At 65.9% G+C, this 229,100-nt stretch carries 208 protein-coding genes and 9 tRNA genes (2 of these 217 running past the window's edge); 85 read left to right on the top strand and 132 right to left on the bottom strand.

All coding sequences use genetic code 11. From position 1 onward, the window contains the following. Both QMF22_RS08980 and QMF22_RS08975 read left to right on the top strand, forming a co-directional pair. On the top strand, positions 1-24 hold the 3' end of the coding sequence (locus QMF22_RS08980; protein ID WP_283452605.1) for a helix-turn-helix domain-containing protein. 576 nt of this gene lie to the left of the window's left edge; only the last 24 of its 600 coding nucleotides appear in the window; its start codon lies beyond the left edge, outside the window; it ends in the stop codon at positions 22-24. Between the two features lie 129 nt (positions 25-153). After that, positions 154-1,248: a site-specific integrase gene (locus QMF22_RS08975; protein ID WP_283452603.1), complete on the top strand. Its 1,095-nt coding sequence runs from the start codon at positions 154-156 to the stop codon at positions 1,246-1,248. Positions 1,249-1,326: 78 nt separating this feature from the next. On the opposite strand, the gene QMF22_RS08970 is transcribed toward QMF22_RS08975, so the two are convergent. Further along, positions 1,327-1,400 (bottom strand) — tRNA-Met (locus QMF22_RS08970). 31 nt (positions 1,401-1,431) lie between these two features. Next, positions 1,432-1,503: transfer RNA gene (locus QMF22_RS08965), tRNA-Thr, on the bottom strand. 127 nt (positions 1,504-1,630) lie between these two features. On the opposite strand from QMF22_RS08965, the gene QMF22_RS08960 reads away from it, so the two are divergent. Next, positions 1,631-3,331: a glycoside hydrolase family 13 protein gene (locus QMF22_RS08960; protein ID WP_283452601.1), complete on the top strand. Its 1,701-nt coding sequence runs from the start codon at positions 1,631-1,633 to the stop codon at positions 3,329-3,331. 205 nt (positions 3,332-3,536) lie between these two features. Here QMF22_RS08960 and QMF22_RS08955 read toward each other — a convergent pair whose 3' ends face one another. The 10 genes from QMF22_RS08955 to QMF22_RS08915 form a co-directional block, all read right to left on the bottom strand. Beyond that, a complete protein-coding gene (locus QMF22_RS08955) occupies positions 3,537-4,712 on the bottom strand; it encodes a M23 family metallopeptidase (RefSeq protein WP_283452598.1) in 1,176 nt (391 codons plus the stop codon). Between the two features lie 178 nt (positions 4,713-4,890). Then, the gene (locus tag QMF22_RS08950) at positions 4,891-5,727 is read right to left on the bottom strand and encodes an inositol monophosphatase family protein (RefSeq protein ID WP_283452597.1); all 837 of its coding nucleotides are present in this window, start codon (positions 5,725-5,727) and stop codon (positions 4,891-4,893) included. A gap of 83 nt (positions 5,728-5,810) precedes the next feature. Next, positions 5,811-5,895: transfer RNA gene (locus QMF22_RS08945), tRNA-Tyr, on the bottom strand. A gap of 115 nt (positions 5,896-6,010) precedes the next feature. Beyond that, on the bottom strand, positions 6,011-6,577 hold the full coding sequence (locus tag QMF22_RS08940; protein ID WP_502846927.1) for a permuted SH3 domain-containing protein: 567 nt from the start codon (positions 6,575-6,577) through the stop codon (positions 6,011-6,013). Then, positions 6,558-7,820 (bottom strand): efflux RND transporter periplasmic adaptor subunit, encoded by a 1,263-nt coding sequence (locus tag QMF22_RS08935; protein WP_283452595.1) that lies wholly within the window; start codon positions 7,818-7,820, stop codon positions 6,558-6,560. Before QMF22_RS08935 ends, QMF22_RS08940 begins: the two co-directional genes overlap by 20 nt. Beyond that, complete coding sequence (locus tag QMF22_RS08930; RefSeq protein WP_283452593.1) at positions 7,813-8,895, bottom strand: ABC transporter permease; 1,083 nt, start codon at positions 8,893-8,895, stop codon at positions 7,813-7,815. Before QMF22_RS08930 ends, QMF22_RS08935 begins: the two co-directional genes overlap by 8 nt. After that, positions 8,892-9,053 (bottom strand): hypothetical protein, encoded by a 162-nt coding sequence (locus tag QMF22_RS17375; protein ID WP_349357086.1) that lies wholly within the window; start codon positions 9,051-9,053, stop codon positions 8,892-8,894. The genes QMF22_RS08930 and QMF22_RS17375 overlap by 4 nt, the downstream gene beginning before the upstream one ends. A gap of 3 nt (positions 9,054-9,056) precedes the next feature. Next, complete coding sequence (locus QMF22_RS08925; RefSeq protein ID WP_349357085.1) at positions 9,057-9,623, bottom strand: ABC transporter ATP-binding protein; 567 nt, start codon at positions 9,621-9,623, stop codon at positions 9,057-9,059. Beyond that, on the bottom strand, positions 9,616-10,008 hold the full coding sequence (locus tag QMF22_RS08920; RefSeq protein ID WP_283452590.1) for a permuted SH3 domain-containing protein: 393 nt from the start codon (positions 10,006-10,008) through the stop codon (positions 9,616-9,618). The genes QMF22_RS08925 and QMF22_RS08920 overlap by 8 nt, the downstream gene beginning before the upstream one ends. Beyond that, positions 9,962-10,222, bottom strand: a complete 261-nt coding sequence (locus QMF22_RS08915; protein ID WP_283452588.1) for an HlyD family efflux transporter periplasmic adaptor subunit — start codon at positions 10,220-10,222, stop codon at positions 9,962-9,964. Before QMF22_RS08915 ends, QMF22_RS08920 begins: the two co-directional genes overlap by 47 nt. Positions 10,223-10,415: 193 nt before the next feature. Here QMF22_RS08915 and QMF22_RS08910 point away from each other — a divergent pair, with 193 nt between their 5' ends. Further along, on the top strand, positions 10,416-10,904 hold the full coding sequence (locus QMF22_RS08910; protein WP_092340465.1) for a YajQ family cyclic di-GMP-binding protein: 489 nt from the start codon (positions 10,416-10,418) through the stop codon (positions 10,902-10,904). A 266-nt stretch (positions 10,905-11,170) separates the two neighbouring features. Here the strand turns inward: QMF22_RS08910 and QMF22_RS08905 are convergent, their stop codons facing one another. Genes QMF22_RS08905 through ubiE form a run of 3 tightly spaced genes read right to left on the bottom strand, consistent with a single transcriptional unit; the run spans position 11,171 to position 14,411 of the window. Then, positions 11,171-12,553: an FAD-dependent oxidoreductase gene (locus QMF22_RS08905; protein ID WP_283452585.1), complete on the bottom strand. Its 1,383-nt coding sequence runs from the start codon at positions 12,551-12,553 to the stop codon at positions 11,171-11,173. A gap of 47 nt (positions 12,554-12,600) precedes the next feature. Continuing rightward, positions 12,601-13,671 carry a polyprenyl synthetase family protein gene (locus QMF22_RS08900; protein WP_283452583.1) on the bottom strand — a complete coding sequence of 357 codons (1,071 nt, stop codon included), beginning with the start codon at positions 13,669-13,671 and terminating at the stop codon, positions 12,601-12,603. 29 nt (positions 13,672-13,700) lie between these two features. After that, a complete protein-coding gene (gene ubiE / locus QMF22_RS08895) occupies positions 13,701-14,411 on the bottom strand; it encodes a bifunctional demethylmenaquinone methyltransferase/2-methoxy-6-polyprenyl-1,4-benzoquinol methylase UbiE (RefSeq protein ID WP_283452581.1) in 711 nt (236 codons plus the stop codon). Between the two features lie 94 nt (positions 14,412-14,505). Between ubiE and QMF22_RS08890 the strand changes: the two genes are divergently transcribed. Then, positions 14,506-15,738, top strand: coding sequence for an isochorismate synthase (locus QMF22_RS08890; protein WP_283452579.1), 1,233 nt, complete (start codon positions 14,506-14,508; stop codon positions 15,736-15,738). 12 nt (positions 15,739-15,750) lie between these two features. Here the strand turns inward: QMF22_RS08890 and QMF22_RS08885 are convergent, their stop codons facing one another. The 3 genes from QMF22_RS08885 to QMF22_RS08875 form a co-directional block, all read right to left on the bottom strand. Continuing rightward, complete coding sequence (locus QMF22_RS08885) at positions 15,751-16,605, bottom strand: DUF4190 domain-containing protein (protein WP_283452577.1); 855 nt, start codon at positions 16,603-16,605, stop codon at positions 15,751-15,753. A gap of 120 nt (positions 16,606-16,725) precedes the next feature. After that, the gene (menD, locus tag QMF22_RS08880) at positions 16,726-18,450 is read right to left on the bottom strand and encodes a 2-succinyl-5-enolpyruvyl-6-hydroxy-3-cyclohexene-1-carboxylic-acid synthase (RefSeq protein ID WP_283452575.1); all 1,725 of its coding nucleotides are present in this window, start codon (positions 18,448-18,450) and stop codon (positions 16,726-16,728) included. Next, the gene (locus QMF22_RS08875) at positions 18,443-18,925 is read right to left on the bottom strand and encodes a PLD nuclease N-terminal domain-containing protein (RefSeq protein WP_283452573.1); all 483 of its coding nucleotides are present in this window, start codon (positions 18,923-18,925) and stop codon (positions 18,443-18,445) included. Before QMF22_RS08875 ends, menD begins: the two co-directional genes overlap by 8 nt. Before the next feature lie 72 nt (positions 18,926-18,997). Here QMF22_RS08875 and QMF22_RS08870 point away from each other — a divergent pair, with 72 nt between their 5' ends. Next, positions 18,998-19,315: a DUF4229 domain-containing protein gene (locus tag QMF22_RS08870; RefSeq protein ID WP_283452570.1), complete on the top strand. Its 318-nt coding sequence runs from the start codon at positions 18,998-19,000 to the stop codon at positions 19,313-19,315. Here QMF22_RS08870 and QMF22_RS08865 read toward each other — a convergent pair. Further along, positions 19,289-20,173: a 1,4-dihydroxy-2-naphthoate polyprenyltransferase gene (locus QMF22_RS08865; protein WP_283452672.1), complete on the bottom strand. Its 885-nt coding sequence runs from the start codon at positions 20,171-20,173 to the stop codon at positions 19,289-19,291. The genes QMF22_RS08870 and QMF22_RS08865 overlap by 27 nt on opposite strands. A 177-nt stretch (positions 20,174-20,350) precedes the next feature. Then, positions 20,351-21,490 carry an AMP-binding protein gene (locus QMF22_RS08860; protein ID WP_283452568.1) on the bottom strand — a complete coding sequence of 380 codons (1,140 nt, stop codon included), beginning with the start codon at positions 21,488-21,490 and terminating at the stop codon, positions 20,351-20,353. Between the two features lie 279 nt (positions 21,491-21,769). Between QMF22_RS08860 and QMF22_RS08855 the strand changes: the two genes are divergently transcribed. From QMF22_RS08855 to QMF22_RS08840, 4 genes are read left to right on the top strand one after another with little or no spacing between them, the layout of a single operon-like run. After that, a complete protein-coding gene (locus QMF22_RS08855) occupies positions 21,770-22,747 on the top strand; it encodes a sigma-70 family RNA polymerase sigma factor (RefSeq protein WP_283452566.1) in 978 nt (325 codons plus the stop codon). A gap of 40 nt (positions 22,748-22,787) precedes the next feature. Then, positions 22,788-23,138: a DUF7882 family protein gene (locus QMF22_RS08850; RefSeq protein ID WP_283452564.1), complete on the top strand. Its 351-nt coding sequence runs from the start codon at positions 22,788-22,790 to the stop codon at positions 23,136-23,138. Next, on the top strand, positions 23,135-23,389 hold the full coding sequence (locus tag QMF22_RS08845; protein ID WP_283452563.1) for a hypothetical protein: 255 nt from the start codon (positions 23,135-23,137) through the stop codon (positions 23,387-23,389). Before QMF22_RS08850 ends, QMF22_RS08845 begins: the two co-directional genes overlap by 4 nt. A 48-nt stretch (positions 23,390-23,437) precedes the next feature. Beyond that, positions 23,438-24,442, top strand: a complete 1,005-nt coding sequence (locus tag QMF22_RS08840) for an o-succinylbenzoate synthase (protein ID WP_283452562.1) — start codon at positions 23,438-23,440, stop codon at positions 24,440-24,442. Between the two features lie 83 nt (positions 24,443-24,525). Here the strand turns inward: QMF22_RS08840 and ccsB are convergent, their stop codons facing one another. From ccsB to QMF22_RS08790, 10 genes are all read right to left on the bottom strand, one after another. Beyond that, the gene (gene ccsB / locus QMF22_RS08835) at positions 24,526-25,542 is read right to left on the bottom strand and encodes a c-type cytochrome biogenesis protein CcsB (RefSeq protein WP_283452670.1); all 1,017 of its coding nucleotides are present in this window, start codon (positions 25,540-25,542) and stop codon (positions 24,526-24,528) included. A gap of 69 nt (positions 25,543-25,611) precedes the next feature. Next, positions 25,612-27,288, bottom strand: coding sequence for a cytochrome c biogenesis protein ResB (resB, locus tag QMF22_RS08830; protein WP_283452668.1), 1,677 nt, complete (start codon positions 27,286-27,288; stop codon positions 25,612-25,614). Next, complete coding sequence (locus tag QMF22_RS08825; RefSeq protein WP_283452559.1) at positions 27,272-28,033, bottom strand: cytochrome c biogenesis CcdA family protein; 762 nt, start codon at positions 28,031-28,033, stop codon at positions 27,272-27,274. The genes resB and QMF22_RS08825 overlap by 17 nt, the downstream gene beginning before the upstream one ends. After that, positions 28,030-28,632: a TlpA family protein disulfide reductase gene (locus QMF22_RS08820; RefSeq protein WP_283452557.1), complete on the bottom strand. Its 603-nt coding sequence runs from the start codon at positions 28,630-28,632 to the stop codon at positions 28,030-28,032. Before QMF22_RS08820 ends, QMF22_RS08825 begins: the two co-directional genes overlap by 4 nt. Next, complete coding sequence (locus QMF22_RS08815) at positions 28,629-29,273, bottom strand: histidine phosphatase family protein (protein WP_283452555.1); 645 nt, start codon at positions 29,271-29,273, stop codon at positions 28,629-28,631. The genes QMF22_RS08820 and QMF22_RS08815 overlap by 4 nt, the downstream gene beginning before the upstream one ends. After that, positions 29,236-29,886: a hypothetical protein gene (locus QMF22_RS08810; RefSeq protein ID WP_283452553.1), complete on the bottom strand. Its 651-nt coding sequence runs from the start codon at positions 29,884-29,886 to the stop codon at positions 29,236-29,238. The genes QMF22_RS08815 and QMF22_RS08810 overlap by 38 nt, the downstream gene beginning before the upstream one ends. Next, positions 29,883-30,524: a hypothetical protein gene (locus QMF22_RS08805; RefSeq protein WP_283452551.1), complete on the bottom strand. Its 642-nt coding sequence runs from the start codon at positions 30,522-30,524 to the stop codon at positions 29,883-29,885. Before QMF22_RS08805 ends, QMF22_RS08810 begins: the two co-directional genes overlap by 4 nt. After that, a complete protein-coding gene (locus tag QMF22_RS08800) occupies positions 30,517-31,053 on the bottom strand; it encodes a hypothetical protein (RefSeq protein WP_283452549.1) in 537 nt (178 codons plus the stop codon). Before QMF22_RS08800 ends, QMF22_RS08805 begins: the two co-directional genes overlap by 8 nt. Then, positions 31,047-32,348: a hypothetical protein gene (locus tag QMF22_RS08795; RefSeq protein WP_283452546.1), complete on the bottom strand. Its 1,302-nt coding sequence runs from the start codon at positions 32,346-32,348 to the stop codon at positions 31,047-31,049. Before QMF22_RS08795 ends, QMF22_RS08800 begins: the two co-directional genes overlap by 7 nt. Next, a complete protein-coding gene (locus QMF22_RS08790; RefSeq protein WP_283452544.1) occupies positions 32,345-32,644 on the bottom strand; it encodes a type VII secretion target in 300 nt (99 codons plus the stop codon). The genes QMF22_RS08795 and QMF22_RS08790 overlap by 4 nt, the downstream gene beginning before the upstream one ends. A 93-nt stretch (positions 32,645-32,737) precedes the next feature. On the opposite strand from QMF22_RS08790, the gene aspS reads away from it, so the two are divergent. Further along, on the top strand, positions 32,738-34,051 hold the full coding sequence (gene aspS, locus QMF22_RS08785; protein ID WP_502846930.1) for an aspartate--tRNA(Asn) ligase: 1,314 nt from the start codon (positions 32,738-32,740) through the stop codon (positions 34,049-34,051). Positions 34,052-34,183: 132 nt separating this feature from the next. Here aspS and QMF22_RS08780 read toward each other — a convergent pair whose 3' ends face one another. The 4 genes from QMF22_RS08780 to QMF22_RS08765 all read right to left on the bottom strand — a co-directional run bounded on the left by QMF22_RS08780 (position 34,184) and on the right by QMF22_RS08765 (position 35,571). Then, the gene (locus QMF22_RS08780; protein ID WP_283452539.1) at positions 34,184-34,483 is read right to left on the bottom strand and encodes a Dabb family protein; all 300 of its coding nucleotides are present in this window, start codon (positions 34,481-34,483) and stop codon (positions 34,184-34,186) included. Further along, positions 34,480-34,749 carry a glutaredoxin family protein gene (locus QMF22_RS08775; RefSeq protein ID WP_283452537.1) on the bottom strand — a complete coding sequence of 90 codons (270 nt, stop codon included), beginning with the start codon at positions 34,747-34,749 and terminating at the stop codon, positions 34,480-34,482. The genes QMF22_RS08780 and QMF22_RS08775 overlap by 4 nt, the downstream gene beginning before the upstream one ends. A gap of 146 nt (positions 34,750-34,895) precedes the next feature. Continuing rightward, positions 34,896-34,994: a 30S ribosomal protein bS22 gene (locus QMF22_RS08770; protein ID WP_003792170.1), complete on the bottom strand. Its 99-nt coding sequence runs from the start codon at positions 34,992-34,994 to the stop codon at positions 34,896-34,898. 109 nt (positions 34,995-35,103) lie between these two features. After that, entirely contained in the window at positions 35,104-35,571 is a 468-nt protein-coding gene (locus QMF22_RS08765; RefSeq protein ID WP_283452426.1) for an ArsR/SmtB family transcription factor, read from the bottom strand. A 141-nt stretch (positions 35,572-35,712) separates the two neighbouring features. Here QMF22_RS08765 and QMF22_RS08760 point away from each other — a divergent pair, with 141 nt between their 5' ends. The 3 genes from QMF22_RS08760 (at position 35,713) to QMF22_RS08750 (ending at position 39,272) form a co-directional block, all read left to right on the top strand. Beyond that, on the top strand, positions 35,713-37,107 hold the full coding sequence (locus tag QMF22_RS08760) for a TrkH family potassium uptake protein (protein WP_502846929.1): 1,395 nt from the start codon (positions 35,713-35,715) through the stop codon (positions 37,105-37,107). Next, complete coding sequence (locus tag QMF22_RS08755) at positions 37,100-37,771, top strand: potassium channel family protein (protein ID WP_283452423.1); 672 nt, start codon at positions 37,100-37,102, stop codon at positions 37,769-37,771. Before QMF22_RS08760 ends, QMF22_RS08755 begins: the two co-directional genes overlap by 8 nt. A gap of 115 nt (positions 37,772-37,886) precedes the next feature. Further along, on the top strand, positions 37,887-39,272 hold the full coding sequence (locus QMF22_RS08750; RefSeq protein ID WP_283452421.1) for a MinD/ParA family ATP-binding protein: 1,386 nt from the start codon (positions 37,887-37,889) through the stop codon (positions 39,270-39,272). A gap of 40 nt (positions 39,273-39,312) precedes the next feature. Here the strand turns inward: QMF22_RS08750 and proC are convergent, their stop codons facing one another. Continuing rightward, positions 39,313-40,161: a pyrroline-5-carboxylate reductase gene (gene proC, locus QMF22_RS08745; RefSeq protein ID WP_283452419.1), complete on the bottom strand. Its 849-nt coding sequence runs from the start codon at positions 40,159-40,161 to the stop codon at positions 39,313-39,315. A 93-nt stretch (positions 40,162-40,254) separates the two neighbouring features. Between proC and QMF22_RS08740 the strand changes: the two genes are divergently transcribed. Next, positions 40,255-41,217: a cation diffusion facilitator family transporter gene (locus tag QMF22_RS08740; RefSeq protein WP_283452417.1), complete on the top strand. Its 963-nt coding sequence runs from the start codon at positions 40,255-40,257 to the stop codon at positions 41,215-41,217. 3 nt (positions 41,218-41,220) lie between these two features. Here QMF22_RS08740 and tadA read toward each other — a convergent pair whose 3' ends face one another. Beyond that, the gene (tadA, locus tag QMF22_RS08735; protein WP_283452415.1) at positions 41,221-41,697 is read right to left on the bottom strand and encodes a tRNA adenosine(34) deaminase TadA; all 477 of its coding nucleotides are present in this window, start codon (positions 41,695-41,697) and stop codon (positions 41,221-41,223) included. 44 nt (positions 41,698-41,741) lie between these two features. Between tadA and upp the strand changes: the two genes are divergently transcribed. The 4 genes from upp to QMF22_RS08715 all read left to right on the top strand — a co-directional run bounded on the left by upp (position 41,742) and on the right by QMF22_RS08715 (position 45,353). Next, positions 41,742-42,374, top strand: coding sequence for a uracil phosphoribosyltransferase (gene upp / locus QMF22_RS08730; protein ID WP_283452413.1), 633 nt, complete (start codon positions 41,742-41,744; stop codon positions 42,372-42,374). A 531-nt stretch (positions 42,375-42,905) separates the two neighbouring features. Continuing rightward, a complete protein-coding gene (locus tag QMF22_RS08725) occupies positions 42,906-43,610 on the top strand; it encodes a winged helix-turn-helix domain-containing protein (protein ID WP_283452411.1) in 705 nt (234 codons plus the stop codon). Positions 43,611-44,004: 394 nt separating this feature from the next. Then, positions 44,005-44,403: a MarR family winged helix-turn-helix transcriptional regulator gene (locus QMF22_RS08720; protein ID WP_283452665.1), complete on the top strand. Its 399-nt coding sequence runs from the start codon at positions 44,005-44,007 to the stop codon at positions 44,401-44,403. A gap of 251 nt (positions 44,404-44,654) precedes the next feature. Then, positions 44,655-45,353 carry an SDR family NAD(P)-dependent oxidoreductase gene (locus QMF22_RS08715; RefSeq protein ID WP_283452409.1) on the top strand — a complete coding sequence of 233 codons (699 nt, stop codon included), beginning with the start codon at positions 44,655-44,657 and terminating at the stop codon, positions 45,351-45,353. Positions 45,354-45,355: 2 nt separating this feature from the next. Here QMF22_RS08715 and QMF22_RS08710 read toward each other — a convergent pair whose 3' ends face one another. Further along, positions 45,356-46,819 carry a cryptochrome/photolyase family protein gene (locus tag QMF22_RS08710; RefSeq protein WP_283452408.1) on the bottom strand — a complete coding sequence of 488 codons (1,464 nt, stop codon included), beginning with the start codon at positions 46,817-46,819 and terminating at the stop codon, positions 45,356-45,358. A gap of 86 nt (positions 46,820-46,905) precedes the next feature. Next, positions 46,906-46,978: transfer RNA gene (locus QMF22_RS08705), tRNA-Arg, on the bottom strand. Between the two features lie 228 nt (positions 46,979-47,206). Between QMF22_RS08705 and QMF22_RS08700 the strand changes: the two genes are divergently transcribed. From QMF22_RS08700 to QMF22_RS08680, 5 genes are all read left to right on the top strand, one after another. Further along, on the top strand, positions 47,207-47,950 hold the full coding sequence (locus tag QMF22_RS08700) for a hypothetical protein (protein ID WP_283452407.1): 744 nt from the start codon (positions 47,207-47,209) through the stop codon (positions 47,948-47,950). 91 nt (positions 47,951-48,041) lie between these two features. Continuing rightward, positions 48,042-49,202 (top strand): chaplin family protein, encoded by a 1,161-nt coding sequence (locus tag QMF22_RS08695; RefSeq protein WP_283452406.1) that lies wholly within the window; start codon positions 48,042-48,044, stop codon positions 49,200-49,202. A 532-nt stretch (positions 49,203-49,734) separates the two neighbouring features. After that, complete coding sequence (locus tag QMF22_RS08690) at positions 49,735-50,472, top strand: flavodoxin family protein (protein WP_283452405.1); 738 nt, start codon at positions 49,735-49,737, stop codon at positions 50,470-50,472. Positions 50,473-50,633: 161 nt separating this feature from the next. Next, the gene (locus QMF22_RS08685; RefSeq protein ID WP_283452404.1) at positions 50,634-50,852 is read left to right on the top strand and encodes a hypothetical protein; all 219 of its coding nucleotides are present in this window, start codon (positions 50,634-50,636) and stop codon (positions 50,850-50,852) included. Between the two features lie 16 nt (positions 50,853-50,868). After that, positions 50,869-51,282 (top strand): DUF1294 domain-containing protein, encoded by a 414-nt coding sequence (locus QMF22_RS08680; RefSeq protein WP_283452403.1) that lies wholly within the window; start codon positions 50,869-50,871, stop codon positions 51,280-51,282. Here the strand turns inward: QMF22_RS08680 and QMF22_RS08675 are convergent. The 3 genes from QMF22_RS08675 to QMF22_RS08665 form a co-directional block, all read right to left on the bottom strand. Further along, positions 51,226-51,531 carry a hypothetical protein gene (locus tag QMF22_RS08675; protein ID WP_283452402.1) on the bottom strand — a complete coding sequence of 102 codons (306 nt, stop codon included), beginning with the start codon at positions 51,529-51,531 and terminating at the stop codon, positions 51,226-51,228. The genes QMF22_RS08680 and QMF22_RS08675 overlap by 57 nt on opposite strands. 5 nt (positions 51,532-51,536) lie before the next feature. Beyond that, positions 51,537-52,973, bottom strand: a complete 1,437-nt coding sequence (locus QMF22_RS08670) for a glycosyltransferase family 2 protein (protein WP_283452401.1) — start codon at positions 52,971-52,973, stop codon at positions 51,537-51,539. A 121-nt stretch (positions 52,974-53,094) separates the two neighbouring features. Then, positions 53,095-53,664, bottom strand: a complete 570-nt coding sequence (locus QMF22_RS08665; protein ID WP_283452400.1) for a hypothetical protein — start codon at positions 53,662-53,664, stop codon at positions 53,095-53,097. Positions 53,665-53,899: 235 nt separating this feature from the next. On the opposite strand from QMF22_RS08665, the gene QMF22_RS08660 reads away from it, so the two are divergent. Beyond that, positions 53,900-54,382, top strand: a complete 483-nt coding sequence (locus tag QMF22_RS08660) for a pyridoxamine 5'-phosphate oxidase family protein (RefSeq protein WP_283452399.1) — start codon at positions 53,900-53,902, stop codon at positions 54,380-54,382. A 51-nt stretch (positions 54,383-54,433) separates the two neighbouring features. Here the strand turns inward: QMF22_RS08660 and QMF22_RS08655 are convergent, their stop codons facing one another. The 7 genes from QMF22_RS08655 to serS all read right to left on the bottom strand — a co-directional run bounded on the left by QMF22_RS08655 (position 54,434) and on the right by serS (position 61,989). Then, positions 54,434-56,962, bottom strand: a complete 2,529-nt coding sequence (locus tag QMF22_RS08655; protein ID WP_283452398.1) for an MMPL family transporter — start codon at positions 56,960-56,962, stop codon at positions 54,434-54,436. A gap of 110 nt (positions 56,963-57,072) precedes the next feature. Further along, positions 57,073-57,717: a TetR/AcrR family transcriptional regulator gene (locus QMF22_RS08650; RefSeq protein WP_283452397.1), complete on the bottom strand. Its 645-nt coding sequence runs from the start codon at positions 57,715-57,717 to the stop codon at positions 57,073-57,075. A 413-nt stretch (positions 57,718-58,130) separates the two neighbouring features. After that, a tRNA-Ser gene (locus QMF22_RS08645) sits at positions 58,131-58,221 on the bottom strand. Positions 58,222-58,323: 102 nt separating this feature from the next. After that, on the bottom strand, positions 58,324-59,607 hold the full coding sequence (locus QMF22_RS08640; RefSeq protein WP_283452396.1) for an LCP family protein: 1,284 nt from the start codon (positions 59,605-59,607) through the stop codon (positions 58,324-58,326). A gap of 84 nt (positions 59,608-59,691) precedes the next feature. Continuing rightward, positions 59,692-59,776, bottom strand: a tRNA-Ser gene (locus QMF22_RS08635). Between the two features lie 120 nt (positions 59,777-59,896). Then, positions 59,897-60,712, bottom strand: coding sequence for an HAD family hydrolase (locus tag QMF22_RS08630; protein WP_283452394.1), 816 nt, complete (start codon positions 60,710-60,712; stop codon positions 59,897-59,899). Beyond that, the gene (serS, locus tag QMF22_RS08625) at positions 60,709-61,989 is read right to left on the bottom strand and encodes a serine--tRNA ligase (protein ID WP_283452392.1); all 1,281 of its coding nucleotides are present in this window, start codon (positions 61,987-61,989) and stop codon (positions 60,709-60,711) included. The genes QMF22_RS08630 and serS overlap by 4 nt, the downstream gene beginning before the upstream one ends. Before the next feature lie 63 nt (positions 61,990-62,052). Here serS and QMF22_RS08620 point away from each other — a divergent pair, with 63 nt between their 5' ends. Continuing rightward, complete coding sequence (locus tag QMF22_RS08620; RefSeq protein WP_283452390.1) at positions 62,053-63,036, top strand: diacylglycerol/lipid kinase family protein; 984 nt, start codon at positions 62,053-62,055, stop codon at positions 63,034-63,036. 79 nt (positions 63,037-63,115) lie between these two features. On the opposite strand, the gene QMF22_RS08615 is transcribed toward QMF22_RS08620, so the two are convergent. Both QMF22_RS08615 and pheA read right to left on the bottom strand, forming a co-directional pair. Next, positions 63,116-63,571, bottom strand: a complete 456-nt coding sequence (locus QMF22_RS08615) for a hypothetical protein (protein WP_283452388.1) — start codon at positions 63,569-63,571, stop codon at positions 63,116-63,118. Positions 63,572-63,650: 79 nt separating this feature from the next. Next, positions 63,651-64,607 carry a prephenate dehydratase gene (gene pheA, locus QMF22_RS08610; protein ID WP_283452386.1) on the bottom strand — a complete coding sequence of 319 codons (957 nt, stop codon included), beginning with the start codon at positions 64,605-64,607 and terminating at the stop codon, positions 63,651-63,653. Positions 64,608-64,642: 35 nt separating this feature from the next. Between pheA and pgm the strand changes: the two genes are divergently transcribed. Then, a complete protein-coding gene (gene pgm, locus QMF22_RS08605; RefSeq protein WP_283452384.1) occupies positions 64,643-66,259 on the top strand; it encodes a phosphoglucomutase (alpha-D-glucose-1,6-bisphosphate-dependent) in 1,617 nt (538 codons plus the stop codon). Positions 66,260-66,423: 164 nt separating this feature from the next. Here the strand turns inward: pgm and QMF22_RS08600 are convergent, their stop codons facing one another. Together QMF22_RS08600 and QMF22_RS08595 are read right to left on the bottom strand one after the other, a co-directional pair. Continuing rightward, positions 66,424-67,128, bottom strand: a complete 705-nt coding sequence (locus QMF22_RS08600; RefSeq protein WP_283452382.1) for an amidase domain-containing protein — start codon at positions 67,126-67,128, stop codon at positions 66,424-66,426. A gap of 27 nt (positions 67,129-67,155) precedes the next feature. Continuing rightward, positions 67,156-67,293 (bottom strand): hypothetical protein, encoded by a 138-nt coding sequence (locus QMF22_RS08595; RefSeq protein WP_158251572.1) that lies wholly within the window; start codon positions 67,291-67,293, stop codon positions 67,156-67,158. Between the two features lie 172 nt (positions 67,294-67,465). Between QMF22_RS08595 and QMF22_RS08590 the strand changes: the two genes are divergently transcribed. Beyond that, positions 67,466-68,881, top strand: a complete 1,416-nt coding sequence (locus tag QMF22_RS08590; RefSeq protein ID WP_283452379.1) for a GH1 family beta-glucosidase — start codon at positions 67,466-67,468, stop codon at positions 68,879-68,881. Positions 68,882-69,003: 122 nt separating this feature from the next. Here the strand turns inward: QMF22_RS08590 and QMF22_RS08585 are convergent, their stop codons facing one another. Both QMF22_RS08585 and QMF22_RS08580 read right to left on the bottom strand, forming a co-directional pair. Beyond that, on the bottom strand, positions 69,004-69,927 hold the full coding sequence (locus QMF22_RS08585) for an LLM class F420-dependent oxidoreductase (RefSeq protein WP_283452377.1): 924 nt from the start codon (positions 69,925-69,927) through the stop codon (positions 69,004-69,006). Positions 69,928-69,960: 33 nt separating this feature from the next. Beyond that, positions 69,961-70,848, bottom strand: coding sequence for a DNA-methyltransferase (locus QMF22_RS08580; RefSeq protein ID WP_283452375.1), 888 nt, complete (start codon positions 70,846-70,848; stop codon positions 69,961-69,963). 49 nt (positions 70,849-70,897) lie between these two features. On the opposite strand from QMF22_RS08580, the gene QMF22_RS08575 reads away from it, so the two are divergent. Further along, on the top strand, positions 70,898-71,236 hold the full coding sequence (locus QMF22_RS08575; RefSeq protein WP_283452373.1) for a GNAT family N-acetyltransferase: 339 nt from the start codon (positions 70,898-70,900) through the stop codon (positions 71,234-71,236). A gap of 49 nt (positions 71,237-71,285) precedes the next feature. Here QMF22_RS08575 and lplAB read toward each other — a convergent pair whose 3' ends face one another. Further along, the gene (gene lplAB, locus QMF22_RS08570) at positions 71,286-72,338 is read right to left on the bottom strand and encodes a lipoate-protein ligase LplAB (protein WP_283452370.1); all 1,053 of its coding nucleotides are present in this window, start codon (positions 72,336-72,338) and stop codon (positions 71,286-71,288) included. A gap of 4 nt (positions 72,339-72,342) precedes the next feature. Further along, positions 72,343-73,191 carry an alpha/beta fold hydrolase gene (locus QMF22_RS08565; protein WP_283452368.1) on the bottom strand — a complete coding sequence of 283 codons (849 nt, stop codon included), beginning with the start codon at positions 73,189-73,191 and terminating at the stop codon, positions 72,343-72,345. Positions 73,192-73,269: 78 nt separating this feature from the next. Between QMF22_RS08565 and QMF22_RS08560 the strand changes: the two genes are divergently transcribed. Both QMF22_RS08560 and QMF22_RS08555 read left to right on the top strand, forming a co-directional pair. Continuing rightward, positions 73,270-73,791: a MarR family winged helix-turn-helix transcriptional regulator gene (locus QMF22_RS08560; RefSeq protein WP_283452366.1), complete on the top strand. Its 522-nt coding sequence runs from the start codon at positions 73,270-73,272 to the stop codon at positions 73,789-73,791. 5 nt (positions 73,792-73,796) lie between these two features. Next, the gene (locus tag QMF22_RS08555) at positions 73,797-75,125 is read left to right on the top strand and encodes an MFS transporter (RefSeq protein ID WP_283452662.1); all 1,329 of its coding nucleotides are present in this window, start codon (positions 73,797-73,799) and stop codon (positions 75,123-75,125) included. 25 nt (positions 75,126-75,150) lie between these two features. Here the strand turns inward: QMF22_RS08555 and QMF22_RS08550 are convergent, their stop codons facing one another. Further along, positions 75,151-76,617, bottom strand: a complete 1,467-nt coding sequence (locus QMF22_RS08550; protein ID WP_283452365.1) for a peptide MFS transporter — start codon at positions 76,615-76,617, stop codon at positions 75,151-75,153. A gap of 102 nt (positions 76,618-76,719) precedes the next feature. Between QMF22_RS08550 and QMF22_RS08545 the strand changes: the two genes are divergently transcribed. Next, entirely contained in the window at positions 76,720-77,640 is a 921-nt protein-coding gene (locus QMF22_RS08545) for a 2-hydroxyacid dehydrogenase (protein WP_283452364.1), read from the top strand. 7 nt (positions 77,641-77,647) lie between these two features. Here QMF22_RS08545 and QMF22_RS08540 read toward each other — a convergent pair whose 3' ends face one another. Both QMF22_RS08540 and QMF22_RS08535 read right to left on the bottom strand, forming a co-directional pair. Next, positions 77,648-79,024 (bottom strand): ABC transporter substrate-binding protein, encoded by a 1,377-nt coding sequence (locus tag QMF22_RS08540; protein ID WP_283452363.1) that lies wholly within the window; start codon positions 79,022-79,024, stop codon positions 77,648-77,650. Positions 79,025-79,027: 3 nt separating this feature from the next. Further along, complete coding sequence (locus QMF22_RS08535) at positions 79,028-79,771, bottom strand: dienelactone hydrolase family protein (RefSeq protein ID WP_283452362.1); 744 nt, start codon at positions 79,769-79,771, stop codon at positions 79,028-79,030. 89 nt (positions 79,772-79,860) lie between these two features. Here QMF22_RS08535 and QMF22_RS08530 point away from each other — a divergent pair, with 89 nt between their 5' ends. Together QMF22_RS08530 and QMF22_RS08525 are read left to right on the top strand one after the other, a co-directional pair. Next, positions 79,861-80,571: a FadR/GntR family transcriptional regulator gene (locus QMF22_RS08530; protein ID WP_283452361.1), complete on the top strand. Its 711-nt coding sequence runs from the start codon at positions 79,861-79,863 to the stop codon at positions 80,569-80,571. 12 nt (positions 80,572-80,583) lie between these two features. Beyond that, positions 80,584-81,951: an alpha-hydroxy acid oxidase gene (locus tag QMF22_RS08525; RefSeq protein ID WP_283452360.1), complete on the top strand. Its 1,368-nt coding sequence runs from the start codon at positions 80,584-80,586 to the stop codon at positions 81,949-81,951. Positions 81,952-81,966: 15 nt separating this feature from the next. On the opposite strand, the gene QMF22_RS08520 is transcribed toward QMF22_RS08525, so the two are convergent. From QMF22_RS08520 to ddaH, 5 genes are all read right to left on the bottom strand, one after another. Then, positions 81,967-82,341, bottom strand: coding sequence for a type II toxin-antitoxin system death-on-curing family toxin (locus QMF22_RS08520; RefSeq protein WP_283452359.1), 375 nt, complete (start codon positions 82,339-82,341; stop codon positions 81,967-81,969). Positions 82,342-82,382: 41 nt separating this feature from the next. Further along, a complete protein-coding gene (locus QMF22_RS08515; RefSeq protein WP_283452358.1) occupies positions 82,383-82,583 on the bottom strand; it encodes a hypothetical protein in 201 nt (66 codons plus the stop codon). Positions 82,584-82,668: 85 nt separating this feature from the next. Then, positions 82,669-83,631 (bottom strand): acetylxylan esterase, encoded by a 963-nt coding sequence (locus QMF22_RS08510; RefSeq protein ID WP_283452357.1) that lies wholly within the window; start codon positions 83,629-83,631, stop codon positions 82,669-82,671. 81 nt (positions 83,632-83,712) lie between these two features. Then, a complete protein-coding gene (gene rocD / locus QMF22_RS08505) occupies positions 83,713-84,969 on the bottom strand; it encodes an ornithine--oxo-acid transaminase (RefSeq protein WP_283452356.1) in 1,257 nt (418 codons plus the stop codon). Positions 84,970-84,998: 29 nt separating this feature from the next. Beyond that, a complete protein-coding gene (ddaH, locus tag QMF22_RS08500) occupies positions 84,999-85,853 on the bottom strand; it encodes a dimethylargininase (protein ID WP_283452355.1) in 855 nt (284 codons plus the stop codon). Positions 85,854-86,078: 225 nt separating this feature from the next. On the opposite strand from ddaH, the gene QMF22_RS08495 reads away from it, so the two are divergent. Beyond that, the gene (locus QMF22_RS08495) at positions 86,079-86,516 is read left to right on the top strand and encodes an Lrp/AsnC family transcriptional regulator (RefSeq protein WP_092106650.1); all 438 of its coding nucleotides are present in this window, start codon (positions 86,079-86,081) and stop codon (positions 86,514-86,516) included. A gap of 3 nt (positions 86,517-86,519) precedes the next feature. On the opposite strand, the gene QMF22_RS08490 is transcribed toward QMF22_RS08495, so the two are convergent. Next, positions 86,520-87,278: an ABC transporter permease gene (locus QMF22_RS08490; protein WP_283452354.1), complete on the bottom strand. Its 759-nt coding sequence runs from the start codon at positions 87,276-87,278 to the stop codon at positions 86,520-86,522. A gap of 172 nt (positions 87,279-87,450) precedes the next feature. Between QMF22_RS08490 and QMF22_RS08485 the strand changes: the two genes are divergently transcribed. The 3 genes from QMF22_RS08485 to QMF22_RS08475 all read left to right on the top strand — a co-directional run bounded on the left by QMF22_RS08485 (position 87,451) and on the right by QMF22_RS08475 (position 89,247). Then, a complete protein-coding gene (locus tag QMF22_RS08485; RefSeq protein ID WP_283452353.1) occupies positions 87,451-87,828 on the top strand; it encodes a GntR family transcriptional regulator in 378 nt (125 codons plus the stop codon). 67 nt (positions 87,829-87,895) lie between these two features. Continuing rightward, positions 87,896-88,888 (top strand): hypothetical protein, encoded by a 993-nt coding sequence (locus tag QMF22_RS08480; RefSeq protein ID WP_283452352.1) that lies wholly within the window; start codon positions 87,896-87,898, stop codon positions 88,886-88,888. Beyond that, positions 88,885-89,247, top strand: a complete 363-nt coding sequence (locus tag QMF22_RS08475) for a GntR family transcriptional regulator (RefSeq protein ID WP_349357084.1) — start codon at positions 88,885-88,887, stop codon at positions 89,245-89,247. Before QMF22_RS08480 ends, QMF22_RS08475 begins: the two co-directional genes overlap by 4 nt. A gap of 114 nt (positions 89,248-89,361) precedes the next feature. Here the strand turns inward: QMF22_RS08475 and QMF22_RS08470 are convergent, their stop codons facing one another. From QMF22_RS08470 to QMF22_RS08455, 4 genes are all read right to left on the bottom strand, one after another. After that, entirely contained in the window at positions 89,362-90,351 is a 990-nt protein-coding gene (locus QMF22_RS08470; RefSeq protein ID WP_283452351.1) for an NAD-dependent epimerase/dehydratase family protein, read from the bottom strand. After that, positions 90,348-93,458, bottom strand: a complete 3,111-nt coding sequence (locus tag QMF22_RS08465) for an alpha/beta fold hydrolase (protein ID WP_283452350.1) — start codon at positions 93,456-93,458, stop codon at positions 90,348-90,350. The genes QMF22_RS08470 and QMF22_RS08465 overlap by 4 nt, the downstream gene beginning before the upstream one ends. Positions 93,459-93,633: 175 nt before the next feature. Further along, positions 93,634-94,656, bottom strand: a complete 1,023-nt coding sequence (locus QMF22_RS08460) for a 3-oxoacyl-ACP synthase III (RefSeq protein WP_134344924.1) — start codon at positions 94,654-94,656, stop codon at positions 93,634-93,636. Positions 94,657-94,779: 123 nt separating this feature from the next. After that, positions 94,780-98,361 carry a proline dehydrogenase family protein gene (locus QMF22_RS08455; protein WP_283452657.1) on the bottom strand — a complete coding sequence of 1,194 codons (3,582 nt, stop codon included), beginning with the start codon at positions 98,359-98,361 and terminating at the stop codon, positions 94,780-94,782. Between the two features lie 157 nt (positions 98,362-98,518). Between QMF22_RS08455 and QMF22_RS08450 the strand changes: the two genes are divergently transcribed. Further along, a complete protein-coding gene (locus QMF22_RS08450) occupies positions 98,519-99,478 on the top strand; it encodes a LysR family transcriptional regulator (protein ID WP_283452347.1) in 960 nt (319 codons plus the stop codon). 151 nt (positions 99,479-99,629) lie between these two features. Here QMF22_RS08450 and QMF22_RS08445 read toward each other — a convergent pair whose 3' ends face one another. Continuing rightward, positions 99,630-103,319: a choice-of-anchor I family protein gene (locus tag QMF22_RS08445; RefSeq protein ID WP_283452345.1), complete on the bottom strand. Its 3,690-nt coding sequence runs from the start codon at positions 103,317-103,319 to the stop codon at positions 99,630-99,632. Positions 103,320-103,435: 116 nt separating this feature from the next. On the opposite strand from QMF22_RS08445, the gene QMF22_RS08440 reads away from it, so the two are divergent. Together QMF22_RS08440 and QMF22_RS08435 are read left to right on the top strand one after the other, a co-directional pair. Further along, complete coding sequence (locus QMF22_RS08440; protein WP_283452343.1) at positions 103,436-105,004, top strand: phytoene desaturase family protein; 1,569 nt, start codon at positions 103,436-103,438, stop codon at positions 105,002-105,004. A gap of 71 nt (positions 105,005-105,075) precedes the next feature. Further along, a complete protein-coding gene (locus QMF22_RS08435) occupies positions 105,076-105,582 on the top strand; it encodes an SRPBCC domain-containing protein (RefSeq protein WP_283452341.1) in 507 nt (168 codons plus the stop codon). Positions 105,583-105,587: 5 nt separating this feature from the next. Here QMF22_RS08435 and QMF22_RS08430 read toward each other — a convergent pair whose 3' ends face one another. The 3 genes from QMF22_RS08430 to QMF22_RS08420 all read right to left on the bottom strand — a co-directional run bounded on the left by QMF22_RS08430 (position 105,588) and on the right by QMF22_RS08420 (position 108,088). After that, positions 105,588-106,145, bottom strand: a complete 558-nt coding sequence (locus QMF22_RS08430) for an acyl-CoA thioesterase (RefSeq protein WP_283452339.1) — start codon at positions 106,143-106,145, stop codon at positions 105,588-105,590. A 185-nt stretch (positions 106,146-106,330) separates the two neighbouring features. Beyond that, complete coding sequence (locus QMF22_RS08425) at positions 106,331-107,470, bottom strand: alpha/beta hydrolase (protein ID WP_283452337.1); 1,140 nt, start codon at positions 107,468-107,470, stop codon at positions 106,331-106,333. 93 nt (positions 107,471-107,563) lie between these two features. Continuing rightward, complete coding sequence (locus QMF22_RS08420; protein WP_283452335.1) at positions 107,564-108,088, bottom strand: YbhB/YbcL family Raf kinase inhibitor-like protein; 525 nt, start codon at positions 108,086-108,088, stop codon at positions 107,564-107,566. An 81-nt stretch (positions 108,089-108,169) separates the two neighbouring features. Between QMF22_RS08420 and trhO the strand changes: the two genes are divergently transcribed. From trhO to QMF22_RS08395, 5 genes are all read left to right on the top strand, one after another. Beyond that, positions 108,170-109,066, top strand: coding sequence for an oxygen-dependent tRNA uridine(34) hydroxylase TrhO (trhO, locus tag QMF22_RS08415; protein ID WP_283452333.1), 897 nt, complete (start codon positions 108,170-108,172; stop codon positions 109,064-109,066). A 96-nt stretch (positions 109,067-109,162) separates the two neighbouring features. Further along, on the top strand, positions 109,163-110,365 hold the full coding sequence (locus tag QMF22_RS08410) for a cysteine desulfurase-like protein (RefSeq protein WP_283452331.1): 1,203 nt from the start codon (positions 109,163-109,165) through the stop codon (positions 110,363-110,365). 73 nt (positions 110,366-110,438) lie between these two features. Beyond that, positions 110,439-111,341, top strand: a complete 903-nt coding sequence (locus QMF22_RS08405) for an ATP-binding cassette domain-containing protein (protein ID WP_283452329.1) — start codon at positions 110,439-110,441, stop codon at positions 111,339-111,341. Continuing rightward, entirely contained in the window at positions 111,338-112,174 is an 837-nt protein-coding gene (locus tag QMF22_RS08400; protein WP_283452327.1) for an ABC transporter permease, read from the top strand. The genes QMF22_RS08405 and QMF22_RS08400 overlap by 4 nt, the downstream gene beginning before the upstream one ends. A gap of 410 nt (positions 112,175-112,584) precedes the next feature. Then, positions 112,585-116,490: a LamG-like jellyroll fold domain-containing protein gene (locus QMF22_RS08395; RefSeq protein WP_283452325.1), complete on the top strand. Its 3,906-nt coding sequence runs from the start codon at positions 112,585-112,587 to the stop codon at positions 116,488-116,490. Positions 116,491-116,507: 17 nt separating this feature from the next. Here QMF22_RS08395 and QMF22_RS08390 read toward each other — a convergent pair whose 3' ends face one another. From QMF22_RS08390 to hemE, 12 genes are all read right to left on the bottom strand, one after another. Then, the gene (locus tag QMF22_RS08390; RefSeq protein WP_283452324.1) at positions 116,508-116,858 is read right to left on the bottom strand and encodes a hypothetical protein; all 351 of its coding nucleotides are present in this window, start codon (positions 116,856-116,858) and stop codon (positions 116,508-116,510) included. Between the two features lie 103 nt (positions 116,859-116,961). Then, entirely contained in the window at positions 116,962-118,323 is a 1,362-nt protein-coding gene (gene hemL, locus QMF22_RS08385) for a glutamate-1-semialdehyde 2,1-aminomutase (protein ID WP_283452655.1), read from the bottom strand. Positions 118,324-118,331: 8 nt separating this feature from the next. Continuing rightward, entirely contained in the window at positions 118,332-119,315 is a 984-nt protein-coding gene (gene hemB / locus QMF22_RS08380) for a porphobilinogen synthase (protein ID WP_283452322.1), read from the bottom strand. 57 nt (positions 119,316-119,372) lie between these two features. Next, positions 119,373-120,161: a uroporphyrinogen-III synthase gene (locus QMF22_RS08375; RefSeq protein WP_283452320.1), complete on the bottom strand. Its 789-nt coding sequence runs from the start codon at positions 120,159-120,161 to the stop codon at positions 119,373-119,375. 4 nt (positions 120,162-120,165) lie between these two features. Beyond that, positions 120,166-121,119, bottom strand: coding sequence for a hydroxymethylbilane synthase (hemC, locus tag QMF22_RS08370; RefSeq protein ID WP_283452319.1), 954 nt, complete (start codon positions 121,117-121,119; stop codon positions 120,166-120,168). Further along, complete coding sequence (locus tag QMF22_RS08365) at positions 121,116-122,240, bottom strand: ferrochelatase (RefSeq protein WP_283452317.1); 1,125 nt, start codon at positions 122,238-122,240, stop codon at positions 121,116-121,118. The genes hemC and QMF22_RS08365 overlap by 4 nt, the downstream gene beginning before the upstream one ends. Then, positions 122,240-122,992, bottom strand: a complete 753-nt coding sequence (hemQ, locus tag QMF22_RS08360; RefSeq protein WP_283452315.1) for a hydrogen peroxide-dependent heme synthase — start codon at positions 122,990-122,992, stop codon at positions 122,240-122,242. The genes QMF22_RS08365 and hemQ overlap by 1 nt, the downstream gene beginning before the upstream one ends. An 82-nt stretch (positions 122,993-123,074) precedes the next feature. Continuing rightward, positions 123,075-123,356: a hypothetical protein gene (locus tag QMF22_RS08355; RefSeq protein WP_283452312.1), complete on the bottom strand. Its 282-nt coding sequence runs from the start codon at positions 123,354-123,356 to the stop codon at positions 123,075-123,077. Further along, complete coding sequence (locus QMF22_RS08350) at positions 123,343-123,762, bottom strand: phage holin family protein (RefSeq protein ID WP_283452310.1); 420 nt, start codon at positions 123,760-123,762, stop codon at positions 123,343-123,345. Before QMF22_RS08350 ends, QMF22_RS08355 begins: the two co-directional genes overlap by 14 nt. A gap of 67 nt (positions 123,763-123,829) precedes the next feature. After that, positions 123,830-124,237, bottom strand: a complete 408-nt coding sequence (locus QMF22_RS08345; RefSeq protein WP_283452308.1) for a YtxH domain-containing protein — start codon at positions 124,235-124,237, stop codon at positions 123,830-123,832. 122 nt (positions 124,238-124,359) lie between these two features. Beyond that, the gene (locus tag QMF22_RS08340) at positions 124,360-125,952 is read right to left on the bottom strand and encodes a protoporphyrinogen/coproporphyrinogen oxidase (RefSeq protein ID WP_283452306.1); all 1,593 of its coding nucleotides are present in this window, start codon (positions 125,950-125,952) and stop codon (positions 124,360-124,362) included. Positions 125,953-125,962: 10 nt separating this feature from the next. Then, positions 125,963-127,084, bottom strand: a complete 1,122-nt coding sequence (hemE, locus tag QMF22_RS08335; protein ID WP_283452305.1) for a uroporphyrinogen decarboxylase — start codon at positions 127,082-127,084, stop codon at positions 125,963-125,965. A 72-nt stretch (positions 127,085-127,156) separates the two neighbouring features. On the opposite strand from hemE, the gene QMF22_RS08330 reads away from it, so the two are divergent. Then, positions 127,157-128,530, top strand: a complete 1,374-nt coding sequence (locus QMF22_RS08330; RefSeq protein WP_283452303.1) for a glutamyl-tRNA reductase — start codon at positions 127,157-127,159, stop codon at positions 128,528-128,530. A 47-nt stretch (positions 128,531-128,577) separates the two neighbouring features. Here QMF22_RS08330 and QMF22_RS08325 read toward each other — a convergent pair whose 3' ends face one another. Beyond that, entirely contained in the window at positions 128,578-129,627 is a 1,050-nt protein-coding gene (locus tag QMF22_RS08325) for a zinc-binding dehydrogenase (protein ID WP_283452301.1), read from the bottom strand. 83 nt (positions 129,628-129,710) lie between these two features. After that, positions 129,711-131,096: a glycine--tRNA ligase gene (locus QMF22_RS08320; RefSeq protein WP_283452299.1), complete on the bottom strand. Its 1,386-nt coding sequence runs from the start codon at positions 131,094-131,096 to the stop codon at positions 129,711-129,713. 163 nt (positions 131,097-131,259) lie between these two features. Here QMF22_RS08320 and QMF22_RS08315 point away from each other — a divergent pair, with 163 nt between their 5' ends. Genes QMF22_RS08315 through QMF22_RS08305 form a run of 3 tightly spaced genes read left to right on the top strand, consistent with a single transcriptional unit; the run spans position 131,260 to position 134,988 of the window. Then, complete coding sequence (locus QMF22_RS08315) at positions 131,260-133,545, top strand: carbon starvation CstA family protein (RefSeq protein ID WP_283452297.1); 2,286 nt, start codon at positions 131,260-131,262, stop codon at positions 133,543-133,545. Then, positions 133,545-133,772, top strand: a complete 228-nt coding sequence (locus QMF22_RS08310; protein WP_283452296.1) for a YbdD/YjiX family protein — start codon at positions 133,545-133,547, stop codon at positions 133,770-133,772. The genes QMF22_RS08315 and QMF22_RS08310 overlap by 1 nt, the downstream gene beginning before the upstream one ends. A 16-nt stretch (positions 133,773-133,788) precedes the next feature. Beyond that, entirely contained in the window at positions 133,789-134,988 is a 1,200-nt protein-coding gene (locus tag QMF22_RS08305; RefSeq protein ID WP_283452295.1) for a putative hexosyltransferase, read from the top strand. A gap of 10 nt (positions 134,989-134,998) precedes the next feature. Here QMF22_RS08305 and xylB read toward each other — a convergent pair whose 3' ends face one another. The 7 genes from xylB to QMF22_RS08270 all read right to left on the bottom strand — a co-directional run bounded on the left by xylB (position 134,999) and on the right by QMF22_RS08270 (position 142,816). Next, positions 134,999-136,408: a xylulokinase gene (gene xylB, locus QMF22_RS08300; RefSeq protein WP_349357083.1), complete on the bottom strand. Its 1,410-nt coding sequence runs from the start codon at positions 136,406-136,408 to the stop codon at positions 134,999-135,001. Positions 136,409-136,440: 32 nt separating this feature from the next. After that, on the bottom strand, positions 136,441-137,946 hold the full coding sequence (locus QMF22_RS08295; RefSeq protein ID WP_502846926.1) for a mannitol dehydrogenase family protein: 1,506 nt from the start codon (positions 137,944-137,946) through the stop codon (positions 136,441-136,443). Further along, positions 137,943-138,674, bottom strand: a complete 732-nt coding sequence (locus QMF22_RS08290) for an HAD-IA family hydrolase (protein WP_283452293.1) — start codon at positions 138,672-138,674, stop codon at positions 137,943-137,945. Before QMF22_RS08290 ends, QMF22_RS08295 begins: the two co-directional genes overlap by 4 nt. Further along, positions 138,671-139,486 carry a DeoR/GlpR family DNA-binding transcription regulator gene (locus QMF22_RS08285; RefSeq protein ID WP_283452291.1) on the bottom strand — a complete coding sequence of 272 codons (816 nt, stop codon included), beginning with the start codon at positions 139,484-139,486 and terminating at the stop codon, positions 138,671-138,673. The genes QMF22_RS08290 and QMF22_RS08285 overlap by 4 nt, the downstream gene beginning before the upstream one ends. 41 nt (positions 139,487-139,527) lie before the next feature. Continuing rightward, positions 139,528-140,418, bottom strand: coding sequence for a carbohydrate ABC transporter permease (locus QMF22_RS08280; protein WP_283452289.1), 891 nt, complete (start codon positions 140,416-140,418; stop codon positions 139,528-139,530). After that, positions 140,415-141,392: a carbohydrate ABC transporter permease gene (locus QMF22_RS08275; RefSeq protein ID WP_283452287.1), complete on the bottom strand. Its 978-nt coding sequence runs from the start codon at positions 141,390-141,392 to the stop codon at positions 140,415-140,417. Before QMF22_RS08275 ends, QMF22_RS08280 begins: the two co-directional genes overlap by 4 nt. An 83-nt stretch (positions 141,393-141,475) precedes the next feature. Beyond that, positions 141,476-142,816 carry an ABC transporter substrate-binding protein gene (locus QMF22_RS08270; protein ID WP_283452285.1) on the bottom strand — a complete coding sequence of 447 codons (1,341 nt, stop codon included), beginning with the start codon at positions 142,814-142,816 and terminating at the stop codon, positions 141,476-141,478. Positions 142,817-143,072: 256 nt separating this feature from the next. Here QMF22_RS08270 and QMF22_RS08265 point away from each other — a divergent pair, with 256 nt between their 5' ends. After that, on the top strand, positions 143,073-143,837 hold the full coding sequence (locus QMF22_RS08265) for a DeoR/GlpR family DNA-binding transcription regulator (protein ID WP_283452283.1): 765 nt from the start codon (positions 143,073-143,075) through the stop codon (positions 143,835-143,837). A gap of 140 nt (positions 143,838-143,977) precedes the next feature. Here the strand turns inward: QMF22_RS08265 and QMF22_RS08260 are convergent, their stop codons facing one another. The 7 genes from QMF22_RS08260 to QMF22_RS08230 all read right to left on the bottom strand — a co-directional run bounded on the left by QMF22_RS08260 (position 143,978) and on the right by QMF22_RS08230 (position 150,207). Then, complete coding sequence (locus QMF22_RS08260; protein ID WP_283452281.1) at positions 143,978-144,760, bottom strand: hypothetical protein; 783 nt, start codon at positions 144,758-144,760, stop codon at positions 143,978-143,980. A gap of 29 nt (positions 144,761-144,789) precedes the next feature. Beyond that, positions 144,790-145,128 carry a hypothetical protein gene (locus tag QMF22_RS08255; RefSeq protein ID WP_283452279.1) on the bottom strand — a complete coding sequence of 113 codons (339 nt, stop codon included), beginning with the start codon at positions 145,126-145,128 and terminating at the stop codon, positions 144,790-144,792. Beyond that, positions 145,098-145,604: a hypothetical protein gene (locus QMF22_RS08250; RefSeq protein WP_283452277.1), complete on the bottom strand. Its 507-nt coding sequence runs from the start codon at positions 145,602-145,604 to the stop codon at positions 145,098-145,100. The genes QMF22_RS08255 and QMF22_RS08250 overlap by 31 nt, the downstream gene beginning before the upstream one ends. Further along, positions 145,601-145,948 (bottom strand): PadR family transcriptional regulator, encoded by a 348-nt coding sequence (locus tag QMF22_RS08245; RefSeq protein WP_283452276.1) that lies wholly within the window; start codon positions 145,946-145,948, stop codon positions 145,601-145,603. Before QMF22_RS08245 ends, QMF22_RS08250 begins: the two co-directional genes overlap by 4 nt. A 144-nt stretch (positions 145,949-146,092) precedes the next feature. Beyond that, positions 146,093-147,034: a serine hydrolase gene (locus tag QMF22_RS08240; protein ID WP_283452275.1), complete on the bottom strand. Its 942-nt coding sequence runs from the start codon at positions 147,032-147,034 to the stop codon at positions 146,093-146,095. Positions 147,035-147,129: 95 nt separating this feature from the next. Beyond that, a complete protein-coding gene (locus QMF22_RS08235; RefSeq protein ID WP_283452274.1) occupies positions 147,130-149,094 on the bottom strand; it encodes a M13 family metallopeptidase in 1,965 nt (654 codons plus the stop codon). Positions 149,095-149,280: 186 nt separating this feature from the next. Then, positions 149,281-150,207: a 5'-3' exonuclease gene (locus tag QMF22_RS08230; protein WP_283452649.1), complete on the bottom strand. Its 927-nt coding sequence runs from the start codon at positions 150,205-150,207 to the stop codon at positions 149,281-149,283. 324 nt (positions 150,208-150,531) lie between these two features. Between QMF22_RS08230 and QMF22_RS08225 the strand changes: the two genes are divergently transcribed. After that, positions 150,532-151,812, top strand: a complete 1,281-nt coding sequence (locus QMF22_RS08225) for an MATE family efflux transporter (protein ID WP_502846925.1) — start codon at positions 150,532-150,534, stop codon at positions 151,810-151,812. A gap of 45 nt (positions 151,813-151,857) precedes the next feature. Here QMF22_RS08225 and QMF22_RS08220 read toward each other — a convergent pair whose 3' ends face one another. From QMF22_RS08220 to QMF22_RS08205, 4 genes are all read right to left on the bottom strand, one after another. Then, the gene (locus QMF22_RS08220) at positions 151,858-153,282 is read right to left on the bottom strand and encodes an amino acid permease (RefSeq protein ID WP_502846924.1); all 1,425 of its coding nucleotides are present in this window, start codon (positions 153,280-153,282) and stop codon (positions 151,858-151,860) included. Between the two features lie 169 nt (positions 153,283-153,451). Next, complete coding sequence (locus tag QMF22_RS08215) at positions 153,452-154,696, bottom strand: ABC transporter ATP-binding protein (RefSeq protein ID WP_283452270.1); 1,245 nt, start codon at positions 154,694-154,696, stop codon at positions 153,452-153,454. Further along, positions 154,696-156,273 (bottom strand): ABC transporter permease, encoded by a 1,578-nt coding sequence (locus QMF22_RS08210; RefSeq protein ID WP_283452268.1) that lies wholly within the window; start codon positions 156,271-156,273, stop codon positions 154,696-154,698. The genes QMF22_RS08215 and QMF22_RS08210 overlap by 1 nt, the downstream gene beginning before the upstream one ends. A gap of 66 nt (positions 156,274-156,339) precedes the next feature. Further along, positions 156,340-157,371 (bottom strand): extracellular solute-binding protein, encoded by a 1,032-nt coding sequence (locus tag QMF22_RS08205; protein ID WP_283452266.1) that lies wholly within the window; start codon positions 157,369-157,371, stop codon positions 156,340-156,342. A gap of 322 nt (positions 157,372-157,693) precedes the next feature. Here QMF22_RS08205 and QMF22_RS08200 point away from each other — a divergent pair, with 322 nt between their 5' ends. Continuing rightward, positions 157,694-158,911 (top strand): MFS transporter, encoded by a 1,218-nt coding sequence (locus QMF22_RS08200; protein ID WP_349357082.1) that lies wholly within the window; start codon positions 157,694-157,696, stop codon positions 158,909-158,911. A gap of 9 nt (positions 158,912-158,920) precedes the next feature. Further along, positions 158,921-159,616, top strand: a complete 696-nt coding sequence (gene nucS / locus QMF22_RS08195) for an endonuclease NucS (RefSeq protein ID WP_283452261.1) — start codon at positions 158,921-158,923, stop codon at positions 159,614-159,616. On the opposite strand, the gene QMF22_RS08190 is transcribed toward nucS, so the two are convergent. The 6 genes from QMF22_RS08190 to QMF22_RS08165 are packed head-to-tail and all read right to left on the bottom strand — an operon-like array spanning position 159,617 to position 165,408. Further along, a complete protein-coding gene (locus QMF22_RS08190; protein WP_283452258.1) occupies positions 159,617-159,967 on the bottom strand; it encodes a hypothetical protein in 351 nt (116 codons plus the stop codon). A 33-nt stretch (positions 159,968-160,000) separates the two neighbouring features. Next, complete coding sequence (locus QMF22_RS08185) at positions 160,001-160,933, bottom strand: aldo/keto reductase (protein ID WP_283452255.1); 933 nt, start codon at positions 160,931-160,933, stop codon at positions 160,001-160,003. 35 nt (positions 160,934-160,968) lie between these two features. Then, positions 160,969-161,886 (bottom strand): carbohydrate ABC transporter permease, encoded by a 918-nt coding sequence (locus tag QMF22_RS08180; RefSeq protein ID WP_502846923.1) that lies wholly within the window; start codon positions 161,884-161,886, stop codon positions 160,969-160,971. Then, the gene (locus QMF22_RS08175; protein ID WP_283452252.1) at positions 161,883-163,016 is read right to left on the bottom strand and encodes a carbohydrate ABC transporter permease; all 1,134 of its coding nucleotides are present in this window, start codon (positions 163,014-163,016) and stop codon (positions 161,883-161,885) included. Before QMF22_RS08175 ends, QMF22_RS08180 begins: the two co-directional genes overlap by 4 nt. A 59-nt stretch (positions 163,017-163,075) precedes the next feature. Next, positions 163,076-164,305, bottom strand: a complete 1,230-nt coding sequence (locus QMF22_RS08170) for a sugar ABC transporter substrate-binding protein (RefSeq protein ID WP_283452250.1) — start codon at positions 164,303-164,305, stop codon at positions 163,076-163,078. 14 nt (positions 164,306-164,319) lie between these two features. Beyond that, positions 164,320-165,408, bottom strand: a complete 1,089-nt coding sequence (locus tag QMF22_RS08165) for a LacI family DNA-binding transcriptional regulator (RefSeq protein ID WP_283452248.1) — start codon at positions 165,406-165,408, stop codon at positions 164,320-164,322. A 187-nt stretch (positions 165,409-165,595) separates the two neighbouring features. Between QMF22_RS08165 and QMF22_RS08160 the strand changes: the two genes are divergently transcribed. Both QMF22_RS08160 and QMF22_RS08155 read left to right on the top strand, forming a co-directional pair. Further along, a complete protein-coding gene (locus QMF22_RS08160; protein ID WP_283452246.1) occupies positions 165,596-167,644 on the top strand; it encodes a glycogen debranching N-terminal domain-containing protein in 2,049 nt (682 codons plus the stop codon). 76 nt (positions 167,645-167,720) lie between these two features. Then, the gene (locus QMF22_RS08155) at positions 167,721-168,389 is read left to right on the top strand and encodes an HAD hydrolase-like protein (protein WP_283452244.1); all 669 of its coding nucleotides are present in this window, start codon (positions 167,721-167,723) and stop codon (positions 168,387-168,389) included. Positions 168,390-168,572: 183 nt separating this feature from the next. On the opposite strand, the gene QMF22_RS08150 is transcribed toward QMF22_RS08155, so the two are convergent. The 3 genes from QMF22_RS08150 to hxlB form a co-directional block, all read right to left on the bottom strand. Further along, positions 168,573-170,003: an NAD(P)/FAD-dependent oxidoreductase gene (locus QMF22_RS08150; RefSeq protein WP_283452242.1), complete on the bottom strand. Its 1,431-nt coding sequence runs from the start codon at positions 170,001-170,003 to the stop codon at positions 168,573-168,575. Between the two features lie 273 nt (positions 170,004-170,276). Then, complete coding sequence (gene hxlA / locus QMF22_RS08145) at positions 170,277-170,900, bottom strand: 3-hexulose-6-phosphate synthase (protein ID WP_283452240.1); 624 nt, start codon at positions 170,898-170,900, stop codon at positions 170,277-170,279. 111 nt (positions 170,901-171,011) lie between these two features. After that, complete coding sequence (hxlB, locus tag QMF22_RS08140) at positions 171,012-171,599, bottom strand: 6-phospho-3-hexuloisomerase (RefSeq protein ID WP_283452238.1); 588 nt, start codon at positions 171,597-171,599, stop codon at positions 171,012-171,014. Positions 171,600-171,712: 113 nt separating this feature from the next. Here hxlB and QMF22_RS08135 point away from each other — a divergent pair, with 113 nt between their 5' ends. From QMF22_RS08135 to QMF22_RS08100, 8 genes are all read left to right on the top strand, one after another. Then, the gene (locus tag QMF22_RS08135) at positions 171,713-172,540 is read left to right on the top strand and encodes a response regulator transcription factor (protein ID WP_283452237.1); all 828 of its coding nucleotides are present in this window, start codon (positions 171,713-171,715) and stop codon (positions 172,538-172,540) included. A 276-nt stretch (positions 172,541-172,816) separates the two neighbouring features. Beyond that, the gene (thiC, locus tag QMF22_RS08130; RefSeq protein ID WP_283452236.1) at positions 172,817-174,487 is read left to right on the top strand and encodes a phosphomethylpyrimidine synthase ThiC; all 1,671 of its coding nucleotides are present in this window, start codon (positions 172,817-172,819) and stop codon (positions 174,485-174,487) included. Between the two features lie 114 nt (positions 174,488-174,601). Beyond that, positions 174,602-175,942: an SLC13 family permease gene (locus tag QMF22_RS08125; protein WP_283452235.1), complete on the top strand. Its 1,341-nt coding sequence runs from the start codon at positions 174,602-174,604 to the stop codon at positions 175,940-175,942. Between the two features lie 56 nt (positions 175,943-175,998). Beyond that, positions 175,999-176,565, top strand: coding sequence for a PRC-barrel domain-containing protein (locus QMF22_RS08120; RefSeq protein WP_283452233.1), 567 nt, complete (start codon positions 175,999-176,001; stop codon positions 176,563-176,565). A gap of 120 nt (positions 176,566-176,685) precedes the next feature. After that, complete coding sequence (locus tag QMF22_RS08115) at positions 176,686-177,273, top strand: hypothetical protein (protein WP_283452231.1); 588 nt, start codon at positions 176,686-176,688, stop codon at positions 177,271-177,273. Positions 177,274-177,374: 101 nt separating this feature from the next. After that, positions 177,375-178,367, top strand: coding sequence for an AfsR/SARP family transcriptional regulator (locus QMF22_RS08110; RefSeq protein ID WP_283452229.1), 993 nt, complete (start codon positions 177,375-177,377; stop codon positions 178,365-178,367). A gap of 153 nt (positions 178,368-178,520) precedes the next feature. After that, positions 178,521-179,264, top strand: a complete 744-nt coding sequence (locus QMF22_RS08105; RefSeq protein WP_283452227.1) for a response regulator transcription factor — start codon at positions 178,521-178,523, stop codon at positions 179,262-179,264. Continuing rightward, positions 179,257-180,612: a sensor histidine kinase gene (locus tag QMF22_RS08100; RefSeq protein ID WP_283452225.1), complete on the top strand. Its 1,356-nt coding sequence runs from the start codon at positions 179,257-179,259 to the stop codon at positions 180,610-180,612. The genes QMF22_RS08105 and QMF22_RS08100 overlap by 8 nt, the downstream gene beginning before the upstream one ends. Here QMF22_RS08100 and QMF22_RS08095 read toward each other — a convergent pair. From QMF22_RS08095 to QMF22_RS08085, 3 genes are all read right to left on the bottom strand, one after another. Continuing rightward, the gene (locus QMF22_RS08095) at positions 180,575-181,537 is read right to left on the bottom strand and encodes a hypothetical protein (RefSeq protein WP_283452223.1); all 963 of its coding nucleotides are present in this window, start codon (positions 181,535-181,537) and stop codon (positions 180,575-180,577) included. The genes QMF22_RS08100 and QMF22_RS08095 overlap by 38 nt on opposite strands. After that, positions 181,537-183,225 carry a multicopper oxidase family protein gene (locus tag QMF22_RS08090; protein WP_283452220.1) on the bottom strand — a complete coding sequence of 563 codons (1,689 nt, stop codon included), beginning with the start codon at positions 183,223-183,225 and terminating at the stop codon, positions 181,537-181,539. Before QMF22_RS08090 ends, QMF22_RS08095 begins: the two co-directional genes overlap by 1 nt. A 106-nt stretch (positions 183,226-183,331) precedes the next feature. Next, complete coding sequence (locus QMF22_RS08085; RefSeq protein ID WP_283452218.1) at positions 183,332-189,073, bottom strand: peroxidase family protein; 5,742 nt, start codon at positions 189,071-189,073, stop codon at positions 183,332-183,334. A 301-nt stretch (positions 189,074-189,374) separates the two neighbouring features. Here QMF22_RS08085 and QMF22_RS08080 point away from each other — a divergent pair, with 301 nt between their 5' ends. From QMF22_RS08080 to QMF22_RS08055, 6 genes are all read left to right on the top strand, one after another. After that, positions 189,375-190,112: a TetR/AcrR family transcriptional regulator gene (locus tag QMF22_RS08080; protein WP_283452216.1), complete on the top strand. Its 738-nt coding sequence runs from the start codon at positions 189,375-189,377 to the stop codon at positions 190,110-190,112. A 71-nt stretch (positions 190,113-190,183) separates the two neighbouring features. Beyond that, complete coding sequence (locus QMF22_RS08075) at positions 190,184-191,368, top strand: acyl-CoA dehydrogenase family protein (RefSeq protein ID WP_283452214.1); 1,185 nt, start codon at positions 190,184-190,186, stop codon at positions 191,366-191,368. A gap of 50 nt (positions 191,369-191,418) precedes the next feature. Beyond that, entirely contained in the window at positions 191,419-193,062 is a 1,644-nt protein-coding gene (locus tag QMF22_RS08070) for an AMP-binding protein (RefSeq protein ID WP_283452212.1), read from the top strand. A 265-nt stretch (positions 193,063-193,327) separates the two neighbouring features. Beyond that, on the top strand, positions 193,328-194,695 hold the full coding sequence (locus QMF22_RS08065) for a hemolysin family protein (RefSeq protein WP_283452210.1): 1,368 nt from the start codon (positions 193,328-193,330) through the stop codon (positions 194,693-194,695). Then, on the top strand, positions 194,688-195,728 hold the full coding sequence (locus tag QMF22_RS08060; protein WP_283452193.1) for a hemolysin family protein: 1,041 nt from the start codon (positions 194,688-194,690) through the stop codon (positions 195,726-195,728). The genes QMF22_RS08065 and QMF22_RS08060 overlap by 8 nt, the downstream gene beginning before the upstream one ends. Before the next feature lie 49 nt (positions 195,729-195,777). Next, a complete protein-coding gene (locus QMF22_RS08055; protein WP_283452191.1) occupies positions 195,778-198,261 on the top strand; it encodes an excinuclease ABC subunit UvrA in 2,484 nt (827 codons plus the stop codon). A gap of 25 nt (positions 198,262-198,286) precedes the next feature. Here the strand turns inward: QMF22_RS08055 and QMF22_RS08050 are convergent, their stop codons facing one another. Next, the gene (locus QMF22_RS08050; protein ID WP_283452189.1) at positions 198,287-199,174 is read right to left on the bottom strand and encodes a DMT family transporter; all 888 of its coding nucleotides are present in this window, start codon (positions 199,172-199,174) and stop codon (positions 198,287-198,289) included. Positions 199,175-199,270: 96 nt separating this feature from the next. On the opposite strand from QMF22_RS08050, the gene QMF22_RS08045 reads away from it, so the two are divergent. Together QMF22_RS08045 and QMF22_RS08040 are read left to right on the top strand one after the other, a co-directional pair. Continuing rightward, positions 199,271-200,179 (top strand): LysR family transcriptional regulator, encoded by a 909-nt coding sequence (locus QMF22_RS08045; protein ID WP_283452187.1) that lies wholly within the window; start codon positions 199,271-199,273, stop codon positions 200,177-200,179. 113 nt (positions 200,180-200,292) lie between these two features. Continuing rightward, positions 200,293-201,759: an MDR family MFS transporter gene (locus QMF22_RS08040; protein WP_283452184.1), complete on the top strand. Its 1,467-nt coding sequence runs from the start codon at positions 200,293-200,295 to the stop codon at positions 201,757-201,759. 1 nt (position 201,760) lies between these two features. On the opposite strand, the gene QMF22_RS08035 is transcribed toward QMF22_RS08040, so the two are convergent. Next, entirely contained in the window at positions 201,761-202,423 is a 663-nt protein-coding gene (locus QMF22_RS08035; RefSeq protein ID WP_283452182.1) for a hypothetical protein, read from the bottom strand. A 167-nt stretch (positions 202,424-202,590) separates the two neighbouring features. Here QMF22_RS08035 and QMF22_RS08030 point away from each other — a divergent pair, with 167 nt between their 5' ends. Further along, complete coding sequence (locus tag QMF22_RS08030) at positions 202,591-203,979, top strand: MFS transporter (protein WP_283452180.1); 1,389 nt, start codon at positions 202,591-202,593, stop codon at positions 203,977-203,979. A 67-nt stretch (positions 203,980-204,046) separates the two neighbouring features. On the opposite strand, the gene QMF22_RS08025 is transcribed toward QMF22_RS08030, so the two are convergent. Next, the gene (locus QMF22_RS08025) at positions 204,047-204,958 is read right to left on the bottom strand and encodes a LysR family transcriptional regulator (protein WP_502846922.1); all 912 of its coding nucleotides are present in this window, start codon (positions 204,956-204,958) and stop codon (positions 204,047-204,049) included. A gap of 105 nt (positions 204,959-205,063) precedes the next feature. Here QMF22_RS08025 and mmsB point away from each other — a divergent pair, with 105 nt between their 5' ends. Genes mmsB through QMF22_RS08010 form a run of 3 tightly spaced genes read left to right on the top strand, consistent with a single transcriptional unit; the run spans position 205,064 to position 208,288 of the window. Next, a complete protein-coding gene (gene mmsB / locus QMF22_RS08020) occupies positions 205,064-205,960 on the top strand; it encodes a 3-hydroxyisobutyrate dehydrogenase (protein ID WP_283452175.1) in 897 nt (298 codons plus the stop codon). Between the two features lie 30 nt (positions 205,961-205,990). Continuing rightward, positions 205,991-207,475, top strand: coding sequence for a CoA-acylating methylmalonate-semialdehyde dehydrogenase (locus QMF22_RS08015; RefSeq protein ID WP_283452173.1), 1,485 nt, complete (start codon positions 205,991-205,993; stop codon positions 207,473-207,475). A 27-nt stretch (positions 207,476-207,502) separates the two neighbouring features. Continuing rightward, entirely contained in the window at positions 207,503-208,288 is a 786-nt protein-coding gene (locus QMF22_RS08010) for an EI24 domain-containing protein (protein ID WP_283452171.1), read from the top strand. Here the strand turns inward: QMF22_RS08010 and QMF22_RS08005 are convergent. After that, positions 208,285-209,229 (bottom strand): cytochrome b/b6 domain-containing protein, encoded by a 945-nt coding sequence (locus tag QMF22_RS08005; RefSeq protein ID WP_283452169.1) that lies wholly within the window; start codon positions 209,227-209,229, stop codon positions 208,285-208,287. The two genes, QMF22_RS08010 and QMF22_RS08005, sit on opposite strands and share 4 nt — an antisense overlap. Before the next feature lie 209 nt (positions 209,230-209,438). Beyond that, a tRNA-Leu gene (locus tag QMF22_RS08000) sits at positions 209,439-209,522 on the bottom strand. A gap of 335 nt (positions 209,523-209,857) precedes the next feature. Between QMF22_RS08000 and QMF22_RS07995 the strand changes: the two genes are divergently transcribed. The 7 genes from QMF22_RS07995 to pknB all read left to right on the top strand — a co-directional run bounded on the left by QMF22_RS07995 (position 209,858) and on the right by pknB (position 218,738). Then, positions 209,858-210,616 carry an FHA domain-containing protein gene (locus QMF22_RS07995; protein WP_283452167.1) on the top strand — a complete coding sequence of 253 codons (759 nt, stop codon included), beginning with the start codon at positions 209,858-209,860 and terminating at the stop codon, positions 210,614-210,616. Continuing rightward, entirely contained in the window at positions 210,613-211,191 is a 579-nt protein-coding gene (locus tag QMF22_RS07990; RefSeq protein ID WP_283452165.1) for an FHA domain-containing protein FhaB/FipA, read from the top strand. Before QMF22_RS07995 ends, QMF22_RS07990 begins: the two co-directional genes overlap by 4 nt. Positions 211,192-211,194: 3 nt before the next feature. Beyond that, positions 211,195-212,430, top strand: a complete 1,236-nt coding sequence (locus QMF22_RS07985) for a PP2C family protein-serine/threonine phosphatase (RefSeq protein ID WP_283452163.1) — start codon at positions 211,195-211,197, stop codon at positions 212,428-212,430. Beyond that, positions 212,423-213,805 carry an FtsW/RodA/SpoVE family cell cycle protein gene (locus QMF22_RS07980; protein WP_283452162.1) on the top strand — a complete coding sequence of 461 codons (1,383 nt, stop codon included), beginning with the start codon at positions 212,423-212,425 and terminating at the stop codon, positions 213,803-213,805. The genes QMF22_RS07985 and QMF22_RS07980 overlap by 8 nt, the downstream gene beginning before the upstream one ends. Continuing rightward, positions 213,806-215,257, top strand: coding sequence for a peptidoglycan D,D-transpeptidase FtsI family protein (locus QMF22_RS07975; protein WP_283452160.1), 1,452 nt, complete (start codon positions 213,806-213,808; stop codon positions 215,255-215,257). Then, on the top strand, positions 215,254-216,960 hold the full coding sequence (locus tag QMF22_RS07970; RefSeq protein WP_283452158.1) for a protein kinase domain-containing protein: 1,707 nt from the start codon (positions 215,254-215,256) through the stop codon (positions 216,958-216,960). The genes QMF22_RS07975 and QMF22_RS07970 overlap by 4 nt, the downstream gene beginning before the upstream one ends. Before the next feature lie 77 nt (positions 216,961-217,037). Further along, positions 217,038-218,738 (top strand): Stk1 family PASTA domain-containing Ser/Thr kinase, encoded by a 1,701-nt coding sequence (gene pknB / locus QMF22_RS07965; protein ID WP_283452156.1) that lies wholly within the window; start codon positions 217,038-217,040, stop codon positions 218,736-218,738. Positions 218,739-218,831: 93 nt separating this feature from the next. On the opposite strand, the gene QMF22_RS07960 is transcribed toward pknB, so the two are convergent. After that, on the bottom strand, positions 218,832-219,470 hold the full coding sequence (locus QMF22_RS07960; protein WP_283452154.1) for an anthranilate synthase component II: 639 nt from the start codon (positions 219,468-219,470) through the stop codon (positions 218,832-218,834). A 167-nt stretch (positions 219,471-219,637) separates the two neighbouring features. Further along, complete coding sequence (locus tag QMF22_RS07955; protein WP_283452152.1) at positions 219,638-220,456, bottom strand: class E sortase; 819 nt, start codon at positions 220,454-220,456, stop codon at positions 219,638-219,640. A gap of 80 nt (positions 220,457-220,536) precedes the next feature. Here QMF22_RS07955 and QMF22_RS07950 point away from each other — a divergent pair, with 80 nt between their 5' ends. Continuing rightward, on the top strand, positions 220,537-220,782 hold the full coding sequence (locus tag QMF22_RS07950; protein WP_092338388.1) for a cell division protein CrgA: 246 nt from the start codon (positions 220,537-220,539) through the stop codon (positions 220,780-220,782). A 152-nt stretch (positions 220,783-220,934) separates the two neighbouring features. Here the strand turns inward: QMF22_RS07950 and QMF22_RS07945 are convergent, their stop codons facing one another. Both QMF22_RS07945 and QMF22_RS07940 read right to left on the bottom strand, forming a co-directional pair. After that, complete coding sequence (locus QMF22_RS07945) at positions 220,935-221,771, bottom strand: rhomboid family intramembrane serine protease (protein ID WP_283452149.1); 837 nt, start codon at positions 221,769-221,771, stop codon at positions 220,935-220,937. A gap of 20 nt (positions 221,772-221,791) precedes the next feature. After that, complete coding sequence (locus tag QMF22_RS07940; protein ID WP_092338384.1) at positions 221,792-222,331, bottom strand: peptidylprolyl isomerase; 540 nt, start codon at positions 222,329-222,331, stop codon at positions 221,792-221,794. Between the two features lie 152 nt (positions 222,332-222,483). Between QMF22_RS07940 and QMF22_RS07935 the strand changes: the two genes are divergently transcribed. Then, positions 222,484-223,011, top strand: a complete 528-nt coding sequence (locus QMF22_RS07935; protein ID WP_283452144.1) for a hypothetical protein — start codon at positions 222,484-222,486, stop codon at positions 223,009-223,011. A 221-nt stretch (positions 223,012-223,232) separates the two neighbouring features. On the opposite strand, the gene QMF22_RS07930 is transcribed toward QMF22_RS07935, so the two are convergent. From QMF22_RS07930 to QMF22_RS07905, 6 genes are all read right to left on the bottom strand, one after another. Beyond that, a tRNA-Ala gene (locus QMF22_RS07930) sits at positions 223,233-223,305 on the bottom strand. Positions 223,306-223,372: 67 nt separating this feature from the next. Continuing rightward, a tRNA-Ile gene (locus QMF22_RS07925) sits at positions 223,373-223,446 on the bottom strand. A gap of 135 nt (positions 223,447-223,581) precedes the next feature. Further along, positions 223,582-223,986, bottom strand: coding sequence for a DUF3566 domain-containing protein (locus QMF22_RS07920; RefSeq protein ID WP_283452142.1), 405 nt, complete (start codon positions 223,984-223,986; stop codon positions 223,582-223,584). After that, positions 223,979-226,543 carry a DNA gyrase subunit A gene (gyrA, locus tag QMF22_RS07915; RefSeq protein WP_283452642.1) on the bottom strand — a complete coding sequence of 855 codons (2,565 nt, stop codon included), beginning with the start codon at positions 226,541-226,543 and terminating at the stop codon, positions 223,979-223,981. Before gyrA ends, QMF22_RS07920 begins: the two co-directional genes overlap by 8 nt. A 67-nt stretch (positions 226,544-226,610) precedes the next feature. Beyond that, positions 226,611-228,629 (bottom strand): DNA topoisomerase (ATP-hydrolyzing) subunit B, encoded by a 2,019-nt coding sequence (gyrB, locus tag QMF22_RS07910; protein ID WP_134344757.1) that lies wholly within the window; start codon positions 228,627-228,629, stop codon positions 226,611-226,613. A gap of 121 nt (positions 228,630-228,750) precedes the next feature. Beyond that, a protein-coding gene (locus tag QMF22_RS07905; RefSeq protein ID WP_283452137.1) for a DciA family protein crosses the window boundary here: on the bottom strand, positions 228,751-229,100 show its 3' portion. It continues 190 nt past the right edge of the window; only the last 350 of its 540 coding nucleotides appear in the window; the start codon falls outside the window, past its right edge — the gene reads right to left on this strand; it ends in the stop codon at positions 228,751-228,753.

The raw sequence follows: 229,100 nt of genomic DNA, 5'->3' as shown, positions 1-229,100 counted from the left end.
GACCTCGACGGTTGGACCGACTAAACACGATGCCTGCAGCAGCGCGCCGGTCCGCCGTTCAACACTTCAGAACAACAATGGTTCCGAGAGAATTCAAGGAGGTGTTCCATGGGGAGGCCACGCGTGCCCGTGACAAGTCACGGCACAATCAGCGTGTCAGAGATCACGCCGGGCACATGGCGGGCACGCACACGTTATCGATTTGATGACGGAACGCTTCGTCAGATTGAACGATTTGCGCCGACGAAAGCGAGGGCGCAAACATCACTTCTGCTTGCCCTCACCACAGTTCGCACGTCGTCGGTGAGCGCGGTCAAACGAGAAACTACGCTCTCGGACCTTGCCGATCGTTTTCTGCTGACGAAAGCAGACCGCGCTCCGCGCACGATCGACACGTATCGGCAGACCATCGAGCACCACATCAAGCCAAAAATTGGGTCGCTCTCCGTGTCGGAGGCCACGACGGAGCGCCTGGGGCGATTCATCAGTGAGGTCATCGAGAAGCAGGGGCCTGGGGCTGCGAAAGCTTGTCGAGGGGTGCTCTCCGGGATGATGGGCGTGGCAGCGCGCTCCGACGCGATTCAGGTCAATCCCGTACGGGAGATCGACAACATCGCTCGCCTTCGCGGGGGCGCGACCGCTATCCCTCTCGATACCTTGCCGCGCCTACTTGCTGCTGTCCGCGCTGACGCTCGACTGAACCAGGTTGACGCTGCGGACGTGATTTTTTTCCTCGCCGGTACGGGGTGCCGGCTGGGGGAAGTACTGGCCGTTCGATGGTCCGCGCTCGACCTCGCCGCCGGAACTGTGGCGATCAACGCCAACGTGATCCGCGCGCGTGGTCAGGGTGTCCTCCTCCAGGATCACACCAAGACGAAGGCCGGGGTCCGTACGATCGCGATTCCGAAGAATCTCGTCGACCTCCTCCGGCATCGGCAGTCGAATTTCAAAATTCAAAACGATGATGACCTGGTCTTCCCGACACTACGTGGCAATATTCGAGATCCTCGCAATACCTCGCGCGACTGGCGCATGGCTCGTACGCGGATCGGGTATCCGACGGTCACGACTCACAGCTTCCGCAAAACGGTGGCCACCGCTTTGGACCAGTCCGGACTCAGCGCTCGAGAAATTGCGGAATTCCTCGGCCACGCGAACCCGTCTCTGACCCAGGATGTCTACATGGCCAAGAACACGGGCGGCATCCGTGCCGCGGAAACGATGAATTCCTTGCTGCCGACAGATTGAATCTGCGGGGTTTATGCGGGGTTGGCCTAAAAACGGCGAAAAAATACCCCGGACTTCCGCAGAAATCCGGGGTTCTTGTAGCGGGAGCGGGAATTGAACCCGCGACACCACGATTATGAGCCGTGTGCTCTAACCAACTGAGCTACCCCGCCGCGACTTGTCGGCTGTTCGCTTCCAAGCCTGAGCCCCCTGTGGGAATCGGACCCACTACCTCTTCCTTACCAAGGAAGTGCTCTACCAATGAGCTAAGGGGGCAGAGCAACCAAAAAACAGTAGCAATGCCGCGTTTTTGGCAACCTAGAAACTTTATCACCCCGACAGCGAGCTCCAGACCACATCCCCACGCTACAGGCATTCGGCAACGATGCCGTAGCCTTTTAGGATGACTGGCACCGAACTGACCCCTGGCACCGAATGGTGGCGCACGGCCGTTATCTATCAGATCTACCCGCGGTCCTTCGCCGACGCGAACGGTGACGGCATGGGTGACCTCGCCGGCATCAGCGCCCGGCTGCCCCAGCTCAAAGGCCTCGGCATCGATGCCATCTGGCTTTCTCCGTTCTATACCTCGCCGCAGCGCGACGCCGGCTACGACGTCTCCGACTACTGCAACGTCGACCCGCTGTTCGGCACCCTCGACGATTTCGAGGTACTGCAGCGCACCGCCCACGACCTCGGTATCCGGGTCATCGTCGACATCGTGCCCAACCACTCTTCGAGCGACCATGGCTGGTTCCAGGCCGCCCTCGCCGCCGGTCCGGGCAGCGAAGAACGCGCCCGTTACACCTTCCGCGATGGCAAGGGTAAGAACGGCGAGCTGCCCCCGAACAACTGGGAGTCCGTGTTCGGCGGCCTCGCCTGGACCCGTACAACCGATCCCGACGGCACACCGGGCCAGTGGTACCTGCACCTGTTCGACAGCAGCCAGCCCGACTTCGACTGGGACAGCGAGTGGGTGCGCGAACAGTTCCGCGCAGTGCTGCGTTTCTGGCTCGACCGCGGCGTCGACGGCTTTCGAGTGGATGTTGCGCACGGCATGATCAAGGCTCCCGGCCTCCCCGATTACACGCCTCCCTCCGAGGGCGGCAGCATGGGCGGGGCGCCGGCCTCCGCTTTGGAACCCGGCATCACCGCCGAGACGCCGCTGACGGCACCGTACTGGGCGCAGGACGGCGTGCACGAGATCTACCGCGACTGGCACAAAGTGCTCGCCGCCTACCCGGGTGACCGGGTTCTCGCGGCCGAAGCCTGGGTCGACCCGCTCAGCCAGATGGCCAAGTGGGTGCGTCCAGACGAGATGCACCAGGCCTTCAACTTCGCCTATCTTGAAACCCCGTGGAACGCCGCGAAGCTCAAGTCCGTCATCGACGAGTCGCTCGAAGCCTTCGGCGATGTGGGCGCGCCGAGCACCTGGGTGCTCTCGAACCACGACGTGGTGCGCCACGCTTCCCGGCTCGCCCTGACCGGCGACAACCTGCAGGGACACGGCATCGGCCCGAAGACGGTCGGGCTGCCCGACACCGCGCTGGGGCTTCGACGCGCGCGGGCGGCATCCGCTCTAATGCTGTCGCTGCCCGGCTCGAGCTACCTGTACCAGGGCGAGGAACTCGGCCTGCCCGAGGCCGTCGACCTGCCCGACCACGCCCGCGAAGACCCCACCTGGTTTCGCACCAACGGCGAGCGTTACGGACGAGACGGATGCCGCGTGCCGATTCCGTGGGAGGCCGCCAGCGAATCGTTCGGCTTCAGCACCGGCGCGAAGAGCTGGCTGCCACAGCCGTCCGAGTGGGCTCGCCTGGCTCGCGACCAGCAAGAGGGCGTCGCCGGTTCCACCCTCGAGTTGTACAAGAACGCGTTGACCCTGCGCCGGGAGCACTCCCTCGCCTCCGGAACCGTGGAGTGGATCGACGGCTTCGGGCCGGAGGTCGCGGCGTACCGAAACGGCGACGTGACGATTGTGGCCAACACGGGCGCGGCATCCGTTCAGCTTCCCGCAGGTGACGTGCTGCTTTCCAGTGAAGAGCTGGTCGGCCGCACCCTGCCGGGCGATTCGACGGCCTGGTTGCGCTCAGTAGAGGCATGACCGACGCCGTCGACCGTTCGCGTGAGGCGGGCGGGAGCTGAATCTCGAGCTGGCCCGGTTCATGATGCCGTGGAAGTTCGCGAGCGACGCACGACCAGGTCGTGGCGATGGAACCCGTCGATGCGAGCGACGCCGACCTGTCCAGCTTCGACGGTCTGCCGCCGTTTTGCGCTGCCGAAGGGCTGGCTCGGCTCGGGCGCGTTTCCTAGTTCGTGTTGGCGTAGAGCCAGGCGAGCGGGTCGACATGAGTGCCCTTGATTCCGCCTTCACGAATCTCAAAGTGCAGGTGCGGGCCGGTCGACATTCCGGTGCTGCCGGTCTTGCCGATAACCTGGCCGACTTTGACCACGTCGCCCACCTTGAAGAGCATCGATCCATGGATCATGTGCGCGTACACGCTCGACACGAGCTTGCCGTCGATCATGTGGTCGATGATCATGTGCACGCCGAGGCTGCCCTCCCCGTCTTCGGCCACGCTCACGACGCCATCGGCGATCGACTGGATAGGAGCGCCGACGCCCGGGTTGAAGTCCTGGCCTTGGTGGTCTGCGGAGCAGCCGGCGCAGTCGCGTAGGCCAAAATGGCTTCCGATGTGCACACCTACGGCAAACGGCCACTGGATGGTGCCGTTCGGGTTGTTGGTGAAGGTGTCTTCCAGGCGGATGCCGCTGGCTGCAGCAACTTCGGCGAGGGTACTCGACTTGTAGCCGTCGCGCTCGACGGTGACCGTGTCTCCACCAGCCATGTCCATGCTCTGCGCCTCAGCGTCCGGCGCAATGCGCTGCGCTTCCAAAGCGGATGCCTGTACGTCTTGCGAGGACAGCAACGCTTGGGCCGGAATCGAGGTGGCGACGGCCATCAGGGCCACGAAGGACATGGCGAGAATGGATACGCCCTTGGCCGCACGCTTGCGCATGGTACTTCCGAGCGGTCGTGCGAGAGGGGTTCGCCGGGGCAGTGCGCCAGCGGGAACGAAATCGCGCGCGGGCGCAAAGGTCTCGCCAGGCTTCTGCTCGACGCGCTGGCGGCGGCGGGGCCGGGTGCCGGCGGCGGGAATCACGGTGGGGATCAACTGGGTGACGCCGGGAGCCAGCAGCTTCTCGTAGTCGGTGGGCTCGGCGTCGGCGACCGGTACGGCCGCGACGATGCGGTCGCTCTCGGTCACGACGGCCGGTTCAAGATCGGGTTCACCAAGGTCAGCAGCGACGATCAGGTCGGCGGCGGGGCTGAGGCGAACGACGTCGGCCTCAACCTCAGCGACCGACGCTGCGGCCGAGAATGCCACTCGCTCGCGCTCACGCAGTTCGCGACGTGTCAGAGCCGCCGGTTCTCCCGGGGGAAAAACGGTGCCGTCACTCTCGCCGGACACGGAGGTATCCAAGGATGGAGTGTGACGTGACAAAGTGCAGCTTTCGGCGCAGCGGACGGGGTGCTCGTTCTGGATAACGCCAAAAAGACGACATGCCAATATAACGAATTGATTAAGGGTAACGCGTAACCCTGAGAATACCAGAAATAAGCAACCAATCACACCCGAACGGGGGTAAGTGGGCGTAATGTCATTGGGCTTGTGCGTTAAACGGGAAGCGTTCGAAGAGGCCGGCGAGCACCGGTTCGAACTGGTCATAGAGGCTGGGAGCGGCTGCGATGAGCAGGTCGCGACCCTCGGCATCTGCTTGCAGGGCGCCGACCCTGGCCCCGGCTTCGCGGGCGATCAGGGCGCCGGCGGCATGGTCCCAGGGGTTGAGCCCGCGTTCGAAATAGAGGTCGAGGCGCCCGCACGCGACCGAGCATAGATCGAGCGCGGCCGAACCGATCCGACGGATATCCCGTACCTGGCCGATCAGACCACCCACGACGTTCGCCTGCCACACCCGCCGACTGGCCTCATAGCCGAATCCGGTGCCAGCCAGCGCGAGCGACAGCGGCACATCGTGGTTGACGTGCAAGCGCGCATCGCCCAGCCAGGCGCCGGCTCCGGCTGACGCTGTGAACACCTCGCCGAGCGCGGGGTTGACGACCGCTCCGGCGAGGGCGGTCCAGCTGGCCGGGTCGGGCTCGCCCTGCACGACGGCGATACTGACGGCATAGAACGGAATTCCGTAGAGGTAGTTGACGGTGCCGTCGATGGGATCCACGACCCAGGTGAGCCCGCTGGTGCCGCCGGTCGCGTCGGATTCTTCACCGTAGAACCCGTCGTTCGGCCGGGCGTCGGCGAGCAGGCCTCGAATGAGCAGCTCGACCTCACGGTCGGCCGCGGTGACTATGTCTTCGGGCGACGACTTCGAGGCGGCAATCTCGACGCCCTCGACGCGGCGACGATGGGCCAGAGCGCCGGCTGTGAGGGCGATGGTGCGCGCGAGGTCGAGCAGCTCGGTCGGGGCAGGATGCGTCATGCCTTCACGCTACAGGCCGGGCGTTAACCAGAACAGGCAGACCCTCGGGCCTGCCTGATCTGCGGTACTGAACTGCTCTGTGCTGGTGGCGAGTGCGAGGTTCGAACTCACGAAGGCTACGCCGTCTGATTTACAGTCAGATCCCTTTGGCCGCTTGGGTAACTCGCCAGGCGCTCCCGACCAGGTGTAATCACTTGACCGGAGACGCGGGGTTAACAATACAAGACGAAACGCCTCACCGAGAAATCAGCAGATGTGCGACTTCCGCAGTGAGGCGCATCCGCTACCCGGCGGGCGGGCCGCCCAGGTCTGTCGGCGAGGTGTGCGTCTCTGTGGACGTGTCGCCGCCGAGGCCGCTGAGCCCGCTGTTCGTTGCGGTATCGGTGGTGGCAATGGCCGCGTTCAGATCGGCCAGAATCACCTCGTCGCCGACACTGACGCCCGACGTGATCTCGGTCAGCTCGGAGCCGATCGCGCCCACGTTCACTTCCGTGCTCGTCGAAGCGCCATTCTTCAACAGGTCGATCGTATAGGTCGCGTCGGTGACGTGCACGGCCGAGGTTGGCACCGCGAGCACCGCGATGAGGCTCGCCACCTCAACAGTGACCGCGGCCGATGCGCCGTTCAGAAGGTTCGGTTCGACGCCCTCGAGTGCGATCTGCACTGTGTACGACGGCGTGGACGACGTCGACACGTTGAGAATTCCAATCGAGCTGACCGCGCCGGCCAGCTCATCGTCCACGCTCGCGACATCGACCGCGGCACTTTGGCCGACGGCGACCCCGGCGATGTCGGTGAGTGAAACGGTCGTGCTCACGACGAAGCCGTTGTCACCGATGATCGTGATCACCGCGCTGGACGACGACGCCGTGACCGTGTCGCCGATCGCAAGGCTGACGGCCGCGACGGTACCGGCGATCGGACTGGTCAGCGTGGCCAGGGTCAGGTTGTGCTCGGCGATGGCCAACGCGGCGACGGCGGCTTCGATCTCGGCCTGGTCGGCCAGAACGGTTTCGGCGGAGGCGACGGTGGAGCTGCCCGATACAGCGGATGCCTCGGCCCCGCCGGTTGCCGACGTGGCGGTGGCCGGGCTGGTCGCGCACGCCGGCCTGGGCCTTATCGGTGGTTGCCTGGCCGGCGAGCACGGCCGTGATGGCGCCCTGACAGTCGGTGAGGTCGAGTTTTGCCGCCGCGAACTTCTCGGCGGTAGTGAGGGGCACTTGGGGCGACGGGGCAGTCGTCGTGTCGGCGGTTTCGTCGGCAGTCGCCTCGGTCGCGTCGGCGGCGGTCGCGGTGCTCGTGTCAATCACGCTCGCGTCGGTCGCCTCGGCGGCATCGTCGAGCGCGGACTCGAGGAAGGGCAGGCACACGTCGGTCGTCGAGTCGAGAGCGTCCTGGGACGCGGCGAGCGCGGTAACGGCCGTGTCATGCTGGGCGAGCAGGGCGGTCTGGGCGGTGCCGACCACCTTGACGGCGTCGGCCACTGCGGCGGAGGCCGTGCCGGTCGATGCACCGCTCGACCCAGGCGTTGTCGCTGCGGAAGAGGACGCCGGGGATGAGGTCGCCGCGGCGGATGTCGCCGAGGTGGATGCGGCATCCGTTGTCGCGGTCGTTGTCGCGGTCGTCACGGTCTGTGAGTCGAGGTCAGTTGCGAGCGCGATCCGGGCAGCCCCGACGTTGGCCTCGGCTGCGTCGATCGTGTCATTCAGGCTCGACACGTCGAGGGTGGCGAGGGTCTGCCCCGCGGTCACCGTATCGCGCAGGCTCACAGCCACACCGTTCACGGTTCCGCCGACCGAGAAAGATGCGTCGCTGCGGCCGGCCGAAGCGAGAGTTCCCACCAGGTCGAGGGACTCGCTGACCGAGCCGAGCGCGGCCACTACCGTACGGTAGTCACCTTCCGGTGTGCGGGTGATGGCATAGGCCACACCGCCGCCCGAGGCGACGAGTACTGCGGTGACCGTTCCCACGGCCAGCAACCGTCGGCGCCTCTGCCTGGTCGCCCGCTGTTTTTTGGCGGATGGCCCGGCGGCCGGTGCCAGCACGTCGTCATCCGAAGCGGATACGACTTCCTCCTCCCCTGCCCTACTCATTTGCCGCGCCTCCCATGCGGCCGCCGGGGCCAGCCATGGCGCTCACGCAGCCGTCATCGCCTGTCACCGAGAGGGCCACGGCGGCGGCAGCGAAGGATCCGCTGTCGTCGGCTTCGCCCTGGGCGGTCGCGCAGAGTCCCACTGCGACGGCCGACGAATCAGAAGCGGATGTCTTCGTGTAGCTGGTCGCGCCGTCAACCGTCATCGACTCGCTCGTTACGACGCCGTCAGTGTCGGTCAAGTCGACCGTGATCTCGGTCGCCGTGACCGCGGTGACCAGGCCGTTTGCGCGGGAGCCGAAGCCGGCGCCATCCGCTGGCAGGTCGGTCGGCAGAGCGGTCGGCATTCCAGTCGGGGCGGTTCCGTCGGCGCCGGCGGGCATATCAGTCGGCGGTGTGCCGCCGCCCGTTCCGCCGAACCCCGAGGCGCATGCGTGCGCAGGGCATCGATCGGGGCGAGGCGTGCGGCCCGGGTGGCCGGGTAGACTCCGAAGCTGACGCCGATCACGATGGCGACACCGATGGACAGCCCGACGGCAGCCGGCGAGACGACAATCGAGCTGCCGATCACTCCCGGCAGAAGCAGCGCTGCGCTGACGCCGAGCACGACGACAGCGGCCGACGTCTTCTCGTCGTCGACGCTGATGAACTCGCCGGTGCTGAGGGTACGGGCACGCACGTCGAGCCACGAGGCGGTCGGTGACGGATGTTGTCCAGTTGGTGTCGTTGGCTTCCAGCGACAAGGAGGTGGTCTTTTCAGCGGCCACCCCGGAGATATCGGGAGCGTTCACGCTGGACATGAGCGCCTCGGCATCCGCGATGGTCAGCGTCGAGCTCGACCCGAAGCCGCCGCGCAGGCCGGCGGTGTCGGTGCTGCTGCCGGGGGCGACGATCAGCAGGTTGCTGCCGAGCGCGCTGATCTGGGCACTGACGTCTTTCTGGGTGCCGAGGCCGATGCCGACGGTGAGAATGACGGCGGCGATTCCGATGAGGATTCCGAGCACTGTGAGGGTTGACCGTAGGGCGTGCGAGTAGACGGCGCTCCAGCTGGTGCGGAACGATTCGAGCCAGCTCATGCGGCGACCTCGGCGTTCAGCTCATTTTGCTCGTCGCGAAGAATCTCACCGTCTCGCACCCAGACGATGCGGGCGGCCCGACGTGCCACCTCGAGTTCGTGGGTGATGAGCACGATGGTTCGGCCGCGGGCGTGCAGCTCGTCCAACACGGCGAGCACGTCCTAGGTCGACACCGAGTCGAGGTTTCCGGTCGGTTCGTCGGCCAGGATCATGGTCGGCTCGCCGACCAGGGCGCGGGCCACGGCCACGCGCTGCTGCTGTTTACCCGAAAGCTCGCCAGGCCGATTGTCGAACCTGTCGCCGAGTCCCACGCGTTCCAGGGACTGCTCGGCGCGCAGCTTGCGCTCGTGACGCGGCACTCCCCCGTAGATCAGCGGCAATTCCACGTTGCGCCAGGCCGACAGCGACGACAACAGGTTGAATCCCTGAAAGACGAAGCCGATCTGGCGGTTGCGAATCTCGGCGAGGTCCACCTCGTCGAGGTCGTTCACGTCGGTGCCGCCGAGGCGGTATTCGCCGCGGCTGAGGGTGTCGAGGCAGCCGAGCACGTGCATGATCGTGGACTTTCCCGACCCCGACGGCCCCATGATGGCGACGTATTCGCCCGCGGAGATAGCGAGGTCGATGCCCCTGAGCGCTTCAAATTCGATGCTGCCGGAACGGTAGGTCTTGCCTGCATTGCGCAACTCGATGACGGGGGGTGCGGCATCCGTTAGTGCGTTATCCATTGTTGGATCCTCCGGGCATCTGTCCCGCCGGGAAGTCGCCCGTGGGCATCTCGCCGCCCGGAAAACCGCCGGTGCGGTCGGTGCCGGTCGTGCCGGCGTTGCCGCTGCCGGGGGTGAAGGTGGCCACAACGACCTCGTCGCCCTCGGCGAGCCCCTCGGTGATCTCGGTGAGGTTGCCGACCGTGGCGTCGACGGTGACCGGTGTGGACACCTCGGTTCCATCGGCGTGTTTCACGATCACAACGGATGCCCCATCCACGCTGGTCACTGCGGCACTCGCCACGGTGAGAACGTCGGTGCGGCGTTCGTCGACGATCGCCGCGGTCACGGCGACGCCGTCATAGAGTCCCTCTGGCGCTCCGGCAACGGCAGCAACCACCGTCATCCAGGGAGAGTTCGACCTGGTCGTTAGCCTCGATGAGGGCGACATCCGCTTCGCCCACGCTGAGGTCGACGGTCCAGGCGTCGGTACTGACGATGGTGAACGCTGCGGTGCTGGCGGTGGTCGTGCTGCCGGCTCCGGCGAGGGCGAGCACGATGACGCCGTTCAGTACCCACCAGCGGGCTCTCATGTGTCGGATGCGGCTGCGCAGTTTCATCGTTCTCCTCATATATGTTCACCGCCGCGGATTCCGTTGCGGCTAAGGCGAACCTAAGGAGCCCGCCTATGCCCAAGGCCTCCAGCGCCTATCAATCGCCGATGAGCCACACGAGAGCACACGCGGTGGCGAGGTCGAGTGCCCGTTTGAACGCTCACTTTTTGCGCTCTCGCGGGTCGGATACCATGGGGGAATGGCAGATTCAACATTCGACATCGTCAGCAAGGTCGACCCGATGGAGGTCGACAACGCCCTCAACCAGGCGCACAAGGAAGTCGCGCAGCGCTACGACTTCAAGAACGTGGGGGCCTCGATCGCGATGAGCGGCGAGAAGGTGCTCATGAAGGCGAACACCGAGGAGCGCGTCAAGGCGATCCTCGAGGTGTTCGAGGCCAAGCTGATCAAGCGCGGCATCTCGCTGCGCAGCCTGGATGCCGGTGAGCCGTTCGCCTCCGGCAAGGAGTATCGCATCGAGACGACCATGAAGGCCGGCATCGACCAGGAGAACGCGAAGAAGATCAGCAAGATCATTCGCGACGAGGGTCCCAAGGGCGTCAAGAGCCAGATCCAGGGCGACGAGCTGCGGGTAAGCTCCAAGAGCCGCGACGACCTGCAGGCCGTGATGGCGCTGCTCAAGGGCAAGGACCTCGACGTAGCCCTGCAGTTCACGAACTTCCGCTAGCCGCGCGTAGGCCTCCGGTGCCGCGGCATCCGCCCATCAAGTTCAGCGGATGCCGCGCCGTTGGCAAATTCAGCACGTCCGCCGGCACCCCGGGCCGCCCGGCCCACCTTCGGCAACCGGGACCACGATAGAACATGCGCCCAGTTCCCGGGCCCGGGCCCGGAGAGGTAGACGCTCCGGCCTTCGGGCCCACCTAATGACCGTGGGCCCAGTTTACAAATTGGGCCCACGGCCGGGCCTGGCCCCGTCCGAAGAAATGGGGCGGACTACTCGGCCCGGGAGACGGCCACCATCTCGTGGCGGTCGACGACCTTGATGCGGGTGCGGCCCACGGCCTCACCGAGAGCGATTTCGTGCTGGTCGAGGTTGTGCCAGCCGTCGAGGCCGGTGTATCGCACGCCGCGCGCGTCGAGCAGCTCCACGATGCTCTCCTCTGACGGCGACTCGGGCCGCCACCAGTTGCCGAGGTCGTTGATCAGGTGCTTGATTGTTTCCATTGCATCACTCTTGGTGTGGCCGATCAGTCCTACCGGCCCGCGCTTGATCCACCCGGTCGCGTAGACGCCATACATCTGCTGGTTGAATAATCCGCCGGTGCCGGCCGAGGGGTCGCGCCGCAGCACCTGACCTTCACGGTTGGGGATGACGCCGCGCTTCTTGTCGAATGGCACGTCGGGCAGTTCGGATCCGAAGTAGCCGACCGCCCGGTAGACGGCCTGAACCGGGATCTGCCGAATTTCACCGGTGCCGACGACGCCCCCGGCGGCATCCGTTGTGGTGCGTTCCCACCGAAAAGCCGCTACCCGGCCGGTGCCGTCATCGACGATCTCCACGGGCTTGGCGAAGAAGTGCAGGTGCAGGCGGCGGCTGGCCGTGCCGGACTCGCGGGCCCGCCAGACGTTCAGCGTCTTGTCGATCACGAAGACCTGCTTGTTGCTCGCGACGGCGGCTTTCGCGGCCTCGTCGTAGTCGAAGTCTTCGTCGTAGACGATCATGTCGACGTCCCGCAGCTCGCCGACTTCGCGCAATTCCAGGGGCGTGAATTTAACGGATGTCGGCCCGCGGCGCCCAAAAATGTGCACGTCAGTCACCGGTGATGCCTTGAGTCCGTCATAGACGTTCGCGGGAATCTCGGTCGACAACAGGTCGTCGGCGTGCTTGATTAGCATGCGGGAGACGTCGAGCGCAACGTTGCCATTGCCGATCACGGCGATTTCGCGCGCCTCGAGCGGCCAGGTGCGCGGCACGTCGGGGTGACCGTCGAACCAGCTGACGAAGTCGGCGGCGCCATAGGAGCCGTCAAGGGCGGCGCCCGGAATGTTCAGGTCGGCGTCTTGCACAGCGCCGGTCGCGAAGATGACCGCGTTGTAGTGCTTCTTGAGGTCGTCGAGAGTCACGTCCACGCCGAACCGCACGTTGCCGAACACGCGAATGTCACCGCTGTCCAGCACACCGCGCAACGCGTTGATGATGCCCTTGATGCGCGGGTGATCCGGACTGACACCGTAGCGCACCAGACCGTACGGTGCCGGCAGGTGGTCGAACAGGTCGATCGAGACATCAAAATTGCGTTCGGCCTTGAGCAGAATATCGGCGGCGTAGATGCCGGCCGGTCCTGCGCCGACGATGGCCAGTCTCAATTTGGTCACGGAAGATTCCTTACTGCTCGAGCATTCGGGGCATGCCCCAACACGCTCTAGCTGGAGCGCTCGACGATGGACTCGGCGAATCGGGTGAGGGCTTTCTTGACCGAACCGTTCGGCAGCGGCACCAGGGCGGCGACCGCGTCGCGGGCCCAACCGTGGGCTTCGGCGAGGGTCTCAGCGGTAACGGCGTGCTCGCGCAGCGCGGTGATCGCCGTATCGGCGGCCTCCGTCTGCGCCGAACCGTCGACCATGACGTCGCGTTCCAGCCGGCGCAGCAGATCAGCGGATGCCCCATCACTCACGGCGCGCTCCCGCAACCGAAGAAGGGGAAGCGTGACGACCCCGGCCCGGAGGTCCGTTCCCGGCACCTTGCCGGTCTCCTGCGGCTGCGGCGACAGGTCGAGCACGTCGTCGATGAGTTGAAAGGCCACGCCGATCTTTTCGCCGAAGTCCACGACCGGCTGCTCGTACTCGGCCGGGGCGTTGGAGAACACCACACCGCCCTGGGCGGCAGCGGCGATGAGCGAACCGGTCTTACCGGCCAGCACCTGAATGTAGTGCTCGACCGGGTCTTCACCCGGGCGCGGACCGACCGTCTCCTGGAACTGGCCGAGCACGAGGCGCTCAAAGGTGGTCGCCTGCAGTTTGATGGCACGTTCGCCGAGACGGGCCATCAGCTGGCTGGCGCGGGCGAACAGCAGGTCGCCTGTGAGGATGGCGACGGAGTTGCCCCACACGGTTTGGGCGCTCGGCACCCCCCGGCGTTTGTCGGCATCGTCCATCACGTCGTCGTGATAAAGCGAGGCGAGGTGGGTCAGTTCGATGGCCGTAGCCGCCGTGATCACCTCGGGCACGACGCCATCGCCTAGGTGAGCGGTGAGCAGCGCGAGCATGGGACGCACCCGCTTGCCGCCGGCGTTCAGCAGGTAGCGACTGGTGACGGTGGCAATTTCGTTGGGGTAGACCAGCTCGTCGATGAGCGCGGCCTCGACCTTTTCGATACCGGCATCGATGTTCGCGGCCAGTCCGCGGTCGGCGGGGGAAGAGAAAATACGATCGCCGAGGCCCGCCTGGCTGGTCACCGACGCGCTGCGTCGAATCACGGGGGCTCTGGATTTCACGTAAGTCAGCCTATCGAGTTGATCCGGGGTCAGGATGCCGCGGGCTTGGTTCCGCGGTGCAGCGCCACGATGCCGAGTGTGAGGTTGCGGTAGGCGACGGCGGAGTATCCGGCCGAGCGCAGCCATCCGCTGAGCACCGGCTGAGTCGGCCAGGCCGCGATCGACTCGCCGAGGTAGTCGTAGGCTTCGGCGTTCGATGAGGCGAGGCGTACAACCCGCGGCATGACGTGATTGAGGTACGCGAAATAGCTCTGGCGCACGAGTGAAAGCGGCGGAGTGGAGAACTCGCAGATGACAACGCGACCGCCGGGCTTGGTCACCCGGTAGAACTCGGCGAGCGCCTTCTTCGGTTCGACCACGTTGCGTAGCCCAAAGGAGATGGTGACGGCGTCGAACTCGTTGTCCTTGAAGGGCAGCGCGGTAGCGTCGGCCTGCACGAACTCGACGTTCGGGTTGTGCGCATGGCGATTTTGGCCGACCTCGATCATGCCGGCGGAGAAGTCCGCCGCGACGACGTGGGCGCCGCTGTGGGCGAGGGCCGCGCTGGAGGTTCCGGTGCCGGCGGCGATGTCGAGAATGCGCTCGCCAGCCTGCGGGCTGACCGCTTTGGTCGTCGCGAGGCGCCAGAGCGACGCGTTGCCGACCGACAGCAGCGCGTTCGTGCGGTCATAGTGGGCGGCGACCTCGTCGAACATGGCAGCCACCTGCGCGGGCCGTTTGTTCAGGTCTGCTCTATTCACTCCATCATTCTAGGATGCGCACGACCGGCGAAACTGCATGGTTGCCGGGGCACGGATTCGCATAGCTGCGGTGGCGCGGGCGTAGGCTACAGAAGTGAATGTGCAGGCCTTGACGGTCGAAACCTCCCCGATAGCCGATATCCGCCAACTGATCCTGCTGCTCGATGGCCGCTCGCCCCTGCTCTGGATGCGTCGCAACCAGGGTCTGGCCGGAATCGGCTGCGCCCTCAGGCTTGAATTCTCCGGTCCCACCCGCATGTCGGATGCCGCCGCCGCCTGGAAACAGGTCGCCCGGTTGGCCACCGTGACCGACCCGCTCGCACGCACCGGCACCGGGCTGCTCGCGTTCGGCGCTTTCGCGTTCGATGAGGCGTCTGCGCAAACCAGCGTGCTGATCGTGCCCGAGATCATCGTTGGCCGCGAAGATGGCCAGTGCTGGGTGACGCGCATCTGGGCGACCGGGCAGAGCGCACCGGAGAACCCGCTCGCGCTGCATCCGCTCGGCGACGAGTATCGCATCGCCTTGCTGCCCGGAGCGCTGCCACCCGACGGTTTTCGCGCAGCGGTCAGCTCGGGCATCGAGCACATTCGGGCCCAGCAGGTCAATAAGGTTGTGCTCGCCCGCGACCTGGTCGGGCGGGTACCGGCCGAATCCGACCTGCGCCGCGCTATCACGAGACTCGCACTGGGCTACCCGGATTGCTGGACCTACGCCGTCGATGGCCTCATCGGGTCGAGCCCGGAGACCCTGATTCGCGCCGACCACGGTTCGGTCAACGCCCGCGTGCTGGCCGGCACGATCTCGCGCGGAGCGGATGCCGAGGACGACCGAGAGGCGGCCCTGGCCCTGGCTACCTCGTCGAAGGACGGCGACGAGCACGAGTTCGCCGTGCAGAGCGTTCTCAAGTCGCTGCGCCCGCACACGTCTGTGCTCGCGACGAGCGAGATTCCGTTCACCGTGAAGCTGCCGAACCTGTGGCACCTCGCGACGGATCTCGAGGGCACCCTGAGCGACGGGTCGACGTCGCTCGACCTGATCGCGGCGTTGCACCCGACCGCTGCGGTCGCCGGAACCCCCACCGACCAGGCACTGGATCTCATTCGCGAGCTCGAACCGTTCGACCGCGGCCGCTACGCCGGGCCGGTCGGCTGGGTCGGCGCCGACGGCGACGGAGAGTGGGCGATCGCGCTGCGCTGCGCGCAGGTCGCGCCCGAAGGCGGCATCACCGCCTACGCCGGCTGCGGAATCGTGCTGGACTCCGATCCGGAGCACGAGCTCGCCGAGACGAAGATGAAGTTTCGCCCCATCGTGGAGGCCTTCGGCTGATTCCGCCGCGAGCTATTTCCAGCGCCAGGAATCAATGGCGGCAGCGATGATCTCCTCCCCGTTGTCTTCGGGAATGACGAAGGAGACCAGGAAGAACTTCACCGGCTCCCCGGCTGACTGGTAGATGTCCGGGGCGAAGACGGTGAGGAACGCCTTGGTGCGGGTGTTCTCGGCGGTACTGATCATGCGGGTGAGATTGGCGTCGACGCCGTCGAGGGTGACGGCTTCTTTCAGGCTCGTGACCTCGCCGGCCTGGGGGAAGTAGCTCTGGTTCAGAAAATCGACCATGTCGTCGAGGCTGCCGCCGGGAACCCAGTCGTCGGTGCTGGCCACCGCCACCGGCTCCACTAGTACGCTGCCAAGGATGCTGCCCACGCCCGTCTTGTGGATGACACCGTCGGGGTCTCGTTCACCCCAGAGTTCCAGGGTGGTGATACAGGCATCCGTCTTTTCAGCGGATTGGTTGCTCAGGTAGTCGCCCGGCCCGTTGAAGGAATAGCAGGGCGTGATGACGGGCTGGGCATCGGTGAGCACGGCCGTGCCGATACCCGAATTCACCAGCGCGACCACGATCACAATGGTCACGAGAACGTTGGCCAGCACGGCCAGGGATGATCCGATCAGGCCCGCGAGCCCGAACGATTTGCCGCCCGGCCTGCGCATGGCCAGGATTCCGAGAATGATGCCAGCGACACCCAGCAGCAGTCCCAGAATCGGAATCCAGCCGAGGACGAAGGCGCTGATGCCTACGATGAGCGCCGAGAGAGCGAGGCCGCCACGACGTGTCGGCGGGTTCGGTGCTTGTCCGGGTGGTGCGTATTCAGGGAGGCCGCCGGTCTGCGGATGCCCCCGGGGCGAATCGGTCATCTGGGCCTCCCGGCATCCGTGTGTCTTAAACGGTACCAAGTCCCCCGGCTGAGGATCCGCTCGCCACAAATCTGTGGATAACTCGCCCCCCACTTCGCGAGAGCGGAGATAGAGGCGCCACTAGCGGAGGAGGGGCACCTCGAGGATCGTGGGACGGGTGGGGGCACCGGTGAGGGCGCGCTCCAGGTCGGCTCTGGTCGCGGCGATCTCGTAGTCCCAGCCGTAGGCCGCGGCGAGCGACTTCAGGTCCACCTTCCGCGGGGTGTACAAGACCCGCTCCATCGCCTCAGCGGGAGCCGTCGCTGCCACCTCGAGACCGTCGAAGATGCTGCCGCCACCATCGACGCCGACGATGACCTGCAGCCGGGGCTCGGCTTCGCCCGGGGCGAGCAGCAGCGATCCGACGTCGTGAAGAAAAGTGAGGTCGCCCAGCAGAGCCCGGGTCACGCCCGCCGAACGCGGTTCCGGTTCGGCCTGGCTGGCCAGCGCCACTCCGAGCGCGGTGGCAATGGTGCCATCGATGCCGGCCAGACCCCGGTTGGCGAGCACGGTGATCTTCTTGCCTGGCACGCGCTTGTCTGCCTCGCGAATCAGCCGGGACGCTCCCAGCACGAGCCGGTCGTGCGGCCAGGATGCCCGCCACACCGCGTCGACGAGCAGCGCCCGGGTCAGCGGCGCACGCAAGACCGCCAGTTCGGCGCGGGTGATGCCGCGCTTATCGATGGGTGCCCGACCTTCGTCAGCCGCCGCTTCGGCGAGGGCGCGGCTGGTCATGACCCAGCGGCCGAGCCATTCGCGGCCGGCCGGCGTGCGTGCGGCCGCAGTGCAGGCGGCATCCGCTCCGACCGAGCGGGTGAAGGCGCGTGCAGCGCGGCCAGGGTTGTACCATTCGAGGCCGGTCGGGGCGACGACGATGGTCTCGACGCCGTCGCGGGCGATGAGGGCCGGAATCTCCCGGCTGAGGGTGGGGTGTCCGAAGACGATCACCCGTTCCACGTCGCCGCCGAGGTCGACAGCGGCGAGCAGTTCCCGGTAATGCACGATCAGGTTCGGCCCGAACCGGGCGCCACTGGAGACTTCGGCCAGCAGCGGCCAGCCGCCGGCGTGCGCCAGCTCTTCCGCCGCGGGCCCGGCCCCGTCACCGGCCACGACCACGGTGCGCGGCCCGACCGAGAGAAGCATGGCCGGCCCGTCGGGCAGCAATTCCGGCGCAGCGCCAAGCTCGGCGGCAGGCCCACGGGGAATCACCGGCAATGAGAACGGCGCCGCAGCCGACAGCGGCTCACGAAAAGCCAGATTGAGCTGGACGGGGCCGGGAGCCGCGGTGACAACGCCGGTGGAAGCATCCATCGCCTGCCGGGCGAGTACCACGGCGATGGCGGTCTCATCGGGCTCGCCGACCGGTGCCGGAACGTCGAGGCACAGCCGAGTGGCAACCCCGAACAGGCCAGCCTGCACGGTGGTCTGGTTCGAGCGGATGCCGCGCAGCTCGGCCGGGCGGTCGGCCGTCAACAGAATCATCGGCACTCCGGCATGGTGGGCTTCGAGCACGGACGGGTGCAGGTTCGCGACGGCGGTTCCCGAGGTCACCACGACGAGGGCGGGCAGGCCCGTCTCGAGGGCGAGGCCGACGCTCAAAAATCCGGCGCTGCGTTCGTCGGTGCGCACGTGCAAGCGGATGCTGCCGGCCCGTTCCAGCTCGGCCGCGGCCAGAGCGAGCGCCTGCGAGCGGGCACCGGGGCACAGCACGAGGTCACGAACGCCGAGCCGAACGAATTCGTTCAGGAGGGCGACGCTGAAATCCGTCGCCGGGCTACGAGGGTTGAGGATGGACCGCTCAGGCATCCCGACGGCCAGGCTGTTCGCCTTCGCCCGGTTCGTTCTTCTTCGTCGGGTCAACTCCGGCAGTGCCAGCGGTGCCGCCCTTGCCCGGTGTCGGGTCGTTCTTGTCGAGGTCCGCGAGGTCCTGCTCCATGCGACGGATGCGCTCTTGCTGGTCTTTCTCGTTGAACGGGCGGTTCTCGCCGCTGTCCGTCTTCACGCTGCCGCCGTTCAGGCCACCGTTGTTAAGACCACGCAGAAATTCCACGTCGTCATCAGGCGCAACGGAACGAAAGGACCGCGTGGTCGGGGTAGCACGACCGTGGCCGACGAGCAGCCAGAGCAGCGGGCCGATCAGCGGCACCAGCACGATAACGAAAATCCACACCCAGCGCGGCAATCCGCGAATGCGTTTGCGGTCGAACACGGCACAGTCCACGAGGGTGTAGACGGTGAGGATGACCAGGGCCAGTCCTAGTCCGATCAAGAGCTTGGGCATAACTTGATTGTAAGCCGTTTCACCGTGAGAGACATGTGCGCCTACTCAGCCGGGGCATTCTAAGCTGGATCCATGAAATCCGTGCCCCCCTGGCTGTACTACTCCGTGTTGCGCGTTTTAATGTTTGCCGTTCCGCTGGCGATTCTGCTGTCTCTGGGATTCTGGCCCTGGGCATCCGCTGTGATCGCGGCCCTGATCGGGCTGTGCCTGTCGTACCTGTTGCTCGGCAAATCCCGCGAGAGCGTTGCGCGCGACCTCTACAAGGCGCGGCACCCCGACAAAGAGCAGGTAAACCCGGATTCCGAGATCGAGGACTCCGCGTTGAACGCCGCTGAGCAGCAGTCCAACGCCGTGCAGGCCAAGTCAGAACGCGAAAGCAAGTCCCAGTAGCAGCCCGTAGCCGAGCGCCGCGAGGCTCGTCAGCTTGAGGGCGAGGATGAGTTCCTTCGCGGACTTCGCCGTGATGGTGATGAGGCAGGCCGGCAGCGCGAGTAGCAGAACAAAGAACGTGAAGATTCCGAGCGGGTAAACCAGGCTGAACAGTCCGGCGATCACGAACGGCAGCAGCAGGAAGACGCAGAACACGACCCGGGAGGCCCTACTGCCGATGCGCACCGCGAGGGTGCGCTTACCGGCGGCCTTGTCGGGCACGATGTCGCGCAGGTTGTTGACCATGAGCACGGCGCAGGCGATCAGCCCGATGGCGACGCCTCCCAGCACACTCTCGGTGGTGAAATCGCCGACCTGCACGTAGGTCGTGCCGGCGGTGGCGACGAGGCCGAAGAAGACGAACACGAACAGTTCTCCGAGGCCGAGATAGCCGTACGGCTTCTTGCCGCCGGTATAGAACCACGCTGCGGCGAGTGCGACGACGCCCACCAGCAGCAGCCACCAGTACTGGGTCAGAACGACGAGCGTCAGGCCTGCCACGGCCGCGAGGCCGAAGAAGACCAGGGCCACACGCAACACGGTGCGCGGGTTGGCGACGCCGCCGCCGGTGAGCCGGGCGGGCCCCACCCGGAAGGCGTCGGTTCCGCGAATGCCGTCGGAGTAGTCGTTGGCGTAATTGACGCCGATCTGCAGCAGCAGGGCCACGGCGAGGGCGAGGAGCGCACGCACCGGGTGATAGATGCCAGGGCCGCTCGCCACGATGGCGGCGCCGGTGCCCAGCAAAACCGGAGCGATAGCGAGCGGCAGGGTGCGCAGGCGGGCGCCGGAGATCCAGTCGGAGGCCGTCGCCGGCTTCACCTTCGCCGGCCCCTTGCGGGGCGGGCCGTTCTTATAGGCCGGGTGGCCGGATTTGCCGCTGCCCGCGGCCTTAACGGCCTTTGGAGCGCCAAGATCAGCGCCAGCCAGCGTCGCCTGGGGGTTCAATCGTTGTTGTTTGGGCCTGACCGGCCGAGCTCCTTGTGCCACGCCCCCATGCTACTGGCCGCTCACGTGCAAAGCTGGCAGCTGCGCGGTCAGCGCTCTGCGGTCGGGCTTGCCCGAGGCCAGCAGCGGAATCTCCGCCACCCAAACCGTGCGCGCCGGTCTGGCCGCACGCCCCAGCGCCGCCACGACGGATGCTGCCACCCCGGCATCATCCGCAGCCTCCCCGGCTACCACCACGACCGGAACCCGGCCCCACTTCTCATGGTCGACACCGACCACAACGGCCTGCTCGAACCCCGAGCACGACCGCACGATGCGTTCGACGGCATCCAGGGACACCTTCTCCCCGCCGGAGATGATCACGTTGTCGGCCCGGCCGAGCACCGTGACACGTCCGTCGACGATTTCGCCGAGATCGCCGGTGCGATACCAGCGCGCGCCGTGCTCCAGCTGAAAGCGGTCAGCGGTGCGCGCTTCGTCGTCGAGGTAGCCCTCGGCGAGCACCGAACCCGACAGTTCCAGCTGCCCGTCCACGACCCGCACGAGGGTGTCGCCGATCGGCACACCGTTGTAGATGCAGCCGCCAGCGGTCTCAGATGACCCGTAGGTGCGCACGACCCGTACGTCTTGCGCGGCCGCACGGGCGATGAGATCGGGCCTGATCGCCTGTCCGCCGACCAGAATCGCGGTGAAGCGGCGCAGTACGGCCAACAGTGCCGGGTCATCCGCTGCGTCGAGCAGGCGCGCCAGCTGTACCGGAACCAGCGCGGTGTAGCGCAGCGGCTCGGTCATGGTCTCGGCCAGCCGCCGAAATTGCTGCGGATCGAAGTGACCGGGCGGCAGCACCAACGGGCTGGTTTCGGCCGCGATCGAACGAACGAGCACCTGCACTCCGGCGATGTAATGCACGGGCAGGGCGAGCAGCCACTGGCCGGCCCCGCCGAGGGCAACGGCAGAGGCCGCAGCACCGGCGAGCAGGGCATTGGTGGCGAGCATGACGCGTTTGGGCTCCCCGGTCGATCCCGAGGTCTCGATGACGACGGCGACTCGCTTCGGTACATCGCTAAAACTTACCGAGGCGCTGCCCACCGGTACCGGCAGCACAGCCGGCCCGGTGCCGGCGAGCGCAGCACGCAATACGGGCAGAAAGTCGAGCGGCTGCTCCGCCGCCAGCGCCCGCAGCGCCCTCACGAGTGCGCTGTCACGGACCGGAAGCCCGCCGAAAAGTGTTCGGACACCTGTTCGCTCATGCTGTCAGCCTACGCGTCGTCAGTGCCGACATTTCAAATTCTGCAACTCGTAAGATTAGGGGTTGAGAAGACGAAAAAACCTCAGGTACTGTGGACCGAGCAAGAAGTCAACCCCTTGTCATCCACCCCGTTCGGGGGTGTACTAATGACTTGGAAAGTACGGGGAGGTCGCCATGAATAGCACGAACGGCAGCACGAACAAATGTGGGGGCACAGAGCCATGACAACCACCGTTCAGGAATCGCGCACCGCCACCGCCACGCCCCGTCGCACCGCCTCACCGGGCAATTACAACGCCGCCTCAACGGATGCCTTCGGCGATTATCTGCGGCGCATCGGCAAGGGGAGCCTGCTCAACGCCGAGCAGGAAGTCGATCTGGCTCGCCGCATCAAGGTCGGGCTGTTCGCCGAGGCCCGGCTCCTGCAGGGTGTCGGTACGCGCGATTCGTCCGACGAGCGCGAACTTGCCTGGCTCGTGCACGACGGGCGCCGTGCCAAGAATCAGTTCATCGAGGCCAACCTGCGTTTGGTCGTGAGCATTGCCAAGCACTACTCCGGTCGCGGTGTGCCCATCATGGACCTCGTTCAGGACGGCAATATGGGGCTCGTTCGGGCCGTCGAAAAATACGACTTCATGACCGGCTACAAGTTCTCCACCTACGCCACCTGGTGGATCCGCCAGGCCATCCACCGGGGCATGGCCGACAAATCACGCATGATCCGCATCCCGGTGCACACCGCCGAGAAACTCAACAAGATCAAGCGCATCCGTCGAGACCTGACCAGCGTGCTCGATCGCGATCCCACCGCGCGCGAAATCGGCGAGGCCGCCCAGCTTCCCGTGCGCGACGTGCTTCGACTGCTGCAATACGACAACGAACCGATCTCCCTGCACACCCCGGTCGGTGATGGCGCCGGCGACATGGCCGAACTCATCATCGACGATGACCTCCCCCAGCCCGACGAACACGCCACTTTGACCCTGCGGGCCGCAGACATCCGCTTCTTCCTCGACACGCTCCCCCCGCGGGAGCGCTCCATTCTGCGGGCCCGGTTCGGCCTCGATGGCAACGAGCCGCGCACCCTCGACCAGATCGCCCACATCGAGGGAGTGACTCGGGAGCGGGTGCGGCAAATTGAGAAGCGGGCGCTGGCTCTGTTGCACGTACCGCGGCTGGAGCACTACCTGAGGGACTAAGTCGCCGACCGTACCGATTGCACGCGAGCAGGAGCGAGACATGGGAAAGCTGACCTACGACTCCACCCTCACTGCGGACTTCGACGATCGGGTACTGGCGCACGTTCAGGTGGTCATCGGTGCAAAGCTTCGCCGTGGGGAATCGTTCTACTTCAGTTGGCGCGACGACCCGCAGGCTGGGGATGGCCGCAGCACGATCTGGCTGCACCCCGCTATCCCTATCGCGTACAAGTATTTCGGTAGTCGCTCACCCACCCTGAATCGCGAGTGGATCGAAGCGCTCATGGCTACGGCCAATTCTTCCGGCGGATTGCAGATCGTTCCGGAACCCCGCTCTGGAGCCGCACAAACGTCGGCTGCACAATCGAGTTCAGTGAAGGACGAACCTTGAACCGCATCGATATTGTCTATAGCGGCAAACCGTATTCGCTCGGTGGCCGTTCCATTGAATCAGTCCAGGTGGAGATCGACGGTGCCCTGGCCGCCGGGCTCCCATACTGGTTGCGCGTGAACAGCGGTGAAGGAAGGTTGGAAGACGCCTATTTGCTTATCGCGCCCGGCATCGCTGTCGCGATGGTCAACGTCAAGCCGAACGGTGTCGATCACGATCACGACGGTGATGAGCAGTACGAACAGGATTAGCGAACCGTTCTGGCCGTCTATCCAGCCGGAGGCTGACACACTGGAACCATGATGACCTCACTGGATGCCACGGTCCCCCCCTTGGAAGAGCTTCTCGGTTCCGCACACGTCGTCACCCTGAAACTTTTCGACCGGTTTCGCGGGTTGGACAACAGGGAAGCACTGCTGCTGGAAGGGCCGGAAGGCTGGACCGAGTTCTCCCCGTTCGTCGAGTACGACGATGCCGAGGCCGCCAACTGGTTGCGGGCCGCGATCGACTTCGGCTGGCAGAGCACTCCGCACGCTTTGCGCACGAGCATCCCGGTCAACGCCACCGTGCCCGCCGTTCCGGCCGAGAAGGTGGCCGAGGTACTCGCACGTTTTCCCGGCTGCCGCACCGCCAAGGTCAAGGTCGCCAGCCCCGATCAGACCCTCGCGGACGACGTCGCCCGGGTGGCCGAGGTGCGCCGTGTGCTCGGCCCTGAGGGGCGCATCCGGATCGATGCGAACGGGCTGTGGAACGTCGACGAGGCCGAACACGCCATTCATGCACTGAGCGCTTTCGACCTCGAGTACGTCGAGCAGCCCTGCATGACGGTGCCGGAGCTCGCCGATATCCGCCACCGCACGACCTATCTGAGCGTGCCGATTGCCGCCGACGAGAGTGTGCGCAAGAGCGGCGACCCGCTCGCCGTAGCCAGGGCCGGCGCCGCCGACATTCTGGTGATCAAGGCGCAGCCGCTCGGCGGCATTCGCGCTGCCCTGTCGATCATCGGTCAGACCGGGCTGCCGGTCGTGGTGTCCAGCGCCCTCGACACGTCGATCGGCCTGTCGATGGGCGCGCACCTGGCAGCATCCGTTCCCGGACTGTACTTCGACTGCGGACTCGGCACCGCCTCGCTGCTCGCCGACGACGTGACGAGCGAGCCGCTGCTGCCGGTAAACGGCGCTGTCCCGGTGCGTCGGGTCGTGCCCGATGCCGCGCTGCTGGCGCAGCACGCTGCCAGCCCCGAGCGCCGCGACTGGTGGCTAGCGCGCTTGGCGCGCACCCACGCTCTCATCGCCGCCGAGTAGCGCCCCATTGTTCGTAAAAGCGGGTGAACTGTTGCCTCAGACCAATTGAAGCAACCGTTCACCCGCTTTCGCGGGAAGACCGGTTACAGACCCGAGTAGGCGTGCAGCCCCTTGAAGAACACGTTGACGATGCCGAAGTTGAACATGACGGCAGAGAAACCGATGATCGCCAGCCAGGCTGAGCGTGATCCGCGCCAGCCGCGGGTTGCGCGGGCATGGATGTAGCCGGCGTAGATGACCCAGATTATGAAGGTCCACACCTCTTTGGTGTCCCAGCCCCAGTAGCGGCCCCAGGCCTTCTCGGCCCAGATCGAGCCGGCCATGAGGGTGAAGGTCCACAGAATGAAGCCGATGATGTTGATGCGGTAGGCCAGGTTCTCCAGCGTCGCCGACGACGGCAGCGTGGCCAGAAAACGCAGGCGCAGAACGGATGCGATCGGCCCGCGCGGCGCGGGCGAAGCCTCGGCCACATGGTTCTCGCGGCGGAACTGCAACAGCTGCACGGTCGACAGTGCGAAGCCGAGTGCGAACATCCCGGTGGCCAGGGACGCCACGAAGACGTGGATGACCAGCCACGCCGACTGCAGCGCCGGCGGCAACGGAGCCACTTCCACGTAGAACTGCAGGGCGGCCACGCCCAACAGCACGAGCACCAGGCCCGTGACGAAGGTTCCGAGAAAACGCAGGTCGGAGCGGATCAGCACGATCAGGAACACCGTCATGATGAGCAGGGTGCCCGTCATGGCGAACTCGTACATGTTCGCCCACGGCACCCGCTCCGCGGCGATGCCGCGCATGACGGTGGCCGCGAGGTGCACCGCCCAGGCCAGGACGGTCAGGGCGACGCCCACGCGCAGGCTCGAGGACCGTCCATACGGCATCGCCGCGTCGTTATCCATCCGGGCGCTGATGCGGGACAGCACCGGCCGTTTTAGGGCCGGTCGCTCGAGGGTGCGCGTGCTGCCGGCGGATGCGGCGGAAACCGCCGGCGCGGCGGCATCCGCTTCAATGGAATCGGCCTCCTCAATCGCACCGACGGCGCTGGAACGGCGCGCGAGGTCGACCGCGAAGGCGATGAAGGCGAGGGCGTAGACGGCCATCGCCGAGTACAGCGCGTAGAGCGAGTACGAGTTGAGCAGGGCAGAGTCAGTCAGATTCACGATGTAAGCCTAAGTCGATTCGGGGGTGGCGACGACGGTTTGGTGGGACTTGAGCAGTTTCAGGTGACGGTCGGCCACGGCAGTGACGGCGGCTTCGAGGGCCGGGTCGTCGCCGCGAGCGAGGCCGGCGTATTCGAGATGCACGGAACCGTCGGCGCGGGTCGTTGCCTTCACCCAGACTCGGCGGCGCGGCACGAGCAGCCCGGTGAACAGGCCGAACAAGACGAGCGTGGAGAAGGAGATCAGCCAGATCTGCGTCGGGTCGTGGTGAATGTCGAAGCTGGCAAAGCGCGAAACCGACTGGGTGAAGTCGCCGGCGGCCGACGCGGCCGGGTCATTGTCGACGAAGCTGACCGTGCCGAGGCCGTTCGGCAGCTCGGCTGAGGCGCCCGGCTTCAGTTCGATCGATTCGACGCCGGTTTTACCGCCCGTTTGCTGCGTCAGGGTGTCGGTGACGAGCGAATAGACGGATGTCGGCACACCGGCATCGAGACCGAGGTCGCCGGTGTACACGTTGAGGGTCAGCAGCGGATATTCGAGGTCGGGGTAGCTGGAGAAGTTCGCTCCCGACGCCGCTTTGTCCTGGGTCGGATAGAAGAAGCCGATCATGCCGAGCTGTTCTGCCAGGCCGTCGGGAACCTTCACGATGCCGAGCGACGTGAGATTGGCGTCCTGCGGCAGGAACGGAACCGAGTCGGAGAACACGACGGTGCCGTCGGGGGCCGTGACCTGAATGGTCGGTGCATATCCGTTGCCGAGCAGGTAGATACTGGTGCCCTCGGTGCGCAGTGGTCCGTTGACCTTCACGACGCCCGGCTCGGGCGCCTCGCCCTTGGGCGTGACAGTCACGTCGGCGGTGAAATCGATCGGCTGCCCGTAGGCCTGTAGGTTCTGCTGTTCGTACGAAACCGAGAAGTCGTTCAGGCTCAGCGTGTACGGGTCGAGCGTGGTGTCGTCGAAGAAACGCCCGGGGTTGAAGGAGTCGTAGGCGAGCAGGGTATTCACGAAGGTCTGGCCTTCCACCAGCACGCGCTGGCCGGCGAAGCCGTAGCCGCCGCCGAAGCCGACGGTCACCAGAATCGCCACGAGCGCAGCGTGAAAGATGAGGTTACCGGTTTCCCGCAGGTAGCCTCGTTCGGCCGAAACGGATGATTCGGTGTCGGAATCAAAGCGGGCGACGCGGTAGCCACTGGATTTCAGGACGGTGCGGGCGTGCGTGATAGCGGTGGCGGCATCCGTTCGCGCGGGCGCGTCTCGTTCGGTGAAACCGGATAGGCGGGAGAGCCGTGCCGGCGTGGTCGGCGGCTTGGCGCGCAGGGCCTGAAAGTGGTGCTTGGTGCGCGGAATGACGCAGCCGATGAGCGAAATGAACAGCAGCAGGTAGATCGCCGAGAACCAGGCCGAGGTGTAGACGTCGAAGGCCTGCAGCTTGTCCAGGTTCGGCGCGAGGTCGGGGTTGTCGGCGAAGTACTGGGTGACGCCGTTCGGGTCGGAGCTGCGTTGCGGTACGAGCGACCCTGGAATGGCCGCGATGGCGAGCATCAGCAGCAGGAACAACGCGGTGCGCATGCTCGTGAGCTGACGCCAGAACCAGCGCAACCAGCCGGTCAGGCCGAGCTTGGGCTGCACGACGTCGGGCCCCTGGGTCTGCGGGCGGGAATCGTAGTGGTCAGATGGCCGGGACAAAGTTGCCAATCACCCCTTGCAAATCGAGGAGCCAGGTGTTCCAGATGCCGCTCACCATGAGTACTCCGATGACGACGAGCAGAACCCCGCCAAACAGGTTGATGGCACGAATATGCCGTTTCAGGAATGCGACCGATCCGGTGGCCCAGTTGAGTCCGAGTGCGATCAACAGGAACGGAATTCCGAGGCCGAGAGAATAGAACAGGGCGAGCAGGCCGCCCTGCCAGGGCGATCCGGTGCCGAGGCTGAGCGAGTTGATCGCGGTGAGGGTCGGCCCGGTGCACGGCGTCCAGCCGACCGCGAAGACCGCGCCGAGCAGCGGCGCTCCGGCCAGACCCATCCTGGGGCGCCAGTTGGTTTTGATGGTGCGTTGCATGGCGCCAAACTGCCCGACGAAGACCAAGCCGAGCAAGATAACCACGACACCGGCAAGGCGCGTGATCAGGTCGCGGTACGAATTGAGCCAGAACCCGGCGGCACCGAACACGACGCCGGTGAGCACGAACACCACGGTGAAGCCGAGCACGAACAGGCCCACTCCGGCGAGCAGCCGGGTGCGGCCGCTCCGGTCACGCTTGGAGGCGCCGGTGCGTCCATCGGTGAATCCACCGATGTAGGCGAGGTAACCGGGTACGAGCGGAAGAATGCACGGAGAGGCGAAGGACACCAGCCCGGCAAGCAGTGCGATGGGGATGGCGAAGAGCAGCTGACCGCTGAAGACGATCTCTCCAAAGGGATTGTTCACTCGGTCGTGCCAGTCTCCGCGATCGTGTCCCGAATCAGGGTTTCCAGAATGGACGGCGAGGTGACCTGGCCGAGAATGCGCGCCGCGACCCGGCCTTCGGCGTCGAGCACGAGGGTGGTGGGCACGGCGTTCGGCGGAATGCTGCCGCTGAAGGCGAGCTGCATGGCTCCGGTATCGACGTCGAGCACCGACGGGTAGGTCACGCCGTAGGTCTCATTGAAGGCGATGGCGTTCGGCGCCTGGTCGCGCACGTTGACGCCGAGAAAGCCCGCCCCGTCGTTTTCGAACTGTGCGTTGAGGCTCTGCAGGTCGGATGCCTCGGCGCGGCACGGCGCGCAGCTCGCGTACCAAAAGTTCACCACAAGGACTTCGCCGAGCTTGTCTGCGCTCGTGACGGTCTCGCCCGTCTCGGTCACGCCGGAGAAGTCGATGGCCTGGCCTCGATCGGCGAGGGCGATCTCGGTGACGCTGCCGTCGCCGGCGATGAAACCCTTGCTCGAGCCCTCCCGGTATTGGTCGGCAAGCGGGTCAGACGAGCAACCGGCGAGGAGCAACGCGGCGGCCGCGAGTGCAATCAATGGAAGGCTGCGGCGGTTCATACGGCACCCACATCGTTGCTCGGGTCGAGAAGAGCCTGCGCGGGGCTGGCGTAGGCGGTTTCGGCGAAGTGGTCGCCGTGCCAGGAGAGGGTGGTGATGCTCGACAGGTCGCAGCGGCGTTGCCGCGGGTCGTGGGCGAGACGCTCATGGTTGAGCGAGCGGTGCACCATCCAGATCGGCAGCTGGTGGCTGACCAGAACCACGTCACCCTCGTCGACCGAGTTCCAGGCGTCGTCGATTGCTGCGAGCATACGCTCGGAGACGGCGCGGAATGGCTCGCCCCAGCTCGGCTTCAGGGGGTTGATCAGGGCCGGCCAGTTGCGCGGGTCGCGGAGCGCGCCGCCCTGGCCGCGCATCCGCTTGCCTTCGAAGGCGTTGGTCGGTTCAATGATGCGTTCGTCGGTGTCGATGGACAGCGCGAACGCTGCCGCGATCGGGGCGGCGGATTCCTGCGCACGCTGAAGCGGCGAGGCGATGACGCGCACGACCGCGCGGCCGCGTTCGACCAGTTCGTCGGCTGCCGTTGCCGCCATGAGCGCACCACGTTCGGAGAGCCGATAGTTCGGCAGCCGTCCGTAGAGCACGCGTTCGGGGTTGAAGACCTCACCGTGACGCACGAGATGCACTTGACTGGCTACCACCCGACCAGTCTACGGAGGGGCCAGCCTTGAAACCGCCGTGAGAGCGCTCAGGCAAAACGATGCTGATGCTCCGAGCGAGGTCATCCACGATCGGCAGCAACTCGGTCAGCAGCGCAATGTTGAAATTGGCGGCGATCACCACCACGTCCAGGTCGTCACCCTTCCACGCGTACTGGGCAATCGCGGCAATGTCATGATCGGGCTCCCCCACATCGGCATAGCGGATGCTGCGCACCCCGTCACCGAGCAGCTCCGACGAAAACGTGGTCGCCGTGACGGGGCTCGTCGCGGCGGGGTCGTGCACCGCCGCGAGGTCGTCGAGGGTCAGCTCCGGGGAACTCGCGGGGTACAGCACGCTCACAAAGAAGATGTACTCTGCCGGGTTCGCCAGGTAGACGAAGCGGGACTCGGTTTCTGGGCGATCGTTCGCAATCGAGTGCAAGGATTCGTCGATCCAGCGCGCCGTCTGCGGGTCGAGGGAATGGGCATCCGTCAACAGTCCCGTGACTGTGCCGGCCCAATCGTCGAGGTGCGCGAACTGGTTCCAGGGCCATTCTTCGGGAACGTAGAGCCATCGGTCACGATCACAGTCGACCCGAATGGTTGCTGTCATGCCCAAACCACCGATTCCATCATGACGTCGAAGAGTTCGGTGAGCGCTTCGACTATTGGTTCGAACTCCGCGATCGGCGCTCCGGAGACCGTGAGCGCTGACACCAGGAAGCTGCCCGGTGCACCGGGGATCGGCCAGCTGTAGTGCACCATGCGAACGGCGGCAACTGTCAAGCGATCGATGCCGTCCGGCGCACGCGGCAGATCAACAATTTCTCGGACGCAGCGCCCGGCCCTGGTGCGGGCGACCGTCGCGTTCGGTCCACTGGGCTGCATTCGTTCCGCCAAAAGGGCGACGGCAGTGTCTGACGGAGCGTCGGTGCACACCTCGCTTATCACGATTCCCGCTGAAACTGGAACCAGCCACGGCATCGCCAGTGGAAACACGAGGTCAAGCCCACCGGCTCGGCGCGCTTCGGCCGCGATGGTGCGCAGGCCGGCCCCGAGTCGTTTTTTCTGCGGGCCGTACATGTCAGTGGGCAGGCCGGCAAACTGTCGGTCGACCAGATTCGAAATGGCAGCATCCGCCGAGTCGCCTACCGGAATCAGAACCCAGCCCGGGGGAAGCACGAGTCGGTAGGCGCATCGAACACGTGGCGCCGATGGTGCAGCTGGCTGCGGCGAAACGAATTCAGGCATCCGCCGACGCTGGCTTCCCTGCGCGGCGAGTGCGCACCGATGGGCCCACACGCCAGGCCGGCGGAACGAGATGCACCCAGCCCAGGATGTCGCGTACGACGAAGAGCAGCCACGCCACGAGGTAGACAAACAACGCCAACGTGCCTTCGTTATAAATGCCGGGAGCCCCGAAGTAGGCGGTGCCCAACGGGATGGAGAACAGGAAGGCCACGAAGGCAAACCAGGCGAACGTGGCGCGCCCCGGCTTGGGAAACCTTCGCAGTGGCAGCGGGATGGTCCAAATAGAGAGGAACAGCATTCCGGCTGCCGGGATGAACAGCGTCCACGATTGGGGGTTGAATGCCGGATACTCGGCGCTCCAGCCGAAGAACCCGCCCTGTTCCTCGGTCGGCGTCGAGCCGGTCAGGAGCCCGAGCACCGCGATGACGAGCGCTGGCCCCATACAGACAATGACGAAAAATATCAGGGACCCAAAGAACACGAGGTCCGAGACACGTAGTGCCCGCTTCTGCCACCCCGGCTTCACCATGACGATCCCACTCTCCACGTTGCCTGGTCGTTGACCTGCTCGTACCAATCGTCGAGGGCGGCACCCGCGTTGAGGACGTTATCAATGGCGTCGGGCATGACGGGGTTGAGTACCTGCGCCGGGAGCCCGAGCTGATCGAGGGCCAAATTCGCCCCCTTGAGCACGGAGGGGATGGCCAATTCCACGCGCTGAAACCCGATATTGACCTTGCCGAGACCAACGAGCAGATCATCCCCCGGGCCACCGGCACCTGCTCGGGCATTGGTCAATACCCGAGATGCCTTGGCGTTGGCGACTCCCTTGGTCGAAAACACTTCTCGGTACCAGACCACTTTGTTCGCGGTACCGACCTTGCTCGGGAGCACCCCATTGAAGCTTGCGGTGACAGACCGCAGGGGGTTCTTGCTGGTCCCCAAACCGGTGAGATGGGCCACTCGCGTGGACTTCAGGGCGGCCATCGTTCCTTTGAGGGCCACGCCGGCGATGGCAGCGACACCCAGGCTAGCGAACGTGAGTGCGTCGAGGCCGAACTCGATCCAGGAGATTTGTCCGGTGCTGGCGAGCACGAGGCTCAGCAGGGCCGTTGCGCCGGCGATGGCCAGGGCAAACGGTATCAACAGCGGAAAGAACAGGCTGAGAATAGCCAGCCCGGCGGCGAGGTAACCCAGAATATTCTTGATGCTCGTCAGGACGGCAGCGTTGTCCGCGACCCACCCGCTGAAGTTATCCCAGAGGGAGTCATTGAGGCCATCCTGATCGATAGCGGTAGCGATTCGCTCCGCAGCCACGGCCGCGGCGGTATCGCGCAGTGCAACCGCATCGTGATAGTTCTGCAGGGTGGCTGCGAGCTGAACGGTCAGATCGTCAACGACCGACTCGTGCGCGAGTGCGAGTCGCTGGGCATCGATCCGGTCTTCCGGGGTGGTTGCTTCGCTCACCGCGTCGGAATAATGGTCGGCCCAGGACTGAGCGGTCGCTGCTTCGGTCGCCGCGTAATCGCGCGCCTCGATCGCCTGCCGCGCCATTGTCTGGGCCGTTTCCAGGGAATCGGCGTAGACGGAGAGCGACGAGCCCGCCGTTTCATAGCGGCCGTGCAGCTTTTCCAGCCGGCCGGCGACGTCGCCGGACAGCTCCACGAGTGCCGATACGGCCTCGCTCCGACCCAGGTCATCAGCGGCAATGAGTCGGCGCAGTTCGGCGGCCGATTCGCGCACGGCATCCGCTGTCAGTGTGTACTTGGTCGCCGCTGAGCGCACGCCGGTCGGGTCGCCCGGGAGCGGATCGTAACCGCTCACGACGGAGAAGTTTCTGTCAACGCTCGTGCGAGTTCGGAATCCACCGATTCGAAGCCGTCCGCGACGGTTTGCCCCATCGTATGCATCTCTGTGAGCTGCTCGGTCAATTCGTTGCGACGGTCGTCCCACTTCGAAGAGAAATCGTCGATCACGCTCGACAAATGAGCATGGCCGACCATAGCGCCCAGCTCCGCGCTGACCGCGCTGGCATCGCTGAGGCCGCGACGAACGGCGTCGAAGTTCTCCGCGAGGCTGCGAACGGCCCCGGTATCGACCTCAAGTTTGCTCTGCGTCATGAACCGTCCCTCCCGAACCACACTCTACCGGGAGCTCCTCGGCGGGTACCCGCGAGCGGCTCCGGCTAAACTCGAACAGTGACTTCGCGCGTATTGATCAAAAACCTGTCCGCTCTCGATGACGGCACCGTTTCGGTGTCGGGTTGGGTCGAAACGGTGCGCGACCAGAAAAAGGTGCAATTCGTCGTGCTGCGCGACGAATCCGGCGCCGTGCAGCTGGTCAACCCGCGAACAACGGATGCCGAGGGCCAGGTCGTCGCCGATGAGCCGGCTACCAGCATCTCCGGCCTCGCCCAGGGAACATTCGTGACGGTCACCGGGCAACTCAAGCACGACGAGCGGGTCAAACTCGGCGGCATCGAGATCAAGCTGGCCACCCTCACCGTGGTGTCCGCTGCCATTCCGGAGACGCCGATCGCGGCGGACTCGAGCCTCGACAAGCGCATGGACTGGCGTTTCCTCGACCTGCGCAACCCCAAGCAGAACCTCATCTTCCGCATTCAGACCACGTTCGAGCACGCGCTGCGCACCTACTGGATCGAGCACGACTTCATCGAGCTGCACACCCCCAAGCTCATGGCGAGTGCGAGCGAGAGCCGCGCCGAGCTGTTCGAGGTCGGCTATTTCGATACCAAGGCCTACCTGGCGCAGAGCCCGCAGTTCTTCAAGCAGATGGCCCAGTCGGCCGGCTTCGGCAAGATCTTCGAGGTGGGCCCGGCGTTCCGCGCCGACCCCTCGTTCACGAGCCGTCACGCCACCGAGTTCACCAGTGTCGACTCCGAGATCAGCTGGATCGACAGCCACGACGACGTCATGCAGTTGCACGAGGACCTCATGGTTGCCGGGTTCACGGCCGTCAAGGCCAAGCACGGCGAGGAGGTGCTCGCCCTGTTCGACGTCGAGGTGACCGTTCCGAGCACGCCGTTCCCGCGCATCCCGCTGGCCGAGGCCAAGGAGATCGTGAAGAGCCGCGGCTACGAGGTTCCCCGCGACGACGACGACATGGACCCGGAGGGTGAGCGCCAGATCGCCGCCTACGTGGCCGAGAAGTACGGGCACGAGTTCGTCTTCCTCACCGACTACGCCTCGAGCATCCGCCCGTTCTATCACATGCGCCACGAGGGCGATGCGTCGATCACCAAGAGCTACGACCTCATCTTCAACGGCACCGAGATCTCGACCGGCGCCCAGCGCGAGCACCGCATCGAGGTGCTCGAAGCCCAGGCGATCGAGAAGGGACTCGACCCGAAGGAGATCGAGGGCTACCTCGACTTCTTCCGCTACGGCGTGCCGTCGCACGGCGGTTTCGGCATGGGCCTGGCCCGGGTACTGATGCTCATGCTGCACCAGGCGAGCATTCGCGAAGTCACCTACCTGTTCCGCGGCCCGACCCGCCTCGAGCCGTAGTAACCCGCCGAGCCGGTATGTAATGCCGGTAAAATTTGCGACACGCTCACACGAGCATCGGTTTTACTCGGCGTGTCGTAAATTTACCGGCAGAGCGTGCGCCAGCGGATGCCCGCGCCACCCACGCACCGGCTAGACCTCGAGGTCGACGGCCAGGCGGTCGGCCACGACGGTGCGAATGAAGGCACCGACCTTCTTGTGCTCCGGGTGCTTCTGGTAGCGGTCGAGGGCCTCGAGGTCGTCGAAGTCGACGATGAGTGCGACGTCCCAGTTTTCGTTACCGGCAACATCCGGTCCAACCGTTAGCGCCCGAATCTCGGGAACGACCCCGACCAGCGCCTCGAGGCCGGCCACGATGCCCGCGGCATCATCGGCCTTCTTGCGGGGCGTGAGGGCGGTGAGCTTCCAGAAGACGATGTGGCGAATGGTCATGAGACCTCCAGTAGGGCGGTGCGCAGGCGCACGGGATCGATGCGCCAGTAGTTGTGCACCTTGCCGTTGATGAGGAGCACCGGAATGTCCTCGAGGTACAGCTCGTGCAGCTCGGCGTCGTCGAGAATGGAACGTTCGTCGAACGTGATCGTGGGCGCTCCAGGCTCGCCGACGAGCTTTGCGACGACACTGCCGACCAGGTCCCGGGCGTCGTCGCAGAGGTGACAACCGGGCTTGCCGATCAGGGTCAGGTGTGCGGTGGCCATTGTTCCAGCCTACGGCGACTTCCACCCCGAGATGACGGGGCGTGATAATCGGAACGGGGAGTTCAGTCGAGGACAGCAAAAAGCGCCAGTCCCGAAGGGCTAGCGCTTTGCTCGAAGAACGGCTAAAAAAGAATTTCTTAGTCGGTCTACTTCTTATTACGACGCTGGTGGCGAGTCTTGCGAAGCAGCTTGCGGTGCTTCTTCTTCGCCATACGCTTGCGTCGCTTCTTAATTACAGAACCCACACGGACCTCACAAGTATTGGTTTAGTCGCGGGGCCCGCGACTGACACGAAAACACCATTCTACCGGACAAAACCCGCTCCAACTACTCAGGGTGCGGATCGGGCCCGATCTAGCCGTTTCTGCGCCACTTTTTCGCGGTGGCATCCTTGACGACATGCGACATTTGCGAGGCGTCAGCGAAAGCCTTTCCGATCGCCGAAGCGAACGCACGCTGCTCTTCTTTCAGGCCGGCGTCGGCCTCGAGATCGGCGTCCTTGACGGCCTGGTCGAAGTCGACGCTGAGGAAGGGAATCAACCAGTCCTCGATCTCTTCGAGCGGAGAATACTCCAGCCGGTAAAACCGGTGCTGCCCGTCTTCCCGCACGGTGACCAGGCCGGCTTCGCGCAACACCTTGAGGTGCTTGGAGACGGTCGGCTGGCTCAGTCCGAGGTGCCCGACGATGTCGGACACGCTCAGCTCGCCGCGAACATCACCGGAGGGACCGCGAATTTCGCCAGCTGGAACAGCACGCTCCAAGAGGATACGCAGGATGTCCCGCCGCGCCGAGTCCGCCACCACGGTAAAGATGTCTGCCATAGCTTCAGGGTAGTCATTACGGCTGGGTAATCACCACCGCTGCGTAGTACCATTTCAAACTGGCAATAGTCGCAGGTCAATCGGGGGTTCCAGGTGTTGTCTCGAACCGGAATCGAACCATTTCCTCCGCGCCCGCTCTTCATTTTGGTGCGCATCCGCGATGGCGTGGATGCGCTCGCCCACAAGTCGCCGTCACGGTTCGCCATTCTGGTGTTCAGCGCGCTCATCCTGGTGTTCACCCTGCTGTTCTCCCTGCCGGTCGCCTCGGCTGACCGCATCATGACCCCCCTGCACGATGCCCTGTTCACGGCGGTCTCGGTCATCTGTGTCACCGGGCTCACCACGGTGGACATGGCAACGCACTGGTCACCGTTCGGCAACATTCTCGTGTTCGTGGGCGTCAACATCGGCGGCATCGGCGTTCTGACGCTCGCGTCCTTGATGGGCCTTGTCATCTCCCGTCGGCTCGGGCTGCGGGCCAAACTCATGGCCGCAGGCGATTCCAACCCCTCACGCATTCATGCCGGTCCGGTCAATGAGGGCCAGACCGTGCGGCTCGGCGAGGTTGGCAGCCTGCTCGTCACGGTCGCGATCAGCGCGTTCGTGATCGAGGTCGTGGTCGCCGCTCTGCTCCTTCCCCGAATGCTGGCAGACGGCGTCGCCATCGGCAAAGCGATCTGGCACAGCTTCTACTACTCCGCCATGGCATTCACCAACAGCGGCTTCAGCCCAAATGCCGGCGGCCTCGACCAGTTCGCCGGCGACTACTGGTTTCTCGGCGCGCTTATGATCGGTGTGTTCCTCGGCAGCCTCGGGTTTCCGGTGATCTACGCCTTTGCGCGCGGCTGGCGCAGGCCGCGCCGCTGGTCGGTGCACGTCAAGCTCACCCTGGTCACGACGATCGCCCTGATAATCCTCGGCATGATCTTCTACATCATGCTCGAGTTCGACAATCCGAAGACCTTCGGGTCGCTGAATGCCGGCGACACGATCTTTCAATCGTTGTTCATGTCCGTGATGACGCGCTCGGGCGGCTTTGCAACCATCGACATCAGCGACCTGCACGGGTCGAGCCTGCTGCTCAGTGACATGCTCATGTTCATCGGCGGCGGGTCGGCGTCGACCGCCGGCGGTATCAAGGTGACGACTCTGGCCATCCTCTTTCTCGCCGCCTTTGCCGAAGCACGCGGCAAGCAGGAGATGGAAGCCTTCGGCAAACGCATTCCCAGCGATATTCTGCGCCTTTCGGTCAGCGTCGTGCTGTGGGGCGCGACCACCGTCGCCGTCGCCAGCATTCTGATTCTGCACATCTCGAAGCAACCCTTCGACATAGTGCTATTCGACGTGATCAGCGCCTTCGCGACCTGCGGTCTGTCCACCGGGCTGACGGCAGACCTGCCGCCCGAGGGCGTCTACGTCATGGCGGCGACGATGTTCATGGGCCGGGTTGGTACAGTGACTCTCGCGGCAGCACTGGCCGCAAGCCACAGCAGGCAACTGTTCAAACGCCCGGAAGAGAGACCCATCGTTGGTTGATCGCATCAAGCACGACGCCCCCGTGCTCATCATCGGTCTCGGACGGTTCGGCGCGGCCACCGCTGGTCAGCTCGACCGACTGGGCCGCGAGGTACTCGTGGTCGACACGAGCGAAGCGCTCGTCTCCAAGTGGTCCGAGCGCGTGACCCACGCCGTTCAAGCGGATGGCCGCTCCCTCGAGGCCCTGCAACAAATCGGCGCGCAGGACTTCTCGATCGCGGTCTGCGCCGTCGGCTCATCGGTAGAAGCCAGCGTTCTCATCGTGGCCAATCTGGTGGACCTCAAGATTCAGCAGATCTGGGCCAAGGCCATCTCCAAGTCGCACGGCAAGATTCTCGAACGCATCGGCGCCAACCACGTCATCTACCCCGAGGCTGAGGCCGGCGAACGGGTCGCCCACCTGGTGTCGGGTCGGATGCTCGACTTCATCGAATTCGACGACGATTTCGCCCTGGTGAAGATGTACCCGCCGAAGCCGATCCGCGGCCTCAACCTCATCGATTCCGGCGTGCGCCGCAAGTACAACGTCACCGTGGTCGGCGTCAAGAGCCCCGGAAAACCGTTCACCTATGCGACCGCGGAGACCGTCATCTCCAACCACGACCTCATCATCGTGTCCGGTGCCGAGGCCGACATCGAACGTTTCGCCGCGCTCGGTTCCTAGTTCTCCCCCTGTTTGGGGGAGACGACCGGCTAGTCTCCTAGTTACGCACATTTCTCGCAGCAGCCCACCCGAGGTTGCGCGCTGACGACGTGTGCGCGAACGGAAAGGCTCACCCATGTCACCCGACGTGCCCGCTCTTGCCAAAACCCCGGCCGATATTGTCGCCGCAGTTCAGACCGACACGACGGGCGAGGTGACCATCGATGGCTCCCGTCGCCGCGTCACCGGCACCGATGAAGCCGGAGTTCGCGAAGAGATCATCGGCCTCGTGGTCGAGACTGCCCGGAGCCGCGGAAAGTCGGTTCTGCTGCAGGTCAGTGACGAGCAGGGCGACTGGCCGCTCACCGTGCATCCCAACGGGCGGGTCGAGTCGGCCGGACCGGTCGTCGTTGCCGGCCGCCTGAAGCCGGCGAAAACTGCGCCCCTGCCCGTTGTGAGCGACATCGAGAAACCGACCCCGTTTGCCACGCTGCTGCAGCCGCCCGTCGCAGCGCCGGCGAGCGCCCTGTTCGAGTCGCTTTTGGTTCCCACAGCGGATGCCACACCCCCGTCACCCGCAGCGTCACCCGTTGCGCCCAACCTGGCCGACTTTCTCAGCTCCCGCCCACCGGCACCGGCCGGCCCGGCCGAGCACGGCTGGCAGGGCGTCGTGCGCCGCCTCAGCGGCGGCCTGGTCTCGCCCACGCCGAGTTCCACCGAGCGCAGGCAACGCACCGCCATCGCGGCTGTGCAGCGCAGCCTGAACGGCCCGCGCACGATCGTCGTGCTCAACCCCAAGGGCGGAGCACACAAGACCACGGCGACGCTGCTGATCGCGGCCACCTTCGGCATTTACCGCGGCGGGTACACGCTCGCCTGGGACAACAACGAAACCATGGGTACCCTGGGCGTTCGCGCCCAGGCGGCCAGGCACACCAATACCGCCGTCGACCTGCTGCGCGACCTCGACCGGTTCGGCGATGCCCGTTCCCGCGTAGGCGACCTCGACAACTACGTGCGATCGCAGGGCGACGCACAGTTCGACGCCCTCGCCTCCGACCTCGACCCGGCGGGTGCAGCAAGCATCGACGACGACGCTTTTCGCAAACTGCACACGACGCTGAGCCGTTTCTACCGGGTTCTGGTCATCGACACCGGCAACAACATGCGGGCCAGTAACTGGGAGGCGGCCGTCGATACCGCCGACCAGCTGGTGATCGTGTCGACCATTCGGGAGGACACCGGTTACGGTGCGGCCTCACTGATCGACGGCCTGCGGCAGAAGGGCCACGCGGACAAGGTCGCCCAGGCAGTCACCGTGCTCGCGTCACCGTCAAAAACCGCTGACGAGCAGCTGTCCAAACGTCTGCACGATCACTTCCGCCAGCTCACCCGAACGGTCGTCGACGTGCCCTACGACGCGTCACTGGTCGGTGGCGGCCCACTCAACGTCGATGCACTGGCCCCGCGCACCCGCGCAGCGTGGCTGCAGGCGACGGCGGCAATCGCTGAAGGGCTGTAATGCGCGCAGGGCTGTAATGCGCGCGGCTGTAGCGCTGGCCCTACGAGGCGGCGAGTTCCTTCGCACGGGCGAGTGCAGCATCCGTTGCGGTGTCGAAGAGCTCCTTCAGGCCGCCCTTTTCGAGTTCCCAGACGGCACGCTCTGTGGTGCCGGCCGGGCTGGTCACCTGGCGGCGCAGCTCCCTCGGCGACTTGTCGGAGACGGCGAGCAGCGCGCTCGCGCCCAAGAAGGTGCCGTTGACCATGACGGCCGCTTCCTCGGGGGTGAAGCCCTTGCTACGGGCCGTTTCGGTGAGCTGCTCGATCAGGTAGAACACGTAGGCGGGGCCCGAGCCGGAGATGGTGCTGAGGGCGTCCAGCTTGCTCTCGGGCACGACGAGCACGTCGCCGACCGTGGCGAACAGTGCGCGGGTGAGCTCTAGGTCGGCGTCGCTCGATCGGGTGCCGGCGCTGATGCCGGTGACGGCCATTCCGACCACGGCCGGGGTGTTCGGCATCGTGCGGACGACGTGCACGTTGCTCGGCAGCAACGATTCGAAGGTGTCGATGGTCACGCCGGCCGCGACACTCAGAACGAGCGTGCCGGGTGCAAGGGAACCGCCGATTTCGGCCAGCAGATCGGCGACCATGTAGGGCTTGACGGCGATGATGACGATCTGGGCGCCGTCGATGGCCTTCAGGTTGGCGTCCTGGTCGACCTCGGTCGCGTACGCGGTGACACCCTCCGTGTCGGCCAGCTCGGCGGCCTTCGCCGCGGTGCGGTTGGTGACCCGGATGCCGCCGGTGACGGTCACGCCCGGCTTGAGCAAACCGGCAAGAATGGCGCGAGCCATGGAACCGGCGCCGAGGAAGGCGATCGTGGGCAGAGTCACGTTCTGGGAAGAAGTCATCCGACCAGTCTACTTTTTTGCGCTCCGGGACGCCCAGAACGGCCAGCCCAGGCGCAGCCTTCGACCGCAGACGCGCGGTTCTAAGATGTTTTCATGAGCGCATCCGGCGGAAACAAAGCAATCGTGGCAGCATTCGCGGCCAATCTAGGCATCGCAGTGACCAAGTTCGTGGCCTGGGGCTTCTCCGGATCGTCCTCGATGCTCGCCGAGGGGGTGCACTCGGTAGCGGATGCCGGCAACCAGCTGCTCCTGCTGCTCGGCGGTCGCAAGGCGAAGAAGCGGGCCGACCTGGAGCATCCGTTCGGCTATGGCCGGGAACGCTACGTCTACGCTTTCGTGGTGTCGATCATTCTGTTCTCGATCGGCGGGGTCTTCTCGCTCTACGAGGGGTTTGATAAGCTGCAGCATCCGCATCCGCTCGAAAATGCCTGGCTGCCGATTCTGGTGCTCGCCATCGCCATGGTGCTGGAAGGATTTTCGCTGCGCACCGCGATTCGGGAGTCGAATCACACCCGCGGCACACAGTCATGGGTGCAGTTCATTCGCCACGCCAAGGCGCCAGAGCTGCCCGTGGTGCTGCTCGAAGATGTCGCGGCTCTCACCGGCCTGGCCTTTGCGTTCGTGGGCGTCGGCCTGACCATAATCACCGATGAACCGCTCTGGGACGCCGTGGGAACTCTCTTGATTGGCGCACTGCTCGTTCTGGTCGCGATCATTCTCGGCATCGAGACCAAGAGTTTGCTCGTGGGCGAGGGCGCCAGCCAGAAGGACCTCGACGCGATCGAAGCCGCCATTCTGAACGGCCCGGAGACCAAGCGCATCATCCACTTGAAGACGCTCTACCTCGGCCCGGACGAGATTCTGGTCGGCGCCAAGTTGGCCTTCGACGGCGAGCACCGGTTCGCCGACGTCGCCGCCGACATCAATGCCGTTGAAACGCGGATCCGCGCGGCGGTGCCGTTGGCCCGCACGATCTATCTCGAACCCGACATCTTCTTCGACCCGAACCTGGCCAATCCGCCCACCGACACCTTTGTGATCAAGGGCCTGGAGTAGGCCTCAGCGCGCGGCCCGACGGGCCGGGTCCTCGAAGAACTCGCGCAGGATGTCGCCGCATTCGGCGTCATTGACTCCGGCGAAGACCTCAACTCGATGGTTGAGCCGGCGGTCGCGCAGCACGTCGTAGACCGATCCGGCTGCGCCCGCCTTCGCGTCCCAGGCGCCGAACACGACCGTGGGCACCCGGGCGGCAAGGATCGCGCCAGCGCACATCACGCAGGGTTCGAGCGTGACGATCAGGGTGGCGCCGGTCAGGTGCCAGTCGCCGGTGTGCGCGGCTGCCTGCCGGATGGCGACGACCTCGGCGTGCAGGGTCGGGTCCTGATGCAGCTCCCGTTCGTTGCGGCCGCGCCCGATCACCTCGCCCGCAGCATCGACAACAACGGCCCCCACCGGTACGTCGTCGGAGGAGAGCGCCGCGCGCGCCTCGGTCAGGGCGAGCAGCATCCACTCGTCGTGTTGATCTCGTGCACGCATGTATCACCTCAAGCCGTGGGATTGCCTCTAGTAGAATTGAGCCTATGCGAGTCCATGTTGCCGACCATCCGCTCATCACGCACAAACTCACCGTGCTTCGCGATAAGGACACGCCGTCACCGCTGTTCAGATCGCTCGTCGAGGAGCTCATGACGCTGCTCGCCTACGAGGGTACCCGTGGCGTGCGGGTGGAGGCCGTCACAGTGCAGACCCCCGTGTCTGCCGCTCAGGGCGTGCGCATCAGTGACCCGAAACCGCTCGTCGTGCCGATTCTGCGCGCCGGCCTCGGAATGCTCGAGGGCATGGTCAAGTTGCTGCCGACCGCCGAGGTTGGCTTTCTGGGCATGGCGCGCAACGAAGATACTCTGCAGCCGACGACCTACGCAGAGCGCCTGCCCGACGATCTCTCGGATCGGCAGTGTTTCGTGCTCGACCCGATGCTCGCCACCGGCGGATCACTGATTGCCGCCATCAACTTTCTGTTCGACCGCGGCGCGGTCGATGTGACGGCCATCTGCATCCTCGCCGCACCGGAGGGGCTCGCCGCCGTGGAGAAAGCCCTGGCTGGCCGCGAAGTGACCATTGTGCTCGGCGCCGTGGACGAGAAGCTCGACGAGCAGGGCTACATTGTGCCCGGCCTCGGCGATGCCGGCGATCGCCTGTACGGCCTGGTCTAGCGCCCGGGTATTCCTCCTGATCGACCAGACCCGGCCGGCGCGCGCAGGTTCTGCGACCGGCAACACGCCAGGCCGGGTTCACATCAATAATCTTTGATTGATTAGATCTTGAGCACGGAATATTTCACAAAGTCGTGATTGTGCACGGATTCGCCCAAATGGGCGTTGTGCTGCGAACGTGGTGCGCGTCATGCGGCGACTTACCGCGACATCAAATTGACACACGGCGTCACATTCCGCTTTACTCGCAGTTATGACAACCAGCGCACGCCCCCTGACCTCCCTCGAGGCCCCCGGGACTGCCGCCATGATGATGGCCGGCACCCCCGCCATCCGCTGTTGCCGAATGTGCCGCTAACCGACACTTCCCCCACGCGTCCTGTTCCTGACTGATTTCATTCGTCAGACCGACGCCCCGAGCGCTTGTCTGAAGCACTCGCCCTCCGGCCTCACGGGCCATCCGGAGCCACAACGAAGCCGCGCTTTCGCGCATCCGTCGAGCTCCCTTCGATTGAACATTCAAGGACCCCCATGTCTCTCGCACACATCCACGCCACCCGCCCCGCCCACTTCAACCGCCCCGAGCTGACCCTGGCTCCGCCGGTTGCCGCTCCCCGCATTCGCGCCGTGCCGACCGGCACCGAGGCCCGCGGCTTCGTGCTCTACGTCGGCATCGACGAGGCCAAGGCGGCCGCAGCCGGCACGAGCCTGAACCGCATCGTCGAGGCGCTCAAAGCCCTGGCCGCCGACATCGCTCCCTCCGCCGAAACCTATGCCGCGGTCGCGCTGGCACCCGAGGGTGCCGGCGGGCGCGACGTGGACGTCGTGCGCCTCGCACTGCAGGACCCGTCCGCACTAGCTGCGCACCGCGCAGAGCCCGAAGAGCTTGACCGGGCCCGCAGTGGCGTCGTCGTCGACATCTCCCGCAAGCGCGTCATCCTCGACAACGAGACGGCCGCGCTGACCTACAAGGAGTTCGAGCTGCTGCAGTACCTCGTACTGCGCGAGGGCCGCACGATCGACCGGGCCGAGATCATCTCCGCGCTCTGGAACTCTGCCGATGAGGAAGACACCCCGAACGAGCGCACGATCGACGTGCACGTTCGTCGTCTGCGCTCCAAGCTCGGCCGCTACGAAGACATCGTGCGTACGGTACGCGGCGTGGGCTATCGCTTCGACCGCCACGCGGACGTCGCCATCCGCCAGTCGACGACGCCGAGCCCCGACCTGTTCTAAGCCAGCCTGGCGAGTGCCAGGTGATTGCGAATTAACGGACTGAGGGCCAGTCGCAGAGGCTACGACTGACCCTCTTCCCTTGCACCAAGAGTGTCCTGCAATCACATTTCACGTCTTCCGCCACAGCAAACGGTTGACGCACATAAAACATATAACGAATAGGTAACGGGCGCCACCTTTCGTCAACAAAATCACCTGCGAGTTTCATGCCAAGAACCTGACCGTTGTCCGGCCCCGCGGATGCTCGCCCCACGGCCCGCGCGGTGCCCGCTCCCCCGTTGGAGTCTCTATTCTTGGAGAACGACGTGGTAAACGAGGCGAGGAGCCGCAGGTGGTGGATCGAACGATCGCGGTGGGTGCGTGGGAGTCCCTGTTTCGGGCCCAGGTCGCCATCATGCGCAGTCTGGCGGCGAATTTTCCGTCGAAGGAGATCTCCCTTAACGAGTACGACGTGATGTTCAACCTGTCTCGGCAGCCGGACCGGCGCATCCGCTTGCGTGATCTCAACCAGCACGTGCTGCTGACCCAGCCGAGCGTGAGTCGACTCGTGGACCGCCTCGTCTCGCGCGGCTACCTGCACAAACACACCGACCCGACCGACGGACGCGGCGCCATCATCGAGCTGACCGATGCCGGCCTCGCGCTGTTTCGGCGGGTCGCCGTTGATCACATGGGTTCGATTGCCGCGCGGATCGGTGAAACGCTCAGTGAAACCGAGCTGGAGCAGCTGACCGTGCTGTGCGACAAGCTGCGCATCGATTGTCCCGACGACGACGGGACGAGCCAGGACTAGGCGGAGGTGGGGCGATGGGACGAGGGCCCTACCCCTCGCCCCACCGAGGCAGTCCCTCGCAGGAATGCCTTCCTCACCGGGCGCCCGAACATTGCCCGGTGAGAAACTCGGGCGCAAGCACGTATCGGATCTTGTGAATACAACGAATACAGACTAATTGAGTTTTGCTCACGTCTGCCGATCGTATCCCAGCTTGGGGGTGGAAAGCCTAATCTTGCGCAACCACACAGCATCCCGTCTATTCTGACACCATGACTTTCCTCGCCGGCTCATCCATTCTCGTCGTCGGTGCCACTGGCGGCCTGGGCCGCGAGATCGCGCGACTCCTGAGCGCGGATGGTGCCCTGCTCACCCTGCACGGTCGCAATCTAGAACGCGTCAGCGAGACCGGAGTCGCCGGAGCCCCGGTCACGGGCGACCTGCGGGATCCGGGCATGGCCGCCCAGCTCGTGGCCGCAGCCCTGGCAGCTCATGGTCGCCTCGACGGAATCGTGAACGCCGCCGGACTCGTCGCGTTCGGACCGATGGCTGAGGTCTCGGACGAAACGATCGATGCTCTTCTGGCGGTCAACGCGACAGCACCCATGCGCCTGCTTCGGGCCGCCTATCCCGCCCTGGTCGAATCCTCCGGCGCGCACCGCGATCCGTTCTTCCTCACTCTCAGCGGCGTGGTGAGCGAGAGTCCGACCGCGAACATGGCGGCGTACTCGGCGTCGAAGGCCGCCCTCGCGGCGTTCGGCAAGGCGGCGGGCCGGGAAATGCGGCGGGACGGCATCCGCTTTCTCGATGCCCGACCCGGCCATACCGAAACCGGACTGGCCACTCGACCGATCCAAGGGTCAGCGCCACGGCTGCCCACGGGATACAGCCCAGCGAACGTCGCCCGTCGCTTGGTCGACGCGATCATCGCCGGCGAGCGCGACCTGCCGAGTACTGCTTTCGCCGGGTAGGCCTACCAGCGGCTGCGCGCACGCTCCTGCGCGACAACCGCGTCGCGGTCCACGAGCCGCCTCAGACCGGCCAGCGGCTGAGCCATGCGGTGATTGCCCCGGATGCGCGGTTCCACGCGATCGAGGAACGCCCAGTAGCCAGCCGTGAATGGGCAAGCCTGTGGCCCCAGCCTGATTTTCGGATTGAACCGACAGCTGCCGCAGAAATCCGTCATCTTCGCTATGTAGGCACCACCCGAGGCGTAAGGCTTCGTGGCGACTATTCCGCCGTCCGCGTGCTGAGACATGCCCACAACGTTTGCCGGCATGACCCATGGCGTTCCGTCGACGAAGGCGTTGATAAACCAATCCGACAGCGCCGACGGCTCATATCCCCGCTGAAGCGACCAGTTGCCGAGAATCATCAGACGTTGAATATGATGCGCCCACCCGGTGCGGGACACTTCATCGAGCACATGACTCAGGCACCGCGCTTCGACGGCACCACCATCCAACTGCAGGAACGCCGGCGGCAGTGGCTCGTGTGCGGCGAGGAAGTTACTCTCGGCAACGTAGTTCTCACCGAGGTGCCAGTACAGGTGCCAGACCCAATCCCGCCAGCCCATGATCTGGCGCACCACCGCCTCAACGCTCGCCAGCGGCACGCCACCGGCATCGTAGGCGGCGACGACAGCGTCGATGACCTCCTGCGGGTGCAGGAGACCCAGGTTGAGTGGCACGCTCAGCCGCGAGTGTGCCATCGTGCTGTCTCCGGTCAGCGATGCATCCTCAAAGGGCCCAAAGTCTGACAAACGGGTGTCAATGAAATCATCGAGCGCAGCGAGGGCCTCCGCACGGGTGGCCGCGAACCGACGCGGACCATCCGCTCCGATCAGGTGCACTCGGCCGTCCCTGACGAGTTCGTCGAGGTCGCGCCGGACTTCGTCGTCGATGTCATCCTCCACCGGGGCCCACGGGACGGGCAGTCCGAGACCGACGGCATTTCGCGGGGGAGCCTGACGATTGTCGTGATCGAAGTTGAAGCGGCCGCCCTCCGGCTCCGGTCCGCGCATCAGTACGCCCGTCTTCGTTCGCACGTGTCGGTAGAACTGCTCCATGACGAGTCGGGATACCGGTCGCCCGTCAGCCCAGCGAGCAAAGTCCTGCTCGCTGGTCACGAACCCCCTGCTGGGCAAAACGGATGCCCCCAAGTCGGCAACCAAGGCTCGCGCACCCCACGACGTGGGGTTGATAACCTCCAATTCACGACCAGCGAGCACGTCCCGATAGTGCTCCGTGCGCAGGAACTCGACGCGGTCGCCCAGCTCGCGGGCTCGGTGGCGAAGCGCGCTCAAAATGAGGTGCGCCTTGGCCCGGTGATAGGTGCGACGCGCGAGAACGGCCGAAGCTTCAACCAGAACGATCGGCCCGCCGTCGTCATAGTGCGGGCCGAGCTGGTCAGCGAACAGAAAACGTGGAAGGGACACGAGGCCGATTCTACGTAGGTTGCAGCCCGGCCGGATACTCACAAAAAAAGCCCCGCTCGACGTAGTGTCGAACGGGGCTGAACCTGTGCGCCCGAAGGGATTCGAACCCCCAACCTTCTGATCCGTAGTCAGATGCTCTATCCGTTGAGCTACGAGCGCATGCCAATCTCGCGAACTGTAACGCCCGGAGACAACTTGAAAACTATACCAGCTAACGGGGGCCCTCCGTTCCATCGGACGGGCAGCACGGTGCCGGCACCGGTCTTTTTTGCGCCGATACGCGGTCGTTGATCAAGAGATTTCTGGGAATGACTCCTATTCGATGGCGCTTTTCGGGGACACGTGTTTACCTGAGGCCAAGTCAATACCCACAAAGGGGGGTGTCCAATGAAGGAATCGATTTCGCCGCTGCGTGGGCACGCCCTGCGACTGGCGATTCTTGGTACGGGCGCCGCCATCGTCTGGGCCGCTCTCACCCTTCTGGTCGGTACTCTGTCGCCGGCCTTCGCCGACACCGAGGATGCGCCACCCGCGCTTGTCACTTCGGCAACGGCCACCCTGCTCCCAGCTGTTAGCGACACCGCGAATCTCGACTTGACACTGGCGGCACCGCTCGCACCGGTCATTATGCCCGTGCTGGCACCGGTTGCCGCGCTGGCCCCGCCGATCACGTCACTCGCAGCACCGGCCACGACCCTTCTGGCCCCGGTACTTGCCCCGGTCACCGCGTTGCTGGCTCCTGTCGCGACTCCACTGCTCACAAAACAACTGCTCAGCACCTCCGTGGCGGTCGCTGTCGGCGCCGAAGCTCTCCCCGCGCTTCCCCGCCCCGAACCCGCGGGCCACGCCCGCCTCGGAGACGTCGCCGACCGACCAGCCGCTGTTGCGGCATCCGCTTTCGCGTCGGCCCCGACGCATTCGCCGCTCGCGCCCACCGCGCCCGTTCCATCACACCCGGCCGTGCTGCCGGGTACCAGCGCCAACTCTGCCGGTGGCAGCATGCCGGGATCGGCGTCAGACCTTCCGTCTGGCCGCTCCACCGATCGCGCCACACCGGGCGTCCTCGCACTGATCGGCGTCGCGGTCCTTCCGTCAACGCCAACGTTCGACCCCGGGTCCACTCCCGACTGATGGGTCTGCCCTGCCGATTCTTGCCGGCAGCACGCAGACCGAAGTCTCCCCTCTGGGAGCACACCATCACTCATTTAGGAGCACTACCACCATGAATACATTCTTAAAAAAGGGCCTGTACTGCGCCCTTCTCGTCGGGGGCCTCTCGCTCATCGGCATCTCCGCGGCCAACGCTGCCGAGGCGCCCAGCACCACCGGCGCCGACGCCGACGGAATCGTCTCGGGCAGCCAGGTCGTGACCGACCTGGTCGCGCCGATCACGCTCACCGGCAATGCCATCAGTGTGCTGGGCGATTCCTCGGCCGGCCAGAGTTCGCCGACGACACCGGCCACGACCGATGCCGCCGCGGCCGGTCTCGCACCCACCACGAGCGGTGCCGACGGCGTCGCCTCCGGCACACAAGCCGTTCTCGCAACGGATGCTCCGGTGACCGTCTCCGGCAACGCGATCTCGGTACTCGGCGACTCATCGAGCACCGGGTCAGACACCACCCCAGTTCCGGCAACCCAGCCGGCGGCCTCGACCGCGAATCCCACCACCACGGGTACAAACTCGCTGCTCGGCGCCACCCAGGTCGTGACCGTCGTGACGGCTCCGATCGTCGCCGACGGCAACGCCATCAGCGTGATCGGTGACTCGAGCAGCACTGGTGAGTCGACCGCCCCGACGAACGGCGCGTCGACCACGACGCAAGCGCCGACCACGACCGGTTCAAACAGCAGGCTGGGCGGCACCCAGTTTCTCGCGAACCTGAGCATGCCGGTGACCGCGCAGAACAACGCGATCAGCGTGGCGGGCGACTCCGATTCCGAGGGGGCAACGAACGCCTCGTCGAACCCGGGCTGGGCTACCGGCTCCACATCTCCGACCACCACGGGAACCGACAGCTTTCTCGGTGGGAGTCAGGCCGTGCCGCTCGTCGCTCTTCCGATCTCGGTCAGCGACAACGCTGTGAGTCTGGTGGGTGATTCCAGCGCAATCGCACCGACCGAGGCGTCACCGACGAGCACGACCGGCACCCAGCCGGTCATGCTCGTCGGCACCAATTCATACACACGAAGCACGGGCAATTCGTCACTCGCCGCGCTGCGACTGACGCCGCTGTTCGGGTCAACGCTGGCCAACTCCACTCTGGCGACCACTGGAACAAAGCCATTGCCATTTCTCGCAGTGGGCCTCCTTCTCGCCATGGCCGGACTTGGCCTGGCCGGTCGCAGCCTGGTTGCGCGCAGCCTGATAATCGCAGCCTGATTGCGCGTCAAGGCGACACCGCCTAGCCAGCATCATCCGCTCATAGCTGCCGGGGGGGGCGGCCCCCACGGCGTGGCGCCGCGCGGGGGGGGGGGCGCGGCGGCTCGACGAAGAGCGCGCCGACCCGAGTCTGCGGGGGGGGGTGGTGAGGGGGGTCGCGCGTTGGCCCCCGCGCCGGGGACGCGAGGTGGCCACTGCACCCCGCGCCGCCGGCGCCCACACCACCCGACGCCCCTCCCCCCCCCAGCGCCCACCCGCCGCCCCGCGCCCCGCGCCGCCGCGCGCCGCGCCCGCCCCCCCGCCCCTGCGCGGCGCCCGCCCCCCCCCGCGCCCGCCCCCCCCCCCCCCCCCCCCCCCGCCACCCCCCCCCCCCCCGCCGCCCCCCCCCCCCCCCCCCCCCCCCCCCGCCCCCCCCCCCCCCCCCCCGCGCCCGCCCCCCCCCCCCCCCCCCCCCCCCCCCCCGGCTGTGGCGCGCCCGCGACGCCAAAATCAACCCCTGTCATCCGTTCAAGTCGAGTGGTTTACTAACCGGATGAACGAGACGAGCCCCGCCGAACGGACATCCTTTGACTACTCCGGCCTGCGCGCCGTCTTCATCAACTGCACCCTCAAGCGAAGCCCCGAGGTCAGCAACACACAGGGCATAGTCGACCTCAGCGCCCGCATCATGCGGGAGCAGGGCGTGCAGGTCGACCTGATCCGCGCCATCGACCACGATATTGCCACCGGCGTCTACCCCGACATGACCGACCACGGCTGGCAAACGGATGCCTGGCCGTCGCTGTTCGAGGCGGTGCAAGCCGCCGACATCCTCGTTCTGGCCGGGCCAATTTGGCTCGGCGACAACGGCTCGGTGACCAAACGCATCGTGGAACGGCTCTACGCCCACTCCGGGGAATTCAACGACAAGGGCCAGTACATCTTCTATGGCAAGGTCGGCGGCGCCATCATCACCGGCAACGAAGACGGCGTCAAACACTGCACGTCGAATCTGCTGTACAGCCTGCAACACATTGGCTATTCAATTCCCCCCGCCGCCGACAGCGGCTGGATCGGCGAAATCGGCCCGGGGCCGAGCTATCTCGACGAGGGATCGGGCGGACCGCAGAACGACTTCACCAACCGCAACACCACCTTTATGAGCTGGAACCTCATGCACCTCGCCTCAATTTTGAAGAAAAACGGCGGCATCCCGGCTTTCGGCAACCTGCGCCAGGACTGGGACCGCGGGGAACGCTTCGGGTTTGAGCCGAACCCGGAATATCGGTAAGAGTCAGCAGCAAGATTCGACAGATCGGGGAACCCAGTGGTACTCCAAACACTCTCGATAGAGTCTTCCTGTGTTCCCCCCGTACCCGCACCGAGCACGCTCGACGTGCGCGTTACCGGCGGCGTGGTGCGCGGCATCCGCGAAGGCGCCGTTCTGGCCTGGTGACGGCACTGGGTGGCCGGGAACCATTCAGTCGCGCCGGCGAGCGGATGCGCCGCCACTGGCTGCACTTCGCCTGCACCGGCATCGTCGAAGGCAACTGGCCCCGGTACACCGAAGCAGACCGGCTCACCCTGATCATCGACGTCGTCGATCGGGTTGAAGCCGACCCCCGCGGCGAGCGCCGACAGGTCTGGCAACGGTTTCTGCCCAACCTGTAGCACCTAGCATGGGGTCATGGCCATCACTCGCTCCCGCAGTGCTGCCGGACGCGGGAGCTACCTCGCGATTGCTGCTTTTGCCGTCGTCTATCTGGTCGGCGCCGTGTATTGGCCCCGGCCGCTTTGGGTGGCCGGGGCCTACCTGGCCACCAGCATGATTTGTTTTGCATTGTACGCGATCGACAAGCGGCGAGCGCGGTTCGGCGCGTGGCGGGTGTCGGAAGGCACCCTGCTGTTCTGGGGCTTCATCGGAGGCTGGCCGGGTGCGATTGTGGCGCAGCAGGTGCTACGCCACAAGACCCAGAAGAAAAACTTTCGCGCGGTCTTCTGGGCCACCGTCGCGCTCAATGTCGGGCTGTTCGTCGCCGCGAGCTCACCCGCGGTCGATCGATTGACGACTCACGCGGTGCAAACTATCGTCTCGCGGTGAATTCTTCGCCGTCTCGTCTCGTCGCGTCGCGACGGTATCCGGTTCGGTCTCGGGGTAGATGCTTCGGGTTTCGTGGCGTCGTCGTTGGCCCGGCAGGAGGTCACCGAGGTAGACCCGCGGCAGAATCTTCGCGATCGCAAGCGCCGCGTACATCACGGTGTTAATGGCGACGAACGTCGCGAGGATGGCGAAGAAGTCGGATTGCAGCACCGACCCCGGCAGCAGAATACCCAGGGGTACCAACATCACGCTGATCATGTGATCACGACCGGTCGCTCTGTGATCGGCTGCTTCACGTGGCCCCAGCTTCCCTGGCGTCCCAACGTGATGTCGATAATCCCCTTGACGTAGACGGCGTTGAGGTAAATGTCAAAGAGCAGCTCCGGAATCACCGTGACGGCAAGTGCACGGGCCGCCCAGCCACCCTTCCAGACGGAGACAACACGTTCAATCGTGAAAATGGTGCCGACGCCCAGCCAGAAGGGAAACCACACCCAGCCGTCCACCGAGAGCAGCGTGAGAACAATCAGAAACAGAAAGGCTGAGAGGGCGATCACGCTGTACCCGATGCCGAGCTGTTGGGCCCAATACCGCAGGGTGGACGGCGTGATGCCGTACGCGCCGATGTTTTCCAAGGCACCCCGCTGCCAGCGCAAACGCTGCACCCATAGGCTTCGCAGTGTGGGCATGACCTCCGTGACCACCGTGCACTCCGACGGCGAGATGATCAGCGCCCCGAGGGACTTCAACGCGATGGTTAGCTCGTTGTCTTCGGTGAGTGCTTGGGTATCGTACACATCACCGTTTTGTCCGGGGAGCGCCGAGCCGCGATTGCTGGCGACCGCCCGCAGCGCACGGGACCGGAACATGGATGCCGTTCCCGTGAGCACGAAGACCATCCCGCGACGGCGCTTGATCTGAGCGGAGTAGCGCACATACTCGTTACGCTGCATCTGACCGAGGATTCCGGAGCCCGGTTCGCCGTAGAACAGACCGCCAACGGCCATCAGCGCACGATCATTGGTGAAACGCGCGACGCCGGTCTCGAGAAAGCCAGCATCCAGTGTTGTGTCGGCGTCGACGATCATGATGATGTCATTGTCGCTCTGGTCGGGCAAGATGCTCGCCAGAACCTGGTTCAGGGCGCCCGCCTTCTTTTTGGTGTTGCCCACCGACTCATAGACTTCGACTCCATGCTCCAGCGCCACGGCCACGGTGCCATCGCTGCAGTTGTCGGCGACAACAATGACCCGCTCGGGTCGGTGGGACTGCGATAGAAGCGAGCAGAGGGTGGCCGGCAACGACGCTTCCTCGTTGTGGGCGGGAATCAACACGGTAATCGCGACGGGACCAGCGAATACGCCTCGCGTGGCCGCCATCACGATTTTGGGAGCGAGCGGGGCCCTACGATAATCTGATGAACGTCGCGACTTGTTGGTCACCCGGCGTTCGATCAGGGCAACGCCTGCAGCGAAGACAATCGCCAGGGCAACGGCTTCCAGCAGCACCCGGGGGGCCGGTATGTCGAGGGCGTAGAGGTATCTCCAGACACCGAGGAGCAAACCTTCGTCCACAGCATGTCCCGCTACTGGCTCGTCCGAAGCGACGGCAACCCAGAGCAACGTCGCCGCGCTGGCGGCAGTCGCGGCGACCAGCACGCCCACCGAACGGTTGTATGATCGACTCCCCATAATGGGCACTGTAACAACTAAATCTGCTGCGTCACTGGGGAGTGACGCTTTCTCAGCAATTGGCCAGTTTGGTGACGGATCGAAACTGCTGACCGACGGGTGCCGCAGGCGATCACCGAAGTCAGTACTCGTTGAGTTCGGGACCGGTCTCAGCGTCGTGCTTGCCTTTCAGAATAGCGAGGTTGATCAGAACGAACGCTTCCAGGCGTTCGCCGCGATGTTCGGCGTAGTCGGGCTCGCGCTGGTCGACGGCCAGCTCGATGAGCTTCGACGAGACCGCCGAGCTGACCTCTTCGCTCGCTGACCGCTGCGCACTCGACACGATGCGCGCCACCTGGTCGTTGTCATCGGCAACGGCGTCGAGGGCGAGCGTCAACCGCTCGTGCACGCGAAATCTCAGGGCGAACTGCTTGAGGTCGTGGCGCTGGTCATCGGTAAAGCTCAGACGCCACTTCATCGCTGCCAGGTCGCGGCCCATTCGGCTGACCCGCCGGGCATACTCCTCGTTCTGCCGAGCCAGTCGATGCAGTTCGCTGCGGGCGTTGTCGGCGTACCGCCCGGAGTCGTAGTCGAAGTGCTCCCGCAGAGCCCCCACGATGATGTCATTCTTCACGGCCATTCGTACGGCCGACAGCGCGATGAGCAGGCCTTCATCAACCGTGCGCTCGAGGTCGGGCAGCTCAGCGTTCACGTCGGGTTCACTGACGTGTTCGTGAGCGTCAGCACGACGCCGGGACCGGTTCCAAATGATTACGCCACCACTTCCTCGTGCAGGTGAATTTCATTTTATCCTGCGCCGCGAATCGCCTCCGACCGCTAGATCACTCGACTACTTCGCCATTCCCCACTCTCGCGCAAATTCACAATCTGGGTACGGTGGACGCCGATGGCGCAGGTGCGCCACGACCGACGACGAAGGAGCAACGATGAGTGACCCGCGTGATGTGCAGAAGGTAGCAAAACTGGTCGAGGAGTTTCGTTTCGCCATGCTCACCACGAAGAGCCCGGGCGGCAAGCTCGTGGCTCGCCCTATGACGGTACAAGAGGTCGAGTTCGACGGCGACCTGTGGTTCATCGCCACCCGCGATTCGCACACCGTGAAGGAGATCGGTACTGATCCGGTCGTGGGAGTGTCTTTTGCCTCCAACGACACCTGGGTCTCCCTCGCCGGGACCGCGGAAATGGTCGACGATTCGCAGAAGGTGGCGGAATTGTGGAACCAGTGGGTCGAAGCGTGGTTCCCGGAGGGTCCCGAGAGCCCCAACATTGTGCTCATCAAATTCACCGCGGACAGCGCGGAATATTGGGACACCCCTGGGGGACGCATCGCCTCCGTGATCAGCCTGGTCAAGGCGAAAGTCACGGGCCAGCCCTATGACGGGGGAGAGAACGACAAGGTCGACCTCTAGACACCGTGCAGGTCGGGCGACAAACCTCAGGTCCGTCGCCCGACCGCCCGGCTAGACGATCGGCGTCGTGACGCGTTCGGCTTCGTTCGGCAGGGGCACCGGGTGCGTGCGCTCGAGGGACGCGCCCTCCACGTCGACGTTCGGCAGAATGCGTTCGAGCCACTTCGGCAGCCACCAGGCCGCGTCACCGAGCAGGTGCATCACGGCCGGGATGATAAGCAGCCGAACCACGAACGCGTCGAGCAGTACGCCGACGCCGAGCCCGAAGCCGATGGACTGAATCATGACCGAGTTCGAGAAGATGAATCCGGAGAAGACCGAGGCCATGATGAGCGCGGCCGCGATCACCACTGTGCGACCGGCATGAACCCCGCGCTGCACGGCCAGGCGTGCCGAGGCCCCGTGCACGTACGACTCGCGCATGCCGCTGACCAGAAACAGTTGGTAGTCCATCGCCAGCCCGAACAGAACGCCCACGACGAGGATGGGCAGGAAGCTCAGGATAGGCCCCGGGTCGTGGATGCCGAACACCGCCCCGAGCCAGCCCCACTGGAAGACCGCCGTAATGGCGCCAAACGCTGCGAACAGCGATAGTACGAAACCTAAAGTCGCGGTGATCGGTACCAGGATCGACCGGAACACGAAGATCAGGATGATCAGCGACAACCCGACAACAACCAGCAGGTACAGCGGAAGCGCCGCGGCCAGCTTCTCGCTCACATCGATGTTTCCCGACGCATTGCCGGCCACACCGAGGGAGGTGACACCGTCGATCTCGAGACCGCGGAGGTCCCGCACGAGTTGCTCTGTCGATTCGCTGGTCGGTCCCTCGGCCGGAATGACCTGGAACGCGAGCAGCAGGTCATCGTCGGAGGCTCCGATCGGCGCGACCGCGACCACGTCGTTCTCCGCCTTCAGCGCGGTTCCGATACGTACCTGTTCCGCGAGAAGCGCGTCATCCGTTATGGCAGTTTCGAGGTCTGCAACCACGAGCAGCGGGCCGTTCACGCCGGCACCGAACTTCTCGTCAGCAATTTTGTAGGCCTGGTACGCACTCGAGCCCAGCGGTTCGGCCGAGCCGGCGGGCAGTCCCAGGCGCATGGAGAGCGCGGGCATAGCCACGATGAGCAGGACGATGATGCCAACGATCACGGTCACGACCGCTCGCACCGTATTCATCGGCTTGGACGGAACCTTGGCGTGGTGCTCGGCGTGACCGACCTTGGCGCGGGCTTTCTTCGTGAGGATCTTCGCGCCGACCAGGCCTAGTACCGCTGGCGTCAAGGTGATCGCGATGAGAATCGCAACGAAGACGCAGACTGCTCCGACGGTACCCATAAGGCCGAGGAAGGGGATGCCGGTGAGGTTGAGTGCGAGCAGGGCGATGAGAACGGTCGCGCCGGCGAACACGACCGCGTTGCCGGAGGTACCGTTGGCCAGCCCGATCGATTCCTGCACCGGCAGACCGCTGCGCAATTGGGTTCGATGCCGGTTGAGGATGAACAGTGAGTAGTCGATGCCGACCGCGAGCCCAAGCATCACACCCAGAACCGGAGTGACCGAGAGCATCTCGACGGTTCCCGACAGAGCGAGCGAGGCGAGCACTCCGACTCCCACGCCCACGAGGGCATTCAGCAGCGGGAGTCCCGCGCCGATCAGAGTGCCGAGCATGACCCACAGCACGATGGCCGCAACGATCACGCCGCCGATCTCGCCCGGGCCGAGAATCTCGGGAATGCTGGAGGCAATATCGTTGGAGACTTCAGCCGTGACGCCGTCGATCCCCGCGTCGGTTATCTCAGCGACCACGGCTTCCTTCGACTCGGCCGGAACCAGGTTGAGCGGGGTGTCGAACTGCACGCTCGCGACCGCGGTGGTCGCGTCCGTCGATACCTGACGGATGCCGGAGGCCAGGTCGAGCAGGTCGGATCCCTGCTCGAGCGTGGTGCTCTGGGTAGCGAGTTCTGTGCGGCTCGCGTCGAGTGTCGCGTGCTGGGCGGCGATCGCGGCTGTGCCAGCATCGATCTGCGCCTGCTGCGCGTCCAGCGTCGGCTGGGCGGCGGCGAGTTGTCCCGCTGCCTCGGCTTGCGCGCGGCTGGCGTCGAGCTGCGTCTGTCCGGCCGTTGCCTGGGCCGTCGCCGCGTCGAGCTGCGCCTGCCCCGCGTCGAGCTGGGCCGTTCCAGCAGCGATTTTCTGGCGACCGTCGACGACCTGCTGGGTCTGATCGTCGATCTGGGCCTGGGTATCGAAGGAGTTCGTCGCCGCTTTCACGTCGGCCAGGTCGACTGTGCGCGTGAGTAGGTCTCCGATTGCGGTCTTCTGCGCGTCCGTGAAGGCGGAGTCATCCGTCGTGGTGAAGATGACCGTGCCACGCCCGCCACTGGCGGAGGGGAACTTCGCGGCAAGCTCGTCGCTGACCCTCTGGGTCGCTGTGCCCGGAATGCTGACGGACGACGTGAGGGTTCCGCCGAAGAGGGCGAATGCACCCACAGCGAGGCCGAGAATGACCACCCACGACACGATGACCAGCCACGCTCGGCGGGCGGAGAACCGACCAAGTCGGTAGAGAAGCGATGCCATATTCTCAGATTCTTTCTGCAGGTCGGGTTGCGTGGTCGGGTGACCGGAGTGGCGTCTCGCGTCGCATCATCGGGAATCGAGCTGTGGGGTCGAACGGAAAGTAGGGCGGGTCAGTGGGAAGGTGCGTAACCGGTGCGGATGGTGACGATGAGACGGTCGAGCAACTCGTTCCACACCGTGCGCGAGACGGCGTCGAGCGCTCCGCCGGTTCGGGCCAGCCAATGGCCGGACACCACGGCGATGCCGTTCATCACAGAGCTGAGCAGAATCGCCACCTCGAATTCATCAATCGCATTCGTGCGGGCGGCCATCTCGGTGGAGAATTGCTCGGTGGTGCGTGTGAAGACGTCGCTGATGCCGTGCTGAGAGCGACCGTTCTCGCCTTCGGCGGTGAGTATGCCGGCGAGGTAGGCGACAACGGGCGGCAGATCGATGTTGCGCAGCGCCGTCGCGATCTCGTCGAACAGGCCCTCACTGCTACCATCGCCTGCCGGAGACGATGCCGTCGCCGCCCGAAACTCATCAACGGTGGCGCTGAGCATTCGAGTGCACGTTGTCATGATCACGTCGTCGAGTGACGCGAAGTGGTTGAAGACCGTTCGTCTGGAGACATCGGCGCGCTCGGCAAGCTCGTCAACGCTGAATTGCGGCTTGCCCCGCTCGCGGATGAGCGCGTCAGCGGCATCCAGAATCGCCTGGCGGTACCGTGCCTTGAGTTCGGCACGGCGGTCAGGGGCGGTGTTCTGAAACGTCACGTGCTTACACTAAGTGCAACGACGCACAAAGTGCAATCACAGTGGCATCCTCCCAGTTTCAGCAGTCCCTCCTGCGGTTCCGCAGGGATCGCGGGCCCTGCGAAGCCTCAGCCTTCACCGAGCCGTGAGTTTCGGGCCATTTTGGGCGATTTTCGGTTCAAGACTCACGGCACGATGATGGAAAATCACGGCTCGGTGGTCATAGCTGGCCAGAAGTGCCCATGGTGGTACGTGCTACAGACACGCGCACAATTGCCGCGAGTCAGCCGGGCGCGCGATGAAGCCAATGGACCCGGCCAAGATCAAGGCGCCGGCGATTCGCCCCACGGCCGTCGGCATCCTGCATCGCCCTTCAGCTCGCGGCAGTGCGATCAAAGGCCACAAAGTACGTGGCTGATCAGGGTTTTCTTGTGCGGAGACGGTGGGATTTGAACCCACGGTACCCCGTAAAGGGTACTCCACCTTAGCAGGGTGGTGCACTAAGCCGAACTATGCGACGTCTCCTTGGCATCTGCTTGCGCAAACACACTCGTCCATCTTAGCCTCAGGCGGGCATCCGCTCTGACCATGCGAAAGCACAGGCTTCAAGACGGATGCCCGCCGAGCCTACTGGTCTTTCAGCGTGCGCCCTCTGGTGCAGGTGTAGTCGCCGGCCGTTTGGCCCGTCACCGACTCCGACAGGACGACTCCGGGGGCTTCCGTGGCCACGGGGGCCGCAGTTGCCGCCGGATCGGCCGCGGCCGAGGGGTCAGTGGTTGCGGCGGGATCCGGCGCTGCCTCGACGGGAGCATTGGGGTCAGCCTCGGTACCGCGGCCGGTCGTTCCGCTCAGGGTCAGCGGCTGATCGGCGGCAACCGCCTCGAACAGGTTGTCAAAGGCCGGTTGAACGGCCTTGACCCCGCCGGTCGTGCTGCCGGTGGGTACCTGGGCGAAGACGACCTGGTTGAGGTCGATGTCTTTAAGAGCGATGGCGATGGACGCGAGCGTCGTGACGCTGTTGAGGCTGTCCGAGAGGCGCATATTCGCTGTCACGGCCTTGGCCAGGGCGTAGACCTTGGTCGGGTCGGAGAGGGTATCAGCGCTCTTGATCGTGCGCACGAGCGAGGACATGAACAACTGCTGGTTGTTGATGCGGGTCAGGTCGCCACCGTCACCGAGGCCGTGGCGGGTGCGCAGAAACTGCAGCGCGTCATAACCTTCGAGCACGTGCTCACCCGGGTCGAGGAAGGTTCCGGTGTACTCATCTTCGATACGGCTGGCCACACAGACCGGAACGCCACCGACGGCGGAGGACATGGCCATGACGCCGCTGAACTGCACCTCGGCCGCGAACGGGATGGACAGGCCAGTGAGCTTCTCCACGGTCAGCACGGTGCAGGCTAGGCCACCGTAGGTCAGGGTGGTGTTGATTTTCTGGCTGCTCATCGCGCTGAACGAGCCGCCCTCGGGGTCGGGGCACGAGGGGATGGAGACGAACATGTCGCGGGGAAAGCTGATGACCGAGGCGTTGCTGTGGTCTTCCGAGATGTGCAGCAGCATCGTGACGTCGTTAAGGTCGCCGGTGGAATCCTCCGGACCAAAGGCGGCGTCCTGGCCGACTCGACTGTCACTGCCGACGATGAGCATGTTCACGCCGCCGTCGATGGCACCGATGGAGGGAACCGGACCGTTGGTCTCATTGGCGAGGTGCACGCTGGGCTGCACGCTCGCGGCGACGTCGTAGGTGGCGATGGCGCCGACCGAGAATCCGCTGACCAGAACCACGGCCAAGCTGGCCGCAATGAACTTCGCCACGGTGACCGCCGCGTTCGACTTTTTCAGTCGGCCGTGACGGGCCACGGTTTTGAGGTTCTTGGAACCAGTCGAGCGGGGGCGAAGTTGGTCGCTCACTCATGTCCTCTCATCGGGTTGTTGGCTGGTCAGCCTGAGGCGACAATCGTTGTGCGCCGGCGATTTTGCATTGTACTGGTACTGCGGAGGGCGTGGGATTCGAACCCACGAGACATTTCTGCCCACCAGTTTTCAAGACTGGCTCCATCGGCCGCTCGGACAGCCCTCCCGGTCGCCCACTCCCCGCGCGAATTGCACCGCGGACAAGAATTGGGCGAACTGGCCCGATTCTAGCCGATGGCAGACTACACAGGCTGACAGAGGGGCCTGACAAAGGGCTGGATGCGAATCAGAGTGTGCGCAGAACCGTGGCGAGGCCGTCGATGGCAACGTTGCCGGTGATCTCCGACCCGGCGGCCAGAACATCGTCGGGCGACTCGCCCATGGCCACGCCGCGCCCGAATTCTGCGGCCCACGCCAGCATGTCGATGTCGTTGCGACCGTCACCGACGGCCATCACCCGCTCGCGCGGAACCCCGACCGCCACGCGTACCCGCTCCATCGCGGTGGACTTGTTGACGCCGTCGGGCGCGATATCGAGCCAGGCGGTCCAGCCGATGGCATAGCTCACCCGGTTCAGGCCCATCCGCTCGACGACGTGGAGAAAATCCTCCATGTCATGGTCGGGTGAGATGACGACCACGCGGGTCGCCTCGTGCTTCAACAGCTCGTCGAAGTCGACCCGCTCGCTGTCCATGCCAATCGTCGCATCCGGAATCGGCTCGGTGTACCGGTAGAAACCATGCTCGTCTTCGACGGCGAACCGGGCAGAGCCGAGGTGCGCCCGAATGGAGGTGAGCACGTCGCTCGGGTCGAAAGTTTCGACCCATTCGCGGCGGTAGCCCATGGGCGCCGAGGCATCGCGGTGCATGGTGATGGCGCCGTTGGAGCAGACCACGTAGCGCGGCGAGATGCCGAGACGGTCGAGCACCGGCAGGGCAGCGGCTGCGGACCGGCCCGTGGCGAGCATGACCTCGTGACCGGCCTCGGCCAGCCGTAGGACCTCATCGATCACGGCCTGGCTGATCGAGCCGTCTTCGTGCATGGTTGTGCCGTCGATGTCGAGGGCGACGAGCCACGGCTCGGTCGTGACCTTGGACGTCACTTCGTCCCCTTCGCCGGAAGGGGCGTCAGAACCTCGAGGCCACCGAGGTAGGGCCGCAGCGCCTCGGGAACGCGCACCGAGCCATCCGCTTGCTGGTGCGTTTCGAGCATGGCCACGAGCCACCGGGTGGTCGCGAGCGTGCCGTTGAGAGTGGCGACCGGCGCGGTCTTGCCCGTGTCGGTGCGGTAACGGATGTCGAGACGTCGCGCCTGGTAGGTGGTGCAGTTGCTGGTGCTGGTGAGCTCGCGGAAGGCGTTCTGGGTGGGCACCCAGGCTTCGATGTCGAACTTGCGGGCCGCGCTGGAGCCGAGGTCGCCGGCGGCGACGTCGATGACCCGGTAGCTGAGGCCGAGGGACTGCAGCATGCCCTCCTGCAGGGCGACGAGGCGCTCGTGTTCGGCTTCGGCGTTTTCGGGCAGCACGTAGGTGAACATCTCGAGCTTGTTGAACTGGTGCACGCGGATGATGCCGCGGGTGTCTTTTCCGCCCGAGCCGGCCTCGCGGCGGTAGCAGGTGCTCCAGCCGGCGTAGCGCAGGGGTTCTTCGGACAGGTCGAGGATCTCGTCTTTGTGGTACCCGGCGAGCGCGACCTCGCTCGTGCCGGTGAGATAGAGGTCGTCCCCGGGCAGATAGTAGACCTCGTCGTTGTGCTCGCCGAGAAAGCCGGTGCCGTCCATGATTTCGGGGCGAACGAGCGTGGGGGTGATGAGCGGCACGAATCCGGCGTCAAGCGCGCGGTCGAGAGCCATGTTCATGAGCGCGATCTCGAGGCGGGCGCCGATGCCCTTTAGAAAGTAGAACCGGGTGCCGGAGACCTTGGCGCCGCGGGGCATGTCGATGGCGCCGAGTAGTTCGCCGAGCTCGAGGTGGTCGCGCGGCTCGAAGTCGAACACCGGGGCCTCTCCATGGGTGCGCAGGGTTTTGAAGTTGGCCTCATCGCCGGCCGGAACGCCGTCGATAATCGGGTTCGCGATGGTTTTGACGATTTTCGTGAACCGTTCCTCCGCCTCGGCGGCCACGGCGCCGGCGGCCTTCACCTCGGTGGCGAGGCCGCGCGCCTCGGACACAAGGGCCTGCTTCTGCTCGGGCGGAGCCTGCGCCACCGTCTTGCCGAACACGTTCTGCGCGGCGCGCAGGTCTTCGAAGGCGGTGATCGTGGAGCGACGTTCGGCATCGGCGGCGAGCGCGTCGTCCACCGCTTCAACGGAGTCGCCACGAGCCTCCTGCGAACGCTTGAAGAGGCCAGGGTTTTCGCGTAATAGCACCGGATCAATCACCCGGCCAGTCTACAAGCGCAGGTTGGCGGGCAAACGCGGGGACGACCCAGTATCCTGAGCGTCGTGACCGCCTCCGAAAGCCCAAACCAGCACGCTGCCGTCGTCTACAACCCGGTGAAGGTCGATCTTGCCGATCTGCGGGCGAGCGTTGCCGCAGCCGAGCAATCCGCTGGCTGGGCCGAGACGCAGTGGTTCGAGACGAGCGTCGATGACGTTGGGCAGGCGGCCACGAAACGGGCCATCGGTGCCGGCGCCGCGATGGTGCTCTCGGCCGGCGGCGACGGCACCGTTCGAGCCGTGGCCGAGGCTCTGCGCGACTCCGGGGTGAGCATGGCGATCGTACCGTCCGGCACCGGAAATCTGCTCGCCCGCAACCTGTTGTTGCCGCTCGGTAGTATCGATGCCGCCACTGAGATTGCGTTCAGCGGCGTTGACAAGCCCATCGACCTTGGCATCGCGATTGTCACCACCGAGGCCGGCGCGGTCGAGGAACACGTCTTTCTGGTCATGGCCGGTCTCGGCCTCGACGCCCAGATGATCGCGCACACCCGCGACGATCTCAAGAAACAGGTGGGCTGGCTCGCCTACGTCGACGGGGTGGCGCGGGCGCTGCCGAAAGCGCGGCCATTTCGCATCCGTTACAGCGTTGCCGGGCGGGTGGACCGGCCGGCGCAGGTGAGCGCGATTCTCGTCGCCAACTGCGGGCTGCTGCCGGGCAACCTGCAGTTTCTGCCCGACGCGCGCCTCGACGACGGCATTCTGGACATTGCTGTACTGCAGCCCAAGGGCGTGCTCGGCTGGTTGACCATCTGGCGCCGGGTGACCTGGGAGAACGGGGTGCTGCGCCGCTCTGCGGTGGGCCGACGCATGATTCAGGCCACCGAATCGTCGAATGAGCGGGTGATGACGACCCTGCGCGGGCCCGATATTCGCATCGTGCTCGAACACGCGCAGGATTTCGAGCTCGACGGCGATGAGTTCGGCCTGGTACGCAAGGTACGCCTGAACGCCGATGCCGGCGCGCTGATCGTGCGCGTGCCGGCCTGATCGTCGTTTTCTCCCGTGAGGGGTCGCAAATCGACCTTCCACACTCGGTTTTAGGTCGATTTGCGACCCCTCACCCGGCTCAACGCCGGGTCGACCGCGAGCGCCAGCGCAGGGCCTGATAGAACAGCAGACCAACCAGACTGGCCAGGCCGGTTGATGTCATGGCGGGTCCGAGCGACCAAGAGATCTGCTGCAGGACCATTTCGAAGGGCACCTCCCCGCCGGGAGAATTGATGTAGCCCGAGCCAGACATCGATTCAAGAATCGATCGCACCTGCAGGCTCAGTCCGCCGATGGTGAGTGCCGGCCCGATCAACCACAATGCAACGATGAACGGATTGCGCGGCTCGAACTGGTCGAGCAGGTCGGCGGCGTCTGGCGCGTGAACCGAGCCTGGCTCGATTACGTCAGCGGATGCGACGGACGGCCCGTCCGAGGCGGGTGACAGAAACGCTGTCAGGTCGGCGGCATCCGCCTGCGCGTCGGGCTCGTAGCCGCGCTGGTAGCGGGCGTCGTTGTTCGGGTCGACGGTCATTCGGTGGGCTCCCCCGCGATGTGTTTATTCAACGGGTTCCCGCCGATGTGCCTGTTCAACGGGTTCCCCGCCGATGTGCCTATTCAATGGGTTCCCCGTCGATCAAACCGCGCAACCAGTCGCGGGCTTCGATGAAAATGCCGTCGTCGTAGCGTGAGGTGAACTCGATCGGGCGCTTGTCGGCCCGCGGATACGACCCGAGAAAGATCACCTTCGGGCTGAATCGTCGAAGGCCCAGCAGCGCGTCGGCGACGCGCTCGTCGAGAATGTGCCCCTCGGCGTCGACGACGAAACGGTAGCGGCCGAGGGAATCTCCGATCGGCCGGGACTGAATCAGGCTGAGGTTCACGCCCCGTGTGGCGAACTGCTCGAGCATCTCGAGCAGGGCTCCCGACCGGTCGCTCGGCAGTTCGATGATGAGACTGGTCTTGTCGGCGCCGGTCGGCGCGGTGAGCGCGTTGCCGCGGCCGACCAGCACGAAGCGGGTGACCGCGTTGGGGTTGTCACCGATATTCGAAGCGAGAACGACGAGATTGTGGTGTTTGTCGATGCCGGGTGGGGCGATCGCGGCATCCGCTTGATCGGTGTCGAGCAGGGAAGACGCGGCGGCGACGTTGCTCGAGGCGGGGATATGGCCGTGACTGGGCAGGGTGCGTTCAAGCCAGTTGCGGCACTGGCCGTAGGCGACCGGATGCGCGTTGACGACGCGCACGTCGGCCAGCGTCGTGCCGGGACGGGCCACCAGCACGAAATTCACCGGCACCAGGTATTCGCCGATGATGCGCAAGTTCGGCACGCTCGCCAGGGCATCCTGGGTGGCGGTAACGCCGCCGTCGACCGAGTTCTCGATGGCGATCATGGCCGCAAGGCTGCGACCCGACACGACATCGGCGAAGGCCTCGCCCACGTTGTTGACCGGGCGCCAGATCTGGCCACGCGCCTCGGCCACCTGGGCCAGCGCCGCTTCGGTGAAGGTGCCCGCCGGGCCGAGATAGCTGTAGGTGCGGGCTTCGGGCGGATTCGGCGCGTCGGGCATGGCTGACAGCCTACCGGTGGTGCCAGACTGTGCTCATGAGCGAACGCGCGGGCACCCGAGCCCTGGAATCTGACCTGATCGACGTCGATGGCCTGGTCAAGGCCTATTACGACCTGAAACCGGATGTCACGGTGCCGGCCCAGCGGGTCGTCTTCGGCACCTCGGGGCATCGCGGCAGCTCGCTGAACACCGCGTTCAACGAGGATCACATCAGCGCGACGACGCAGGCGATCGTGGAATACCGCGCCGGCCAGGGCATCACTGGCCCCCTCTTCATCGGCACTGACCCGCACGCCCTGAGTGGCCCGGCCTACACCACCGCCCTCGAGGTGCTCGTCGCCAACGGCGTGCGCGTGCTCGTGGACGAGTTCGACGATTACGTGCCCACCCCCTCCCTGTCACACGCGATTCTGGCCTATAACCGGGCCGAGCACGGCGACCTGGCCGACGGCATCGTCGTCACTCCAAGCCACAACCCGCCGATGGACGGCGGCTTCAAGTACAACCCGCCGCACGGCGGACCGGCCGACAGCGACGCGACCTCGTGGATCGCGAACCGGGCGAACGAGCTCATCGCCAATGGCCTGGACGGCGTCCTGATGAGCGAGCCGAGCGCCGTCGAAACCTACGACTTTCGCGGCAACTACGTGAACGACCTCGAAAACATCATCGACATGCAGGCCATCCGCACCAGCGGAATCCGCATCGGGGCCGACCCACTCGGCGGCGCGAGTGTCGGCTACTGGGGCGCCATCCGTGACCGCTACGAGATCGACCTGGTCGTGGTCAACCCCACGGTCGACCCGACCTGGCGATTCATGACCCTGGACTGGGACGAGAAGATCCGGATGGATCCGTCGAGTGCGTCGGTGATGGCATCCGTTGTCGCCCACAAAGACGAGTACGACATCCTCACGGGTAATGACGCCGACGCCGACCGGCACGGCATCGTCACGCCAGACGGCGGCCTGATGAACCCGAACCACTTTCTCGCCGTCGCCATCGACTACCTGTACAGCCACCGTGAAGGCTGGAAGCCCGATGCCGCGGTCGGCAAGACCCTCGTCTCGTCGACCATGATCGACCGGGTCACCGGCTTTCTCGGCCGCGACCTGTGGGAGGTGCCGGTGGGCTTCAAGTGGTTCGTGCCCGGCCTCATCGACGGGTCAGTGGGCTTCGGCGGCGAGGAGAGCGCCGGCGCGAGCTTCGTGCGCTTCGACGGCACCGTCTGGACCACCGACAAGGACGGTATTCTGTTGGCCCTGCTCGCCTCCGAGATTCTCGCCGTCACTGGCAAGACTCCTTCGCAGCGTTATGCCGAGCTGGCCGAACACTTCGGCGCCCCCTCCTACGCGCGAGTGGATGCTGCGGCCACGCCCGCCCAAAAGGCTGCGTTGGCCAAGCTCGACGGTTCAATGATCACGGCCACCAAACTGGCCGGTGAGAAAATCACCGAAGCGTTCAGCGTGGCGCCCGGAAACGGAGCGGCCATCGGCGGAGTGAAGGTGACTACCGAGAACGCCTGGTTCGCGGCCCGGCCGAGCGGCACCGAAGACGTCTACAAGATCTACGCCGAGTCGTTCCTCGGCGACGAACACCTGGCGCAGGTGCAGCTGGAGGCCAAGGCGATCGTCGACGCCGCGATCGCCTAACGGGGTGGGTCTGCCTGCCGGGACCGCTCGCTGAGTCGACGGCGATCTTGACAGCCCCGATCAGCGACGTGGGCCGGCGTGCCGATCACGCCACAATCCGCTGGTCGAGCTGGTCGAGACCGCCATAGGCACGACGCCGGCGATCTCAACCAGTGTTGACCTGACTAAGGAACACTCCAGTAGAAAGCAGTTCCGCCCGGGTGGTCCACGGTGATCGCCGTGTCGACCGAGCGGTAGTCCGAATCCAGGGTGTGCCCGGCGAACGAGATCGCGACGGTGTCGCCGGTCTTTTCGACCCGGGTGACGATGCCGGTGTGGTCGCGGTCGCCGGTGTTGTCCCAGTCGAACTGCACGATGTCGCCGACCTTGACCTGATCGCGCTGCTGATCGGTGAGCGCGGTGGCCTTGCCGGTCTGCGCGATGTACTTCATGAACGCGGTGGAACTGCGCCAGGCGGCCGACGCGTCGTAGGCGTTGCCATTCTTCGGGCTCGACCAGACGCCGTCCATGGTCCAGCCGCGAGCGATCATGGCCTGGCTGGCGAAGTTGACGCAGTCGTTCTCGCCGAGCACGCCCCACTCGGCGGAGTTGTAGCTTTCCGGCTTCCAGTGCGCGAGGAGGTAGTCGATCTGCGCGGCGACGGGGGCGCTGAGGGCGGACTCCGCTTCGACCGGTGCCGCAGCGGGCGTGTCGGTCGGGGTGGCGCGAGCCGGTTCCTCCGTCGCAGCTGAGGCGTCGGCATCCGTTGTCTGCGCTGTTTTGGCGGGGGTGGCGGGACCATCAAGCGCCTGCACAACGAGCGCGGTTGCGCCGACCGCGAGAACGGCACCGATGGCCGTCGTCAGGCCGAGTCGCTGCCACCTTGTCAACTGCACTGTGTACTCACTTCTGGTTGATTAAACGCTGAGGGCGGCGCTCAGATAGAGGCCAATCGCAGCGAGTGCGACGACCACTCCAACGATGAGAACCCCGATCAGAAACCGGCGCCGGGTGCGCCGCTGGTCGGCCTCGGTGGGTTCGTTGTTCTGCAGCATGATTCGAGCTTAGCCGCGACGAATCTGAGATCTCCGAATGCCGCGTGCATAACTGCGGAGATCTTCGACACGATGGCCGGTTCGCAGCCGATTGCAGGGACGGTTCGACCGGATGTCCGCGGTTACGCCCTCGTCGCTGGTCGAATTCCTCGCCGCAGGGTAGCGTGACGTCATGTCGCAGACCCTGCCCACACCGTTCACCTGGCCGCACGGATTTCTCTGGGGGTCGGCCACTGCCGCCGCGCAGATCGAGGGGGCCGGCCATGCTGGCGGCAAGGAGGACTCGATCTGGGATGCGTTCGCGCGGATTCCCGGCGCCATTGCGGGCGGCGACGACCTGGAAACGGCGGTCGATCACTACCACCGGATGCCCGCCGACGTGCGTCTCATGTCGTCGCTCGGCCTCGACGCCTACCGGTTCTCGACCAGCTGGGCACGCGTGCGCCCGAATGATCGGGCCGCGAACCCGGAGGGGCTCGACTTCTATTCGCGGCTGGTCGACGAGCTGCTCAGCGCCGGCATTCTGCCCTGGCTCACCCTGTACCACTGGGATCTGCCGCAGGCGCTCGAAGAGAGGGGCGGCTGGGCCAACCGCGACACCGCGTACCGGTTCGTCGACTACGCGAGCGATGTCTACTCCGCGCTGGGCGATCGGGTCACCCACTGGACCACCTTCAACGAACCGTTTTGCTCATCCCTGCTCGGCTACGGATCGGGCGCGCACGCGCCGGGCCGGCAAGATGGCCGGGCGGCGGTCGCGGCGGTGCATCACCAGCACCTCGCGCACGGCCTCGCGGTGAACGCGCTGCGCTCGGCGGGGGCCCAGAACCTCGGCATCACCCTCAATCTCACGAACGCCGTGCCGCGCGACGCCGCCGACCCGGTCGACATTGAGGCGGCTCGGCGGCTCGATTCGCTCGCCAACCGCATTTTTCTCGACCCACTGTTGCGGGGCGCCTACCCGGAGGACACACTTCACGACCTCGAGCCGTTCGGGCTGGCCGAGGTCATCCACTCCGACGACCTTGAGATCATCGCGGCCCCGCTCGATTTTCTCGGTGTCAACCACTACCACGACGACCTCGTTAGTGGCCATGCGGATGCCACGGCGAGCGACGGTCACTCCGGCGGCGCCGACCGGCCTGTCGGTTCGCCGTGGGTCGGATCGGAGTACATCACCTTTCCCAGCCGCGGACTGCCGCGCACCGCGATGGACTGGGAGGTCAACCCCGACGGCCTGCGCCTGCTGCTCGTGCGCCTCGACGAGGAGTATGACCGCCTGCCGCCGCTCTACGTGACCGAGAACGGTGCCGCCTATGACGACACCGTGAGCGCCGACGGCGTGGTGCACGACGCGGACCGCGCCGAGTACATCGTGGCGCACATCAACAAGGTGGGCGAGGCGATCGCGGCCGGCGCCGACGTGCGCGGGTACTTCGTCTGGTCACTGCTCGACAACTTCGAGTGGTCGTACGGCTACGAGAAACGCTTCGGCATCGTGCGGGTCGACTACAAGACCCTCGAACGCACGGTGAAAGACAGCGGGCGCATGTACGCCGAGCACCTGCGGGCGGCGCACGCGGGCTGACCGACCGCTGATGCCCGACCGTGGCACTCGTTATAGTTCACTGCACTCCTACGTAGGGGTGCCCGCATCTCTAACGAGTGCCCCGAGCGGGGGCGGGCGCGACGGCATCCGTTCGGCGCGCCTCAACGAAGCTGCGGAACCACCTCGGTGGCCAGAAATTCGAGGTGGTCTAGGTCGGACAGGTCCATGACCTGCAGGTAGACGCACTCGACGCCGGAGTCGGCGAGGGCGCCCAGCCGGTCGACGATCTCGGAGGCCGTGCCGGCCAGGCCGTGCGCGCGCAGTTCGGCCGGTTCGCGACCGACCGCGGCGGCCCGGCGAGCGAATTCGGCTTCGTCGTGGCCACCGACGGCGATCAGCGCTGCCGAATAGGTGAGCTCGGCCGGGTCGCGGTCGATGGCCTCACAGGCCGCCCGCACCCCGTCGAACTTGCCCGCGATGTCGGCGAAGTCAGGAAACGGCAGATTGAACTCGGTCGCGAAGCGGGCCGCGAGTTTGGGCGTGCGTTTGGCGCCGCCACCTCCCACGATCACCGGCACGCGCGCCTGTGTCGGCTTCGGCAGTGCCGGTGAATCGATGAGGGTGTAGTGCTCCCCGGCGAAGTTGTACCGGTCACCGACCGGGGTATTCCACAGTCCGGTGATCACTTCGAGCTGTTCCTCGAGCATGCCGAATCGCTTGGCCGGAAACGGGATGCCGTAGGCGAGGTGCTCCTGCTCGAACCAGCCGGTGCCGAGTCCGAGCTCGACGCGGCCACCCGACATCTGGTCGACCTGCGCCACCTGAATCGCGAGAATGCCCGGAGGCCGGTAGGTCACCGACGAGACGAGAGTACCCAGACGGATGCGTTTCGTCTCGCGCGCCAACCCGGCCAGGGTGGTCCAGGCATCCGTCGGGCCGGGCAGGCCGTCACCGTCGCCCATGACCTGATAGTGGTCACTGCGGAAGAAAGCGTCGAAGCCGAGCCGCTCGGTGGCCTGCGCGACGGCGAGGACGTCGTCATAGGTGGCACCCTGCTGGGGTTCGGTGAAAATGCGAAATCTCATGGGTTCTCCTCTGGTGAAGCGGATGCGGGCGGGTCAGCCGACAGGGGCGGAAAATTCGACCTCGGGCAGCGGCGCGAACCGGGAGCGCATCACGGCGAGCGCTTCGGGGTTCTGGTCGATCAGCACGAAGCGGCGACCGAGCGCGGCCGCGACCGCGCCGGTGGTGCCGCTGCCGGCGAAGAAGTCCAGCACCCAGTCGCCCTCACGGCTGGATGCCTGGATGATGCGGCGGAGGATGCCGATCGGTTTCTGGGTGGGGTAGCCGGTTTTTTCCTTGCCGGTGGGCGAGACGATCGTGTGCCACCAGACATCCGTCGGCAGTTTGCCCTTGGCGACCTTTTCGGGCGTGACCAGGCCGGGAGCCATATACGGCTCGCGATCGACGGTGGTCGAGTCGAAGTAGTACCGGGCCGGGTTCTTCACGTAGACCAGAATCGTGTCGTGTTTGGTGGGCCACTTGTTCTTGGACTTGGCACCGTAGTCGTAGGCCCAGATGAGTTCGTTGAGAAAGCATTCCCGGCCGAACAGGGCGTCGAGCAGAACCTTGGCGTAGTGCGCCTCGCGGTAGTCGAGGTGCAGATAGAGCGTGCCGTCGTCGGCGAGCAGCCGCCACGCCTCGATCAGGCGCGGCTCGAGAAAGGCCCAATAGTCCTCGAACTGGTCGTCGTAACCGAGCAGGTCGCCCTTGATACGTTCGTAGCGCTGCCCCTTGAAACCGGTGATCGTGCCGGCCGCGTGCGAGCCGTCGGTGGAGACCGAACGCACCGAGGTCGTGGTCTGCCGTTTCTGCGACCGGCCAGTGTTGAACGGCGGGTCGAGGTAGATCAGAGTGAAGGCGTCATCCGGCAGGCTGGGCAGCACCTCGAGGTTGTTGGCGTGGATGACACGGCTCGGGCTGGTCGGTGTCCACGCGGAAGGCATTTGTCCATTCTTTCAGCCTGCGCGCCGACAATCGGCTTAGTCTGTCGGGATGACTGCTGAATCGATGACCATCCACTCGCAGAATCTGGCGGATGCCGGCACACTCGAGGTGCGCCACGACCCCGAACAGAGCCGCTACACCGTGTTGCTCGATGACGAACCGGTCGGCGTGGCCGACTACATCACCACGACGGCCGCGGTGCATTTCACCCACACCGAGGTCAATCCGGCCAAACGTACCCACGGTTTGGCAAGCATTCTGGTGGAGCAGGCCCTCGACGACGTGCGCGTTCGCACCGACCTGGCCGTCGTGCCGGACTGCTCCTATGTGGCGCACTGGATTGACACGCACGCCGAATACCAAGACCTGCTGACGCGAGGGCGTTGATACGTAAGCGGATGCCGGCGGCCCGGCCGGCGGCATCCGCTCGCCGTCGTTAGGGAACTCGGGTCAGCCACTCTTCGGTGCTGAACTTGTTCGCGACGAGCTCGGTGGCCTTGGCATATTCCTCGGCGGTGACGTCACCCTCGGTAGCGCCGTAGAGGCCGGTGAAGGTCTCTTTCATGCGGTCGATGATGGCGGCACGGCTCAGGCCGGTCTGGCTGCGCAGCGGGTCGACGCGCTTGGCCGCGCTCGTGATGCCCTTGTCGCTGAGCTTCTCCCGACCGATGCGCAGCACCTGCACCATTTTTTCGCCGTCCATGTCGTAGCTCATGGTGACGTGGTGCAGCACGGCGCCGCTGCCGAGGCGCTTCTGCGCGGCGCCGCCGATCTTGCCGGTCGGGCTGGTGATGTCGTTGAGCGGCTGGTAGTGCGCGTCGATGCCGAGCGATTTGAGAGCCGTGATGACCCACTCGTCGAGAAAGGCGTAGGAGTCGGCGAAGCTCATGCCCTGCACGAGATCCGTCGGTGCGTAGATGGAATAGGTAATGACTGAGCCGGCCTCCATGAACATCGCGCCGCCGCCGCTGATGCGTCGCACCACGGTGAAGCCATACTTGGCGGCATTCTCCGGGTCGACCTCGTTCTTGAGGGACTGAAAACTGCCGATGACGACGGCCGGTTCGTTCCACTCCCAGATGCGCAGGGTAGGCTGCCGGCGCCCCTCACCGACCTCGGTCGCGAGCACCTCGTCGAGGGCCATCTGCAGCACGGGGGCGACGGGCTTCGGCGAGTGGATGATCTGCCAGTCGTAGTCGCGCCAGGTGCTCGCCTGGGCGAGCGAACGGCGAATCGCCACGGCCACGGCCTCCGGCGAGAATCCGAGCAGAATGGCGCCGCTCGGCAACGAGCCTCGCACGGCGGCGGAGATCGTGGCCGCCGAGCTGCCAACGGGCAGGCCGGTCACCGCCGCGTTGATGCCTTCGAGGGCATCGTCGGGTTCGAGAAAGAAGTCACCGGCCAGACGAAAGTTGACGATGACATCGTCGACGACATCGAGATCTACGACGACCAGTTTGCCGCCCGGAACCTTATATTCACCATGCATGGTTTCAGCCTACGGTGGTAAATCGTTCGTCGAGCCAAGCCACCAGGTCGCCGATCACCTCGGAGCGGTTGGTCTCGTTGAAGACCTCGTGCCGCGCGCCCGGGTACACGATCAGGCGCACGTCGCGCAGCCCGGACCGTTTGACGTAGGCGTTCACCAGCTTGAGGGCGCTGCGTTCGCCGCCGACGGTGTCGTCACCGCCGACCAGCACGAGCATCGGCAGGTCGGTGGGCAGGTCGCGAGACGGCCGGCCGAACAGGCGCGCCGCCTCGCGAATGCCGAACAGCTTGGCCAGGGGCGTCGCCGTGGTCAGTGGGTCGGCGACGAACGCCCGGGCTACCGCCGGATCGCGGCTCAGCCACTCGACCCCGGTGGTGCCGAGCGTTTTGTGTTTGCGGTTCAGGTCGCCACCGTCAAGGTATCCGGGCCAGCGATAGGCAGTGCCCGAGAGCACGATCGCGTCGTACTCGGCGGCATGCTCGTTCACGATCATCTGCACCATGAACGATCCCCAGCTGTGCCCGAGCAGCACGAGCGGCAATGTCGGGTTTTCTGAGCGGATGATTCCGCTCAGCTGATGCACGCCAGCCACAGCCGCGCGCAGCCCGCCCTCGCCGAGTCGACCGAGTTTGGTGTGGTCGCCGCCGTGCTGGACGAGTCCGGTCTGGCCGTGGCCGAGGTGATCGTCGGCGTACACCGTGTACCCGGCCCTGTTGAGGTCGGCGGCGAGCGCCGCATAGCGCTGGGCGTGTTCACCGACGCCGTGCGCGAGCTGGATGACGGCGCGCGGGGCATCGACCGACCAGACGTAATAGGTAAAGAGCCGGCCATGGGCATCCGTATATGTGGGCACGAGGCCAGTCTGCCCTGTTGCGGTGGGCTTCCGGTTACCAATGTACTTAGCAAGGCTAATTTGCTATGCTAAGGATCTATGGAATCGCGAACACACCCCAAAACTGCCGCCCTCGGCGTCATCAGGGCGCAGCCGCCGGTCGGCGCACCGCAAGCGGCCGCAGCGCCCCCCGCGGCCACACCCAACACCGCCGAACTCAGCCACGAATTTCGACTCGCCAACGGCCGCCTGGCCCGCCGCCTTCGCCAGGAGAAGGCCGAGAACGAGCTCGGCAGTGGCCAGTTCTCCGCGCTCGGCGTGCTTCACGTGCACGGTCCGCTGACGCTCACCGAACTCAGCGAGTTCGAACGTGTCACGCCGCCATCGATGACCCGCACGGTGAAATGCCTCGTTGATGCCGGTCTCGTGGCCCGCACCGATTCCACACTCGATGGCCGCAAGATCGTGCTGAGCACAACGGATGCCGCAAGCGAGATGATGACCGAAACGCGCAAGCGTCGAGATGCCTGGCTGGTGCAACGCGTCGCCAAGCTCAGTCCCGCTCAGCACCGGGTTCTCGCCGAGGCGACCCTGATCATGAAGGAGCTCGCCGACAGTTGAGTGCCATGTTCCGCTCGCTGAGCGTCGTCAATTACCGCATCTGGTTCGCCGGGGCTTTGGTGTCGAACATCGGCACCTGGATGCAGCGCACCGCGCAGGACTGGATCGTACTGACCCAGCTCACCGACTACGACGCCACGGCGGTCGGCATCACCATGGCGCTGCAGCTTGGCCCGCAGCTCGTGCTGATGCCCTGGTCCGGCCTCATCGCCGACCGGTTCAACCGGCGCAAGCTGCTCATCCTCACCCAGACCCTGATGGGCCTATTGGCGCTCGGCCTCGGCATTCTGACCGTGCTCGAGGTGGCCCAGCTCTGGCACGTCTACCTGTTCGCGCTCGGCCTCGGCGTTGTCGCGGCCATCGACGCGCCGGCCCGCCAGACGTTCGTCTCCGAGCTCGTCGCCGAAGACCAGCTGTCGAACGCGGTCGCACTCAACTCGGCGTCGTTCCACGGTGCACGCCTGATCGGCCCGGCTGCGGCCGGCCTGCTCACGGTCGCCGTCGGCGCGGGCTGGGTCTTCATGATCAACGCGGTCACCTTTGCTGCGACGGTCTTCGCCATGACCCTGCTGCGCACCCACCAGCTGCGCCGCCAACCGAAGGCAAGCCGGGAGCGCGGACAGCTGCTGGCCGGCTTCCGTTACGTGCGTGGCCGTTCCGACATCGTCGTCGTCATGATCGCGGTCTTTTTGATCGGAACCTTCGGCCTCAACTTCGCTATCTTCACCTCGACCATGGCCACGATCGAGTTCGGTCAGGGGGCCGCAGAGTTCGGTCTGCTCAGCTCGATCATGGCCATCGGCGCCGTCATCGGCGCGCTGCTCGCTGCCCGCCGCAGTCGCGCGAGGCTCCGCCTGATCGTGCTCGGCGCCGGCCTGTTCGGCCTGGCCTGCGCGCTGTCCGCGATCATGCCGACCTACACAACTTTCGCCATATCTCTCACCCTGGTCGGGTTGTCGTCGCTCACGCTCATGACCACCGCGAATGCCTACGTGCAAACCACGACGCGGCCCGAGATGCGTGGCCGCGTGATGGCGCTGTACATGGCTATCTTCGTCGGCGGCACTCCTCTCGGCGCGCCGCTCGTTGGCTGGGTAGCGGATGCCTTCGGCCCACGGTGGGCGCTCGGCCTCGCCGCGATCTCGGGCTTGCTGGCTGCGGCCGTCGTGCTGTTTTGGATGGTGCGGTATCGCCGGTTACGGGTGCAGCTGCATCCGTTCTCGTCACCGCGAGTGCGGGTGCTGCACTCCGGCGACGGACGCGATGCCGCTGCCCTCGATCGGGAGACCGCCACCCGGGAGATTGCGATCGTCGAGGCCACGGTCCCGCGCTGATGTTTTCCGCACAGCCGCTAAGGCGTTAGCGCACCCCGCCCATCAGGCGCAGCACCGGGCGGGAGATCAGAACGAGCATGAGCCCCAGCACAATCGCGATGCCGCCGAGCACGCTGAAGTAGAGCCGCTCTGGCGCAGTCGCGTACCACGTGGCGAGCACACCCGACACGGCAGAGCCGAGCGCGATCGAAAGAAAGAACAAAGCCACCATCTGAGTCTTGAAGACCTCCGGCGCGAGCTTGGTAGCGACCGAGAGCCCGACCGGCGAGAGCAGCAGCTCCGCAATCGTGAAGACCAGCAGGATTCCGATCATCGCCAGGAGGGGTGTCGAGTTCGCGGCACCCCCAGCGAACGGCAGGAACAGCAGGAAGGCGCCGCCCATCACAGCGGTTCCCACGGCGAACTTAATCGGCGTGGAAGGCTGTCGCGTTCCCAGCCTGGTCCACAGCGCGGCGAAGATTCCGGAGAGCACGATGATGAACACGGGATTGATGGACTGCACCCAAGACACCGGCATCTCCCAGCCGAACAGAGCGCGGTCGAGTCGCTCGTCCGAATAGATCGTGACGACCGTGAATTGCTGCTGGTAGAGCGACCAGAACGCCGCACTGGCGATAAATAGCGGGATGAAGGCGTAGACGCGTTTGCGCTCGACCGTCGTGATCTGATGGTTCGTGAGAATCACCACGAAGTAGGCAATTGTCGCGATGATCGTAAGCCCGATCACGATGGTGACCAGATTGCTCGCGGCGATCACCCGGGTCAACACGAGTACGACGATGATTGCCAGCGCCACGATCGCAATAACGATGTAGCGGGACCAGCGCGAACGCGGCAGCGGATCGGGAACGTGCCGGGCGGCATCCGGCAGACGCTTGCGCCCAAAGGAATACTGGGTGAGGCCGATTGCCATGCCCACGGCCGCGAGGCCGAAACCGTAGTGGAAACCGACCGTCGTCTGCAGCAGACCGGTAAGAATCGGTCCGGCGAACGCACCGAGGTTGATGCCGAGGTAGAACAGCGAGAAACCCGCGTCCCGCCGCGGGTCATCGGGCGGATAGAGCGTGCCGACCACGGATGTCGCGTTTGCCTTCAGCCCACCGCTACCAACAGCCACCAAGATGAGGCCAGCGGCGAGCCCACCGATTCCGGGCACGACGGCCAGGGCGATGTGCCCGAGCATAATGACGATGGCACTGTAGAACAGCACCCGCTCCGACCCGAGGAGACGATCGGCGATCCAGGCTCCGAGGATCGTTGAGAGGTAGACGCCACCTCCGTACGCACCGACGATTCCGGCCGCCGTAGCTTGCGGGATTCCCAGGCCGCCATCCGCCGCTGAGTAGTACAGGTACAACAGCAGAATGCCCTGCATGCCGTAGAAGGAAAAACGTTCCCACATCTCGACGCCGAAGATATTGGCGAGCGAACGCGGTTGTCCAAAGAAGGATCGGTCCTCGCGGGCAGTGGCGGGGTCAGCAACTTTGCTCATTAGCTAATGGTATCAACCACCCCGCAAATGGGCGAAGCATCCGCCGCTGTCGCCAGGAAGCGCGCGAGGGGATTGCGTGCGCGGACAAAGTAGGCTCGGGAGATGAATTCACTGTTGGTCAGCCTGCCCGACTCCGTGCTGCGCGAGGCGGTTGGGGAATTGCCCGACGGCGTTGAGGTGGTGGAGTGGGCGCTCGACGGCCCGGCGCCGCGACCCCGATTCGACCTGGTGGTCACGCCGTACATGGGTAAAACCGACCGGCTCGCCCACCTCGCCGGCGTCGATGCCGGGCTGGTGCAGAGCCAGTCCATCGGCTACGACGGCGTCGACCGGGTACTGCCGGCCGGGCACGTGTTCGCCAACGCCGCCAGCGTGCACGAAACCTCCACCGCGGAACTCACCCTCGCGCTCATCCTGGCCTCGCAGCGCGGCATTCCCGATTTCGTGCGCGCCGCGGACGCCGGCGAGTGGGCACCCGCGCACCACGCCAGCCTCGCCGACCGCACCGTGCTGCTGCTCGGCTACGGCGGTGTCGGGCATGCCATCGAGAGCCGGCTGCTCACCTTCGAGACCACGGTGATCCGGGTCGCCCGCACGGCTCGCAGTGATGAGCGCGGCGACATCTACGGCTTCGAGTCCCTACCCGAACTGTTGCCGCAGGCCGATATTGTGGTCGTTGGTGTTCCGCTCACGGCCGAGACGGCGAACCTGGTTGACGATACGTTCCTCGCCCGAATGCGTGACGGAAGCCTGCTGGTGAACATCGCTCGTGGCGCGGTCGCCGACACGGAGGCGCTGCTCGCCCACGCCGCGAGCGGGCGTCTCAGGCTTGCCCTCGACGTGACCAGCCCGGAGCCGCTGCCGACGGGGCATCCGCTCTTCGCGCTGTCCAACGTGCTCATCTCCCCGCACGTCGGCGGCGCCTCGAGCGCCATGCTGCCGCGAATGGCCCGGCTGGTGCGCACGCAAATAGAGCGGATGCTGCGCGGCGAGACCCCGCTCAACGTCGTGCTGACTACCTAGCCGTCGTTCAGCCGGCGGCTGCGTTCGCGGCGGTCTGCGCCGTGCGCAATGCCTCCTCGACCGGGATGCGGCCGAGGAACATCTCGGCGAAGGTCGATTCGAACGCATCGGAGGCCTCGGCCCACTTCGCGCCCTGCGGCGCCTGCACGGTGCCGTTGGCGAGAACGTCGATGAACGCGTTCACGTCGATGCCCTGTTTCTGCCACGACGCGACGTAGCTGGCCTGCGCCCCGATGACGGCCGGCGAAGCCGAGCCGTCGGCGCCGATAGCCGCGCTGCCCTCGGTACCGCCGAGCCATTCCAGCAGTTTGCGGGTCTGTTCCGGATGCTTGGAGTCGGCGTTGCCGGCGGCGACGACACCGTTCGTGACGCTGATCGCGCCGGACGGTCCGGACGGAATCTCGGCTACACCCCACTCGAAAGCGGCGCCCTGGTTCACATTGCTGAGGTTGTAGACGCCGCTCTGGAACAGGGCCATCTTGCCCTGCAGAAACTGGTCGAGTGCGAAGTCTCCGTTGAGGTTGGTGTCGGCGGCCGACGGGGCCACGTGGTACTTATTCATCAGGTCGATCACGTACTGAAAGGCCTGGGCACCTTCGGCGGTGTCGAAGACGAACTCGTCGCCGTCTTGCAGAGCTGCCCCATTGGAGCCGAGATAGTTGAGGTAGATGGCATTGAGGTCGTTGGCCGCGTTGTAGCCGTACTGCACGATCTGTGCGGGGTCGAAGGCCGTGCTGTCGGCGGTGTTGCCGTTGGCGTCAACGGTGAGTTTCTGCAACACGGGCAACAGGGTGTCGTCGCCGGTGGCGGGGTTCCAGTGCAGGTCGCCGACGGTGGCCGGGTCGATGCCGGCGGCCGCCAGGAGTTCTTCGTTGTAGTACAACCCGATGCCGGGGTCGGCGAGCTGGGGCACTCCCCAGAGTGCGCCGTCCAGGGTGTACTGGCTGACGACGCTCGGCTGCCAGCGTGCTTGCGCGGCCTCGCCGACGGCATCCGTGACGTTCACGAGGTTGCCGTTGACGGCGTAGTCGGCGAAGTTTCCGGCGTTCACCCAGAACACGTCGTCGGCGGTCCCACCGGCCACGTCGACGCGCAGCTTGGTGAAGTAGTCGGCCCAGGGCACGACGTTGATGGACACGTCGATGCCCGGGTTGGCCTCTTCGAATGCCGCGAACGAGGTTTCATAAGACTGAGCAACCTGCTCGTCCCAGACGCGCACCGAGAGGGTCGTGTCCGAGCCCGTTTGCGGTGTCAACGCGAGCGCGGTGGCCACGCCGCCGATGGCGACAACGGATGCGACGGTGACGATGGCGATAATGGTTGAGCGTTTAGCGATGGGGTCCCCTTGGGTCTGTTGGAGGCTATCAGCCGAAGGCCCGCCCAAACGCTACCGTGACGCCCCGAGATGCTCGCCGAAGAACGCCTCGATCCGCGTCCAGGCGTCGGCGGCGGCCACCGGGTCGGGGCCGGCACCAAGGATGCGCTTCAGCACGGGGCGCAGCATCCGCGGCCCGGTCTCGGCATCGTTGAGAAATGCGTGCCCGGCACCCGGGTATTCCTTGACGTCGTGCTCGATGCCCAGCCTCGCTAGGGATGAGTCGAGGGTGTCTGCCGCGCCGACCAGAGAGCGATCCGCGCCGCCGAAGCTGCCGACGATCGGGCAGGCGCCGAGCAGGTGATCGTCGAGATCCTTCGGGAGCCGACCATAGTTGACCGAGGAGGCGTCGAAGCCGCGCGTAGCCGTGGCGAGAGCAAACCCGCCACCCATGCAGAACCCGAGCACACCGATGCGTCCGGTGCAGTCGCCACGTTCGCTCAGGAACACGCGGGCCGACTCGATATCGACGAAAGCCCGACCGGCACCGGCGGAGAGGGCTCGGAAGGTGGCGACGAGGCATTTGCGGGTTCCTCCCTCGGTGAAGAGGTCGGGCATGAGCGCCAGGTAGCCGGCCTCGGCCATTCTGATCGCCTGGCGGCGCATGACGTCGGTGAGGCCGAACGCTTCGTGTACGAGCACGATGCCGGGCCAGGGGCCGTCTCCGGCCGGGATCGCCAGCACGGCTTTCAGACCGGAGCTGCCGCCCGGTCCGTCGGGCAGTTTCAGGTCGATGAGCTGGGGTGCAACGGTCATGGTCTCTCCCGGGTTGGCTGAAACTGTATCCCGCCTCAGCGAAATATCGTGTAACCTGTGGTCAGACCACACACGAACGAGAGGACGACATGCCCACGATGAGCCCGCGTGCCTGGCAGGTCGTGCTCGACGCCGTGGAACTCGACCTGCTCGAGGGTCGCCTGAGCCCGGGCGATCACCTGCCGCCAGAGCGCACACTCGCTGCCGACCTCGGGGTCGGCCGATCCAGCGTGCGCGAAGCGTTGCGGGTGCTCGAGGTGCTCGGGCTCATTCGCACCGCCGTCGGGTCCGGTCCCTCAGCCGGCGCGATCATCGTCGCCCGTCCTGGCGGCGGCATGTCCGCACTCATGCGCCTGCAGGTCGCAGCCCAGGGCTTTGAGGTGGCCGACGTGGTCAAGACCCGCCTCATCCTGGAGGGATCAATCGTCTCCGAACTAGCCGACGCCCACGGCACCGTCGATCTCGCCGGGTCGGCGCAGATCCTCACCGCGATGGAAAGCCAGACCCTGACCGAAGCCGAATTCCTCGCCCTCGACACCCAGTTCCATCTCTCGCTCGCCGAAGCAAGCGGCAACCAGGTGATCACCGCCACAATGGCCGGCCTCCGCAGCGCCATCGAGGGGTACGCACGGGCGGGCGCGGCTGGCCTGCCGAGCTGGGCGGCAACATCCGCTCGCCTCAGGCTCGAGCATCGCGGCATTCTCAGCGCCATTCTGACCGGCCAAGCGGATGCCGCCCGCCTCGCGGTTCACGCCCACATCTCGGGGTACTACGCCGAGACCCATCTGACCACTCACTAGACAAGGACGACCATGGTTCAACGACGCATCCCCAGGATCAAAGATCTCGCCCCGCTGATGAAGTTCAAGGCGCCGGAGCTCAACGCGAAGAAGCGCCGCCTCGACGCGGCCCTCACGATCGCCGACCTGCGTGCGATCGCCAAGAGGCGCACTCCGAAGGCCGCCTTCGACTACACCGAGGGCGCCGCCGAGGCCGAGATCTCACTTGGCCGGGCCCGCCAGGCCTTCGAGGACATCGAGTTCCACCCCTCCATCCTGCGTGACGTGTCGACAGTGTCGACCGGCTGGGACGTGCTCGGCGCCCCGGTGGCGCAGCCGTTCGGCATCGCCCCGACCGGCTTCACCCGCATGATGCAGACCGAGGGCGAGATCGCGGGGGCCCACGCCGCGGCCCGCGCCGGCATCCCCTTCGCACTGTCGACCATGGGCACGACCTCGATCGAAGACGTCAAGGCCGCCAACCCGAACGGGCGCAACTGGTTCCAGCTGTACATGTGGAAGGACCGAGATCGCTCGATGGCCCTCGTCGACCGGGCCGCGAAGGCAGGATACGACACGCTGCTGGTGACCGTCGACGTTCCCGTCGCCGGCGCCCGCCTGCGCGACAAGCGCAACGGCTTCTCGATTCCGCCGGCACTCACCCTCGGCACCGTCGTCAACGCGCTGCCTCGCCCGGAATGGTGGATCAACTTTCTCACCACCGAACCGCTCTCTTTCGCGAGCCTCGACCGCTGGAGCGGAACCGTCGCCGACCTGCTCGACACCATGTTCGACCCCACGGTCGACTTCGAGGACCTCGCCTGGATCAAGGCGCAATGGCCAGGTAAGGTCGTCGTCAAGGGCGTGCAGAACCTCGACGACGCCAAGCGCCTGGTCGACCTCGGCGTGGACGGCATCACCCTCTCGAACCACGGCGGCCGCCAGCTCGACCGTGCGCCCATCCCGTTCCACCTGCTGCCGCAGGTCGCGCGCGAGGTCGGCGCCCACACCGAGGTGCACCTCGACACTGGCATCATGAGCGGTGCCGACGTAGTGGCCTCGATCGCTCTCGGCGCCCGCTTCACGATGATCGGCCGCGCCTACCTGTACGGCCTCATGGCCGGTGGGGAAGCCGGGGTGGACCGCACGATTGCGATCCTGTCGGAGCAGGTCGCCCGCACCATGCGCCTGCTCGGCGTGAACGCGCTCGAGGAATTGAACCCCGGGCACGTCACGCAGCTGTCCCGGCTGCAGCCCGTCGCCTCACAGTTGGTCGCCGCGGCCGAGGCAGCCCCCGCGCGGAAGACTCCCGCGCGCAGGGCGAGCGTCAGCGCGTCCGCTACCGTGACGGGGACTCCGGTGAAGCGTGCGCCGAAGGAGGCGATCGCGGAGCAGCCGTAGCCACCGGCTGCCCGATCAGTTCTCCGTCGGCACGAGATGCCGGCGGAGGACTGCAGCGATCTCGTCGAGTTCCTTTCCACTCTGCGCCACGGCGCGCACGAGCGCGAAGGCGTCGTCGGTGGGCATGACCACGCGAATGCCGTTGAGCCGCAGAAATGCGAGGGTGAGGATCCAGGAGAGTCGTCTATTTCCGTCGAACAACGGGTGGTTCTGGGCCAGCGAGGAGAAGAGCGCGGCCGCTTTGAGTTCCAAGGTGGCGTACGCCTCTTCACCGAACATGCTCGCTGCGGGTCGGGCCAACGCGGAGAACAGCAGTCCCTTGTCTCGAATATGCAGCCCGAGGTGAGCAACGGTTGCGACGGCCTGTTCGGGTTCGATGTATTCGGTCATGTCGAGTCGGGCCTCGCGTGTCGGGCCCCGCTTGTCGGCACTTAGGCGTCTTCGAGTTTTTGAAGCAGTTCGGCGTAGTGACGAGTGGTCTCGTCGACGCTCGCCAATACGCGTTCAGTTTTCGATTCCTGCCGCACGAACCGGTCGGCCGCCTCAATGAGTGCGGCGTGTTTCGAGATATGCCGCTGGCGCGCGATCACTTCGAGCGCTGAATCAAGTTCCTGGGGAAGTCGCACTGTCATGGCCATGACGAATGGTATCATTTTAGTACCATGTTGCCGGAAATTCTATCGGTGCCGGCGCGGAGCATCCGCTTGACAGGGCGGTCTAACCGAGGTGGTCCCGGAACGCACCGAGGGCGAGGGCGTCGTCCTCCCAGGCGCCGCCCTCGTGACCGTTGTAGGGCCAGACCGTGATCTGCTTCGGGCCGGCATAGTTGTTGTAGGCCGCGAACACGGTCGATGGCGGGCAAATCGGGTCCATCAGCGCCGCAGTCATGGTCACCGGCGCCGTCGCGCGCTTGGCGAAGTTGACGCCATCGAAATAGGAGAGCACGTCGTGCACCCGAGCCACCTTCAGCCGATTGGTGGCGAGGTACTGGCCGAGCTCACGGTACGGCAGCGCGTCGGTGATGACGGATGCCCGCGGAAAGTCACAGAGAAATGGCACGCGCGCGACAACCGCGGCCAGGTTAGGCACGAGCCCGGCAACGGCGAGCGCGATGCCGCCACCCTGGCTGGTGCCGACCACGCCCACCCGGGTGTCATCGACGAGCGCCAGGCTGCGGGCCGCCGCGACGGCGCGCACGGCGTCCGTGAAAACGCGACGGTAATAGTAGGTCTCGCGCGAGTCGATGCCGCGGGTCAGGAACCCGGGCACCTGCGGGCCGCTCCCGGCGTCGTCGGCCGTGTCGCCGGTGCTGCCGCCCCAACCCTGCCCGCGCAGGTCCATTTCAAAGTGCGCGAACCCGCCGGATGCCCACAGCAGGTTCTCGAAGCTTTGCCCGCGTCCCCGGCCGTAGCCGTGAAACTGCACGATGGTCGGCAGCGGGCCGGTCGCGCCGGCGGGCACCCGCAGCCAGGCCTTGATCGGCTGCCCACCAAACCCGGGGAAAGTCACGTCGTGCACGTCGAGCGTTGTCAGCCCGGCCTCGACCTTCGTGGCGGTGACATCGAGCGGATGCCGGTCGGACTCGGCGAGCGTCTCAGCCCAGAACGAATCGAAGTCGGCGGGGTCGGCCTGGCCGCTGCGATAGCTGCGGAGTTCGGCTTCGGGCAGGTCGGTGTACATGCCCTTCAGCCTAGAGCCGCCGGCCTCCGCCCTGGCCGACCGTCTCGCGCCGGCATCCGCTTTCGCCGGCCTGTGAACAGGCTACTTAGCGGCGGCCAGATCGGCCAGCACGAGGCGCAGTTGCTCGACGGCCCAGTCCACGTCTTCGGCGGAGACGACGATCGGCGGCGCCAGGCGGATGGTCGAGCCGTGCGTGTCCTTGGCGAGCACGCCGCGGGCCAAGAGGGCCTCGCAGACGACGCGGCCCGGAGCCAGCGACGGATCGATGTCGATGCCGGCCCAGAGCCCGATCCCGCGCACTTCGATCACGCCGTGGCCGACGAGCGCGGCGAGCCCGGCGTGCAGTCGCGCACCGAGTTCGGTCGCGCGCTGCTGATATTCGCCGGTGGCCAGCATCTTCACGACGGCCAGGCCCACGGCCGCGGCGAGCGGGTTGCCGCCGAAGGTCGAGCCGTGCTCGCCCGGGTGGAGCACACCGAGAATGTCGGTGTTGCCGACGACAGCGGAGACGGGCACGATGCCGCCGCCGAGGGCCTTGCCGAGCAGGTAGAGGTCGGGCACGACACCGACCAGGTCGCAGGCGAAGGTCGAGCCGGTGCGACCGAGTCCAGACTGAATCTCGTCGGCGATGAACAATACGTTGTGGCGCGTAGTGATCTCGCGCACAGCGGGCAGGTATGCTATCGGCGGCACGACGATGCCGGCCTCGCCCTGGATCGGTTCGAGCAGCACGGCGACAGTGTTCTCGTCGATAGCAGCCTCGAGCGCGGCGGCGTCGCCGTAGGGCACGGTGCGAAAACCGGGCGTGAACGGGCCGAAACCGGCGCGGGCCGACTCGTCGTCGGAGAAGCTGATGATGGTGGTGGTGCGGCCGTGAAAGTTGCCGGCCGCCACGATGATGTTGGCTTGGTCGGGCGCGACGCCCTTGACCCGGTAACCCCAGGCGCGGGCGACCTTGATGCCGGATTCGACGGCTTCGGCCCCGGTGTTCATGGGCAACACCATGTCTTTGCCGGCCAGTTCGGCGAGCGCGGTCACGAACGGGCCGAGCTGGTCGTTATAGAAGGCACGACTGGTGAGGGTGATGCGGCCGAGCTGCGCCCGGGCGGCGTCGAGCAGCACCGGGTTGGAGTGGCCGAAGTTCACGGCGGAATACGCGGCGAGGCAGTCCAGGTAGCGGTGACCGGCGACATCCGTTACCCAGGCGCCGTCGCCGGTCGCGACCACGACCTCCAGCGGGTGATAGTTGTGCGCGGCGTGCGCGCTTTCCTCGGCAATGAGGGCAGTAGCTGCAGGCGAAACGGATGCTGCGGGTGCGTCGGTCAGATTCGTCGTCATGTCGTACTCCTTCAGTTGGGTGGGGGCGGTCATCGGCGCAGCTCGAGCGTGCAGCATTTGACGCCGCCGCCGCCCAGCAGCAGTTCGGAGAGGTCGACGCCGATCGGGTTGTAGCCGCGAGCTCGGAGCTGGCGTTCGAAGTCTTTGGCGCGGGCGGCGATGACGACGTTGTAGCCGTCGGAGTAGGAGTTGAGGCCGAGAATGGAGGCGTCTTCTTCGGTGACGATGATGGCGTCGGGGTAGCGTTCCTGCAGAATGGCGAGGCTCGGCGCGTCGAAGGCGCTGGGCAGGTAGGCGATGTTCGTGTCATCGAGCACGGCCACGGCGGTGTCGAGGTGGTAGAAACTCGGGTTGATCAGGCGCAGCGTGATCACCGGGCGGCCGGCGATATTCGAGAGTTCAGCGTGGCTGTTCGAGTCGCTGCGAAAGCCGGTGCCGGCCAGAATGACGTCGCCGACGAGCAGAAAATCGCCCTCACCCTCGTTGGTCTCCACGGGCACACGCACGTCGAAGCCATTGGCGCCGAACCAGTCCATGTAGGCGGGGCCTTCGGGCTGGCGCTGCACGTGGGTGAATTTGGCTCCGTAGGCCTGGTTATCGATGACGAAACCGCCGTTGGCCGCGTAGACCATGTCGGGCAGGCCGTCGATCGGGTCGATCAGGTGCACGTCGAACCCGAGGCCGATGTAGGCGTCATAGAGGGTCTGCCACTGCTTAACGGCGAGCGAGGTGTCGGTGGGCAGCGCCGGGTCCATCCACGGGTTGATGCGGTAGACCACGGTGAAGAACTGCGGCTTGCACATGAGGACGGTGCGCTTGGTGGCGATGCGCACGGGAGCGGCTGGCTCTTCGGCCAGAACCGGGGTGGCTGAGTTGATCGACATGAGGCTCCTTCGGGGATCCGCGGGCCTTCAGACCGACGGAACTCGGGGTGGATGGCGGACCAGGTCGCTCACGAGAGCCCGGCACGATCACACTTGATTGTTCCGGGACGCCACCCTCAGTTTCACACAGCATGATTCAACGTTTCACGCTGATCTGCGCAAGAAATCTTCGAGAATGACCACCGTGACGCAAGTTTGCGCAGTGCCGTCGCTTAGACTCGCCCAATGGATAACCTCGACCACAGCATTCTCGATCTGCTGCGCCAGAACGCGCGCGCCGGCTATGGTGACATCGGCTCGGTGGTGGGGCTGTCGGCATCCGCTGTGAAACGCCGCGTCGACCGCCTGGTGGCCGACAAGGTGATTCGAAGCTTTACGATTCAGGTCGATCCGGCGGTCGACGGCATGAGCACGGAAGCCTACGTGGAGCTGTTCTGCCGCGGCACCGTCGCGCCCGACGAATTATTGCGCATACTCTCCGGCGTGCCGGAGGTCGTCGATGCGGGAACCGTCACCGGCAGCGCCGATGCGATGGTGCACATTCGAGCCCGGGACATTCCGGGGCTCGAGGCGGCGCTGGAAAAGGTGCGCCTGGCCCCCAACGTCGATCACACTCGCAGTGCGATCGTGCTGTCGCGCCTCATCCATCGGTCAATCGAGTAGCACCTACGGTTTTTGGCGCACCGGCGAGATCAGGTGCAGCAGGGTGACCGCCGCAAGCGACCCGGCGCAGAGGATGCCGGCGAGCACGACGATCTGAAACCTCCCGGCCTCCAACGGCGAGGCTCCACCGAAAATCGCGCCGACGAACGCTCCCGGCAACGTGACCAGCCCCGTCGTCTTGGTCTGGTCGGTGGACGGGATGATGGCGAAGTAGACGGACTGCCTCGCCAGGTCGCGCGTGGATTGCCGCGGCGTGGCCCCGAGCGCAAGCCAGCCCTCCACTTCTTCCCAGTGATCGCCGACCGCCTCGGAGAAGCGGCGACCACTGAGCGTCGCGATCGACATGGCATTGCCGATGATGATGCCGCCGATCGCGAGCACGTAGCGTGGTGAGAATTCAATTGCCCCGGTCGTGAACACGATGGCGAGAGTGACGCTCACACCGAGAGCCATCGCCGCAGCCACGCGAATCAGGTGCGTGCGACTGAAGCCGATACGGCGGGTGACAGTACCGACGGCCGCCGCGAACATGACGAGCAATCCGACGCCGACCCAGAGTGGGTCGTTGATGATTCCGCTGAGGATGAGGCTGATCGCGGCCAGTTGCAGGGTTCCGCGCAACAGGGCGAGCGCCGGCGCGAACGGATGTTGGGTGCGATAGACCCGCAACACGGTCGCGACCACCGCGAGCAGCAACAGAACGCCGACCAGGGTCGGCACCAGCCCGGCGAGATCGGCGGGGATATCGGCCGGAAAGGTCATGCCCCCGAGCCTACGCTGCCCCGCGAAAGCGGGGAAACGGGTGCTTCGGTGATGTTGACGCAACCGTTCACCCGCTCTCGGAAACATCCCCGGGGAACGTACCGTGGGTATGCTGTTGCGGCATTCGTTGTAGCGAGGCAAAATTGCTCATAACGTTTGAACGGAGAGCCCCGTGCCCGCTTCTTTTATTGCCATTGATTCACACTCGAGCACGCCACCGTTTGAGCAGTTGCGCAGCCAGGTGATTGCTGCCGTGCGCTCCGGCGAGTTGGAACACGACACCCGCCTGCCGACCGTGCGCGCTCTCGCCGCGGAGCTCGGTCTGGCAACAAACACTGTCGCTCGCGCCTATCGCGAACTCGAGCGCGACAGCGTGATTGAAACGCGCGGTCGGTTCGGTTCATTCATCGCGCCCAACGGTGATGCGGCCGAGCGGCACGCCCAGGCAGCAGCCGACGCATTCGCTGCCCGCATCGAGCAACTCGGAGTGAGCCCGGCCGAGGCCCTCACTCTCGTCACGGATGCCCTGAATCGCAGTTCCGACTCCTGAGCCGGGCCTTGCGTCCGGAGTTTTGTATTGCTACTCTGGTACAAAATACACACAAAAGGAGGGTTTTGTGGATCCGGTACTACTCATCGCTGCCGCCCTGGTGGCGGCGGGCATCGGCATCCGCTTGATTCGAAGCGCGCGTGCCGAACCGCGCAAGCGGATGCTCAATGCCTACTCCCAACAGGTCGGCCTCGCGTTAGTTCCCGAGATCGTGGCCGAGCTGTCCCTGCGGCTGTACCGCCGCGAACGTGCCGGCAGCGTCGGGTCGATGGTCGGACTCGTCGTGGGAGTCGCGGCGCTCGTGGTGACGGACAGTAGCCAGAGTCCTTGGAACGGACTCCTGGTCGGTGTCGCGATGATCGTCGTGCCAATGATCGCGATAATCGTCAACGATTCCCGCTCGGCATTCGCTCCGGTGCCTGAGGCACCACGCCTCGCTCGCAGCGCCTCACCGGGACTGGCCGACTACGTCACGCGGCTCGACCGCACATTCTCATTGGGTCTGCTGACGCTGGCCACGCTCGGATATATCGCCGTGCTCGGGGTCATCGCCATCAACCCGGATCGGGTCTTTGATTCCGTCTCGGTGCGATCAATTCTCTGGCCGGCCGGGCTGCTGCTCGCTTTAGCAGCCCTCACCAGTCTGGTGACCTGGGCGGCGGCCGGCGCGCTGCTCGGCCGAGGCCAACCAGCCAGTACCTTCATCGAGCTGGCCTGGAGCGATGCCTTTCGCAGCACGACCCTGCGCAGCCTGGTCTATATTCCGGGCATCATCGCCGCCGTCAGCACTGGCGTGCTGTTTCTATCGCTGAGCTGGGAAATCAAGCTTCCGACCGAAGGCTGGGTCAGTGAGATCCTGGTGAATTCATTCACGGTCATGGGGCCGGTGCTGCTCGGGGTCGTGACCGCGTGGACCATCACCAGCCTGCGCAATCGCAGCACGACGCACTACCTGCGGCGGCTCTGGCCCGAAACGGCTGTTGAGCTGGATCGCCGCCGCGGGCGCGGTGCCGTCGACGATCAGCCTGGCGAGGACAATCGAACGGAGACCTCGGCATGATGCTGCTGGTCGATCCGCGTTCGGCCACGCCGCCGTACGAACAGTTACGGGTGCAGGTGCTCGCCGCGGTACAGTCGGGCGATCTCGCTCCCGGCGACAAGCTGCCGACCGTGCGCAAGCTCGCCGAAGACCTGGGGCTGGCCGCCAACACCGTGGCCCGCACCTACCGGGAGCTCGAGCGAGACGAGGTCATCGAAACGCGCGGCCGCAACGGATCCTTCATCGCCGCGAGCGGCAATGCCGCCGAGCAGCAGGTGCAGGTCGCCGCAGCCCTGTTCGCCGGCCGGGCGCGGCAGTTGGGTGTGGACCCCGAGGAGGCGCTCGCGTTTGCGCGCGCGGCCCTCGGCATCCGCGCGTAGCCACCGCCGGCACATCTCGGGGCCCAGGCCCGGTGCCTGGGCCCAGGCTATAAACTTGGCCTGCGTTCCGGGCCCGGGCCCCGTGCACAACACGGGCGGGGCTAGCGGGTGGGACTACCTGGCGGCGCGGTAGTGGGTCGCCAGGCGGGCGAAGCCCTCGTCGAGGGAGACGACCGGAGTCCAGGCCAGGTCGGCGCGGGTGCGGCGCTGGTCGAACCAATGCGCGGTCGAGAGCTGCTCGGCCAGAAACCGGGTCATCGGCGGTTCGTCGGCTCCGGGGCGCCGCCGCCAGATCGCCTCGATGATCGAACCGGCAGCACGGGCAGCGGATGCCGGCACCCGCCACGCGGGCGCGGCCACGCCGGCCGCCCCGCAGATTCCGGCGAGGAGCTCAGCGACCGGGCGCGGTTCACCGTTGGTGATCACGTAGGACTGGCCGTGCACCGTTGGCGCCGCGTCGAGGGCCGCGTGGATCGCGGACGCCGCATTGTCGACATAGGTCGTGTCGATGAGCGCCGCCCCGTGCCCGAGCAACGGCAGCCGTCCGCGGCGAGCGCGGTCGACGATCCGGTCGATCAGCTGGGTGTCGCCGGGGCCCCAGACCAGGTGCGGCCGTACGGCGACCACGCTGAATCCGGGAGCATCGGCGGCGAGCGCGAGCAGTTCGGCCCGCGCCTTGGTGCGGGCGTAATCGCCGCGGGCCTGCTCGGGCGAGGCCGGCAGGGCGTCTGAGCCCATGATCGACGAACCGGCGTGGGCGACCGACGGCGACGAGACGTAGACGAAACGGGAGGCGCCGGCCTGCTGAGAGGCCTGCAGCACGGTGCGGGTGCCCCCAACATTGACCGCCTCGAACTCGGCCGGGTCACCGGTGAGCGAGACCTTCGCGGCGAGGTGCACGACCGCGTCCATACCGCTCACCGCGTAGGCGAGCCCGGCGTAGGGGGTATCCGGCGGGGTCGTGATCGAGCCGTGCACGTCTTCGACGCCGGTCAAGCCCGATGGCCGCCGCTGAAAGGTGCGCACCTCGTGCCCGGCCGCGCTGATTCGCTCAGCGACGGCGCGACCGAGAAAACCGCTGGCCCCGGTGACGAGCACTCTCACGGCTTGACCCACTTGCCGCCAGAGAGGATGCCCGTGGCCCAGCGCGACAGCCGGCTGCGGTCGATCTTGGAGTTGTGTCTGATATCAGTCGGCAGGCCGGGCACCACCAGCACGGCGGCGACTGGCGAGCCCACCGCGGCGCGCACGGCGGCAGCGAGGGGCTCCGCAGCGCGGTGCACCCGCCGGGCCGGCGGTACCGTTTCGATCACGGCGACCTGCTGCTGGGTGCCGAGCGGGCCAACACCGACGAAGGCCGCCCGAAAAACCTCGGGCAGGGTTTCGATGCGCTGCTCCGGCCCGACCGGGGTCGTGACGCCGTCAGCCGTCACGATGACGTGCGGCATACGGCCCTCCACCCAGAGCCGGCCTGCACCGTCGAGGTGACCGACATCGCCGGTACGATGCCAGCGTTCGCCCACCACAGCGCCGCGCCGCGAGGCGCGCTCGGTGAGCCAGAGCCGGTCGTAGTGGTCCTTGACGTGCGGCGCCGACACGACGATCTCCCCCGTCAGGTCGGGCTCTTCCGTGAGTTCACCAACGGATGCCCCTCTCGCGTCGAGCGCGCTGATTCGGATGCGTGTGGTCGCGGTCGCCCCACCGACGCAGACTCCCCCGGCCGGGTTCACGGCCGATAGTTGCTCGCCTTCAGCCGGCGCGGCCGCACCCGCTCCGCTGGTCGAGCTTGTCGAGACCGCCGTCTCGGGGAGTCTGGCGGACTCGTCGTCGTGCGCCGCGGCATCCGCTGGCCTGGCCAGGCTCGCCGCGGCGGCGCGAATGCCGTCGAGTGTGATGTCGGCCATGAGCAGGCCCTCGGTCATGCCGTAGGGGGTGTGCGCTGTCGCTCCCGGCATGAGTGCGGCGGCCTGAGTGAGCAGGCTCTCCGAGATGGGTGCACCGGCTGATAGAAAGCGCTGCACCCCGTCGAGGGCGGCGTGATCGGCTGGGGTGAGCGCGTCGGCGGTCGCGACGACGTTCACGAGGGCCGCGGGCGAGAGGAAGACGACGGTTGCGTCGATCGCGGCGACGGCGGCGGCGACCGCGGTTGCGGTGAGGGTTTTGGGCGCCGTGACATCCATATCGGGGGTGACCGAGCGGGCGCCGAGAGCCGGGCCGAGTAGGGCGAACGGGGCGAATCCGGCGACGAGGCCGGTGCCAACGCCAACGCCGTACTGCACAAAGAGGGCGTTGCTCACGGCGGAGAGCTGCCCGTGGGTGTACACGACGCCCTTGGCCGGTCCGGTCGATCCGGACGTGAACAGCACGGCGGCCGCGTCGCTTGGCCGGGGTTCAACCGGGAGTAAGTCGCCGGATTCGAGTCGGGCCTGGCCCAGCTGAATCAGCCCGGCCAGGGTGTGCTCGATACTGAGCAGCCGTGCCATCGGTGCCGGGAATCGGGCAACCGAGATTTTTCGGCCTGGCCAGCCGAGTGCGCGCGCGGCCATGAGGCCGGGAGCGGCCCCGATCACGAAGTCCGGGCGGGCGCCGCGCACGGCGCGGGTGAGGCCGGGAAGGCCGAGGCCGGCATCCGCTACGACGACGATCGCGCCGATGCGCACGCAGGCGTAGAGCACCGCGGTGAGGTCGGCGCTCGGCGGTACGAGGAGGGAGACGCGGTCGCCGGGTTTGACGCCGATGTGCACGAGACCGGCTGCGATCTGGCGCACGCGCCGAGAGAGCAACCGCCAGCTGACGGTGCGCGGGGCCGGCTGCATGTCGACGAGGGCGGTCTCGTCGGAGTCTTTGAGGACGTCGAGATAGTGCCAGAGCGGATGCGTCCCCGCGGCTTGCCACGCGGCTGCCGGTCCGCCGTCGGCGGCCTCGACCGGCTCGACCAACGACGATGGTGCAGCCGCCGAGACCGGCGCAACATCCGAGACGGCGGTCTCGACAAGCTCGACCAACGACACTGGTGCAGTCATCGCGCCCGGCTCGGCACGCGAGACGGCGGTCTCGACAAGCTCGACCAACGACACTGGTGCAGTCACCGCGACGGCCTCGAGTCCCGACGTCGCGGCGGATAGCGCGCCAGGCGCCCCCCTCCGCTGATCAAGCTTGTCGAGATCGCCATTCCGGGAACGCGACGTCTCTGCGTGAACCGAGTCGAGGAGACCGGGCTCAAGGGCGTCCCCGAGCCAGAGCAGCGCGGCGGCGGCGTAGTCTGCGTCTTCGGCGAGCAGGTGCCCGGCACCCTCGAACCGGTGAACGCGAGCGTGCGGCATCCGTTCAACCAGGTCGTCGAGGTAGCGGTCGCTGAAGATCGGATCCCGGGGGCCCCAGAGCAGCAGCGCCGGCACGGCCAACACGCGCACGCCCTCGGCGATGCGGTCGAGTTCAGCCCGGCTCTCGTGCCCCGGCGCGACCGGAATATCGGCGACGAACCCGCCGATGCCGCCGCGGCGTTCGCCCGTCAGGTACGGCGCGCTGTAGCCGCGCTTCACCTCGGCCGACAGCGGCGGATGCGCAAGATTCAGCGTCGTGGCCAGAAACGCGGGCGTCGCCACGGTCGCAGGTCCGAGGATTCCACGCCCGAGCGCGAGCCGCAGGGGCGCCGGAATCTTATCGCCGGCGGGCTGGTGTACCGCAGTGTTCAGCAGCATCACGCCGGCCAGCAGTTCGGGATGGTCGACGGCCCAGCCGAGCGAGACGACTCCGCCCCAGTCGTGACCGAGCGTGATCACCGGGCCGGCCAGATCGAGGGAGTCGGTAAGGTCGCCGAGGTCCTGCACCCGACGGGCGAGCGGGCGGAACCCTCCAGTACGCGCGGAGAATCCCATGTCGAGCTGGTCGACGGCGATCACGCGCCAGGCGGGCGCGCCCGACTGTGCTGCATCCGTTGCTGCAGCCAGCAGCCCTCGCCAAAGGTACGACCAGGTGGGATTGCCGTGCACGCACAGGATGGTGCCGACCGGAATCACGCCGAGCGCGTCGAGCTGCGGCCCATTGTCGAGCAGGTGCCATCCGTGAGACGCGGAAGACCCACTCTCGGCGACCTCGACCAGGCGCGACCACTCGGGTTTCAGCCCGGCCAGCCCGGATGGCGGCAGGGTCGCCTCGGCCGGCCGTGGGCGCGGAAGACGGGAAGCTGCGGTTGCGCGAATCTCGGTCACACTCCTTCTGAGCCCGAGAAGCCGCTTGCGGCCCCTTGGTTTTCACGAGAGACCAACTTCGGCCCCTTGGCGCCGTTCCATGGGGTCGAATGTGGCATCTCGTGGGTGGTTGGACCGTTCATGGGGCCGAAATTGGCATCTCGCAGGAGGCGAGGGGGGTGTCGGGCAGCGACTCTCACCAGACGAGTTCCATCATGGCGGTGTTGAGGCCAGAGCCGACGCCCATCAGCAGCACCCGGTTGCCCGGTTTGAGCTTCGACGCCTCCTGGGAAAGCGTGATCGGAATCGATGCCGGTCCAACGTTTCCAAGAGTCGGGTAGGTCAGCGGCACCTTCGCCTTGTCCATACCGGTGGCCTTGACGATGGCGTTGGTGTGCACGTCCGAAACCTGGTGCACGATGTAGCGGTCCATGTTCGACCAACTCCAGTCGCGCTTGGCCTCGGTCCAGGCCGAGACGACCAGTTCCATGCCGCCCTTGAGCAGCGCCTTGGCGTCGGTGAACATACCGTCGACGCTGCCGACGCACAATCCGTTGAACTGGGTCGCCGCGCGGGTGACCCCGCCGAGGATGCGGTGTCCGGCGGGGTGGGCATCCGCTGGGCCGAGCACGGCAGCGGCGGCGCCGGATCCGAGGGTGAGGCTCGCGAACTCGCTCATGAAGTCTTTGCGCTTGATGCCCGGGCGACCGAGGCGGTCGATCGTGTTGGTCTGGATCTCATCGGCGTCTTCACCGTCAATGATCACGGCGTACTTGATCTGCCCGCTGTCGATGAGCTGGGCGGCGAGCGTCATGCCGTTGACGAAGCCGAGGCAGGCGTTGGCGATGTCGAAGTTGATCGCCGACGACGGCAAGCCGAGTCCGTGGTGGATACGCACGGCGACGGAGGGTTCGAGGTGCTTGCGGGTGACCGAGGTATTGATCAGCAGGCCCACGTCGCTCGGCTTGATGCCGGCCTCGCGCAAGGCAATCTTGCCGGCCTTGACCGCGGCGTCGTCGAAGGTCTCGTTCGGCCCCCAGTTGCGGCGCTCATACACTCCGGCAACCCGCTGGAGCAGCCCGGTGGGCAGTTTGAGGCGCGTCAACACCGGCTTCAGACGTCGGTCGATCTCTTCCGACGTCGTGATGAGCGGCGCCATGAGACTCGCGACCGACAACAAAGCGACGTTTCGGTGCGTCGTCGTCGCGTTTCCGTTCAAGCGTGAACCCCTGTCGAATTGTGGACAGCGGTAATCATACGTCCCGTTAGAGTCTGCCCCACGAATCTGTATGTAAACCGCACGTAGCCTGTGTGCCCGCGGGGGGCACACAGGCCAACCGGGTCAGATCACGCCGTCGGAGAGCGTGCTCGGGTTGCCGAAGCGGTGTGCGGTGATCGAGATGGCCTGTTCCCGCAGGAACGGCAAAACCTCGATGCGTCCGGCCTGGGTGACAGCGTTCGAGTACACCGCGATGTCGGGGCTGCCATTGACCGCTTCGGCCAAAGCGGATGCCTCCGCTCGCGCTCCCAGCACCGGGTCGCTGCCGATGAGACGTACACGGCTGGCCGCGATCCCGCCCGAGCGGGCGCGGGCCAGCCACTCCTCGTCGGTTTCGACCAGCACCGGGATCTCACGCTGAGCGAGGATATTGCGCACGGCGGGCGGCACCGGAACGCTGCTCGACACGTCGTAACGTGACGTGGACAGGGTCGCGGCGGCGATCACGCGCAGCAGCTGGGCGAGCGTTCCGCTCTCGGTCAGGCGCACGGTGACCGGCAGCGCGCGGTAGCGGAACAGGTTGCGCTCCACTTCGAGGCCGGTCGCATCGCGCACGACGTTGAATTCCTCGCGCCAGGCCAGGGCGTCACTCACGGCCGAGCGGCGCAGCACGTCGAAGTCGGCGTAGTCGAGAAACGGCTGGCTGGCCTCGATGATGTCGGTTACGCGCTGTTCGAGGCCGCGCAGGTGCAGCGTCGAGCTGTTCCGGCCCGGCTCGTTGACCCAGCTGCCGAGACCGAGGAGGTAGTTCGGTCCGCCGGCCTTGGTACCGGCGCCCACGGCTGAGCGCTTCCAGCCGCCGAACGGCTGGCGCTGCACGATGGCGCCGGTGATGCCGCGGTTGACGTAGAGGTTTCCGGCTTCGATCGTGTCGACCCAGAGGGCCAGTTCGTCGGCGTCGAGCGAGTGCAGCCCTGTCGTCAGGCCGAAGTCGACCGCGTTCTGAAAGCGGATGGCTTCTTCCAGGTTGCGCGCGTGCATCACGCCGAGCACCGGGCCGAAGAACTCGGTGAGGTGAAAGTAGGATCCGGGCGCGACGCCGGTGCGGATGCCCGGAGACCAGAGCTGGCCGGTGTCGTCGAGCTGCTTCGGTTCGACCAACCACTTCTCTTCGGCGCCGAGCGTGGTCAGGGCGTGCAGCAGTTTGCCGTCGGCCGGCGACATGATCGGGCCCATCTGGGTCACCGGGTCGCTCGCCGGGCCGACCTTGATCGAGGTTGCGGCGTCGACCAGCTGGCCGAGGAACCGCTCCGACTTGGCGACTGATCCGACCAGGATCACCAGGCTGGCGGCGGAGCACTTCTGGCCGGCGTGGCCGAAGGCGCTCTTCACAACGTCGGCGGCGGCGAGATCGAAGTCGGCCGAGGGCGTGACAATGATGGCGTTCTTGCCGCTGGTCTCGGCGAGCAGAGGCAGGTCGTGACGGAAACCGCGGAACAGCTCAGCGGTCTCGTAACCGCCGGTGAGAATGACGCGGTTCACCGCGGGGTGCGCGATGAGCTTGGCACCGAGGTCACGGTGCGGCAGGTTGACCAGAGCGAGGAGTTCGCGCGGGATACCGGCCTCCCAGAGCGCTTCAACCACAACGGCACCGGTGCGCTGCGCGACGGTGGCGGGCTTGACGACGACGCCGGCGCCGGAGGCGAGAGCGGCGAGCACGCCGCCTGCCGGGATGGCGGTCGGGAAGTTCCACGGCGGCGTGACCACGATGAGCTTCGAGGGAACGAAGATGGCGCCCTGCACGCGGTCCAGATCCTTGGCACGTTCGGCGTAATAGTGGGCGAAGTCCACCGCTTCGCTCACCTCGGCGTCACCCTCGGTGATGGTCTTGCCGCACTCGCTGGCCATGACCTCGATCAGGCGGTCACGATTGGCGGCGAGCGCCAGGCCCGCGCGGTGCAGCACCGCGGCGCGTTCGGCGCCGGTCTTCTGCCCCCAGACTGCTCCCGCCTCGAGCACGCCCTCGATGATCAGGTTGAGGGCTGTCTCGTCGGGAACGGCGGCGGCCTCGATGGTCTCGGTGCCGAGAACGGATGCATCCGCGCGGGCCAAAATCCGTCGGCCCCAGGCCCGGTTGGCGGGCAGCGACGGGTCGGTGTCGGGTTCGTTGTGGAAGGTCGAGTGCGAGGGCACGGAGCCGCGGGTGATGCCGAGCAGCACGCCGGTCAATTGCGGGTCGGCGTCGGGGGCGGTCTCGGTGTCGTGAGCGCGGGCATCCGTGTGGGCGGCGGCAAGGCGATCGAGGTCGTAGCTGCTGGAGCGGTCCTGCACGCGGTTGGGCGCGGGAACCCGGTCGTCGAGGGCGTCGAGCGAGGCCTGAAAACGGGCCTTCTCGCGGTCGAACAGCTCGGGGTTGCTGGTCAGCTCGAACACGGCCGACATGAAGTTCTCCTGGCTCGCGTTTTCTTCGAGCCGGCGAATGAGGTAGCTGATGGCCACGTCGAACTGCGAGGGGTCGACGACGGGTGTGTAGAGCAGCAGCTGTCCGACGTCCTTGCGCACTGCTTGGGCCTGTCCGGTGGCCATGCCGAGCAGCATCTCGAACTCGACCTTGTCGTCGACGCCACGGGCAACGCTGAGCAGGTGCGCCCAGGCCACGTCGAATAGGTTGTGGCCGGCGATGCCGAGCTTGACGGCGTCGGTGTTCTGCGGGGTGAGCGCCCAGTCGAGCACCCGCTTGTAGTTTGTGTCGCTGTCCTGCTTGGTGCCGAAGGTAGCGAGCGGCCAGTCGTGCACGGCGGCGTCGACGTGTTCCATGGCGAGGTTGGCGCCCTTGACCAGACGCACCTTGATCGGGGCTCCCCCAGCGGCGCGGCGGTTCTGGGCCCAGTGGGTGAGACCTTGAATCGCGCTCAGGGCGTCGGGCAGGTACGCCTGCAGCACGATGCCGGCCTCGAGCTGGGCGAGCTGCGGCTGGTCGAGCAGGCCCTCGAACACCGCGATCGTGAGGTCGAGGTCGCGGTACTCCTCCATGTCCAGGTTGATGAACTTGGGGGTAGCGGAGGCTGCGGCGAACTCGAACAGCGGCGTCAGGCGTTCGATCACGCGGGCGACGGTCTCGTCGAAGGCCCACATCGAGAGCTGGCTGGCGATCGACGACACCTTGATCGAGACGTAGTCAACATCGGGGCGTTCGAGGATGCGCTTGGTGCCTTCGAGGCGTTCGAGCGCTTCCTTCTCACCGAGTACGGACTCACCGAGCAGGTTGATGTTGAGGCGGTTGCCGCCCTCTTTCAGGTGAACGAGCGCGGGGCCGAGCTTGTCGGGCGTGGCGTCGACGACGAGGTGGCCGACCATCTGGCGCAGCACGGTGCGGGCAGCAGGAATGACGACCCAGGGCAGCACCGGTCCGAGAATGCCACCGAGGCCGATAGCCGCGCGCATGGGTACCGGCAGAAAACCGGGCGCCTTCTTGGCAACCTTCTGCAGGCTGTAACCGGCCACCATCTTGTCTTCGGGGCGCATGACGCCGTCAACGAAGCCAACCGTGAAGTCCAGGCCGTTCGGGTCCTTGAGCACGCCGGCGAGCCGCTCGGCCGCAGCATCCGCTGGAATGGTGGCGCTTTCGTCAAGCCATTTCTTGACGAGCTTGACGACCTCCGAACTGAAATCCTCGTTGGCGGGGCGGGTGGAGGCGTTGGTCATGGTCACGAGACTAGTCTTTCGTTCGCGGTTGGGTTGCTCGGGTGATTCAAGTCTGAGGCCAGCCTATATTTAGCAAAAGCAAATGTTTATGCATGATATTCGTTACAATTTCTAATGATTTGGTTTTGGGTCGTTCGATGGGTGTAAGGGGCAGCGGATGCTGGATCTGCGACGGCTCCGACTGCTGCGGGAACTGAAGATTCGCGGCACCCTCGCCGGGGTCGCAGCAGCGCTGGCCTACAGCCCATCCGCGGTGTCGCAGCAGCTCGCGCTGCTCGAAAAAGAAGCCGGCGTCGTGCTGCTGAAAAAGGTGGGGCGGCGGGTGCAGCTCACCCCGCAGGCCGAGATTCTGGTAGAGCACACCACCCACCTGCTGGAGCGGCTCGAACTTGCCGAGGCCGACCTGCGGGCCAGTACCACCACGGTGTCGGGCACCGTGCGGGTGGCGGTGTTCCAGTCGGCCGCCCTCGCCGTCATTCCGCGGGCGCTCACGTTTCTCGCCGAGGAATACCCGGCGCTGCGGGTCGAAGTGACCGAGCGCGAGCCAGAGCGAGGCCTGTTCGAGGTGGCCGCGCGCGACTTCGACCTCGTGCTGGCCGAGCAGTATCCCGGCCACACCCGTGCGCACTGGCCCGACCTCGACCGAATCAACCTGGCGACGGATGCCCTGCGACTCGCGGTGCCGCCCGAAGACTCCTCCCGAGTCAGCGCCGCAACCCTCGAAGAGACCGCCGGCCTGCCCTGGGTTATGGAACCGATCGGCACGGCGTCACGCCAGTGGGCCACGCAGCTGTGCCGGTCGGCCGGGTTCGAACCGGATGTTCGGTTCGAAACCGCCGACCTGATCGCGCACATCCGCTTGATTGAATCGGGCAACGCGGTGGGCATTCTGCCCGACCTGGTCTGGGCCGGGCGCATGCCGGCCGTTCAGTTGCACGACCTGCCGGGCACCCCGCACCGCACCCTGTTCTCAGCCGCCCGCCGGTCGAGCGCGCAGCGGCCTGGCGTCGTCGTGGTGCGCGCAGCCCTCGACCGAGCAGTGAGCAAGGTGGCCAAACCCACCGAGTCCGACCCGTTGGAGCCGCCGCGCCCGTTCGAGCCCCTCGCGCCGGTCTAGCGGCGCCACCCCTCGGCCGTCGCGCATTGGTCCCGTGTCGCCCCGCATCCGCGACAAGCCTGACCGCCCCCGATTGGGTAGCCGCTACGACGGTTCGTTAGTTACCGTAGCGGCTACCCAGATCGGGCGCGGCTGCGTTATGCAGACAGGCTTACGCCTGCAGGGCCGTGCGCTTGCGACGGGACAGGAGCAGGCCGCCGCCGAGCAACAGGAGCAGCGCGGCGAGGCCAGCCGGGGCGAGCGACGCGCCGAGTGCCGGGATAGCACCCAGGCCGCTCGTGCTCGCCGCTGCAACAACGGTGACCGCGAGGCTGATCGACTCCAGGCCGACCGAGCTGATCACAAGCGTGTGCGCGCCGACCGGCGTGCTGGCCGGAATCACGGCGGAGAACGTTGCGACTCCGGCGGCGTTGGCCGCGAAGGTGCCGAGGTTCACCGGCGTGGAGTAGAGCGTGCCGGTGATCTCCTGGCCGGGGTTCAGCCCGGAGACCGTGACGGTGACGCGCTCGCCCGGGGCGAAGACGGCGTCACCCACATCGATGCTGGCCCAGTCGGTGCCGGCCGGTACCGCGCGGCCGAGCGATGCCGGGTCGACGAGCGGGTGCTCCTCGAAGTAGGCGACCGTCGCGGCGAGGTCGGCCTGGCCGGTGTCCGCGGTGTTGGTTCCGGCGGCGAAGGTTGTGAACTGATCGCCGCCAGAGGCCAGGAACGAGTTCACCGCCACGCGGAATACGTCGGACGGGGCGATGGTCACACCGTTCATTGACATTCCGACGATGTGCTCGCCCAGCGCGGCGTCGGGCTCATAGAGGTAGCTGAACCCCTCCGAGACACCGAGGTGCAGCTTGGCGCGGCTGGCCTGCCACTGCTGTTCGAGCACCGCGCGCAGCTGGGTACCGGTGAGGTCCATCGTGACGAGGGTGTTGGCGAAGGGCTGCACGGTGGCGACCTCTTTGTAGGTCACCTTGCCGGCGTCGCCATACACCAGGTCGGTACGCACGCCGCCAGGGTTCATGAACGCGATCTCGGCCGGTTCACCACCGAAGCTCGCGTTCGAGGTGGCCCAGAGCTGAATGTCGGCGACGAGGTTACCGAGGCTCGATTCCGAACCGCGGTCCTCTGCTGCGCCGTTGTGAGCACGCGTGATGTCGGCGCTGATGGCACCGACTTCGACCGAGCCGACGATGTCAGCCTGGGCCGTGGCATCCGTCACGATCTGCGCCACGGTGGCGTCGGCCGGGTAGAGGCCGGTCGTGCCGTTGTGCAGGTCCACCAGGGCGCTGGTCATGGAGACGACGTTCTTGGACGCCGGCTCGACCGAGATTTTCAGCTGGTCGAGGTTCATGCCGTACTGGCCGCTCTGCATGACCGGGCGTTCCAGTCCGTCGGTCCAGCCGTCGACCGGGTAGGAACAGTTGTACGTGGCGTGGGTGTGGCCGGAGAGGATCGCATCGATATTGGTCGAGGCTCCGCGAATCAGATCGCCGTAGAGTGTATCTGCATCAACGATCGCGGCGCAGTCGGTTCCGACACCACCCTCGTGGGTGAGCAGCACGATGACATCGGCTTCGCCGTTGTTCGCGTTGCCGTCCTGCAACTGCGCTGCCACGCGGTTGGCAGCCTCGAGCTGGTCGCCGAACTCAATGTCGGCGATGCCGGCAGGGGAGACCAGCGACGCGGTAGCTGCCGTGACAATACCGATAAAGCCGACGCGCACTCCGTCGACGTCCTTGACCCAGTATTCATCGAGTGCCGGGGTGGTCGTGCCCTTCAGGTAGACGTTGGCGCCGAGTGCGTAGCGCGGGTCGCCGAACGATGACCGGACGCGGCCGCTGAGGTCGTCCCAGCCCGCATCGAACTCGTGGTTACCCACAACGGATGCGTCCAGCCCCGCTGCGAGAAGCGCCGTGATCGTCGGCTCGTCCTGCTGCGAGAAAGATGTGAAGGTCGAGGCTCCGATGTTGTCGCCGGCCGAAACGAACAGTGTGTTCGGGTTTTCCGTCTTCAGCTGGGCAACGGCTCCGGCCAGGACGGCCGCGCCGGCCTCCTGGTTGCGCGCGTTGACTTCGAGGCGACCGTGGAAGTCGTTGATGCCGAGAACCTGAATTTCGGTGGGGATGACGTTGATCGAGAAGATCGTCGTCGTGCCCGAGACCTCGTTGCCCACGGCGAGCATCGGCTCACCGGTCGGCGAGGCGGCGCCTGAGATGAACGTGACGCCCTCCGGGCCGAGGTCGCCGGCGCCCGACAGGTCGTTGGTGGCGTCGACGGTGAAGTCGCGGTTGTTGATGTAGGTCACGAACTGCGCGTTGGTCGGGTCGGTGATGTCGTAGGCCATGATGCCGCCGACTCGTTCGAGACCGATGAAGGCGTAGGTGCGGCCGTCGATGGCGCCGATCGCGAGGTTCTCCGGCTCGGGGCCCTTATTATCGCTGCGGCCTTCGAGGTCGGACTCGCTGTGGTTGGAGTTGAAGTAGTCGGGGTTGGCCGCGGCGGTGATCTGTTCAAAGTCGTCGCCGGAATCAAAGGTCTGGTCGCCGTCGGTGTTCCAGATGGAGAAGGAGCGCGAGCCGAAGGAGTAGAGCTCGTCATAGCAGTCGTCGACGGCGTTGTAGCCGTCCTCGATGGACACGTTCAGCCGACCCATTTCGGCATCGGTATTCTTGCCGAAGAGGGCACTGTCTGTGCAGATCGTGAGGTCCTCTGCGCGCACACCATCTGCGTAGCTGCCCCACTCGCGGGCGTCACCCTCGTTGGCGGTGACGAGGTAGGTCACGTCCTCTGCCGTGTAGGCATTGATTCCGTCGGGCATGTACATGCCCTTCAGGCCGGGGTAGGTCTGAATATTGACGGTCGAATCCTTATCGGAGGCATCGATCCCCTTGCCGTCGATGCCGTGGTCCTGGAAGCCGAGCGAACGCACTTCGGTGACCTCGGCCGTGACGAGGTCAACCACCGCGACCGCGTTGGCTTCCTGCAGCGCCACGTAGGCGGTGAGGCGGTTCGGGTCGATCGCGACATACTCGGGTTCGAGGTTGCGCGAGACCGGAAAGCCCGCTTGGGGAGTCGGTCCGAAGATGCGCACGTCGGCGCCAAGAGTCTTGGAGCCGCCGGCCTCGAAGTCGTGAAAATCGGCTGAGGCGACGTCCGACTGGGCCGGCGCTGAGATGCCACCAGGAAGCGTGACGACGCTGACCGACCCCTCGGGGTCGACGGTGAACTGGTCGTTCGGCTCGCCCTCGTTCGCCGAGACCGCGTACTTGCCGTCGGCCGAGATGCTGACCATGTCGGGCAGTGCGCCGACCGTGACGGCTCCGAGAATGGTGGGGGTTGCGGCGTTTACGTTGAAGAAGACGAGCCAGCCGGCATCCGTTTTCGTGGGCGATTCGATCGCCATTGCACCGAGGCCGTCGGCGCGAACGGCTACCGAGTTGGCGACCGCGCCGGTGGGGACGGTTCCACCGCCGCTGATTGCAGTTTCCGCGGCGACGAGCGAGAACTGCTTGACCGGGTTCGTCGGCTCGGCGATGCTCAGCACATCGACCGCGCCCTGGGCCGCGTTGACCACGAAGAGTCGCTTGCTCGCGGCGTGGTAGGTCACGATTTCGGCGGCGGACTTGTCAAACGTGCCGGTCTCGTAGCTGCCGAGCGGCGCCAGGTCGAAGTACGGGTCGGTATCGTCAAAAGCAGTGGAGTTGTAGGTCACGGGTGCCGCGACGACAGCAGCGGATACCGGGGGCACCGCCGACACGATGGGTGCGACCACGAGAGCGGCGCAGGCCGCCACGGCCATGATGGCAACGGGTAGTCGGCGGCGTACGGGGCGTCGAAAGGCGCTCATGCGGTAGATCCTCCTGTTGCAGACAATGGTTATCTTTCTGTGTACTGGTCACAGGTAACTCGCAGGTGAATGCAAGGTGACTGATAGGTTCGGCCGGCGGTGGCTAGGCTCTGGACATGAGCGAACCCACACACGACGTCGTGATCATCGGTGGCGGCCACAACGGCCTCGTCGCCGCCACCTACCTGGCCCAGGCCGGCCGCAGCGTGCTCGTGCTCGAGCGGGAGCCGCAGGTGGGCGGCGCCGCCATTTCAGCGGATGCCTTCCCCGGCATCGACGCGCGCCTCTCGCGCTACTCCTACCTGGTGAGCCTGCTGCCGACCAGAATCATTCGCGAGCTGGGCCTCGAAATCGAGCTGGCCAGACGTCGATACTCGTCGTACACGCCGGGGCCAACGGATGCCGGGCTGATCGTTGACCAGGGTGACCCCGAAGCGACTAGGGCGTCGTTCGAACGCATCGGTGCCGCAGCCGATTTCGAGGCCTGGAACTCCTTCTACGACGACACCGCGCGGCTGGCCCGCGCCGTGTTTCCCACGGTCTGCGAACCGCTGCTCACCCGCTCGGAAGCAAGACGGCTGGTCGGCGACGACGCACTCTGGACCGCACTGATCGAGCAGCCGCTCGGCGACACGATCACCGACCGGTTTGCGAACGACCTCGTGCGCGGCGTCGTGGCTACCGACGGCCTGATCGGCACCTTCACGAGCCTCGATGACTCCAGTCTCGACGCGAACCGCTGCTTTTTGTATCACGTGATCGGCAATGAAACCGGGGACTGGGACGTTCCGATCGGCGGCATGGGCGCTGTGACCGGGGCACTTGAACGTGCGGCACGCGAGGCCGGCGCGCGACTCGAAGTAGGAGCCGACGTCAGGTCGGTCACCCCCGACGGAGCCGTGGAATACCTCCAGAGCGGGCTCCTGAAGACGGCAAACGGCGGCGCGCTGCTGGCCAACGTGGCGCCGTGGGTGCTGCGGGGGTTGTTGGGTGCTGGAGGCGGGGTATCCGCTGAACTGGTCAAGCCGGAAGGCGCCCAGGTGAAGGTCAACCTGATGCTGACGCGCTTGCCCCGATTGAAGGACACGAGCGTGTCGCCGGAGGCGGCCTTCGGCGGTACGTTTCACATCAACGAGAGTTACACGCAGCTGCAGACCGCGTATGACCAGGCCCTGTCCGGCGAGATTCCCGAACTGGTGCCGTGCGAGATCTACTGCCATTCGCTGACCGACCCGAGCGTTCTGTCGCCCGAACTCGCCCAGGCGGGTGCCCACACCCTCACCGTGTTCGCCCTGCACACCCCGAATCGGGCGCTCACCGAGGCCAACAACGACGAGATGCGGGTGCAGTTGCAGGCCGCCGTGTTGCGCTCCCTCAATTCGGTGCTCGCCGAGCCAATCGAAGCCCTGTTGATGACGGATGCTGCCGGTCACCCCTGCCTCGAAACCAAAACGACCCTCGACCTCGAGCACGCCCTGAATCTGCCTGGCGGCAACATCTTTCACGGCGGGCTGTCCTGGCCGTTTCTGGAGGATGACGAGCTGCAGGGCACGCCCGCCGAGCGTTGGGGAGTCGCCACCGAGCATCCGCGCATCCTCATGTGCGGGGCCGGAGCCAGGCGCGGCGGCGGGGTCAGCGGGCTCGGCGGCCACAACGCCGCGATGGCCCTGCTCGAAGGGGCTTAGCGTGTAGCCGACCCTCTCAATCTGGCCTAACCTGAGGTTACAAGCGCATGTCACTCATAGTGGAGGTCCCCATGTCAGCCAAGCCCACCGGACGCCTCGTACACCGCGAGGACGGGCTATATCTCATGCTTAATCGGCTGTTCAACGCACCCATCGAGCAGGTGTGGGCGAGCCTGACCCGTCCTGCCGAACTCGAGAAGTGGATCGGCACCTACACCGGTTCCCCGGCGACCGGCGCGGTCAAGTTCAAGATGACCGCCGAGCCGGAAGCCAGGTGGGAGTACGTGAGTATTCGCGAGTGCCAGGCGCCGCACCGTTTCAACGGCGACTTCGGCGAGGGTGAAGATTCCTGGCGCGCGCTGTTCCACCTGGTCGCGGGTGACGGCATGACCAACCTGACCTTCGGACAGCGTCTGCGCTCGGCGAGCGAGGCCGCAACGGTCGGCCCCGGCTGGGACTACTACCTCGATCGCCTGGTCGCCTCCCGCTCCGGCCTTCCCCTGCCCGAATGGGAGCACTATTACCCCGCGCAGGCCCAGTTCTACAAGGACCTCATCGTTCCGGTGCGCACCGCCTAACCGAACTAGTTCCAGATGCTCGGAGCGGGGGCGCGCGTTGGCGAAGCGGCCGCCGCGCCAGCCCATTCCAGCAGCCACTCGGGCACGCTCACGTCGTCGGGGGCGACACCGATCGCGCCCAGCAGTTCGTCGATCGTGACGATTCCGCCGGTGCGCTTGAGAAAGCGACCACGAATGTAGCCGTGGGCGTAGATCTCGAGCACGCCATCGGCATCCGGTCGCACGAAACGCTGCTCGACGTACACCGCCTTCTCGTCGAAGCCGAGGATGCGCGACTCCACCGTGAACTTCTGGCCGACCGTGAGCGACTTGCGAAAGCTGATGGTCTCGGAGACCACGACCGGGTACCAGCCGCGCTGCTTGAAGATGGCCCAGACGCCGGTGCGGTGCAGCATGTCGAAGCGGGCCACGTCCATGATGGACAGGTAGACGCCGTTGTTCATGTGCCGCAGAATATCCTGGTCGGTCGGCAGGGTCACGAAGTTGGTGCGCGCGACATCGAAGTGGCCAAGTTTTGGGCCGAACTTCGACAGCAGGGCGTGGAGGAGGGTTCTGAAGAACATATGCACGAGACGATGCTAACGAAGCGGGCGTGTTCGCGAACAATCCGTTGTGGGTGGGCACCAGCATCCGTCGCCTCAACGGGGGTTGCCTGCACGATGTGCCACAGTCGCCGCTGGGTTTAGCTTTCAAACATGGTTTCCCTGCCCACCCTCGGCGGGGTGCTCGCCGCAACCGGCGCGAGGTCCTAAACCGTCATAGCCCGCGGCGCGACGGCACGTACGAAGGCGCCGAGGCGACGGTAGACCTCCTGCGATTCCGGATGCGAGTCGTCCTGTTGCCAGGTGTGCTTGGTGTTAACGCTGTGCCGACCATAAATGAGGGTGTCGACCCGAATCTTGCGGGCTCTCAGCGCCTCGATGAAGTTGAGGTTGGCCCGGTAGAAATAGTCACGCTCCGACGTCGTGACGAAGACGGGCGGAAACCCGCGGTCGAGCCACTCGATCGGCGACATGAAACGCGCGGCCGTACGCAGGTGCAGTCCGCGGCCGCGCTCGGGCAGCAGCATCCGCACAAAGTTGAGGCTCAGCACAAACCCACGGTCGAACAGCACCGAAAAATCGGCGATGCTGCAGTGCTGCACGAGGCCGCGCAGGTTGCGGGCGGCGACCGGCGGCGCAATGTCATAGTGTTCGGCGAGCTCGGGTTCAAAGGCCGCAGCGGTGAGCAGCGCCGCGATATGGCCGCCGGCCGAGTCGCCGCCGAGCACGATTCGGGTCGGGTCTCCCCCGTAGGCGGCGATATTGCGGGCGACCCAGTCGAGCACTGCGTTGCCGTCCTTCATCATGTGGCCCAGCTGAAACCGAGTGGCCATGCGGTAATTCGCGTTGACGACGACCATGCCCTCGGCGGCCTGGCTCGCGCAGTACTTCGTGAGCGGGTCTTTGTCGCCAGAGGTCCAACCGCCGCCGTGAAAATATACGTACACGGGCAAGGGGTCAGCGCCCGCTTCGCGTTTGGGAACGAGAACGTCGAGCCGGTGAATCTTCTGGCCATCACCGATGTAGTCGAGGTCGAGGTCGTATTCGACCGAATCGATCGGGTTCAGGTTGAACTTGTGTACCGGGGTCGCCCGGCGCAGCATCAGCGCGCGCCACGCCCAGACCGGCAGCCGACGGATGCCCGTCTCCCGGTGCAGAGACCGGTCGACGGTCACCCCGTCGGCGTGCAAACGGATGCCGTGTAGCCAGGTCTTCGCCGCGGAGACGGTCCCAGTAGTGACGGTTTCGGCGACAACCGGCGCGTGGCGGGCGCGGCCTCGCGAAGTGGGGAGGGGTTCCGGGGGGATGGGACGAACGATGTCGGACGTATTACGGGCGGTACTCACTGCCTGAGGTTATGTCGACTCCCCCGAATGCTCGCTGGGAGTTACCCCATTTGGGGACAACTCGCGGTTTCACACGGGTCCCGCGTCAACGACTCAGGCAGCGGATGCCCCACCCGCGACCCCGGTCGCCTCCAGCACCGCACGCGCCAGCGTGTGGAAGTGCAGGTTGAAGCCGAGAACGGCCGGCGTGGACTGCGAGTCGAGGTCGAGCGTCGGCACGTCAACGGAGTGCACGATGAACTGGTAGCGGTGAGTGCCGGTTCCCGGCGGCGGGCCAGCGCCGATGAACGAGCTGAGACGCACCTCGTTCGGCAGCACGAGTGAGCCGGCCGGCAGGGTATCGATTCCCGCGGCTAGGTCGGTCACGGATGCCGGCAGGTTGGCTACCGCCCAGTGCCAGAATCCGGAGCCGGTGGGGGCGTCGGGGTCGTACACGGTCAGCGCGAAACTCTGGGTCTCGGCGGGAAAACCCGACCAGGAGAGCTGGGGGGAAACATCCGCTCCGCCCGCGTCGGCACCGTACTGGGCTGGCCCCAGCGGTGCCCCGTCGGTCATGTCGGTGCTGCTGAGTGAAAACTGGGGCACCTCACCGAAGCGGGCGAGCGGGTCGTTGGTCACGGTTTTGCCTCCTCGATACGGCTGGGCTGTCGCAGTACAGACAGTGCGGCCAGCCTACGCGCGCTCTCGTAAAATGGGTCCATGGCCATTCCGAAGATTCTGCTCTTCTACATCTTCACGCCGCTGGCCGACCCCGATGCGGTGCGACTCTGGCAGCGCGACCTGTGTGCCGGGCTCGGTCTGCGCGGGCGCATCCTCATCTCGAAAGACGGCCTGAACGGCACGGTCGGCGGCGACCTGCCCGCGATCAAGAAGTACATTCGCAAAACCCGCGACTACCCCGCGTTCAAGCAGATCGACTTCAAGTTCAGTGAGGGCACCGGCCTCGACTCATCCGGACACAGCCTCGATTTTCCAAAGCTCGTGGTCAAGGTGCGCGAGGAGATCGTGAGCTTCGGCGCGCCCGGCGAGCTGCGTGTCGACACGGCCGGCGTCGTCGGCGGTGGTACCAAGCTGCAACCGGCCGAGCTCAATGCGCTCGTCGCCGATCGCGGCGATGAGGTCGTCTTCTTCGACGGACGCAACCGGTTCGAGGCCGAGATCGGCCACTTTCCGGGCGCGGTCGTGCCCGACGTGGCCAACACCCGCGAATTCGTCGCCGAACTCGACAGCGGCAAATACGACCATCTCAAGGGCAAGCCGGTCGTGACCTACTGCACCGGCGGCATCCGCTGTGAGGTGTTGAGCGGCCTCATGAAGTCCCGCGGTTTCGGCGAGGTGTACCAACTCGACGGCGGCATCGTGCGTTACGGCGAGGCTTTCGGGAATGAGGGACTGTGGTCGGGTTCGCTCTACGTCTTCGACCAGCGGATGTCCATCGACTTCGCAACCGGCGCGGCCGTGCTCGGTACCTGCCAGGAGTGCGGCCAGGCCACCACGAACATGCTCAACTGCCGGGACGCCTCCTGCCGCGAACAGCTCGTGGCCTGCCCGGACTGCGTCACACGCGAAGCGCCCGCCTGCGCCGCGCACGCGTAGCTCGACCACTCGTCTCGACCACCCGTTCGTCGCGGCTCGACCGGCGGTGGTTTCGGCGGCGCTGGTCCACGAGCAGACGCTGTGCTTGGATGGCGTGTGACCTATGACGCGCTGGCAGTCCGCTCCCACTTTCCCTCCCTCTCCTCCGGGTTCGCCCACTTCGACGGTCCGGGCGGCACGCAGACGCCTCGTCAGGTCGCCGCCGCGATCGCCCTCACCCTGACCCGGCCGCTGTCCAACCGCGGAAGCGGCAGCCTGCCGGAGCAGAACGCCGACAATGCCGTCACCGCCTTCCGCACGGCGATGGCCGACCTGCTCGGCGCCGACCCGCACGGCGTGGTCTACGGCCGCAGCGCCACCCAGATCACCTACGACTTCTCCCGCCACCTCGGCCGCAGCTGGAATGCCGGCGACGAGATCGTGGTCTCCAGGCTCGACCACGACGCCAACATCCGCCCCTGGATCCAGGCCGCCGAGCACGCCGGCGCCACTGTCAAGTGGGTCGACTTCGACCCGGAAACCGGCGAGCTCAGCGCCGAGGCGGTCGCCGCGCAACTGACCGAACACACCCGTCTGGTCGCCGTCACGGCTGCTTCCAACCTCATCGGAACCCGACCGCCGATCGCCGCGATCGCCGCCGCCGTGCACTCGGTCGGCGCCCTGCTCTGGGTAGACGGGGTGCACTACACGCCGCACGCCTCGGTGGACGTGGCCGCCCTCGGCGCCGACTTCTTCGTCTGCTCCCCATACAAGTTCCTCGGCCCGCACTGCGGTGTTCTGGCCGCCGACCCGGCCCTGCTCGAACACATCCACCCGGACAAGCTGGCCACTTCCACCGAAATGGTTCCGGAACGCTTCGAGTTCGGCACCCTGCCGTACGAGTTGATGGCGGGCGTCACTGCGGCCGTCGATTTTCTGGCCGCGCTGGCACCGATCGGCGGAAGCCGGCGGGAGCGCCTGCTCCAGGCATCCATCGCCCTGGAACATCATGAAGCGGGCCTGCTCGCCGAACTCGAGACCGGGCTGGCAGCTCTGCCCGGCGTGACCGTGCACTCGCGTGCCCGCGAGCGCACACCAACCGTGCTGGTCACCTTCGGCGGGCACCCGGCCGCCCATGCCGCGGCGTTCCTCGCTGCCCGGCGGGTGCTCGCCCCGGCCGGATCATTTTACGCACTCGAGGCCTCGAAGCATCTCGGGCTCGGTGCTGAGGGCGGCCTGCGCATCGGACTGGCGCCGTACAACACGGCGGGTGAGGTACAACGCCTGCTCACCGGCCTGGAGGACTTCCTGCTGGGCTGAACCGAAAAGCCCGGTAGACGGCACTATACGACCCGTGGGTAATAGGGTGGGAAGCACTACAGAGGGGAGTCGGATGCCTACCGGCGCTGTTATCGAATTCACCAGCATCAGCAAACGCTTTGGCAAAGTCGCCGCGGTCAACGAGCTGTCGTTCACGGTCGAACCCGGTCGGGTCACCGGTTTTCTCGGGCCGAACGGTGCCGGCAAGACCACCTCCCTGCGCATTCTGCTCGGACTCGTCGCCCCGACGAGCGGCACGGCCACGTTTGGCGGCGTGCGCTACCGCGACCTGCCGAACCCCCTCGCAACGGTCGGCGCCGCCCTCGAAGCCGCGAGCTTTCACCCGGGCCGCACCGCTCAAAACCACCTCGGCGTTTACGCGATCGCCGCGGGGCTGCCGCGCACCCGCGTGATGGAGGTGCTCACCCAGGTGGGCCTCGCCGCCCACGCCGCCCAGCGGGTCGGCGGCTACTCGCTCGGCATGCGCCAACGCCTCGGACTGGCTTATGCCCTGCTCGGTGACCCGGGTGTGCTCGTGCTCGACGAGCCGATCAACGGGCTCGATCCGGAGGGAATCCGCTGGATTCGCGGCTTTCTACGGGACATGGCCGCCGAGGGCCGCACCGTTCTGGTGAGCTCTCACCTGCTCTCCGAGGTGCAGCAGAGCGTCGACGACGTCGTCATCATCGCCCGCGGCGAGCTCGTGCACCTCGGCCCGCTCTCCAGCCTCGATACGGATGCCGCGCCCCAGACGATCGTGGATTCTCCCAACCGCGAAGCCCTCGGAGCCGCGCTCACTGCGGCGGGCATCATTTTCTCGATCGGCCGCACCGGCCTGCTCGCCGCCACATCCGACCCCGCACTGCTCGGCCACCTCGCTTTCACCGCCGGGGTCGAACTGAGCGTGCTGCACCGGCAGAAAACCGGCCTGGAAGACTCCTTTCTCGCCCTCGTCGGCGGGAGCCACTCGCTATGACCACGTTCCTACGGTCGGTCTCGGCCGAATTCGCCAAGATTTTCACCACCCGCCTGTGGTGGCTTCTCGCCATCGTTCTGTTCTGTTACATCGGCCTCATCGCCGGTGGGCTCGGCGCGCTGCTCGCCGGCGTCGAGACCGGTGTGATCAGTCCCGACACGGTGAATACGGGCGGTGCCGGCGCCTTCGGTTTCGGCAGCCTCCCACCGATCATCTACAGCTTCGCTTCCTCGGTCGGCTACGTCTTCCCCGTGTTGCTCGGCGTGCTCGCGACGACGGGTGAATTTCGCCACCAGACCCTGACGCCCACCTTTCTCGCGACGCCGCGTCGCGGTGTGGTGCTCGCAGCGAAGACGGTCACGCTGGTTCTGGTCGGCGCCGGATTCGGAGTTGTCGGGCTGGCAGCATCCGTTGGTCTCGGCGGCGGGGCGCTGAGCGCGTTCGGCGTGGACGCGCTGCTGCTGGACTCGGAAACGTGGCTGCAGGTCGGTCGCACAATTCTTGCCATGGGCCTGTGGGCTGCAATCGGCGTGGGCTTCGGCGTTCTGGTACCGAGCCAGGTTGCGTCGATCGTGGTCGTGCTCGCCTTCACCCAGTTCGTCGAGCCACTGTTGCGGCTGGCCGCCTCCTTTCTCGAGGTCACCGCTCAGATCGGCAACTTTCTGCCCGGTTCGGCTTCGGATGCCCTCGTCGGTGCGAGCGTCTTCACCCTCGCGAACCCGGCAGGCGCCCCGCCGCTGGACTGGTGGCAGGGCGGCCTCGTGCTGCTCGGTTACGCGGTGGTCGCGACCGTGATCGGCTATGCCGTGAGTTGGAAGAAAGACGTCACCTAGAGCGCTGCGCCGGTCTAGCCTCTCGAGACCCCCGTGGACCAACGCGAGCCGCCTCGAAAAGGCGAGTGTCGGTGCGAATGCAGGTTCGCGGGATGCGACCTTCGCCGCGCAGCAGGGCCTGGTGGCGGAGATGGCGTGCGCGCTGCGTATCCCGTCCGGCACCGCGTCCGGTCTGCTACGCCCTGGTCGCGGCCCTGATCGGCTAGGTCGTGAGTGGGAAGAGGGACCTCACCGAGCCGGACCCCCCCAATTTGGGTGAACCGTTCCACCCCTGCTTGGGGGAGTTACCACCCTGAGCATCCCTCACTAAGCTCCGATCTGTGCGGTGGCTGTCCGATGGCTGCGAATACGGTCAAGGTGAGGCCCCTCTGGTGAGTGCGCTACTTTCTGCCCAAAATCGGTTCCTGGCCGTGGTTTCAACTGCCGCACTCGTTGCCGGCGTCCTCGCGGGGCCACTGACAGCGAACGCCGACAGCCTCCCTGCGGATGCGACATCCCCCGTGACCGTATCGGCCGACTCGCTCCCCACCGCGCAAATCAACGGGGTCGTCTGGGCCCAACTCATTGTGGGGAACACGGTTTATGTCGGGGGCGAGTTCACCCGCTCGAGACCAGCCGGTTCCGCCGCCGGCGTGAACGAGGTTGTACGCAACAACCTGTTGGCCTACAACCTCACCACCGGCGTTCTGGTGGCATCCTTCAATCCCAATGTCAACGGCGCTGTCCGCGCCTTGACCGTGTCTACCGACGGGTCACAGCTGTTCGCCGCAGGCGCATTCACGAGCGTGGGTGGCTCCAGCCGGTCTCGCATAGCCGCGTTCGACACGACGAGCGGCATGCTCATTCCCGGCTGGGCACCGGTTATCAACGCGGGCGTCAAAGCGCTCACCTTTGCGGGCAACAGCGTCTACGCGGGCGGCTCGTTCACGTCGGCAGGCGGCCAGCCGCGCGCCAAGATGGCGGCGTTCAATGGCACCACCGGCGCCCTGCAAGCCTGGTCGGGCACGCCGGCCGGTGGCAACATCAACGCACTCGTCGCCTCTCCCGACGGAAGCAAGGTCGTCATCGGCGGCTCATTCACAACCTATAACGGCAGTTCCAACCCCGGATACGGGATGGCCGCAACCGATTCCATAACCGGCGCTTCACTTCCGTGGAAGATCAACAATCTGATTCGTAATGGTGGCAGCCAGGCCGCCATCCTGAGCCTGACCGGATCGGCCGACGGTGTGTTCGGCACCGGCTACGTCTTCGGAAGCGGCGGCAATCTCGAGGGAACATTCCGTGCCAGCTGGGACGATGGCAGTCTGATCTGGGTGGAAGACTGTCACGGCGACACCTACTCTGCTGTGCCGGCCGGCGACACGGTGTACACGACCGAGCACGCGCATTACTGCGGCAACATTGGCGGCTTCGAGCAATCCGAGCCGTGGACCTACCACCGGACGCTGGCCTTCAGCATGGATGTCGGCGGTGCCATCACGGCCGATAAGCACGGCTACTACAACTTCGAGGGCACCCCTCGGCCTAACCTGCTGGCGTTTTATCCCGACATCAACACCGGCACCTTCACCGGACAAGGCCAGGGCCCGTGGCACGTGACGGCCAATGCCCAGTATCTGCTCTACGGCGGCGAGTTCACGACCGTGAACAACAAACGCCAACAGGGCCTGGCCCGATTCGCCGTGCCGACGATAGCCCCGAACAAGGAAGGACCACGTGTCGCCAACGCCTCCTTCGCTTCCTCGGCATTCGTGCCATCGGTCGCCTCGTTCTTCAGCGGAACAGCACGTCTGAGCTGGAAGTCAGCCTACGATCGCGACAACGAGAAACTCACCTATGAAGTACTGCGGGATGGTGTCGCCGTCACCAGCGTTCAAGGACTCTCCTCCGACTGGAATCGACCAACGCTCTCCTACTCCGACACCGGGCTCACCCCGGGGCAGAGTTACTCCTATCGAATTCGGGTGACCGACCCGTTCGGTAACACGCAAACCGGCGGCACGGCCAGCGTCACCATCGCTTCCGGCAGCCTCAGCGACTATTCTGCGGGCATCCTTGCGGACTCGCCCCAATCGTATTGGCCGCTGAATGAGGCATCCGGTGCCACGGCGTTCGACTGGACCGGCGGCGCCGACCTGACCCGAAACGCCGGCGTCAGCCCCGGCGTTCCCGGCGCAATCGTGGACACGGCCACCTCGGCGAGCCGCTTCGACGGCACAGAGTCGGGATTCGCTACGACCGACAACGCGCAGAGCCCCTCGAATTCGTTCAGCGTCGAGACCTGGGTGAAAACCGACACCACACGGGGCGGCAAGATCATCGGGTTCGGCAACAGCGCCACAGGCCAGAGCACCGGTTACGACCGGCACGTCTACATGGACACCGGCGGTCGCGTCTGGTTCGGGGTCTACCCCGGAGCAGTGCAGACGATCACGTCACCCGGGTCCTACAACGATGGCCAGTGGCACCACATCGTTGCCAGTCTCGGTGGCGCCGGCACGTCGCTGTCCATTGACGGCAAGAGGGTCGCGCAGCGTGCCAACGTCACCTCCGGGCAGGACTACCAGGGTTTCTGGCGCATCGGAGGGGACAGTCTGGGTGGCTGGCCCAGCCAGCCCACCAGCGCCTTCCTCGCCGCCGACATTGCCCAGGTCGCCGTGTACTCCGCTCCGCTCACGCAAAAGCAGATCGTGGCGCACTTCGTGGCCTCCGGCCGAACGAGCCCCGTCGCATCCGCTCCAACCGACGCCTACGGTGCGGCCGTCTACAACGCTGAACCTGATTTGTATTGGCGCCTGGGTGAATCGAGCGGAACGAAAGCGATCGACTCATCGGCTTCGGATCAGCCCGGAACCTACTCGGGCTCGGTCAGCCTCGGCACTGACGGACTGGTCAACGGCACGAGCAACAAGGCCGCATCGTTCAACGGCGGGATCGTGAGCAGTGACACCCGGATTGATGCTCCAGACAGCTATGCGCTGGAATCCTGGTTCAGCACCACGACACAGCAGGGTGGAAAGATCATCGGCTTCGGCAGCGCCTCGACCGGATTATCGGACAACTATGATCGGCATGTTTACCTGCAGGACGACGGTCGCCTGGTCTTTGGCGCCTGGACCGGTCAGACCAACACGATCGTGACCGATGCCAGCTACAACGATGGAGCGCCGCACTACGTCCTCGCACAACAGTCCTCCGCCGGGATGGCGCTCTACGTTGATGGCGCCCTCGTCGGCACGAATCCGCAAACGGGTGCTCAGGGGTACCCCGGATATTGGCGCATCGGCGGCGACAACACGTGGAACTCGTCAAGCCCGTGGTTCGACGGCACCATCGACGATGTCGCCGTCTATCCGGGGCCGCTCAGCGCCGCCGTTATGGCGCAGCACTATTCGCTCGGCACCGCCACGCCCGTTCCGCAGAACGCTGCACCGACCGCCGCATTCACCGTCGCCGTCGAGCAGCTTGCGGTCTCAACGGATGCCACTTCCTCGGCAGATTCCGACGGGACCATCACCGGATTCGCTTGGTCCTGGGGTGACGACGCCACCAGCGTCGGCGAGACCGCGCAGCACGCCTATGCCGCAGCGGGAACCTATTCCATCAGTTTGACTGTCACCGACAATGACGGTGCCACCGACACGACCACGCGCTCGGTCACGGTCTCAGCGCCGCCACCGGTGGCGACCGGCATCGCAGCGGATGCCTTCGCTCGCGACGTCAGTCGAGGACTCGGCTCGGCCGATATCGGCGGCGCGTGGACCACGACCGGCACGGCCAGCAACTACTCGGTCACCGCTGGTGCCGCAATCCTGCGGGCGACCGCCGGAGGCCGGTCGAACGGCTACCTCGACGGCGTCTCATCGGTGAGCACCGATGTCACGGTCACCACGTCACTGCAGCAGGCGACCACGGGAGCCGGCACCTACGTATCGCTGATCGGCCGCCGCGTCGCCACGGACGACTATCGGGCGCGGGTCAAAGTACTTGCCAGCGGTGCCGTGCAACTGCAGCTCCTGCGCGGCGCCACCACCTTGCAGGCGAGCACTGTCGCCGGGTTGAGCTACGCCACCAACGATCAGTTGCAGGTGCGACTGCAGGTTTTCGGTACGTCGCCGACCACGATTCGGGCCAAAGTGTGGCGGGTGGGAACCGAGGAGCCCGCAGCCTGGAAGCTCAGCCGGACCGACGCCACAGCAGTCCTGCAGCAGGCCGGATCGATCGGGCTGGCCCTGTACAGCAGCGGATCGGCCACCACACCGATGACGGTCTCCTTCGATTCTCTCTCGGCGATCGCGGTGACGGAGCCGTAGCGCGCGTGGGCTGCCGACTAAGTCGGCAGCTTGAGCGAGTCGACGAAATCGGCCGCGTGCTGGCTGGTGAGGATCACCCGGGCGAATTCTTCGTCGACCAGGTCGATCACCACGGCCGGGCGGTGACGCTTGATCGAGACGAAGTCCTTACCGCCGTGAAACTTCCAGGTTCCGGCGGCCACGACGAGCGGAACGATCGAGCCGAGGGCGCGAATGCCGCGCAGCCAGATCCACGGATCCTCGGTGATGATCACCGAGCGGATGTTCTCTCGCTGCACCACGATCGACTCACGTCGAAGCGCGAGGGTTCTTTCCGCGCGCGTCAGGTGGATCTCGAGCCGGTCGGAATGCACGCTCAGGGAAGCCATTGTTCCAGTCTGCCCGGTTCCGACCGAAAACCTGTTGTCTGACGGGAACAAAAGCCGCAGCGTCCCAGCGCAGGATCTCTCCAAGCAGATCGTCTGTTGCAGATCAGTGTGGGGGCGTAGCGGCTGCCGCGGCTTTGGCCGCAGCGGGAAGCGCCTCGAAAATGCGACCGATGGCGCTCTGGTCGTGCGCATCGGAGACGAACCAGGCCTCGAATACACTCGGCGGCAACGAAACACCGCCGTCGAGCATGGCGTGGAAGAACGGTGCGTAGCGAAACGCCTCCTGGCGCTGCACATCGGCGTAGGTGCGCGGAGCTGATCCCTGCGCTTCCTCGCCGAACACGAAGCTGAACAGGTTGCCGGCCCGCTGCACCCGGTGTGCGACGCCCTCGGCCGCGAGAGACGCTGACACGGCCTCGGACAGGATGATGGCGGTCGCGTTGAGCCGGTCGTAGACGCTTTCATCGAGCAGGTTGAGCGTTGCGATGCCGGCCGCGACGGCGACCGGATTGCCGGAGAGCGTTCCGGCCTGGTAGACCGGGCCGGTCGGTGCGAGAAAGTCCATCACGTCGGCCCGGCCACCGAGCGCGGCGACGGGCAGGCCCCCGCCGATGATCTTGCCAAAGGTGAGCAGGTCGGGCGTGTAGATCTCTTCGCCGGCCGACTCCAGGCTGCTGGTCTCGAGGCCCCAGAAACCGGAGCGACTGACCCGAAAGCCGGTCAGTACCTCGTCGAGAATGAGCAGGGCGCCGTTGGAGTGAGCGATCGCGGACAGCGCCGCGTTGAAGCCGGCATCCGGGGCGACGACGCCCATGTTGGCGGCGGCGGCCTCGGTGATGATCGCGGCAATGCGACCGGGATGCGTTTCAAAGGCGGCCCGCACGGCATCAAGATCGTTGTACGGCAGCACGAGCGTCTGCGCTGCGGTCGCCGCAGTGACGCCGGCCGAACCGGGCAGGGCCAGCGTAGCGAGGCCGGAACCGGCCTGGGCCAGCAGCCCGTCGGAATGGCCGTGGTAGTGCCCGGCGAATTTGATCAGCAGGTCACGACCGGTGAAGCCGCGGGCCAGCCGAATGGCGGTCATGGTCGCTTCGGTGCCGGTCGACACGAGGCGCAGCTTCTCGACCGCTCCGACGCGGTCGGCAACGAGCTCGGCCAGTTCGGTCTCGGCCGGGGTCGACGCGCCGAACGACAGGCCGAGGGCGGCGGCATCCTGCACGGCCTTGATCACTTCGGGGTGTGCGTGGCCCAGAATGGCCGGACCCCACGAGTTGACGAGGTCGACGTATTCGCGACCGTCGGAGTCCGTGACGTAGGCGCCGGCCGCCTTCACGAGAAAGAGCGGGGTGCCGCCGACCGAGCCGAACGCACGTACCGGTGAGTTGACACCGCCGGGAATGACGCGCCGGGCGCGGTCGAACAGTTCGTCGTTGTGAGTTGCCTGGTGATGCACCGGATTCGACATCGTGTCGGTCATGCTTGCTCCTCCTTGAGCCAGGTGGCCAGTTCAACGGCCCAATAGGTAAGTACGGCGTCGGCACCGGCGCGGCGGATGCTCAGCACCGACTCTTCGACAGCGCGGCGCCGGTCGATCCAGCCCTGCGCGGCAGCGGCCTCGATCATGGCGTATTCTCCGGAGACTTGGTATGCCCAAACCGGAATATCACTCATTGCGGCAACTTCGGCGAGCACGTCGAGGTAGCTCCCGGCCGGCTTGACCATGACAATGTCGGCACCCTCATCGATGTCAAGCTGGGCTTCCCGCACACCCTCGCGCCGGTTGGCCGGGTCAAGCTGGTAGGTGCGGCGGTCGCCGACCAGGGTGGAGGCGACAGCTTCACGGAACGGGCCGTAGAAGGCGGAGGCATACTTGGCCGAGTAGGCGAGCACGGCCGTGTTTTCGAAACCGTTGGCATCGAGAGTCTCGCGCACGGCGGCCACCTGGCCGTCCATCATGCCGGAGAGACCGAGCAGCGCAGACCCGGAGGTGGCCTGGGCCAGCGCCATGTCGCGGTAGCGCTCGAGGGTGGCATCGTTGTCGACGTGGCCGTCGGCCGCGAGCACGCCGCAATGGCCGTGGTCGGTGAATTCATCCAGGCACAGGTCGGTCTGCACAACCAGCGCATCGCCGATCTCGGAGGCGATAGCGCGGGTGGCCAGGTTGAGGATGCCATTGGGGTCGGTCGCGCCGGCCCCGGTCGCGTCGCGCACTTCTGGTACTCCGAACAACATGACTCCGCCGACGCCGGCTTCGGCCGCCGCCACGACGGCGCGGCGCGCACTGTCGATACTGTGCTGCACGACGCCCGGCATCGAGCTAATCGGGAGAGTTTCATCGCCTTCGCGCACAAACATCGGGAGCACAAGCTCCGCCGGGTGAACACGAATTTCGCTGGCCAAACGACGAAGTGCGCCGCTGGTGCGCAGTCGCCGTGGGCGGATTACAGGGTTGGTCACCCCTGTACCCTACGCCGCTCGGCTGGACGTTTCGTTATCCGGTCGTTACCTCGCCGGTCAGAGCGCGGGTGCGGCCCCCGCCAGCGCAGTGTCGACGAGCGCCTCGATCAGTGACTCGGCGCTGCGCTCGGCGGCGATGACGTCGACGCGCAGCCCGAGGGCCCTGGAGTCCTTGGCGGTCTGCGGTCCGATGCAGGCCACGAGAGTGCGCTCGGGGATATCGCCGAACTGTTCGCGCACCTGACGCGCGACACTGCCGCTGGTGACGAGCACGGCGTGCACGAGGCCGGCTTTCACGTCGGCGACGACCTGGTCGCTGACCGGAACGCCGATGGTGCGATAGGCGACGACGGATTCCACGTCGTGGCCGACCCGGCGCAGCCCCTCGGTGAGCAGGGGCTTGGCAATCTCACTGCGCAGGGTCAACACGCGCAGCGGGATCACTCCCGCCGTGGCAGTCTCCCATTCCTGAAGCAGGCCGCGGGCGGAGTTGTCCTCGGACGGTACGATGTCGACGTGGTAGCCGGCCGCGATGAGCGCGGCGGCGGTGGTCTCACCGACCGCGGCGATGCGGGTTCCGGGAGCAACGACGGCGCGGTGCGACGACAGAACGTCGACGGTAGTCGCGCTCGTGATCGTCATCCAGTCGAAATCACCGGCGGCGAGGCGGGTCAACGCTGCATCGAGCGCGGGGGCGTCGTCGGTCGCAGCGAAGTTAATCATGGGGGCGACAATCGGATTTGCACCCCTGGCCCGCAGATTGGCGGCGACCTGGTCACCCCAGGGTCCGCCGCGCGGAACGAGAACTCGCCAGCCCGCGAGGGGCTTGGTCAGTTGATTGGTCACGTGGTCACTCAGTCACTTTCAGAGGAGCGAACTCGGCCGCGCCACCGGCCAGAAGATCTATGGACACACGTTCGGCCACGTCGAGCGCGGCCTCGGTGAGGTGGAGGGCAGAGTGGGAATCGGGCGTGGCTGCGTGCGAGCTGGTGACCTTGCGGGAACCGTCAGGGCCGTACACGGTGGCGGTGAGGAAAAGGAGCCCATCGTCAACGACCGCAGTCGCACCGATCGGGGCGGCACAGCCGGCCTCGAGGCGGGCCAGCACCGTGCGCTCCGCGGTGGTCGTCGCCTGAGTGGAGGCGTGGTTCATCGCGGCGAGCGCAACACCGAGCAGGCGTTCCGGCTTGCCAGCGCGCACCTCGATGGCGAGCGCACCCTGGCCCGGAGCGGTCGGCCAGGCCGACAGATCGAGAAATTCGGGCGCGAGCGAGTCGAGCCGACCGAGACGGCCGAGCCCGGCTGCGGCGAGCACGACGGCATCGAGGTCGCCCTCGGCGACGCGGCCGATGCGTGTGTCGATGTTGCCGCGAATGTCCACGATCGTCAGGTCGGGGCGACGTTCGAGCAGCTGGGCGACGCGACGCGGCGAGCCGGTACCTACGCGGGCACCCTCCGGAAGGGTGTCCAGGGTGAAGCCGGCGCGCGCGACCAGCACGTCGCGGGCATCCGCTCTTTTGGGAATTGCGCCGATGACAAGCCCGAGGTGGGCCTCGGTCGGCAGATCCTTGTAGGAGTGCACGATGACGTCGCACTCATCGTTCAGCAGGGCTTCACGCAGGGCGCTCGCGAACACACCGGTTCCACCGAGGCTCGAAAGCGGCTCCGTCGACGTGTCGCCGTGGGTGGTGACGCGCACGATTTCGACCTCGACGCCGGCCGACGCCGCGATGCGGTTGACGATGGTTTGGGTCTGCGCGAGGGCGAGGGCACTCGCGCGGGTGCCCACGCGGATCACGGTCATGGCGCCATTCCCGCGACGGCCGGCTTGAAGCCGAGGCGCACGTTCTCGCAGCAGCCGGGGCGGCACACGTCGTACCACGGGCCGAGATCGGTCTCGGCCGGGCGATCTGCGGCGGGGGTGTCGTTCAGGCGTTCCTCGATCAGGTCGACCAGGCCGCTCACGAAGTCGGGCGAGACGCCCGGCGTCGGCACGCGCACGGCTGTGATGCCGAACTTCTCGCTCGTCTCCATCGCCTCGTTGTCGAGGTCCCACATGACCTCCATGTGGTCGCTGACAAAGCCGAGCGGCACAATGATCACGGCACGGATGCCGCGGGCCGGCAGCAGGGCGATCGCATCGTTGATGTCCGGTTCGAGCCACGGCATGCTGGGTGGACCGCTGCGGGACTGGTAGACCAGCTGCCACTGCGTCTTGAGTTTCGCGGTGGCGTCATTTGGTTCTACCAGGGAGTCCATGATGACCTGCGCGACTGCGTTGTGCTGCGCCGCGTAGGCGCCGCCCTCGCCGAAGCCGCGCTCGGCAGGACCGCTCTTGTTGGCGTCGGTCATGGGAATGGAGTGGGTCGAGAACAGGATCTCGACCTCGGTGTCGACATCGATGCCGGGAATCGCCAGGGCGACGTCTTTCAGCCCCTGGGCCACTCCGGTGATGAACGGGGTGACGAAGCCGGGGTGGTCGAAGAACTGGCGGATCTTGTCGATGTGCACGACTTCGTTCAACCCTTTGTCGGTCAGCGCTGCGGCGAAGTCTTCGCGGTACTGGCGGCATCCGCTGTAGGAGCTGTACGCGCTGGTCGCGATCGCCAGCAGTCGATTCTGGCCGGCCTCGTGCGCCTCGCTGATCGTGTCTTTCAGATACGGCGCCCAGTTGCGGTTGCCCCAGATCACGGGCAGGTCGATGCCGCGACGGGTCAGTTCGACCTGCAGTGCGGCTTTCAACACCCGGTTCTGGGAGTTGATCGGGCTGATGCCGCCGAAGTGGCGGTAGTGGGTGGCGACCTCTTCGAGGCGTTCCTCGGGGATGCCGCGGCCGCCGGTGACGTTGCGCAGGAACGGAATCACGTCGTCCTGGCCCTCCGGTCCGCCGAAGCCGGCCAGCAGAATCGCGTCGTACGCGGTCATTACTGCAGCACCTCGACGAGCTCGGCGGTCGAGATGCGGCGTCCGGTAAAGAACGGGATCTCCTCGCGCACGTGGCGGCGAGCTTCGGTGTCGCGCAGGCCGCGCATCAGGTCGACGAGCTCGGTGAGTTCGTCGCTCTCGATCGGCAGCAGCCACTCGTAGTCCCCGAGGGCGAAAGCCGAGACGGTGTTGGCGAGGGCTCCACGGTAGGCGGCGCCCTTGCGTCCGTGGTCGGCGAGCATGCGGCTGCGGTCTTCTTCGGGAAGCAGGTACCACTCGAAGCTGCGCACGAAGGGGTAGATGGTGAGCCAGGCCTTGGGCTCGACGCCGCGGAGGAATGCGGGCACGTGGCTCTTGTTGAATTCGGCGTCGCGGTGCACGCCCATGGCGTTCCAGGTGGGCAGCAAGCTCTTGAGCAGGCGACTGCGGCGCAGCTCACGATTGGCCCACTGCAGGGTCTCAGCCTCGGGCGCGTGGGTCCAGATCATGACGTCAGCGTCGGCCTTGAGGCCGGAGACATCGTAGAAGCCGCGTACGGTGACGCCCTCGGCTTCAATGAGCGCCAGAACGTCGTCGAGCTCGTTCACGGCGTGCGGTACATCGCGGCCGTCGAGGTCATCCGGGTTGTTCGGATCTTTTCGCAGAACGGTAAAGAGGGTGAAGCCTTGCGGCGAAGCCGCTGGTACCTCGGAATCGGTGGGGGTGGTGGGCTGAACGCTGGGTACTGCCTCTCCGGCAGCCGGGTGAGTCATGGCTCTAGTTTGCTCTGTATTGCGCCCGGCACCAAAATGAGCCCACCGATTCCTGTGAACCGACCGAGCGGGGAAACCGGAACTAGCGGTTCTTGGCCACCGCTGAGGCTCCGAACCAGACGATGACGCCCACCATGGTCGCCGCGCCGAGGGCAATGCCCACGAGGGCGGCCGGGCTGTCTTCGCCGAGTTGACGCAGGGCGTGGGAGAGCTGCCTCCGTTTGATGCGCAGCTGCTTGGGCAGGTTGAACTTGTACTCGATCGCATCGAGCGTCGAGGCGAGTTCGGCCCGCGCGCGTCGCGATTCGGCGCGAAGATCGCCGATGCCGTGCTTCTCGGTTTGAGTGCCGCTATTTGGTGTCATATTCGCCAACTCCCTTGAATGCATCTGCGTCGTGACGGATGCTCGCGTGCACGCCCTCCGGGTCGGGTTTCGTGGCCGCCTTCACCCGATTGACACCGATGAGTACGAGGATGCCGGCGAGCAGCACGAGCGCCACTGCCACGATGAGGGTGGCCAGCCAGAGCGGCAACACCAGAGCCAGCGCGATCACCGCGAGGGCGACGAACACCCCGAGTGCGAAAAAGAGGATGGCTCCGGCCACGATGAAGAGTGCGGCACCAACCCCGAAGTTCTTGGCCTTCGTTGCGAACTCGGCCTTGAAGGCATCCAGTTCGGCTTTGACGAGGGCACTGATCTGGCCGGGCAACTCCCCGATCAGGGCGAGCAACGGGCGTTTGCTCTTCGGGTTGAATCCACTGCTAGTCACGGATTGCCTTCCCTAGGTTCGGGTGTCGGTGGTTCGGGTGTCTGAATTCTAAGAGTTGGTGTCGGGGTTACTGGGCGTCGTCGTGGGCGGCGGAATCGCCTTCGGGCGCGGGCTTCGCTTTGGGGGTCGCCTTCGGGGCCACCTTCGGCTTCGGCTTCGGCTTGGCAGCGGCGGTGCGACTGGTGGTGGCACTCGCCTTGGCGGCGGGGGCGGTCGCGGCGGGGGCGGAAGCCTGCTTTTTCTTGGCGACCGCCTGGTTGACCGCCTTCTTGCCGGCCTTGAGCAGGGTGGCTGGAACGTCTCCAACCAGCTCGAGGGCAGCATCGCGCACCTTGGTCACCCGGCGCTGCACCGGTTTGGCGTTCCAGAGATCATTGGCAGCAGCGGCGATCTGGTCGTAGCGTTTGCGGCCGGCGCGTGCACCGAGCACGTAGCCGACGAGTCCGCCCGTAATGAACAGAAGCTTTCCGCGCATTGAGTCTCCACTTTCGTAAGGTATCCCCAGAGTAACCCGGTTCGCCGTTTCGGTCTCGGGTGCGCCCGGGTATGTCTCAGCGCGCTCGTATCAATACAGGAAGTGCACAGTTTCAGCGTGGGCTAGCGGTCGGGCGCCGTGATCGTGAGGCCGAGAGCGGCATGCCGAATGCGGTCGCCGGCCTCGAGGGCGTGCGGAATGACCGAGGCGAGGCCGGTTCCGGCCAGCCAGGCGCCGGTGATCTCGAGGGCCGGGGTCGCCGCGACAGCCTCGCGCACCAGCTGGGCACGTTCGGGCGCACCGAGCGTGGCGGGCGACAGGGCGTCACGCCACTCGGTGCGGGCGAAGGCGCGCACGCTGCTGGCCGGCAGCGGCACACCGAGCAGGGTGGCCGCATCGTGCAGGGCGAGCGCGTGCAGTTCAACGTCGCTGAGGTCATCGGTGGGGTTGGGGTGACCGGCCCGGCCGTAGGACAGCCGCACGACATGACGGCCGGGGCCGGCCGCTGCGGCCACCCAGGCCCACTTCGCGGTGACGTGGGTGAGCGCCTTCGCTGTGACATCGGGGGCGTCAATCGAGACGAGCACTCCCGTGCCGCGCGGGTGCGCGTCGAGGGCGGGCGCGTCGAGCACGAGCGAGGTGAGGGTCACCGCGGTCGGGGCCGGCCAGTCGAGTTCGGCGAGCGCATCGAACTGGGCGCCGAGCGGGTTGACCAGCCGCAACGCCTGGGCTCCCTGAGTCGCGATGATGACGTAGCGGGCGGTCATGGTCTGGGTCGTGGTGCCGACGTCGGCGGGGTCAGTTGAGTCGATCAGGTCAGCCGGGTCGGCGGGCGCGGCATCCGCGGGGCGCGTGACGGTGACGGACCAGGTCGGCGCATCGTCGGTACCGGAGCGAGCCACGTTCTCGGCCGTCGTGCCGGTGAGGATGCTCACGTTGTGGCGTTCGAGGGCGGTCACGATGGCGGCGGGCAGGCTGGCCATGCCGCCGAGCAACCCGCCGACGTTGGAGCCGGCGGGGGCGCCGGAGCGCAGAGCCGAGACGGCGCCGGAGAGCGAGCCGGCGGTGGTGAGGGCGCGGTTGAGGCCGGGGGCGACGACATCGATTTCGAGGTCGACGGCGCTCGTCGTGTAGACGCCGGAGGCGACCGGTTCGACCAGGCGGTCGAGCACGAGCCGGCCCATGCGCTTCTTGACGAGGTCGCCCAGGCTGTGCTCGCGACCGATGGTGAGCACGGGCATGAGCCGGTCGGCGTAGGCGCGCAGCGCCCCCTTCCAGCCGATGACGCGGCGAACGTCGTCGGCGAGCGGTGAACCGGGGATTCCGAGAACGCCGGCTTTGGGGAGCGGGACACTCACCGAGGCATCCGCTGACGGGCGTTGCGGGGCAGTCCCGGCGGCGATCTTTTTCGCGCCGGCGCGGGACGGCGAGCCGGAGTCGAGCGCGGGCAGGTGCAGCCAGGCGCCGGCCACGTTGGGGGCGACGATCTGGTCGGTGAGGCCGAGATCCTCGACGAAGGCGGCGACGGTTCCGCCGCGCACCGCGAAGCTCTCGGCACCGCTGTCAAGGCTGAGTCCGTCGAGAACGTGACCGGCGACCGGGCCGCCGACGGCATCCGTTGCTTCGATGATGGTGACGGCCAGTCCGACCTGGGCGCATTCGCGGGCGGCGACCAGACCGGCCACTCCCCCGCCGATCACGAGAACGTCGATCATTCTGTTGCTCCTACTCGGCCGCGCTCACGTCGTGCACGAGGCTGACCAGGCGGGTCAGCACATCGGGGTCGGTGTCGGGCGGAACGCCGTGGCCGAGGTTGAGTACGTGCGAGGGCGCGCTGCCGCCGCGTTCGAGCACATCGCGCACGTGCGCTTCGAGCACGGGCCACGGAGCTGCGAGCAGGGCCGGGTCGACGTTGCCCTGCACCGGAACGGTGCCGCCGAGCCGGCGGTTGGCCTCGTCGAGCGGTACGCGGTAGTCAACGCCAACGACGTCGGCTCCGATGTTGTGCATCTCTTTCAGCAGCTCGCCGGTTCCGACGCCGAAGTGCACGATCGGCACGTTGCGGTCGACCGGAACGTCGTCGGCGCCGGGCACCGTGTAGGTGAGGTCGCGTACGTGGGCGATGGCCGTCGCCGAGGAGGGAGCAACGGATGCTGCATAATCGGCCAGCGAGAGCGCTCCGGCCCACGAGTCGAACAGCTGGGCAGCGCTCGCGCCGGCGAGCACCTGGGCGCGCAGAAACCGGCCGGTGATATCGGCGGTCCAGGCCATGAGCTTTTCCCAGGCCTCGGGCTCGGCGTGCATGAGCGTACGGGCGTGGATGTGGTCCTTGGACGGACCGCCCTCGACCAGGTACGCGGCGAGGGTGAATGGTGCGCCGGCGAAACCGATGAGCGGGGTCGATCCGAGCTGGGAGACCGCGCGGGCGACGGCATCGCTGATCGGCGCGAGGGCCTCGTCAAGAACGGCCGGGTCGAAGGCGGTGAGCTCGTCGACGTCCGCTGAAGTGCGCACGGCCTTGCCGAGCACCGGACCCTTACCGGCCACGATCGACACGTCGACACCGACCAGTTTCAGGGGAACGACAATGTCGCTGAAGAAGATTCCCGCGTCGACGTTGTGACGGCGCACCGGCTGCAGCGAGATCTCGCTCGCCAGCTCGGGGTCGAGGCACACGTCGAGCATGCGCGTTCCGACCCGCAATTCGCGGTATTCGGGCAGCGATCGGCCGGCCTGTCGCATGAACCACACCGGTGTCACGTCGGGCCGGGTGCCCTGATAGGCCTGAATCAGGCGGGAGTCGGCGGTGAGGCCGGAGGAGAGTGGATGCTGCGCGTCGAGGATCATCAAGCCCATTCTCTCAAATATCCCTGACGGCGCGCGACGGGAGCGTACAGCAAGAAGTCGTAGAATCGGCTAGTGCTCATTCTTCTTTCCGCCAGCCACAAAAACTCCACCTTCGATGTGCTGGAGAAATTGTCTGTGGGCGGGGGCTCGTCGGCCACCCGCATGGTCGAGCAGCACGGGCCACTCAGCGGTGCGGTGGTCGTCGCAACCTGCAACCGCTTTGAGGCCTACCTCGACCTGGATGAGCCCTACGGCGTGTCGCCGCTGCCCGCCGTCTACGCCGCGATTGAGGCTGTGAGCGCCTCGAGCGGCCTCGACGCCGACGTTCTGCGCGACAATCTCACCCTCGTGCACGGCAATGGCGTGGCCGAGCACCTGTTCGCGGTGACCAGCGGGCTTGAATCCGTCGTCGTCGGCGAGGTCGAAATCGCCGGCCAGGTTCGCCGCGCGCTCGAGCAGGCTCGAGCCGACGGAACGACGAGCCCCGAGCTCGAGCGTCTGTTCCAGCGGGCTTCGCAAACCTCGCGCGGCGTGAAGAACCGCACCGGCATCGGCTCGGCCGGCCGCTCGATCGTGCGCCTCGCCCTCGAACTGGCCGAAAGCCGGGTCAGCGACTGGTCGAGCGCCCGCGTGCTCTTGGTCGGAACCGGCCGCTACGCCGGCGCCTCGCTGGCCGCCCTGCGTGACCGCGGCGCCGAGAACGTGCGCGTCTACTCGCCCTCGGGTCGCGCCATAGGATTCGCCACCTCGCACGACATCGACGCCGTACCCACCGAAGATTTCGCCGCCGAAGTGGCTCGTGCCGACGTCGTCGTCACCTGCACCCTGCGCGATGACCACGTGATCGACGCGGCCCTGATCACCCGGGGGCGTGCCGAGATCGGCACGGACCCGTTCGCCATTGCCGGCGCCACCGCCGACGCCCCGGCCCGTCTGTGCCCGGCCGACTCCGGCCCCGAAGCACCGCCGCAGCTCATCATCGACCTCGGCCTGCCCCGCAATGTCGCCCCCGATGTCACCCTGGTTCCCGGCGTCGAGCTTCTCGACCTCGAGACCATCAGCATCCACGCCCCGCTCGAAGAGCTCAATGCCACGACCGAAGCCCGCGAAATCGTCGGCAAGGCCGCCCGCAAGTTCTCCGACGTCGCCGAAGAACAGAGCCTCACCCCGGCCGTGGTCGCCCTGCGCAGCTACGTGTTCGAGCTTCGCGACGCCGAGATCGCCCGGGCTCGCAGTCGCGGCGACTCGAGTGAGGCCACCGAGTCGGCCCTGCGTCACCTTGCCGGCGTGCTGCTGCACGCCCCCATGGTGCGTGCCCGCGATCTCGCCCGCGCCGGCGAGCAAGACGCCTACCTGACCGGCCTCAACGCCCTCTTCAACATCGACGTCACACTGCCCGTCGCAGGTTTCGCGGATGCCACTGGTAGCGGTTCAATCGCCTCGTAGCTCGTTGCTTCGGCCCACACAGGGCGGAACGTGGCCTCTCACGAAGGTCAAATCGTGCGGTCGACCTCGATCAGGGTGACTCCGGCGGGTGCGTCAGGCGTGGACATGGCGGCGAGCGCCGCCGGAGCCTCGGCCAGAGGAATGCGGCGGCTGATCAGGTCCGCGGGGCGCAGTCGCCCGCTCAGCACGAGGTCAAGCAGCGCCGGATAGTCGTGCGCCGGCATACCGTGGCTGCCGAGCACGGTCAGTTCCCGCGCGATCACCGTTCCCAGCGGCATCCGCGGGTCGTCGGCCAGCAGGCCGATCTGCACGTGCCGCCCGCGAGTAGCCAGCGAGCGGATGCTGATGGCCACGGTATTCTCGCGGCCGAGCGCCTCGAGACTCGCCTGCGCGCCGTCCACGGTGAGCCCCCGAATGCGTGCGACCACCTCGGCGTCGGAGAGCCCGGACGAGTTGACCACGTGTGCCGCGCCCACCCGGGCGGCCGCATCGAGGGCGTTGGCACTGATGTCAACGGCGATGACAGTGGCGCCCAGCGCCTGCCCGATCATGACTGCGCTCAGGCCCACTCCGCCGCAGCCGACGACCACGAGGGTTTCGCCCGCCTGGAGGCGGGCCTGGTGCACGAGCCCGCGATACGAGGTGGCGAACCGGCAGCCGAGCAGCGCGGCCGCACCCGCGTCGAGGTCGTCCGGGGTGGCGATGAGGTTCACATCGGCCTGGTGCAGCGCGACCCGCTCGGCGTAGGAACCCCAATGGGTGAAGCCGGGCTGGGTCTGGTTACGGCAGACCTGGCCGTTGCCGGCGTCGCACTCCGGGCACTCGCCGCAAGCGCAGACGAAGGGCACGGTCACCCGCTGGCCCGTTCGAAAACGGCGCACGAGCGGTCCGACCTCATCGATCACGCCGACCAGTTCGTGCCCGGGAACGTGCGGCAGCGCGATATCGGCGTCATGGCCGAGCCAGCCGTGCCAGTCGCTGCGGCAGAGGCCCGTGGCCTCCACCCGTACGATCACGCCGGAAGCGCTCAAACGCGGCTCCGGCACTTCGCGCAGTACCGGAAGAACACCGAATTCTTCGAAATAGACCGCTTTCATGGTCTCAGTCTGCACGACGGATGCCGGCGGCGCGTTTTCGAGACCAGCTCGCGTTAATCGAAGCCGGGCTCGCTCGCTCTGCGCTAGGCGCCGCGGAGGCGAACGGCCAGGTAGGCCTCGAGTTCGGCGAGCGGCACGCGCTCCTGCGCCATGGTGTCGCGGTCGCGCACGGTGACCGCCTGGTCGTCGAGCGAATCGAAGTCGACCGTGATGCAGAACGGGGTACCGATCTCGTCCTGGCGACGGTAGCGACGGCCGATGGCTCCGGCGTCGTCGAAGTCCACGTTCCAGAGCTGGCGCAGGCTCGACGCGAGCTCGCGGGCCATCGGCGACAGCTTCTCATTACGCGACAGCGGCAGAATCGCGGCCTTCACCGGCGACAAGCGCGGGTCGAGCTTGAGCACGGTGCGCTTGTCGACGCCGCCCTTGGCGTTCGGAACCTCTTCTTCAACATAGGCGTCGACCAAAAAGGCCATCAGGGACCGGGTCAGGCCGGCAGCCGGCTCGATCACCCAGGGCGTCCAGCGCTCATTCTTGGTCTGGTCGAAGTACGACAGATCCTTACCGGATGCCTTGGCGTGCGTCGACAGGTCGAAGTCACCACGGTTCGCGACGCCCTCGAGCTCGCCGAATTCGGTGCCGGTGAAGCCGAAGCGGTACTCGATGTCGACGGTGCGCTTGGAGTAGTGCGAGAGCTTCTCCGCAGGGTGCTCGAACAGGCGCAGGTTCTCCGGATTGATGCCGAGGTCGGTGTACCACTTCAGGCGGGTGTCGATCCAGTACTGGTGCCAGGTCTCGTCCGTGCCGGGCTCGACGAAGAATTCCATCTCCATCTGCTCGAACTCGCGGGTGCGGAAGATGAAGTTTCCGGGGGTGATCTCGTTGCGAAAGCTCTTGCCGATCTGGCCGATGCCGAACGGAGGCTTCGAGCGCGACGCCTGCAGCACGTTGGCGAAGTTCACGAAGATGCCCTGCGCGGTTTCGGGGCGCAGGTAGTGCATGCCGGCCTCGTCATCGACCGGGCCGAGGTAGGTTTTGAGCAGTCCTGAGAAGGCGCGCGGCTCGGTCCAGATGTGACGGTTGCCGCAGTTGGGGCAGGCGATATCGTCGAGGCCGTTTTCTGGCGGGCGGCCCTTCTTCTCCTCATACTGCTCTTCGAGGTGGTCGGCGCGAAAACGTTTGTGACAGCTGGTGCACTCGATCAGCGGATCGCTGAAAACCTCGACGTGACCGGATGCCTCCCAGACCTGGCGAGGCAAAATCACGCTGGAGTCGAGGCCGACGACGTCGTCGCGGCTGGTGACCATCGAACGCCACCACTGCTTCTTGATGTTCTCCTTGAGTTCGACGCCGAGGGGCCCATAGTCCCACGCGGAGCGGGAACCGCCGTAGATCTCACCGGCCTGAAAAACAAAACCGCGGTGGCGGGCGAGGGCGATGACGGAATCAAGATGAGTGGGTGCGGCCACGGTGGCTCCAATGGTCGAAGGCGCAGAATGCGGGCGAGTGCCCGGTTACCCATTTTACGCGCTCGATTTACCTCCAGTTCCCGCCACCGTTCTTAGCCATTCTCGCGTCGAGGTAACGTAGACAGGCAGATTCACAGGATTTGCCTTGGCTCAAGGAGGAGAAATGGGCGCTGCGTCCAGCACGTCAGAAGGCACGACACGAGAAGCAACCGCTCTGAAACGGATTCCGCACGACCTCGCGGTCGCCCTGGATCCCGAGGAGTTGGACGCCCACGATCGTCAGTGGACGCCGCTCAAGATCATCATCTGGTCCGCTATCTCACTGCTCGGTGGCCTCAGCTGGGTCATGCTCGCCGTCGTGCGTGGTGAAACCGTCAACGCCATCTGGTTCGTGTTCGCCGCGATCTGCACCTATCTCATCGGCTACCGCTTCTACTCGAAGTTCATCGAAAAGCACATCATTCGCCCCGATGACCGTCGCGCCACCCCGGCCGAGTACCTGGCCGATGGCAAGGACTTCGCCGCCACCGACCGCCGCGTTTTGTTCGGTCACCACTTCGCCGCCATCGCCGGCGCCGGCCCACTCGTCGGCCCGGTTCTCGCCGCACAGATGGGGTATCTGCCCGGCACGATCTGGATCATCGTCGGCGTCGTGCTCGCCGGCGCGGTGCAGGACTACCTGATTCTGCACTTCTCAATGCGACGCGGCGGCCGCTCGCTCGGCCAGATGGCCCGCGACGAACTCGGTGTGATCGGCGGCACCGCCGCCCTCATTGCGACCCTCGTGATCATGGTCATCATCGTGGCCATCCTCGCCCTCGTGGTGACAAACGCCCTCGCCGAAAGCCCGTGGGGCGTCTTCTCGGTCGGCATGACCATCCCGATCGCGCTGTTCATGGGCTGCTACCTGCGCTTCTTCCGCCCCGGCAAGATCACCGAAATCTCCATCATCGGATTCGTGCTGCTCATCGCCGCCATCATCGGCGGCGGCATGATCGCGGACACCGATTTCGGACAGACCTACCTCCTGGTCGACAAGGTCACTATTGCCTGGGGCATCATCATCTACGGCTTCATCGCCGCGATTTTGCCGGTCTGGCTGCTGCTTGCCCCGCGCGACTACCTGTCGACCTTCATGAAGATCGGCACGATCGGCATGCTTGCGGTCGCGATCGTCATCATCCGTCCCGAAATCAACGTGCCCGCCGTGAGTGAATTCGCGTCGACCGGCACCGGCCCCGTCGTTGCCGGAACGCTCTTTCCGTTCCTGTTCGTGACGATCGCCTGCGGTGCCCTCTCGGGATTCCACGCCCTCATCGCCTCCGGCACCACCCCCAAGCTCATTGAAAAGGAACGTCAGACCCGGTTCATCGGCTACGGCGGCATGCTCATGGAGTCGCTGGTGGCGATCATGGCCCTCGTGGCCGCGCTGTCGATCGATCGCGGCATCTACTTCGCCATGAACGCCTCTCCCGCCCTCACCGGTGGTACCGTGCAGGGCGCGGTCGCCTTCGTGAACGGCCTCGGCCTGACCGGCGTCAACCTCACGCCCGACTTGCTGACAGACCTGGCGACCAACGTCGGCGAGGAGTCGATCGTCTCCCGCACCGGTGGCGCCCCGACCCTCTCCGTCGGCCTCTCGCAGATCATGCAGCAGCTCGTCGGCGGCACCTCGATGATGAGCTTCTGGTACCACTTCGCCATCATGTTCGAAGCCCTGTTCATTCTCACCGCAGTGGATGCCGGCACCCGCGTCGCCCGTTTCATGCTGCAGGACAGCCTCGGTAACTTCTTCCCGAAGTTCAAGAACACGTCCTGGCGCCCCGGTGCCTGGGCCGCCACGGCCATCATGGTCGCCGCCTGGGGAGCCGTGCTTCTCATGGGAGTGACGGATCCGCTCGGCGGCATCAACACCCTGTTCCCGCTGTTCGGCATCGCCAACCAGCTGCTCGCGGCGATCGCCCTGGCCGTATGCATGGCCATCGTCGCCAAACGCGGCCTGTTCAAGTACCTCTGGGTCGTAGCGCTGCCGCTCGGATTCGCCGCCGTCGTCACGATTTCGGCGTCGTTCCTGAAGATTTTCTCGACCACACCGGCCATCGGCTACTTCGCGCAGAACCGCGCGTTCTCCGATGCCCTCGCCGCTGGCGAGACGAGCTTCGGCACCGCCCCGAACGTTCTCGCCATGGAGGCTGTCGTGCGCAACACGATGGTGCAGGGCGTTCTCTCGATCGTCTTCGTCGTGCTCGCGATCATCGTGATCCTCACGGCGATTCGGGCCACCTGGAACGCCTACCGCAAGAACTCCAGTGCCACGAGTGAAGATGATGCCGTGCAGTCGCAGATCTACGCGCCGGCCGGGTTCATAATGACCCCGCCCGAAAAGGTGCTGCAGGCCGAGTGGGATGCCCTTCCCGTGCACAAGAAAATCAAGGTCAAGGGCCACTGATGACCCTTCTGGCGGGCGTCCGCAAGGGCGCCCTCGGCGTGGCCTGGTATGTCAAAGGCCTGCTCGGTGAGGATGCCTATGAGAAGTATGTGGCGCACCACGCGCGTGAATGCGAGGCGGAAGCCGCGGCCGAGGGCCGCGCGCCGCATCCGCTCATGACCGAGCGCGAATTCTGGCGCGACCAGACGGACCGGCAGGATGCGAACCCGCAGGGACGCTGCTGCTGACGGCTAGTCTGGACCGATGACGATCGGGGGTGGGGCAGAGCGGCTGCGCGCGCTCCACACCCGCCTCGGTCAGCTGCCGCCGTGGGGACTCGTGCTGCTGATTTGGGGCTTCTCGCGGCTCCTCACGACCGCACTGCTCGGTACCGTTTTTGCCGCCGTCTCGCGGGCTGGCTGGACCTTCGCGAGCTTCCGGCGCGACCCGACCTTCTTCACCTTCTCGGGGTCGTGGGACAGCTCGTTCTACCGACAGATCGCGCTGCACGGGTATCCGAGCGAGCTACCGACGGATGCGAGCGGCAACGTCGAGCCGAACGCCTGGGCGTTTCTGCCGGTGTTTCCGTGGCTGTCTCGCGGTCTGGCGCAGCTGACCGGCCTCGACTTCTATGTGGCCGGCGTGCTCGTGGCGACCCTGTTCGGCGCCCTGGCCGCGCTCGCGCTGTATCGATTGCTGGAACCGCGAGTCGGGCGCCATTCGGCGCTGTGGGCGGTGGTCCTGTTCTGTTTCGGGCCGCTGTCGTTCATTCTGCAGGTGGCCTACGCCGAGAGCCTGTTTCTGTTCCTGGTGTTCGCGAGCCTCTGGGCGATGATGGAGCGGCGCTATCTGCTGATGATTCCGTTCGCCGTGGTAGCCGCGTTCACCCGGCCGGGCGTACTCGCGCTGTCGCTGGCTCTCGCTCTCCTGCTGCTGCTGCGCTGGCGGGAACGCGAGCTCTTCCCCTGGCGCGAACGCTGGGCGATCGTGGCCGCCGGGCTGAGCATTGCCGCGGCCGGGCTGGCCTGGCCGCTCGTGGCCGACGCCGTCACGGGCGTGCACGATGCCTATCTCGCCACGGAGTTGTCCTGGTGGACCGGCTTTGTGGGCCGGACGTCGTTCGTGCCGCTCACGCCGTGGTTCCTGATGGCCGGCCGTTACCTCGGCGTGGCCGGCATCGTGCTGGTTCTGCTGCTCGTGGCCGGGTTCGGGTGGTGGTTGTCGCGGCGGGCGCTGCATCCGCTTCGGCCGGACGTGATCGCGTATTCGGCCAGTTACGGCCTCTACCTGGTGGCCGTGTTCCTGCCGCAGCAGAGCCTGTTTCGCCTGCTGCTGCCGCTGGCACCGCTGCTCGGCGGTCCAATGATCGCCCGGTCGAAGCCGCTGCGTCGCGGCCTGCTCGTGGGCTCGATCGCCCTGCAGCCCGTCGCGATCTGGCTACTCTGGTTCATCGGGTATCCCTGACTCCCCCGGCTCAGACCCCGTAGATCAGGCTGCGCTGCTCGGCGTAGCGAGCGCGCACGTCGACGGCCCAGTCCCGGGTGGCTGAGGGCGTGAGTTCGGTCGCGATTTCGCGCTTCCACTCGGGAAACTCGCCGTCAAGGGCCCAGGCTGCCTGCCGGGCGGCACCGAGAGCCACGTATTCGCCGGGTTTGGGCAGCAGAACCGGCACACCGAAGACATCCGCTGCGATCTTCTGCACGGCGGGCGACTGCGAGCCGCCGCCGATCAGAATGACCTGGCGCACCGGCACGCCCTGGCTGCGCAGCGAGTCGAGTGCGTCGGCGAGGCTGCAGACCAGTCCCAAAACGGATGCCTGGGCCAGGTTTTCGGGGCGCATATTGCCTCGACGCATCCCGGTCAGCGAGCCGGTGGCATCCGGCAGGTTCGGGGTGCGTTCGCCGTCGAGGTAGGGCAGCATGAGCAGACCGTCGGCGTCGATCGGGGCGCTCAGAGCGAGCGCACCGAAGCGTTCGATGTCCACGTCGAGCATGGTGGCCGTGGCCACGAGCGTGCGGGCACCATTGATGGTGGCGAGCAGGGGAAGCTGGCCGCCGGCGGCGTCGGCGAACCCGGCGACCGAGCCGGAGGCATCCGCTATGTGGGCAGCGGTGCTGGCGAACACGGTGCCGCTCGTGCCGATAGACACGATCACGTCGCCGTCTGCGGCCCCGAGGCCGAGCGCGGCCGAGGCATTGTCGCCGGCGCCGGCCGAGACGATGACGCCGCCGCTGGTGACCCCGGCCCGTTCCGACGGGCCGAGCACGCGCGGCACCCGGGCGGCGCGTCCGAGCGCGGATTCGAGCAGGTCGAGGCGGTATTCGTTGCTGTGCACCGAGAAGTATCCGGTGCCGGAGGCGTCGCTGCGGTCGGTCGTGGCCTCGGCGGGCCGGCCGAGAATGTTCCAGGTGAGCCAGTCGTGCGGCAGCAGCACCTGCCGGGCGCGAGCTGCGAGCTCGGGCCGGTTCTCGTGCAGCCAGGCCAGTTTCGTGATGGTGAACGAGGCGACCGGCACGACGCCGACCTCGTCGGCCCACATGGCGGCGCCGTACTGCTCGGTGAGCGCTTTCGCCTGCGGGGCACTGCGCACATCGTTCCAGAGCAGGGCGTCGTGCACGGGCGTGCCGGTGTCGTCGAGGGCGACCATGCCGTGCTGCTGCGCGCTCACACCGAGAGCGAGCACGTTGCCGGCACCCGAGGCGGCGTCGGTGCCTCCGGCTTGCTCGAATGCCTCCCACCAACGCTCGGGGTTGATGCTCGTGCCGTCGGGGTGGGGTGCGCTCTTCAGCTGCAATAGCTCACCGGTGTCGGCGTTGACACTCACGACCTTGCAACTCTGGGTCGAGGAATCGACTCCGACCACCACGCGACGTTTCAGTGCCAACGCATCTCCTTTGAAACCTAGTTGTGATCAGCCTAATCGAGGGACTTCAGGAGATGTTCGAGGGTGCTCCGGGCTCCGACCGTGTGCAACAGGACGAGGGCATGGTCGTAGGCCGCCACGAAGGCGGCGTCGTCGATCAGGTCACCGAACAGGTCGCGGTCGCGCAGGAACGAGTGCGGGTCGCTCGCGTAGCCGGCGGCGTTGTGCATGACGGTGTTCTTGACGCGGTCGACGACGTCGATCGGTTCGCCCTGCTCATCGGTGCCCTCGGCGTAACGGGCCCAGCTCGCCACGATCGCGGCGGAGAGGGCGAGCTCGCCGCCTTGGGCCGACTGCTCGCGAATGACCGGCAGCAGCCACTTGGGAATGCGGTCGCTCGATTCGGCGGCCAGACGGGCCACGGTGTCGCGCACGCCAGGGTTGCTGAACCGTTCGATGAGCTGCGTCTTGTAGTCCTCGAGGTCGATTCCGGGTACCGGCTTGAGCGTCGGTGATCCTTCGCGGTCCATGTAAGCGCGCAAAAATTGGGCGATAAGCGGGTCGGCCGCGGCATCGTGTACGAGGCGGTAACCCATGAGATGCGCGAAGTAGGCGAGTCCCTGGTGGCTCGCGTTGAGCAGGCGCAGTTTCATGAGCTCGTAGGGTTCGACGTCGCTCACGAGCTGGGCGGCCGACTTCTCATACGGCGGGCGGCCGTCGGTGAAGGCGTCTTCGAGAACCCACTGCAGGAACGGCTCGCAGACGACCGGCCAGCGGTCGGCGAGACCGAAGGCCTTCGCGATCTGGGCGCGGTCGTCGTCGGTCGTTACCGGGGTGATGCGGTCGACCATGGAGTTCGGAAAACTCACCTCGGCGTCGATCCAGGCGCCGAGATCTGCGTCCTTGGCGGTGGCGAAGGCCACGAAAGACCGGCGGGCAACGCGACCGTTGTCCTGCAGGTTGTCGCAGGACATGACGGTGAACGGCGGGGTCGAGCGCTCGCGTCGGCGACGCAGGGCTTCGACGACGAGGCCGAAGACCGTCGCGGGGGCGGCATCCGCTTGCAGGTCAGCGGTGACCTGCGGGTTGCTGAGGTCGAACCGGCCGGTGACCGGGTGGATGTTGTAGCCACCCTCGGTGACGGTGAGGGAGACGATCTTCACTTCGGGGCTCGCGAGGCGTTCGATCACGGCCTCCACGTCGTCGGGAGCGAACAGGTAGTCGATGATCGACCCGATCACGCGGGCGTCGAGAGTGCCGTCCGGGTATTTCACGACGAGCGTGTACAGGCCGTCCTGCTCGAGCAGGGCGTCGCGCATGCGGGCGTCGGAGGGCATGACGCCGACTCCGCAGATGGCGTAGTCGCGGGCGAGGCCCTGCTCGAGCAGGTCGTCAATCATGAGGGCCTGGTGCGCGCGGTGAAAACCGCCAACGCCGAAGTGCACGATGCCGGCCGTGAGACCGGCGCGGTCGTAGCTGGGCACCTGCACGGTCGCGGGCAGCGACGACAGCGTCGCGTTGCTGAGCGGGGCCATGTCGGGAGTCGTGGTGTCGGTCATGGGTTCCTCATTCGTTCGGTGTGCGATTCAATCGGTGCAGCGCGGGCGGGGTCGGCGCGCAACTGCACCGCACCTCCCAGATACAGCAGGGTGCCGTCAAAGCGGATGCCGGCGAGGTCGGCCAGAACGAGGGTCGCCCCGGTGTCGAGTCCGCGCACGCCGATGCCGACAGTGAGCCCGATCTGAGCGGCCTGCGCCGACTCCACGCCGGCGTCGGCGTCTTCGAACACGACGGCGCGGCGCGGGTCGATGCCCAGGCGTTCGACTCCCAGCCGGTACGGGTCGGCGGCGGGTTTGCCGCGCGCCACGTCGTCAAACGTGACGAGGCCCACCGGGCATGGCAGCCCGGCGGCCTGCAGCCTTGCGCGGGCCACGACGGCCACGGCGCTCGTGACGATGGTGAAGCGACCGGTCGGCAGGGCCAGCAGCAGGTCGAGGGCACCGGGCAGCGCGCGCACGAGCGGGGCCGTCTCGACCTCTTTCAGCATGAGCGCGTGGTCAGCGCGGTGCACGTCTGCGGCCGGAACGAGTTCGGCGATCGTCTCCCTGGCCGGGCGGCCGTGAATGATGTCGCGATCGAAGTCGAAGCCGGGCGCGTACTCCACGGCCCACTCGTTCCAGGCCGCGGCAGCGGCTTCGTCGGAGTTGACGAGCACGCCGTCGCAGTCGAACAGCAGACCGTCGATCGGGTAGCTGCCGATCTCCGATGCCAGGCCGGCGATGCTCACAGTGTGATCTCCGTTTCGAGACTACCGGCGTCGAGGGGCTCCGCGCGCAGCACGGGCACTCCGGCTTCGGCGGCCAGGGCGAGCACAGCGTCGCCCACCCCGGCGTCGACCACGAGGTGGTCGACCTCGTCGAGCTGGGCGAATTTCACCAGTCCGTGGGTCTCCAGCTGGTCGTGGTCGGCGATGAGAACGACGGTGGTGGCGGCATCCATGGCGGCGCGCTTGATGCGTGCGGCTTTCGGGCTCGCGGCCAGCAGCTGGCCGTCCTGGGTGAGCCCGCTGACGCTGATGAACGCGACGTCGATGCGAATGTGTTCGAGCGATTCGCGGGTCCATTGCCCGGATTGCGAGTCGTCGATCGGGTCGACCGTACCGCCGAGGTTGTAGACCAAGAGTTCGGCGTTGCGGCTTGCCACGAGGGCCACCGGAATGGACGTCGTCACCACCTGCAAGGCGGCCGAGTTCGGCAGGCACACCGACAGCGCCTCGGCAATCGGCCCGGCATCGAGAAAGAGGATGCCGTGCTCCGGCAGTAGGGTCGCCGCCAGGCTGGCGACCGGGTGGGCCACAGGTTCGGGCACGGTCACCCGGTCGAGGTCATTGACCGGGTCGGCGACGCTGATGGCCCCGCCGTGCGCCCGACGCAGCAGGCCGTCATCTTCGAGCACCCGCAGGTCGCGGCGGATGGTCTCTTCGGCGACAGCGAGCGACTCGGCGAGCTCGTTCACTTCGACCCGGCCGGCGCCGGCCAGCGCGGCCAGAATGCTGGCGCGACGGTCGTCGGCGCTGCGACTCGTTGGATCCGGTTTCAATTGGGTTCCCCTGGTGTTCTCGACGACAGGTGTTCTTACAACTACTTGATGGCGCCCATGGCGAGGCCCGTGACGAGGCGCTTCTGCGCCAGCCAGCCGGCCAGGACCACGGGAAGAACCGCGAGAGTCGATGCTGCCGAGAGTACCGCGAGAAACTGCCCGCGGCCGTCGACGAAGCTGCCGAGGAACGGCGGAGTGGTGCGGGCCATGGTGGAGGTGAGCAGGCTGGCCAGGAAGTACTCGTTCCAGGCGAAGATGAAGCAGATCAGCGCGGCCGCGGCGATGCCGGGGGCGACGATGGGCATGACCACCCGTACGAGCTCGGTAAAGAAGTTCGCACCGTCGATCTGCGCCGCCTCGACGATCTCGAGTGGCACCTCGCTGAAGAACGAGCGCATCATCCAAACCGCGAGCGGCAGGTTCATGCCCACGTAGAGCACGCTCAGGGCCGTGATGTTGTCGAGCATTCCGAGGCCCTGCAGCAGCAGGTAGATCGGAATGATCGCGGCCGCGATCGGCATGAACCGGGTGGAGATGAAGAAGAACAGGGCGTCGGTCGACTTGATGATCGGGCGAATGGAGAGGCCGTACGCCGCCGGAATAGCCAGCAGCAGCACGATGACGGTGCTCATCACGCTCGCGGTGAGCGAGTTGAGCAGGTAGACGCCGAACCCGCGGTCGAGCACTTCGGTGAATCGGTCAAGGGAGAGCGCCGTGAAGATGGTCGGGGTTCGCGTCGCCGCTGCGGCCTCGGTCTTGAAAGCCGTGAAGACCATCCAGGCCACCGGAAAGAAGAATCCGAGCGTGACGATCCACGTGAAAATGGTGAGGGCCGTGCTGGTGACGTGGTGGCGCATCCGCTTGGCACGACGGCGTGGGGGTGCCGGGGTACTCGTGCGGGGTGCGGTGCTGGCTGGGGCTGCGGTGGTCATGACTTGGCTCCTTCACTGGAGAAGATCTTGAAGAGCAGGCGCAGGGCGACGCTCGCCACGATGATGGTCAGCAGAACGGTGATCACGCCGTAGGCGGCCGCCTCACCGATTTCGAGGCCCACGAAGGCGCGTTCGTAGAGCAGGTAGGAGAGGGTCTTGGTGCCGCCGGTGCCTCGGGTCATGATGGCGATCGGGTCGAAGACCTGCAGCAGCATGATGCCGCCGAGCAGCACGGCCAGCTCGATGTACTGGCGCAGGTGCGGCAGTGTCATGTGCAGAAAGCTGCGGATGGGGCCCGCTCCATCAACGGATGCCGCTTCCAGCGTCTCCTTGCTCTGGCTCTGCAGGCCGGCGAGCAGGATGAGCATCATGAACGGCGTGTACTGCCAGGTGAGCACCATGATCACGGTGAGAGCGGGGAAGTCGGTGTTCCACTGCACGGGGTCGACGCCGAGAATTGAGAGGCCCCAATTGACCATGCCGACGTTCGCGTCGAGCATGGACCACTTGAAGATGAGGGCTGCGGCGGCAGGCATCATGAGGAACGGCGTAATGACGAGGGTGCGGGCCAGTCCCTGGCCGAAGAACTTGCGGTTGAGCAGTAGGGCGATGCCGAGTCCGAAGAGAACCGAGAGCACGATCGACGAACCGGTGATGACCACGGTCGCCGAGAGGGACTGCATGAACGCGCCGCCGGTGAAGACCGTCACGTAGTTGTCGAACCCGGCGAAGCCGCGCGAGCCGGGACGCATCAGATTCCAGTTCTGGAAGGAGTAGTAGATGGTGACGAGGAAGGGAATCTGCGTCACCAGAATGGCGACGACGATGGCCGGCCAGACCAGGGTGCGGGCCAGGCGGAGAGCCTTCTTCTGACCGGCGCTCAGCTCCGGCTTCGGGGGGCGGCGAAGCGTGCGTGACGCGGCGGGGGCCGGGTCGTGCGCGGGTTCAGCCACGATCAAATCTGGCGCGGTCATCTCTGACTTCTTTCTCGTTCTCGGCGTTGAACTGACGAGGTGCGGGCGGCGCCTGGTCGACGCCGCCCGCGTTTGTGTGCTGGTTACTTTTGGGCGTCTCCGGCTTGCTGGGCAAGCTCCTGGCCCTTGTTGAGAACGTTCTCAACGGTGTCGCGACCGGCGAACACGTCGGCGATGTCCTGCGAAACCTGGTTGCCGAGGTCCTGGAACTCCGGCACTGTGACGTACTGGATGCCGACCCACGGCTGCGGGTTCACACCGGGCTGCGTCGGGTTGACCCCGAGCATGATGTCCTTGGTGATCGGTGCGAACGCCGAGGCTGCGGCGAGGTACTCCGGGTTCTCGTAGGTCGAGGTGCGGGATCCCGGGGGAACGCGCTCCCAGCCGAGGGTGGTGCCGACGAGGTTGATGTACTCGGTGCTGGTAGCCCAGCTCACGAACTCCCACGCGGCGTCCTGGTTGTTGCTGGTCTTCGGAATGGCGAGGTTCCAGGCCCAGAGCCAGCCGGATTCCTCGGTCTCCTTGACCGGGGCGTGCACGTAGCCGATCTTGCCGGCGACGGCGGAACCATCGGCCTCGATGGGGCCGGCAGCGCTCGTGGCGTCGTACCACATGGCCGCGTTGCCCTGGGAGAACAGATTGAGGCACTCGGTGAAGCCGGTCGAGACGGGGTCGGCTTCGCCGGCATCCTTCACGAGGTCGGTGTAGAACTGTACCGCTTCGGTGAACTCGGGCGAGTTGACCTCGGCGTTCCAGTCCTCATCGAACCAGCTGCCGCCGAAGGTCTGCACGACAGTGGTCAGCGGGGCGAACAGCTCGCCCCAGCCGGGCTTGCCGCGCAGGCAGATGCCGGCCACGTCGTCGGTGTTGAGGGTGCGGGCGAAGCCGGCAACCTCGTCCCAGGTGGGGTTGGTCGGCATTTCAAGGCCGGCCGCGGCGAACATGTCCTTGTTGTACATCAGGAAGGACGACTCGCCGTAGAACGGAACGGCAAAGAGGCTGTCGTCGACGGTGAGGGCCTCGCGCACGGGCGGCAGCAGGTCATCGACGTTGTAGGCGGTGTCGGCTTCGGCGAGCGGGCCGAGGTCGACGAGCCAGTCGTTCTGGCCCCAGATCGGAACCTCGTAGCTGCCGACGGTGACGATGTCGTACTGGCCACCCTGAGTGGCGACGTCCTTGGTGACGGCGTCACGCAGGTCGTTTTCTTCCATCGCGACGAAGTTCACCGTGATGTCGGGGTGGGAATCTTCGAAGGCGCCCTTGAGCTCCTCCATGTCCTTCATCTGCGGGTTGTTCACCGTGGCGAGTGTCAGGGTCACCGGGCCGTCGGCCTGCTGTGCGCCGCCTCCGGCTCCGCTGCATCCGGCCAAAAGCACACCCACCGAAGAAAAGGCGATTGCGCTGAGGGCAAGCCTTTTCTTCATGGAATAAGACTTCGTCATCTCAAACCTCTTCATCGTCGACACGTCCTTGTGGACTGGTATGTAGTTACTGTGACCCGAATGAGTGGAAAAAGCAACTCAAATTGTGGTTTTGTGACGCTTTTGTGACGAAGAATTGCCCGAATATGCATTATTTTCGCTACGAAACCACAAAAACGGATGCGGTCGGCCGGCTCCCGCCCGCCGGATTGCTAGTCTGAGGCGACGGCTGCGCGCCGTCGACTGCGAGGAGGCAGGCATGTACCCAGCGGAACGACAGGCCGCGATCATCGCGCTCGCGCAGGGCGGCACGGGCGAGATCTCCGTGGCCGTTGCGAGCGTCGCGCTCGAGGTCACCGCCGAGACCATACGCCGCGACCTCGTGGTGCTCGAACGCCAGGGCGTCATCCGGCGCCAGCACGGCGGTGCCCGCCTGGTGCAGAGCACGCCGTTCGAGATTGCCTTGGCGCAACGGCGGCTGGAGAACGCGCCACAGAAACATCGCATCGCCCAGCGTGTGCTGCAGGAGTTGCCGGAAGATGGCGTAGTGCTGCTGGATTCCGGCGCACTCACGCTGGTGATCGCATCCGTTTTTCCGGAGGACCGGCGCTTGATCGTCGTGACCAACAATCTGCCAGCGGTGCGACTGCTCTCGCGTAAACCGCTGCTCACGGTGCTCGCGCTGCCCGGTCGGGTACGCAGTGTGTCGCAGGGAGCGGTCGACGAGTGGACTCGGGCACGCATCAGCCAGCTCAACGTGGACGTCGCGTTCGTCGGCGGCAACGGCCTGACCGCCGAGGCCGGGCTCACGACGACCATTCCCGACGAGGCCGAGGTGAAGCGTGCCATGATGCTGTCGGGGCGGCGGCGGGTGCTCGCACTGACCTCGAGCAAGATCGGTCAGAACTCGTTCTGCCACGTCGCCGACGCCAATGAGTTCGACCTCATCATCACCGACGACGGGATCGACCCACGCCAGGCCCGCAAGCTGAGTGCCGCAGGGCCGGAGCTCGCGATCGTCTGACGGCGGGCATACGCTGGTCTTGGCGTTCGGGTCGCTCTCGGTTGCCGAGCCGTGAGTTTCGACCCGTTAAAACGTTCAAATCGAGCTGAAACTCACGGCTTGGCCACTTAGTCCGGCTGAAAGTCACGGCTCGGCGACGCCTAGCCTGGGAGCGCCTCGCCGGACAGCGCGAACAACCACAGCACGACCGACAGAATCACCATTGCCCAGGTGATGGCGCCCAGAAATAGGCGAGTCGACAGCGAGGGTGGCGGCGGCGAGCCGCCCGGGTCGACAATCGCATCGTCGCTCAACGAGTGGCGCGCCTGGCTCCAGATCGCCGGCACGAGCACGAGCAGCGCGGAGACGACCACGATCGGCAGCGCCGGAACGGTGAAGAGGGTGGCCGCGGAATCGCTAGCGAGGTTCAGCCCGATCGGGAGGGCCACGCCCAGTAGGCCGGCAACCACGAACATCCAGGCACGCGGGCGCACCCTGGCCAGTGACCGCAGGAACGTGGGCATCAGCACCGCGCCGACGATCACGACGACGAACATGGAAATAGTGGGCAGGTCGACGCGCACCGCCTCGCCCTGCACGAGCGGCAGCGCCGACACCGTGAAGCCGATGAGCCCCAGCACTCCGAGACCGGCCCGCAGGCCCACTGCGTTCACTGCGGGCTGCGGCAGGGCCGCCAGTCTCAGCTCGGCCGCGTAGCTTTTGGGTCTACCGAAACACTCTTCGGCGCTCATTCCGGCATCGGCGAGAAACTCCCGCGCACTGGCGAGGGCATCGCCGATGTCGCGGCCAGGCACGCCGAGTAGCCGCAGTTCGATGGTGAACTCGTCGAACCAGGTGGCGTCGTCCATCGCGGCCGCGGTCGCGTCGTCAGAGTGGATGCCCGCGCCGGCGTTGTCAGGATCGTGCGGGTCGCTGGTCATCATGTCGAGCCTTTCACTTGCTGTATTTCGCATTACTGGCCCGGGTAGAAGGCGAAGGTGAGCACGACGCTGACTGCGCCATAGAACACCAGCATCCAGTTGAGGGTGATGATCGACAGGCGCAATTTCAGCGAGGGGCGCGGATCGAGCTCGGCACCCGGCTCAACGATCGGGTCAGGCCTCAGGGTATGGTGCACCTCGTTCCAGATGGGCGGCGCGATCAGCAGAATTCCGGCTCCAATGGCGATCGGCAGCGCCGGAACAGTGAACAACACCGCCTGGCCCTGCCACACGATGAGGGCAAAGAGACCGCCGCCGACAATCATCAATCCGAGCGCGATCAGCAGCACCCGGGTTGGACGCTCGCGCACCAGCGCGGTATGAGTAGCGGCACTAGCGCCAGCGCCAGAATCATCCCGGCCAGCGACAAGAGCATCCACACCTTCACGACCAGGAGATCGTCGCCACCCGCGAGGGGAAGGACCGCTTGCGCCAGCACGACCAGCCCGACCGCCCCCATTCCGCTGTTCAGCAGCAGATTGCCTTTCGCGCCCTGAGCCAACGGTACGGTCGGCAGGTCGAGTTTCGCGGCGTAACTTTTGGGGCTGCCGAACGATTCGTCGGCGCGCGCGCCGGAGTCGATGAGAAACTCCCGAGCGCTCGCCACGGCATCGCCGATGGCGTCGCCGGGCACGTCGAGCAGGCGGAGTTCAAGGGTGAGCTGCTCGAGCCAGGCGGTAGTGGTGGCCTCACGCTCAGTCTCAGCCAAACGGATTCCGGCGGCGCGGGCATCCGCTTCGGCGCTGCCGGACATGCTGTTGTCGGGATCACGCGGGTTGCTGGTCATAATGATTCGGCCGGGCCTTTTTGCAGATGGTCGTGCACGGTGGTGGAGAAGAGCTGCCAGTGGGCGGCCTGGTCAGTGAGCTCCTGTTGCCCGTCGTCGGTGAGCGAGAAGTATTTGCGCCCGGGTCCCCCGGCGCCCGGTCGCCATTCGGCGGCGATCCAGCCGGCCGTCTCAAAGCGGGTGAGCAGCGGATACAACGTGCCGCCCTTGATGGCGCCGAACCCCGCAGCTTCGAGCGCGGTCGCGATCGCATACCCGTAGGTCGGGCCGGGCGCGAGCGTTCGAAGCACGCAGAGGCTGAGTGCCGCGCGCATCCAATCGGCCGGCCAGGGTTTCGGTTGCATGACTACATCGTCTCACTAGTTAGTCAGGCTGTCTACTCGCGTGGCCGCCCCGGCACCCTGCACCCCAGCACTCAATCGCGCCCTCCGCGGCGCCGCGCCGTGAGTTTCTGCCCGTTGAATCGTGAGCAGAGTCACCGGTCGCGGTCAGTGCACGTACTCCAGCAGATCGGCCCCGACCGCGCGCATACCATCGAGCACTGCGAGCCGGGTCATCAGCTGGGCGTCGTCGAACACCATCGACACCGCGTAGGTCACGCCGGCACGCGGACCCCGCAGGACTCCCACCTCGCTGCGCACCCCCGCAGCCGTCCCGGTCTTGTTGACCATGAGCAGCCCGTGGTCGCTTTCGCGGTGGGCCAATGGATCGAGCCCGAATGCACTGGCCACGAGCGACAGATCGGTGTTGAGCGATAGCCAGCCGATCACCCGCGCGCTTGTCTCGGCGTCGACGATCTCGCCGCGGGCGAGCGCGGTGAGCAGCCAGGTGAGTTCCTTGGCGCTGCCCACGGACAGCTGTGGGGCGTCGTCCGGCCCGCGCTGGTCGCGCACCAGGTCGAGCAGCGCCGTGCGACTAAGACCCAGTTGCTCGGTGCGAGCGCGCACCGAGTGCAGCCCGACGGTACGAATGAGTACGTTCGTCGCGAGGTTGTCGTTCGTTGCGCCGACCAGGGCCGCGAGGTCGGAGACGCCGAGGCGTGAAATCTGCAGGTGCTGCCAGATGCCGGAATCGCCCACGGCATCCGCACTCAACCGTTCGAGCATTGTGGCAAGACCGAATTCGGCGTCGTTCAGACGCGCGGCCACTTCGATCAGCAGCAGCAACTTGCCCACGCTCGCCGTCGGCATCGACACGTGGTCGTCGACCGAGAACAGCACGCGTCCGGTCGACAGATCGGTCGCCCGCGCCGAAACCTGTACCCCGCCCAGGGCGAGTTCTCCGAGGGACGCGAAGCCGCGGGTGAAATCCTCAGGCTTGTCCGTCGTGCGGTGCTTGCCGCCGGGGAGTGCGGCGTGGCGAGAACGGGCTGTCACAGCATCCGCTCGGCTGGAGGTAGCGCTGTCGCCATCGCGCCTGGAATAGACCACTGGGTCGACCCTCTCTTCGGCAAACGCCCCGCGCTGGCCTCATCCCCGGCTCAGAAGAACCTGCTCCACACTAACCCCCGACAGGGACGACCGGGCTACCAAATGGTGACGCGCTTCTCGGGAGCGAGGTAGAGGGCATCCGCTTCGCCCACCTGGAACGCCTCGTAGAACGCGGGAATGTTGCTGACGATCTGGTTGCAGCGAAACTCGTTCGGCGAGTGCGGGTCGATGGCCAACAAGCGGATGGCCTCAGCGTCGCGTAATTTCATCTGCCACGCCTGGGCCCAGGAGAGGAAGAACCGTTCGGCGCCGGTGAGGCCGTCGATAACCGGCGATTCTTCACCGTTCAGCGAGAGCAGGTAGGCCTTCCAGGCGATGGACAGCCCGCCCAGGTCGCCGATGTTCTCGCCGATGGTGAGCGCGCCGTTCACGGTGTTGCCCGGGATAGCTTTCGGTTCGAGGCCTTCGAACTGGGCGATGAGCGCCGTAGTGCGCAGCTCGAAAGCGGCCTTGTCGTCGGCGGTCCACCAGTCGATGAGGCGGCCGTCGCCGTCGTACTTGGAGCCCTGGTCGTCGAAGCCGTGGCCGATCTCGTGGCCGATGACCGCGCCGATCGCACCGTAGTTGGCGGCCGGGTCGCGCGCGTCGTCGAAGAACGGAAACTGCAAAATGGCGGCCGGAAAGACGATCTCGTTGAACCCGGGGTTGTAATAGGCGTTGATGGTCTGCGGGGTCATGAACCATTCGTCGCGGTCGAGCGGCTTGCCGATCTTGCCGAGCTCGCGCTGAAATTCGAACTCACCGGCGGCTTTGACGTTGCTGATCAGGTCGTCGGCATTGATTTCCAGGCTCGAATAGTCCCGCCACTTCACCGGATAGCCGATCTTCGGCGTGAATTTGCTCAGCTTCTCGAGGGCTCTCGTGCGTGTTTCTTCGGTCATCCACTCGAGGGTGCTGATGCTGTTCTCGTAAGCCGCGACCAGATTGGCCACGAGCACGTCCATGCTCTCCTTGGCGCTCGGCTTGAAGTGGCGTTCCACGTAGATGCGGCCGACGGCCTCGCCGAGGGCGCCCTCCACGAGCGAGACGCCGCGCTTCCAGCGGTCGCGCAGCTGCGGGGTTCCGCTCAGGGTGCGACCGTAGAAGTCGAAGTTCGCCTCGACGAATTCACCCGACAGGTACGCAGCGCTCGAGCGGATGACCTGCCAGCGGAGCCAGTCCTGCCACGACTGAAGGCGGTCCTCGGTGAGGGCAGCAGCGAGGCCGACGATGTAGCTGGGTTCGCGCACGACGACCTCGTCGAGGGCCCCGGCCGGGGCATCGAGGCCGTCCAGCCAGAGGTCAACGTCAGCGCCGGCGGCGAGCGCCGACACCTGGTCCCAGGTGCGCAGGTTGTAGGTCTTCTCGCTGTCGCGGGTGCTGACCTTGTCCCAGTGGTGCGAGGCGAGTTCGGTCTCAAGCTCGAAGACGCGCGCTGCCCGGTCGGCGGCGTCGGCGAAACCGGCGAGGGTGAACATCCGCTCGAGGAATTCTTGGTATTTGGCGCGAATGTCGGCGAACTTCTCATCGCGGTAGTACGACTCGTCGGGCAGACCGATGCCACCCTGGGCGATGAAGACGAGGTATCGCTCGGGGTTGCCCGGGTCGTTGTCGACGTACAGCTGGAAGGCGCCGGCGACGCCGCCGCGTTCGAGGCGGCCGAGGGTGGCGAGCAGTTCGGAGATGGTGGTGACCGCGTCGACCGCCTTCAGGTCTTTCTCCAGCGGGGTGGCACCGAGCGCTTCGATGCGCTCCTCGTCGAGGAAGCTCGTGTAGAGGTCACCGAACTTGCGCTCCAGGGTGCCGGCCGGCGCGGTCTGCGCCTCGACGATGATCTCCCGCACGGCCTTCTCGGCGTCTTCGGCGAGCATCATGAACGAGCCCCAGCGTGCCTTATCGGAGGGGATCTCGCTGCGCGCGATCCACTTGCCGTTGACGTGCCGAAAGAGGTCGTCTTGCGGGCGCACCTCCGGGTCAAGTTCGTCCTGGTTGATTCCGGATGCAGTCGCCAGCTCAGTCATGGGTTCAGCCTATCCGGGTGGGGTGACAGGTTGCCTTGCAGCGGGGCCAGAACTACCCCAACCCACAGGCATTAACACCCACCTCCTGCCTCAGACAGGTTGACAACTACCGAATGGGCGTAGCGCGCACCCGTTTGGGGCGCGGTCCTGGCCGGCGGGCCCGCATCCGCTCGCCGACAGCGACTTCTACGAGCGGATGCGCGCGGCCAGCGCCTCGCGGGCGCGCGTCATCGATGCGCCGAGACCCCACTCAGCCGAGAGTCGCTCGAGCTCGGCCGCCTGAGCGGGCGTGCTCGAGCGGATGCGCGCGTCGAACGCCGGCCACTCAAGGTCGCGCACCACGTTCACCACTGCGGGGGCCACCTTCAGGTAGTCGGCGGCGGCGAGGATCTTCGCCCGAATGGAAGCCCCCATCACGGTTTCCGGGTCGGCTGCAGCCGCGACGATGCCAGCGAGGTCGCCCCAGGAGGCCAACAGGGTCGCGGCGGTCTTCTCGCCCACGCCGGCGACTCCGGGCAGCCCGTCGGAGGCGTCGCCGCGCAGGGCGGCGAAGTCCGCGTATTGCGCGGGGGTGACGCCGGTCTTGGCGGCGAGGGAGGCATCCGTCAATGTTTCGAGACGGGCCATGCCGCGGCCGGTATAAATGACCCGCACCTGGCGGGAGTCGTCGACGAGCTGAAAAAGGTCGCGGTCGCCGGTGATGATGTCGACCGGCATCGCCGCGTGTGAGGCCAGGGTGCCGATCACGTCGTCCGCTTCGTGGTGCGCCGCGCCGACGATGGGGATGCCGAGGGCAGCGAGCACCTCGCGGATGATCGGAACCTGGGGAGTGAGCAGATCGGGCACGACTTCGATCGCGGGGTCGGCATCCGTTGCCGGTTCGGCGGCGACCCGGTGCGTCTTGTAGGTAGGGATGAGGTCGACCCGCCACTGCGGGCGCCAGTCGTCATCCCAGCAGGCCACGATCTCGGTCGGCTCGAACTCGGTTGTGAGCCGGGCGATCATGTCGAGCAGCCCGCGCACGGCGTTCACCGGGTCGCCGTTCGGCGCCCGAACGGTGTCGGGCACGCCGAAGAACGCTCGAAAGTAGAGGCTGGCCGTATCGAGGAGCATGCGGCGCTCGGGTTGAGAGGTCACGGCGAGCAGTTTGCCACAGCAGGCCGGTGTTGCGGTGGGCGCGCCGGTTCGGGTGGTCGCTACGGTAACCGTACGTAGCGCGCACCGAACCCCGGGCCGGTCATCGACGAGTAACTCTTGGGCGCGCCAGCTGCCGGTGAGCGCGCCAGCTATAGGTGGAGCGGTGACCCACAACTGGCGCGGTGAACCACAGGGGCCCCACAGATGGGCGCGGCCACGGGGCACGCGGGGCCGCCGTAGAGTCGAACCATCAACATTCTGCGGGCACAGCCCATCGACCGGGACATTCTGCGGCTCGCCGTGCCCGCACTCGGCGCCCTCGTGGCCGAACCGCTCTTTCTGCTGGCCGATTCCGCGATGGTCGGTCACCTCGGCACCACCCCGCTGGCCGGACTCGGCCTGGCCAGCGCGGTGCTGCAGACCATCATCGGCCTCATGGTCTTCCTCGCGTACAGCACCACCCCGGCGGTGGCCCGCTGGCTCGGCGCCGGCGACACGAAAAGGGCGGTTTCGGTCGGCATCGACGGGCTCTGGCTCGCCCTTGGCCTCGGCGTCGTGCTCGCGGCCGGCGGCCTGCTCGCCACCCCGGCGCTGGTCGGCGCATTCGGCGCCGAAACGGCCGTGACAACGGATGCCGCCACCTACCTCGGCATCTCCATGTTCGGCCTGCCCGCCATGCTGCTGGTGTTCGCCGCCACCGGACTGCTGCGCGGCCTGCAGGACACCCGCACCCCGCTCTACGTGGCCGGAATCGGCTTCGGCGCGAACATCGCCTTCAACTACGTGTTCATCTACCTGCTCGGCTGGGGCATCGCCGGCTCGGCCGTGGGCACCGTTGTCGCGCAGTGGGGCATGGTCGCCGTCTACCTCGTGGTCGTCGCCAGGCACGCCCGGCGGAACAGCGCCCCGCTGCGTCCGCATCGAAAAGGCATGCTGCTCGGCGCGCGCAGCGGCGGCTGGTTGTTCGTGCGCACGCTCAGCCTGCGCGCCGCCATGCTGCTCGCGGTGTTCGTGGCCGCCCAGCTCGGCTCCCCCGAACTCGCCGCCTTTCAGATCGCGATGACCCTGTTCGCGACGCTCGCCTTCGCCCTCGACGCCCTCGCCATCGCCGCGCAGGCGCTCGTCGGGCGCGGCCTCGGCGCGGGCGATGTGGCGCAGGTGCGCGCGGTGCTTCGCCGCTGCCTGGAGTGGGGCATGCTGGCTGGCCTCGTGCTCGCCGCGGTAGTGGTCGGCACGAGCGGCGTGCTCGGCCACGCGTTCACCAACTCGGACGCCGTGACGCAACTGCTGCCGCTGACCCTGATCGTGCTGGGGGCATCCGTTCCGCTCGGCGCGGTCGTGTTCGTGCTCGACGGCGTGCTCATCGGCGCCGGCGACGCCCGCTACCTGGCGCTGACCGGGCTGGTGAACCTCGCCGTGTTCGTGCCGCTGGCCGGCGCGGTACTCGTCTGGGCCCCGTCGGGCGAGGCCGGGCTCGCTCTGCTCATGGCGGCGTTCGCGCTCGGCTATCTCGGTGCCCGTGCCGTGACGCTGAGCCTCCGCGCCCGCACCATGGCCTGGATGGTCGTCGGCGCGCGCTGATCAGCTGAGCGGATGCGGTGCCAGGTCGCGCAGCCGTTGCCGGTGCTAGTGCGGATCGACCGGATGCTCGATGTAGCGCGGGCTCTTCGGGTTCATTACCGAGTTGCGGCGACCATAGGAGAAGTAGATGACCAGACCGATGACGAGCCAGATGCCGAAGCGTAGCCAGGTCTCCCAGTGCAGCTGCGTAATGAGGAAGGCAGAGGAGAGCACCCCGAACACGGGTACCCAGGGCATGAAAGGCAGCCTGAAGGTGCGCGGGACATCGGGGCGGGTGCGTCGCAGCACAATCACGGCAACGCAGACCACAACGAAGGCGGCAAGAATCCCGATGTTGGTGAGGTCGGCAATTAAACGGATCGGGAAGACCCCGGCCAGAACAGCCGCAGCCAGGCCGGCGATCCAGGTCACGCGGGCGGGGGTTCCCCTTTTGTCGGTGCCGGAGAACCATTTCGGCAGTAAGCCATCGCGGCTCATCGAGAACCAGACCCGACTTACGCCGAGCAGGAAGGTCAGCATGACGGTGAGGATAGAGATGACAGCGAAGGCCGAGAGCACAGTCGCAACGACCGGAAGCCCAACCGACTGGAACGCGACGGCAAAGGCGGCGGTCGGGTCGATATCCTGCCAATTCTGCATGCCGGTGAGAACGAGAGTGGCGAGCACGTAGAGCACCATGGCGATGGCGAGCGAGAGCAAAATTGCCTTCGGCATGTGCTTCTTGCCATCTTTGGCCTCTTCGGCGGCGGTACTCATGGCGTCATAGCCGAAGACGGCAAAGAAGACTGTGGCTGCGCCGGTGAAGACCGCGCCGAACCCGTTCGGCAAGAACGGAACGTAGTTCTGGGTGTTGATGTAGAAGAATCCCAGCACGATGATGGCGAGGATCAACAGCACCTTGAGCCCGACGGCGACGAGCTCAAAGCGGCCGAAGGTCTGCGTTCCACGGCTGAGGATGAAGGTCACGAGCACGCACACTACGATGGCGGGCAGGTTGATCAGGCCGCCGTCCAGGGTATCGGGAGTGCCCTGCATCCAGGTCGGAATGTCGATGCCGATGCCACTCATGAACTCGGTGAAGTACCCCGAAATGCCGATCGCCACGACGGCGACGATCGCGATGTACTCGAGCAGCAGGTCCCAGCCGATGAACCAGCCGACGATCTCACCAAGGGCTACATAGCCGTAGGTGTACGCGGAGCCGGCTCGAGGGATCATCCCGGCGAACTCCGCGTAACTAAGAGCGGCAGCCGCGCTCGCGAGTCCGGCGACCAGAAACGAGATGAGCACGGCAGGTCCCGCGCCCACGCCGTCCGGACCGCCGTTGGCAACGAGTCCAGCGAGGGTGAAAATGCCAATTCCGATAATGCCACCGACACCGATCGCGGTGAGCTGCCAGAGCCCGAGGCTCTTGAAGAGACCGTTCTTGGCAGCCTCATCGCCGATGTCGGCAATGGGTTTGCGCCTCATGACCGAATTAGGATTGCGCTCGTTCATCAGGCCTCCATTGGCTTGGCTACAACTATCGAATGCATGCTTGCGTGCCTACTGCGGGAAGGCGCCTCCCCCAGCCTTTACCCGTTCTAAGGTTGGCACAATGACGAGTTTGCGCCAGGCGACTCGCTGAACATTCTCGTTACTAGCCCAGCGGGTAGGCAAGGGCGTTCTGTCGCACCCCGAGCGCGACCCGGTCGCCAATGCGCGGCAGGCCGGGGGCGGCGACTCGGGCACGCACGACGATGCCTCCCGTGAGGGTGAAACTCACCAGGGCATCGTGGCCGGCGTAGGCGATGGCAGTGGTGATGGCATCCGTTTGTTGCTCGGCCAACGGGGCGGCGAGGGTCAGCCATTCCGGACGGAGGAGCACGAGCACGGGCGTTCCGTCGGCAGGAGCGGATGACCCGCCCATCCAGTCCGCCGGCAGCGTGCCGAGCGCGCACTCGACGCGACCGGCCCGCCAGAGGCCGTCGAGCTCGACGGTATCGCCGACGAAGCCGGCGACCCACGGATTGACCGGGCGTTCGTAAACATTGGCCGGGGTGCCGAACTGCAAAATCTCGCCGCCGCGCATGACGGCGACGAAGTCGGCGAGGGAGAGCGCCTCTTCCTGGTCGTGGGTCACGAGCAGGCTCGTGTTGTGCTGGTCGCGCAGCAGGGCCGCGACCTCGGTGCGGAGTGCTGACCGCAGCAGCGGGTCGAGGGCCGTGAACGGTTCGTCGAGCAGCATGAGGTCGGGCCGCGGGGCCAGCGCGCGGGCCAGGGAGACGCGTTGGGCCTGGCCGCCGGAGAGCTGAGAGGGGGCGCGGTCAACCAGCTCGGACAGGCCGACCAGGCTCGCGAGCTCATCGATGCGAGCGGCGCGACTGTTCTGGCGGCTGCGGTCGGGAGCGATCGGTACCGGCGCGAGGCGGTTGTCTGCGGGGGCATCGGATGCAGCGGCGTTCACCGGGAGCGCGGCAGGTCGGGTTCGATATTCGCGCCCCCGCCGGGTGAGACCGGCGAAGAGACCGAAGACTCCCCTTGGGGCCTCGCCGGACTCGCAATACAGATCGTCGCTCTGCTTGTTGCGGGGCAGTCCGAAGCCGATGTTCTCGCCCACGGTGAGATGCGGAAACAGTGAGGCGTCCTGCGGAACCCAGCCCATTCCGCGTTTCTCCGGCGCGCGCTGCACGCCGGGGCCGGTGACGAGGCGTCCGCCGACCGTGATGGTGCCGGCGGTGACCGGCAACAGACCGGCGACCGCTCGCAGGAGGGTGGTCTTGCCGCATCCGCTTGGGCCGAGAACGGCGACGAGACTGCCGCGCGGTATGCGCAAACTGACGTCGTCGAGTACCCGCGTATCACCGTAGGCGACGCGCAGCCCGTCTATCGCAACCCAGCCCATCAATTCTCCCTTGCCGTGCCGCGAATGCCGGATAGCAGCACCGCGGGCACCATCGCCACGAGCACGAGCGCCGCCGCATAGGGCGCTGCAGCGCCGAACTCGAACAGGGCCGTGCGACTCCACAACTCGGTCGCGAGCGTGGACACGCCCGTCGGCCGAAGCAGCAGCGTCGCTGGCAATTCTTTCATGGCCGAGATGGCCACGAGCAGTGCACCGATCGCGATGCCGGGCAGCGCGAGTCGCGCGGTAACCCGCCACCAGGTCTGGAAGGGCGAGAGGCCGAGCATGCGGGACACGTCGCCGAGGCTCGCGGGCACCGCCGCGATCCCACTACGCACGCTGCCGATGGCGCGCGGCATGAACAGAACGACGTAGGCGAAGACCAGCACGACGGAGGTTTGGTAGAACATCGGAACCGCGGCGAGCGCGAAGAATACGAGGGACAGGCCAACGACAATGCCGGGCAGGGCATGGCCGAGAAAGCCGACGGCCTCGATCACGGCCACCAGACGCCCCTGGTAGCGGGCAGCGAGCGCTGCGATCGGCAAGGCTATGACCACGGCGACAACGGCGGCGGCGAGGGCGAGCCCCAGGGTCGCGGCGATAGCTTCGAGCAGCCTCGGAACGTCGATGGCCCGCAGGGTTTCGGCTTCGAGCAGGCGGCTGAGCAAGCCGACCACGGGAACCACAACCCCGGCGATCGGTGCGGCGAGCAGCACCACGGCGCAGAGCGGGCCCGTCTTACCGGGCGCGCGGGCCGGCATGGTGCTGCGCCCGGGAACGCGGCCGACCTGACGGCGGCTGCGGCGTTCGCCGGCCACCACCACGAGCGCGAGCACGACGAGCACGAGGGCGAGCAGCGCGGCCTGGTTGCGGTCGAAACTCGCGCCGTAGGCGGCATTGATTCCCCAGGTGAGCGTCTGAAACCGCAGCATCGAGACGAGTCCGAAGTCGCTCAGCGAGTAGAGGCAGACCAGCAGCGCCCCGGCGATCGCGGCCGGGCGAATCTGCGGCCAGGTCGCTGCCGCGAAGGCCCGCAGAGGGCCGCGACCGAGGGTGCGGGCCACTGATTCCAAATCTGCGGATGCCCCGCGCAGCGCCGCCGCGACCGGCAGCGTCACGTAGGGGGTACAGACCATGGTCATGACGAACCAGCTGGCCCAGAACCCGTTGAGGTGCGGAAACCAGACCAACCAGCCGTAGGCGGCGAGGTAGCTCGGCACCGCGAGCGGCAGCGCCGAGACCAGCAGCAGTGTGCGCTGAAACGGCAAGCGGATGCGCGTGAGAATCCAGGCGCAGATCGTGCCGAGCACGAGGCACGACAGGGTGACTGCCGTCGCCAGCATCACGGTGTTGATCGTGAGCTGTAGCACCCTCGGGCGCACCAGGGTCGCCAGCAGCTCGGCCAGGCCGGCCTCGGTCGTGCGCACGACCAGGTAGACGAGCGGGATTGCAGCGGTCGCGGCGCAGAGCGCGGCGACCGCCAGGAGCCAGGGCGGGGTGCCGCGAAACCGGGCCGGCCTGCGGGGCGGGGCCGGGGCATCCGCTTTGAGGGGCGGAATGAGCAGGCCGGTCATGCGCGACTCGAGGGTAGGGCGCGGCTGTCGACCTGAGCCCGCACCCGCGCCTTCACTGCTTCAACGCTAGATCAGGCCGTGCTTGCCGAGGAGAGCCTGGGTGTCGGCGAGGGTATCGAGGTCGGCCAGATCGAGGTCGGGGTTGACCAGCGAGTCGAGCGCCGGCAGTCCGGCCGGGGCGTCGATGCCGGTGATCAGGGGGTACTCGTAGGTCTCGTCGACGAAGTATTGCTGCGCCTCGGCGCCCACGAGATAGTCGATGAACTCCAGGGCGTCGGCATCGTCTGCTGCGCCGGCAAGCAGACCGGCCCCGGTCACGTTCACGATCGATCCGGCATCACCGGCGTCGGGGTAGGACAGCTGGGCGCGCATATTGGCCTCTCCCGTTTCGGCGGCCTGGGCGAACCAGTAGTAGTGGTTGATGAGTCCGGCCTCGATGACCCCGTCGTTGACGGCGGCGAGGATAGCGCGGTTGTTGTCGAAGATGACCGGGTTGTTGGCGGCAACGGCCTTGACCCACTCGTCGGCGGCCGCCTCGCCGTTCAGCACCCGGTAGGCGGTGACGAAGGCCTGGAAGCTCGCGTTGGTCGGCGCGATACCGAACTTTCCGGACCAGGCCGGGTCGGTGAAAGCGTCAACGGATGTTGGCACATCGGTTGCGGCGAGCGCCTCACTGTCGTAGGCGATCACGCGGGCACGGCCGGTGACGCCGACCCAGGTGTCGTCGGTCGAGGTGAATCCGGCGGGAACGGCATCGGTCGTTGCTGCGGGCAGCGTCGCGAACAGGTCGGCATTGGCGAGCGCGCCCAGGGCGCCGGCGTCCTGGGCGAGAAAAACCTGGGCGGGGGTGGCATCGCCCTCTTCGAGCAGGAGCGCGCCGAGCTCGGCGGTGTTGCCGTAACGCACCTCGACGCTGATGCCGCTCTGCTCCTCGAACTGGTCGATGAGCGGCTGGACGAGCGCTTCGTCACGACCCGAGTACAGGGTGAAGGCGCCGTCTGCGGTGCTTGCCGTCGGCTCGGCGGCTTGCGTGCACCCGGCGAGGGCAAACACGGTGGCACCGGCCAAGAGGGCGGCAACAGACAGGGGGATGCGCATAAGACTCCAAGGGCGGGGGTATGAACGACTAAGGTAAGGCTACGCTAAGTCCCATGGGGGCGCGAATCGGCGGGGTCTTCTGGCATCATGCGGCGCGAGACGCCACCTTCGGCCCCTTGGCGGCCCTTCATGGGGCCGATCGGGTCGTCTCGCATGGAGCCAGCCACCTTCATGGGGCCGAACTTGTCGTCTCGCGGGACTGCAATCTCCGATCCTCCCGAACGCTATTCGTTGTAGCGTTAAGTCACCCACCCACCCGCTGTCGAGGCATCCGCCCGCCGCTTGAGAACCCGTGTGCCTGATGACCTCCGCTGACTCCCCCGTGACCACCACGCGCCCGGCCCTGCTCGGCTGGCGCAACGCCGTCTTTGCCACGTTCTTCGTGGCCGGGCTCGGCCTGGCCAGCTGGATGTCGCGGGTTCCCGCCGTGCGCGACGGCCTCGGCCTCGACACCGCTCAGGTCGGCATCCTCATTTTCGGGCTCTCGGCGGGCTCGGTGATCGGGCTGTTGATCGCCGCGGGTCTGCTGGCTCGCGTCGGCGCCCGCCGCGCCATGCTGCTCAGCGTCTCGATGTCGGCCACCGGGCTCGTGCTCATGGGCGCGGGGGTCAGCCTTCTGCCCTCGGCCCCGTTTGTGTTCGCAGCCCTCGCCGTGTTCGGGGTGGGCATGGGATCCCTCGACGTCATGATGAACGTCGAGGGCGCAGCGGCCGAGCGCGCCATCGGCCGCACGCTCATGCCGCTTATGCACGCCTGCTTCAGCCTCGGCACGGTGGTCGGTGCGCTCGGCGGCGCCGCCGCATCCGCTTGGCAGGTATCGGTGTTCTGGCACCTGCTGGTGATCGCTGTGCTGGTTCTCGGCACGATCGTCCTGGCCGTGCGCTTCCTCCCCGTGGGCGTCGAGAATGCTGAACCAGCGGATGCCCGGCGCCAACCCTGGCGCGACCGCCTACGGGACAGTCTCGCCGTTTGGCGGGATCGGAAACTACTGCTGATCGGAGTTATCGTGCTCGGCATGACTTTCGCCGAGGGCTCAGCGAACGACTGGCTCGCCCTCGCCTCGGTCGACGGGCACGGTTTCAGCAACACCGACGGCGCCATCGTCTTCGGCGTGTTCGTGGCCGCGATGACCGTGGGCCGGGTGCTCGGCGGCCCGGTGCTCGACCGGTTCGGCCGGGTTGTCGTGCTGCGCGCCTGCGCGGGAATCGGCATTGCGGGCCTCGTGCTGTTCATCCTGGCGCCGAACACTCCGCTCGTTTATGTCGGCACAATTCTCTGGGGCATCGGCGCCTCGCTCGGCTTTCCCGTTGGCATGTCCGCAGCCGCCGACGACACCAAGAACGCTGCGGCACGGGTGAGCGCGGTCGCGATCATCGGCTACTTCGCGTTCCTGGTCGGGCCGCCGGTGCTCGGCCTGCTCGGCGAGGCGTGGGGAATTCTCAACGCCCTCTACCTGATTTTGGTGCTGATGGTGCTGGCGGGTCTGGCGGCCCCGGCGGCGCGGCCGGCGGCATCCGCTTTCCCAGACGCGAAGCCGTAAACTCGACCAGTGCGCCTTGTAATTGCGAAATGCTCCGTTGACTATGCCGGGCGTCTCAGCGCGCACCTGCCACTGGCCACCCGCCTGCTCATGATCAAGTCCGATGGCAGTGTGCTCGTACACTCCGACGGTGGGTCCTATAAGCCGCTCAACTGGATGAGCCCGCCCTGCTCGATCGCCATCTCCGAGCCCGACAGCGAACAGGCAGATTCCGGCATCACCGCCCTCTGGACGGTCACCCATGCCAAGACAGCCGACCAGCTCGTGGTCAGCGTCTACGAGGTGCAGCACGATTCGGCGCACGAGCTCGGCATCGACCCCGGACTGATCAAGGACGGCGCCGAGTCGCACCTGCAGAAGCTGCTGGCCGAGCATATTCACCTGCTCGGCGAGGGCTTTAGTTTCGTCAAGCGCGAGTACATGACGGCGATCGGCCCGGTCGACATTCTCGCGCAGGATGCGCGCGGGGCTTCCGTCGCCGTCGAACTCAAGCGCAACGGTGACATCGACGGCGTCGAGCAGCTCACCCGCTACCTCGAACTGATGAACCGCGACCCGCATCTGGCCCCGGTCAGCGGGGTGTTCGCCGCGCAGACCATCAAGCCGCAGGCCCGCAAGCTGGCCGAGGATCGCGGTATCCGCTGCCTGCTGCTCGACTACGACGCCATGCGCGGCCTCGACGACACCGCCTCGAAGCTCTTCTAGCTACGGCACGTTTCCGATCCAACCGAGCGGAACGCCCGCCGTCGGCACGGGCTTGCGGTCCTCGTCGAAGGCCGGGTTCGCCTTGCCGAATGCCGTGGCTACCGCATGGTCGCGTTGTGCGCGCCGGCGCATTCTGGTGCCGATGACGACCAGCCAGGCGCTGTCCGCGAGTAAGACGACGCCGCCAACGACGAACCACGCCGACCCGGCGGCCGATTGAAAGATGCCAAAGGGAATCAGCAGCCAGGCTCCGGCGAAAATGAGCACCCCGAGAAAAACGAGCAGTCCGCCGCGTCGCAGATCGCGCAGTCGGCGATCATCAGCCAAAGCCAGAATCTGTGACTTGTCCATGATTCGCAGCCTAATCATCCGCTTACCGTGACGCTAGGGCAGCGGCCTCCCGCGGGCTGCTAGGTACAGCGCGAACCACTCGTCGCGGGTCATTAAGGCCGCCTGCGCGGCCGCATCTCCGCAGGCGCGAATGCGCGCGGGGTCGCTCGACCCGAGCACCGGGTCGATGTGGGCCGGGTGCCGCATCAGCCAGCCGAGCACGATGGCCTCCCGGCTTGTATTCTTCTTTTCGGCCAGCGCCGCCACCACAGCGGATGCCGCTTCCTGGCTCGCCGCATGCGTCGCGCCGGAATACCGCCCCTGGGCTAGCGCGCCCCAGGCCTGCAGCCGCACTCCGTTGCTCGCGCAGTACTCGAGAGTGCCGTGCGGGAAGGTGTTGTCGGCGCCCTCCGGGTGGTTGACCAGCACCGTGCTGTCGACCCAGTCGTGCCGGTGCAGGCTCAGTTCGAGCTGGTTCGTGACGATCGGCAGGTCGATCTCGCGCTGCAAAAACGCGATCTGCTGCCCCGACATGTTCGAGACGCCGAGCGCGCGAATCTTGCCGTCGGCGTGCAGTTCGGCCACCGCCCGCGCCACCTCGGCGGGCTCGAGCAGCGGATCCGGCCGGTGCAGCAACAGGGTGTCGACGTAGTCGACGCCGAGGCGCGCGAGGCTGTCGTCGACCCGCGCCACGATCGTGGAGAGGTCGTAGGGCGCGTGCTCCGGGTCCAAGCGGATGCCGCACTTCGTCTGGATCTGAATGCGCTCGCGCAGTCCCGGCGAGCGTTTCAGTACCTCACCGAACACCGCCTCCGCCTTGCCGTGGCGGTAGATGTCAGCGTGGTCGAACACCGCTATGCCGATGGACAGCGCGGCCTCGACCGCGGCCGCCGCCTGGTCGATCGCGCCGGGAGCGACCGCGCCGGGGGTCCAGTCGCCACCGAGTCCCATGCATCCGTAAATCAGGGAGGAAGGAGGAGATGGCATCTGCGGATTCCTTTACTGAAGGGGGAACGAGAAGGCTAACCCTTCTCGCCGCCCTCGGTGGTGTTCATGATGCGTTTCTGGAAGATGAAGAACATGATGGCCACCGGGATCGTCATCAGCAGCGCCGAAGCGAGCACGAGCGGATACTGGTTGCCCGACCCGAGCTGCCCCGACACGAGTGAGGCCACGCCGGTCGTCAGGGTATTGAGATCGGCGTCCTGCCGCGACACCACAAAATGCGCGTACTCGTTCCACGAGCCCTGGAAGCTCAAAATGAACAGGGTCACGACTGCGGGCCGGGCCATCGGCAGCACGATCGTCCAGAACGTTCGAAAGACGCCGGCGCCGTCGATGCGCGCTGCTTCCTCCACGCTCACCGGGATCGACTCGAAGAACTGCTTCATGATGAAGATGCCGGCGGCGTCGACGACCAGGGGCAGAATCATGCCGGCGTAGCTGTTGAACAGGCCCAGTTCCTTGAGAATCAGAAACCGCGGAATCAGGAGCACCACTCCCGGTACCGCCATGATCGCGATCAGGCTCGCGAAGATCACGCCGCGGCCGCGAAACTTGAGCCGTGACAGCGCGTACCCGGCGATGGAATCGAAGAAGACCCGGCCGAAGGTCACGCACAGCGTGATGATGGTCGAGTTCATCGCCCAGCGCGGCAGAGGCACGTCGGTGAACAGTCGATCGTAGGCGGCGAAACTCCAGGTCTGGGGAAGCAGTGAGAGCGGATTGGCGGTGGCATCGGCATCCGTTTTGAAACTGCCCGCGATGGAGATGAGGAACGGGTAGATGTACACGAGGGCGAGAATGATAAGCCCGAGGTAGCTGATGATCGCCACCGTGCGGGCCCGAGGCGACATGCCGCGCCGCCCGGCACGCGCCGGCCGTGGCTTGGCCTCGATTGAATCCGCCTGAATGGCGGTTTCGGGGGTCAGGGTGCTCATTTCAGGCCCTCCTGGTAGGTTGCGCGTGCCGCGCTGGCATGAATCTCAGCATCACGACGGATGCGGTTGCGCTCGGCCTTCTTACCCACGTCGCGGTCGCGCAACACGTAGCGCTGGAACAAAGTGAGCGCCACGATGATCACGAACAGGATGAACGAGATGGCCGCTCCCTGCCCCCACTTCAGCTCGGTGAACGAGGTGTCGTAGGCCAGGTAGGCCGGGGTGAGTACGGTTTTGCCGGGCGCGCCGCCGCCGGTGAGGGCCACCTGGTCGAACAGCTGCCACGATCCGATCAGGCCGAGGGTCAGCACGGTGAACAGGGTGGGCGTGAGCATCGGCAGGGTCACCGAGAAGAACTTGCGCAGGCCTCCGGCGCCGTCCATGACCGCGGCTTCGTCGATCTCGCCGCTGATGTTCTGCAGCGCCGCGATGAAGAGCAGCATGAAGGTGCCCGAGGTCGTGAACACGGCCAGGATGATCAGTGTGCTCATGGCCACGGATGGCCCGCTCAGCCACTCCCACCAGCTGATGCCGAGCGGCCCCTCCCCGGCGAGGGCTGCCGGGGCGCTCGTGACGCCGGCGCCCGCCAGCAGGTTATGGATCACCCCGCTCGGGTCATTGAACCAGTTGGGGCCGTTGACGCCGAACCACTGCAGCACCGAGTTGACGGCGCCCGAGGCGGTGAACAGAAAGAGAAAGATCGACGTGATGGCGATCGAGCTCGTCACTGACGGAAAGTAGAACGCGGTGCGAAACAGGCCGCGGCCCTTCAAGACTCGACGGTTGACCTGCACTGCAAGAAAGAGTGCGAGCGTCGTCTGCAGCGGCACCACGAGCAGCACGTAGTACAGGTTGTTGCGAATCGAGGTTCCGAAGTCGCTCTTACTCAGTCCGTCGTCGATCAGCACTTTTTCGTAGTTTCCCGTGCCGATCACTTTCGAGTTGCCGATCGGCGAGCCGAGCCCGTTCCAATTGCTGAAGCTCACGTAGAGTGCCAGCAGAATCGGCACCACGAGGAACAATCCAATGATGATGATGGCCGGGCTGATGAACAGCCAGCCAAATTTCGCTTCCCCCGAGCGGATGCCTCCGCGCGACCCGCGCGCGCCGGCCGTCAGTGTGCGTGCCATGGTGTCTCCCTTGATACCGTCAGCGGGTGTGCCCGGCCCGAGGGCCGGGCACAGAGGCGCTACTTGGCGTTGGCCTCGTCGAGGGTGGCCTGCAGGCTGGTTTGCAGCGATTCGAGGATCGCCTTCGGGTCGCCGCCGATGAGGCCCTCAAGCTTCGAGTTGAAGTCAGTCATGGCCGAGGCCGATCCGGCGAAGTTCACCGGACTGACCGCGTAGTCGGCACTGGCCACGAACGACGCGTTCTCGGGGTAGGTCTCGGCGTAGGTCGCCGCGGCGGACTCGGTCGAGGGGATCACGCCGAAGGCCGCAGCGGCTTTGAGCTGCTGGTCATCGCTGGTGAGGAACTCGACGAGGGAGGTGGCGGCATCCGCTGTGTCGGAGTTCTGCGGAATTCCCCAGCAGTTGGTGAAGCTGAAGGTGGACTGGCCGCCGGGGCCGGCCGGCAGTTCGTAGGCGGCGTAGTTGGTGTCGGGGAAGTCGGCGGCGATGCCTTTGATCCACGGTCCTTCGATGACCATGGCGGCCTTGCCCGCGCCGAGCGCTTCACCGGACCAGCCGGCGTCGAGCTCGGTCGGAAACTTCAGCACGCCGTCGGTGTGCAACTTCTGGATGTACTCGAGCCCGGCGATGTTCTCGGCACTGTCGGCATCGACGGTGGTGCCGTCGTCACTGACCAGGTGGCCGCCGGCCTGGTTCATGAACGCTCCGGCGCGGGCGTATTCCAACCCGAATGAGAGGCCGACCTGCGTGTCGGTGGTGAGGGTCTTGGCAACGGTCTCGAGGCTGTCCCAGTCGGTGGGCACGTCGGCGTCGGTCAGGCCCGCTGCCGCCCAGGAGTCGGTGTTGATGATGAGGCCGAGGGTGGAGAAGTCCTTGGGTGCACAGGTGAAGGTGCCGTCGTAGCTGAAGGTGTCGGTCAGCGTGGGATAGAAACCGTCTTTGTTCGGAAGGTTGTCGGCATAGGGGTCGAGATAGCCATTGCTCGCGTAGGTCTGGAACTGGTCCCAGCCCATGTAGAAGAGGTCGGGGGCGGCATCGCCCGCGAACCCCTGGCTGAGCTGCTGGTTGAGGTCGCTTGCCACGACCACCTCGACGGTGGCGTCGTTGTCGGCCGCCCAGGCCGCGGTGGCAGCCTCGACGGCCGCGGTCTCGGCGTCGCCGGACGAGCCGATCATCACGGTGAGTTTCTGTCCACCGGTGGAGTCGCCGCCGTTTCCGGCGGAGCAGCCGGCGAGGGAGGCCGCGAGGCCGATCGCTAGGGTCGCTGCGACCCAGGTCTTCTTCATCATGGGAGTTTTTCCTTTCAGTGCTTATCGGCGGCGGCAGTGCCGTCGATGCGGGAGGGGTTGAACATAGGCAAATCCTGGGGCCGTCGTAGAACGAGGGCTGGCTCGATGAGTCGGTGGGCGACGTCGAGTGCACCGGAGGCGACCACGCTGTCGCCGACCGGGCCGAGCAGCAGGGCCAGCGCGCCCGCGGCCACCTGGTCGAGTCGCTGCTCCACGCTGGATATGCCCAGAGCGGCAGCGACCGGTGTGTCGTCGAAACCGATGATGGGAATGTCCCGGCGCCCGGCAGTCGACGCAGCGATGAGCGCCCCCAGGGCCAGGGTGTCGCTCGCGCAAACCATGCCGTCGGGTAGCACGGCTCCGGCGAGCACGTTGGCGACGGCGTTTGTCGCCTCGGCGACGTCATCGACCACCTCGGTGCACAAACTTGCGAGCTCGGCGTCGCCGAGGCCCAGTCGCTCGCGCATCGCGTCTTCCCAACCGGAGCGCCGGTCGTCACCGGTTGCGGTCGGCGGCGGCCAACCGATCCAGGCCACACGTTCGGCCCCCGCATCGAGCAACGACAGGGTGGCAGCGTACACGCCGCGCCGACCATCGACGTCAACCCAGCGGTGCTGGGGGTCGTTGAGGTCGTCGATCCCCCACGGCCGCCCGAAGGTCACGAACGGAATCTTCTGCTCGATCAGCCATTCCGGTCGCGGGTCGTGGTCGAACGTGGCGGTGAGTACAAAAGCATCCACGTCGGCGCCGTCGCGCAGGGCGCGGATCTGGTCAATCTCTTCGGTCGGCGTCGCGGCCGTGAACAACAGCACCCGAAGCCCGCGTTCGGTGGCCTGCTCGGTGAGGGAGTGCAGAAAGCGGTCGAGCACCGCTCCCGAGATACCGTTCAGCTGCGGGTCCAGGCGGATGCCGATGGTCGCCGATTTCTGCTGCCGCAGCCGGCGCGCCGATTGATTGGGCCGGTAATCGAGTTCTCTGATCGCGGCCTGCACACGCAGGAGGGTGGCCGGCTTCACCCGCGCCGGCGTGTTGATCACATTCGACACCGTCTGCCGCGACACCCGGGCGGTACGCGCGACATCTTCGACCGTTGGCAGTCTCACGGAGGTCTCCTTTGGCCGGTGTAGCGGGTGTGTCGGTTAGATCGTTCAAATAGTGACCCGGACTGGAATGGAGCGAACTTTCAGCTGCCGGTCAGAAATTTGATCGTTCAAATTCTAGGTGTTACATTACCTGTTGAGCGGTGAATGTCAACGCTTGCCGCAATTCGATGAGGAGTCGTGACACACGATGTCTGCCAACCTTCAGCCGCTCATCCACGACGAAATAATCGTGCTGCGCGCACCCACCCAGGCCTGGTCTGCCGCAGACGGCTCGATCGGAAGCTCAGCCATCCACGGCTTCTTTTTTTCCGACGTGCGCCTGGTTTCGAGCCTGGGCGTCACCGTCGGCAATAGCGCTGGGGAACTGATTGCCACCGTGCCGCGGGGGGCCGATTCGATCACATTCATCGCCCTGCAGCGTCACCTCGACGACCGCATGCCCGACCCTCGCGTTCGCACCCTGCACACCCGCACCACCACGGTCACCGGTATCTTCGAGGAGTTCGTGGTCGCCTCCGACCTGCAGCACACGATCGAGACCACCATCGAGGTGCTGTTGCAGCCCGACCTCAGCACGATGGACCACATCAAGTCCGGCCTTCCCGTCCAGCCCGCTCCGCCGACCGCGCGCAGCGGATCGACCGCGACCTGGCTCAACGCGTCGGTGAGCGCTGCACTGACCGCCACCGGAGCCTCGATCACCGAACTGGCGAACGGCACTTTGCGCCTCCTCTGGCCCGTGACCGTTCCGGCCCGCGGCGAGACGCGAGTCGACTGGTCAATCACCGCGGCCGACTCCCAGGCAGTAGTCCGCGGGGTGGACGGCCCGGCTTCGTGGAGCGTTCCCACGCTGGTCTCGGCTGACGACCGGCTCGGCCGCTGGGTCGAACAGGCGCTTGTCGATCTCGACTCGCTGCGACTGAGAACCGTCGCGGCCCCCGACGAGGTGTTCCTCGCAGCCGGCGCCCCGTGGTTCTTCACCCTGTTCGGCCGGGACTCCATCTGGGCCGCACGCATGATGCTGCCGCTCGGCACCACGCTGGCCGGCGGCACCCTGCGCGTCCTCGCGGGGTTGCAGGGTGTAACGTCCGTCGACGACACCGCCGAACAACCCGGCAAGATCATGCATGAGCTGCGCCGCGACACCCTGGTCATCCACGGTGAAGGCGTCTACCTGCCACCGCTCTACTACGGCACCGTCGACGCCACGCCACTCTGGGTCTGCCTGCTGCACGATGCGTGGAAGTGGGGGCTGCCCGACGCCGAGGTGCATGCGCTTCTGCCCAACCTGGTTTCGGCGCTGGAGTGGATGCGCGATTTCGGCGACGCCGACGGCGACGGATTGTTGGAATACACGGATACGACCGGGCACGGGCTGTCCAACCAGGGCTGGAAGGACTCCGGAGACTCGGTGCAGTGGCGTGACGGCAGCCTTGCCGAAGGGCCGATCGCCCTGTGTGAGGTTCAGGCCTACGCCTACGAGGCGGCCATGCACGGAGCGGACCTGCTCGACCACTTCGGCGAGCCGGGCGGCGCCGGGTGGCGACTGTGGGCATCCGCTCTGCAGAAGCGTTTCAACGAAGAATTCTGGGTCGACTCGCCCGACGGCGCGTACCCGGCCATCGCCCTCGACGCAGCCAAGCGCCCGGTCGACACCGTGACGAGCAACCTCGGACACCTGCTTGGAACCGGTTTGCTGAGTGCGGAGCAGTCGGCGCTCGTTGCCGCGAGGCTGGTTTCACCCGAAATGAACAGTGGCTACGGTTTGCGCACGCTCAGCACAGATTCTGCCGGATTCTGGCCGCTCAGTTACCACGGTGGCAGCGTCTGGGCTCATGACACGGCGATCGCTATTGCCGGGCTGGCCAGGGACGGATTTCGCACCGAAGCCAACGTTCTGACGAACGGGCTGTTGGCCGCCGCGGCCAGCTTCGACTACCGCATGCCCGAACTGCACTCCGGCGACTCGGCCGCTGCCCTCGCCCGGCCCATTCCCTACCCGGCCGCCTGCCGACCGCAGGCGTGGTCGGCCGCCTCGGCAATTTCGGTTCTCGCGAGTGCTCTCGGGCTGAACGCGGATGCACCCGGCGGAGTGCTGGGTGTGACCCCGATGCGCAGCGGCCTCACTCCCATGACCGTGTCCGGCCTCAGCTTTGCCGGCGCGGGCTTCTCCCTGACGGTCAATGATGAGGGCGAGATTGCAGCGGCGTCCGGAGCAGCGATCGAGGTTCGCTGAGTTCCAAACCGTGGGAAAGCTGAGGAATAGTGGGCAAATGGGGTACATTCCCCGGAGACCCCCTAGGCTGTGCCGAATGAACGCAACATTGACGCGCACCTGGAGCGCCATCCTCTTCGACCTCGACGGAACCATCACCGATTCCGCCCCGGCAATCACCAGCTCACTGGCCCGCACCTTCACCCGGCTCGGCCGCCCGGTCCCTTCCGCGGCTGAACTGCTCGCCTACGTCGGCCCGCCGATGCTCGACGCTTTCCAGGAATACGCGGGCATGACCCCCGATGAAGCCGTGGAGGCCATTGCGGTCTACCGGGCCGAGTATCACGGCGCAGCCGCCCTCGACACGGCCGTCTTTCCCGGCGTCGCCGGCCTGCTCGAGCGCATTCACTCGGCCGGCATTCCGCTCGCCCTGGCCACGAGCAAGCCCGAACTCAGTGCGATCGCGATTCTCACGCACTTCGACCTCGCGAAGTATTTCACGGCCACGGTCGGCGCCTCCGCCGATGATACCCGCAGCCACAAGGCCGACATCGTCGCCGAGGCCCTGGCCCGCCTGGCCGCGACCGGCGTCGACACGAGCGGCGCCGTTATGGTCGGTGACCGCAGCTACGACGCCATCGGCGCCCAGGCCAACGGCATTCCGGCGATTCTGGTGGAGTGGGGCTACGGCTCTCCCGCCGAGGCGGCCGCGGCGACCGCTGTCGTGCACTCGACCGACCAACTCGGCAAACTGCTGCTCGGCTGACGCCCGGCTGATCGGGATGCGCGCGAGCCGAGCGCGGGCATCCGCTGGTCTCGCGCTCATCGTGCGTTCGAATCGTGCCGGTGCGCGCGGAAGCTGCACGCGCGCCGGGCTTGCCGGGGTCGCGTGCAACTTTAGGCCGCGCGCCACAAACCCGCGCGCACACTGTGGCGCCGCGTCGCCCAGCTAGGAGTCGAACCCCAGCCCCAGGGCGTCGAGGGTCTTGAGCAGGGCGTTGCGCTCACCGCGGTTGTGGTCGGCGCGATTGAGCGCCCAGCGGGTCGCCTGAATTCCAGCGGATGCGATGGGTTCCGGCGGAAACGGCAGCGGCCGGCCCCGCACCATGGCCAGTTCAGTGCGCTCCGTGGTGCGGCCGGCCAGCTGGTCGAGCATGACCTGGGCGGCGAAGTGCGTGGCTCCAACGCCGAGGCCGGTGAAGCCGGCCGCGTAGCTGATGCGGCCGCCACGCGCCTGCCCGAAGAAGGCGCAGAACTGGGTCGACGTGTCGATGGCGCCGGCCCACTTGTGGCTGAAGCGCACGCCAGCCAGCTGCGGAAACGTCGTGAAGAAGTGGTTCGCGAGCTTTTCGAAGCTCTCGGGTCGGTTCTCGTAGCTGCTGCGCACCTTGCGACCGTAGTGATAGACGGCGTCGTAGCCGCCGAACAGAATGCGGTTGTCGGAGCTGAGCCGATAGTAGTGAAACTGGTTGGCGAGGTCGGCCAGCCCCTGCCGGTTCTGCCAGCCGATCGCGGCAAGTTGACTCGCATCGAGCGGCTCGGTCATCAGCACGTAATCGTAGACCGGCACGGTCGCGAGTTTGTTGCGCTTGAGCAGCGAGGGGAACACGTTCGTGGCGAGGGCCGTTCTCTGGGCTGTCACGGTGCCACCCGCCGTCACAACCCGGGTGCCCTGCGCCGCGGTCAGTCCGGTCGTGTCGAGTTTCTGCACGAGGGAATGTTCGAAGATCTCCACGCCGAGCTCGGTTGCGACCCGGGCCAGCTCGGCAGCGAGCTTGCCGGGGTGCACGAGCGCGTTGCTGCGCCGATGCCAGACCCCGGCCAGGTAGGTCGGCGAGGCGACCTCAGCCTGAACAGCCTCGGCATCGAGAAACACGGTGTTCTCGTCGGTCGTCTCCTCGCGGAGCCACTCGATCTGATGGTCCTCGATGGCGAGGTCGATGGCACCGGTGCGCTCGAAATCGCAGTCCAGGCCGAGTGCGGCCACGGCTCGCTCGATTTCGTCGAGGTTCTCATTACCAAGCTCGGTCAGCCGGTCGATCTCCTGCGGCCAGCGCGTGCGTCCGTTCTCTTCGCCGTGGGTGAGGCTCGCCTCGCAGAAGCCGCCGTTGCGACCGGATGCCGCCCAGCCAACCGTGCGCGCCTCCAGCAGTACCACGCGGGCAGCCGGGTTCTGCTGCTTGGCCAGCACCGCGCTCCACAGACCCAGATAGCCTCCGCCCACGATCGCGAGGTCGCAGTTGAGGTTGCCGGACAGCCGCGGATAATTCGCCCGCGGCGCGAGATCGTCGAGCCAGAAGGAGCCCTGCCGGGTGCCGACGAGTGAAGCTGCGACAACGGATGCCGCGGGCCGGGCTCGGTCGAAAATTGTGCTGGTCATGCGGGATGCGCGTCCTCTCGCGGCGACGATGCCGCCACCTGGTCTGGGCGCCACCAGCCTAGCGGCGCCCACCGACATTCCGGCGCGCCCGGTCACGACTTCACCGGGCACTTTTCCGGACCGGCACTTTTCCAGTCGGGCCCGGGCCCCGACCAGGTCTCTGCCCTCGGCGGCCGGGGGCCGAGCGGTCTCTGCGGGACTGTGGCGCGGGCATCCACTTAACGCGAACGCGCCGCCCCGCACGAAGCGGGACGGCACTGCGGTGACTCGAATTTAGATGATTGCGGCACGCAGGGCGGCGGCGGCAGCGGCCGGGTCATCGGCGCCGTAGATGGCGCCGCCCGCGACGGCAACGGATGCCCCGGCGCGCTGCACCGAGGCGATAGTCGCCAGGCTCACGCCACCGGCGAGCGAGAACGGAACCTTGGCGGTTTCGCCCTGGTTGAGCAGCTTCCCGAGCGAGAATCCGGGCTCTGCCTGCTCGTCGAGTCCGGCGTGCATCTCGACGAACTGGGCGCCGAGCGCGGTGACCTCGCGGGCGCGGGTGACCTTATCGGCGACGCCGATCAGGTCGACGACGATGCCCTTGCCGTGCTTGGTTGCGGCGGCGACGGCACCGATGATGGTGCTGTCCCCAGCCGTGCCGAGCACGGTGACGAGGTCGGCACCGGCGGCGAAGGCGATGTCAGCTTCGAGCTCGCCGGCATCCATCGTCTTGAGGTCGGCGAAGACGATCTTGTCGGGGTGCGCGGCCTTGATCGCGGTGACGGCGCGCAGGCCCTCGGCCTTGATCAGCGGCGTACCGAGCTCGATGATGTCGACGTGCGGGGCAACCTGCGCGGCGAGCGCGAGTGCGGCGTCGGTGGTCAGTACGTCCATTGCTACCTGAAGCTTCATGGGGTGTCTTCTTTCTGTTGGGGTAAGTGTTTGTGGCGACCGGGCCCGGGCCCGGAGAGTGGGCCCATGATCTAGCATGGGCCCGGTTTCCGGGCCCGGGCCCGGTCGGTCTTACTCGAGGTTGGCGTGACGCGGCCAGAGCTGTTCGGCCGTGGACCCGCTTCGCTGCCAGAGCGTGTGAAACAGGGCGTCCCCCACCAGCAGCACGGACTGCTCGAACAGCCCGCCCGAATATTGCGCCGACACCTGCCCGGCGTGGTCCTGCTTGGTGGCCGCGGGAATGACCACGGTCACCGCGGCGAACCGCCCGAGCGGCGACTCCGGCGCCGTGGTGAGCGCGAGAATGCTCGCACCCACACCGTGAGCCGTTTCGGCTGCACGCACGATGGCACCCGTCGTTCCGGATCCGCTCGCCACCAGCAGCAGGTCGCCCTGCGCAATCGCCGGGCTGGTCACCTCGCCGACGACGTGCACGGCGAGGCCCAGGTGCATGAGTCGCATCGCTGTCATCTTCAGCGCCAGCCCGGACCGGCCGGCCCCCAGCACGAACACCCGGGGCGCCGCAGCGAGCAGGCTCGCCGCATCATCCAACACCCCAGAAACGGATGCCGCCCGCAGCGCGTCCACGACGCGGCCGTTCTCGGCGAAAATGAGGTCGAGGGCATCCGCGGTGGTGGGGCTGGTCATCGTTTCGGTCATAGGTCAATGCTCCACTCCTTCGAGCGGGAGCGCGGCCCGCCAAACGAACGGTCTTACTACCCAAAAGAATGGGTACGGACAGGCTCCACGGATGGTTCGGATAGGCTGGCATCATGACCTTCCTCGCCGAATCCCCCGTGCAGACCGCGCGCAGCATGGCCGCCGAACGCTCCAAGCTCATTGCCGATCTCACCGACGCGCACGCGACCACGCTGGAATCCCTGCTCGCCGTGCTGCGCTCGAGCAGCACGAGTGACACCGCGGCCCGGCAGAAAGCCACCGAGCTCGCCGCCGCCGCGATGGTCGCTCTGCGCGCGGTGAGCGACCTCGATCGCAGCCTCACCGAGGAACCGGTGGCCCGCGCCTTTGAACGTCTCAAAAACGACCTGCGTCCGCTCGTGCGCTTCGGCGACCTCGACGTGCAGTTCATCGAGCCACCGGTCAATGGCCGGGCGCTGCCCGGCGAAGTCGCCCACGAGGCGAGGGCCATCGTGCGCGGCGCCGTGCTCGCCCTGGTCGAGCAGACCGGGGTCGGCCGGGTGCGCGTGCAGTGGGACTGCGACGGCAGCAACCTGCTCATTCGCATTCGCGACGACGGGCCGGGTGACCTCGACGCCGAGGTTCCCAGCGTGCGCCAGCTGGCCGCCCGCGTCGTTGCGCTCAGCGGAACGCTGGGTGTCGAGGCGACGGCGGGCTGGGGGTCGGAGATGGCGGTATCGCTTCCGCTCGACGCGCCGACAGCATCCGTTTCAGCGGCGGCAGCGTGGGGGCTGAGCCCGCGCGAACGCGGCGTGCTCGAGCTCGTGGCGTCGGGAGCACGCAATAAGGCTATTGCCGAAGCGCTGACCATCAGCGAGAACACGGTGAAGTTCCACGTGGCCAACCTGCTGCGCAAGGTCGGCGCGTCCACCCGCGCCGAATTGGCCTCCCTCGCCCGCTGAGCGGATGCCCGGCGCCAGCTCCGCCTCCTCCTGCCACAGTCCCGCTGTGCGGATGCACCGCGCCAGCTCTCGGTCACCGCGCCAGCCATAGGTGGCGCGGCGACCCACACCGGGCGCGGTGACCACTGGGCCGGCGCCCTCCCCCGACCAGCGGTAGGGTGAAAGAGTCAGAAGACACACAACCCACGGGAGCGCGCACCAGCGAGCTGAGAGGACGGCCAGGGCCGTCGACCGTTGAACCTGTCCGGGTAATGCCGGCGTAGGAAGTTCGAGAACATGAGCACAATTGACGAAACCACCATGTCTGAAACCGTCACCACCGGCCCGATCCAGGGCAGCAGCAAACGCTACGAACCCGTAGAAGACTGGCCGGGGCTCGAAGTTCCGGTTCGCCGGGTAAACCTCAGCAATGGCGAACACTTCGACCTGTATGACACGTCCGGCCCGTACACCGATGAGACGGCCACGATCAACCTCGAGAAGGGGCTGCCGCGGACCCGGGCCGGGTGGGAGCATCCGCTGCCCATCGACGGCGCTGCGACCCAGCTGGTCTGGGCCCGCGCTGGCCGTGTCACCCCGGAGATGGCCTACATCGCCGCCCGCGAGGGCGTCTCGGTCGAGCTCGTGCGCGACGAGGTGGCCCGCGGCCGCGCTGTCATTCCGGCCAACCATAAGCACCCCGAGAACGAGCCGATGATCATCGGCAAGGCCTTCACCGTGAAGATCAACGCGAACATCGGCAATTCCGCCGTGACCAGCTCGATCGCCGAAGAGGTCGAGAAGATGGTCTGGGCCGCGCGCTGGGGTGCCGACACCCTGATGGATCTCTCCACCGGCAAGGACATCCACCTCACCCGCGAGTGGATCATGCGCAACTCGCCCATTCCGGTGGGAACCGTTCCGCTCTACCAGGCCGTCGAAAAGGTCAACGGCGACCCGGCTCTGCTCACCTGGGAGATCTACCGCGACACCGTGATCGAGCAGTGCGAGCAGGGCGTGGACTACATGACGGTGCATGCCGGCGTGTTGCTGCGCTACGTGCCGCTTACCGCAAACCGGGTCACCGGGATCGTCTCGCGCGGCGGGTCGATCATGGCCGCCTGGTGCCTCGCCCACCACCAGGAGAGCTTTCTCTACACCCATTTCGTGGAGCTGTGCGAGATTCTGCGCCGCTACGACGTGACCTTCTCGCTCGGCGACGGCCTGCGTCCCGGCTCCATCGCCGACGCCAACGATGAGGCCCAGTTCGCCGAACTGCGCACCCTCGGCGAGCTCACCAAGGTCGCGAAGTCTTACGGCGTGCAGGTCATGATCGAGGGCCCAGGCCACGTGCCGATGCACAAGATCGTCGAGAACGTGCGCCTCGAAGAGGAACTCTGCGAGGAGGCCCCGTTCTACACGCTCGGCCCGCTCGCCACCGATATCGCCCCGGCTTACGACCACATCACCAGCGCGATCGGCGCGGCGATCATCGCCCAGGCCGGCACCGCCATGCTCTGCTACGTCACGCCCAAGGAACACCTCGGGCTGCCGGGCCGCGACGACGTGAAGACCGGCGTGATCACCTACAAGATCGCCGCCCACTCGGCCGACCTGGCCAAGCAGCATCCGCGCGCGCAGGAACGTGACGATGCCTTGAGCCGGGCCCGGTTCGAGTTTCGCTGGACCGACCAGTTCGCCCTCTCGCTCGATCCCGACACCGCGCAGAGCTTTCACGACGAGACGCTGCCGGCCGGCCCGGCCAAGGCGGCCCATTTCTGCAGCATGTGCGGTCCCAAGTTCTGTTCCATGCGCATTTCAGCGGATGTTCGGGTGTACGCCGCAGAGAACGGCCTCACCAGCCTCGAGGCGATCGAGGCCGGTATGGCCGAGAAATCGGCCGAGTTCACCCGCCTCGGCAGCTCGGTCTACCTGCCGCTCCGCGTGCTTGGGGCCGACGAGCACTGATCGCAGAAGCCGATGGCGCGGCCGCCAGCGCGCCCGGCCCGCCCGGCGCGCGGGGCCCAGTTTCCGGGCCCGGGCCCGGTCAGGTCTGGCGCGCACCCGGGTACACTCCGTCTCATGGTTCTCGCCATTCTCGGCTCGGCGCTGGTCGCGCTCGGCCTCCTCGCGGTGGTGACGGGCATCCTCGGCGTCGACGATCTCGCGACCCTCGGCGAGCGCGTCGGCCCCATCCTCGCCTTCGTCACGGCCATGAGCGTCGTCACCGAACTGTGCAGCGAGGCCGGCGTGTTCCGCGCCATCGCCCGGCGCATGCGGCGCTGGGGACGCGGCCGGGCCTGGTACCTCTGGCTGCTGGTGGCCGCCCTCGCCACCGTTACGACCATCTTTCTCTCCCTCGACACGACCGCCGTACTGCTCACCCCGATCGTCGTGACCGTCGCCCGCCAGGCCGGACTGCCGCCGCTGCCGTTCGCGCTCACCACCATCTGGCTCGCCAATACTGCGAGCCTGCTGCTGCCCATCTCCAACCTCACCAACCTGCTCGCCCAGCACCAACTGGGCGGCGTGGCACCCGCAGAATACGCCGGTCTCATCGCCCTGCCGGCCCTCGTGGCCATCCTGGTTCCCCTCGCGTTCGTCGCCATCGTCTTTCGCCGCGACCTCGGCCGCCGCTTCAATCGCGTGACGGTGCAGCGGATGCCGCGCGCCACCAGCATCCGCTCGCCCCGTTCCCCAAACCCCGCCGCCAACCGCACCGTCGACCCAACCGCCGGCAGCGAGGCGACGTGCACACTCGAGGTCACAACGACCCCAGCCCCCACGAGCACCACGGCACCCGAGACCACGACCGGACCTCGCTCCAGCACCAACGCACCCCGCGGCCGCGACCCGCAGCTCCTCGTCGTCAGCGTTGTCGTGCTCGTGGCCCTGCTGCCCGCGCTCGTCTCGGGCATCGAAGTGTGGATCCCGTCCACCATCGCCGCCGCCGTTCTGAGCCTCGCGTTCCTGCTGCGACAAAGAAGCGCGCTCACCGTGAAACTCATTCCCTGGTCACTCCTGCTCTTCGCCACCGGACTCTTCCTGGTCATGGCCGCACTGGAACAGGTCGGCTTGCCGGCCCTCCTGGCCAACGTGGCCGGCACCGGAGGCACCCCCGCCGACCTGTTTCGGCTCGCCGGCACCGGCCTGGTTGGCTCCAATATCGCCAACAACCTGCCGGCCTACCTCGCCCTCGAGCCCGTCGCCGACTCCACCCAGCGCCTGCTCGCCCTGCTGATCGGCGTCAACGCGGGCCCCCTGATCACCCCGTGGGCGTCGCTCGCCACGCTGCTCTGGCACCACCGCCTGACCCAGATGAACGTCATCATCACCTGGCGCGGATTCGCCCTGTTCGGCCTGATCCTCGCCCCGGCCAGCGTCGCCCTGAGCGTCCTGGCACTCATTCTGGTCACCCGTTAGGAACGACTTCGGCCGCTGCCAGCACCAACACGGCGCCGGGGCTTACTCTCGAACACATGATCAGCACGGACGGCATCGACGAGATCGTCAGCAACGGCGGAATCGTCGTCACGAGCGACGGTATCAAAATCGGCTCGGTCGAGCAGATCTTCCTGCGCGCCGACACCAACGACCCGGCATTCGTCACGGTGCGCACCGGCCTGTTCGGGATGCAGGAATCATTCGTCTCGCTCAGCGGCGCTCGTGTCGACGGCTCCCGGGTGCACGTCGCCTTCGACCGCGAGCAAATTCGCGGCGGCCCACGCATCGAAAGCGACCGCGGCGCCATCACGAGCGACGAAGAGGCCACGTTGTACGACTACTTCGGCGTCAACCTCAACACCGACGCCGCCGACCCGACCACCACGCCGGATGCCCCCTCGGATTCAACCGACGCCAGAACGGATGCCGCCGGTCGCCTCGCCTCGCCCGCCACGGGCGCCGCCCCGCCGCACCCGCCGCCGCCACATCACTCGCATCCGCACCTGCTCAAGCACGTCGTAGACCCGCACCGCAACGCATCACGGACCGCGCCACCGCCACCTCCGCCTCCGCAGCTGCCCCCACCCCCGCCGCACCCGTAACCGCCGCGGCACCTCCTTCAGCACCCTCCACCCCGTTCCGGGCCCGGGCCCGGAAAGCATCAGCACCGACCGAGCCACCCCAGCAGGGTTTTCCCATGGTGCCGGCAGCAAGATTCCGCCATGACTCCCGCAAACGCATCCCTGCGTCTGGTTCGCCTCGACGACGACGCGAAGCACCCCGAAAACACTCGGCAGACGCAACCGCGCCGCGCCCTGTCGCCGCGTCGCCGTAAGATTCTGATCCCGCTGGCCGTCGCCTGGCTCGTGATGGCCTCGTTGGCCTGTGTGCTGCTTCTGACCGGCACGAAGCCGAGCACCGCGTTTGGCGACACGGCCGCCATCCCGGGCGGCCTCGCCCGCATCAGCGCGGTCATCCCACTCGAATCCGACGGCTGGATACCACCCCGCGCGGCCGACCGGCTCGACAGCGCTGTGCAGCCCGGCGCTCACCGCGTGCGCATCATGCTCGAACTGACCGCAGTGGATGCCACCGGCTTGTCGTTCGACGCCGCCGACTATTCCCTGTCCGGCGTCGGATCCCGGGCCACCGCGCTCTGGGTCGACCCGAGCCAGTGGGAGGCGGCGGCCGGTACATCCGTTCTGGCAACCCTGGTCTTTGAGATCCCGAATCAGGCCATCGCCCTGGTTTTGGACGGCCCGCAGGGCTCGCGGTTATCACTCGGAACCGGGCACCACACCGCACCCTGAGAATATCCCCCGAAATTGGGGGTAAATGTCTACTCCACACGCGGCTACCCCCGCCCATCGACCGCGGGCACCATGGTTGCAATCCAACAGTGGAGGTCAGCATGACAACTGGATTCGACACCCGAGAACAGCCCACCGCGACACCGATGACCCACTTGAGCGTGCACGTTTTTGGAAATCTCAGCGTTCGGCGGGGGTCTGTCGTGCTGTACGCCCATGACCTGGGCGGCCCCAAGCCCCGCCAGATCCTCGAAATTCTGCTCGTGCACCTCGGACTGCCTGTCTCCAAGGACCGGCTCATTGAATTGCTGTGGGGCGCCAGCGCTCCGCTAGAAGCCCTGCCCACCCTCGAAAGCTACGTGAGTGTTCTCCGTCGCCATCTGCAGCCCGGCGCGGGAAAATTCGGCCCGCTGCAAACCACGACTGGCGGCTACGTGTTGGACCGTGAACTGGTCGACGTCGACCTAGATCAATTCGACGTGCTGCTGCAGCGTGCGCAGAAGACCATTCCGGGCCTTGCCTATCCCCTGTTGCTCCGCGCTCTGGACCTCGCCGCCGCACCGCTGCTCGGCGACGAACTCGTGCCGGCTTGGGCGATGGAAGCCCGCGATCTCCACGCCGCCCGACTCACCAGCGCCCGCATTCTCGCTTCCGAAACGGCCGCAGCCCTGCACCGCATCGATGACGCCCTCGATTTCGCGAACCTCGCTCTGGCCGACGAGCCGCTGAACGAACGAGCCTGGACGGCCCTGATCCTCGGGCTGGAGACGAGCGGGCGTCACGCCGAGGGCCTGCAGTCCTTCGACCGGTGTCGCCGCGCGATGCAGGTCGAGCTGGGCTGCGCTCCGGGCCCGCTTCTGCGGGCCGCCCAGCTTCGGCTGCTGCACGCGACGGCTGACGGAGACGGCGATCTGGCCGACGTGCTGTCCGCCCTGCTCATGCTGCACGACCAGCTTCGAGCGTCATCCGCCATAGGTCCGGCTTCGCGCCCTGCCACCACTACTTCTTCGCGACCAGAGCCAGTCGCGGATTCCCTCCGGGAGGCTACTGATGTTGTCACGTCATTTCTGCGACGCGCCGTCGCTCGCGCCTGATCCGGCCGTGCCAGTCGCCCTACCACATGGGGGACCAAAGCGACAGGACTCGACAAATACTCAGGTTGTACTGATACTTGTCTCGCCTATCGGAATAGCACGGTGCGCTCCGCCAGCATCGAGGCTCAGGAACGGGCAGAGAGGTCCCCGCGCATGACCCCGCAGCTGTCCCCCATCGAACCCAACGCGCAGGGGACCACCGCGACCGCGTCACAGCCCGGATCCATCACGGTCGACACAACACCGCTGGGGCAAATTCGTATTCTCATCGTCGACGACCACACCACCTTCGCCGAGCTTCTCACTGGTTCGCTCAATCGCGAACCCGATTTGTGCAGCGTCGGCTCGGCCAACAGCGTGGCCACGGGCATCGCCGCCTGCCTGGAATTGGCCCCCGACGTCGTCGTGATGGACTATCACCTGCCCGACGGCAGCGGTCTTGTCGCGGCCACAGCCATCCTCGCCCGCGCTCCCCGTACCCGAATTGTCATCCTCACCGGCGACCCCGCGCTCGAGGCTCTCGAGCAGGCCGCCGCGATCGGGGTCTGCGCCTTCCTGCCCAAAGACGGCTCCCTCGCGACGGTGCTCGATACCCTGCGGCACGCGCGCATCGGTGGATTCATCGTGCACCCGTCCCTCGTCAGCCTGTTGAGCGCCAGGCGTCGCCAGCACAGCGAGGAGATCCCGTTTCCCGATCTCACCAAGCGTGAGCTCGCCGTGCTCCGGCTGATGGGCGAGGGCTCCGACGTGCGGGCCAACGCGAAGGTCCTCGGAATTTCCGAGAACACCTGCCGTGGTTACGTCAAAGCCATCCTCGGCAAGCTCGGCGCGCACTCGCAGCTCGAGGCCGTCGTGATTGCCACCCGACTCGGTCTGGTGCCGGCGCAGCATGTCTAGAAGGCGGCCGGGCTCGTCGCTCCAGAAGCGGCACGACGAGTATCAGGCCGCCGAACGCTCCGAGGTTCGCGCTGCAGTGCAGCGTTTTCTGCTCATGGGACTCGTTGCCCTGGTGCTGGTCGCCGTGCCTGTCGCCCTCTGGGTGCGCGCGCAGTCCGAGGCCAACGCGATGGCCAACGCGGTGTTGCAGACCCAGCGTCTGGCTGACTACTCACTCGGTCCGCTGATCACTGACGGCGTCCTGGCCGGCGATCCGGGATCCACTCGGCGCCTCGACGAACGATTGGCCCCCCGCCTCGCCGATGGGTCGCTCGTGCGCATCAAGGTCTGGGACGCCAAGGGAAAAATTGTCTACTCCGATCTGCCCCTGCTCGTCGGCCAGAATTTCTCCCTCCCCAGTTGGGCACCGGAGCTACTGGCCGGCGGCACGGGCCGCGCCACCCTCGAGACGCAAACAGCCCCCGACGACCTGTATGAGACCGATTCGGGTGAACTTGTCGAGGTCTACGTGCGGTCGATCGCGAGCAATGGCAACGCTTTCATCCTCGAGGCCTATTTCAACGACGATGCCCTGCGCCATGAGCAAGACACCGTACTTCTCGGCCTCATCCCGGCCTTCCTGCTGTCGCTCGGAGCTCTGCAGCTGGCGCAACTCATACCGGCCGTGCAGCTGGCCCGGCGCATTCAAAATCACCAGTCCACCAAGCGCAAGCTTTTGCAGCACGCTATCGATGCCTCCGACTTGGAGCGCCAGCGCATTGCGCGCGACCTGCACGACGAGGTCATTCAGGACCTAGCCGGGCTGTCCTATGCCCTCGAAGCCGAGGAGCGGCACTCCGCACCGGAGAACCGGGCACTGTTCGGCCAGGCCAAAGCCATCCTGCAGAAGAACGTGCGTACGCTGCGGGCGATGACTACCGAGCTGTACCCGCCCGACCTCGAAGAGCTGGGGCTGCCGGCCGCCCTCACACGCCTCACCGCTCCGCTGCTCGAGCAGGGGATCGAGGTCAAACTTCACGTGCCGGCCAACTGCGACCTCGATCGCGACCGTGCCGCAATGTTCTATCGGGTCGCCCGCGAGGTGCTCGCTAACACAGTGAAGCACGCCAGGGCTGGTGTTCTCGAGCTCACCCTGTTGCAGGACGACGACCGCACCATTTTGCTCATTCACGACAACGGCTGCGGGTTCGATTTAAGCGCGGGTGCCCCCGTCAACCATCTCGGGCTGCGCATCATGCGGGACACCATTCACGTTGCCGGTGGCTCGCTCGAAGTGCGTTCCTGGATGGGCGGTGGCACCTCCGTCATGGCTACTCTCGATCGCGTGGCTCCGGTTCGATCTCGCTAGCCGGCACGCGCCGACGAGTCGCCCACAGCACGATTGTCGCCGAGGCCAGCAGCAGTATGGCCAGACCGATGCCATAGAGCAGCCGGACGTTGACGCTCAGCTGGGTCGGGGCGGCCGTCGCAGCGGTCGCATCATGCCCGTGCCCGGAGCCGTTCTCCGCAATGGCGACCTGGGCCGGTTCGGGTTCCGTGGCCATGTCAACGCCGGCCCCACCCAGTGTCCCGGCCGTAACGCGCACCTGATCGGCCGTCAGCCCCGCAGCGCGCGCCATTCCGTTGCGCACGGCATTGACCACATCATCGCCGAGCAGAGCCCCCAGATAGGTCACGTTCAGTGTGTTGGCGTCCACCGTCGTGCCGTAATTACCGAGCGCATCCGAGAGGATGCCTTCCCGCGCAATCGCGTCGGCCAGCGCCACCGGGTCGGCCGAGCTCACCGCAAAACGCAGATCGTGTACGAGCACGCTGAGCACGAAGTACTGATCGTTGGTCGGTCCAGTGCTTGAGAGGAGAGTGCGCGCCTGGTCCTCGGTCGCCCCCATCGACAGCAGCTCGGTCAGCTGGGGCACGCCCTGTTCGAGCACCCCGGCTGGCAGGACGTCGGGCGAGATATCGGCGAGCACCAGCTGGGCAGCGGATGCCCGTTGTTCCAGCCGCGCGCGCAACGCGGGCGGGTCAGCATCCGCTTCAACGGCGAGCACCACGCGTCGACGCACCATCGGCCCGTCGAAGCTCACGGTCGGCCGGCCATTGCCGATATCGACCCCGACGTCGTCTTCAGCGGCCGTCGCCGTCGGAGAGCCTCCGGGCGGGGAGGCCGAAGCCCCGGCGGTGCAGCCGCTCAGGACTGCGCTGCTGAGTAATCCAACGCAGAGCAGTGCGAGGAGCAGTGGCGCTGCCGGGGCCCGGCGTGGTCCGTGAAACATCAGGTACCGGCCGGGTATCCCGGCAGGTAAACCGACGGGTAGGCATCAAGCGGCATGGTATCCGCATAGGAAGGATCGGAGTTGATCGGGTCGTTCACCCGGTAGTCGCCGACCGCGAACTGCACCATCATGTCGTGGTCCTCGTGCACCAGGTTGTGACAGTGAATCATGTAGCGGCCACCGGCGTCGTTTCCGGTGTCGAACTGCATGAGCGCCGTGATCGACTCGTTCTCGCCGGCATAGAACACGTCTTTCGGACCATTTTCCCAAGCGAACGGTTTGCCGCCGTTGGTGTTGCGCGCGATGATCTTGGCGTCGATCAGGTGGATGTGCAGGGGGTGGAACCAGCCGCCGGAGGCATTGATAATGGTCCACTGTTCCACATCGTAGGGCTGCGGATTGGCGAACAACTTGGTGAACCGGGAGGCCGCGACGTCGTCCCAGGTGACCCCGTTGATCTTCCAGATTCCGTTGGTCTTCTCCACCCTCAGTTCGCGCTTGGCCTTGGCCATGGCTGGGGTCAGGTCCATGGTGGCGATGCCGCCGCGGTCCGGGTTGAGCGCTCCGCCGTCGTCGAGGGTCGTCGGAATTGCTGAGATGCTGCCCTGGCCGGAACCCGAGTCGGCCACGACCTCAAACCGCATGATCTTGTCGGTATTTGCGAAGTTGACGTTGTTCTTGTTGCTGAGGTTTTTCAGGTCGATCTTCTGACCGACCCGATACTTTCTGAAATCGATCAGAATTTCATAACGTTCGGCGTTGCCCTGGCGCCAGGAAGCGACGGGCTGCACGATCGGGGTCATCCCGGCGTCGGTGCCAACGACATACACCGGGTCGCCGGTCGACAGGGTGGGCCGGTACGAGCGGGAGACCGAGGCGTCCAACACCCGAAAGCGATAGATGCGCGGCTTGACCGTCATGGTCGGCCAAGGCACCCCGTTGACCATGATGATGTCGCCCCACAACCCATTATGGGAATTGTCGTTGTAGCCCAGCGATCCATCCGCCTTGAACATGACGTCGGAAATCATCAGTGGAACATCAAACTCACCCTGTGGCAACTGCCCTTGCTCGTAGCGGTCAGACAGGGGATAAAACGCCGCGAGCCCCGAGTAGACGTTTTGCGCGGTGAGGTGGTGGTTGTGGTCGTGATACCACAGGGTGCGCGCGGTCTGCCAGTTCGGGTAATGGTAGGTCTTCACCTTGCCGGGAGCGGTGAAGTCGTTGGCGTAGCCGTCGTACTGCGGCAGCGACGCCGAGCCATGCAGGTGAGTCACCGTGCGAAAGGCGTTGGCGTGCAGCAGCCCCGTTGCCGGCAGGGCATTGCGAATGCGCAGCTCGCACCGGGTGCCCTGAACGGCGCGGATGGTGGGCCCGGGAAACATGCCGTTGTAGCCGGCGATCGTCGTCGAGAGCCCGGGCATGAACTGGGCCTGACCGAGTTTTTGGGTGAGTGAGTAGTAGGCGTATGGTCGTTCCGGGTCGCCGGCATCGAAACCCGTTTCGTACGGTGCGAGTACCGGCGGACGGCGAAAAACGCCGGCGTAGGGCACTGGCATGTTCTGGGGGGCGAGCTGGCTCTGCGTGATCAGGGGAACCGTCGGAACGGGGTTGTCGTTTCCCTGCATTCCGGCCAAGCCGAGCGCACCGAATGCGCCCAACTGCAAGACTTCCCTGCGTGATGTCATGACCTCTCCTTAAAGGCTTTTCACTGGTAATCGGGTGCTGCAACGTGTGGGGGAACCGGCCGGCGACTCAACGCGAGACGCCGGCCGGGCTATGCAGGTGCTTGTTTTAGTTGACCGCTCCCGTCGTGTACGACCAGGTGCGGGTCGCGACCGGGTTGCCAGCCAGGTCTCGCACAGCACCAGTGCCACCGGTGATGGTCACCGTGTACGTGGTGTTGGCGAGGAGGGTGGCGTTCGGGTTGATCGTCAGCACTCGGGTCGTCGCGTTGAACGACAACGTCGAGGCGATCGTCGCGCCGGGTCGGGTGACCGTGACCGACGTTGCGCTGAATCCACTGATGGTTTCACTGAATGTCGCGGTCGGGCTCACCAACCGTCCCACCCCCGTCGCTCCCGCGGCGGGACTGATGGCGGTGATCGTCGGTGCCGGTCCGGTGATGAAGGTCCAGGAACTGGCCACCATCGTGTTACCCGCCACGTCACGAATACCCGAGAGGGTGGCCGTGTAGCTGCGGTCAGCGAGCAGGGTTGCGTTAGGGTTCAGCGTCGCGACGCGAGTCGTGGCGTTGTACGACACGACGGCGGGGATCACCGTCGTGCCGAGCCGAAGAACGAACGTCGTGCCGCTGACTCCCGTGACCGCTTCGCTGAACGTTGCCGTCAGGTTACCGGTCTGACTCACCGAGCGAGCGCCCGTTGCGGGGGTGCGCGCTGTCACGGTCGGGAGCACGAACTCCGTGCGCGGCGTGACAGCGACCGAACGAGCGGATGCCGCTCCGGTGCCGACCGAGTTGATCGCGGCGACATCGAAGGTGTACCCGGTTCCATTCGTTAGTGCCGTGATCACCCGGGTGGTCACGTTCGCCACCGTTGTGCTGCCCGTTGGCGTCGTGCCAGCACCGATGAAGGTGCGAATCACGTAGCCCGTGACTGCTGGGGCGTTAGTAACAGCGCCAGGGGCGGTCCAGTTCACCGTCACCGAGGCGTTACCGGCGACCGAGGTTCCGATCGTTGGTGCGCCAGGCACGACCAGCACCGTTGGTGCAGTCGGTGTGACCGAGACCGAACGAGCCGAGACAGGTCCGGTGCCGACCGAGTTGATCGCCGCGACATCGAAGGTGTATCCGGTGCCGTTGGTGAGCAGCGTGATCACGCGGGTGGTGACGTTCCCTACCGTCGTGCTGAACGCTGGCGTCGTGGCCGCACCGACGAAGGTGCGGATGCGATAGCCAGTGACTGCCGGGGCGTTGGTTACAGCGCCGGGAGCGGTCCAGTTCACCGTCACCTGGGCATTACCGGCGACCGAGGTTCCGATCGTTGGTGCGCCTGGTACGACGAGCACGGCCGGTGCCGACGGTGTCACCGCGTTGGACGAAGCCGAGAATGCGCTCGAACCCTCCGCGTTTGTCGCCGATACCTGGAAGGTGAAGCTGGAGCCGTTGGTCAGCCCGGTGACGACCAGGCTGGTCGCGGTTCCGGCTGCGGGCAGCAGCGCGCCGACCTGAGCTCCAGCAGCATCGAGCACCTTCACCGAGAAGCTGGTGGGGATGCCGACCGGCGACGCGATCCAGTCCACAGTTACCGTTCCATTACCGGCAACTGCGTTGACGGCGGTGGGGGTTCCCGGGGCCACTGTGTCGCTGAACTGCAGGCGTTCGATGTTGCGCAGGGTGTCTGTGCCATCGGTGCCGCGGTTGTCGAGCACCGTGGTGACCGTTCCGGCGGTTCCGAAGATGCCCGGAGTGCCGTCGGCATTCAGGGTGGTCACCTCGTAGTCGCTGGTCAGGCCCGAGAACACTGCGGAGTCGATGTTGCCGGCCGACTGAGCAGCGGTGGGAGTGATGATCTCCCGAACCGCGACCAGATTGCCCGGGTTCACCAGTCCGGCAGCGACATCCTGTTCCAGGGTGTGGGTGCTGCCAGCCAGGTACGGGCGCTCCATCAGGTCGGTGCTGCCGATCTCGACACCGGCGTCATCACGCACGCTGATTCGAATCTGCACGTACCGGTCGCCGTCGATGATGTCGTTGGCGCCACGACCCTCGAGTGAGTCACTGCCGAGGCCGCCGAGGAGGATGTTGCCATCGCCCCAGACGTTGCCCTCGAGCGGGCAGACACCCATCGGGGAGAGCGCTTCCACTCCCGCGAGCGGGACGGTCAGCATCGATGGTGTGATGAGAGTGCTCAGGCCACTGATGCGGTTGATGCCGGCCTGGTCGAGTACGTCGCAGCCACTGAAGCCGGCACCACCAACGGTGCTGGGCACTGCGTTGTCACCACGGATCACGTCGTTGAACGCGGAACCCGAGTTGGACTCCACTTCCTGCCAGCGGTCACGGTTGACCACGGCGGGCAGCGGAACTCCGATGAGGTTGTTGTTGATGTTCATGTCATCGTCGGCCGCCACCGTGTCGTATTGGTGGGTAGCCCAGTCGAACCCGGCAGAACCAGCGAACCGATCGATGGCCGCGTTGCTGGTCATGATGTCGTCGCCACCCTCAGCGTCGTAGTCGTTCTCACCGACCTGGCCGACAAAAATGTCGTTGCCGGGTGCGGTCTGAGCGGGGTCGTCGAAGAACGGAGCGCTGTGATCACCGATCAGCAGGTCCTGGCCGGAGCCACCCTGGATCCAGTCATCGCCACCGTCACCGAACACGGCATCCGCTCCATCACCGGCGCGCACGAAGTCATTGCCCGGTCCGGCGAAGGTCTCGTTGTCGTTGGCGCCACCGTTGGTGAAGTCCTGACCGTCACCGCCCATCATGATGTCGTCGCCGATACCGGTGTTGATGTAGTCGTTACCCGGACCACCCTTGGAAACGTCAGCGCCGGCAGAGTCCGTCAACCGGTCGTTGCCGATACCACCCAGGGCAATATCATCGCCGCCACTGCCCTCGATCACGTCGTCGCCCTCGTTGCCGAGGAAGGTGTCGTTGTCGTTACCGCCGGCGATCCGGTCTACGGCTGCGGTGCCGTTATAGACCGACTGGCCGTTGATGCCGACCGGGTCGACCGTGTTCACTGCACGGTACTGGATGGTGCCGTCGGGCTTGCGCAAGAGCAGCAAGCTTTCGTCACAATCCACCGTCGTGAGGTCGTCCGCCACGCTTGCGCCGGATGCAGCATAGCCTGCAGGCGTTCCAGCCAGATTAGCGAGCTGGAACTTGCAGTCTGCGGTGCCGAAGGAGTCGGCCTTCAGACTGTGGGCATCCGTGTTGCGCATCATCATCTCGGCGAAGGAGTTACCTTCGAGCTGCGAGCGCAGGTTCATGCCAGGGGTGCGGTTCAGGTAGTAGAACCGGTCTCCGTTCTGCAGGTCGGTCATCTGGTTCTCGAACACGAAGTTGAACGTGCTCCCCAGCAGGCCACCGAACAGGTTGGTGTTCTCGGCGAGACCACCGACCCAGAGGTCGACAGTGTTCAGTCCGGTTTCCACGTTCGTGTAGGCAGCGGTGCTGTTCATGAAGTCGATGGCTTCGGGGGTGGGTGAAATGCCGGCACCCGGATCCACGACTGCTTTGGCCGCAGCACGCTTTCCAGCCATCGTGCTTTCAGCGGTGATCGTCGGGAAGGTGCCGTAGGCGGCCACGAAGTTGATCAGCGACTCCGGGTGCTTGAGGTTCTGGCCGAAATCAGCCCAGCTCGTGTACGGAGCCAGCTGGCCGTCACCGGTCGCGTTGTGAATCTGGCGCCGTACCTCGTTCAACGGTGGCACACCCTCGGAGCGGGCACGCGTCATATTGATCGTCGGCAGGTCCAGGGGAAGACCCAGCAGGTTGTTGCGCAGGGTGTCAGTGACGAACTCATCGAGTTCGTTGCCCACCTGGTCGCTCATGCCCATGATCACACTGCCGGCCGCCTGCTCCGAGGTGAGTTGCCCCGCAGAGCCGCCGTCGGTGTAAGCGATCGGGTTGAGAAACCCCTTGAGCAGCGAGATGTCGTTGCCCGACCCGTTCTCATTGGTGCGGGCGATCGTCTCGGTCAGCATAGAGTGACCGAAACGGTAGACCGCGTGCGCGAACTCCGCCTTGACGGCCGGGTTCAGATCGGTGTGGTAAACGTGGAACGGCTGGATCGCCGGCTGCACCTTGCGACCGAACTCCTCGAAAACGAGGTGCTGGTATTCCATCTCGGTGACGAACCGGGCAGCCTGGAACAGGCGTGAGCCGTTCCAGCCATCGGCGCCAGCTGCGAGCTTCCACTCGGCTAGAGCGGCGATGCCCTTGGCGGTCGTGTTGTCGTTGCTGAGTGTCGTCTTGAACTCCTCGACCAGACGGTCGTGTTCGGAGTGGAAGACCTGGTGGATGCTGGTCAGGCCGATGTTCTCATTGACGCGACCGTCACCGGCGATGAAGTGCAGGTCGAGCATCTCGTCGTCGTACGTTCCAGCTGGCTGGCTGGCGAAATCGGCGGTGGCCGTCGTGTTGGAGTCGGCCACGAGGCCCGGCTTCGGTTCGGCGTTGTGCGCGATGTCGGTCAGGAAGGGGGTGTGGAAATAGATGGCGTTGGCCGGAACCGCAACGGGAGCTGCGATGTCTCCTTCGACCATTCCGGTGGGAGTGACGTACATGGGCAAGCCACGCGCCGGTCCGGGAATGAAGTTGCCGTAAGGGTCAACCGCCATCTGCGGAATGTCCAGCACGTCCTTGTCCTGCAGCAGCAGCCCGAGCAGGTCCTTGGCTTGCGCCTTGACTGTTGCCCAGGTTGCCATGCCGCCGGCCGTTGGACCGGCCGGACCGCCGAGCAGGCGGCCGGTGTTGACCGGCTTGCCCGCCGTGTTGTTCTTGTACTCACGCAGGAACAGCTGGTGCGACGGGTGCGAGGTGTAGGTCTGCGACTGGTCGACGTAGGGCGAGTCGGTGTTGGCAGCGTCCTGCACGTCATCGGAGGTGCCGAGCAGGCCGTCAACGCCGGGCTGGTTCTGCGCCCGGGTCAGCACCATGAAGCGCAGGTTCGGGTCGAGATTGTCGGCGGTGGTGGCGAAATTGTGGTCGGGTCCGGCGATGAGCGGGTCATCCGCCTGCAGCGGCACGAACACGGTTCCGCCGCCCTTGACCGTCTGGTCGACGCCGTGGTCGAAGAACTGGCCGAACAGCGTGAACAGTGAGTTGTACGGCGGCGAGAGGCCGACGTCGGTCGTTACGTTCGGAATGAACAGCGTTTCGTACTTGGGCACACAGCCCGCTGGAACGCCCACGATCGGCGGATCGACGGTCAGGTCGGGGTCGGTCGTGCAGGGGAACTTGCCTACCGCGTTCTGGGTGCGCACCGGGAATCCGGCGGCGGCGACCGCGGCCGGATTGGTGGCTGTCTGATCGACGATCAAATTGCTGACCTCGCGCGGCTGCGCGTCGACAACCGAGCCGGTCTTCTGCTTGTAGCTCGTCGGCCCGGGGGCGCCGACTGGAAAGCTCGACGTGATCGGGTCGGCGTCGTTGAAGACCGGTGTGGTGAGGCGTGGGAACAGTTCATCGGCTGCGCCATAGGTCTCACGACCCGGCAGGAGGTTGTTGCACGAGCCGTCAACCGTGCGGAGTCCGTAGGACGACAACCGGTCGGGAATCTGGTTGGGACCACTGCCGACCAGGGTGCCGCAGGGGTTCGCCGGCGTTGCCGTCGCGGCGTGAGCCTCGGCAATCTTGATCTGCTTGAGAATGTAGGCGAGGTCCGACGTGGTGACCGTGAAGCCCTGACCGACCGGGGCGACTGCCGCGTTGGCGCTGATCGCACTCGAGAGACCCAGCACGGCGTAGAGCACGACGGCCATGCCGGCGGCGACGATGCGGGTGGACTTGCGGAAGGCGCTCTTCGGTCTTCCAACGCCGTTGGGCGGTGGACTACCTCGCATTCCGGTTGTATTTCTCGTGCTGCGAATGATTCCTTGACCTTCGAACCTGCTCATGACGCACCTATCTCTTCAGGGTGAGCGAATGCTGTAAGAGTGCGACGTGGGCCTTATGGAAACCTTGGGCATTCCGCCTGCACCCCGCCCGCAGCGTCCCCCCGGGGGGGGCTTGCCGGGCCCGGGCCCGGAAAGCGGGCCCACGATAGAACATGGGCCCAGCGACCGGGCCCGGGCCCGGGAAATCAACGCGGCCGTCACGACGACGCGACGGTCGGCCACTGTTCCGTGCTACTTTCGCCAGACCATGTCTGATCCGTCTGCACCCCCCGCGCTCACCGAACTCACGCGGGATTCCGCCCCCCGTCAAACGGATACCCGCGGCCGCGTGGCCGTCGCCGACATCGCCGTCGGCCTGTTTCAGGCCCAGGGCTACGAAGCCACCAGCACCGCTCAAATCGCCGCAGCCGCCGGAGTATCCCGCAGCACGTTCTTTCGCCAGTTCCGGTCGAAGGACGACGTGATCTTCGCCGACCACGACGAGTTGCTCGAGCAGATCGACGAGTTTTTCGACGCTTCACACCCGGACCCCTGGCTGGCCGTGTGCGACGCAGCCACGCTCGTCTTCGAGCGGTTTCGAGAGCGTCTCGAGATCGTGCGGGTACGCGACCTGGTGGTGCGCCAGACATCCGTTCTGCGCGACCGGGAAACGGTGATGGTGTCTCGCTACGAGAAGACGTTCTCGGCCTATCTGCGCCGCAGCCTGCCGAGCGTCGACCCAGTCGTGGCGATTCAATTTGCCGCCGCAGTGACGGCCACACACAACTTCGAGCTGCGGCGCATGATTCGTGCCATCGATTCCAGCCGAGTCCTCGATTCGGCGGGTCTGGCGGCGCAGCTGCAGACCGTGCGCAATCGCTTTGCACCTGGCGGCGAGGCGGCTCGGGGCACGAGCGACCTGCTCGTCGCGGTCTTTCCCGCCTCGGCCTTGCCGGCCGACGTCGCCCGGGTAATCGAGAGTCGGCTTCGATCCACGGCGGTTTGACACCAAGTGTCACTTGACGTGAGACTCAGTGTCAGATAGAACTGTAGTCACAACTGCTACTGCGAAAGGCAATGATGCCCGATTACGATGTCTCCGCCCCGCTCGATACCGACTACTACGGCGTTTTTGCCGATGTGCCCGAAGCTGATCGAGCGTTCTGGGGCCGGGCACGTACCTTTGCGGTGGAGACCCTCGACGAGCTGAGCGAGGCATGGGACAAGGCGGAGTACCCGTTGCACCTGGCTCGGCGCCTGGGCGTCCTCGATCTGCTCACCGACGGCGTCGAAGGACCGGGCCTCACCCCGATGTCCCCGCTCGCCGCAGGCCTCGTGAACATGGAAATCTCCCGGGGCGACGGCTCGATGGGCACCGTTGTCGCCGTGCAGGGCGGACTCGCTTTGCGCAGCATCGCGATGTTCGGCAGCGACGAGCAGAAAGCCACCTGGCTGGTGCCGCTGGCCCGTGCCGAGAAGCTCGGCGCCTTCGCCCTGACCGAACCCGACCACGGCTCGGACTCCGTGGGCCTTGAGACCACAGCACACCGTGACGGCGACGAATGGGTCATCAACGGCGAGAAGAAGTGGATCGGCAACGGCTCGGTCGGCGACGTGACCGTGGTCTGGGCCCGCGACGACGACGGCAATGTGCGCGGCTTTCTGGTCGACCAGTCCCTGCCCGGGTATCACGGCGAGACGATGCTCGGCAAGGGCTCGCTCCGCGCCGTGCACCAGGCCCGGATCACCCTCACCGATGTGCGGATTCCGCTCGACGCTGTATTGCCGGGCACCCACACCTTCAAGGACACCGCGGTCGTGCTGTTCGCCACCCGCCTAGGCGTCGCCTGGTCGGCGCTCGGTCATGCTACCGCCGTGTTTGAGGCTGCCCTCAACTATGCGCAGCAGCGCGTACAGTTCGGCAAGCCCATCGCCGGATTTCAGATCGTGCAGGAGCGGCTCACGCTCATGCTTTCCGAGCTCACCTCGATGCAGCTGCACTGTATTCGGCTGGCCGAACTGGACGCCGCCGGCACCCTGCGGCCCATCCAGGCCAGCCTCGCCAAGTTCCACAACACCCGCGCTGCGCGGTCGCTCGCCTCGCTCGCCCGCGACATGCTCGGTGGCAACGGCATCCTGCTCGAAAACCATGTCATCCGCCATCTCGCTGATATCGAGTCCATCCACACCTACGAGGGCACCGAGAGCATCCAGTCGCTGCTGATCGGTCGCGATCTGACCGGGGTCAGCGCCTTCCACTAGGTTCGACCCGCACGAGCTTTATCCCATCTTTTCGGACAAAGGAGTCCCGCATGATCGACCTGACCCTGAGCACCACAAATTCACCCAACGACTCACCGCTCACGCCCATGCGGTTTCTGCAGCGCAGCGCCGAGGTATTCCCAAACAAGGATGCGATCATCTACGGCGCTCGTCGCTACAGCTACCGTGAATTTGAGCAGGCCGCGGAGGAGCTGGCCCACGCCATACGCTCGCGCATCACGCCTGGTGACCGGGTTGTATTCCTCGCGTCGAATATACCCGAGATGCTGATCGCGCACTATGCCGTGCCGTTGGCCGGTGGCGTGCTCGTCGCGCTGAACTCCCGGTTGGCCGGGCCGGAGGTGCACTACGTTCTTGAACATTCCGGGGCCACCCTGCTGTTCATTGACGCCGAACTTGTCGCCGGTGTCGGTGACGCGTTCGCGGCATCCGCTGCCCTCAAGGGTGTGATCGAGATCGCCGACGGCGAATTCGGCATCACCGAGAGCGGCCTCGATGCGGGGCAGCAAACCCTGGAGTCTTTTCTGGCCGAAGCCGACAACGACTCCGCCGAGCCGCTGGCCTGGGAGGTCAGTGACGAGCGCTCGGTGATCTCGATCAACTACACCTCGGGCACCACCGGCAAGCCCAAGGGCGTCATGTACTCGCACCGCGGTGCCTACCTCAACTCCTTCGGTGAGGTGTTCCACAACAAGTTCACGAGCGACTCGGTGTATCTGTGGACCCTGCCCATGTTCCACTGCAACGGCTGGTGCACCCCCTGGGCGGTCACGGCGGCCGGCGCCACCCATGTCTGCCTGCGCACGGTGCGGGCCGAATCGGTCTGGTCGGCCATCGACACCCTCGGAGTGACCAACCTGTGTGGCGCTCCCACCGTGTGCGGCGTGATCGCCAACGCCCCGATGAAACACGTTCTCGAGACCCCGCTCTCGATCACGACGGCCGGCGCCCCGCCCTCGCCGAGCGTGATCGAACAGCTCGATGCCCTCGGAATCACGGTCGTGCACGTCTACGGCCTCACCGAGGTCTACGGTCCCTACACGATCTGCGAATACCAGCGCGAGTGGGACGACCTGCCCGCCGACGAGCGTGCCCGCAAGATCTCCCGCCAGGGCGTCGGTATGGTGCAGGCCGAATCGGCCCGCATCGTCGACTCGACCATGACCGACGTTCCCGCCGACGCTGCAACGATCGGCGAGATCGTGTTACGCGGCAACAACGTCATGCTCGGCTACTTCAAAGACCCGCAAGCCACAGCGGATGCCTTTCGCGGCGGCTGGTTCCATACCGGCGACCTCGGCGTCATGCACCCCGACGGCTACATCGAGATCAAGGATCGTGCGAAAGACATCATCATCTCGGGCGGCGAGAACATCTCGACCATCGAGGTCGAGAACGCGATGCTCACCCATCCGACGGTGCTCGACGTCGCCGTGGTCGGCATGCCGCATCCGAAATGGGGCGAGCGGCCGAAGGCCTATGTCGTACTGCGACCGGACGCAATCGTGACCGAGGTCGACCTGCTCACCCACACCCGATACATGATCGCGGCCTTCAAGGTGCCCGACTATGTGACCTTCGTCGACGCCCTGCCGCGCACGGCCACCGGCAAGATCATGAAGGTTGTATTGCGCGAGCTGCCCGAGGACGTCACTACGCCGGCGGCCTCCTAGCGTTCTATCGACCTCGGCGTACATAACCGCGGAGATATCGCCCAATGCTGCCGGCCGCACGCCCAATCGGGCACCAAACTCGATTTTCTCCGCGGTTATGCACGCTCACCCCGGTACCGAGGCCCTGCCGCGGCCGAAACGCAGCAGACCGGCGGTTTGCCAGCATCCGTCTATAGCGTTATAGGCACAATGGAAGACCCTCCCTCGCATAAACCCTCGCCCGCCGCCACACACACGTTGCCTCTCGATCTGAGAGGACCACAACATGAATGAGTGGCTGATGGTGGGCGTAGGACTCGTTCTCACCGTCGGAACGGGAATTTTCGTAGCATCCGAGTTCTCCCTGGTCACTCTCGACCGCAATGAGCTTGAGGCCCGCCAGGGGCGGGGAGAGAAGCGCCTCGGCCCCACCATCAAGGCGCTCAAGATCACCTCGACGCACCTGTCGAGCGCCCAGCTGGGCATTACCCTCACCACACTACTGGCCGGGTTCACTTTCGAACCCGCGATCCGCGCACTGCTGAGCGGGCCGTTGACAAGCATCGGCGTGCCGGCCGGCATCGTTCCCCTGGCGGGAACGATCGCCGCAATCTCATTGGCAACCCTGTTCTCCATGGTGATCGGCGAACTCGTGCCCAAGAACTTCGCCCTCGCCGTGCCCCTCGCGACGGCCAAGATCGTCGTGCCGGCGCAGGCCGTGTTCACGACGGTGTTCAAACCGGTCATCCTGCTGTTCAACAACACCGCCAACGCGATCATTCGTCTGTTCGGCATTGAGCCGAAGGAAGAACTCTCCGGAGCTCGTACGGCCGAGGAACTGAGCTTTCTCGTACGGCGCTCAGCCCTCGAGGGAGTGCTCGACAACGACCACGCCGCCATGCTGCACCGCACCCTGCGCTTCTCCGACCATTCAGCAGCCGATGTCATGACCCCCCGGGTGCGCATGGCCTCGGTGCACGTCACCGACACGGCCGAGGCCATCGTGTGCCTGGCGACCAGCACCGGCTACTCGCGCTTTCCGGTGATCGACAAGAACTCCGACGACATCGTCGGGGTGTTGCACGTGAAACAGGCGTTCGCCGTTGTACTGGGTGAGCGCGGCACGGTGACCGCCGCCGACCTGAAGGTAGAAGCCCTGCGCGTTCCCGAGACCATGGGCGTCGACTCCCTGCTCGCCGCGCTGCGCCAGCAGGGCTTCCAGATCGCCGTCGTCGCCGATGAGTACGGCGGAACGGCCGGCATCGTCACCCTTGAAGACCTCGTCGAAGAACTCGTCGGCGAACTCGAAGACGAGCACGACCGGGCGAAAGCCGGAGTCGTGCGCTCGGGTCGCTCGGTCGTCTTCGACGCCGCCTGGCGCCCTGACGAGCTGCTCGATCGCACCGGCGTCACCGTTCCCGACGATGGCGACTACGAGTCCGTCGGCGGATTCCTCGCCGACCAACTCGACCGCATTCCCGAGCTCGGCGACGAGGTCGCCATTGATGGCGGCGTGCTGCGCATCGACCGCGTCGACGGTGTGCGCGTGCACCGCGTGCGGTACACGCCGGCCGATCCTGAGACCGACCCGAGCCTCGCCACCACACACGACCGCATCGTTGAACAGATCCAGAAAGACCTGATCCATGAATGAGTACCTCCCCGGCCTGATCTGGCTCGTCGTGCTGCTGGTGGTGAACGCCTTCTTCGTGGGGGCCGAGTTCGCCGTCATCTCCGCCCGCCGCTCCCAGATCGAGCCTTTGGCCGCTCAGGGTAGCAAAGCGGCCAAGACCACGCTGTGGGCGATGGAGCACGCCACCCTCATGCTGGCTACCAGCCAGCTCGGTATCACCGTGTGTTCCCTGCTCATCCTGAACGTCTCGGAGCCGGCCATCCACGGCCTGCTCGAAATCCCACTCGTCGGTACCGGACTCTCCGAGGGCATGATCACCACGATCGCCTTCACCTTCGCGCTCATGCTGGTGACCTTCCTGCACGTGGTCTTCGGTGAGATGATCCCCAAGAACATCTCGTTCTCGGTTCCCGACAAGGCTGCGCTCATCCTCGCGCCGCCGCTCGTGTTCGTGGCCCGCGTGTTTAACCCGATCATCTTCAGCCTCAACTGGCTGGCGAACGGCATTCTGCGCCTGTGCAAGGTTGAACCCAAGAACGAGGCGACGAGCTCCTTCACCCTCGACGAGGTCGCCAGCATCGTGGAGCAGTCCACCCGTGAGGGAATGCTGCAGGATGCCTCCGGCACCCTGTCGGCGGCATTCGAGTTCACCTCGAAGAAGGTCTCCGACGTACAGGTGACCATCGAATCGATGGTCTGCCTGCCGTCGATGGCGTCACCGGCCGATATCCAGCTGGCCGTGAGCCAGCACGGATTCTCCCGCTACATCCTCACGGATGACGAGGGAGCTCCGAGCGGCTACCTGCACCTCAAAGACGTAATGGACCTCACCGCGGGCGACACCTTCACGCAGCCGGTGCCGAGTAAGCGACTGCGCCGCCTCGCATCCGTTTCGAGCGACAGCGAGCTGGAGGACGCGCTCGCGTCGATGCGCCGCCTCGGCGCGCACGTCGCGACGGCGTTCGATACCGACGGCAACGTGACCGGCGTTCTGTTCCTCGAGGACATCATCGAGGAACTCGTCGGCCAGGTCGAGGACGCCACCTCGATCTGACCCGGCCGCACTCGGGCCCCGCACAACCGAGCACAGTAGGCTCATTCGGATGCTGAGCGACGAACTGACTCCTCCCGATGGCTCTGGATTCGTGCGGGTGCGCGGGGCCCGCGAGAACAACCTGCGCGATGTGAACGTCGACGTGCCGCGAGACGCCATCGTCGCGTTCACCGGAGTCTCGGGCTCCGGCAAATCGTCGCTCGCCTTCGGCACCATCTTCGCCGAGGCGCAACGGCGCTTCTTCGAGTCGGTCGCGCCCTACGCCCGCCGCCTGATCCAGCAAGGCCACACCCCGCACGTGGACGAGATCACCGGCTTGCCGCCGGCGGTCGCCCTGCAGCAGCGCCGCGGCACGCCGAGTTCGCGTTCGAGCGTCGGCACCGTGACCACCCTCTCCAACTCGCTCCGCATGATGTATTCCCGAGCAGGAATATATCCAGCGGATGCCGCGGGTCGCCTCGAATCCGACTCCTTCTCCCCGAATACCGCGATGGGTGCGTGCCCCCGCTGCCACGGCCTGGGCATGGCGCACACCGTCAGCGAGGCATCGATGGTGCTCGATGCCACGCTGAGCATTCGCGACGGCGCCATCGCCGCCTGGCCCGGTGCCTGGCAGGGCAAGAACCTGCGCGATATCGTCGCCGTGCTCGGCTACGACATTGACCGGCCCTGGCAGGAATTGTCCCGCGCCGACCGTGACTGGATCCTCTTCACCGAGGAGCAGCCGGTGGTCGAGGTCGTGCCGCAGCGCGACCGCAGCGCCAAGCCCTACCAGGGACGATTCTGGAGCGCGAAGAGTTTTGTGCTGCACACCCTGGCCGACAGCAAGAGCCCGAATGTGCGTCAGCGCGTGCTGCGTTACGTCGACACCGGCTCCTGCCCGGACTGCGCCGGGAGCGGCCTGAAGCCCGAAGCCCTCGCCGTGACCGTGGCCGGCCAGTCGATTGCCGCGCTCAACGCGCTGCCGATGACAGCCGTGGCCGACATCCTGCGCCCGATCGCGGCGGGTGACATGTCGTCGGAGGTGGCGGTGACCCTGGCCAGCGACCTGCTGCGCCGCATCGATGTGCTGCTCGAACTCGGCCTCGGCTACCTGGCCCTCGGTCGGTCGACCCCCACGCTGTCGCCGGGTGAAATGCAGCGGCTGCGCATCGCCACGCAGCTGCGCTCCGGCCTGTTCGGGGTCATCTACGTGCTCGACGAGCCATCGGCCGGCCTGCACCCGGCCGATGCCGAGCCGCTGCTACTCGTACTGGAGCAGCTCAAGCGCTCGGGCAACTCGGTCTTCGTGGTCGAACACAATATGGACGTCGTGCGCAGCGCAGACTGGGTCGTCGATGTCGGCCCTCGCGCCGGCGAGGGCGGTGGCGACGTACTGTACAGCGGGCCGACCGCGGGGCTCGCTGCGGTTGAGACCTCGGTCACCCGCGAGTACCTGTTTGCCGAGGACCGCGAGCCGATTTCGCGGGGTGAGCTGCGGCATCCGCTCGGCTGGCTGGGCTTGACCGACGTGACTCGGCACAATTTGAAGGCGCTCGACGCGCAGATTCCGCTCGGGGTACTGACGGCGGTCACCGGTGTGAGCGGTTCGGGTAAGTCCACGCTGGTCAGCCAGGTGCTCGCCGAGGCCGTCGGGCGGCACCTGCACCCCGATCCCGACGACGCGCCTGTGCCCGACCTCGGCGACCCCGATGCCGAGTTCGATTTCGCCGAGCGCCCGGCAGTGACCGCGATCACCGGGCTCGAGGCCGTCGACCGGCTCGTGCAGGTGGACCAGAAGCCGATCGGGCGCACGCCGCGCTCCAACCTGGCCACCTACACCGGCCTGTTCGACGCCGTGCGGGCCACCTTTGCCGCCACCGACGAGGCCAGGGCGCGCGGCTTCACCGCCTCACGGTTCTCGTTCAACGTGGCCGGCGGACGCTGCGAGACCTGCCTCGGTGAGGGGTTCGTCGCCGTCGGGCTGCTGTTTTTGCCCGGCAGCTACGCGCCGTGCCCCGACTGCGGCGGGTCGCGCTACAACCCTGAGACCCTCGAGGTGACCTACCGCGGCAAGAACATCGCCGAGGTGCTCGGCCTCACGGTGGACGCCGCGCTCCACTTTCTCGCCGACGTCGCCGTCGCCGCCCGCAGCCTCGACACCCTGCGCGAGGTGGGACTCGGTTACCTGCGACTCGGGCAGCCGGCCACTGAACTCTCCGGCGGGGAGGCGCAGCGCATCAAGCTCGCCACCGAACTGCAGCGGGCCAGGCGCGGACACACGCTCTACCTGCTGGACGAGCCGACCACCGGCCTGCATCCGGCCGACGTCGAACTGCTCATGCTGCAGCTCGGACGACTGGTCGATGCCGGAAACACTGTCGTCGTGGTAGAACACGAAATGGACGTCGTCGCGGCCGCGGACTGGGTGATCGACCTCGGCCCCGCCGGTGGCGACCAGGGCGGCCAGATCATCGCCGCCGGCACCCCCGCGACGGTCGCCGATCACCCAACGAGCCGCACCGCCCCCTACCTGAAACTCCGCCTCCCCTGAACGCGGGAGCGAAAGAATTGTTGCTTCACGGTACCGGAAGCAACGTTTTTCCGACTTTCGCGAACCTGAGGCTCATGAGCACCACACCCGCGATCACCACGGCACCGCCCACGAGCTCGGCGACCAGCGGCAGCTCGCCGAGCCAGATGAACGCGATCAGCACCGCCACCGGCGGCACGAGGTAGAGCAGCGAGGTCGACGCCACCAGCGGCAGGCGCGCCACCGCATAGCCCCACAGCACGAAGCCGAGGGCGGAGGGTAGAAGTCCGAGGTAGATCGCCGCGAGCCAGGCCGCGGCATCCGCTTGTACCAGCTGCGAGAGAGTGAACGGCAGCACGGGAAGCAGCATGACGGTGCCGGCGATCATGCCGTAAGTCGCCACCTCGAGGCCGGTATACCTCTTGAGCAGCGGCTTGGTGAGCGGATGATAGGCACCCTGCACGACCATGGCGGCGACCAGTATCCAGGCGGCCGACGACAGCGTGACGCCGGATCGCGCGACCGCGACGAGCACGACGCCGCTGAGGGCGATCGCGCTGCCGACAATCTTCAGCACGGTGAGTCGCTCGCCGAACACTCCGGCAGCAATGGCAACGCTCACCAGCGGGGCTGCCGAGACGATGATGCTCGCGGTGCCAGCCGGAACATGGAGTTCGCCCCAGTTGAGCAGCACCTGGTAGGCGGCCATACCGAAGAAGCCACAGGCGAGGATGAGCGGCAGGTCGCGCCGGGCCGGCAGCCGCACCTTGAGCATGGGTGCGAGCACGGCGAGTGCAACGGCCGCGACGACCAGGCGGGCCAGCGACAGGCCAGCCACACCGAGCTCGGGCGCGGCCACCCGAATAGCGGGGAACGCGCTCGCCCACAGCACGACGACGCCCAGACCGGCCAGTAACACTCGAGGAGAACCCATTTCTCGAGCACGGCGACTCGCAAGCCAAATATCCATTTACTTTTACTGTCATGTTAAGTAACAATGATTGATGTGTTAGACGTCAGGAAATTGCGGATGCTCGCCCAGCTTCACCGACTCGGCACCATTGCCGCTGTGGCTCGCGAACTGCACCTGACGGCCCCCGGGGTCTCGATGCAGCTCGCCGCGCTCGAACGCGAGGTGGGGCTGACGCTCACCGAACGGCACGGCCGCACACTCACGCTGACCCCGGCCGGACTACTGCTGGCCAAGCACGGCCACGACATCGTCGACCTGCTCTCGGTCGCCGAGCTGGAGGTCGCGGCCCTGCTGGAGGGTTCGGCGGGCACCTATCGGGTCGCTGCCTTTCCGTCGATCGCCCGCACCGTGCTGGCCGATGCCTGGCAGACGTTGCTGTCTCAGCCCGAACTGGGCCTCAAGCTCGAACTGCTCGAGGCCGAACCGGAAGTATCCTTGCCCGCCCTCGTAGCCGGGGAGGTCGACCTCGCGCTCACCCACTCCTATTCCACGATGGCGGCGCCGTCGGCCACGGACTGTGTGGTGACCCGGATTCTCACCGAACCGGTCTGGCTTGCGGTGCCACGCGGAACTGCAGCAGGAACTCAAAACCTTGAAGACTTCAGCGGTCACGACTGGGTGGTGCCGCACGCGGCCTGGTCCTGTCACGAAATGGTGCAGCGCGCCTGCGGCGTGGCCGGATTCGCGCCCAGGTCCGTCGCCGAGGCCACCGATTTCTCGGTCATCGTGGCGCTGGTCGGCGCCGGGGCCGGCGTTGCCCTGGTGCCGGAGCTGACCGTGGGGCAGCTGCCCGACTCAGTCACGCTGCATCCGCTCGAAAATCCGGTCTACCGGCACGACTTCGTCGTCGTGCGGCATTCCCTGAAAGCGGATCCGGGCATCCGTCGACTGCACGATTTGTTTGCGGCCGCTGCCGGCAGCGTCGCGATTCGCGGCCTCCCGGCTAATTCTGTGGCATCGGAATAATTCACACCCTGCAAAACGCTGCACTGAGAGGCGTGCACAGCGTGCCGGCCCGGGGGCGCGCGGCAGCTCAGTTACGCACGACCTCCCTTTTCGCACGACCGTCAGGACCATTTATGACCGCACCAACCGCCACCGCCACGATTCCCGAGGCCGGGGCTCACCCCGACGCCAAGCGCAACCAGCTGGTGATTCGACTGCTGCTGGTCTCGGCCTTCGTCGTCATTCTGAACGAGACCATCATGGGTGTGGCCCTGCCGCACCTCATGAAAGACCTCAGTATCACGGCGACGGCCGCTCAGTGGCTGACGACGGCCTTCATGCTCACGATGGCCGTGGTCATTCCGATCACCGGTTTTCTCATTCAGCGCTTCAATACCCGGCCGGTCTTCATCGCCGCGATGACACTGTTCAGCACCGGAACCCTGATCGCCGCGCTCGCACCCGGCTTCGAGGTGCTGCTGATTGGTCGCATCGTGCAGGCTAGTGGAACGGCCATCATGATGCCGCTGCTCATGACCACCGTTATGACGCTCGTCGCACCGGCCTCCCGCGGCAAGACCATGGGCAACATCTCCATCGTCATCTCGGTCGCCCCCGCGATCGGCCCGACCATTTCCGGCGCCATCCTCAGCGTGCTCGACTGGCGCTGGATGTTCATCCTGGTGCTGCCGATCGCCGTCGGCGCGCTCATCCTCGGTGCCTCGCGCATTCAGAACGTGACGACGCCGCGCAAGGTTCCGCTCGACGTTCTTTCGGTCATCCTCTCGGCCTTCGGGTTCGGCGGGTTCGTCTATGGACTGAGCAATCTGGGCGGGGCATCCGCTGTGGGCTGGATTCCGCTCGGCATTGGCGTCGTGGCGTTGGCCCTGTTCGTGCTGCGGCAGCTGCGACTGCAGCGTTCCAACCGCGCCCTGCTCGACCTGCGCGTCTTCGGCTCACGCACGTTCACCCTGTCGGTGTCCATGCTCGGCATCAGCATGCTCGCCCTGTTCGGCACGATCATTCTGTTGCCGCTGTACATGCAGAACGTGCTCGGCCTGACGGCTCTGGAAACCGGCCTGCTTCTGCTGCCGGGTGGTTTGACGATGGGATTGCTGGCGCCATTCGTCGGCCGCATCTACGACCGCCGCGGCCCGACCATTCTGCTGGTACCCGGCTCGATTCTCGTCAGCGCCGCGTTCTGGGCCATGACCATGTTGGGCGAGACCACGCAGCCTTGGATGCTGTTGATCGCCCACGTCGGCATGAGCGCCGGGCTCTCGCTGCTGTTCACGCCGTTGTTCACCTCCGGCCTCGGCTCACTCAAGCCCAGTCTGTACTCCCACGGCAGCGCGGTGGTCGGCACCGTCCAGCAGCTCGCCGGCGCCGTCGGAACGGCACTGTTCATCGCCATCATGACCTCACAGTCTGCCGCCCTCATGGCGCAGGGCGTCTCCGAGATCTCCGCGACGGCCTCCGGAATTCGCGGTGCGTTCCTGTGCGGCGCGATCATCTCACTGTTCGCCATTCCAGCCGCATTCCTTGTGCGGCGCCCGCCGCTCGGCGACGCGATCGAGAGCGCTCCGGTCAGCGCCCACTGATTCAGCGGATGCGCTGGGCCAGCACCGCGGGATGATCCGCCGGCAGTCCGTGTCGGCTGCCCCCTCGCAGGAGCGCCACGTTCTTCTTCTCCCAGGCGAGCAGCGCCTGCCGGAGCGGGTCGATCGCGGCGCTCTCGGCGCAGCTGCCCGCCGTGCGGCCGCAGGAACACTTCTGCGCGGCTGAGTAGTGGTGCAGCGCCTCAACGCGCCAGATGCCGGCCATCGCCCAATCGATCTGCCGGCGGGCCAGTTCGGTGTTGCGTTCAGCACGCTTGACCAGGTCATTCTGCAACAGGCTCCGCACTCCGTCGATTCCGGCCGTGAACCGGCCGGCGACGATAGCGCTGAGCTCGGCGACCTGGTCGCGAAGCGCGGTCAGGTCGTTGTCCCGGCCGACGAGTAAGGCATCCGTTTCGGCGATGTAATCGGCGTGTACGGTCTCAGCCGAAGCCCAGCGAGAAGCCCACAGCTTCACGTGCTCAAGGTCCCGGCGCTCGGATTTCTCGGCCCCGATGTGGTGCACGCAGAGCGAGCAGACCACTTGGTCGCTCAGCGAGGTGAAGTGAAACGGCTGCGGTGCGAGGCAACACAGGCACGCCACTTCGAGGTCGACGTGCAGCGGATGCGCGTGCGTCACGATTACTCCCACCTCACTGTCATTCATTCGAGAATACCGGTGCCGAACAGCATGTGCATTTCTGCACTTCCCTTCTGTGCGAATGGTCTTTGACAGCCAGCCCACCACAGCGCAAGCTAAGACGAGCCAGACGACGTGCGCGCCCGCTTGGGACCGGCGCACGTTGTGTCAATGACGACACCAGGGGAAATCCTATGAGCACGACCAGATCCGATACCCGAAACGACGTGCAGACGTCCGGACTGAAAAAGGTCGTCGCGGCCTCCATGGCCGGCACGGTCGTTGAATGGTACGAATTCTTTCTCTATGCCTCCGCCGCCACCCTGGTCTTCGGCACGCTGTTCTTTCCGAACGCTGGCACCGAACTCGAGGGCATCATCGCGGCCTTCGCCACCTACGCCGTCGGCTTCCTGGCCCGCCCCATCGGCGGCATCGTCTTCGGACACTTTGGCGACAAGTTCGGCCGCAAGCGCCTGCTCCAGTTCAGCCTCGTTCTCGTCGGCGTCGCCACCTTCCTGATGGGCTGCCTGCCGACCTTCCAGCAGATCGGCTACCTCGCACCGGTTCTCCTCATCCTCCTGCGCTTCATTCAGGGCTTCGCCGTCGGTGGCGAATGGGGTGGAGCGGTTCTTCTCGTCGCCGAGCACAGCCCCGCCAAGTCCCGCGGATTCTGGGCCAGCTGGCCCCAGGCCGCCGTGCCCGGTGGAAACCTGCTCGCCACCGCCGTGCTCTTCGTACTCTCGACCACCCTCTCCGATGAGGCCTTCCTCAGCTGGGGCTGGCGCGTCGCCTTTTGGTTGTCCGCTGTCATCGTGCTCGTCGGCTATTACATCCGCACCAAGGTCAGCGACGCACCGATCTTCCTCAAGGCGCAGCAAGAAGTCATTGCCGGTGACAAACGCTATGGCATCATCGAGGTCTTCCGCCGCTACCCGCGCGGCGTCTTCACCGCGATGGGCCTGCGCTTTGCCGAGAATATCCTGTACTACCTCGTCGTCGTCTTCTCGATCACCTACCTGAAGATCATCGTGCAGATGGACACCTCGCGGGTGCTGCTGCTTCTACTCCTAGCCCACGCCCTGCACTTTATTGTCATTCCCTTGGTCGGTCGCCTCTCCGATCGGGTCGGCCGTCGCCCGGTCTACTTCGTGGGCGCCGTGCTCGCAGGAACCTGGGGCTTCTTCGCCTTCCCCATGATGGACACCGCGAACGACTTCATCATCATTGTCGCGATCATGATGGGCCTGCTCTTCCACGCGCTCATGTACGCCGGCCAGCCCGCCATCATGGCCGAAATGTTCCCCACCCGCATGCGGTACTCCGGCGTCTCCCTCGGCTACCAGGTCACCTCGGTCATCGCGGGCTCGATCGCCCCGATCATCGCCGTGAGCCTGCTGTCCACCTTCGAGTCATCGGTTCCGGTGGCCATCTACCTCGCGGCGGCCTGCCTGATCACGGCCCTCGTCGTGCTCACCCTCAAGGAAACGCGCGGGCTCTCCCTGCACGACATCGACGCAGCGGATGCCGCCGGATCGGCCGAACGCGCCGCCAAGGCTGACCTCGCCGGAGTCGGTCGCCGGTAGCGTGTCGCAGGCGGTCCGATCTGACTGATCGGGCCGCCCTACTACGGGCGGGGCATCCGCTCGCTAGTCACTCGCTGAAGGCGACCGGTCGATTCGCGATCTCCAGGGTGATCGCCTCGATGGCGGCACGCACCACGGGTGAGCGCAGCGATTCGGCCCGCACGACGGCCCAGATGGGCAGTTGACGCTGAAAGTCGGCGCGCAACACGGGCACGAATTCCGGCCGGTCGTGCACCAGAAAATTCGGCAGGAGTCCGATTCCGGCGCCGGCCTGAACCGCCTCCAGCTGGGCGAACAGGCTGGTCGCCTGAAACGTGGTGGCCGGTTCCGGCAGCTCGGAGGAGCGATAGCCAAGGTCGGTCACGAGCAGGGCACTCTCGACGTACGACACGAAACTGTGCCCTTTAATGTCGTCGAGCGATTCGGGAACCCCGCGGCGAAGCAAGTACTCGCGGCTGGCGTACAACCGCAGAAAATAGTTGGTCAGAAACATCGCCTGTGCGTTGTTGACATCGTTGCGCCCGGCGACGATCTCCAGGTCGACGCCAGACCGGTTCTGGCTCACCTTTCGGGTGGCGCTGAACATCTCGATATTGATGCGCGGGTGGCTATGCTGCAGCTTCACGAGCGCCGGTGTGACGATCTCCGCCCCGAATCCATCGATCGTGCTGATGCGCAGCAGCCCCGAGAGTGGGTCGGTCCGGCTGATGGCGGTGGCGAGCGCGCCCAGTCGGTCTTCGATCGCCTCGGCCGCATTGACCGCGTGCCGGCCCAGCTCGGTGAGCTCCCAGCCGTGCGGGCTGCGCTCGAGCGTGCGACCGCCCAGCTCCGCATCGAGCGAGAGAATGCGCCGCGAGATGGTTGTGTGGGTAGTGCCGAGCGCCTCAGCGACCGCGTTGAAGCGCCCCAGTCTGGCCACGGTGAGCAGCACGAGCAGATCGTTCGGGCTCGGAAGCTGGTGTGAACTCACGGATCGCATCCTTTCGAGCGTGTGCATCTGCGCACATACCCCCTGTGAAATATTACCTTGATTGCACTCTATCCGCCTGCGAGGGTGGAGGGACACAAAGCAAAGGAGCTTCGAATGTCAGTAGTCGCATGGATCGGGTTGGGCAACATGGGCGGGCCCATGTCCGCCAATATGGTGGCCGCCGGCCACGAGGTGCGCGGGTTCGATCTGAATCCGGATGCCGTCGCCACGGCCGTCACAGCCGGCGTCACCGCCGCTTCGAGCATCAGTGACGCCGTCGCGGGCGCCGACGTCGTCTTCACCATGCTACCCAAGGGCGAACACGCCCGCGCCGTGTATTTCGGCGATGACGGCGTGCTGGCCATGGCCGACCCGGGCACCCTGCTGGTGGACTCGTCAACGATCGACATCGAGACCGCCCAGGCCCTGCACGATGCCGCAGCGGCGGCCGGCTTTCGCTTTGTCGACGCCCCGGTCTCCGGCGGCATGAGCGGCGCCACCGCCGGAACCCTCACCTTCATGATCGGTGGCCAGTCGGATGCCGTCGCTGACGCCACGACCTTCATCGAGCCCATGGCGGCGAACATCATTCCGACCGGCGGTGCCACAACCGGCCAGGCCGCGAAGATCTGCAACAATCTCATGCTGTTCATCAACCTCGCCGCCACTGCGGAGGGCGCTGTTCTGGCCGAGCGTCTGGGACTGGACAAGCAGGTGTTCTGGGATATCGCATCCGTTTCGTCGGGCGACAGCTGGGCGCTGCGCACCTGGTATCCGATCAAGGATGTCGTCGCAACGGCCGCCTCCAATCGGGATTTCGCTCCGACCTTCACCGCGACGCTCGCGAGCAAGGACATCGGGCTGGCGATCGCTGCAGCCCGCGCCACCGACACGCCGCTCGAGATCGGCGAACACGTCGCCGAACTGTTTCAGCGGCTGATCGACGAGGGCGAGGGCGGCAAGGACTGCTCCATGATCGTCAAACTCGTCGACGGCAGCCTGCACGCCTGACCCATGTCATCCACCAGAAAGAGCGCTTCCATGCAAACAATTCCCCACTACATCAACGGCCAGCGCGTCGAGTCGGCCGAACGATTCGGCCCCGTCTTCAATCCGGCCACCGGCGTGCAGGAGAAACAGGTCGTGCTGGCTTCCCGCGCGGTCGTGATCGACGCCATCGAATCCGCCGAGGCGGCCCTGCCCGAGTGGCGCACCAGCACGCTGGCCAAGCGCACGGCCATCTTCTTCAAGGTGCGCGAGCTGCTCGCCGAGCGCACGAGCGAGCTCGCCGCAATTCTCACGAGTGAGCACGGCAAGGTACTCAGCGACGCGGCCGGGGAGATCACCCGCGGGCTCGAGAACATCGAATTCGCCACTGGCCTCGCCCACATGCTCAAGGGCGACTTCTCCCAGCAGGTCTCCCACGGTATCGACGTGCACTCGGTGCGCCAGGCCGTCGGTGTCGTTGCCTGCGTCACCCCGTTCAACTTTCCGGCCATGGTGCCGCTGTGGATGATCGGCAGCGCTCTCGCCTGCGGCAACACCGTACTCCTCAAGCCGAGCGAAAAAGATCCCTCATCGGCTATTTTCATCGCCGAGATCTTCACGGAGGCCGGCCTGCCCGCTGGGGTGCTCAACGTGGTTCAGGGCGACAAGGAGGCCGTTGATGAACTACTCGACAACCCAGCGGTCAAGGCCATCAGCTTCGTCGGCTCCACCCCGATCGCCAAGTCCATCTACATCCGGGCTGCCGGCAACGGCAAGCGGGTACAGGCACTCGGTGGCGCCAAGAACCACATGGTCGTGCTGCCGGACGCCGACCTGGAGATGGCAGCGGATGCCGCGATCAACGCCGCGTACGGATCCGCTGGGGAGCGCTGCATGGCCGTGAGCGTGCTCGTGGCTGTCGGTGGCATCGCCGACGACCTCGTCGCCGCGATCACGACGCGCTTGAAGACACTCCGGGTCGGCCCGGGAACCGATCCGGCCTCGCAGATGGGCCCGCTGATCACCGGAGAACACCGCGATCGGGTTGCCTCCTACCTAGCTGGCGCCGAGGCGGCCGGCGCCACCATGGTCGTCGATGGCCGGGCGCAGAACTTCGACAGTGACGGGTTCTTTCTCGGTGTCAGCCTGATCGACCGCGTCACGCCCGGGATGAAGGTCTACGACGATGAGATCTTCGGCCCGGTGCTGTCGGTCGTGCGCGTTGACACCTTCGACGAGGCCGTGAAACTCGTCAACGAGCACGAGTTCGGCAACGGTGTGGCTCTGTTCACGCGGGACGGCGGGGCGGCTCGGCAGTTCGAGTTCGAGATCGAAGCCGGCATGGTCGGCATCAACGTGCCCATTCCGGTACCGGTCGGATCGTTCTCGTTCGGCGGTTGGAAGAACTCGCTGTTCGGTGACGCGCATATGTATGGACCGGACAGCATCCGTTTCTATACCCGCGGTAAGGTCGTCACGACCCGCTGGCCCGACCCGGCCACCTCGGAGATCGACCTCGGTTTTCCGCAGATGGCCTGAGTGAGGCGGGCGGGTTAGGGTGTGGGGGTGCCGCCTTCAACCCGTCCCACCTCCACCGGCGAGTTCTTGACCGGGGCCGGTTTTCTCGGCCGCGGCCTCAGAATGTGGATCACCACGCCGCGCCTCATGCTGCTCGGCGCCGTCCCGGCCTTACTCGTCGGTATCGTCTATATCGCCGGCATCGTGCTGCTGCTCGTCAATCTCGAGGCCATCGTCGTGGTGATCAGTCCATTCGCGAGCGACTGGGGGGAGCCGTGGCGCACGGGCACGCGGGTGGTGGCCGGTGCTGCCGTCGCGGCTGCCGGTATTCTCCTATTGGCATATACCTTCGTGGCGGTAACGCTCACTGTCGGCGGCCCCTTTTATGAGCGAATCTGGCGCGCAGTCGAGACCAGCCTCGGCGAAGCGCCGGTCGAACCCGAACGCGGCCTGCTGCGCAGCGTTCTGCGCGCGGTGGCCGACGCCCTGCGCTTGGTCGGCCTGGCCGTCGGGGTCGCTCTTCTGCTCCTGGTCTGCGGCCTGATACCCGGCCTCGGCCAGCTGCTCGCTCTCGTTCTCGGCGCGCTGTTCGGCGGCTGGATCCTCACGCTTGAGCTCACCAGCTACGCCTTCGATGCCCGCGACTTCACGCTCATACAGCGACGACGGATGCTGCGCGCTCGCCGCCCGCGCAGCCTCGGTTTCGGCGTGCTCACCTACCTGTTGTTCCTGATTCCGGGCGCGGCCGTCATCGTCATGCCGGCTGCCGTGGCCGGCGCGGCCATGCTCAGCCGCGACGTTCTCGCGTCGACGCGCGCGGCATCCGCTGTCTAGCGCTCCCGGTGAATGATGCGCCCGCTGCGCCCGGCGACGGCACGAAGGACGTTCGGGCGAGCGCCCAGCCAGATACCCGCCGTCAGTACTACCGACGCGACGAAGATCCAGACACCAAGCCAACCGCCGTCATTGCGCGCCGCGTACATGTGGTTGAGGTTGGCTTGGGCGCCCGTGGTGAGCACGAGAGTCACGTGCACGACGATGAAGACCACAAAGAAGATCAACACCACGAAGTGCAGTTTGCGGGCCACGGGCAGAGGAAAGACGTGGTCGAGCCGGCGGAACCGTGCAGACAGGCCCGGCGATATGCGCAGGCCGGTCACCAGCGCGATCGGTGCCGCGATGAAGACCACGACGAAGTAGCTGAGCAGTTGCAGGGCGTTGTAGTGCACCCAGCCAGACCCGGTCGGCCAGTTCAGCGATGCATATTGCAGCCCGGCCGAGATCGCGTTGGGAAAAATGTCCCAGTTCGTGGGCACGATGCGCAGCCATTGACCGGTCACGAACAGCAGAACGTAGAAGAGGATGCCGTTGATCACCCACAGGGTGTCGAAGACGATGTGCTGCCATAGGTCGAGAGTGATCCGGATCGGGGGATTTTTGGTGCGCACCAGCCCGGTGTTCGTGCGCGTCCAGAAAATGGTCGGACGTTTGGTCGTGCGCACCTGCCAGCCGGTGCGAATGACGAACAGAATGAAGAAGGCGTTGAGCCCGTGTTGCCAGGCCAGCCAGGCCGGAACTCCTATCGGCGTGGCTGCCAGGTGCGTGGAGGTTCCGGGGTACGTCAGCAGGAATGACTCAACTGCGGGAAGGGCGCGCACCCCGTTGGCCGCGAGCACCACGAGCGCCGGAGCAACCAGCACGGCCGGCACGATCCAGGCGAGCCGCAACCAACGGTTCGGCCGAACCAGGCTCGGCCGGGAGTCACCCCTCGTCATCACGATCCGTTCCCGCCCGGGCGGATTCCCGCAGCGTCCACGCAAGGCTACTTGTCTACCCGGCAGCGGTGTCGATCACTGACACGGTAGGTCACATTCCCAGTGATGGTAGCCGAATACCAGGCTCCGCAAACGACACAGGGCCTTCGATTTCTCGAAGGCCCTGACTGTTCGCATGGATTGAGCGCTTTACCGCTGTCAATCCGCAGTGCGCGAGAGGGGACTTGAACCCCTACGTCCTTTCGAACACTGGCACCTGAAGCCAGCGCGTCTGCCAATTCCGCCACTCGCGCGAACTTAGGAATGCTAACACTGCGAGGGGGTCCAGCGCCATTCGACGGCGCGTCGCCCCCGGTTGGGTCACCGCGCCCGGTACCGGTGGCCGCGCCACCTATGGCTGGCGCGCTCACCGGAAACTGGCGCGATGAACAACGGATGCCGTCAACCGGCCCGTCCGCCGCCCCACCCGCTCAGAAGAATACCCACGGAATGCCCATAATGGGCCTCGAATTCGGTCCGGGACCCTCCGCGGGTAGTATGACTGTTCGTGCCGTTTGCGCCCTGAAGGTGGGTTGTCACCCGAGACAAGTAACATGCTCATAGCCAAACGGACCGGATCGGGAGACCTGTGGGCATACTGGATAACTTTGAAAAAGGCTTGGAGCGCGCCGTCAACGGAGCGTTCGCCAAGACCTTTCGATCGGGCTTGCAGCCGGTGGAAATAACCTCCGCGCTGCGTCGTGAGCTCGACACCAAGGCCGCTGTCGTCGCGCGGGATCGCATCCTTGCGCCCAATCGCTTCACCGTGCGCATGTCCCACACCGACTACACCCGCATGAGCGCGCTCGGCGCCACCCTCATTGACGAGCTCACCGCCCTCGTGCAAAAGCACGGCACGGAGCAGCGCTACCAGTTCACCGGCGGCATCACGATCACCCTGCAAGACGACCGCAGCCTCAGCGAGGGCATGGTGCAGATCGACTCGAGCACGGTCAAGAGCAGCGTCGCCTGGACCCCGGTGCTCGACATCAACGGCACCCGGCACCCCCTGGTCAAGGCCCGCACCGTGATCGGGCGCGGATCCGACGCCGACATCACCGTCGACGACACCGGCACTTCCCGCCGCCACGTCGAAATCCTCTGGGACGGCTCGCGCGCCCAGGTGCGTGACCTCGGCTCCACCAACGGCTCCCAGCTCAACGGCGCCCCGGTCAGCCAGGCCATTCTCGAGCCCGAATCGATCGTCACCATCGGTCGCACCCGCATTGTGTTCCGCGTGCTCGCCCAGGCCTCACCGGACTCCCGCGAGTACCCGCGCGCCGCCCCGCCGGCCGACCCGCCAACCGAACGCCACGACATGGGCGGATTCTGGGGGCCGAACGCATGAACGTCAGCGAATTAACCCTGCTGGTGCTGCGCATCGGCTTTCTGCTCCTGCTCTGGATGTTCATCTTTGGAATCGTCTACGCCCTGCGCAGCGACCTGTTCGGCCAGCGCGTGCGCAAGATGAGCACGGATGCCGCCCCCGCCGCCGCATTCCCGGCATCCGCTGTTCCCGTCGCCGTCCCCGTCGCTGCACCCGCTGCACCTGACGCCTTCACTGCGCCGGTCGCGCGCGCCAGCCCGGCCGGCGCGAATTCAGGTGTCGACGGAGGAATGGCGACCGCCCAGAACACCACCCGCCTGGTCATCACGAGCGGCCCGAAGGCCGGCACCGAGTTTCCGTTGGGCGCCGACACCATCACCATCGGTCGATCAAGCGACTCCAGCCTGGTCATCCGCGATGATTACACCTCCACGCACCACGCGCGGCTCATGCTCTGGAACGACGAGTGGATGCTGCAAGACCTCGATTCCACCAACGGCACCTTCCTGGCCGGCGCCCGCGTCACCGTGCCGACCAAAATCCCATTGAACGCCACCGTGAAGATCGGCGCCACCAGCTTCGAGCTTCGGCGGTAGGTCATGGCGACGGTCAGTCATAGCGCAGCCGCGTCTCACGTCGGCAAGATTCGCTCCAACAACCAGGACTCCGGGTACGCCGGACGCAGCCTGTTTGTGGTCGCCGACGGCATGGGCGGCCACGCCGGGGGCGACGTCGCGTCGTCGATCGCCACCAAACGCATCATCGAGGCCGACAAGCCCTATGCGAGCGCGCAGGACGCCGAATTCGCCCTGCAGGCCGCCCTGATCGGCGCCAACGCCCAACTGGCCGAAACGGTCTTCGAACACGCCGAACTCACCGGCATGGGCACGACGGTCAGCGCCATCGTGGTGCTCGAGAACGAGGTGGCGATCGCCCACATCGGCGACTCGCGCATCTATCTGCTCCGCGAACGTGAACTCTCGCAGATCACCATCGACCACACCTTCGTGCAGCGCCTCGTTGACAGCGGGCGCATCACCGAGGCCGAGGCCATGGTGCATCCGCGCCGCTCTGTTCTCATGCGCGTACTCGGTGACGTCGAGGCGAGTCCCGAAATCGACACCTCGATTCTGGCCACGATCGACGGCGACCGCTGGCTGCTCTGCTCCGACGGACTCACTGGCGTCGTCTCGCACACCGCGATAGCCTCCGCTCTGGCGAGTGGTGCCAGCGCGCAGGATGTCGCCGACCTTCTGGTCAAAGAGAGCCTCGACGGCGGCGCCCCCGACAACGTCACGGTGGTCATCGTCGACATCGGCGCGGGCGACGGCTCCGCGCGCACCGACAGTCCGGTCATCGTTGGTTCCGCCGCGAATCCGCTCGCCTTCGGTGAGGAACCGGGCCGCAACCGTGCCCTGCGCATCCCGGCCCTGCGCCTGCACCCGGTGCGGGAAACCCACTTCGAACCCGATTCGCAGGATTACCTGTCCGAATTGATCGAAGAGGATGCCCGCCGCGCGCGCCGCCGCAAGGCCACCTGGCTGGTCGGCGTCATTCTGCTGGTGCTCAGCATCGTCACGACCACGATCATCGGCTACCAGTGGACTCAGACCCGTTACTTCGTGGGCGTCGACGGCTCCAATGTCGCCATCTACCAAGGTGTACAGCAGGACATCGGTCCGATCAAACTCTCCAGCGTCTACGAAGACACGGATCTCAATCTCTCCGACCTGCGCGTCTACGACCGTCAGCAGGTGGAGCAAACCATCAACGCCGGTTCCCTCGCCGACGCCCTGGCCATTATCGAGCGGCTGAAGGGGGCAATCGTTGAGTAAGGCATCCGCTCTGAAAACGTCGCGCGACGAGCCCGTGCGTCGCCTGCACCTGCCGCAGAAACTGCGCAACCTCGAACTGTTCCTGCTGCTGATCGCGTGCTTCATCAATGCCAGCGCGGTCATGCTCGTGCAGCTCGGCACCCTCGGCGAGCTGGACCCGACCCTGGTACTGCTCGGCGCCGGCCTGTCGGCCCTGGTGATCGGCCTGCACATCGTGCTGCGATTCGTCGCCCGCGATGCCGACCCGTTCATTTTGCCGATCGCCACCGTGCTCAACGGCATCGGTATCGCCATGATCTACCGCATCGACATCGCCGACAACCAGGGCGGCTGGGAGAGCGCCGCCGTTCGCCAGACGGTCTGGAGCGCCCTGGCCATTTTCAGCGCCATCGTCGTGCTGCTGGTCATTCGCAACCATCGTGTGCTGTTTCGGTACACCTACATTGCCGGTCTCGTTGGTGTGCTTCTGCTCTTTCTACCGCTCGTTCCCGGGCTCGGCAAGGAGATCAGCGGCGCCAGGGTCTGGATCAGCTTCGGCAATTTCGGTACCTTCCAGCCCGGTGAGATCGCCAAGATCGCCCTGGCCGTGTTCTTCGCCGGCTACTTGGTGCGCAACCGCGACAGTCTTTCCATGGTCGGCAAGAAGATTCTCGGCGCCCGGTTTCCCCGCTTTCGCGATCTGGGCCCGATTCTCGTCGTCTGGGCCCTCTCGATGTCGGTCATCATCTTTCAGCGCGACCTCGGTACGGCTCTGCTCTACTTCGGCCTGTTCCTGGTCATGCTCTACCTCGCCACCGGCCGACTGAGCTGGGTCGTCCTGGGGATGGGCTTGTTTCTCGGCGGAGCCCTGATAGCCAGCCAGACCCTCAACTACGTCAACGGCCGCTTCACCAACTGGCTCGACGCGCTCAACCCGGAGGTCTACAACGCCGACGGCGGCAGCTTCCAGCTGGTACAAGGCCTGTTCGGCCTCGCCAAGGGCGGCCTGCTCGGCACCGGCTGGGGCCAGGGACGCCCGGAAATCACCCCGGTACCGCAGAGTGACTACATCATCGCGAGCCTCGGCGAGGAGCTCGGGCTCGCCGGAATCTTCGCCATCCTCGCCCTGTATCTTCTGTTCGTTGCCCGCGGGTTTCGCATCGGCTTCGCCGGGCAGGATGACTTCGGCAAGCTGCTCTCTGTCGGCCTCGCCTTCGTCGTTGCTTTGCAGTGCTTCATCGTCATCGGCGGTGTCACGCGGGTCATTCCGCTGACCGGTCTGACCACTCCCTTCCTGGCCGCCGGCGGCTCATCGCTTGTGGCCAACTGGATCATCGCGGCCCTGCTGCTGCGGCTCTCCGACACCGTGCGCAATCAACCCAGGCTGGTGGTCTAAGTGAACCGCGAACTCAAGCGCGTCAGCATCGTCGTGATGCTGATGTTCGTCGCTCTGCTCAGCTCAACCTCGGTCGTGCAGGCCTTCCAGGCCGACAATCTTTCGGCCGACCCGCGCAATACCCGCACGCTCTACGACAGCTACCAGGTTGAACGTGGTGCCATCCTCGTCGCCGGAGAACCGATCGCGCAGTCGATGCCGGCCGACGACGACTACAAATTCTTGCGCACCTATACCAATCCAGAGCTGTACGCGCCGATCACCGGGTATATCCCGATCAACGGCGAACCGACCGGCCTCGAATTTGCTCTCAATGCCGAACTCACCGGAACCTCCAACTCGCAGTTCTTCGACAAGATCAGCGCCCTGGTCACCGGCCAGGATCCGAAGGGTGCAGCCGTCGAGGTCACGATCGATCCCATCGCCCAGCAGGCCGCCTGGGATGCCCTCGGCGATTACACCGGATCGGTCGTCGTCACGGAGCCCGCTACCGGCCGCATCCTGGCCATGGTCTCCAAACCGAGTTTCAATCCCAACCTGCTCACAGTGCACAACAATGCGGAGGTCACCGCCAGCTACGAAGCGCTGCTGGCCGATCCGAACGATCCGCTGATCGACCGGTCAATCAATTCGCTCAACCCGCCCGGGTCTGTGTTCAAGCTTGTTGTCTCAACGGCTGCACTGGAATCGGGCAAGTACACCCCGGAGAGCACCTTTCCGAACCCAACCGTCTACTCGCCGCCAGGAACAACGAGCAAGATCCAAAACTCCAGCAACGGAACTTGCGGCGCAGGGGAAACGGTCACCCTGGCCACGGCACTGCGACTCTCCTGCAACATTCCCTTCGCCGAGCTCGGTGTCGAACTCGGCGACACAGCCATTCGTCAGACCGCCGAGAAATTCGGATTCAACAGCGACTACAGCATCCCGATGAATGTGGCCGAAAGCGTGTATCCGCAGGGGCTCGACGATCCGCAGACCGCCCAGTCGGCGTTCGGCCAGTACGACGTGCAGGTAACGCCGCTGCAAATGGCCATGGTCAGTGGCGCCATCGCCAATGGTGGCGTCGTCATGGCACCGAACCTGGTGCAAGAGATTCTCGCGCCCAACCTGAGTGCCATCCAAACCTTCGAACCGAGCGAAATCGGGCGCGTCATGAGCGAGAAAACAGCTGCAACACTGACCGGCATGATGATCAATGACGTTCAGGATGGCGCCGCGAGCAATGCAAGAATAGACGGGGTCGACGTGGCAGGGAAAACAGGCACGGCGCAAAACGGGTCAACCGATCCATTCACATTGTGGTTCACCGGTTTCGCGCCGGCGAACGACCCTCAATTTGCCATTACCGTACTCATAGAGGACGGCGGGGGAATGGGACAAACCGGGTTCGGCAACCTTCTTGCCGCACCTGTCGCACAGAAAGTACTAGAGGCGGTGCTTAACAAATGAGACCCACAGCAGGCCTCACCTTCGGGGGACGATACGAGCTGCAGTCGCGCATTGCGATTGGCGGCATGGGCGAGGTGTGGAAGTCCACCGACCTGGTCATCGGCCGCAGCGTCGCCATCAAGATTTTGAAGGACGAGTACCTCGGCGACCCCGGTTTTCTCGAGCGCTTCCGCGCCGAAGCCCGCCACGCCGCTCTCGTCAACCACGAGGGCATCGCGAATGTCTTCGACTACGGCGAAGAAGACGGCAGCGCTTTCCTGGTCATGGAACTCGTGCCCGGCGAAGCCCTGTCCACCATCCTCGAGCGCGAGCACGTGCTGCCGACCGACAAGGTGCTCGACATCGTCGCGCAGACCTCTGCCGCGCTGCACGCTGCCCACGCCGCCGGTCTCGTACACCGCGATATCAAGCCCGGTAACCTGCTCATCACGCCCGAGGGCCGGGTCAAGATCACCGACTTCGGCATCGCCCGCATCGCCGACCAGGTTCCACTCACCGCGACCGGCCAGGTCATGGGCACCGTGCAGTACCTCTCGCCCGAGCAGGCCAGCGGGCACCCGGCGTCACCGACCACCGACATTTACTCCATCGGCATTGTCGCCTATGAGTCGCTCGCCGGGCGCCGTCCATTCACAGGCGAGTCGCAGGTCGCCATCGCCATGGCGCAGATCAACGAGATCGCACCCGACCTGCCGGTGACCGTCTCCGAGCCGGTGCGCAACCTGGTGTTCGCCTGCCTGGCCAAGAACCCGGCTGACCGGCCGGCGTCCGCTGCCCACCTGGCGCGCGCTGCATCCGCTCTGCGTCGTGGTGACGTGGCCGCGGCCGCCGTGGCCGTGCCATCTGTTCTGGGCGGGCTCAGCGCCACCAGCGCCACCATGCTCATGCCCGGCGCCGGGAACGACCAGGCCACCACCATCCTTCCGGCCACCGGTGCGCCCATCACCCGGGCATCCGCTGCAGCAGCCGCCGAAGCGGAGAAGAAGAAGCGCAGCAAGTGGACCTGGCCACTCATCGCCCTCGTCGCCCTGCTCGTGATCGTGCTCACCGGCACGCTGATTGCGCTGTTCACCCAGAACAACGAGACGCCGGCGCCGGTGGAGACGTCGCAGACGCCGTCGACCACGCCGACGCCGTCTCCCACACCGACGCCGAGCCCGACGCCCACCCCGACTCCCACGAACACCTCGGTCAACCCTGACGACTTCGTCGGCAAGCCGAGCGCCGAAGCCGCGGCCTTGCTCGTCGACATGGGCTTCGTGGCCGACATCGCCACGGGCAATGCCGCCGCGACCAGTGACAACGTCGACAAGGTCTACCGGGTGAACCCCACCGGCCCGGTTCCGGCCGGCACCACCGTGGTCCTAACCGTTTATGGCCCGGTTGCAACGCCGAGCACGCCGACGTCGGCCCCGACGGCGACGCCCTCGCCGGCGGCCCCCGCCGGTACGGTCACGGTCAGCTGGAACGCGCAGACCTGCCCGGCCGGCCAAACCCTGGCGGGCTACGAAATCGCCACCGAGGGCGGTGCCGCCGTCATCACCTCGGCCAATCCCACCAACGCGGAAACGACGACGGGCACGATCACGGCCGGAACCGAGAATTTCAAGGTCAAGTTCCGCTACTTCTGTGGTCAGGTCAGCTCCGAGTTCTCGCCCACGGTCGATGTAAAAGTCACGGGCGACCCAGCTGTCACGGAGTAACCGCCGATGCCGTGCGGTAAAGTAGCGCTCACTGTGTCCATCCCGAATACAGTGTCTGATTGTGGGGGAGTGCTGTAGTGCCTGACTCTGGTCGTTTGATCGCGGGTCGCTATCGCGTCGGCGCCCTGCTCGGCCGTGGCGGCATGTCCGACGTGCACATCGGCACCGATTCCCGGCTCGGCCGCACGGTGGCGATCAAGCTGCTGAAGTCCACCCTCGCGGCGGACCCGGCGTTTCGCACTCGCTTCCGGCAGGAAGCCCAGGCCGCAGCCCGCATGGCTCACCCGACGATCGTGCGCGTGTTCGACGCCGGCGAAGAGACCGTCACTGATGAGTCCGGCCACGACTCTCAGATTCCGTTCATTGTCATGGAACACGTTGACGGTCGACTGCTCAAGGACATCATCCGGGAAGGCCCGATCGAGGCTGCCGAAGCCGTGCGCGTCATCGACGGGGTACTAACCGCCCTCGAATATTCACACCGGGCTGGCGTCGTACACCGCGACATCAAGCCGGGCAACATCATGATCACCAAGGCCGGCCAGGTGAAGGTCATGGATTTCGGTATCGCCCGAGCCATCTCCGACTCCGCCACGACCGTGGCCCAAACCACCGCGATCCTCGGAACCGCCGCCTATTTCTCCCCCGAGCAGGCCAAGGGCGAGTCGGTCGATGCACGCACCGACCTCTACTCGACCGGTGTGGTGCTGTTCGAAATGCTCACCGGCCGCCCGCCGTTCCGTGGTGATTCGCCCGTGGCCGTCGCTTACCAGCACGTCAGTGAGACACCGGTCAAGCCGTCCGCGATCAACCCCCGCGTGTCTCCGGCCCTCGATTCGGTCGTGCTGCACGCCCTGGCCAAGGACCGTTTTGCCCGCTACCAGAGCGCCGTCGAGTTTCGCAACGATGTCGAGACTGCCGGGGCCGGCCAGATCCCCATTCATCACGCCGGTGAGGAGGTGGGCGCCGGACTATTCGGCGCAGCGCCCGCCACCGTCACCGGCTCAGCCCTGGCCCTCAAGCAACTCTCCGAAGACCAGACAATGGTGCGCACGCAGCGGCGCCCTCCGGTGATCTGGGTCTGGGCCGGAATCGTCTGCGTCGTCGTCATTGTCGTGGCGGTCATGATCTGGGTGGCGAATCTGCAACCCTCGGTGGAACTGCCCGACAGCTCACGCCAGGTGCCCTCGCTCACTGGCGAGACCTACGATGATGCCCAGAACACTCTGCTTGACCTGGATCTCGCGGCCACCCGCGCCGAAGAGTCGAGTACCACGGTGCCCGCCGATCAGGTCATTCGCACCGACCCTCCAGCCGGCACAATCGTCAACCCGTCCGACGTGATCAAGGTCTTCGTCTCGACCGGTCCGGTGCCCGTCGCGGTTCCCGATGTCACCAACCAGACCATAACGGATGCCCAGGCCGCGATCGAAGCGCTCGGTTTCGTTTCCGGTTCGGTCACCGCCGAGAACTCGCCGACCGTGGCCGCCGACGTCGTCCTGCGCACCGATCCGGCGGCAGCATCCGCTCAATTCGCCGGGGACACGGTCAACTACATCGTCTCCAGCGGACTGGTCACCCTGGGCGACCTCACCGGCCAGTCCCTGGTGGCGGCGAGCGACCTCGTGAACGGCGACACGCTCCGGCTGGTGGCCATTCAGGAGCCCGACTACGCCTGCGCTCAGCAGTCCGGCTCCCCGGTGAAGGCGCAGTCCTTGGCCCCCGGCGACGTGCCCCAGCAGTCGGAAATCACCCTCACCTACTGCGCCGGCTCCTAGCTCTCCCTTGCACCGGGCCCGGGCCCGGAAACCGGGCCCACGATAGATCATGGGCCCGGTTCCCCAAGGTGGGCCCAGGGCGAGGGCTGGCGGCTAGGTGAGGCGCAGCAGGGGGTGCAGAGATTTCGCGGTCTCTTGGGCACGATCAAGGCCGGTCAGGGCCAGCCAGTTGCCGAGCATGCGATAGCCGCCCTCGGTCAGCACCGACTCAGGGTGAAATTGCACACCGAGAATGGGAGCGGATGCGTGACGCAGACCCATAATGACGCCGCCCTGTGTGCGTGACGTCACCAGGAGTTCGCTCGGAACGGTCGACGCGACCACGGCGAGCGAGTGGTACCGGGTGGCGGTGAAGGGCTGCGGCACACCCTCGTAGAAGTCGCTACCGTCGTGAGTGATGAGTGAGGTCTTACCGTGCATGAGCTCTTCAGCGTTGGTCACCGTAGCTCCGAAGGCCTCGGCGATGGCCTGGTGCCCAAGGCACACGCCAAACAGTGGTAGTTCGGCCACGAGTGCAGCCTCGACCACGGCAATGGACACACCGGCGTCTGAGGGCTTACCCGGACCCGGGGAGATCAGCACGCCGTCGTAGTCGGCGATGCGGGAGGCAGCATCCGCTTTGGTGAAGGAGTCGTTGCGCACGACTTCGGTCTCTGCGCCGAGTTCCATGAGGTACCCATTGAGGGTGTACACAAAACTGTCGTAGTTGTCGATCACGAGAATACGGGTCATGGACCGCCCACCGTCGCTTCCTGCCTGTTGAGAATTCCGTCGATCCAGGGGTACACCCAAGTGGCCAGCACGGCGAGTACCGCCAGCAACAGGATCAGAACCAGAATGATGCGCACCCAGATTGGTCCGGGAAGAATGCGCCACAGTGCTGCGTAGATGGGAGCCTCCTAGCCCTGGGCTGCGATGATCGGGGCGAGTTCCGCCGGTGCGCCGGTCGAGAGCGGCTGCCACGATTCGAACACGCCGTAGGCGATGATGCGTTCCGCGGTGGAATACAAGGGGTTACAGCTGGTAAGGGTGATGATCCGGTCGACCGCGCTGGCGTCGGGATGATTCGGAACGGATGCCAGCACCTGCACCTGAGAGGGCGCCACGTACTCAGTATCGCGATACCGGTAGGTGTAATACCCGTCGGCGGTCTGAACATAAATGGCGTCACCGAGCTGAAGTTCGTTGATCAGGTGCATGCCACCGCCGAAAGCGCTGCGGTGGGCGGCGATGGCGAAATTGCCCACCCCACCGGGCATCTGTGTGCCGTCGTAGTGCCCAATTCCCAGGCGGTTGCTGTTCAGAACGTCGTGGCCAGTGCCCTCGGCAATGGTGCGGTGGTAATCAGCTCCGAACCGTGGCACATACAACACGGCGAAGGCCTGGGCATTGGCCGGAGCGGTGGCCACCAGTGGTGCTCCGTAGTCAACCGGTGCAGGTTCTGCACTCGGTTCTGCCGGGTCAACCGTTGGCACGGGTTCGGGCGTCGACGTGTCCTGTTGGATCCAGTCCTGGCTGATCTGGCTGGCAGCATCGGACTGCGAGTTGGCCATGATCATGTCATTCCACCACAGCTGCCAACCCAGGAACAGCAACACGAGTGCGCCCGCAGTGATGAGCAGTTCGCCCAGCACTCCGAGCACGGTGATTTTGCCCGATTTCACCCGGCGCGGTCGCTTGCTGACAATCTCGGTGGGATCGTCGACCTGTGGACACATACAACGAGTCTACCGACCTGAACGCACTCCAGACCTCGCGTCAAATCCACTCAAACAGGCGAAGACGCTAGGATCGCAGGATGGCACGTAAGAATCCCCGCACCCGGCCCGCCCGCACCGACGTTGCCCGCTCGAACGAGGACGCGCCTAATGCCGTCTGGTTCAAGCCGGTCATGTTCGGTTTCATGCTCCTTGGCCTGGCCTGGATCATCGTGTTCTACGTCAGCGGCAGCCAGCTTCCCATCGCGGGGCTTGGCGCCATGAACATTCTGGTCGGCTTCGGAATCGCCTTCATCGGCTTTCTGATGACCACGCGCTGGCGTTAGTCAGGCGTCCCTGCACCAACTGTTCGACCAATGAACACTGATCCGTTACCGCTCGGTCACCGCGAGGTAATAACAAGGGTAATGACACCGGTGTAATTATCCCCATGTGGATAGACCTGTGGATAACTCGGCCTCGTGAAGCGCTCGGCCGGTTACCCCACGAACAAGCGCGCGAGGCTCAGCAACACCAGTAGTGCGGCGAACGCGGCGATCAGGCCGTTCTGCAATGATTTCTGCCGGATGCGGCGGGTCTGCACGAAGATGAGGCCGAGCACGGCACCGCCGATCATCCCGCCAATGTGGGCCTGCCAGGCGATGTGGAACGAGGGAATGAACCCGATCACGAGGTTGATACCGACCAGCACGAGCAACTGCGTCGCGTTACCGCCCAGTCGACGTTGAATCACCAGGAATGCGCCCATCAGGCCGAAGATGGCACCGGACGCCCCCACCACCGGCGTGAGGGGATCCGCCAGAAACAGCACCCCGAGTGAACCGGCTAGTGCGCTCAGCACGTAGAGGGTCAGGTAACGACCGCGGCCGAGCAGTTGCTCGAGCAGCTGGCCGAAGATCCAGAGCGTGTACATGTTGAGCAGCACGTGAAAGAGGCCGCCATGCACGAGCGCGGTCGTGAGCATGCGCCATGGTTCAAAGGTGCCGGGAAGTGAATAGACCCCCGCGTAGCGCAGCACGTCGGTGATCTGATTGCCGAAGACGAACTGCAGCAGATAAACGACGAGGGTGATTCCAATAATGGAATATGTCACAGTCGGCTGCCCGCTGCCGGTGAGTCGGGTAAGCACAGCCGGCTTGGTGCGGGGTGCGCTCTTGCGCTGTTCCTTCATACACTCGGGGCAGATGACCCCGACAGCGGCCTGGGTCTGGCACTCAGCGCAGATGGTGCGGCCGCAACGCTGGCACAGAATGAAGCTCTGCCGCCCCGGATGGCGGTAACAAAAATTCGCCGCCGAGGTCGGCAGATCACTCATTTTCTAAGCAGAGGTACTGGTTAGACGTTCTCGACGGAGACGGTCAGAATCTTGACGTCTTCGAGGGGGCGGTCGCGACCGTCGGTAGCAACGGTGGCGAGCTTGGCCACGATGGCGCGGCTGTCTTCGTCTTCAACGGCACCGAAGATGGTGTGCTTGCCCTGCAGCCAGGTGGTCGGAACGACGGTGATGAAGAACTGAGAGCCGTTCGTGCCGTGGCCGCCCTGGATTCCCGCGTTGGCCATTGCGAGCACGTACGGCTGGGTGAAGTCGAGGTCGGGGCTGATTTCGTCATCGAACTGGTAGCCGGGGCCACCGGTGCCCTGGCCGAGCGGGTCGCCGGCCTGAATCATGAAGTCTTTGATGATGCGGTGAAAGATCGTGCCGTCGTAGAGCGGCGTGGTGGAGGCGACGCCCGTGGCGGGGTGCTTCCACTCGAGTTCGCCGGTCGCGAGGCCGACGAAGTTCTTGACCGTCTTCGGCGCGTGATTGCCGAAGAGGTTGACCTTGATCGGTCCGAGGGTGGTGTTCAGGGTGGCGACAGCAGTGTGCTTAGACATACACAGATTCTTGCACAGCTACCTCTGCCGAATCTGATTGCCGCCACGCGCTCCCAGTGCATTCGCTGGCAACTCCACGATTGAGTGGCAAGATGGGCACTCAGTGGCAAGATAGAGACACATTCGCCACACGACATCGATGGAGGGTCCAGATGAGCCTGTCACGCAAGCGCCGCAAGGAACTCACTCGGCTGCGCAAAAGCGCAGACGAACTATGGAGCCACCAGCAAGAAGTATTGGAGCGAGCAAACGTTCTCGCTCGTCAGGCCGGTCACCAGGCCGGTGTTCTCGCTCGCGAAGAAGTAGCTCCGCGCGTACGCGAGAGCTATGACCACTACGTTCGCCCGAGCGTGAACGCAACCCAGGAAGCAGCCGATGGCGTGCGCCGCCGCGTCGTCAACGATGTTCTCCCCGGAATCGGTACCGCCATCGGCACCGTTATGTCCGTCGGTGACGTCGCCCGCGACGCGCGGGTGCGTGCCGCTCTGGGTCGCCTCCGCCTGCAAAAGCCGGTCGTCGTCGAACCCAAGGGCCCCGGAGCCGGAACCTACTTCGCCCTCGGCTTGGCCGTGGTGGCCGCCGTAGGCGTCGCCTACGCTGTCTGGCAAACCTTCCGTGCCGACGACGAGCTCTGGGTCGCCGACGACGAGGTTGAACCAGCCGCGCAGCAGGAAGACTAGGCGAGACGCTCAAGAGCTCGTGCAGGGCCCGCATCCATCGGATGCGGGCCCTGCCGCGTTAATTGCGGCAGCGGTCGACACGCCCCTGCTGGGGGCCGCACACGCGACATCCCAGCGGATGCCCGGCGCCAGCCCGTCCCGCCGCCGGCAGCTGTGCGAGGCAGAGAAACGCTCGGGCAAAAAAGAAGGGCCCGTCCGAAGACGGGCCCTTCACCTGTTTGTGGAGCCACGGGGAATCGAACCCCGGACCTCCTGCTTGCAAAGCAGGCGCTCTACCAATTGAGCTATGGCCCCCCTTACCCGACCGGTACAGATTGATGCGCGGCAGAGGCGGGTGAGAACTGGTGAATCTGGTGCTGCGTGGGGATACCGGGATTTGAACCTGGGACCTCTTCATTATCAGTGAAGCGCTCTAACCAACTGAGCTATATCCCCCTCTTGGGCAGATTAGAGACTACCGGAATCTGGCCGGAACCTGAAATCGAGCCACCCTTCTAGGGGGAAGAATTACCCGAATCGGGCTGCGAGGGCTGTTTCCGGTGAGAAACAGCCCTCGATTGCGCGGAAAATCTAGTTATTCGTGAAGCCGACGAGCAGGCCGCCGGTGATTTTAACGCTCAGATTGTAGAGCACGGCGTAGATGGCGCCGAGGGCGGTGATCACAACCATGTTCAGAATCGCCACGACGACCGCGAAGCCCATGACGTTGCCGATCGAGAGGATAGCGGCCAGGTCGGCCGATTCTCCCGCGACGGTCGCGTACAGGTCGTCGACCTTGGTCAGCACCGTGGTCTGCACCAGTACGGTGTAGGTGAGGAAGGTCGCCACGATCGTGACGATGGCCAGGCACACCGCTACCAGGAACGACAGCTTCACGCTCGACCAGAAGTCGACGTAGACCAGTTTGAGGCGAACCTGCTTGCTCGCGGTCTTGCGGGTGGATTTCTTGGCGAGCTTTTCGGCGACGCTACTCATTCGGTGTCTCTACTTTCCCTGAATCCGCGTTCGGAACAGTGCCGTCTGCAGCACTGGTGTCGACGGTACCAGCCGTGGCATCGGCATCCGCTGCGCCCTCTTCGTCCGTGGCGACCAGATTACGTTCGATATTTTTCGCGATGGAAATGATTCGATCTTCATCCGCGAATTTCGCGAACACAACGCCCATCGTGTCCCGGCCCTTAGCTGGAACCTCGGCGACGAACGAGCGTACCACCTTGCCGCTGGCAAGAACCACGAGGACCTCATCCTCAGGGTTCACGATCAACGAACCGACCAGGTCACCGCGGTCATCGTTGAGCTTGGCCACCTTGATACCGAGGCCCCCGCGATTCTGCAGGCGATACTGGTCAGCGGCGGTGCGCTTGGCGTAACCGCCCTCGGTCACCACGAAGACGTAGCCGTCGTCATTGATAACGGATGCGTCCAGCAGGGTGTCCTCGCCGCGGAAGTGCATTCCAATCACGCCGGACGTGCTGCGGCCCATCGGGCGCAATGCCTCGTCGGTGGCGGTGAAGCGAATCGACATGCCCTTGCGAGAGACCAGCAGCAGGTCGGAATCATCTTCGACCAGCAGGGCGGAGACGAGCTCGTCGCCCTCACGCAACTTGATCGCAATGATGCCGCCGGTGCGGTTGGTATCGTACTCACTGAGCGCGGTTTTCTTGATCAGGCCGTCGCGGGTGGCGAGAGTCAGATACTGGGCCACCTCGTAGTCGCGAATGTCGAGGATCTGCGCGATTTCTTCACCGGGCTGCAGGGCGAGCAGGTTGGCGACGTGCTGGCCCTTGGCGTCCCGTCCCGATTCCTGGGCCTCATAGGCCTTGGCCCGGTAGACCCGGCCGGTGTTGGTGAAGAACAGCAGCCAGTGGTGCGTCGTGGTGACGAAGAAGTGTTCGACCACGTCGTCGGCGCGCAGCTGAGCGCCCTTGACGCCCTTGCCTCCACGGTGCTGGTTGCGGTAGTTGTCGCTGCGGGTGCGTTTGATGTAGCCGCCGCGGGTGACGGTGACCACCATCTCCTCTTCGGGAATGAGATCTTCGATCGACATGTCGCCGTCGAAACCGAACATGATCTCGGTACGGCGGTCGTCGCCGAACTTCGCGGTGATTTCGGCAAGTTCTTCGCTGATGATCGTGCGCTGGCGCTCGGGGCTGGCCAGGATCGACTTGAACTCGGCGATCTGCAGTTCGAGTTCGGCGGCCTGGTCGATGATTTTCTGACGCTCCAGGGCGGCCAGGCGGCGCAGCTGCATGGTGAGAATGGCATCGGCCTGCAGCTTGTCCACGTCGAGCAGTGCCATGAGGCCTTCGCGGGCGTCGTCGACCGTGTTGGACCGACGGATGAGCGCGATCACCTCATCGAGTGCGTCCAGCGCTTTGAGGTAGCCGCGCAGGATGTGAGCATCCGCTTCGGCCTTATTCAGGCGGAACTGGGTGCGGCGAACGATGACCTCGATCTGGTGGGCAACCCAGGCCGAGATGAAACCGTCGAGGGAGAGGGTGCGCGGCACGCCGTCAACGATGGCGAGCATGTTGGCGCCGAAGTTCTCCTGCAGTTGGGTGTGCTTGTACAGGTTGTTCAGCACCACCTTGGCAACGGCATCGCGCTTGAGCACGATGACGAGGCGCTGGCCGGTGCGACCACTTGTCTCATCGCGAATGTCCGCGATGCCGGTGATCTTGGCATCCTTGACCAGGTCGGCGATCTTGATTGCCAGGTTGTCCGGGTTCACCTGGTACGGCAGCTCGGTGATCACCAGGCAGGTGCGGCCCTGAATCTCTTCGATGCTCACCACGGCCCGCATCGTGATTGAACCGCGCCCGGTGCGGTACGCATCCTGGATTCCCTTGACGCCGAGGATCTGCGCGCCGGTGGGAAAGTCGGGGCCTTTGATGCGCGCAATCAGCGCTTCGAGCAGTTCTTCGCGGCCGGCGTCGGGGTTGTCGAGGTACCACTGGGCACCAGCAGCAACTTCGCGCAGGTTGTGCGGGGGAATGTTGGTGGCCATACCGACAGCGATTCCGACCGAGCCGTTGACCAAAAGGTTCGGAAAACGGGCCGGCAGCACGGTGGGCTCGAGCGTGCGGCCGTCGTAGTTGTCCTGAAAGTCGACGGTGTCTTCGTCGATATCGCGCACCATCTCGAGGGCGAGCGGGGCCATCTTCGTTTCGGTGTATCGCGGCGCGGCAGCACCGTCATTGCCGGGGGAACCAAAGTTTCCCTGGCCCAGGGCGAGAGGATACCGCAGGCTCCACGGCTGAACGAGACGCACGAGCGCGTCATAGATCGAGGAGTCACCATGCGGGTGAAACTGGCCCATCACGTCGCCGACGACGCGGGCGCACTTCGAGAACGCCTTGTCTGGCCGGTAACCGCCGTCGAACATGGCGTAGATCACTCGGCGGTGAACCGGCTTCATTCCGTCACGCACGTCGGGCAGCGCGCGCCCGACAATAACGCTCATCGCGTAGTCGAGGTAGGAACGCTGCATTTCCAGCTGCAGATCGACCTGGTCGATCTTGCCGTGCTGCACGAGGTGGGCGGCCTTGGCGGCCGCGGTTGCCGCGGTCTCCTCGGCGTCTGTCTGGCCCGTGGTGTCGTCAGATGTCAAGGAAACGCACGTCCTTCGCGTTTTTCTGGATGAAGTTGCGTCGTGATTCGACGTCTTCACCCATCAGGGTGGAGAAGATTTCGTCGGCGGATGCCGCGTCGTCCAGGGTGACCTGCAGCAGGGTGCGGGATTCGGGCGCCATGGTGGTTTCCCACAGCTCCTTGTAGTCCATCTCGCCGAGACCCTTATACCGCTGGATTCCGTTGTCCTTCGGGATGCGCTTGCCGGCGGCGGCACCGTCCGCGAGGAGTGCGTCGCGCTCAATGTCGGAGTACACGTACTGGTGCGGCGAGTTGCTCCACTTGAGCCGGTACAGCGGCGGCTGGGCCAGGTACACGTAGCCGAGGTCGATCAACGGGCGCATATAACGGAACAGCAGGGTCAGCAGCAGGGTGGTGATGTGCTGCCCGTCGACGTCGGCGTCGGCCATCAAAACAATCTTGTGGTACCGCACCTTGTCTGGGTTGAACTCTTCACCGATGCCAGCGCCGAATGCGGTGATCATCGCCTGCACCTCATTGTTGCCGAGGGCCCGGTCGAGTCGGGCCTTCTCCACGTTGAGGATCTTGCCGCGCAGCGGCAGAATCGCCTGCGTTTCGGGGTTACGGCCTTGCACGGCCGAACCGCCGGCCGAGTCGCCCTCCACAATGAAAATCTCAGAAATCGACGGGTCTTTGCTCTGGCAGTCCTTGAGTTTGCCCGGCATACCGCCACCCTCGAGCAGTCCCTTGCGGCGCGCGGTTTCACGGGCCTTGCGGGCTGCCATGCGGGCGTTCGAGGCCTGCAGGGATTTGCGGATGATCTCGCGTGCCGGGTTCGGGTTGCGGTTGAACCAGTCGGTGAGCTGGTCGTTGGCGACCTTCTGCACGAACGACTTCGCCTCGGTGTTGCCGAGTTTGGTCTTGGTCTGGCCCTCGAACTGCGGTTCGGCGAGCTTGATCGATACGACCGCGGTCAATCCCTCACGCACGTCATCGCCGGTGAGGTTGTCATCCTTTTCTTTGAGGATGCCTTTCTCACGGGCGTACTTGTTCACGAGCGTGGTCAGCGCGGCGCGGAACCCCTCTTCGTGCGTGCCACCTTCGTGGGTATTGATGGTGTTCGCGTAGGTGTGCACGCTCTCGGTGTACGCCGTGGTCCACTGCATGGCCACTTCGAGGGCCATCTTGCGCTCGTGGTCTTCCCACTCAAACGAGATGATCTCGTCGTTGACCAGGTCGGCCTTCTTGGCACGGTTCAAGTACTCGACGTAGTCGACGAGACCCTGGTCGTATTTGAAAGTGTTGCTGACGACTTTGCCGTCATCGGTGCGGTGGGCTTCACGCTCGTCGGTGAGGGTGAGACGCAGTCCCTTATTGAGAAAGCCCATCTGCTGAAACCGTGCGCGCAGGGTTTCATAGTCGAACTCGATCGTCTCGAAGGTTTCCGCACTCGGCCAGAAGGTGATGGTTGTGCCGGTTTCGTCGTTGGCCTCGCCCTGCTCGAGGGGAGCATTCGGAACACCGTTGGCGAAACTCTGGCGCCAGATGAACCCCTGGCGACGAACCTCGACTTCGAGGCGGCTCGACAGGGCGTTGACGACGGAGCTTCCGACGCCGTGCAGGCCACCCGAGACGGAGTAGCCGCCTCCGCCGAATTTGCCGCCGGCGTGCAGCACGGTCAGCACGACCTCAACGGTCGACCGCCCCTCTGCCTTGTGAATATCGACCGGAATTCCGCGTCCGTTGTCTTCGACGCGGATCGCGCCGTCGGCGAGAATGCGAATGTCAATGGTGTCGCAGTGTCCGGCAAGGGCCTCATCGACGGAGTTGTCGACGATCTCGTAGACCAGGTGGTGCAGTCCGCGCGGTCCGGTGGACCCGATGTACATTCCGGGTCGCTTGCGAACGGCTTCCAGGCCTTCGAGCACCTGAATATCATCGGCACCGTATTCGTGCTCCGGCTCCCGCTCCGCCACGGCTGGGGATATATCTGGGGACGTGCGTTCGGGCGTCGGTTCAACTGTCATCTGAAATTAGGCTCCTGACCATCGCACGGGCGACCATTCAGTCTACCAAACGGGGGGAGATGAACCGGCCATAATCGCCGTTTGACGCGTTTTGTTCAAGGGGTTGACCTTAATTGTTGGGTTACCCGTAGGTATCGCGTGGACCACGCCCTGGAATTGATCTGGGACCCTTTTTCCAGGACGGAGCGTTGGGTCCCTGGAAACGAATTGATTGGATGCCCGCGTCTGGGTACCGATGCGCAATGTGTTCCATGATCACATTGCGCATCAGGCGCAATTGGGTGGCCCAAGCCGTGGATTCACAGTGCACCGTGAGCACGCCGTCATCGATACCGGCCGGGGTCGAATGGTTGGCTGTTTCTTCACCGGCCAGCTCGGTCCAGGACGCCAGAAGTTCTGACTGGGCCAGCGGTGAATTCCAGCCCAGCTGCATCGTCAGCGAATTTATCGTGTCACCCAGACCGCGCGGGT

The sequence above is a fragment of the Cryobacterium sp. PH31-L1 genome (genome assembly GCF_030063145.1).
In the GTDB taxonomy this organism is placed as follows: Bacteria; Actinomycetota; Actinomycetes; order Actinomycetales; family Microbacteriaceae; genus Cryobacterium.
The sequence above is the reverse complement of the archived record's forward strand: the minus strand, read 5'-3'. Positions and strand labels throughout refer to the sequence as shown.

What these genes read in the sequence shown, in the direction of transcription:
- QMF22_RS08915 (WP_283452588.1), bottom strand. Translation starts at nt 10,222, where the DNA reads ATGAAACTGCGCAGCCGCATCCGACACATGAGAGCCCGCTGGTGGGTA.
- QMF22_RS08560 (WP_283452366.1), top strand. Translation starts at nt 73,270, where the DNA reads ATGGAATCGCGAACACACCCCAAAACTGCCGCCCTCGGCGTCATCAGG.
- QMF22_RS08580 (WP_283452375.1), bottom strand. Translation starts at nt 70,848, where the DNA reads ATGCCTTCCGCGTGGACACCGACCAGCCCGAGCCGTGTCATCCACGCC.
- hemE (WP_283452305.1), bottom strand. Translation starts at nt 127,084, where the DNA reads ATGATCCTCGACGCGCAGCATCCACTCTCCTCCGGCCTCACCGCCGAC.
- QMF22_RS08670 (WP_283452401.1), bottom strand. Translation starts at nt 52,973, where the DNA reads ATGGGGAGTCGATCATACAACCGTTCGGTGGGCGTGCTGGTCGCCGCG.
- QMF22_RS08095 (WP_283452223.1), bottom strand. Translation starts at nt 181,537, where the DNA reads ATGTTTCACGGACCACGCCGGGCCCCGGCAGCGCCACTGCTCCTCGCA.
- QMF22_RS08750 (WP_283452421.1), top strand. Translation starts at nt 37,887, where the DNA reads ATGTCACCCGACGTGCCCGCTCTTGCCAAAACCCCGGCCGATATTGTC.
- QMF22_RS08365 (WP_283452317.1), bottom strand. Translation starts at nt 122,240, where the DNA reads ATGACCGCGTACGACGCGATTCTGCTGGCCGGCTTCGGCGGACCGGAG.
- QMF22_RS08520 (WP_283452359.1), bottom strand. Translation starts at nt 82,341, where the DNA reads ATGACCGAATACATCGAACCCGAACAGGCCGTCGCAACCGTTGCTCAC.
- QMF22_RS08105 (WP_283452227.1), top strand. Translation starts at nt 178,521, where the DNA reads ATGACCCCGCAGCTGTCCCCCATCGAACCCAACGCGCAGGGGACCACC.
- QMF22_RS08190 (WP_283452258.1), bottom strand. Translation starts at nt 159,967, where the DNA reads ATGGACAAGTCACAGATTCTGGCTTTGGCTGATGATCGCCGACTGCGC.
- QMF22_RS08455 (WP_283452657.1), bottom strand. Translation starts at nt 98,361, where the DNA reads ATGACCAACGCCTCCACCCGCCCCGCCAACGAGGATTTCAGTTCGGAG.
- QMF22_RS08925 (WP_349357085.1), bottom strand. Translation starts at nt 9,623, where the DNA reads ATGGATAACGCACTAACGGATGCCGCACCCCCCGTCATCGAGTTGCGC.
- QMF22_RS07920 (WP_283452142.1), bottom strand. Translation starts at nt 223,986, where the DNA reads ATGAGTAGCGTCGCCGAAAAGCTCGCCAAGAAATCCACCCGCAAGACC.
- QMF22_RS08060 (WP_283452193.1), top strand. Translation starts at nt 194,688, where the DNA reads ATGAATGAGTACCTCCCCGGCCTGATCTGGCTCGTCGTGCTGCTGGTG.
- QMF22_RS08715 (WP_283452409.1), top strand. Translation starts at nt 44,655, where the DNA reads ATGACTTTCCTCGCCGGCTCATCCATTCTCGTCGTCGGTGCCACTGGC.
- QMF22_RS08805 (WP_283452551.1), bottom strand. Translation starts at nt 30,524, where the DNA reads ATGCCTGAATTCGTTTCGCCGCAGCCAGCTGCACCATCGGCGCCACGT.
- QMF22_RS08700 (WP_283452407.1), top strand. Translation starts at nt 47,207, where the DNA reads ATGAAGGAATCGATTTCGCCGCTGCGTGGGCACGCCCTGCGACTGGCG.
- QMF22_RS08405 (WP_283452329.1), top strand. Translation starts at nt 110,439, where the DNA reads ATGCCTACCGGCGCTGTTATCGAATTCACCAGCATCAGCAAACGCTTT.
- QMF22_RS08780 (WP_283452539.1), bottom strand. Translation starts at nt 34,483, where the DNA reads ATGACCATTCGCCACATCGTCTTCTGGAAGCTCACCGCCCTCACGCCC.
- QMF22_RS08400 (WP_283452327.1), top strand. Translation starts at nt 111,338, where the DNA reads ATGACCACGTTCCTACGGTCGGTCTCGGCCGAATTCGCCAAGATTTTC.
- QMF22_RS08720 (WP_283452665.1), top strand. Translation starts at nt 44,005, where the DNA reads ATGCGCAGTCTGGCGGCGAATTTTCCGTCGAAGGAGATCTCCCTTAAC.
- QMF22_RS08535 (WP_283452362.1), bottom strand. Translation starts at nt 79,771, where the DNA reads ATGACCGTTGCACCCCAGCTCATCGACCTGAAACTGCCCGACGGACCG.
- QMF22_RS08740 (WP_283452417.1), top strand. Translation starts at nt 40,255, where the DNA reads ATGAGCGCATCCGGCGGAAACAAAGCAATCGTGGCAGCATTCGCGGCC.
- QMF22_RS08305 (WP_283452295.1), top strand. Translation starts at nt 133,789, where the DNA reads ATGACGATCGGGGGTGGGGCAGAGCGGCTGCGCGCGCTCCACACCCGC.
- QMF22_RS08150 (WP_283452242.1), bottom strand. Translation starts at nt 170,003, where the DNA reads ATGACCAGCACAATTTTCGACCGAGCCCGGCCCGCGGCATCCGTTGTC.
- pheA (WP_283452386.1), bottom strand. Translation starts at nt 64,607, where the DNA reads ATGCCCGACGCGCCGAATCCGCCCGAAGCCCGCACCTACAGCTATCTC.
- QMF22_RS08960 (WP_283452601.1), top strand. Translation starts at nt 1,631, where the DNA reads ATGACTGGCACCGAACTGACCCCTGGCACCGAATGGTGGCGCACGGCC.
- QMF22_RS08550 (WP_283452365.1), bottom strand. Translation starts at nt 76,617, where the DNA reads ATGAGCAAAGTTGCTGACCCCGCCACTGCCCGCGAGGACCGATCCTTC.
- QMF22_RS08110 (WP_283452229.1), top strand. Translation starts at nt 177,375, where the DNA reads ATGACAACTGGATTCGACACCCGAGAACAGCCCACCGCGACACCGATG.
- QMF22_RS08030 (WP_283452180.1), top strand. Translation starts at nt 202,591, where the DNA reads ATGAGCACGACCAGATCCGATACCCGAAACGACGTGCAGACGTCCGGA.
- QMF22_RS08790 (WP_283452544.1), bottom strand. Translation starts at nt 32,644, where the DNA reads ATGACGCAGAGCAAACTTGAGGTCGATACCGGGGCCGTTCGCAGCCTC.
- QMF22_RS08050 (WP_283452189.1), bottom strand. Translation starts at nt 199,174, where the DNA reads ATGGGTTCTCCTCGAGTGTTACTGGCCGGTCTGGGCGTCGTCGTGCTG.
- QMF22_RS08440 (WP_283452343.1), top strand. Translation starts at nt 103,436, where the DNA reads ATGAGCGAACCCACACACGACGTCGTGATCATCGGTGGCGGCCACAAC.
- QMF22_RS08515 (WP_283452358.1), bottom strand. Translation starts at nt 82,583, where the DNA reads ATGACAGTGCGACTTCCCCAGGAACTTGATTCAGCGCTCGAAGTGATC.
- QMF22_RS08265 (WP_283452283.1), top strand. Translation starts at nt 143,073, where the DNA reads ATGTACCCAGCGGAACGACAGGCCGCGATCATCGCGCTCGCGCAGGGC.
- QMF22_RS08725 (WP_283452411.1), top strand. Translation starts at nt 42,906, where the DNA reads ATGTCTCTCGCACACATCCACGCCACCCGCCCCGCCCACTTCAACCGC.
- QMF22_RS08345 (WP_283452308.1), bottom strand. Translation starts at nt 124,237, where the DNA reads ATGCGCGGAAAGCTTCTGTTCATTACGGGCGGACTCGTCGGCTACGTG.
- QMF22_RS08280 (WP_283452289.1), bottom strand. Translation starts at nt 140,418, where the DNA reads ATGACCACCGCAGCCCCAGCCAGCACCGCACCCCGCACGAGTACCCCG.
- QMF22_RS08590 (WP_283452379.1), top strand. Translation starts at nt 67,466, where the DNA reads ATGTCGCAGACCCTGCCCACACCGTTCACCTGGCCGCACGGATTTCTC.
- QMF22_RS08310 (WP_283452296.1), top strand. Translation starts at nt 133,545, where the DNA reads ATGACCCTTCTGGCGGGCGTCCGCAAGGGCGCCCTCGGCGTGGCCTGG.
- QMF22_RS07955 (WP_283452152.1), bottom strand. Translation starts at nt 220,456, where the DNA reads ATGTGTCCACAGGTCGACGATCCCACCGAGATTGTCAGCAAGCGACCG.
- ddaH (WP_283452355.1), bottom strand. Translation starts at nt 85,853, where the DNA reads ATGTCGATCAACTCAGCCACCCCGGTTCTGGCCGAAGAGCCAGCCGCT.
- lplAB (WP_283452370.1), bottom strand. Translation starts at nt 72,338, where the DNA reads ATGCATGGTGAATATAAGGTTCCGGGCGGCAAACTGGTCGTCGTAGAT.
- QMF22_RS08170 (WP_283452250.1), bottom strand. Translation starts at nt 164,305, where the DNA reads ATGATGAAGAAGACCTGGGTCGCAGCGACCCTAGCGATCGGCCTCGCG.
- QMF22_RS08230 (WP_283452649.1), bottom strand. Translation starts at nt 150,207, where the DNA reads ATGCTCCTCGATACGGCCAGCCTCTACTTTCGAGCGTTCTTCGGCGTG.
- rocD (WP_283452356.1), bottom strand. Translation starts at nt 84,969, where the DNA reads ATGACGACGAATCTGACCGACGCACCCGCAGCATCCGTTTCGCCTGCA.
- QMF22_RS08950 (WP_283452597.1), bottom strand. Translation starts at nt 5,727, where the DNA reads ATGACGCATCCTGCCCCGACCGAGCTGCTCGACCTCGCGCGCACCATC.
- QMF22_RS08820 (WP_283452557.1), bottom strand. Translation starts at nt 28,632, where the DNA reads ATGAACCGCCGCAGCCTTCCATTGATTGCACTCGCGGCCGCCGCGTTG.
- QMF22_RS08430 (WP_283452339.1), bottom strand. Translation starts at nt 106,145, where the DNA reads ATGTTCTTCAGAACCCTCCTCCACGCCCTGCTGTCGAAGTTCGGCCCA.
- QMF22_RS08085 (WP_283452218.1), bottom strand. Translation starts at nt 189,073, where the DNA reads ATGCGAGGTAGTCCACCGCCCAACGGCGTTGGAAGACCGAAGAGCGCC.
- QMF22_RS08215 (WP_283452270.1), bottom strand. Translation starts at nt 154,696, where the DNA reads ATGGGCTGGGTTGCGATAGACGGGCTGCGCGTCGCCTACGGTGATACG.
- thiC (WP_283452236.1), top strand. Translation starts at nt 172,817, where the DNA reads ATGAGCACAATTGACGAAACCACCATGTCTGAAACCGTCACCACCGGC.
- QMF22_RS08390 (WP_283452324.1), bottom strand. Translation starts at nt 116,858, where the DNA reads ATGGCTTCCCTGAGCGTGCATTCCGACCGGCTCGAGATCCACCTGACG.
- QMF22_RS08040 (WP_283452184.1), top strand. Translation starts at nt 200,293, where the DNA reads ATGACCGCACCAACCGCCACCGCCACGATTCCCGAGGCCGGGGCTCAC.
- QMF22_RS08080 (WP_283452216.1), top strand. Translation starts at nt 189,375, where the DNA reads ATGTCTGATCCGTCTGCACCCCCCGCGCTCACCGAACTCACGCGGGAT.
- QMF22_RS08295 (WP_502846926.1), bottom strand. Translation starts at nt 137,946, where the DNA reads ATGACCGACACCACGACTCCCGACATGGCCCCGCTCAGCAACGCGACG.
- QMF22_RS08340 (WP_283452306.1), bottom strand. Translation starts at nt 125,952, where the DNA reads ATGATCGACGTTCTCGTGATCGGCGGGGGAGTGGCCGGTCTGGTCGCC.
- QMF22_RS08525 (WP_283452360.1), top strand. Translation starts at nt 80,584, where the DNA reads ATGGTTCAACGACGCATCCCCAGGATCAAAGATCTCGCCCCGCTGATG.
- QMF22_RS08250 (WP_283452277.1), bottom strand. Translation starts at nt 145,604, where the DNA reads ATGACCAGCAACCCGCGTGATCCCGACAACAGCATGTCCGGCAGCGCC.
- QMF22_RS08175 (WP_283452252.1), bottom strand. Translation starts at nt 163,016, where the DNA reads ATGGCACGCACACTGACGGCCGGCGCGCGCGGGTCGCGCGGAGGCATC.
- QMF22_RS07940 (WP_092338384.1), bottom strand. Translation starts at nt 222,331, where the DNA reads ATGTCTAAGCACACTGCTGTCGCCACCCTGAACACCACCCTCGGACCG.
- QMF22_RS07960 (WP_283452154.1), bottom strand. Translation starts at nt 219,470, where the DNA reads ATGACCCGTATTCTCGTGATCGACAACTACGACAGTTTTGTGTACACC.
- QMF22_RS08325 (WP_283452301.1), bottom strand. Translation starts at nt 129,627, where the DNA reads ATGAAAGCGGTCTATTTCGAAGAATTCGGTGTTCTTCCGGTACTGCGC.
- upp (WP_283452413.1), top strand. Translation starts at nt 41,742, where the DNA reads ATGCGAGTCCATGTTGCCGACCATCCGCTCATCACGCACAAACTCACC.
- QMF22_RS08870 (WP_283452570.1), top strand. Translation starts at nt 18,998, where the DNA reads ATGAAATCCGTGCCCCCCTGGCTGTACTACTCCGTGTTGCGCGTTTTA.
- QMF22_RS08800 (WP_283452549.1), bottom strand. Translation starts at nt 31,053, where the DNA reads ATGGTGAAGCCGGGGTGGCAGAAGCGGGCACTACGTGTCTCGGACCTC.
- QMF22_RS08045 (WP_283452187.1), top strand. Translation starts at nt 199,271, where the DNA reads ATGCTCGCCCAGCTTCACCGACTCGGCACCATTGCCGCTGTGGCTCGC.
- QMF22_RS08840 (WP_283452562.1), top strand. Translation starts at nt 23,438, where the DNA reads ATGATGACCTCACTGGATGCCACGGTCCCCCCCTTGGAAGAGCTTCTC.
- menD (WP_283452575.1), bottom strand. Translation starts at nt 18,450, where the DNA reads ATGCCTGAGCGGTCCATCCTCAACCCTCGTAGCCCGGCGACGGATTTC.
- QMF22_RS08220 (WP_502846924.1), bottom strand. Translation starts at nt 153,282, where the DNA reads ATGAGGCGCAAACCCATTGCCGACATCGGCGATGAGGCTGCCAAGAAC.
- QMF22_RS08595 (WP_158251572.1), bottom strand. Translation starts at nt 67,293, where the DNA reads ATGCTGCAGAACAACGAACCCACCGAGGCCGACCAGCGGCGCACCCGG.
- hemQ (WP_283452315.1), bottom strand. Translation starts at nt 122,992, where the DNA reads ATGACTCACCCGGCTGCCGGAGAGGCAGTACCCAGCGTTCAGCCCACC.
- QMF22_RS08155 (WP_283452244.1), top strand. Translation starts at nt 167,721, where the DNA reads ATGAACGCAACATTGACGCGCACCTGGAGCGCCATCCTCTTCGACCTC.
- mmsB (WP_283452175.1), top strand. Translation starts at nt 205,064, where the DNA reads ATGTCAGTAGTCGCATGGATCGGGTTGGGCAACATGGGCGGGCCCATG.
- QMF22_RS08100 (WP_283452225.1), top strand. Translation starts at nt 179,257, where the DNA reads ATGTCTAGAAGGCGGCCGGGCTCGTCGCTCCAGAAGCGGCACGACGAG.
- QMF22_RS08695 (WP_283452406.1), top strand. Translation starts at nt 48,042, where the DNA reads ATGAATACATTCTTAAAAAAGGGCCTGTACTGCGCCCTTCTCGTCGGG.
- QMF22_RS07990 (WP_283452165.1), top strand. Translation starts at nt 210,613, where the DNA reads ATGAACGTCAGCGAATTAACCCTGCTGGTGCTGCGCATCGGCTTTCTG.
- QMF22_RS08855 (WP_283452566.1), top strand. Translation starts at nt 21,770, where the DNA reads ATGACAACCACCGTTCAGGAATCGCGCACCGCCACCGCCACGCCCCGT.
- QMF22_RS08075 (WP_283452214.1), top strand. Translation starts at nt 190,184, where the DNA reads ATGATGCCCGATTACGATGTCTCCGCCCCGCTCGATACCGACTACTAC.
- QMF22_RS08450 (WP_283452347.1), top strand. Translation starts at nt 98,519, where the DNA reads ATGCTGGATCTGCGACGGCTCCGACTGCTGCGGGAACTGAAGATTCGC.
- QMF22_RS08005 (WP_283452169.1), bottom strand. Translation starts at nt 209,229, where the DNA reads ATGACGAGGGGTGACTCCCGGCCGAGCCTGGTTCGGCCGAACCGTTGG.
- proC (WP_283452419.1), bottom strand. Translation starts at nt 40,161, where the DNA reads ATGACTTCTTCCCAGAACGTGACTCTGCCCACGATCGCCTTCCTCGGC.
- QMF22_RS08275 (WP_283452287.1), bottom strand. Translation starts at nt 141,392, where the DNA reads ATGACCGCGCCAGATTTGATCGTGGCTGAACCCGCGCACGACCCGGCC.
- QMF22_RS08655 (WP_283452398.1), bottom strand. Translation starts at nt 56,962, where the DNA reads ATGGCATCGCTTCTCTACCGACTTGGTCGGTTCTCCGCCCGCCGAGCG.
- QMF22_RS08490 (WP_283452354.1), bottom strand. Translation starts at nt 87,278, where the DNA reads ATGACCTTTCCGGCCGATATCCCCGCCGATCTCGCCGGGCTGGTGCCG.
- hemC (WP_283452319.1), bottom strand. Translation starts at nt 121,119, where the DNA reads ATGACCGTGATCCGCGTGGGCACCCGCGCGAGTGCCCTCGCCCTCGCG.
- QMF22_RS08850 (WP_283452564.1), top strand. Translation starts at nt 22,788, where the DNA reads ATGGGAAAGCTGACCTACGACTCCACCCTCACTGCGGACTTCGACGAT.
- QMF22_RS08270 (WP_283452285.1), bottom strand. Translation starts at nt 142,816, where the DNA reads ATGAAGAAAAGGCTTGCCCTCAGCGCAATCGCCTTTTCTTCGGTGGGT.
- hxlA (WP_283452240.1), bottom strand. Translation starts at nt 170,900, where the DNA reads ATGAAGCTTCAGGTAGCAATGGACGTACTGACCACCGACGCCGCACTC.
- QMF22_RS08120 (WP_283452233.1), top strand. Translation starts at nt 175,999, where the DNA reads ATGATCAGCACGGACGGCATCGACGAGATCGTCAGCAACGGCGGAATC.
- QMF22_RS08920 (WP_283452590.1), bottom strand. Translation starts at nt 10,008, where the DNA reads ATGACGGTGGTTGCTGCCGTTGCCGGAGCGCCAGAGGGACTCTATGAC.
- QMF22_RS08055 (WP_283452191.1), top strand. Translation starts at nt 195,778, where the DNA reads ATGCTGAGCGACGAACTGACTCCTCCCGATGGCTCTGGATTCGTGCGG.
- QMF22_RS08930 (WP_283452593.1), bottom strand. Translation starts at nt 8,895, where the DNA reads ATGAGCTGGCTCGAATCGTTCCGCACCAGCTGGAGCGCCGTCTACTCG.
- QMF22_RS08875 (WP_283452573.1), bottom strand. Translation starts at nt 18,925, where the DNA reads ATGCCCAAGCTCTTGATCGGACTAGGACTGGCCCTGGTCATCCTCACC.
- gyrB (WP_134344757.1), bottom strand. Translation starts at nt 228,629, where the DNA reads ATGACAGTTGAACCGACGCCCGAACGCACGTCCCCAGATATATCCCCA.
- QMF22_RS07945 (WP_283452149.1), bottom strand. Translation starts at nt 221,771, where the DNA reads ATGAGTGATCTGCCGACCTCGGCGGCGAATTTTTGTTACCGCCATCCG.
- QMF22_RS08125 (WP_283452235.1), top strand. Translation starts at nt 174,602, where the DNA reads ATGGTTCTCGCCATTCTCGGCTCGGCGCTGGTCGCGCTCGGCCTCCTC.
- QMF22_RS08690 (WP_283452405.1), top strand. Translation starts at nt 49,735, where the DNA reads ATGAACGAGACGAGCCCCGCCGAACGGACATCCTTTGACTACTCCGGC.
- QMF22_RS08810 (WP_283452553.1), bottom strand. Translation starts at nt 29,886, where the DNA reads ATGACAGCAACCATTCGGGTCGACTGTGATCGTGACCGATGGCTCTAC.
- QMF22_RS08115 (WP_283452231.1), top strand. Translation starts at nt 176,686, where the DNA reads ATGACTCCCGCAAACGCATCCCTGCGTCTGGTTCGCCTCGACGACGAC.
- QMF22_RS08615 (WP_283452388.1), bottom strand. Translation starts at nt 63,571, where the DNA reads ATGACCGTCGACCCGAACAACGACGCCCGCTACCAGCGCGGCTACGAG.
- QMF22_RS08245 (WP_283452276.1), bottom strand. Translation starts at nt 145,948, where the DNA reads ATGCAACCGAAACCCTGGCCGGCCGATTGGATGCGCGCGGCACTCAGC.
- tadA (WP_283452415.1), bottom strand. Translation starts at nt 41,697, where the DNA reads ATGCGTGCACGAGATCAACACGACGAGTGGATGCTGCTCGCCCTGACC.
- QMF22_RS08935 (WP_283452595.1), bottom strand. Translation starts at nt 7,820, where the DNA reads ATGAGTAGGGCAGGGGAGGAGGAAGTCGTATCCGCTTCGGATGACGAC.
- QMF22_RS08575 (WP_283452373.1), top strand. Translation starts at nt 70,898, where the DNA reads ATGACTGCTGAATCGATGACCATCCACTCGCAGAATCTGGCGGATGCC.
- QMF22_RS08435 (WP_283452341.1), top strand. Translation starts at nt 105,076, where the DNA reads ATGTCAGCCAAGCCCACCGGACGCCTCGTACACCGCGAGGACGGGCTA.
- QMF22_RS08660 (WP_283452399.1), top strand. Translation starts at nt 53,900, where the DNA reads ATGAGTGACCCGCGTGATGTGCAGAAGGTAGCAAAACTGGTCGAGGAG.
- QMF22_RS08555 (WP_283452662.1), top strand. Translation starts at nt 73,797, where the DNA reads ATGTTCCGCTCGCTGAGCGTCGTCAATTACCGCATCTGGTTCGCCGGG.
- QMF22_RS08180 (WP_502846923.1), bottom strand. Translation starts at nt 161,886, where the DNA reads ATGAGCACCCTGACCCCCGAAACCGCCATTCAGGCGGATTCAATCGAG.
- QMF22_RS08160 (WP_283452246.1), top strand. Translation starts at nt 165,596, where the DNA reads ATGTCTGCCAACCTTCAGCCGCTCATCCACGACGAAATAATCGTGCTG.
- QMF22_RS08090 (WP_283452220.1), bottom strand. Translation starts at nt 183,225, where the DNA reads ATGACATCACGCAGGGAAGTCTTGCAGTTGGGCGCATTCGGTGCGCTC.
- QMF22_RS08185 (WP_283452255.1), bottom strand. Translation starts at nt 160,933, where the DNA reads ATGCCATCTCCTCCTTCCTCCCTGATTTACGGATGCATGGGACTCGGT.
- QMF22_RS08680 (WP_283452403.1), top strand. Translation starts at nt 50,869, where the DNA reads ATGGCCATCACTCGCTCCCGCAGTGCTGCCGGACGCGGGAGCTACCTC.
- hxlB (WP_283452238.1), bottom strand. Translation starts at nt 171,599, where the DNA reads ATGACCGAAACGATGACCAGCCCCACCACCGCGGATGCCCTCGACCTC.
- QMF22_RS08235 (WP_283452274.1), bottom strand. Translation starts at nt 149,094, where the DNA reads ATGACTGAGCTGGCGACTGCATCCGGAATCAACCAGGACGAACTTGAC.
- QMF22_RS08260 (WP_283452281.1), bottom strand. Translation starts at nt 144,760, where the DNA reads ATGATGACCAGCGACCCGCACGATCCTGACAACGCCGGCGCGGGCATC.
- QMF22_RS07985 (WP_283452163.1), top strand. Translation starts at nt 211,195, where the DNA reads ATGGCGACGGTCAGTCATAGCGCAGCCGCGTCTCACGTCGGCAAGATT.
- trhO (WP_283452333.1), top strand. Translation starts at nt 108,170, where the DNA reads ATGGCCATTCCGAAGATTCTGCTCTTCTACATCTTCACGCCGCTGGCC.
- QMF22_RS08035 (WP_283452182.1), bottom strand. Translation starts at nt 202,423, where the DNA reads ATGAATGACAGTGAGGTGGGAGTAATCGTGACGCACGCGCATCCGCTG.
- QMF22_RS08315 (WP_283452297.1), top strand. Translation starts at nt 131,260, where the DNA reads ATGGGCGCTGCGTCCAGCACGTCAGAAGGCACGACACGAGAAGCAACC.
- QMF22_RS08775 (WP_283452537.1), bottom strand. Translation starts at nt 34,749, where the DNA reads ATGGCCACCGCACACCTGACCCTGATCGGCAAGCCCGGTTGTCACCTC.
- QMF22_RS08025 (WP_502846922.1), bottom strand. Translation starts at nt 204,958, where the DNA reads ATGCGATCCGTGAGTTCACACCAGCTTCCGAGCCCGAACGATCTGCTC.
- QMF22_RS08510 (WP_283452357.1), bottom strand. Translation starts at nt 83,631, where the DNA reads ATGTACACCGACCTGCCCGAAGCCGAACTCCGCAGCTATCGCAGCGGC.
- QMF22_RS07970 (WP_283452158.1), top strand. Translation starts at nt 215,254, where the DNA reads ATGAGACCCACAGCAGGCCTCACCTTCGGGGGACGATACGAGCTGCAG.
- QMF22_RS08495 (WP_092106650.1), top strand. Translation starts at nt 86,079, where the DNA reads ATGGATAACCTCGACCACAGCATTCTCGATCTGCTGCGCCAGAACGCG.
- QMF22_RS08070 (WP_283452212.1), top strand. Translation starts at nt 191,419, where the DNA reads ATGATCGACCTGACCCTGAGCACCACAAATTCACCCAACGACTCACCG.
- QMF22_RS08475 (WP_349357084.1), top strand. Translation starts at nt 88,885, where the DNA reads ATGATGCTGCTGGTCGATCCGCGTTCGGCCACGCCGCCGTACGAACAG.
- hemL (WP_283452655.1), bottom strand. Translation starts at nt 118,323, where the DNA reads ATGTCGAATCCGGTGCATCACCAGGCAACTCACAACGACGAACTGTTC.
- QMF22_RS07950 (WP_092338388.1), top strand. Translation starts at nt 220,537, where the DNA reads ATGGCACGTAAGAATCCCCGCACCCGGCCCGCCCGCACCGACGTTGCC.
- QMF22_RS08355 (WP_283452312.1), bottom strand. Translation starts at nt 123,356, where the DNA reads ATGACACCAAATAGCGGCACTCAAACCGAGAAGCACGGCATCGGCGAT.
- ccsB (WP_283452670.1), bottom strand. Translation starts at nt 25,542, where the DNA reads ATGGCCGTCTACGCCCTCGCCTTCATCGCCTTCGCGGTCGACCTCGCG.
- QMF22_RS08205 (WP_283452266.1), bottom strand. Translation starts at nt 157,371, where the DNA reads ATGCGCATCCCCCTGTCTGTTGCCGCCCTCTTGGCCGGTGCCACCGTG.
- QMF22_RS08210 (WP_283452268.1), bottom strand. Translation starts at nt 156,273, where the DNA reads ATGACCGGCCTGCTCATTCCGCCCCTCAAAGCGGATGCCCCGGCCCCG.
- QMF22_RS08015 (WP_283452173.1), top strand. Translation starts at nt 205,991, where the DNA reads ATGCAAACAATTCCCCACTACATCAACGGCCAGCGCGTCGAGTCGGCC.
- QMF22_RS08065 (WP_283452210.1), top strand. Translation starts at nt 193,328, where the DNA reads ATGAATGAGTGGCTGATGGTGGGCGTAGGACTCGTTCTCACCGTCGGA.
- QMF22_RS08445 (WP_283452345.1), bottom strand. Translation starts at nt 103,319, where the DNA reads ATGAGCGCCTTTCGACGCCCCGTACGCCGCCGACTACCCGTTGCCATC.
- QMF22_RS08585 (WP_283452377.1), bottom strand. Translation starts at nt 69,927, where the DNA reads ATGAGATTTCGCATTTTCACCGAACCCCAGCAGGGTGCCACCTATGAC.
- QMF22_RS08135 (WP_283452237.1), top strand. Translation starts at nt 171,713, where the DNA reads ATGACCTTCCTCGCCGAATCCCCCGTGCAGACCGCGCGCAGCATGGCC.
- QMF22_RS07935 (WP_283452144.1), top strand. Translation starts at nt 222,484, where the DNA reads ATGAGCCTGTCACGCAAGCGCCGCAAGGAACTCACTCGGCTGCGCAAA.
- QMF22_RS08885 (WP_283452577.1), bottom strand. Translation starts at nt 16,605, where the DNA reads ATGACCGATTCGCCCCGGGGGCATCCGCAGACCGGCGGCCTCCCTGAA.
- QMF22_RS08765 (WP_283452426.1), bottom strand. Translation starts at nt 35,571, where the DNA reads ATGGCAGACATCTTTACCGTGGTGGCGGACTCGGCGCGGCGGGACATC.
- QMF22_RS08545 (WP_283452364.1), top strand. Translation starts at nt 76,720, where the DNA reads ATGAATTCACTGTTGGTCAGCCTGCCCGACTCCGTGCTGCGCGAGGCG.
- pgm (WP_283452384.1), top strand. Translation starts at nt 64,643, where the DNA reads ATGAGCGAACGCGCGGGCACCCGAGCCCTGGAATCTGACCTGATCGAC.
- QMF22_RS08910 (WP_092340465.1), top strand. Translation starts at nt 10,416, where the DNA reads ATGGCAGATTCAACATTCGACATCGTCAGCAAGGTCGACCCGATGGAG.
- QMF22_RS08530 (WP_283452361.1), top strand. Translation starts at nt 79,861, where the DNA reads ATGCCCACGATGAGCCCGCGTGCCTGGCAGGTCGTGCTCGACGCCGTG.